General features: G+C 42.7%; 238 protein-coding genes and 4 tRNA genes (1 of these 242 only partly in view). 124 read left to right on the forward strand and 118 right to left on the reverse strand.

What is annotated here, in order from left to right:
• Positions 1-212: 212 nt before the first annotated feature.
• Positions 213-449 (reverse strand): hypothetical protein, encoded by a 237-nt coding sequence (locus Q3A68_RS00005; protein WP_302898929.1) that lies wholly within the window; start codon positions 447-449, stop codon positions 213-215.
• 278 nt (positions 450-727) lie between these two features.
• On the opposite strand from Q3A68_RS00005, the gene Q3A68_RS00010 reads away from it, so the two are divergent.
• On the forward strand, positions 728-997 hold the full coding sequence (locus Q3A68_RS00010) for a hypothetical protein (RefSeq protein WP_302898930.1): 270 nt from the start codon (positions 728-730) through the stop codon (positions 995-997).
• Between the two features lie 50 nt (positions 998-1,047).
• Positions 1,048-1,506, forward strand: a complete 459-nt coding sequence (locus Q3A68_RS00015) for a VOC family protein (protein ID WP_302898931.1) — start codon at positions 1,048-1,050, stop codon at positions 1,504-1,506.
• 2 nt (positions 1,507-1,508) lie between these two features.
• Here Q3A68_RS00015 and Q3A68_RS00020 read toward each other — a convergent pair whose 3' ends face one another.
• Entirely contained in the window at positions 1,509-2,378 is an 870-nt protein-coding gene (locus Q3A68_RS00020) for a class I SAM-dependent methyltransferase (RefSeq protein ID WP_302898932.1), read from the reverse strand.
• Between the two features lie 204 nt (positions 2,379-2,582).
• On the opposite strand from Q3A68_RS00020, the gene Q3A68_RS00025 reads away from it, so the two are divergent.
• Positions 2,583-3,155, forward strand: coding sequence for a YceI family protein (locus tag Q3A68_RS00025; RefSeq protein ID WP_302898933.1), 573 nt, complete (start codon positions 2,583-2,585; stop codon positions 3,153-3,155).
• Between the two features lie 59 nt (positions 3,156-3,214).
• Here Q3A68_RS00025 and Q3A68_RS00030 read toward each other — a convergent pair whose 3' ends face one another.
• Genes Q3A68_RS00030 through Q3A68_RS00040 form a run of 3 tightly spaced genes read right to left on the reverse strand, consistent with a single transcriptional unit; the run spans position 3,215 to position 4,596 of the window.
• On the reverse strand, positions 3,215-3,655 hold the full coding sequence (locus Q3A68_RS00030; RefSeq protein ID WP_302898934.1) for a DUF2147 domain-containing protein: 441 nt from the start codon (positions 3,653-3,655) through the stop codon (positions 3,215-3,217).
• 60 nt (positions 3,656-3,715) lie between these two features.
• Positions 3,716-4,171 (reverse strand): DUF1801 domain-containing protein, encoded by a 456-nt coding sequence (locus Q3A68_RS00035; protein ID WP_302898935.1) that lies wholly within the window; start codon positions 4,169-4,171, stop codon positions 3,716-3,718.
• 29 nt (positions 4,172-4,200) lie between these two features.
• Positions 4,201-4,596 carry a hypothetical protein gene (locus Q3A68_RS00040; RefSeq protein ID WP_302898936.1) on the reverse strand — a complete coding sequence of 132 codons (396 nt, stop codon included), beginning with the start codon at positions 4,594-4,596 and terminating at the stop codon, positions 4,201-4,203.
• A 102-nt stretch (positions 4,597-4,698) separates the two neighbouring features.
• Here Q3A68_RS00040 and Q3A68_RS00045 point away from each other — a divergent pair, with 102 nt between their 5' ends.
• From Q3A68_RS00045 to Q3A68_RS00055, 3 genes are all read left to right on the forward strand, one after another.
• Entirely contained in the window at positions 4,699-7,098 is a 2,400-nt protein-coding gene (locus Q3A68_RS00045) for a glycoside hydrolase family 3 N-terminal domain-containing protein (protein ID WP_302898937.1), read from the forward strand.
• Between the two features lie 155 nt (positions 7,099-7,253).
• Positions 7,254-8,471, forward strand: coding sequence for an ROK family transcriptional regulator (locus Q3A68_RS00050; RefSeq protein WP_302898938.1), 1,218 nt, complete (start codon positions 7,254-7,256; stop codon positions 8,469-8,471).
• Between the two features lie 89 nt (positions 8,472-8,560).
• Positions 8,561-9,217, forward strand: coding sequence for an NAD(P)-dependent oxidoreductase (locus Q3A68_RS00055; protein ID WP_302898939.1), 657 nt, complete (start codon positions 8,561-8,563; stop codon positions 9,215-9,217).
• Positions 9,218-9,264: 47 nt separating this feature from the next.
• Here the strand turns inward: Q3A68_RS00055 and Q3A68_RS00060 are convergent, their stop codons facing one another.
• On the reverse strand, positions 9,265-9,960 hold the full coding sequence (locus tag Q3A68_RS00060; RefSeq protein WP_302898940.1) for an HAD family hydrolase: 696 nt from the start codon (positions 9,958-9,960) through the stop codon (positions 9,265-9,267).
• Between the two features lies 1 nt (position 9,961).
• Between Q3A68_RS00060 and Q3A68_RS00065 the strand changes: the two genes are divergently transcribed.
• The gene (locus Q3A68_RS00065) at positions 9,962-10,474 is read left to right on the forward strand and encodes a DUF3347 domain-containing protein (RefSeq protein ID WP_302898941.1); all 513 of its coding nucleotides are present in this window, start codon (positions 9,962-9,964) and stop codon (positions 10,472-10,474) included.
• Between the two features lie 20 nt (positions 10,475-10,494).
• Here Q3A68_RS00065 and Q3A68_RS00070 read toward each other — a convergent pair whose 3' ends face one another.
• A complete protein-coding gene (locus Q3A68_RS00070) occupies positions 10,495-11,211 on the reverse strand; it encodes a LytR/AlgR family response regulator transcription factor (RefSeq protein WP_302898942.1) in 717 nt (238 codons plus the stop codon).
• Positions 11,212-11,681: 470 nt separating this feature from the next.
• Between Q3A68_RS00070 and Q3A68_RS00075 the strand changes: the two genes are divergently transcribed.
• Positions 11,682-12,176, forward strand: coding sequence for a hypothetical protein (locus Q3A68_RS00075; protein WP_302898943.1), 495 nt, complete (start codon positions 11,682-11,684; stop codon positions 12,174-12,176).
• A gap of 86 nt (positions 12,177-12,262) precedes the next feature.
• On the opposite strand, the gene Q3A68_RS00080 is transcribed toward Q3A68_RS00075, so the two are convergent.
• The 4 genes from Q3A68_RS00080 to Q3A68_RS00095 form a co-directional block, all read right to left on the reverse strand.
• Complete coding sequence (locus tag Q3A68_RS00080; protein ID WP_302898944.1) at positions 12,263-12,466, reverse strand: hypothetical protein; 204 nt, start codon at positions 12,464-12,466, stop codon at positions 12,263-12,265.
• A 61-nt stretch (positions 12,467-12,527) separates the two neighbouring features.
• Positions 12,528-12,881 carry a hypothetical protein gene (locus Q3A68_RS00085; RefSeq protein WP_302898945.1) on the reverse strand — a complete coding sequence of 118 codons (354 nt, stop codon included), beginning with the start codon at positions 12,879-12,881 and terminating at the stop codon, positions 12,528-12,530.
• A gap of 60 nt (positions 12,882-12,941) precedes the next feature.
• The gene (locus Q3A68_RS00090; RefSeq protein ID WP_302898946.1) at positions 12,942-13,877 is read right to left on the reverse strand and encodes a DUF5996 family protein; all 936 of its coding nucleotides are present in this window, start codon (positions 13,875-13,877) and stop codon (positions 12,942-12,944) included.
• A gap of 1 nt (position 13,878) precedes the next feature.
• Positions 13,879-14,982, reverse strand: a complete 1,104-nt coding sequence (locus Q3A68_RS00095) for a Gfo/Idh/MocA family oxidoreductase (RefSeq protein ID WP_302898947.1) — start codon at positions 14,980-14,982, stop codon at positions 13,879-13,881.
• Between the two features lie 299 nt (positions 14,983-15,281).
• On the opposite strand from Q3A68_RS00095, the gene Q3A68_RS00100 reads away from it, so the two are divergent.
• Positions 15,282-17,867 carry a non-ribosomal peptide synthetase gene (locus Q3A68_RS00100; RefSeq protein ID WP_302898948.1) on the forward strand — a complete coding sequence of 862 codons (2,586 nt, stop codon included), beginning with the start codon at positions 15,282-15,284 and terminating at the stop codon, positions 17,865-17,867.
• A gap of 17 nt (positions 17,868-17,884) precedes the next feature.
• Here Q3A68_RS00100 and Q3A68_RS00105 read toward each other — a convergent pair whose 3' ends face one another.
• Positions 17,885-18,742 (reverse strand): N-acetylmuramoyl-L-alanine amidase family protein, encoded by an 858-nt coding sequence (locus Q3A68_RS00105; protein WP_302898949.1) that lies wholly within the window; start codon positions 18,740-18,742, stop codon positions 17,885-17,887.
• Positions 18,743-18,951: 209 nt separating this feature from the next.
• Between Q3A68_RS00105 and Q3A68_RS00110 the strand changes: the two genes are divergently transcribed.
• The 3 genes from Q3A68_RS00110 to Q3A68_RS00120 all read left to right on the forward strand — a co-directional run bounded on the left by Q3A68_RS00110 (position 18,952) and on the right by Q3A68_RS00120 (position 21,140).
• The gene (locus Q3A68_RS00110) at positions 18,952-19,716 is read left to right on the forward strand and encodes a hypothetical protein (RefSeq protein ID WP_302898950.1); all 765 of its coding nucleotides are present in this window, start codon (positions 18,952-18,954) and stop codon (positions 19,714-19,716) included.
• A gap of 338 nt (positions 19,717-20,054) precedes the next feature.
• A complete protein-coding gene (locus Q3A68_RS00115; protein WP_302898951.1) occupies positions 20,055-20,774 on the forward strand; it encodes a hypothetical protein in 720 nt (239 codons plus the stop codon).
• Positions 20,775-20,987: 213 nt separating this feature from the next.
• The gene (locus Q3A68_RS00120; protein WP_302898952.1) at positions 20,988-21,140 is read left to right on the forward strand and encodes a hypothetical protein; all 153 of its coding nucleotides are present in this window, start codon (positions 20,988-20,990) and stop codon (positions 21,138-21,140) included.
• A gap of 114 nt (positions 21,141-21,254) precedes the next feature.
• Here the strand turns inward: Q3A68_RS00120 and Q3A68_RS00125 are convergent, their stop codons facing one another.
• Positions 21,255-22,817, reverse strand: coding sequence for a carboxylesterase/lipase family protein (locus tag Q3A68_RS00125; protein WP_302898953.1), 1,563 nt, complete (start codon positions 22,815-22,817; stop codon positions 21,255-21,257).
• Between the two features lie 236 nt (positions 22,818-23,053).
• Here Q3A68_RS00125 and Q3A68_RS00130 point away from each other — a divergent pair, with 236 nt between their 5' ends.
• Positions 23,054-23,539 (forward strand): hypothetical protein, encoded by a 486-nt coding sequence (locus Q3A68_RS00130; RefSeq protein ID WP_302898954.1) that lies wholly within the window; start codon positions 23,054-23,056, stop codon positions 23,537-23,539.
• 13 nt (positions 23,540-23,552) lie between these two features.
• Here Q3A68_RS00130 and Q3A68_RS00135 read toward each other — a convergent pair whose 3' ends face one another.
• Complete coding sequence (locus Q3A68_RS00135) at positions 23,553-24,989, reverse strand: sensor histidine kinase (RefSeq protein WP_302898955.1); 1,437 nt, start codon at positions 24,987-24,989, stop codon at positions 23,553-23,555.
• A gap of 295 nt (positions 24,990-25,284) precedes the next feature.
• On the opposite strand from Q3A68_RS00135, the gene Q3A68_RS00140 reads away from it, so the two are divergent.
• The 5 genes from Q3A68_RS00140 (at position 25,285) to Q3A68_RS00160 (ending at position 27,809) form a co-directional block, all read left to right on the forward strand.
• Positions 25,285-25,614, forward strand: coding sequence for an ArsR/SmtB family transcription factor (locus tag Q3A68_RS00140; protein ID WP_302898956.1), 330 nt, complete (start codon positions 25,285-25,287; stop codon positions 25,612-25,614).
• Between the two features lie 162 nt (positions 25,615-25,776).
• The gene (locus tag Q3A68_RS00145; RefSeq protein WP_302898957.1) at positions 25,777-26,307 is read left to right on the forward strand and encodes a DUF6428 family protein; all 531 of its coding nucleotides are present in this window, start codon (positions 25,777-25,779) and stop codon (positions 26,305-26,307) included.
• Between the two features lie 7 nt (positions 26,308-26,314).
• Positions 26,315-26,743, forward strand: a complete 429-nt coding sequence (gene arsN2 / locus Q3A68_RS00150; protein WP_302898958.1) for an arsenic resistance N-acetyltransferase ArsN2 — start codon at positions 26,315-26,317, stop codon at positions 26,741-26,743.
• Positions 26,743-27,162 carry an arsenate reductase ArsC gene (locus Q3A68_RS00155; protein WP_302898959.1) on the forward strand — a complete coding sequence of 140 codons (420 nt, stop codon included), beginning with the start codon at positions 26,743-26,745 and terminating at the stop codon, positions 27,160-27,162. Before arsN2 ends, Q3A68_RS00155 begins: the two co-directional genes overlap by 1 nt.
• The gene (locus Q3A68_RS00160; RefSeq protein ID WP_302898960.1) at positions 27,159-27,809 is read left to right on the forward strand and encodes an MIP family channel protein; all 651 of its coding nucleotides are present in this window, start codon (positions 27,159-27,161) and stop codon (positions 27,807-27,809) included. The genes Q3A68_RS00155 and Q3A68_RS00160 overlap by 4 nt, the downstream gene beginning before the upstream one ends.
• 34 nt (positions 27,810-27,843) lie before the next feature.
• Here the strand turns inward: Q3A68_RS00160 and Q3A68_RS00165 are convergent, their stop codons facing one another.
• Together Q3A68_RS00165 and Q3A68_RS00170 are read right to left on the reverse strand one after the other, a co-directional pair.
• Positions 27,844-28,299: a hypothetical protein gene (locus tag Q3A68_RS00165; RefSeq protein ID WP_302898961.1), complete on the reverse strand. Its 456-nt coding sequence runs from the start codon at positions 28,297-28,299 to the stop codon at positions 27,844-27,846.
• 86 nt (positions 28,300-28,385) lie between these two features.
• Positions 28,386-28,907 carry a hypothetical protein gene (locus tag Q3A68_RS00170; protein WP_302898962.1) on the reverse strand — a complete coding sequence of 174 codons (522 nt, stop codon included), beginning with the start codon at positions 28,905-28,907 and terminating at the stop codon, positions 28,386-28,388.
• 266 nt (positions 28,908-29,173) lie between these two features.
• Between Q3A68_RS00170 and Q3A68_RS00175 the strand changes: the two genes are divergently transcribed.
• The 6 genes from Q3A68_RS00175 to Q3A68_RS00200 all read left to right on the forward strand — a co-directional run bounded on the left by Q3A68_RS00175 (position 29,174) and on the right by Q3A68_RS00200 (position 36,159).
• Positions 29,174-30,172 carry a helix-turn-helix domain-containing protein gene (locus Q3A68_RS00175; RefSeq protein ID WP_302898963.1) on the forward strand — a complete coding sequence of 333 codons (999 nt, stop codon included), beginning with the start codon at positions 29,174-29,176 and terminating at the stop codon, positions 30,170-30,172.
• A 33-nt stretch (positions 30,173-30,205) separates the two neighbouring features.
• Positions 30,206-30,793: a TlpA family protein disulfide reductase gene (locus Q3A68_RS00180; RefSeq protein ID WP_302898964.1), complete on the forward strand. Its 588-nt coding sequence runs from the start codon at positions 30,206-30,208 to the stop codon at positions 30,791-30,793.
• 72 nt (positions 30,794-30,865) lie between these two features.
• Positions 30,866-32,266, forward strand: a complete 1,401-nt coding sequence (locus Q3A68_RS00185; protein ID WP_302898965.1) for an ATP-binding protein — start codon at positions 30,866-30,868, stop codon at positions 32,264-32,266.
• A 175-nt stretch (positions 32,267-32,441) separates the two neighbouring features.
• Entirely contained in the window at positions 32,442-34,103 is a 1,662-nt protein-coding gene (locus tag Q3A68_RS00190; protein ID WP_302898966.1) for an NAD(P)/FAD-dependent oxidoreductase, read from the forward strand.
• A 13-nt stretch (positions 34,104-34,116) separates the two neighbouring features.
• Positions 34,117-35,820: a S8 family serine peptidase gene (locus Q3A68_RS00195; protein ID WP_302898967.1), complete on the forward strand. Its 1,704-nt coding sequence runs from the start codon at positions 34,117-34,119 to the stop codon at positions 35,818-35,820.
• Between the two features lie 69 nt (positions 35,821-35,889).
• Complete coding sequence (locus Q3A68_RS00200) at positions 35,890-36,159, forward strand: UBP-type zinc finger domain-containing protein (protein ID WP_302898968.1); 270 nt, start codon at positions 35,890-35,892, stop codon at positions 36,157-36,159.
• A gap of 65 nt (positions 36,160-36,224) precedes the next feature.
• On the opposite strand, the gene Q3A68_RS00205 is transcribed toward Q3A68_RS00200, so the two are convergent.
• The 8 genes from Q3A68_RS00205 to Q3A68_RS00235 form a co-directional block, all read right to left on the reverse strand.
• A complete protein-coding gene (locus Q3A68_RS00205; RefSeq protein ID WP_302898969.1) occupies positions 36,225-36,785 on the reverse strand; it encodes a hypothetical protein in 561 nt (186 codons plus the stop codon).
• Between the two features lie 64 nt (positions 36,786-36,849).
• Positions 36,850-36,993 (reverse strand): hypothetical protein, encoded by a 144-nt coding sequence (locus tag Q3A68_RS00210; protein ID WP_302898970.1) that lies wholly within the window; start codon positions 36,991-36,993, stop codon positions 36,850-36,852.
• A gap of 384 nt (positions 36,994-37,377) precedes the next feature.
• Positions 37,378-37,971, reverse strand: a complete 594-nt coding sequence (locus Q3A68_RS00215) for a TetR/AcrR family transcriptional regulator (protein WP_302898971.1) — start codon at positions 37,969-37,971, stop codon at positions 37,378-37,380.
• Between the two features lie 42 nt (positions 37,972-38,013).
• On the reverse strand, positions 38,014-38,205 hold the full coding sequence (locus Q3A68_RS23110) for a DUF5808 domain-containing protein (protein WP_368045647.1): 192 nt from the start codon (positions 38,203-38,205) through the stop codon (positions 38,014-38,016).
• 158 nt (positions 38,206-38,363) lie between these two features.
• Positions 38,364-39,251, reverse strand: coding sequence for an alpha/beta hydrolase (locus Q3A68_RS00220; protein WP_302898972.1), 888 nt, complete (start codon positions 39,249-39,251; stop codon positions 38,364-38,366).
• Positions 39,252-39,330: 79 nt separating this feature from the next.
• A complete protein-coding gene (locus Q3A68_RS00225; protein ID WP_302898973.1) occupies positions 39,331-39,759 on the reverse strand; it encodes a PepSY-like domain-containing protein in 429 nt (142 codons plus the stop codon).
• Positions 39,760-40,293: 534 nt separating this feature from the next.
• Positions 40,294-41,166 carry a cysteine synthase CysM gene (gene cysM / locus Q3A68_RS00230; RefSeq protein WP_302898974.1) on the reverse strand — a complete coding sequence of 291 codons (873 nt, stop codon included), beginning with the start codon at positions 41,164-41,166 and terminating at the stop codon, positions 40,294-40,296.
• A gap of 171 nt (positions 41,167-41,337) precedes the next feature.
• On the reverse strand, positions 41,338-42,156 hold the full coding sequence (locus tag Q3A68_RS00235; RefSeq protein WP_302898976.1) for a serine O-acetyltransferase: 819 nt from the start codon (positions 42,154-42,156) through the stop codon (positions 41,338-41,340).
• A gap of 372 nt (positions 42,157-42,528) precedes the next feature.
• Between Q3A68_RS00235 and Q3A68_RS00240 the strand changes: the two genes are divergently transcribed.
• Both Q3A68_RS00240 and Q3A68_RS00245 read left to right on the forward strand, forming a co-directional pair.
• A complete protein-coding gene (locus Q3A68_RS00240) occupies positions 42,529-43,026 on the forward strand; it encodes a DinB family protein (protein ID WP_302898977.1) in 498 nt (165 codons plus the stop codon).
• A gap of 162 nt (positions 43,027-43,188) precedes the next feature.
• On the forward strand, positions 43,189-43,539 hold the full coding sequence (locus Q3A68_RS00245; RefSeq protein WP_302898978.1) for a hypothetical protein: 351 nt from the start codon (positions 43,189-43,191) through the stop codon (positions 43,537-43,539).
• Positions 43,540-43,648: 109 nt separating this feature from the next.
• On the opposite strand, the gene Q3A68_RS00250 is transcribed toward Q3A68_RS00245, so the two are convergent.
• Complete coding sequence (locus Q3A68_RS00250) at positions 43,649-43,864, reverse strand: GDCCVxC domain-containing (seleno)protein (RefSeq protein ID WP_302898979.1); 216 nt, start codon at positions 43,862-43,864, stop codon at positions 43,649-43,651.
• Positions 43,865-43,991: 127 nt separating this feature from the next.
• On the opposite strand from Q3A68_RS00250, the gene Q3A68_RS00255 reads away from it, so the two are divergent.
• The gene (locus Q3A68_RS00255) at positions 43,992-45,626 is read left to right on the forward strand and encodes a DUF3943 domain-containing protein (protein WP_302898980.1); all 1,635 of its coding nucleotides are present in this window, start codon (positions 43,992-43,994) and stop codon (positions 45,624-45,626) included.
• Positions 45,627-45,688: 62 nt separating this feature from the next.
• Here the strand turns inward: Q3A68_RS00255 and Q3A68_RS00260 are convergent, their stop codons facing one another.
• The gene (locus Q3A68_RS00260) at positions 45,689-45,904 is read right to left on the reverse strand and encodes a hypothetical protein (RefSeq protein ID WP_302898981.1); all 216 of its coding nucleotides are present in this window, start codon (positions 45,902-45,904) and stop codon (positions 45,689-45,691) included.
• Positions 45,905-46,132: 228 nt separating this feature from the next.
• Between Q3A68_RS00260 and Q3A68_RS00265 the strand changes: the two genes are divergently transcribed.
• Positions 46,133-46,495, forward strand: a complete 363-nt coding sequence (locus Q3A68_RS00265) for a hypothetical protein (RefSeq protein WP_302898982.1) — start codon at positions 46,133-46,135, stop codon at positions 46,493-46,495.
• Between the two features lie 136 nt (positions 46,496-46,631).
• On the forward strand, positions 46,632-47,036 hold the full coding sequence (locus Q3A68_RS00270; RefSeq protein WP_302898983.1) for a response regulator: 405 nt from the start codon (positions 46,632-46,634) through the stop codon (positions 47,034-47,036).
• On the opposite strand, the gene Q3A68_RS00275 is transcribed toward Q3A68_RS00270, so the two are convergent.
• The 9 genes from Q3A68_RS00275 to Q3A68_RS00315 form a co-directional block, all read right to left on the reverse strand.
• A complete protein-coding gene (locus Q3A68_RS00275; protein ID WP_302898984.1) occupies positions 47,015-47,842 on the reverse strand; it encodes a PAS domain S-box protein in 828 nt (275 codons plus the stop codon). The genes Q3A68_RS00270 and Q3A68_RS00275 overlap by 22 nt on opposite strands.
• Before the next feature lie 144 nt (positions 47,843-47,986).
• A complete protein-coding gene (locus Q3A68_RS00280) occupies positions 47,987-48,994 on the reverse strand; it encodes an EamA family transporter (protein WP_302898985.1) in 1,008 nt (335 codons plus the stop codon).
• A gap of 5 nt (positions 48,995-48,999) precedes the next feature.
• The gene (locus tag Q3A68_RS00285) at positions 49,000-49,479 is read right to left on the reverse strand and encodes an Lrp/AsnC family transcriptional regulator (RefSeq protein WP_302898986.1); all 480 of its coding nucleotides are present in this window, start codon (positions 49,477-49,479) and stop codon (positions 49,000-49,002) included.
• Between the two features lie 374 nt (positions 49,480-49,853).
• Positions 49,854-50,921, reverse strand: coding sequence for a ligand-binding sensor domain-containing protein (locus Q3A68_RS00290; RefSeq protein WP_302898987.1), 1,068 nt, complete (start codon positions 50,919-50,921; stop codon positions 49,854-49,856).
• 70 nt (positions 50,922-50,991) lie between these two features.
• Positions 50,992-51,357: a helix-turn-helix domain-containing protein gene (locus tag Q3A68_RS00295; protein ID WP_302898988.1), complete on the reverse strand. Its 366-nt coding sequence runs from the start codon at positions 51,355-51,357 to the stop codon at positions 50,992-50,994.
• Between the two features lie 126 nt (positions 51,358-51,483).
• On the reverse strand, positions 51,484-51,858 hold the full coding sequence (locus Q3A68_RS00300) for a hypothetical protein (RefSeq protein WP_302898989.1): 375 nt from the start codon (positions 51,856-51,858) through the stop codon (positions 51,484-51,486).
• Positions 51,859-51,978: 120 nt separating this feature from the next.
• Positions 51,979-52,773 carry a hypothetical protein gene (locus Q3A68_RS00305; RefSeq protein WP_302898990.1) on the reverse strand — a complete coding sequence of 265 codons (795 nt, stop codon included), beginning with the start codon at positions 52,771-52,773 and terminating at the stop codon, positions 51,979-51,981.
• A 107-nt stretch (positions 52,774-52,880) separates the two neighbouring features.
• Entirely contained in the window at positions 52,881-53,585 is a 705-nt protein-coding gene (locus Q3A68_RS00310; protein WP_302898991.1) for a 3-keto-disaccharide hydrolase, read from the reverse strand.
• A gap of 219 nt (positions 53,586-53,804) precedes the next feature.
• Positions 53,805-56,207: an ABC transporter permease gene (locus tag Q3A68_RS00315; RefSeq protein WP_302898992.1), complete on the reverse strand. Its 2,403-nt coding sequence runs from the start codon at positions 56,205-56,207 to the stop codon at positions 53,805-53,807.
• Positions 56,208-56,883: 676 nt separating this feature from the next.
• Between Q3A68_RS00315 and Q3A68_RS00320 the strand changes: the two genes are divergently transcribed.
• Positions 56,884-57,213, forward strand: coding sequence for a hypothetical protein (locus Q3A68_RS00320; RefSeq protein ID WP_302898993.1), 330 nt, complete (start codon positions 56,884-56,886; stop codon positions 57,211-57,213).
• A gap of 11 nt (positions 57,214-57,224) precedes the next feature.
• On the opposite strand, the gene Q3A68_RS00325 is transcribed toward Q3A68_RS00320, so the two are convergent.
• Positions 57,225-58,664 (reverse strand): ATP-binding protein, encoded by a 1,440-nt coding sequence (locus Q3A68_RS00325; RefSeq protein ID WP_302898994.1) that lies wholly within the window; start codon positions 58,662-58,664, stop codon positions 57,225-57,227.
• A 136-nt stretch (positions 58,665-58,800) separates the two neighbouring features.
• Between Q3A68_RS00325 and Q3A68_RS00330 the strand changes: the two genes are divergently transcribed.
• Positions 58,801-59,277, forward strand: coding sequence for a GNAT family N-acetyltransferase (locus Q3A68_RS00330; protein WP_302898995.1), 477 nt, complete (start codon positions 58,801-58,803; stop codon positions 59,275-59,277).
• 30 nt (positions 59,278-59,307) lie between these two features.
• On the opposite strand, the gene Q3A68_RS00335 is transcribed toward Q3A68_RS00330, so the two are convergent.
• A complete protein-coding gene (locus tag Q3A68_RS00335) occupies positions 59,308-60,030 on the reverse strand; it encodes a hypothetical protein (protein WP_302898996.1) in 723 nt (240 codons plus the stop codon).
• A gap of 278 nt (positions 60,031-60,308) precedes the next feature.
• Here Q3A68_RS00335 and Q3A68_RS00340 point away from each other — a divergent pair, with 278 nt between their 5' ends.
• On the forward strand, positions 60,309-60,881 hold the full coding sequence (locus Q3A68_RS00340) for a hypothetical protein (RefSeq protein ID WP_302898997.1): 573 nt from the start codon (positions 60,309-60,311) through the stop codon (positions 60,879-60,881).
• A 99-nt stretch (positions 60,882-60,980) separates the two neighbouring features.
• Here Q3A68_RS00340 and Q3A68_RS00345 read toward each other — a convergent pair whose 3' ends face one another.
• Both Q3A68_RS00345 and Q3A68_RS00350 read right to left on the reverse strand, forming a co-directional pair.
• Positions 60,981-62,009 (reverse strand): alpha/beta fold hydrolase, encoded by a 1,029-nt coding sequence (locus Q3A68_RS00345; protein WP_302898998.1) that lies wholly within the window; start codon positions 62,007-62,009, stop codon positions 60,981-60,983.
• Between the two features lie 7 nt (positions 62,010-62,016).
• Positions 62,017-62,238 (reverse strand): YodC family protein, encoded by a 222-nt coding sequence (locus tag Q3A68_RS00350; protein ID WP_302898999.1) that lies wholly within the window; start codon positions 62,236-62,238, stop codon positions 62,017-62,019.
• A gap of 58 nt (positions 62,239-62,296) precedes the next feature.
• On the opposite strand from Q3A68_RS00350, the gene Q3A68_RS00355 reads away from it, so the two are divergent.
• Positions 62,297-62,782, forward strand: coding sequence for a peptide deformylase (locus tag Q3A68_RS00355; protein WP_302899000.1), 486 nt, complete (start codon positions 62,297-62,299; stop codon positions 62,780-62,782).
• A gap of 44 nt (positions 62,783-62,826) precedes the next feature.
• On the opposite strand, the gene Q3A68_RS00360 is transcribed toward Q3A68_RS00355, so the two are convergent.
• Positions 62,827-63,183 carry a response regulator gene (locus Q3A68_RS00360; RefSeq protein ID WP_302899001.1) on the reverse strand — a complete coding sequence of 119 codons (357 nt, stop codon included), beginning with the start codon at positions 63,181-63,183 and terminating at the stop codon, positions 62,827-62,829.
• Between the two features lie 235 nt (positions 63,184-63,418).
• On the opposite strand from Q3A68_RS00360, the gene Q3A68_RS00365 reads away from it, so the two are divergent.
• Positions 63,419-63,739 (forward strand): GYD domain-containing protein, encoded by a 321-nt coding sequence (locus Q3A68_RS00365; protein WP_302899002.1) that lies wholly within the window; start codon positions 63,419-63,421, stop codon positions 63,737-63,739.
• Between the two features lie 170 nt (positions 63,740-63,909).
• The gene (locus Q3A68_RS00370) at positions 63,910-64,545 is read left to right on the forward strand and encodes an outer membrane beta-barrel protein (protein WP_302899003.1); all 636 of its coding nucleotides are present in this window, start codon (positions 63,910-63,912) and stop codon (positions 64,543-64,545) included.
• 10 nt (positions 64,546-64,555) lie between these two features.
• On the opposite strand, the gene Q3A68_RS00375 is transcribed toward Q3A68_RS00370, so the two are convergent.
• From Q3A68_RS00375 to Q3A68_RS00400, 6 genes are all read right to left on the reverse strand, one after another.
• Positions 64,556-65,218, reverse strand: a complete 663-nt coding sequence (locus Q3A68_RS00375; RefSeq protein WP_302899004.1) for a DUF998 domain-containing protein — start codon at positions 65,216-65,218, stop codon at positions 64,556-64,558.
• A gap of 212 nt (positions 65,219-65,430) precedes the next feature.
• A complete protein-coding gene (locus tag Q3A68_RS00380) occupies positions 65,431-65,664 on the reverse strand; it encodes a hypothetical protein (protein ID WP_302899005.1) in 234 nt (77 codons plus the stop codon).
• A gap of 43 nt (positions 65,665-65,707) precedes the next feature.
• Entirely contained in the window at positions 65,708-66,001 is a 294-nt protein-coding gene (locus Q3A68_RS00385) for a hypothetical protein (protein WP_302899006.1), read from the reverse strand.
• 303 nt (positions 66,002-66,304) lie between these two features.
• Positions 66,305-66,505 carry a hypothetical protein gene (locus Q3A68_RS00390; RefSeq protein WP_302899007.1) on the reverse strand — a complete coding sequence of 67 codons (201 nt, stop codon included), beginning with the start codon at positions 66,503-66,505 and terminating at the stop codon, positions 66,305-66,307.
• A 198-nt stretch (positions 66,506-66,703) separates the two neighbouring features.
• Positions 66,704-67,459, reverse strand: coding sequence for a hypothetical protein (locus tag Q3A68_RS00395; RefSeq protein WP_302899008.1), 756 nt, complete (start codon positions 67,457-67,459; stop codon positions 66,704-66,706).
• Positions 67,460-67,763: 304 nt separating this feature from the next.
• Entirely contained in the window at positions 67,764-68,678 is a 915-nt protein-coding gene (locus Q3A68_RS00400) for a hypothetical protein (RefSeq protein WP_302899009.1), read from the reverse strand.
• A 154-nt stretch (positions 68,679-68,832) separates the two neighbouring features.
• On the opposite strand from Q3A68_RS00400, the gene Q3A68_RS00405 reads away from it, so the two are divergent.
• Entirely contained in the window at positions 68,833-69,330 is a 498-nt protein-coding gene (locus Q3A68_RS00405) for a nuclear transport factor 2 family protein (protein WP_302899010.1), read from the forward strand.
• Between the two features lie 87 nt (positions 69,331-69,417).
• Here Q3A68_RS00405 and Q3A68_RS00410 read toward each other — a convergent pair whose 3' ends face one another.
• A complete protein-coding gene (locus Q3A68_RS00410) occupies positions 69,418-70,563 on the reverse strand; it encodes an MFS transporter (RefSeq protein ID WP_302899011.1) in 1,146 nt (381 codons plus the stop codon).
• Between the two features lie 106 nt (positions 70,564-70,669).
• Between Q3A68_RS00410 and Q3A68_RS00415 the strand changes: the two genes are divergently transcribed.
• The 3 genes from Q3A68_RS00415 to Q3A68_RS00425 all read left to right on the forward strand — a co-directional run bounded on the left by Q3A68_RS00415 (position 70,670) and on the right by Q3A68_RS00425 (position 72,554).
• The gene (locus Q3A68_RS00415) at positions 70,670-71,242 is read left to right on the forward strand and encodes a PH domain-containing protein (protein ID WP_302899012.1); all 573 of its coding nucleotides are present in this window, start codon (positions 70,670-70,672) and stop codon (positions 71,240-71,242) included.
• 75 nt (positions 71,243-71,317) lie between these two features.
• Positions 71,318-71,893 carry a PH domain-containing protein gene (locus tag Q3A68_RS00420; RefSeq protein WP_302899013.1) on the forward strand — a complete coding sequence of 192 codons (576 nt, stop codon included), beginning with the start codon at positions 71,318-71,320 and terminating at the stop codon, positions 71,891-71,893.
• Positions 71,865-72,554, forward strand: coding sequence for a CPBP family intramembrane glutamic endopeptidase (locus tag Q3A68_RS00425; RefSeq protein WP_302899014.1), 690 nt, complete (start codon positions 71,865-71,867; stop codon positions 72,552-72,554). Before Q3A68_RS00420 ends, Q3A68_RS00425 begins: the two co-directional genes overlap by 29 nt.
• Positions 72,555-73,122: 568 nt before the next feature.
• On the opposite strand, the gene Q3A68_RS00430 is transcribed toward Q3A68_RS00425, so the two are convergent.
• The gene (locus tag Q3A68_RS00430) at positions 73,123-73,686 is read right to left on the reverse strand and encodes a hypothetical protein (RefSeq protein ID WP_302899015.1); all 564 of its coding nucleotides are present in this window, start codon (positions 73,684-73,686) and stop codon (positions 73,123-73,125) included.
• A gap of 856 nt (positions 73,687-74,542) precedes the next feature.
• On the opposite strand from Q3A68_RS00430, the gene Q3A68_RS00435 reads away from it, so the two are divergent.
• The 3 genes from Q3A68_RS00435 (at position 74,543) to Q3A68_RS00445 (ending at position 76,492) form a co-directional block, all read left to right on the forward strand.
• On the forward strand, positions 74,543-75,058 hold the full coding sequence (locus tag Q3A68_RS00435) for a GNAT family N-acetyltransferase (protein WP_302899016.1): 516 nt from the start codon (positions 74,543-74,545) through the stop codon (positions 75,056-75,058).
• A gap of 333 nt (positions 75,059-75,391) precedes the next feature.
• On the forward strand, positions 75,392-75,556 hold the full coding sequence (locus tag Q3A68_RS00440; protein ID WP_302899017.1) for a hypothetical protein: 165 nt from the start codon (positions 75,392-75,394) through the stop codon (positions 75,554-75,556).
• A 237-nt stretch (positions 75,557-75,793) separates the two neighbouring features.
• On the forward strand, positions 75,794-76,492 hold the full coding sequence (locus Q3A68_RS00445) for an alpha/beta hydrolase (RefSeq protein WP_302899018.1): 699 nt from the start codon (positions 75,794-75,796) through the stop codon (positions 76,490-76,492).
• A gap of 91 nt (positions 76,493-76,583) precedes the next feature.
• Here Q3A68_RS00445 and Q3A68_RS00450 read toward each other — a convergent pair whose 3' ends face one another.
• Together Q3A68_RS00450 and Q3A68_RS00455 are read right to left on the reverse strand one after the other, a co-directional pair.
• The gene (locus Q3A68_RS00450) at positions 76,584-76,739 is read right to left on the reverse strand and encodes a hypothetical protein (protein WP_302899019.1); all 156 of its coding nucleotides are present in this window, start codon (positions 76,737-76,739) and stop codon (positions 76,584-76,586) included.
• Between the two features lie 260 nt (positions 76,740-76,999).
• On the reverse strand, positions 77,000-78,421 hold the full coding sequence (locus Q3A68_RS00455; RefSeq protein ID WP_302899020.1) for a glycosyl hydrolase family protein: 1,422 nt from the start codon (positions 78,419-78,421) through the stop codon (positions 77,000-77,002).
• Between the two features lie 306 nt (positions 78,422-78,727).
• On the opposite strand from Q3A68_RS00455, the gene Q3A68_RS00460 reads away from it, so the two are divergent.
• From Q3A68_RS00460 to Q3A68_RS00480, 5 genes are all read left to right on the forward strand, one after another.
• Positions 78,728-79,033, forward strand: coding sequence for an ArsR/SmtB family transcription factor (locus tag Q3A68_RS00460; RefSeq protein ID WP_302899021.1), 306 nt, complete (start codon positions 78,728-78,730; stop codon positions 79,031-79,033).
• 12 nt (positions 79,034-79,045) lie between these two features.
• Entirely contained in the window at positions 79,046-79,549 is a 504-nt protein-coding gene (locus tag Q3A68_RS00465; protein WP_302899022.1) for an SRPBCC family protein, read from the forward strand.
• A complete protein-coding gene (locus Q3A68_RS00470) occupies positions 79,546-80,127 on the forward strand; it encodes a dihydrofolate reductase family protein (protein ID WP_302899023.1) in 582 nt (193 codons plus the stop codon). Before Q3A68_RS00465 ends, Q3A68_RS00470 begins: the two co-directional genes overlap by 4 nt.
• Positions 80,128-80,224: 97 nt before the next feature.
• A complete protein-coding gene (locus Q3A68_RS00475; RefSeq protein WP_302899024.1) occupies positions 80,225-81,121 on the forward strand; it encodes a cation diffusion facilitator family transporter in 897 nt (298 codons plus the stop codon).
• Between the two features lie 155 nt (positions 81,122-81,276).
• A complete protein-coding gene (locus tag Q3A68_RS00480) occupies positions 81,277-81,438 on the forward strand; it encodes a preprotein translocase subunit YajC (RefSeq protein WP_302899025.1) in 162 nt (53 codons plus the stop codon).
• Between the two features lie 33 nt (positions 81,439-81,471).
• Here Q3A68_RS00480 and Q3A68_RS00485 read toward each other — a convergent pair whose 3' ends face one another.
• Both Q3A68_RS00485 and Q3A68_RS00490 read right to left on the reverse strand, forming a co-directional pair.
• Positions 81,472-82,332: an SDR family oxidoreductase gene (locus Q3A68_RS00485; RefSeq protein WP_302899026.1), complete on the reverse strand. Its 861-nt coding sequence runs from the start codon at positions 82,330-82,332 to the stop codon at positions 81,472-81,474.
• Positions 82,333-82,353: 21 nt separating this feature from the next.
• Entirely contained in the window at positions 82,354-82,698 is a 345-nt protein-coding gene (locus tag Q3A68_RS00490) for a four-helix bundle copper-binding protein (protein WP_302899027.1), read from the reverse strand.
• 369 nt (positions 82,699-83,067) lie between these two features.
• Here Q3A68_RS00490 and Q3A68_RS00495 point away from each other — a divergent pair, with 369 nt between their 5' ends.
• The 3 genes from Q3A68_RS00495 to Q3A68_RS00505 all read left to right on the forward strand — a co-directional run bounded on the left by Q3A68_RS00495 (position 83,068) and on the right by Q3A68_RS00505 (position 85,600).
• Positions 83,068-84,294, forward strand: coding sequence for a sensor histidine kinase (locus Q3A68_RS00495; RefSeq protein WP_302899028.1), 1,227 nt, complete (start codon positions 83,068-83,070; stop codon positions 84,292-84,294).
• A gap of 64 nt (positions 84,295-84,358) precedes the next feature.
• Positions 84,359-85,009 carry a response regulator gene (locus tag Q3A68_RS00500; protein WP_302899029.1) on the forward strand — a complete coding sequence of 217 codons (651 nt, stop codon included), beginning with the start codon at positions 84,359-84,361 and terminating at the stop codon, positions 85,007-85,009.
• Between the two features lie 222 nt (positions 85,010-85,231).
• The gene (locus Q3A68_RS00505) at positions 85,232-85,600 is read left to right on the forward strand and encodes a response regulator transcription factor (RefSeq protein WP_302899030.1); all 369 of its coding nucleotides are present in this window, start codon (positions 85,232-85,234) and stop codon (positions 85,598-85,600) included.
• Between the two features lie 45 nt (positions 85,601-85,645).
• Here the strand turns inward: Q3A68_RS00505 and Q3A68_RS00510 are convergent, their stop codons facing one another.
• On the reverse strand, positions 85,646-85,975 hold the full coding sequence (locus Q3A68_RS00510; RefSeq protein ID WP_302899031.1) for a hypothetical protein: 330 nt from the start codon (positions 85,973-85,975) through the stop codon (positions 85,646-85,648).
• A 339-nt stretch (positions 85,976-86,314) separates the two neighbouring features.
• Here Q3A68_RS00510 and Q3A68_RS00515 point away from each other — a divergent pair, with 339 nt between their 5' ends.
• The 3 genes from Q3A68_RS00515 to Q3A68_RS00525 all read left to right on the forward strand — a co-directional run bounded on the left by Q3A68_RS00515 (position 86,315) and on the right by Q3A68_RS00525 (position 90,445).
• Positions 86,315-88,834 (forward strand): cadherin-like beta sandwich domain-containing protein, encoded by a 2,520-nt coding sequence (locus Q3A68_RS00515; protein ID WP_302899033.1) that lies wholly within the window; start codon positions 86,315-86,317, stop codon positions 88,832-88,834.
• 37 nt (positions 88,835-88,871) lie between these two features.
• Positions 88,872-89,816, forward strand: a complete 945-nt coding sequence (locus Q3A68_RS00520; RefSeq protein ID WP_302899034.1) for a PorP/SprF family type IX secretion system membrane protein — start codon at positions 88,872-88,874, stop codon at positions 89,814-89,816.
• 146 nt (positions 89,817-89,962) lie between these two features.
• A complete protein-coding gene (locus Q3A68_RS00525; protein WP_302899035.1) occupies positions 89,963-90,445 on the forward strand; it encodes a nuclear transport factor 2 family protein in 483 nt (160 codons plus the stop codon).
• 985 nt (positions 90,446-91,430) lie between these two features.
• Here Q3A68_RS00525 and Q3A68_RS00530 read toward each other — a convergent pair.
• From Q3A68_RS00530 to Q3A68_RS00550, 5 genes are all read right to left on the reverse strand, one after another.
• Complete coding sequence (locus Q3A68_RS00530; RefSeq protein WP_302899036.1) at positions 91,431-92,120, reverse strand: hypothetical protein; 690 nt, start codon at positions 92,118-92,120, stop codon at positions 91,431-91,433.
• Positions 92,121-92,359: 239 nt separating this feature from the next.
• Positions 92,360-93,175: a hypothetical protein gene (locus tag Q3A68_RS00535; protein WP_302899038.1), complete on the reverse strand. Its 816-nt coding sequence runs from the start codon at positions 93,173-93,175 to the stop codon at positions 92,360-92,362.
• Positions 93,176-93,314: 139 nt separating this feature from the next.
• The gene (locus tag Q3A68_RS00540; RefSeq protein ID WP_302899040.1) at positions 93,315-94,151 is read right to left on the reverse strand and encodes a hypothetical protein; all 837 of its coding nucleotides are present in this window, start codon (positions 94,149-94,151) and stop codon (positions 93,315-93,317) included.
• Between the two features lie 155 nt (positions 94,152-94,306).
• Positions 94,307-96,064 (reverse strand): M56 family metallopeptidase, encoded by a 1,758-nt coding sequence (locus Q3A68_RS00545; protein WP_302899041.1) that lies wholly within the window; start codon positions 96,062-96,064, stop codon positions 94,307-94,309.
• Between the two features lie 194 nt (positions 96,065-96,258).
• Complete coding sequence (locus Q3A68_RS00550) at positions 96,259-96,660, reverse strand: BlaI/MecI/CopY family transcriptional regulator (RefSeq protein WP_302899042.1); 402 nt, start codon at positions 96,658-96,660, stop codon at positions 96,259-96,261.
• 209 nt (positions 96,661-96,869) lie between these two features.
• Between Q3A68_RS00550 and Q3A68_RS00555 the strand changes: the two genes are divergently transcribed.
• From Q3A68_RS00555 to Q3A68_RS00565, 3 genes are all read left to right on the forward strand, one after another.
• Complete coding sequence (locus Q3A68_RS00555) at positions 96,870-97,445, forward strand: TlpA family protein disulfide reductase (protein WP_302899043.1); 576 nt, start codon at positions 96,870-96,872, stop codon at positions 97,443-97,445.
• 386 nt (positions 97,446-97,831) lie between these two features.
• A complete protein-coding gene (locus tag Q3A68_RS00560) occupies positions 97,832-99,445 on the forward strand; it encodes a S41 family peptidase (protein WP_302899044.1) in 1,614 nt (537 codons plus the stop codon).
• Between the two features lie 187 nt (positions 99,446-99,632).
• Positions 99,633-100,454, forward strand: coding sequence for an alpha/beta fold hydrolase (locus tag Q3A68_RS00565; RefSeq protein WP_302899045.1), 822 nt, complete (start codon positions 99,633-99,635; stop codon positions 100,452-100,454).
• Positions 100,455-100,569: 115 nt separating this feature from the next.
• Here Q3A68_RS00565 and Q3A68_RS00570 read toward each other — a convergent pair whose 3' ends face one another.
• From Q3A68_RS00570 to Q3A68_RS00580, 3 genes are all read right to left on the reverse strand, one after another.
• A complete protein-coding gene (locus Q3A68_RS00570) occupies positions 100,570-102,342 on the reverse strand; it encodes an MFS transporter (protein ID WP_302899046.1) in 1,773 nt (590 codons plus the stop codon).
• A 134-nt stretch (positions 102,343-102,476) separates the two neighbouring features.
• A complete protein-coding gene (locus Q3A68_RS00575; protein ID WP_302899047.1) occupies positions 102,477-104,360 on the reverse strand; it encodes an alpha/beta hydrolase family protein in 1,884 nt (627 codons plus the stop codon).
• A gap of 310 nt (positions 104,361-104,670) precedes the next feature.
• The gene (locus Q3A68_RS00580; RefSeq protein WP_302899048.1) at positions 104,671-106,530 is read right to left on the reverse strand and encodes an ATP-binding protein; all 1,860 of its coding nucleotides are present in this window, start codon (positions 106,528-106,530) and stop codon (positions 104,671-104,673) included.
• Between the two features lie 398 nt (positions 106,531-106,928).
• On the opposite strand from Q3A68_RS00580, the gene Q3A68_RS00585 reads away from it, so the two are divergent.
• Positions 106,929-107,450, forward strand: coding sequence for a nuclear transport factor 2 family protein (locus tag Q3A68_RS00585; protein ID WP_302899049.1), 522 nt, complete (start codon positions 106,929-106,931; stop codon positions 107,448-107,450).
• Positions 107,451-107,785: 335 nt separating this feature from the next.
• Complete coding sequence (locus Q3A68_RS00590) at positions 107,786-109,129, forward strand: sensor histidine kinase (RefSeq protein WP_302899050.1); 1,344 nt, start codon at positions 107,786-107,788, stop codon at positions 109,127-109,129.
• A 174-nt stretch (positions 109,130-109,303) separates the two neighbouring features.
• Here the strand turns inward: Q3A68_RS00590 and Q3A68_RS00595 are convergent, their stop codons facing one another.
• Positions 109,304-109,645, reverse strand: coding sequence for a hypothetical protein (locus Q3A68_RS00595; protein ID WP_302899052.1), 342 nt, complete (start codon positions 109,643-109,645; stop codon positions 109,304-109,306).
• A gap of 113 nt (positions 109,646-109,758) precedes the next feature.
• On the opposite strand from Q3A68_RS00595, the gene Q3A68_RS00600 reads away from it, so the two are divergent.
• Positions 109,759-110,166 carry a hypothetical protein gene (locus Q3A68_RS00600; protein ID WP_302899053.1) on the forward strand — a complete coding sequence of 136 codons (408 nt, stop codon included), beginning with the start codon at positions 109,759-109,761 and terminating at the stop codon, positions 110,164-110,166.
• 399 nt (positions 110,167-110,565) lie between these two features.
• Here the strand turns inward: Q3A68_RS00600 and Q3A68_RS00605 are convergent, their stop codons facing one another.
• The 6 genes from Q3A68_RS00605 to Q3A68_RS00630 all read right to left on the reverse strand — a co-directional run bounded on the left by Q3A68_RS00605 (position 110,566) and on the right by Q3A68_RS00630 (position 115,370).
• A complete protein-coding gene (locus tag Q3A68_RS00605) occupies positions 110,566-111,303 on the reverse strand; it encodes a hypothetical protein (RefSeq protein WP_302899054.1) in 738 nt (245 codons plus the stop codon).
• Between the two features lie 215 nt (positions 111,304-111,518).
• A complete protein-coding gene (locus Q3A68_RS00610; protein WP_302899055.1) occupies positions 111,519-111,905 on the reverse strand; it encodes a hypothetical protein in 387 nt (128 codons plus the stop codon).
• 559 nt (positions 111,906-112,464) lie between these two features.
• Entirely contained in the window at positions 112,465-113,067 is a 603-nt protein-coding gene (locus tag Q3A68_RS00615; RefSeq protein ID WP_302899056.1) for a hypothetical protein, read from the reverse strand.
• Between the two features lie 189 nt (positions 113,068-113,256).
• Positions 113,257-113,490, reverse strand: coding sequence for a hypothetical protein (locus tag Q3A68_RS00620; RefSeq protein WP_302899057.1), 234 nt, complete (start codon positions 113,488-113,490; stop codon positions 113,257-113,259).
• A 129-nt stretch (positions 113,491-113,619) separates the two neighbouring features.
• The gene (locus Q3A68_RS00625) at positions 113,620-114,315 is read right to left on the reverse strand and encodes a S24 family peptidase (protein WP_302899058.1); all 696 of its coding nucleotides are present in this window, start codon (positions 114,313-114,315) and stop codon (positions 113,620-113,622) included.
• Between the two features lie 725 nt (positions 114,316-115,040).
• Positions 115,041-115,370: a hypothetical protein gene (locus Q3A68_RS00630; RefSeq protein WP_302899059.1), complete on the reverse strand. Its 330-nt coding sequence runs from the start codon at positions 115,368-115,370 to the stop codon at positions 115,041-115,043.
• Positions 115,371-115,620: 250 nt separating this feature from the next.
• Here Q3A68_RS00630 and Q3A68_RS00635 point away from each other — a divergent pair, with 250 nt between their 5' ends.
• The 6 genes from Q3A68_RS00635 (at position 115,621) to Q3A68_RS00660 (ending at position 119,722) form a co-directional block, all read left to right on the forward strand.
• Positions 115,621-115,926: a hypothetical protein gene (locus Q3A68_RS00635; protein ID WP_302899060.1), complete on the forward strand. Its 306-nt coding sequence runs from the start codon at positions 115,621-115,623 to the stop codon at positions 115,924-115,926.
• Positions 115,898-116,092, forward strand: a complete 195-nt coding sequence (locus Q3A68_RS00640) for a GIY-YIG nuclease family protein (RefSeq protein ID WP_302899061.1) — start codon at positions 115,898-115,900, stop codon at positions 116,090-116,092. Before Q3A68_RS00635 ends, Q3A68_RS00640 begins: the two co-directional genes overlap by 29 nt.
• A gap of 317 nt (positions 116,093-116,409) precedes the next feature.
• Entirely contained in the window at positions 116,410-117,480 is a 1,071-nt protein-coding gene (locus tag Q3A68_RS00645) for a T6SS phospholipase effector Tle1-like catalytic domain-containing protein (RefSeq protein WP_302899062.1), read from the forward strand.
• Positions 117,481-117,649: 169 nt separating this feature from the next.
• The gene (locus tag Q3A68_RS00650; RefSeq protein WP_302899063.1) at positions 117,650-118,123 is read left to right on the forward strand and encodes a membrane lipoprotein lipid attachment site-containing protein; all 474 of its coding nucleotides are present in this window, start codon (positions 117,650-117,652) and stop codon (positions 118,121-118,123) included.
• Between the two features lie 223 nt (positions 118,124-118,346).
• Complete coding sequence (locus Q3A68_RS00655) at positions 118,347-119,003, forward strand: porin family protein (protein WP_302899064.1); 657 nt, start codon at positions 118,347-118,349, stop codon at positions 119,001-119,003.
• Positions 119,004-119,065: 62 nt separating this feature from the next.
• On the forward strand, positions 119,066-119,722 hold the full coding sequence (locus Q3A68_RS00660) for a porin family protein (protein WP_302899065.1): 657 nt from the start codon (positions 119,066-119,068) through the stop codon (positions 119,720-119,722).
• Between the two features lie 74 nt (positions 119,723-119,796).
• Here the strand turns inward: Q3A68_RS00660 and Q3A68_RS00665 are convergent, their stop codons facing one another.
• Positions 119,797-121,047 (reverse strand): BamA/TamA family outer membrane protein, encoded by a 1,251-nt coding sequence (locus Q3A68_RS00665; protein WP_302899066.1) that lies wholly within the window; start codon positions 121,045-121,047, stop codon positions 119,797-119,799.
• Between the two features lie 274 nt (positions 121,048-121,321).
• Here Q3A68_RS00665 and Q3A68_RS00670 point away from each other — a divergent pair, with 274 nt between their 5' ends.
• The 3 genes from Q3A68_RS00670 (at position 121,322) to Q3A68_RS00680 (ending at position 123,267) form a co-directional block, all read left to right on the forward strand.
• On the forward strand, positions 121,322-121,894 hold the full coding sequence (locus Q3A68_RS00670) for a sugar O-acetyltransferase (RefSeq protein WP_302899067.1): 573 nt from the start codon (positions 121,322-121,324) through the stop codon (positions 121,892-121,894).
• 85 nt (positions 121,895-121,979) lie between these two features.
• Positions 121,980-122,378 (forward strand): hypothetical protein, encoded by a 399-nt coding sequence (locus Q3A68_RS00675; RefSeq protein WP_302899068.1) that lies wholly within the window; start codon positions 121,980-121,982, stop codon positions 122,376-122,378.
• 157 nt (positions 122,379-122,535) lie between these two features.
• On the forward strand, positions 122,536-123,267 hold the full coding sequence (locus tag Q3A68_RS00680) for a hypothetical protein (RefSeq protein WP_302899069.1): 732 nt from the start codon (positions 122,536-122,538) through the stop codon (positions 123,265-123,267).
• A 62-nt stretch (positions 123,268-123,329) separates the two neighbouring features.
• Here the strand turns inward: Q3A68_RS00680 and Q3A68_RS00685 are convergent, their stop codons facing one another.
• Positions 123,330-125,021: a S41 family peptidase gene (locus Q3A68_RS00685; RefSeq protein ID WP_302899070.1), complete on the reverse strand. Its 1,692-nt coding sequence runs from the start codon at positions 125,019-125,021 to the stop codon at positions 123,330-123,332.
• Positions 125,022-125,414: 393 nt separating this feature from the next.
• Here Q3A68_RS00685 and Q3A68_RS00690 point away from each other — a divergent pair, with 393 nt between their 5' ends.
• From Q3A68_RS00690 to Q3A68_RS00705, 4 genes are all read left to right on the forward strand, one after another.
• Positions 125,415-127,643: a PAS domain S-box protein gene (locus Q3A68_RS00690; protein WP_302899071.1), complete on the forward strand. Its 2,229-nt coding sequence runs from the start codon at positions 125,415-125,417 to the stop codon at positions 127,641-127,643.
• A gap of 103 nt (positions 127,644-127,746) precedes the next feature.
• Positions 127,747-129,327, forward strand: a complete 1,581-nt coding sequence (locus Q3A68_RS00695; RefSeq protein ID WP_302899072.1) for a Na+/H+ antiporter — start codon at positions 127,747-127,749, stop codon at positions 129,325-129,327.
• A 233-nt stretch (positions 129,328-129,560) separates the two neighbouring features.
• Entirely contained in the window at positions 129,561-129,902 is a 342-nt protein-coding gene (locus Q3A68_RS00700; protein WP_302899073.1) for an MmpS family transport accessory protein, read from the forward strand.
• Positions 129,903-130,038: 136 nt separating this feature from the next.
• A complete protein-coding gene (locus tag Q3A68_RS00705) occupies positions 130,039-130,437 on the forward strand; it encodes a DUF4180 domain-containing protein (RefSeq protein WP_302899074.1) in 399 nt (132 codons plus the stop codon).
• Positions 130,438-130,450: 13 nt separating this feature from the next.
• Here the strand turns inward: Q3A68_RS00705 and Q3A68_RS00710 are convergent, their stop codons facing one another.
• Entirely contained in the window at positions 130,451-131,698 is a 1,248-nt protein-coding gene (locus Q3A68_RS00710; protein ID WP_302899075.1) for a BamA/TamA family outer membrane protein, read from the reverse strand.
• 223 nt (positions 131,699-131,921) lie between these two features.
• Here Q3A68_RS00710 and Q3A68_RS00715 point away from each other — a divergent pair, with 223 nt between their 5' ends.
• The 7 genes from Q3A68_RS00715 (at position 131,922) to Q3A68_RS00745 (ending at position 137,006) form a co-directional block, all read left to right on the forward strand.
• Positions 131,922-132,545: a SatD family protein gene (locus tag Q3A68_RS00715; RefSeq protein ID WP_302899076.1), complete on the forward strand. Its 624-nt coding sequence runs from the start codon at positions 131,922-131,924 to the stop codon at positions 132,543-132,545.
• A 7-nt stretch (positions 132,546-132,552) separates the two neighbouring features.
• On the forward strand, positions 132,553-133,260 hold the full coding sequence (locus Q3A68_RS00720; protein WP_302899077.1) for a DUF3307 domain-containing protein: 708 nt from the start codon (positions 132,553-132,555) through the stop codon (positions 133,258-133,260).
• Between the two features lie 249 nt (positions 133,261-133,509).
• Complete coding sequence (locus Q3A68_RS00725) at positions 133,510-134,043, forward strand: carboxymuconolactone decarboxylase family protein (protein ID WP_302899078.1); 534 nt, start codon at positions 133,510-133,512, stop codon at positions 134,041-134,043.
• Positions 134,044-134,285: 242 nt separating this feature from the next.
• Positions 134,286-134,696, forward strand: a complete 411-nt coding sequence (locus Q3A68_RS00730; protein WP_302899079.1) for a nuclear transport factor 2 family protein — start codon at positions 134,286-134,288, stop codon at positions 134,694-134,696.
• Between the two features lie 98 nt (positions 134,697-134,794).
• Positions 134,795-135,676 carry a helix-turn-helix domain-containing protein gene (locus tag Q3A68_RS00735; RefSeq protein ID WP_302899080.1) on the forward strand — a complete coding sequence of 294 codons (882 nt, stop codon included), beginning with the start codon at positions 134,795-134,797 and terminating at the stop codon, positions 135,674-135,676.
• Between the two features lie 106 nt (positions 135,677-135,782).
• Positions 135,783-136,154, forward strand: coding sequence for a chorismate mutase (locus Q3A68_RS00740; RefSeq protein ID WP_302899081.1), 372 nt, complete (start codon positions 135,783-135,785; stop codon positions 136,152-136,154).
• 543 nt (positions 136,155-136,697) lie between these two features.
• The gene (locus Q3A68_RS00745) at positions 136,698-137,006 is read left to right on the forward strand and encodes a pyrimidine/purine nucleoside phosphorylase (protein WP_302899082.1); all 309 of its coding nucleotides are present in this window, start codon (positions 136,698-136,700) and stop codon (positions 137,004-137,006) included.
• A gap of 90 nt (positions 137,007-137,096) precedes the next feature.
• Here Q3A68_RS00745 and Q3A68_RS00750 read toward each other — a convergent pair whose 3' ends face one another.
• Complete coding sequence (locus tag Q3A68_RS00750; protein ID WP_302899083.1) at positions 137,097-141,158, reverse strand: hybrid sensor histidine kinase/response regulator; 4,062 nt, start codon at positions 141,156-141,158, stop codon at positions 137,097-137,099.
• A 571-nt stretch (positions 141,159-141,729) separates the two neighbouring features.
• On the opposite strand from Q3A68_RS00750, the gene Q3A68_RS00755 reads away from it, so the two are divergent.
• Both Q3A68_RS00755 and Q3A68_RS00760 read left to right on the forward strand, forming a co-directional pair.
• Entirely contained in the window at positions 141,730-142,281 is a 552-nt protein-coding gene (locus Q3A68_RS00755; protein WP_302899084.1) for a hypothetical protein, read from the forward strand.
• A 206-nt stretch (positions 142,282-142,487) separates the two neighbouring features.
• On the forward strand, positions 142,488-142,862 hold the full coding sequence (locus Q3A68_RS00760; protein ID WP_302899085.1) for a hypothetical protein: 375 nt from the start codon (positions 142,488-142,490) through the stop codon (positions 142,860-142,862).
• A gap of 73 nt (positions 142,863-142,935) precedes the next feature.
• Here Q3A68_RS00760 and Q3A68_RS00765 read toward each other — a convergent pair whose 3' ends face one another.
• Entirely contained in the window at positions 142,936-143,151 is a 216-nt protein-coding gene (locus tag Q3A68_RS00765; RefSeq protein WP_302899086.1) for a hypothetical protein, read from the reverse strand.
• Positions 143,152-143,243: 92 nt separating this feature from the next.
• On the opposite strand from Q3A68_RS00765, the gene Q3A68_RS00770 reads away from it, so the two are divergent.
• From Q3A68_RS00770 to Q3A68_RS00780, 3 genes are read left to right on the forward strand one after another with little or no spacing between them, the layout of a single operon-like run.
• Positions 143,244-143,447: a hypothetical protein gene (locus Q3A68_RS00770; protein WP_302899087.1), complete on the forward strand. Its 204-nt coding sequence runs from the start codon at positions 143,244-143,246 to the stop codon at positions 143,445-143,447.
• Positions 143,448-143,478: 31 nt separating this feature from the next.
• Positions 143,479-143,709, forward strand: a complete 231-nt coding sequence (locus Q3A68_RS00775) for a hypothetical protein (protein WP_302899088.1) — start codon at positions 143,479-143,481, stop codon at positions 143,707-143,709.
• 26 nt (positions 143,710-143,735) lie between these two features.
• Positions 143,736-143,891: a hypothetical protein gene (locus tag Q3A68_RS00780; RefSeq protein ID WP_302899089.1), complete on the forward strand. Its 156-nt coding sequence runs from the start codon at positions 143,736-143,738 to the stop codon at positions 143,889-143,891.
• 12 nt (positions 143,892-143,903) lie between these two features.
• On the opposite strand, the gene Q3A68_RS00785 is transcribed toward Q3A68_RS00780, so the two are convergent.
• The 4 genes from Q3A68_RS00785 to Q3A68_RS00800 all read right to left on the reverse strand — a co-directional run bounded on the left by Q3A68_RS00785 (position 143,904) and on the right by Q3A68_RS00800 (position 146,705).
• On the reverse strand, positions 143,904-144,485 hold the full coding sequence (locus Q3A68_RS00785; protein ID WP_302899090.1) for a TetR/AcrR family transcriptional regulator: 582 nt from the start codon (positions 144,483-144,485) through the stop codon (positions 143,904-143,906).
• Between the two features lie 203 nt (positions 144,486-144,688).
• On the reverse strand, positions 144,689-145,438 hold the full coding sequence (locus Q3A68_RS00790) for an SDR family NAD(P)-dependent oxidoreductase (protein WP_302899091.1): 750 nt from the start codon (positions 145,436-145,438) through the stop codon (positions 144,689-144,691).
• 209 nt (positions 145,439-145,647) lie between these two features.
• On the reverse strand, positions 145,648-146,109 hold the full coding sequence (locus Q3A68_RS00795; RefSeq protein WP_302899092.1) for an RES family NAD+ phosphorylase: 462 nt from the start codon (positions 146,107-146,109) through the stop codon (positions 145,648-145,650).
• A gap of 98 nt (positions 146,110-146,207) precedes the next feature.
• The gene (locus Q3A68_RS00800; protein WP_302899093.1) at positions 146,208-146,705 is read right to left on the reverse strand and encodes an Xre family toxin-antitoxin system antitoxin; all 498 of its coding nucleotides are present in this window, start codon (positions 146,703-146,705) and stop codon (positions 146,208-146,210) included.
• A gap of 154 nt (positions 146,706-146,859) precedes the next feature.
• Between Q3A68_RS00800 and Q3A68_RS00805 the strand changes: the two genes are divergently transcribed.
• Together Q3A68_RS00805 and Q3A68_RS00810 are read left to right on the forward strand one after the other, a co-directional pair.
• The gene (locus tag Q3A68_RS00805) at positions 146,860-147,093 is read left to right on the forward strand and encodes a terminase small subunit (RefSeq protein WP_302899094.1); all 234 of its coding nucleotides are present in this window, start codon (positions 146,860-146,862) and stop codon (positions 147,091-147,093) included.
• A gap of 229 nt (positions 147,094-147,322) precedes the next feature.
• Positions 147,323-147,634, forward strand: coding sequence for a hypothetical protein (locus Q3A68_RS00810; protein WP_302899095.1), 312 nt, complete (start codon positions 147,323-147,325; stop codon positions 147,632-147,634).
• 59 nt (positions 147,635-147,693) lie between these two features.
• Here Q3A68_RS00810 and Q3A68_RS00815 read toward each other — a convergent pair whose 3' ends face one another.
• The 3 genes from Q3A68_RS00815 to Q3A68_RS00825 form a co-directional block, all read right to left on the reverse strand.
• Positions 147,694-148,152, reverse strand: a complete 459-nt coding sequence (locus tag Q3A68_RS00815) for a lipocalin family protein (RefSeq protein ID WP_302899096.1) — start codon at positions 148,150-148,152, stop codon at positions 147,694-147,696.
• Between the two features lie 160 nt (positions 148,153-148,312).
• Positions 148,313-148,810 (reverse strand): hypothetical protein, encoded by a 498-nt coding sequence (locus tag Q3A68_RS00820; RefSeq protein ID WP_302899097.1) that lies wholly within the window; start codon positions 148,808-148,810, stop codon positions 148,313-148,315.
• An 88-nt stretch (positions 148,811-148,898) separates the two neighbouring features.
• Positions 148,899-149,240 carry a hypothetical protein gene (locus Q3A68_RS00825; protein WP_302899098.1) on the reverse strand — a complete coding sequence of 114 codons (342 nt, stop codon included), beginning with the start codon at positions 149,238-149,240 and terminating at the stop codon, positions 148,899-148,901.
• Positions 149,241-149,588: 348 nt separating this feature from the next.
• Here Q3A68_RS00825 and lepB point away from each other — a divergent pair, with 348 nt between their 5' ends.
• Positions 149,589-150,683 (forward strand): signal peptidase I, encoded by a 1,095-nt coding sequence (gene lepB / locus Q3A68_RS00830; protein ID WP_302899099.1) that lies wholly within the window; start codon positions 149,589-149,591, stop codon positions 150,681-150,683.
• A 35-nt stretch (positions 150,684-150,718) separates the two neighbouring features.
• Here lepB and Q3A68_RS00835 read toward each other — a convergent pair whose 3' ends face one another.
• A complete protein-coding gene (locus Q3A68_RS00835; RefSeq protein WP_302899100.1) occupies positions 150,719-151,600 on the reverse strand; it encodes a tetratricopeptide repeat protein in 882 nt (293 codons plus the stop codon).
• A complete protein-coding gene (locus Q3A68_RS00840; RefSeq protein WP_302899101.1) occupies positions 151,597-151,983 on the reverse strand; it encodes a hypothetical protein in 387 nt (128 codons plus the stop codon). The genes Q3A68_RS00835 and Q3A68_RS00840 overlap by 4 nt, the downstream gene beginning before the upstream one ends.
• 436 nt (positions 151,984-152,419) lie before the next feature.
• On the opposite strand from Q3A68_RS00840, the gene Q3A68_RS00845 reads away from it, so the two are divergent.
• Positions 152,420-152,671, forward strand: coding sequence for a hypothetical protein (locus tag Q3A68_RS00845; RefSeq protein ID WP_302899102.1), 252 nt, complete (start codon positions 152,420-152,422; stop codon positions 152,669-152,671).
• 15 nt (positions 152,672-152,686) lie between these two features.
• On the opposite strand, the gene Q3A68_RS00850 is transcribed toward Q3A68_RS00845, so the two are convergent.
• Complete coding sequence (locus tag Q3A68_RS00850; RefSeq protein WP_302899103.1) at positions 152,687-153,535, reverse strand: SGNH/GDSL hydrolase family protein; 849 nt, start codon at positions 153,533-153,535, stop codon at positions 152,687-152,689.
• 87 nt (positions 153,536-153,622) lie between these two features.
• Between Q3A68_RS00850 and Q3A68_RS00855 the strand changes: the two genes are divergently transcribed.
• The 5 genes from Q3A68_RS00855 to Q3A68_RS00875 all read left to right on the forward strand — a co-directional run bounded on the left by Q3A68_RS00855 (position 153,623) and on the right by Q3A68_RS00875 (position 156,393).
• Positions 153,623-153,910, forward strand: coding sequence for a hypothetical protein (locus Q3A68_RS00855; protein ID WP_302899104.1), 288 nt, complete (start codon positions 153,623-153,625; stop codon positions 153,908-153,910).
• Between the two features lie 36 nt (positions 153,911-153,946).
• On the forward strand, positions 153,947-154,918 hold the full coding sequence (locus tag Q3A68_RS00860; RefSeq protein ID WP_302899105.1) for a right-handed parallel beta-helix repeat-containing protein: 972 nt from the start codon (positions 153,947-153,949) through the stop codon (positions 154,916-154,918).
• Positions 154,919-155,099: 181 nt separating this feature from the next.
• Positions 155,100-155,531: a lysozyme gene (locus tag Q3A68_RS00865; protein ID WP_489671726.1), complete on the forward strand. Its 432-nt coding sequence runs from the start codon at positions 155,100-155,102 to the stop codon at positions 155,529-155,531.
• Positions 155,532-155,542: 11 nt separating this feature from the next.
• On the forward strand, positions 155,543-155,740 hold the full coding sequence (locus Q3A68_RS00870) for a hypothetical protein (RefSeq protein ID WP_302899106.1): 198 nt from the start codon (positions 155,543-155,545) through the stop codon (positions 155,738-155,740).
• A 200-nt stretch (positions 155,741-155,940) separates the two neighbouring features.
• Positions 155,941-156,393: a hypothetical protein gene (locus Q3A68_RS00875; RefSeq protein ID WP_302899107.1), complete on the forward strand. Its 453-nt coding sequence runs from the start codon at positions 155,941-155,943 to the stop codon at positions 156,391-156,393.
• A gap of 59 nt (positions 156,394-156,452) precedes the next feature.
• On the opposite strand, the gene Q3A68_RS00880 is transcribed toward Q3A68_RS00875, so the two are convergent.
• Together Q3A68_RS00880 and Q3A68_RS00885 are read right to left on the reverse strand one after the other, a co-directional pair.
• Positions 156,453-156,536: transfer RNA gene (locus tag Q3A68_RS00880), tRNA-Leu, on the reverse strand.
• A 75-nt stretch (positions 156,537-156,611) separates the two neighbouring features.
• Positions 156,612-156,695 (reverse strand) — tRNA-Leu (locus tag Q3A68_RS00885).
• A gap of 114 nt (positions 156,696-156,809) precedes the next feature.
• Between Q3A68_RS00885 and Q3A68_RS00890 the strand changes: the two genes are divergently transcribed.
• The 4 genes from Q3A68_RS00890 to Q3A68_RS00905 all read left to right on the forward strand — a co-directional run bounded on the left by Q3A68_RS00890 (position 156,810) and on the right by Q3A68_RS00905 (position 160,018).
• Positions 156,810-157,247, forward strand: coding sequence for a DUF2147 domain-containing protein (locus tag Q3A68_RS00890; protein WP_302899108.1), 438 nt, complete (start codon positions 156,810-156,812; stop codon positions 157,245-157,247).
• A complete protein-coding gene (locus Q3A68_RS00895; protein WP_302899109.1) occupies positions 157,244-158,251 on the forward strand; it encodes a WD40/YVTN/BNR-like repeat-containing protein in 1,008 nt (335 codons plus the stop codon). Before Q3A68_RS00890 ends, Q3A68_RS00895 begins: the two co-directional genes overlap by 4 nt.
• Positions 158,252-158,362: 111 nt before the next feature.
• A tRNA-Lys gene (locus tag Q3A68_RS00900) sits at positions 158,363-158,435 on the forward strand.
• Between the two features lie 506 nt (positions 158,436-158,941).
• Positions 158,942-160,018 carry a sensor histidine kinase gene (locus Q3A68_RS00905; RefSeq protein WP_302899110.1) on the forward strand — a complete coding sequence of 359 codons (1,077 nt, stop codon included), beginning with the start codon at positions 158,942-158,944 and terminating at the stop codon, positions 160,016-160,018.
• A 392-nt stretch (positions 160,019-160,410) separates the two neighbouring features.
• Here the strand turns inward: Q3A68_RS00905 and Q3A68_RS00910 are convergent, their stop codons facing one another.
• The 3 genes from Q3A68_RS00910 to Q3A68_RS00920 all read right to left on the reverse strand — a co-directional run bounded on the left by Q3A68_RS00910 (position 160,411) and on the right by Q3A68_RS00920 (position 167,142).
• Positions 160,411-162,381, reverse strand: coding sequence for an alpha-L-fucosidase (locus Q3A68_RS00910; RefSeq protein WP_302899111.1), 1,971 nt, complete (start codon positions 162,379-162,381; stop codon positions 160,411-160,413).
• Positions 162,382-162,599: 218 nt separating this feature from the next.
• Positions 162,600-165,056, reverse strand: coding sequence for a beta-galactosidase GalA (gene galA, locus Q3A68_RS00915; protein ID WP_302899112.1), 2,457 nt, complete (start codon positions 165,054-165,056; stop codon positions 162,600-162,602).
• Between the two features lie 37 nt (positions 165,057-165,093).
• The gene (locus Q3A68_RS00920) at positions 165,094-167,142 is read right to left on the reverse strand and encodes a beta-galactosidase (RefSeq protein WP_302899113.1); all 2,049 of its coding nucleotides are present in this window, start codon (positions 167,140-167,142) and stop codon (positions 165,094-165,096) included.
• A 482-nt stretch (positions 167,143-167,624) separates the two neighbouring features.
• On the opposite strand from Q3A68_RS00920, the gene Q3A68_RS00925 reads away from it, so the two are divergent.
• The 3 genes from Q3A68_RS00925 to Q3A68_RS00935 all read left to right on the forward strand — a co-directional run bounded on the left by Q3A68_RS00925 (position 167,625) and on the right by Q3A68_RS00935 (position 170,869).
• Entirely contained in the window at positions 167,625-168,608 is a 984-nt protein-coding gene (locus Q3A68_RS00925; RefSeq protein WP_302899114.1) for a helix-turn-helix domain-containing protein, read from the forward strand.
• Positions 168,609-168,779: 171 nt separating this feature from the next.
• Positions 168,780-169,706 carry an NADP-dependent oxidoreductase gene (locus tag Q3A68_RS00930; protein WP_302899115.1) on the forward strand — a complete coding sequence of 309 codons (927 nt, stop codon included), beginning with the start codon at positions 168,780-168,782 and terminating at the stop codon, positions 169,704-169,706.
• Between the two features lie 83 nt (positions 169,707-169,789).
• A complete protein-coding gene (locus Q3A68_RS00935; RefSeq protein WP_302899116.1) occupies positions 169,790-170,869 on the forward strand; it encodes an alkene reductase in 1,080 nt (359 codons plus the stop codon).
• A 204-nt stretch (positions 170,870-171,073) separates the two neighbouring features.
• Here the strand turns inward: Q3A68_RS00935 and map are convergent, their stop codons facing one another.
• Positions 171,074-171,838 carry a type I methionyl aminopeptidase gene (gene map / locus Q3A68_RS00940; protein WP_302899117.1) on the reverse strand — a complete coding sequence of 255 codons (765 nt, stop codon included), beginning with the start codon at positions 171,836-171,838 and terminating at the stop codon, positions 171,074-171,076.
• A 211-nt stretch (positions 171,839-172,049) separates the two neighbouring features.
• A complete protein-coding gene (locus Q3A68_RS00945; protein ID WP_302899118.1) occupies positions 172,050-172,457 on the reverse strand; it encodes a response regulator in 408 nt (135 codons plus the stop codon).
• A 252-nt stretch (positions 172,458-172,709) separates the two neighbouring features.
• On the opposite strand from Q3A68_RS00945, the gene Q3A68_RS00950 reads away from it, so the two are divergent.
• The 3 genes from Q3A68_RS00950 to Q3A68_RS00960 all read left to right on the forward strand — a co-directional run bounded on the left by Q3A68_RS00950 (position 172,710) and on the right by Q3A68_RS00960 (position 174,160).
• A complete protein-coding gene (locus Q3A68_RS00950) occupies positions 172,710-173,201 on the forward strand; it encodes an SRPBCC family protein (protein ID WP_302899119.1) in 492 nt (163 codons plus the stop codon).
• Between the two features lie 44 nt (positions 173,202-173,245).
• Positions 173,246-173,692 carry an SRPBCC family protein gene (locus Q3A68_RS00955; RefSeq protein ID WP_302899120.1) on the forward strand — a complete coding sequence of 149 codons (447 nt, stop codon included), beginning with the start codon at positions 173,246-173,248 and terminating at the stop codon, positions 173,690-173,692.
• 108 nt (positions 173,693-173,800) lie between these two features.
• Positions 173,801-174,160, forward strand: coding sequence for a nuclear transport factor 2 family protein (locus Q3A68_RS00960; protein ID WP_302899121.1), 360 nt, complete (start codon positions 173,801-173,803; stop codon positions 174,158-174,160).
• Positions 174,161-174,239: 79 nt separating this feature from the next.
• On the opposite strand, the gene Q3A68_RS00965 is transcribed toward Q3A68_RS00960, so the two are convergent.
• The 3 genes from Q3A68_RS00965 to Q3A68_RS00975 all read right to left on the reverse strand — a co-directional run bounded on the left by Q3A68_RS00965 (position 174,240) and on the right by Q3A68_RS00975 (position 179,221).
• Positions 174,240-177,005 carry a DUF5695 domain-containing protein gene (locus Q3A68_RS00965; RefSeq protein WP_302899122.1) on the reverse strand — a complete coding sequence of 922 codons (2,766 nt, stop codon included), beginning with the start codon at positions 177,003-177,005 and terminating at the stop codon, positions 174,240-174,242.
• A gap of 165 nt (positions 177,006-177,170) precedes the next feature.
• Complete coding sequence (locus Q3A68_RS00970) at positions 177,171-178,451, reverse strand: GDSL-type esterase/lipase family protein (protein ID WP_302899123.1); 1,281 nt, start codon at positions 178,449-178,451, stop codon at positions 177,171-177,173.
• Between the two features lie 374 nt (positions 178,452-178,825).
• On the reverse strand, positions 178,826-179,221 hold the full coding sequence (locus Q3A68_RS00975) for a hypothetical protein (protein ID WP_302899124.1): 396 nt from the start codon (positions 179,219-179,221) through the stop codon (positions 178,826-178,828).
• Between the two features lie 298 nt (positions 179,222-179,519).
• On the opposite strand from Q3A68_RS00975, the gene Q3A68_RS00980 reads away from it, so the two are divergent.
• On the forward strand, positions 179,520-180,119 hold the full coding sequence (locus Q3A68_RS00980; RefSeq protein ID WP_302899125.1) for a DUF4468 domain-containing protein: 600 nt from the start codon (positions 179,520-179,522) through the stop codon (positions 180,117-180,119).
• A gap of 375 nt (positions 180,120-180,494) precedes the next feature.
• Here Q3A68_RS00980 and Q3A68_RS00985 read toward each other — a convergent pair whose 3' ends face one another.
• Both Q3A68_RS00985 and Q3A68_RS00990 read right to left on the reverse strand, forming a co-directional pair.
• Complete coding sequence (locus tag Q3A68_RS00985) at positions 180,495-181,121, reverse strand: hypothetical protein (RefSeq protein ID WP_302899126.1); 627 nt, start codon at positions 181,119-181,121, stop codon at positions 180,495-180,497.
• A gap of 107 nt (positions 181,122-181,228) precedes the next feature.
• Positions 181,229-181,300 (reverse strand) — tRNA-Gln (locus tag Q3A68_RS00990).
• A gap of 311 nt (positions 181,301-181,611) precedes the next feature.
• On the opposite strand from Q3A68_RS00990, the gene Q3A68_RS00995 reads away from it, so the two are divergent.
• Together Q3A68_RS00995 and Q3A68_RS01000 are read left to right on the forward strand one after the other, a co-directional pair.
• Positions 181,612-182,448 (forward strand): hypothetical protein, encoded by an 837-nt coding sequence (locus Q3A68_RS00995; RefSeq protein ID WP_302899127.1) that lies wholly within the window; start codon positions 181,612-181,614, stop codon positions 182,446-182,448.
• Between the two features lie 117 nt (positions 182,449-182,565).
• Positions 182,566-183,249 carry an FEKKY domain-containing protein gene (locus Q3A68_RS01000; RefSeq protein ID WP_302899128.1) on the forward strand — a complete coding sequence of 228 codons (684 nt, stop codon included), beginning with the start codon at positions 182,566-182,568 and terminating at the stop codon, positions 183,247-183,249.
• A 58-nt stretch (positions 183,250-183,307) separates the two neighbouring features.
• Here the strand turns inward: Q3A68_RS01000 and Q3A68_RS01005 are convergent, their stop codons facing one another.
• Positions 183,308-183,862, reverse strand: a complete 555-nt coding sequence (locus Q3A68_RS01005) for a hypothetical protein (protein WP_302899129.1) — start codon at positions 183,860-183,862, stop codon at positions 183,308-183,310.
• A 210-nt stretch (positions 183,863-184,072) separates the two neighbouring features.
• Here Q3A68_RS01005 and Q3A68_RS01010 point away from each other — a divergent pair, with 210 nt between their 5' ends.
• The 3 genes from Q3A68_RS01010 (at position 184,073) to Q3A68_RS01020 (ending at position 185,982) form a co-directional block, all read left to right on the forward strand.
• On the forward strand, positions 184,073-184,606 hold the full coding sequence (locus Q3A68_RS01010; RefSeq protein WP_302899130.1) for a hypothetical protein: 534 nt from the start codon (positions 184,073-184,075) through the stop codon (positions 184,604-184,606).
• 83 nt (positions 184,607-184,689) lie between these two features.
• A complete protein-coding gene (locus Q3A68_RS01015) occupies positions 184,690-185,319 on the forward strand; it encodes a hypothetical protein (protein ID WP_302899131.1) in 630 nt (209 codons plus the stop codon).
• Positions 185,320-185,451: 132 nt separating this feature from the next.
• Positions 185,452-185,982: an OmpA family protein gene (locus Q3A68_RS01020; protein WP_302899132.1), complete on the forward strand. Its 531-nt coding sequence runs from the start codon at positions 185,452-185,454 to the stop codon at positions 185,980-185,982.
• A 43-nt stretch (positions 185,983-186,025) separates the two neighbouring features.
• On the opposite strand, the gene Q3A68_RS01025 is transcribed toward Q3A68_RS01020, so the two are convergent.
• Positions 186,026-186,421 carry an iron chaperone gene (locus Q3A68_RS01025; RefSeq protein WP_302899133.1) on the reverse strand — a complete coding sequence of 132 codons (396 nt, stop codon included), beginning with the start codon at positions 186,419-186,421 and terminating at the stop codon, positions 186,026-186,028.
• 111 nt (positions 186,422-186,532) lie between these two features.
• Between Q3A68_RS01025 and Q3A68_RS01030 the strand changes: the two genes are divergently transcribed.
• The gene (locus tag Q3A68_RS01030; RefSeq protein ID WP_302899134.1) at positions 186,533-187,615 is read left to right on the forward strand and encodes a substrate-binding domain-containing protein; all 1,083 of its coding nucleotides are present in this window, start codon (positions 186,533-186,535) and stop codon (positions 187,613-187,615) included.
• Positions 187,616-187,685: 70 nt separating this feature from the next.
• Here the strand turns inward: Q3A68_RS01030 and Q3A68_RS01035 are convergent, their stop codons facing one another.
• The 5 genes from Q3A68_RS01035 to Q3A68_RS01055 are packed head-to-tail and all read right to left on the reverse strand — an operon-like array spanning position 187,686 to position 191,765.
• On the reverse strand, positions 187,686-188,135 hold the full coding sequence (locus Q3A68_RS01035; protein ID WP_302899135.1) for a QcrA and Rieske domain-containing protein: 450 nt from the start codon (positions 188,133-188,135) through the stop codon (positions 187,686-187,688).
• A 3-nt stretch (positions 188,136-188,138) separates the two neighbouring features.
• Positions 188,139-189,080: a DUF5777 family beta-barrel protein gene (locus Q3A68_RS01040; RefSeq protein WP_302899136.1), complete on the reverse strand. Its 942-nt coding sequence runs from the start codon at positions 189,078-189,080 to the stop codon at positions 188,139-188,141.
• Positions 189,081-189,091: 11 nt separating this feature from the next.
• On the reverse strand, positions 189,092-189,652 hold the full coding sequence (locus tag Q3A68_RS01045; protein ID WP_302899137.1) for a YceI family protein: 561 nt from the start codon (positions 189,650-189,652) through the stop codon (positions 189,092-189,094).
• Between the two features lies 1 nt (position 189,653).
• Positions 189,654-191,123: a hypothetical protein gene (locus tag Q3A68_RS01050; RefSeq protein ID WP_302899138.1), complete on the reverse strand. Its 1,470-nt coding sequence runs from the start codon at positions 191,121-191,123 to the stop codon at positions 189,654-189,656.
• 6 nt (positions 191,124-191,129) lie between these two features.
• A complete protein-coding gene (locus tag Q3A68_RS01055) occupies positions 191,130-191,765 on the reverse strand; it encodes an RNA polymerase sigma factor (RefSeq protein ID WP_302899139.1) in 636 nt (211 codons plus the stop codon).
• 256 nt (positions 191,766-192,021) lie between these two features.
• On the opposite strand from Q3A68_RS01055, the gene Q3A68_RS01060 reads away from it, so the two are divergent.
• From Q3A68_RS01060 to Q3A68_RS01095, 8 genes are all read left to right on the forward strand, one after another.
• Positions 192,022-192,822: a glycosyltransferase family 2 protein gene (locus Q3A68_RS01060; RefSeq protein ID WP_302899140.1), complete on the forward strand. Its 801-nt coding sequence runs from the start codon at positions 192,022-192,024 to the stop codon at positions 192,820-192,822.
• 27 nt (positions 192,823-192,849) lie between these two features.
• Positions 192,850-194,259: an oligosaccharide flippase family protein gene (locus Q3A68_RS01065; protein WP_302899141.1), complete on the forward strand. Its 1,410-nt coding sequence runs from the start codon at positions 192,850-192,852 to the stop codon at positions 194,257-194,259.
• Positions 194,260-194,443: 184 nt separating this feature from the next.
• Complete coding sequence (locus Q3A68_RS01070) at positions 194,444-196,153, forward strand: hypothetical protein (RefSeq protein WP_302899142.1); 1,710 nt, start codon at positions 194,444-194,446, stop codon at positions 196,151-196,153.
• Positions 196,143-197,105 (forward strand): glycosyltransferase, encoded by a 963-nt coding sequence (locus tag Q3A68_RS01075; protein ID WP_302899143.1) that lies wholly within the window; start codon positions 196,143-196,145, stop codon positions 197,103-197,105. The genes Q3A68_RS01070 and Q3A68_RS01075 overlap by 11 nt, the downstream gene beginning before the upstream one ends.
• An 8-nt stretch (positions 197,106-197,113) precedes the next feature.
• Positions 197,114-198,250 (forward strand): glycosyltransferase family 4 protein, encoded by a 1,137-nt coding sequence (locus tag Q3A68_RS01080; RefSeq protein WP_302899144.1) that lies wholly within the window; start codon positions 197,114-197,116, stop codon positions 198,248-198,250.
• Positions 198,186-199,322, forward strand: a complete 1,137-nt coding sequence (locus Q3A68_RS01085) for a DUF1972 domain-containing protein (RefSeq protein ID WP_302899145.1) — start codon at positions 198,186-198,188, stop codon at positions 199,320-199,322. Before Q3A68_RS01080 ends, Q3A68_RS01085 begins: the two co-directional genes overlap by 65 nt.
• Positions 199,294-200,613 (forward strand): O-antigen ligase family protein, encoded by a 1,320-nt coding sequence (locus Q3A68_RS01090; RefSeq protein ID WP_302899146.1) that lies wholly within the window; start codon positions 199,294-199,296, stop codon positions 200,611-200,613. The genes Q3A68_RS01085 and Q3A68_RS01090 overlap by 29 nt, the downstream gene beginning before the upstream one ends.
• 29 nt (positions 200,614-200,642) lie before the next feature.
• Positions 200,643-201,563, forward strand: coding sequence for a nucleotidyltransferase domain-containing protein (locus Q3A68_RS01095; RefSeq protein WP_302899147.1), 921 nt, complete (start codon positions 200,643-200,645; stop codon positions 201,561-201,563).
• Here the strand turns inward: Q3A68_RS01095 and Q3A68_RS01100 are convergent.
• The 6 genes from Q3A68_RS01100 to Q3A68_RS01125 form a co-directional block, all read right to left on the reverse strand.
• Positions 201,560-202,384 carry a class I SAM-dependent methyltransferase gene (locus Q3A68_RS01100; RefSeq protein ID WP_302899148.1) on the reverse strand — a complete coding sequence of 275 codons (825 nt, stop codon included), beginning with the start codon at positions 202,382-202,384 and terminating at the stop codon, positions 201,560-201,562. The genes Q3A68_RS01095 and Q3A68_RS01100 overlap by 4 nt on opposite strands.
• Complete coding sequence (locus Q3A68_RS01105) at positions 202,384-203,853, reverse strand: B12-binding domain-containing radical SAM protein (protein ID WP_302899149.1); 1,470 nt, start codon at positions 203,851-203,853, stop codon at positions 202,384-202,386. The genes Q3A68_RS01100 and Q3A68_RS01105 overlap by 1 nt, the downstream gene beginning before the upstream one ends.
• A gap of 155 nt (positions 203,854-204,008) precedes the next feature.
• Positions 204,009-205,457 (reverse strand): ArnT family glycosyltransferase, encoded by a 1,449-nt coding sequence (locus Q3A68_RS01110; protein WP_302899150.1) that lies wholly within the window; start codon positions 205,455-205,457, stop codon positions 204,009-204,011.
• A gap of 33 nt (positions 205,458-205,490) precedes the next feature.
• The gene (locus Q3A68_RS01115) at positions 205,491-206,534 is read right to left on the reverse strand and encodes a radical SAM protein (protein WP_302899151.1); all 1,044 of its coding nucleotides are present in this window, start codon (positions 206,532-206,534) and stop codon (positions 205,491-205,493) included.
• A 2-nt stretch (positions 206,535-206,536) separates the two neighbouring features.
• Positions 206,537-207,262, reverse strand: a complete 726-nt coding sequence (locus Q3A68_RS01120) for a class I SAM-dependent methyltransferase (RefSeq protein ID WP_302899152.1) — start codon at positions 207,260-207,262, stop codon at positions 206,537-206,539.
• Between the two features lie 23 nt (positions 207,263-207,285).
• Complete coding sequence (locus Q3A68_RS01125; protein ID WP_302899153.1) at positions 207,286-208,788, reverse strand: B12-binding domain-containing radical SAM protein; 1,503 nt, start codon at positions 208,786-208,788, stop codon at positions 207,286-207,288.
• Between the two features lie 212 nt (positions 208,789-209,000).
• On the opposite strand from Q3A68_RS01125, the gene Q3A68_RS01130 reads away from it, so the two are divergent.
• From Q3A68_RS01130 to Q3A68_RS01150, 5 genes are read left to right on the forward strand one after another with little or no spacing between them, the layout of a single operon-like run.
• A complete protein-coding gene (locus tag Q3A68_RS01130) occupies positions 209,001-209,750 on the forward strand; it encodes a class I SAM-dependent methyltransferase (protein ID WP_302899154.1) in 750 nt (249 codons plus the stop codon).
• Positions 209,737-210,864, forward strand: coding sequence for an amidohydrolase family protein (locus Q3A68_RS01135; RefSeq protein WP_302899155.1), 1,128 nt, complete (start codon positions 209,737-209,739; stop codon positions 210,862-210,864). The genes Q3A68_RS01130 and Q3A68_RS01135 overlap by 14 nt, the downstream gene beginning before the upstream one ends.
• Before the next feature lie 11 nt (positions 210,865-210,875).
• On the forward strand, positions 210,876-211,886 hold the full coding sequence (locus Q3A68_RS01140; protein ID WP_302899156.1) for a polysaccharide deacetylase family protein: 1,011 nt from the start codon (positions 210,876-210,878) through the stop codon (positions 211,884-211,886).
• Positions 211,879-212,829: a GNAT family N-acetyltransferase gene (locus tag Q3A68_RS01145; protein WP_302899157.1), complete on the forward strand. Its 951-nt coding sequence runs from the start codon at positions 211,879-211,881 to the stop codon at positions 212,827-212,829. The genes Q3A68_RS01140 and Q3A68_RS01145 overlap by 8 nt, the downstream gene beginning before the upstream one ends.
• Before the next feature lie 25 nt (positions 212,830-212,854).
• Positions 212,855-213,949 carry a glycosyltransferase family 4 protein gene (locus tag Q3A68_RS01150; protein ID WP_302899158.1) on the forward strand — a complete coding sequence of 365 codons (1,095 nt, stop codon included), beginning with the start codon at positions 212,855-212,857 and terminating at the stop codon, positions 213,947-213,949.
• Here Q3A68_RS01150 and Q3A68_RS01155 read toward each other — a convergent pair.
• From Q3A68_RS01155 to Q3A68_RS01170, 4 genes are all read right to left on the reverse strand, one after another.
• Positions 213,925-215,001, reverse strand: a complete 1,077-nt coding sequence (locus Q3A68_RS01155; protein WP_302899159.1) for a glycosyltransferase — start codon at positions 214,999-215,001, stop codon at positions 213,925-213,927. The genes Q3A68_RS01150 and Q3A68_RS01155 overlap by 25 nt on opposite strands.
• Positions 214,994-216,655 (reverse strand): ABC transporter ATP-binding protein, encoded by a 1,662-nt coding sequence (locus tag Q3A68_RS01160; protein ID WP_302899160.1) that lies wholly within the window; start codon positions 216,653-216,655, stop codon positions 214,994-214,996. Before Q3A68_RS01160 ends, Q3A68_RS01155 begins: the two co-directional genes overlap by 8 nt.
• A 167-nt stretch (positions 216,656-216,822) precedes the next feature.
• Positions 216,823-217,590 carry an SDR family NAD(P)-dependent oxidoreductase gene (locus Q3A68_RS01165; RefSeq protein WP_302899161.1) on the reverse strand — a complete coding sequence of 256 codons (768 nt, stop codon included), beginning with the start codon at positions 217,588-217,590 and terminating at the stop codon, positions 216,823-216,825.
• A 176-nt stretch (positions 217,591-217,766) separates the two neighbouring features.
• Positions 217,767-219,482, reverse strand: a complete 1,716-nt coding sequence (locus Q3A68_RS01170; RefSeq protein ID WP_302899162.1) for an IlvD/Edd family dehydratase — start codon at positions 219,480-219,482, stop codon at positions 217,767-217,769.
• A 132-nt stretch (positions 219,483-219,614) separates the two neighbouring features.
• Here Q3A68_RS01170 and Q3A68_RS01175 point away from each other — a divergent pair, with 132 nt between their 5' ends.
• Positions 219,615-220,991: a S41 family peptidase gene (locus Q3A68_RS01175; RefSeq protein ID WP_302899163.1), complete on the forward strand. Its 1,377-nt coding sequence runs from the start codon at positions 219,615-219,617 to the stop codon at positions 220,989-220,991.
• Positions 220,992-221,093: 102 nt separating this feature from the next.
• Here Q3A68_RS01175 and Q3A68_RS01180 read toward each other — a convergent pair whose 3' ends face one another.
• From Q3A68_RS01180 to Q3A68_RS01205, 6 genes are all read right to left on the reverse strand, one after another.
• Positions 221,094-221,867 (reverse strand): L-fucose dehydrogenase, encoded by a 774-nt coding sequence (locus Q3A68_RS01180; RefSeq protein ID WP_302899164.1) that lies wholly within the window; start codon positions 221,865-221,867, stop codon positions 221,094-221,096.
• Positions 221,868-221,954: 87 nt separating this feature from the next.
• Positions 221,955-222,794: an amidohydrolase family protein gene (locus Q3A68_RS01185; RefSeq protein WP_302899165.1), complete on the reverse strand. Its 840-nt coding sequence runs from the start codon at positions 222,792-222,794 to the stop codon at positions 221,955-221,957.
• The gene (locus tag Q3A68_RS01190; protein WP_302899166.1) at positions 222,781-223,632 is read right to left on the reverse strand and encodes a fumarylacetoacetate hydrolase family protein; all 852 of its coding nucleotides are present in this window, start codon (positions 223,630-223,632) and stop codon (positions 222,781-222,783) included. The genes Q3A68_RS01185 and Q3A68_RS01190 overlap by 14 nt, the downstream gene beginning before the upstream one ends.
• 67 nt (positions 223,633-223,699) lie before the next feature.
• A complete protein-coding gene (locus tag Q3A68_RS01195; RefSeq protein ID WP_302899167.1) occupies positions 223,700-224,464 on the reverse strand; it encodes an SDR family NAD(P)-dependent oxidoreductase in 765 nt (254 codons plus the stop codon).
• A 103-nt stretch (positions 224,465-224,567) separates the two neighbouring features.
• Positions 224,568-226,223, reverse strand: a complete 1,656-nt coding sequence (locus Q3A68_RS01200) for a UxaA family hydrolase (protein WP_302899168.1) — start codon at positions 226,221-226,223, stop codon at positions 224,568-224,570.
• 82 nt (positions 226,224-226,305) lie between these two features.
• Positions 226,306-226,512, reverse strand: the 3' portion of a protein-coding gene (locus Q3A68_RS01205; RefSeq protein WP_302899169.1) for an L-rhamnose mutarotase. 123 nt of this gene lie beyond the right edge of the window; 207 of the gene's 330 nt are visible here — the last part of the coding sequence; its start codon lies off the right edge, out of view; the stop codon is at positions 226,306-226,308.

The raw sequence follows: 226,512 nt of genomic DNA on the forward strand, positions 1-226,512 counted from the left end.
AAGGATAATCTTGCTGCTATTTGAATATTGTACTTTTATTTATTATTAATCCTGTATCGTTTTTTTAGGACTAGTCACGATGACGCACATGGTGACGATGCATGAAATGATGATGACGAAAATGCGTTTGCGCGCGTGCAGCGGTAAACACCAACGTCATTAAAGTCATCATTGCTATTACTTTTAAACACTTCATTCTATTTACGATTTAATTAGTAATTACGGTAATCATGGTCGTGGTCATCACGGTCATGATTGTGATCATGATCATCCCAATGACGCCTGTGATGTTCTCTGTATTCTATTGAACAGCTTGACATAGCTACTGATGCAAATATCAGCAAGGCTATTAATCTTATTATTTGCTTTTTCATGGTAGTAATATTTTGTATTACAGATGTATAAATAAAACCATTCAGAATCGGAATAGTTTCTATTTTTCTTTTCATAGCAGCGTCGTACTGTCAATTAAACTTGAACCTGGCAGCAAGCGTTGGATATACCTGTAACAGGTTTTCGCTGGTCAGGGGATTCATGCATAGTACTGAAGCAATTCCCGCTCACTTTAACTTTTTTCGTATAGCAGCGAGTAACTGCAGGCAATAGCTCCCATCGTATCTTCCTCTATCACCAGTAAATCGCTAATCGGTTTCCTGTGATCGGCGAGTCATTGTCAAATCCAAAAGGTAACCTATTTACGCGCAATACCGTAATAATCTCATAATTCATGAGAGGCTATATTACCATACCTAAGTCTGTTCCATGCCGCAACTGCAAATATTGCGGGTCGCGCCCCATTGTCGCTCTTAGCGGCAAAGATGGGTATGTGGTAAAATGCCCTGTGAACAGCAACCATTATCAAACACCGGCTGGACTGATTGATATTGACGATTGGAATGCCTATAATATCCCAAATACAGAGCTTGAGCCAGAAAGAGACCAACTGGTTGCCTGCTACGACAGCAAACTCAACTATACTTTCTTTCTGCCTGTATAAATGTTACACAGATTTTAATTCAGTTATTAGCTTTTTTGTACATTGCTTGTATGAAAAAGACCAATCTGTTAAACCTCGTACTATTACTGGCAACGCTTACATTTTCGGGAGTTTGCTACGCCCAGGACAATAAACCAACCATGAATCATGTGGCCATTTGTACACACGATTTAAAACGGAGTGTAGCTTTTTATAATGATGTAATGGAACTGACCAAAATCCCCAATCCTTTTCATGACACAGTACACCAATGGTTTGCTATCGGCCCTGGCAATGCACTTCATGTGATTCAGGCTGATTGTCCAGCTGTAGCCCATGATATCAACAATCACCTGTGCTTTAGCGTCCCCTCAATTGAAGGCTTTATGAAACATCTCGATCAATTCAACATTAAATATGGTGATTGGGCTGGCACCTACAAGAAAACCCAACTGAGAACCGACGGCGTAACCCAGATCTATTTTCAGGACCCGGATGGTTATTGGATAGAGGTTAATAATGCTAAATAGCTCTACTTTTCACCATAAATAATGGTCGTACCAAAATCAAGCAGCGCCCTTCTGTTGGTGCTATTTGCATTAATAACAGCGTAAACGTCATTTTTAATAGCTTCAATTGTGGTTTCATCCATTTTTGCCAGCGCAGCAATTACAGACTCTGAAACATCCGTCCTGTTTTGCCAGTAAGTATCAGCGTCAATAAAATCGACCTTGCCGGTAAGCTCCTGTTCGCCAAGATGTTTAAAACCTGAATTTGCAAAAATATCAGTCATCAGTCCCGCTTTGGAACAACGGAACATGCCAGGCGCGCCTGTAGGAAGTTGTGGCAATTCGATATACTTATTGACAACGTCTATCATGGCGGTGTACCAAAAGTTTTTATCCGGAGCGCCCCAAACTGAAATAGCCATGCGGCCGCCAGGTTTCAGCACACGGTACATTTCATTAGCAGCCACCTGCATATCCGGAAAAAACATAAAACCCATCCGGCAACTGATTTTGGTAAACGTATTATCATCAAAAGGCAATTGGCTAACATCCGCTGCTTTCGTGCTATAGTTTTTTAGCCCTTTGGCAGCAGCATTTGCCACAGCTATCCGCAACATTTCTTCAGCCAGATCGGTGCCTGTTACATTTCCTTTCCTGGCAATCGCAGCAATAGTCAGCCCCGGTTCGCCGGTACCGGCAGCAATATCCAAAACCATATCGTCTTCTTTTATTTCGAGCCGTTCAATGATCGCCTCACCCACCGGACGCATAAATTGCATGATAAACTGATCCCATTTTTGCCACCCGGTTGAAACTTTGTTCCACACCTGTTTTTGCTCTTCGCGAATTTGTTCTTGCTGAAGTCCCATAATACTTATTGTAAACTTAGACATTTCAGCGCTTCGTTTTTAGCATTGAATGTTTTGTGAGCCACAAATGACATAGAAATGTTATGTTTAAATTGATAGTTGACAAAGCCTATAACTTAAATAGAATTATTTTTACATTTACCAGACTTTGTAATAATAAATGTTTAAACATATAATTATACATTTGTCTCATAATTTTAAAACAGTCCATTAAAAAGAGATTAAAAAATGAAAAAGATCATTCTACTAGCTGCAGTTGCCTTAATGAACACCGCAGTATTTGCGCAGACATGGAAAGTAAATAAAGCACACTCGCATTTTACATTTACCATCACCCACTTAGCCGTGTCCGATGTTGACGGCGTATTTAAAGATTTTGATGCTACCATTACTGCTTCAAAACCTGATTTCAGCGACGCTAAAGTTGAATTTGTTGCGCAAACAGCTTCTGTAAACACTGGTGTTGATCAACGCGACGGTCACTTAAAAAGCCCTGATTTTTTTGATGTAGCTAAATACCCAACTGTTAACTTCGTTAGCACCGCCATCAAAACAACTTCTCCTAGTCATTACAAACTAACTGGTAATTTAACTTTGAATGGCGTAACTAAACCAGTTACTCTTGACCTTGTATACCGCGGAACGATTACCAACCCAATGACTAAGGCACCTGATGCTGGTTTCTCAGTTTCTGGATCTATTAATCGCTCTGATTTTACTTTCGGCAGCAAATTTGGTTCTCCAATGCTGAGCGACGAAGTTACTTTCAAAGCCTCAGGTGAGTTTGACAAAGCAAACTAATAAGAAATTTAATAGCGATTAACCATTGTAAAAGCGTTCCGGTTCCCGGCGCGCTTTTTTTATACCCTTTTAAATACCATAGTGCGGCCAAGCAACTTTAGGTGCCAGTAGCCCTTCACCTTCATAGTGCCGTCTTTATCGATGTATCCGGCAGCGTCCCATTCCTTACCGTGCTGGGCATCGTATATTTTTCCGCCTTCCCAGGTATGGCTATCCCAATCATAATGAAGACCTCGTAATATCTCCAGCCCCAATATTCTCCGATTGCGCAGGGCCGGGTCTGGATTATGCTTATCGCGCCATTCTTCCATAGGCTTGCTTGGATCATCATTAAACCATATTATTTTGGCCTTGAACTGTTCTTTTTCCTTATAAACCTCAACCATCAGCTTCTTATCGGCCGACAACCATTTACCCAATATCCTATCGTTCTCGGGCACAGCAGCATGAGATTGAAAGTTTAATCCGACAAAAAACAGGAGAGACAGAAATTTAAACATAGCAGATAAACGGATAACCGGCGCAGCGGTTTTGCAAATATCCGATATAAAACGCGGATATCAACGTTTCATTACACGCTCACATATTTCTATCCATTGCTGTGGTGTCAGTTTCCCCGCTAGTTCACCAATTAATTGGTACGGTATATCGTCCATTTTTTTAAAGCGAATACAACCTGCACCCATATCCAACCTGGTTTTACAATGCTTTGGATATTCACTCACAAACCAGTCTTTCAGCTTCGAATCGCCATAAACGCATGTGGCATATAAAGCAATGTAATTCTTTTGCGATGCCAGGTTAATATACGGCAGCGGCACTTTCGGATTACAGTGATACCCCTTGGGATAAATGGAATGCGGCACCACATAGCCCAGCATACCATAGCCTATTGTTTCCTCAAAGCCAGCCGGAAGATTTTTCACTAATACGTCACGAATTTTACTGATCACCTCCTTCCTGTCAGGCGGAAGCGAATCAATGTATTCCTGCGGTGTTTTAGCCGTGGATTGCATGGGAGTTGACTACGAATAGATAAATATAATCATTCAGATAACACTTGAGGTAGCGCGTCAAACCATAGCCGATCTTTAGCCGCACCTATAATACTATGGTCAATTATTAAATAAAGTGTATTTAGCATTCCTCCATCATAATAACTTATCCTGAGCGGCTGCCAAAACACACCTGTATTTTTTACATAAGTAGATTTATATACTACATCGAAGCCAAGAAATAGCTGACTAAGGTTAGTAAAAGGAATATTCAGTTCAATATCTCCATTTATAATTAAATTACTATCAGTCAGCAGCATCTCACCTTCATGATGGTGCAGGGGTTTCACGAAAGAAAATAAGGCTCGTATCTCGCCTTTAAGTCCGCTTTCGGCAATCTCATCAGGATAACTCCACATTACCTGGCCGGTCATTAGTATATTCATATCATAAATATAAAATCCGAAATCGGACATCCGAAATTCGAAATCTATAATACGTATCTCTTACCGTCTTTATATATTTGACCATAAACCTGTTTCTCCTCCATGAAAAAACTGCCACTGCTACTACCAATACTACTATTATCATTAGATATGTCTGCTCAGCAAAAGAATATCTATCACAAGGGTTGGGTCGATTTTAACAAAAATGGCAAGATGGATGTATTTGAGGATCCATCGCAGCCCGTTGATAAACGCATCAATGATTTGCTAAACCAAATGACTGTTGAGGAAAAGACCTGCCAGTTAGCCACGCTTTATGGGTATAAACGGGTTTTGAAAGAGGAGATGCCTGCTGAATCATGGAAGCATGAGGTATGGAAAGATGGCATTGCCAATATTGATGAAGAACTGAACAATCTTACTTCGCATACTGACGATGCCCCAACCCAATATTCGTACCCATATAGTAAACATGCGGCCGCTATCAATACCATACAACGCTGGTTTGTGGAAGAAACCCGTATGGGCATCCCGGTTGATTTCACAAATGAAGGTATTCACGGCCTTAACCATGACCGTGCTACTCCTCTGCCTGCACCTATTGGCATAGGCAGCACCTGGGATAAGAGCCTGGTTCGGCAAGCTGGTCAAACTGTAGGGCGCGAGGCAAGGGCTTTAGGTTATACTAATGTATATGCTCCAATCCTCGACCCAGCCCGCGACCAGCGCTGGGGTCGTGTAGTAGAATGTTATGGCGAAGATCCTTTCCTGATAGCCGAATTAGGCAAACAAATGACCCTCGGCATACAAGAAGAGGGTGCCGCATCTACCTTAAAACATTTTGCCGTTTATAGTGTCCCTAAAGGCGGTCGTGATGGCGCAGCGCGTACCGATCCGCACGTAGCACCACGCGAAATGTACCAGATATATCTTTACCCTTTTCGTAGCGTGATACAGGAGGCCCACGCTATGGGTGTGATGAGTAGTTATAATGATTGGGACGGTCAGCCCATAACCGGGAGTTACTATTTCCTGACGGAATTGCTTCGTCAAAAATTTGGCTTTAATGGCTATGTGGTGTCCGATAGTGAAGCTGTTGAATACCTTTATTCTAAACACCACGTCGCGGGAGATATTAAAGAAGCAGTTCGACAGGCGATAGAAGCGGGCTTGAACGTTAGGACCAACTTCACTATGCCACAAACCTATATTTTGCCTTTACGCGAGTTGGTCAACGAGGGCAAAGTCTCCATGAAAACACTGGATTCACGCGTGGCTGATGTGCTGCGGGTAAAATTCAAGCTGGGTTTGTTTGATGATCCTTATGTGAAAGATCCAAAAGCAGCAGATAAAATTGTTCACACAGCAGAAGCTGAGGCAATGAGCCTGCAAATGAACCGCGAAAGTATGGTGTTATTGAAAAATACAAATAACCTGCTGCCATTGAATAAATCCGCCTTCAAAAAAATATTAGTAACAGGCCCATTGGCTGCTGAAACTAGCTATGCGATCAGCCGCTATGGCCCGTCGCACAATCCTGTAACCAATGTGGTTGATGGTATCAAAAATTATGTAGGTAAGGGTACTCAGGTAAATTATGTAAAGGGTTGCGATGTTGTTGATGCTACCTGGCCAGAGAGCGAGATCATCGAAACCGCGCTTACTTCACAGGAACAAGCAGGGATCGACTCGGCGGTAAACCAGGCCAAACAATCGGATGTGATAATCGCCGTTGTTGGCGAAGATGTGGACCGTGTGGGTGAAAGCCTTTCACGTACAGGATTAAACCTGCCCGGTCGGCAGCTAAAGCTGATAGAGGCTTTGCAGGCAACTGGTAAGCCGGTTGTGATGGTCATGATCAACGGGCAACCGCTCACCATCAACTGGGAAAACAAATATGTACCTGCTATTCTCGAGGCCTGGTTCCCCGGGCCGCAAAGCGGCAAGGTAATAGCCGAAACGATCTTCGGAGATAATAATCCGGGTGGAAAGTTATCCATCACCTTTCCTAAAACTACCGGACAAATTGAATTCAACTTCCCATTTAAACCTGCTTCACAAGCCGGGCAAGGCGGTTCCAATAGCTGGGGCAAAACCAGTGTGAATGGTGCACTATATCCTTTCGGGTACGGTTTAAGTTATACTACTTTCGACTTCAGCAACCTTCAGGTATCACCCGAAAAAGAACATCAGCAGGGAGATGTTAAAGTAATGGTTGATGTATCTAATACTGGTCAGCGCAAGGGCGACGAAGTAGTGCAACTATACCTGAAGCAGGAGATCAGCGATGTAACCACCTATGAGTATGACCTGCGCGGTTTCGAACGTGTAACTCTCCATCCTGGTGAAAAGAAGACAGTGGAATTTACGCTGCATCCCGATGACCTCGCCATTCTGGATAAAAACATGAACTGGACAGTTGAACCAGGTAAATTCCAAGTCATGATTGGCAATTCGTCTGAGGATATTAAATTGAAGAAAGAGTTTGAGGTAGAGAAGTAAGATGAAGTCGGAATAACAGCACAAAACCCACATCAAAAAAATTTAAGTGTGTATAGTACAACTAAACATTTGCAGATTATTTTCTAAATACATACTTTTATAAATATTTTAAGAAGTTTTAATGCTTTCTAAACCTGCATAACCTAGATTATTTGATGGAAATAAAACCAAAGACTGTAAAAAGCGCTCAGTTAAAAAATCTGATCGTAAAACAGCTATATTTCGATAACGCATTATCCTGCGCAGAATTGAGTGAACTTTTTGATAAAAGTATCCCTTCAATCACAAAAGCAGTTAACGAACTGATTACAGAAGGCTTTGTGGTGGAGCATGGCTATGCGCCTTCAAGCGGTGGCCGCCGTCCCCTTTTATATTCTATTAAGCCAGATGCTATGTACATCCTGGCTATCGCGATGGATCAGCTCTCGACACGTATACAGTTACTCGATCTTCTGAACAGGCCGGTTGCTGATTCATTGACCTTCGACCTGCGGCTGTTAAATAACGATGCAGCATTGGCAACCCTGGTAAAAAGCATCAATAGTTATATCCTGAAGTCGGGGATACCAAAGGAAAAAATTGCGGGTATCGGTATGGGTATGCCTGGTTTCATCAATGTGCGCCAGGGCATTAATTACACCTATCTTAATGCAGGTAGCAAGAGTCTCGTACAATATTTACATGATGAGATCGGCTTGCCTGTTTATATCGACAACGACTCGAGCCTTATTGCACTTGCCGAACAGCGTTTTGGTATAGCCAAAGCCCAGCAAAATGTGATGGTGATCAATCTGGGCTGGGGTATTGGTCTGGGTATGATCGTTAACGGCGAAATATTCAGAGGGCATAACGGCTTTGCAGGTGAACTGAGCCATATCCCGTTATCCGACGATGATGCACTTTGTGCCTGCGGTAAAAGAGGCTGCCTTGAAACAGTAGCGTCGATGCAGGTTGTAGCCGAAAAAGCAATAGAAGGCATAAACAGCGGCAGGGCTACCAGTCTTAAAGACACCGGGGCTGCAGCGTCAAAGGCCTTGCTTGATGACATTCTGGATGCAGCCGGTAAGGGCGATCAGTTTGCTATCGAACTCCTTTCGGATGCTGCTTACAAAATAGGCAAGGCACTAGCTATCCTTATTCATATCATGAACCCACAAACCATTGTATTAAGTGGTCGCGGCGCACGTGCAGGAAAGATTCTGATGGCTCCAATACAACAGGCTTTACACAAATACTGTATCCCCCGCCTGGCAGAAAGCACACAACTGCTGATATCAGATCTGGGTTTTGATGCCGAATTAATAGGCGCGGCAGTTTTGATGATGGAAAATTTTGAAAAGGAAATAAAAAGCGTGTCCAGGCTCGAGGTTTAGTACCCAAGCAAACATATAACATAAGCTTTATTTTGTCCTAATGGCATTTATGTTTAACTTGGTTGCGGTGAACCCTATTAATATCAACTATGCGCATCCTCATCTTAGGTGCAACCGGTAGAACAGGGCGGGTTTTATTGCGCGAAGCTTTAAAACGCGGCCATCAGGTAACTATATTGATAAGCCATAAAGGTGCGCTAAAGATAAAACCCGAATTAGTCGAAGTATATGAAGGGACACCGTTAAACAAATTTACCTTATCCGACGCCATGCGCGGTTGCGATGCCGTTTTAAGCAGCCTGAATATTTCCCGCGTTTCCGATTCACCGTGGTCAAAGCTGCGTACTTCAAAAGACTTCTTATCAGCATCTATGAAGCACATCATTCAAGCCGCAGGCGAGACTAATGTCAGGCGTGTTATTATCACTACAGCATGGGGTGTGTCCGAAACACGTAAAGATACACCATTCTGGTTCCGGTGGCTGATAGATAACAGCAATGTCCGTTATCAATACCACGATCACGAGAAGCAGGAAGCTTTAATAAAAGCATCCAATCTGGATTGGACCATCATACGGCCCGTGGGCCTTACCGATTCTGAAAAAAAACGCGAAGTGAAAGTATCCTTCGACAATCAACCCAAACCATCGACAACCATCAGCAGAAAAAATGTTGCGCTGTTTATGCTGGATGTGCTGGAGAAAAATCTGTATACTAATCAAATCCCGGTGATATCAGAGAAGTGAAAGCTCTTCCGTTTTTACTTCGCTATCAATCGCAAAGACCTGTGTGGCTACAGCAACTCCATCAAATCGCCCAAACTGCCAATCGTCGCGACAGCCCCCCCATCAATCCTTCCAAAACCGTAATCAGCGAAAATAAAGGGCACACCTGCTTTGGCTGCCGAATCGCGGTCGCCTTTGGTATCACCAACATAAACTGATGCTTTCAGCTGATGGTCGCTTACAATATCTTTAATATTCTCGGCCTTAGGCTGACCCTTTGTTCCATAGCACTGATGGCCCGAAAAATACTCCGCGACAGGGCAATGGCTAAGGAAAGTCTCGATATACCCGCTCTGGCAATTACTAACAATGTATAGCTTGTATTTACCAGCAAGATATTTAATGGTTTCTGCAAGCCCAGGATATAAATCGCCGCCTTTGGAATCGAGCATATCAATTTCGCTTTGCGCACATATAGCCTTAAAATGATCCCGTTTACTGGTTTCCAGATCAGGCAATAACACCTCAAATATCACATCATAGGCCATGCCTGTAATAGATTTAACACGTTCTACAGTAATTGCATCCTCCACGTAATCTACCTTTTTACGTGCTTCTTCCCAGGCCAGTGCCACATTGCCTGTTGAATCCCAAAGTGTACCGTCCAGATCGAATATAATGCTATCGAATGTGTTTTTTAATGAATTGCTATCTGCTTGCATGGCCGCAAAAATAGTATATTTAGAGCCTAATAAAATCTGCAAAATGAAAACTATAAAATACCTTACTGCCATTGTTCTGTTTATAGCAGTACATACCGTAAAAGCTGCTCCTGCCGACCTTCATTCGGCTATTAACAATGTCTATAAAAGCTACCTGGGCATAAAAAATGCCCTGGCAACCGATAACAGTAAAGCCGCAAATGATGAGGCTAGAAAATTCACCGCCGCATTAAAAGAAGTACCTGTAAGCTCGATGGACGCCAAACAAAAAGCTGCCTGGACAAAATATGCTGAAAAATTGCGTTATGACGGCGAGCACATTGGCGAATCAACAGCTATTGATCACCAACGCGAGCATTTTGGTAGTTTATCAACCAATATGTACGAGGTGGTAAAGGCTTTCGAAATCAATGATATGGTGCTTTACAAGCAATACTGCCCAATGGAAAAGAAATCGTGGCTGAGTGAATCATCTGCCATTAAAAACCCTTACCTGGGTAAAAAGATGCTGGATTGCGGCACCACTAAAGAAACGATGAAGGCATCAGCTAACTAATCGCCGAAAAGCCCTTTGTTTTATGCCAAAACTTTAGTGGTCTCGGACAATCTTTTCCATTGTGCGAGATATTGTCTTCCTATTGGTATTTCGATTTTACCTATTTCGATATCATAATTGGTAAAAGCGGTAATTCTGTTAACAGAGACAATAAAAGACCGGTGCACCCTGACAAATAAATTACGTGGTAACTTAGCAGCCAAAGCTGTTAAAGAATACTTAACCATCAAGGGTGCCGCAAGATGCCTGTAAATCTTTATATAATCTTTGGCGCTTTCTATGTAAATAATCTCGTCCAAAAAGATCTTAACTATTTTTCTGCTTGCTTTAAGATATAGGCATTCACGTTCAGCACGTACGGGTAGCTCTTTCTCATGGGGCGTGCCGGTTTCAATCACCTTATTTACAGCTTTAAAAAATCGTTCAGAGCTCATTGGCTTTAGTAAATAGTCTACGGCATTCAAATCAAAAGCCTCAGCAGCAAATTCTTTATAGGCAGTCATGAAAATTACCCGGGGAGGATGTTGTAAAGTTCTCAGAAAACTAGTCCCGGATAAATCGGGCATTTGTATATCCAGAAAGAGTAAATCTATTCTTTCTGTTTTCATAATCTCCATTGCCTGGAAAGCGGAGTTACATGCAGCCACAACTTCAAGTTGCTCCACCATGTCGGTCCACTTTTTAATTACCATTAAAACTATTGGATCATCATCTATGATTAAGCACCTCCACCGCATATTTAACAAATTTATCTGATTACGTATTGTATATTCAGATAAGGAATAGATAACTGCAATAGTGTTTAAACCATCATCATTTGTTAGGGAGGTTCCCTAAAGTTGTTAGTATTAATCTTTCGGGGTTGATGCAAATATCTGAATTACCAATGAATCAATAAAACATTTATTTCATTAAATACGCATCATTGTACCAGCCATTTATATGACGTATTAGTCAGTGAATAGTTACAAAAAGAAATATGTTTTAGATAAAAGACCTTAAAAACGGAACCAACAACATAGTACAGCATCTAAACAACATATGCTGGTTAATAATGTATTTTATCTGCAAAACCCTGTTGTCTAAATCCCGAACCTATGTCTACAAACGCACAACTGTCTGACCGATTGTAAACACTTTAGCTTTATATCGGATATATTAACTCTTCCTCGCACAACTTTATTCAACCAATTTAAATCAGGACATTATGAAAAGGTTAATTATTCCTTTTTTGCTAAGCGGGTTAATATTAGCAATTGGGGCAAACAGCGTATTCGCTCAGATCCAACTAAAAGAAGTTACTATTTCGAGCGAACCAATCAAAGCAACAGTATCACAAAAGGTATCGGAGGCATTCGCCAGTTTATTTAAGGGTGCGGAGGCGCCCAAATGGTACCAGTCCGATCAAAATTATGTGGTAGATTTTATTATGAATAACCAGATAAATAAGGCAGAGTTTACAAAAAAAGGTTACTTAGTATATCATATGGCTTTTGGAAACGAAAACCAAATGCCTGCCGATATAAGGACTATTGTAAAAAGTAAGTATTTCGATTTTACAATTAACTCTATCGTTAGGATAACCTATGATGAAAAAAGTGCCTGGATTGTTAATATTGAAGACGCCAAACAATTTTTGGTAGTACGGGTAGTAGATGGGGTCATGGATGTAGTTGATAAAATTGCAAAGACCGAAGTCTGAAACAGCAGTCAATTGCTTGCTGTTATAATAGCTGATCTTAAAAAAGGCTTCCGGAAAATCCGGAAGCCTTTTTATTTGACGCATTTTTATTTTGAACACGTTGCACCGCAGGTATTCATATCAGAGCAGGCATTTTTGCTGGTGCATTTACCTGTTTTGTTCTTTTTCAGGCAAGTACCCTGGCATCCCTGTTTAGCCTTTTTAGGCTGATTTTTTATTTCGATACCTTGTGCAAATACGGTTGCGCCGGCCAGTAATAAAGCCGCTACGCCTAAGCTTATTCTTTTCATTTTATTGAATTTTAAATGTTAAAAATTAATCCTGATTGTTTTTCAGAGTGAGCTGGAATGATCAGGATAAGCGCGGCGGTCGCCAGCAATCGGATAGATAGTTGGAAGTTATATGATCGTTTACTGCCGGCTTCTTACTCACAGAAAGTTCAAGGGCTGGATTGCTGAACTTAAACTGGATGACACGGGTAGCAACCGAAATGCCACATGGCACAAACGGGTTACAAAAATCGGTATTGCATGCAGAAGTATTATTGCAAGGCCTGACCGGTATATGGCGTTCCATTTTCTTGCAGCACATACCCGTACCACCCGCTTTTGCCGGGTTCGCTTTTACCACACTCATATGATAAAACGGTTGCATCATCAGCAGGCCAAAATAGAGTGTGAGTATAGACGCGATTAACTTCATCATTACAAAGATAGATACAGGCGGGTCATCAAAAAATAACCTTAACCATTAATACGTTGTATTTTACTTTTCGAACCTTGAAAAATCACATTCCAATGACCTCCTGTCCCAGTGACCCGTATTGGCTGCCGCCTCGTAAGTTGACTGCAGAAACTGCATTAATATTTCTTCAGGATTACCCGACCGCTGAACAACCTCATATAATAACATAAACTCGCCCATTTCAGCGCTAAAGAATGCTTCATTCGGCTGTACTGGTTGTTTGCTGAATTCTGAAGGGGTTGGATAACAGTAGGAGTAAAATACCGGATGCGGGAACTGCTCGCTGCCTGGCCAGAAACCGCATGAACTTACCTCATGCGAATAAGCTTCCTGCATCACCGCCAGCGGGATATTAGGAGCCCCGCCAGGATGTACAGGCGCAGGTCTTCCTGAAAAGCGTGTAACGGCCATATCAAACGCGCCCCAGAAAAAGTGTACAGGACTGCATTTGCCCGTAAACCTTGCCCTGAATTTGGTAAATACGTTATGAATTTTGACTAGTGCGTGGTAAAAATCGTGTATTCTTTCCGCATCGTAGGAACAATGAGTGTCATCCTCCTCAAAAGGAATAGCCGGATCTATTTCATTTGGTGTTGCATAGATATAGGCATCAATCTCCACACTTTGCAGCTTATCAAATAATTCCCTGTAAAAACTGGCTACTGACCGGGGATAAAGATCAACTTTTGCCATATTACCCTCACTGGTCGTAATATGCAGCACATGGTGAATAAAATCAAAATCTATCTGAAATACACCATTTTCGTAAGGAACGCTATGCGTTGATAAGCCATTGGCGCTAACGTAAAGTGTTACATGCCAGGAATGGTTGAGCCAGGGCATTTTTCTCAGCCTGATTTTCCCAACTATCTGCGTCCATAGATGAATGGTGGCCAGGGTATTCTTCCAGTTCTCAAAAGCAAGGCTGGGCCACGCCAATTTTGTTTCTTCAAACATTTTACACAATCCTTTCCTTCTTTCCCGAATCCAGGCTCCGGTAAATGGCATCTACCACCTTCATATCCTTGAGCCCTTCTTCACCCGGTACACGCGATTGTTTATTTTGTTGGACACAAGTGGCAAAATCATCCATCTGCGCAGCCTGCTGATTGATTTGTGGCATGTCCATCGGCCCTTTTGAGGTATAACCATCAATACCGCCATAACCAAATGCTGGCTCTAACCCGAATTTTCCGCGCTCAGCCTCTATGTGCAGATAGCTCCAGTCGTGGTTATAGCTCGATTTACCTTTAGCCACAAACCCACCCGGGAATTCCAGTTCCCAGAAAACAGTCTCATCTACTTCTTTAAAAAAGTCCGGCCGTGTTTTTTCCTGTGTAGCGGTAACAGCAATAGGTTCCTGTCCAAGGGTATATCTTGTCCCCTGTATCGAGTAAATGCCCATATCCATCAATCCACCACCACCTGCCATAGCTTTTTTCAAACGCCAAGCATTCGGATCGCCACGATAAGTAAAACCATTGCCGGTATCAATAGATTTTACCTTGCCATAAATCTGTTTCTGCCCAAGGCGCATAATCTCCAGTGTATGCGGTTCAAAATGTAAACGGTAACCTATGGAGAGCAAACGGTCAGCCTTTTTACAGGCGGCTATCATGTCTGCGCATTCTTTTGCGTTCAGCGCCATTGGTTTTTCACAAATCACATGTTTGCCTGACTGTGCCGCCCTGATGGTATATTCTTTATGCATAGAGACCGGCAGAACTACATATACAATGTCAATGTCCGGGTTATGTGCTATCTGATCAAAATTCTGATAATTATAAATGTTCTTCTCAGGTATATTGTATTGCTTTTTCCAGGCTTCAGCTTTTGCCGGATGCCCTGTAACAATTCCCGCCAGGTAACAATTGTTGGTATGCTGTAAGGCAGGCGCTAACTGGCCAGCGCTATAACCACCAAGTCCCACCAATGCAATTCCCAGTTTTTTAGCAGGTTTGGCAGCAAAAAGCTCAAAAGGATGGCTTAAGGCCAGTGCCCCGGCGCCTAACATACCGGTTTTCAAAAAATCGCGGCGCGAGAAGTTATTTTGTGTCTTCATAAGTCAGGTTTATCATTAGTAAAGATAATAGCTAAATCCATAAAACGTCAATCGAAAAACATTAAAACGCTCGATGGGTAATCCAAGCGTGTGCCCTTCATTGCCCGAAGATTACCCATTTCAGATTCTTAATTATAACAGACACAACCTTAATATGTTATCACATTCTTTCAAAAGGGGGTTGTGACCCTTTTGACTTTCTTTTCAAGGAACTTTAACAGGTTAATTTACGTATAGAAGCAATTACAACCCCTGTAGTTAATAATGCTATATATTTAAAGTCAGGGAAAGACCCCATAATGCAAAATAATACCATAACGTCGGTCAGCCTGGTTACCCGTAAACAAAAGCAGCAATTGCTGGAAGAGTTTAATGATATCAATACATTCTATACAGCCGACGAGACTATTATAACCCTGTTTGAAAGGCAGGCGGCACAAAATCCAGATATGAAAATTCTGGCCTTTGACGAGACTGCGCTAACCTATCAGGAACTCAACGAAAAAAGCAACCAACTCGCTAATTACCTCCGCACCAATTACGATATTAAAGCAGATGACCTGGTTGGCCTGTTGCTCGACCGGAGCGAGTGGATGGTCATAGCCATGCTAGGCGTACTCAAATCGGGCGCGGCTTATGTCCCCGTTGATCCTGCCTACCCGGAAGAACGCATTGCCTATATGCTGGAAGACAGCAAGTGCAAAGTAATGATCACCCCTGGGGAACTTGAGAAGTTTAAACGACAACAAAATAATTACAGCAAACAGAATCTCCCACATATCAGCGGGCTTTCCAATTTAGCCTATGTGATCTACACATCCGGCTCAACAGGCAAGCCCAAAGGGGTAATGGTGGAACACGGTAACCTCGCCTGTTTTAATCAAAATCTTACCGAACGTTATGGTTTTAAACCCGGTATGAAGCTGGCGGCACTTACCACCTATACATTTGATATTTCCGTATTGGAACTCTTATGTACGTTAAGTATCGGTGTGTATGTGCGGGTGATGGACGAGATCGATCCTTCACAGATTGTGGCCCAATTGCGCGACTATCAGATTAATATTTTTCAGCTTACACCTTCGCGCCTTAACCAGCTTACGGCAGCCACTTCAGACTACAGCCCATTATCCTGTTTGGATATCCTGATGATTGGTGGCGAGGCCCTACCCGAAAAAATGTATAAGGGCCTGCGCAAGGAATTACAGCACGTGTCGGTACTTAATGTGTATGGCCCTACCGAGGCGACCATTTGGAGTACATGGTTGCCGATACATGACAGCACTAAAGTTAATATCGGCAAACCACTTATTGGCGAATATGTATACATTTTAAATGAGCAGGGACAATTATTGCCTGTGGGCGCGGCCGGAGAGTTGCATATAGCAGGCACGGGCGTAACCAGGGGCTATCTGAACCGGCCCGAACTAACCCGGGAAAAGTTTGTGGCCGATCCATTCAAGCCAGGCGAACGCATGTATAAAACAGGTGACATTGGCTGCTGGATGGAGGATGGCAATATCGAATGTATGGGCCGGGTTGACGACCAGGTAAAAATACGTGGTTTCCGTATTGAGCTGGATGAGATATCGGCCGTGCTGCAAACGCACAACAAAGTAAAAGAAGCTGTTGTAATAGCCCGCGTGGTAAGCGGAGAGGAAAAAGAGCTGATAGCCTATACCACCGGAAATGCAAAAGCTGCCGAATTGCGGAATTTCCTTAAGGAACAACTCCCGGTATACATGGTACCAGCCTACTATGTAAACATCAAAGCGATCCCTTTAACTTCAAATGGCAAAATCGACCGTAAATCGTTGCCAACACCTAACGAAAGTCATCGCCCTAAACTTAAAAATTCTGCGGCTGCGGCTACCGGTACAGAAAAGAAACTGGCCGAAGCATGGCAGGAAGTTTTGACTATAAGCAGTATTGGCATTGACGATAACTTCTTCGACCTTGGTGCAAGCTCTATGGTAGCCATCCGCCTTGTTAATAAGATAAATACCACATCAGGGGCCAGCTTAACGGTAGCGGCTTTATACCAGCTACCTACCATTCGTCAACTTGCAGAAAAGATAGATTCTAATGCGACTGATGACATAAGCCCTGTTTTACTTTTGAAAAAAGGTGAAGGAATGCCCATATTTATCTTCCCGCCATGGAGTAGCTATCCAACAATTTTTATTGAGTTTGTTAATAGTTTTAAGGGTAAAAATCCACTGTACGGGATTATCTATACAGAAGATACCGAGCATTTCCCCTTTGATACTTTACAGGATTATGCGAAGTATATTATTCTCCATATCACAAAGCTCTACCCTGAAGGTCCGTACGGGCTGATTGGCTATAGCATGGGTGCACGGACCATTCTGGAGGTTGCGGTGCAATTGCAGCAGGCCAATCACGAAATAGGGTTACTGGCAGCTATAAGTTATTTCCCGGCGTTCCCTTCAAAAGGCGTGTTCCTAAGTCGCCGGATGCGCGATGAGATCAGGGTTTTCAAACACATCAACCTGCGCAATAAATTCAAATATCTGCATACCCGCATACCTCATCTTCTGAAATTGGCGGTTAAAGGGGAAAAAGAAGGGCAGGATGTAAAAGTAGATATCGAAACGCAGAAGAAGGTTTTGGCCTTACACGAGACCTACGAACCTGCATCGAAGTATAATGGCAACGTGATTTTGATCTACGAATCGAGCCCCGATGGCCACCCTTCAGAATATCAAAAGGTTCAGGTTTATCGTAATTCGATCTTCAAAAGATTATGGGCCAAACAGATCAACGGGCATGTCCTGGTTAATATAGTCGACACGAAGCACGTTGATTTCTTCAAGCTTCCTGTAGCGAAAAAAGTTGCAGGCATTATTGAATCGTTTTTGTAGAACCTCTACTACAGCAGTTATCTATTCTGCTCAAAACTCTCCCGGTACTTTTTGAGTGCACGGATAATGGATTGCACAATTTCAGACTGCCCCTCAGCGGAGTTAAGATAAGCCTCGTCTTTGGGATTATTGATAAAGCCCGTTTCTATCAGTACAGCCGGCATGGCGCTTTGCTGTAACACCAGTACCCCCTGCTCCTTCACCCCTAAACTGTGGCGGCCGTCTTCTTTTTTAAATTCATGGTTTACCAGGTCGGCAAAGTGAATACACTCTTTACGGTATTTCTGCTGAAAATTACTCAGGACAATAGTATTGATAGCGCTGTTCTCGCCATAACCATTGTACTTGGTCTTATAGTCTTTCTCAATAAATATGGATGCATTTTCCCGAAGCGCTTCAAATTGTTCACTCGCGCGGTGGTATCCGTAAACCAACAATAATACGCCCCGTTCGGTGCTCACTTTTTCAGGCGATGCATTACAATGGATCGAGATAAACAGATTGCCCTTATGCTCGCTGGCAATAGCATCCCGGCGGTGCAATTCAATAAACTCATCGGTAGTACGCGTCATTACTGTATTCAGCGACGGCATTTGCTCGTTCAGCGCTGCCCGAAGTTTCTTGGCAATGGTCAGTGTAACATTTTTTTCTTTAGACCAGGCCCCGTGTGCACCCGGATCTTTACCCCCATGCCCAGGGTCGATGATAATGGTTTTGAACTTGAAAGCTGGCGCAGCACTATTCGCAGCCGGGGCTTTTTTATGGCGATGTTTCTTTTTAACCTGCTGTGAAAAAGCTGGTTGACAAAGTGTTATAATGATGATAAAACTTAGAAACGAAAATATCTTGCAGATGGCACAGTAATGTATAGTCATACCAATTTGGGTGCAATTTTAATCAATAAGCGTCTTATAGCTATTATGTTTTCGTTAAAAAAATAAAATCGGGTTGACTTCCTCATCCAAAAAATTCCTTCCCGCAAAGCAACCGTAAACTGAAGTACGGCGTAACCTATGTAAAATACCTGTTACAAAGCAGACATAAAACTAAACAAACATTATAAAAACTAAAACTTTAAGCAAGTATGAGAACATTTAGAACAGGCATCTTTGCCGCGATGGTATTGACGTTAACTGGATTGGCGGCATGCAAAAAATCAGGAAATTCACCATCATCAAAAACATCACAATTATCATTTCAATTGCAGGCCGATAATGCTACCTCAAATCTGGCTGCATCCAATACAGGCGGAAACTTATCAACCAATTCAACTTTCCAAAGCATCCCCGGGCTCACTTTTACAAGCGCTATTGCTAACATCAGCAGGTTTAAACTAGAAGCCAAGAGAAATGGCGTTGAAATAGAAGTCACCTCAAAAAATCTTTCTAATGTTGATCTGTTTTCCATCGATCCGGCAGTTACCAGCGTTACCCTGGATACCGGCGTTTACCGGGAGATTGAAATCAAAGTGGAGTTAAAGCACACCACTGATACTTCCGCACTCCCACTAAAACTTAAAGGGACATTTACCAATAGTGGCGGCACAACGATACCGATAGAGTTTGACCTCAACTCAGATGCCGTAATTAAAGCCGAGGCTGAAAATATTGATGTAAACAGTACCATTAATTTTGTTGCTCTGGTACATCTTCACCTCAATAAATTAGAGGCTGGTATTGTAGCAACAGACCTGGCTAACGCTACTCAGACTAATGGCGTCATCATCATCAGTCCCACTTCCAACACCAGCATTTACAATAAAGTATTGGCTAACCTGGCAGGCTGTGGTGAGAGCGAGTTTAAAGAACACCACAAAGACGGAAGCGACGATGGTGAAGGTCATCATTAAATATCGCACAATTGAGGCAACCGGATACTGATATAAATCGTAATTATTATGGTTGAACGCTAATGGCACGACTGTCATTAATTATGCGGCAGGGGTGAGAGGTTTATTGTGGTTCATAGTGGCCCCTGCCGTTTTTTCCCTCCCCTATACCTCAGCTTAACAAGCAATTATATATCAATTAGTTACCTGCAAATTATTCAATCAAATTCAAAACTCAAATCTTAACAGTTTCTTTTAACGAGTTGTTAAAAAAATTTCAAAACATTTTTCATTATAATCTGTAGATTTATGTACAATGTAAAAAATCTGTTACAATAACCAATTGTAAAACCAAAACTATGAAAACAGTCAGAACCAGCATTATTGCGGCTTTAGTGCTCGCAATAATATCATTTGCTGCGTGTAAAAAGGGGAGCAACAAATCATCGGTAGTGCCGTCGTCGACGGCAAAATTATCGTTCCAAATGAAGGCGACCAACGCCACTCTTGCCAGCTTGCCGGCAGACTCAACTTCAATAATTGCAGGATTAACATGGACCGCGGGCACTGCAAATATCGGCAAATTTGCATTTGAAGCCGCAAGAAGCGGAGTATCCATCAACATTTTTTCGCATAACCTGACCAACGTTGATCTTTTTGCGCTAACACCGCTGCAAACCTATGTAACCCTTGATACGGGGGTTTACAAAGAAATTGAGATTACCGCTTTTCTGGAAAGTACAGATACTATTCCACCGTTAAAATTAAGCGGCACTTTTCTTAACGATAGTTCAAAAACCGTTCCTATCGAATTTGATCTGAGCGGCCACGCAACTGTAAAAGTCGAAGAAAAGAATGTCGATATTAACGGTACCACAGACTATACCGCACTTCTGGATATGCAACTGAACAGGCTAACCAAGGGTGTCACTGCAGATGATCTGAATAAAGCAACATTAACAAATGGATCGATCATTATCAGCAAGACATCCAACACCGCACTTTATTGGAAAATGAGATCAAACATTGCCCGTTGCGGATGGGGCGAATTCAGAGAATGGCGGCGTGATCATGATTGAGTCACCTCTAATCTAACTTTAACGGCAGGATCCCCACCTGCCGTTTTTTGTTTGTCAACACCCCAATAGAGGAGATTTTTTCCATATGTAAAATTTGTGTTACCCAAATTGGGGAAATTATTAAGCAGCTCATCTTTTGTGCTTTGCGAAAACATCCAAAACAGCAATGGCACTCTTATTGCCTTGATAATCACAAAACTAAATTATTGTCCCATGAGAAAAATAAAGCAATCTTTTGAGGAGTTGGTTGCAGGCGAGCCACGGAAAGAACACTACGTAGTTGTGTGGTCCGTTATTGGTGTTACAGCAATTTCCGTTGGTATATGTATAACGGTGGTTTCCATGGTCTTTCACCTTTGGAAATAACAAAAAACAATTTAATCTTTTAACCTGAGATCTTATAAACATCAAAACAAAAGGGCCCTTTCCGGGCCCTCTGTTAACCTTTATCTAAGCGTGAAAATCATCACTGCTCATTTACTATTTTTCTGTTTTTGACAATAAAAACGCAAGCCCGTCTTTATCTGGCAGCGTTTTAGTTGTTGATTTTGCATCAAAAGCCTTTATCTTATAACCGGTAGTATTATATTTTGGCCATTGAGGTAATCCCGATCCGTTAGGGTTTCCGGTTTTGATAAAGTTTACCCAATAGCCCGACATCAATTTGGCCAGTTCCCTATCAGCAGGCTCAAATGGCCGGTTATTCAAAAACTTCAGGTTATCCAGCATATAAGGTACTTCAGCGGTGTGGAACGCACCATACTTTTTCATATCGCCTTCGGCAGGTACTTTACGGTCGAAGTTGTACACATACACTGGCGAATTGATAGACTTGCTTTGCAGGGCAGCCCACTTAAATCCAGCCACGGCGAACACCTGGTCGCGTGAAAGTTTTGTTTGCGAGGCCTTAGCTTCTTCTTCAGTTTCAGCCGGGAAATACTTCAAAAAAGTTTCGGCATCTGCACCATATTGTGATCGAGCCTGCTTTTTAAAATCCTCCTTGCTCTTGGTCGGCCCGCCAAATTCATCGTCGTTCCACCCGGTAATCAATGCAACGTGGTTTTGTTTATTGGCCGCGAAAATATCAGCTACCGCTTCGGGTAATACATATCCATCTACTATCGGCGCAAATCGTCCCTGGAATTTCTTCAGCACTTCTTCTGCCGGCATGGCCCGCATTTCTGCCAAGGTTTTTGCACCTGCCTTCTCTGCCAGTTTTGAACCCTGTTCTTCAGCTGACTGTAATGTACTGGATACAAGTAATGGATTTTTCACAACCAGCGAGCCGCTCTCAGCAATAGCCCTGTTAAACAAGCCTTTTGTCAATGGCGATGCCACCAGGCTATTCACACTCATGGAGCCGGCCGATTGACCGCCAATAGTTACATTATTCGGGTCGCCGCCAAAGGCGGTAATATTTCGTTTTACCCATTTCAGGGCCGCTATTTGGTCGAGCAGGGCATAATTTCCGGATGCTTTGCCACCAGCTTCTTTGGTCAATTCAGGATGTGCCAAAAACCCAAACGCTCCTACCCTGTAATTAATCGAAACAAACACAATACCTTTCTTCGCCATCGCCTCGCCGTCATATATCGGGCAGGCACTGCCACCGCTGGTAAATCCTCCGCCATATATCCACACAAACACTGCACGTTTATCTGCTTTGGTTTTAGCGCCCGTCCACACATTCAGGTACAGGCAATCCTCGCTTATGGGCGCCTCAGGTATCAAAAATTCTGAGGTGTATACCATAAACGGCGTCGGTTTGGCTTGCATAGGGCTTGCGCTAAACGAGGTACATTTTCTTACGCCCTTCCAATGTATAGCAGGCTGGGGCGCTTTCCAGCGCAGGTCGCCAACCGGTGGCGCGGCGAACGGAATACCTTTATAAGCAGTTATTTCACCGCTTTTTGCACCCGAAACCAGCCCGGCCTCGGTAGGAACCACTGCCAAAAAATTGGCTTTATTCACGTTGAAAGAATAACAAATAACAGACGCCGCAAGCATGGCTGCGCCCAATGCAATTTTCAATTGTTTCTTCATAAGCAGGGAATGAATATTTGGTTTGTGTCGGTTTGACGCAATCTAATATTTGTTTGGCGGAAATCAAAATTTGGGAAGTTGATTGAGTTAGATTCAGTTGAATGGTTGATTAGGTTAAAAATGCAAACTATTCATAACTCAATCGAACATAATCAACTCAATTAACCATTCACCTATATTTTCTCCCATATATTTTTTAGTTTGGTGGCTGATTTCTTCAGAACCAATTTTAGATCATGGAAAATAACCGCAACAGCATTGTTTCTTCTATCTTGAATTTTTTATTACAGCTATTAGGTGTTGCTTTATTTTATTGGGTATTGATATATACTACCATCTATTATTGGTTAAGTGGGTTCTTATACAGGATAGCAAAAGTGCGCTATGAAGCCGGCCCTAACTTCACAAAAGAGCTTTATTTAATACTGCTGATATTCACGATATTTTGTTACCTGGCAAATCGCTTCCTGCTCGATGTTTATCACCGTAATACAGCCAAACAATTCATAATCTCGACTATTGCCGACTACCTGATCTGGCCGTTACAGCTTTTCATCATGATGTTTTGGGCCAATACGCACATGGTTAGCGTAGTAGATGATATCACCACACTGTTGAATGTATATGTGCTGACCGGGTTGCTGATAGTAAAAAATATAATTGCAGTAATGCTGATCAACAAAAACGATAATATCAGCGCTAAAACAAAAGCGGTTAAATAACCAAAGGAAGAAATCAGGAGAACGGGATAGTCACCCTGAATTTACTGCATACACCGGGTTCGGAGCGCACTTCTATTTTTCCGTCAAGCTGCGTAACTGCATCTTTAACCAGGTATAATCCTATACCCGAGCTTTTTTTGTTATCGCCAGACATGTAGAACTTATCAAATATCCGGTCCTGGTCTTTAGGCCGTATGCCCAAACCGTTATCTTCAACCTCTATCACCATCTCTTTGTCTGAACGGTACGATTTTACTTTCACCCATTGCTCCGGCTTTTTAACATCGCTGTATTTGATGGAGTTTGACACAAGATTGTTCAGTATCACCTGCAGTTTAAGAGCATCGGTTTGTATCTGCGTAAGTTCCAGCTCCTTGTAAAAATGCACCCTCTTCCCTCCGTTATGGTAGCTGTTTTGGGCTATCACATTGTCCACAATATTGTTCAGGCTGCATTCGGTTTTACTTACACCGGTATGCTTGCTCTTAATAAAGGCGAGCATTTCGTTTATAAAGCGGTCTTGCCTTTCAAGGCTATCCTTTATCATCAGCGTGTATTCTTTTATTTGTTCAAGGTCGGTTTCGTCATCCATCAGGTTGATCAATCCCATAATGGAAGCCAGCGGCGACCGCAAATCGTGTGTTACGTTGAATACGAACTTGTCCAGCCCTGCATTGATCAGTTGCAGCTTTTCGTTTTGTTCGATGATCTTCTTTTTGGAATTGGATAACGTCCGGATCATAATAGCAGCCGACGTTAATGAGCAGAAAACTATGATCAGCGTAATAAACACGTTGGCAGCAAATACATAAGTATTAATCTGTCGACTAATATTTCCCAACGTTTCAGAAAACGTCTCCTCTTTTATAGTAAGAGCAGCCGAATTGTTATTGATGGCTGCTATCATCGCCTTTTTTTCATCGCCTGACATGCCGCCCCGTATAATTTCTGCATGAGCTGCCGTACCAATCTGATCAAGATCATTGATCATCTCGTCACCTTCGGTCCATATCTGTATGGCCTTTTCGAACATCGATACATTCTTAAAAGTTTCAAATAGCCATATCATATTATTAATATCTGCCGGGTGATTTTTACCCGCTAAGAATCCCTGGCTTACTGCCTTATGATCAACAGGAGGAGACATTAACCCAATTCTGGCAGCATGGTCGCCTTTGGGTATGGAGATAGAATTTTTGAATGCGAAATAGTCGGATTTGTTATGAAATGTAATATAATTGATCAAATAGGCCGAAGCATCTTTCTGACCTTTGGAATATTCCGATTCACCGTTAACATACGCCCGGGCGCCTGAAAGTATTTTTACAGAATAGATATTGACCACAATAATTCCGGCAGAAGCCAGGCTCATCACCAATAACAAAATAAGTGATGTCCGCCTTCGGAAAGCAAGCAAGCCGTTAATTGTATCTATTATTTTGCCTTTCAAATCAGTATTTGGGTTTAATTAATAAGAAATATTACAATTACTGTTTATATAATTTTCCGAAGCAAGCACGGTCTGGCAAAAAAGTCAATCTATAAACAAATCCCTCTATATCAGTACAATTCAAAAAAAGTATTTTTTTTATAAAACCCTCCAAAACAAAAAAAGTGTTCCCGGAGATATAGATTTATACTCAGTGCTCCTGATTTTTGTTGCGCTTTAGGCAAATAAATATTACCGCCGGTTGCTTAAAAAAAAATTTGCACTTTCATTAATTAATCGTAATATTGCGATTGATATGGGACTTACCAAAACTGAAATCTTCACCGATGAGCAAAACCGCCTTGCTACCATGATCAAGGCATTGGCGCATCCTGCCCGGATAGCCATATTGCAGCACTTGATCAAAACAAATGCCTGTGTTTGCGGCAGCATTGTAGAAGAATTGGGATTAGCGCAGGCCACCATATCTCAACATTTAAAAGAATTAAAAAATGCAGGACTGATACAAGGTACTATTGAAGGAGTAAGTGTCTGCTACTGCATTGAACCCAATGCCTGGGAATTATTGCACAAAGAATTGAATGCATTTTTTGCATTATACACCTGTAACGGAAAGTGTTGTTAAAAAAATTTATCGTCATCAATCGTAATATTGCAATGAATTGGTTGTGGAAGTTATAAAAGTTTAATGGTTAATGCACTGAAATGGCACACTAAGTGAAGACTATTCTTCCCCTTACAGCTTCTACATCCATTACAACCTCTACAACAAAAAAGAAAAACTAACATGAACAAGCAAGAAACCATCACCTGGGGAACATTTAAGCAAATGTTATTGCAAAACCCGGAACTCGATCTGCAATTTCAGTATGCAGCCGATAAATGGGTGGCCCCCTCTTATCATATTACCGAGATCAAGCAGGCGCCAATAACATCTGTAGATTGCGGAGGAGTAAAAAATGAGTGGACAGAAATCATTGTTCAATTAATGGAGCCCGCCAGTCAGCAACAATTGCGTGCGATGAAAGTGCGTAAAGCATTGTCTATAATTGATATTGTAGAAAAAGTTTTGCCACTGGATGTAAATGCGGAGGTAAAGGTTGAATTTGGCAACAATGAATTTGATACGCGCCAGCTTTCGCCTACTGCGTTGGTAATTGATGGAGAAAATTTGATTATTGACCTTCAGCCCGTTTCAGTTCAATGTAAGGCGAATGACCGTGGTGGTAGTTGTGGAACTCCTGTAAAACAAAAGGTAGAATTAAAAAACCTTGCTGTTGACAATTCCTGCTGCACACCCGGCGGGGGATGTTGCTAATTCTTATATGATGCAGATTATTAAAGCAATAAATTACAGGGAAAATATCATTGCCCTGCTCTCGGCTGAAAAACTGCCAAGTGACGATCTCCCTTCATCATTGGATAATTTTCTGGTGATGACGGAGGGTGATGAATTGGTTGGAGTGGTTGGATTAGAAATGTATGGAGGCTACGGGCTTTTGCGTTCGCTGGCTGTTAACCCAGATTACAGGAGCAAAAACATTGCTGGTAAATTAGTGGAGGAAATAGAAAAATTTGCTGTCTCAAAAGACTTAAAATCGATCATCCTTTTGACCGAAACTGCCCCGGATTATTTCTCCCGTAAAGGATATAGCCGGATCGCGCGAGCAGAAGTGCCTGCCGAAGTGCAGCAATCATCAGAATTCCGCCATGTGTGCCCGCAGTCGGCAATTGCAATGAAAAAAGATTTATAATGAAGAACATATTAGTATTATGCACCGGCAACAGCTGCCGCAGCCAGATAGCCGAAGGTTATCTGCAATATTTTGCCGGCGATAAAGCCAAAGTTTACAGCGCAGGAATAGAAACTCATGGCGTAAACCCCAAAGCCATACAGGTAATGGCCGAGGATCATATCAATATATCTCACCATACCTCAAACAATGTGGATGAGTACATCAGCATCCCTTTTGATTATGTGATCACCGTTTGTGATAATGCAAAGGAGAATTGCCCTTATTTGCCCGGCAATTTCAAACGCTTTCATTTTAACTTTCCTGATCCTGCCAAAGCGCAGGGTACACCACAAGAGATCATGGACGAATTCAGGCGTGTGCGCGATATGGTAAAGGTGTATAGCAAAGATTTTGTATCTGAACACCTGCCCGTATGAAGAAATATGTAGCTGAATTTCTGGGCACCTATGCTTTGGTATTTGCCGGAACCGGGGCTATCGTTATCGACCAGGAAACACATGGCAGTATTACCCACATTGGTGTTGCGATAACTTTTGGCCTTATTGTAATGAGTATGATCTATGCACTGGGTGATATTTCAGGGGCTCATTTTAATCCTGCAGTAAGCATAGCCTTTGCCACAGCAAAAAAATTCCCCGCAAAGGAGCTTATTCCATATATCATCAGTCAGTTATCAGGCGCTGTGACCGCAAGTCTCACTCTAAAATATTTGTTCCCATCCAACCAGTTTTTGGGAGCAACCATTCCCGCCGGCAGCGATTCGCAATCCTTTATATTAGAGTTTATACTCACCTTTTTTCTGATGCTGGTTATCATCAATGTAGCCAAAGGCAGTAAGGAACAGGGGATGTTTGCAGGTTTAGCTATTGGCTCTGTCGTGGCATTGGAGGCGATGTTTGCAGGACCAATATGTGGCGCTTCCATGAACCCGGCCAGATCATTCGGCCCGGCCGTAGTATCCGGGCACACGGAGCATCTTTGGATATATTTGGTTGCCACTACACTTGGAGCAATCCTGGCCATTCCAATTTGGAGCTTCTTAAAAACCAAGTCATTACAATAGCCCCCTTGCACCTGGTCAGTATTGAAACGGCTGTTTACAATGTCACAGGAAAAGTGATATGTGAGGTCCCGATTATCACAAGGGCAGCCAAACCCACACATGCTATAACAAGCCCTATTGTTGCACCCGTATCCTTCTTTTTCACCGTCAGATCAACACCTGTATAATCGCATCGCACCACGTTCCCTGACTTGTCAAATGAAAACAGCAGATACCGGTCATATTTGCTAAAATCACTAACAGTCGCCGATTGCGCATTATGATGCAATTCAACATAATGCTTGTTAAATGAGTCGTGCCTGTCGTACTGATACAGCCATCGTTCGGAAGTATCACTTACCTGCTTTTCGGTAGGTATGCCGAACGATTTCTGAACATCGTTCCTGGTTTTATAACGACCCATTACTTCTTCATGTGTGTAAAGCACTTTGGTACAACCGAATAATGATACCATACTCAATAGCACTATTCCTTTGATCAGCTTTTTCATTGGGTGAGTTATTTAGTTAGTTTTGATAATGATAAATAAAGAGACCGGGTGAACAGCAACCCGGCCTCCCGCTAAACTACCTAAGGTTAAAACCTGTAGGCAATTCTTGCACTGATCTGACCTACTGTACCGTCATTTGTCCAACCTTCATAACGGGCACCAATTTCGAAGCCTTTGTTAAAGGTGTAGCCAATGCCTGGCGACCAGGCAAATGCATGCCCACCGCCACTTTCTGTGGACCAAACAATCCCTGCCTGTGCCTCGAAAAAGAAATTACTTGTATAACATTTAAGCCCGGCCTTCACAGGAACGAATCCAGATGTTGACGGTACGTCAAACCCTTTAAACTCGCTTTTTAAGAAAAAGGCATTATACCCGGCTGACAAGGTAAGGTATGTACTGGTCGTTGTCGGCACCTCTAATTTGACCGAACCGCCAAGCACAAGGTTATACCCATCGCTTGCCTGATCCACAGGTAACCCTGCTTCGGCACCGATACTGAATTTGACACCAGATTTTGCAGCTGTTGATGAATCTGATTTAGATTGCGCGAAACCGCTCACGGCAATTCCGGCCACCAATAATAGAGTTAATAATTGCGTTTTCATGATAATAAGTTTTAGCGTTAATAATTTGATTATTTGTTACCAGCTGATATTTATGAAGTAAAACTACAACAGGTATTAACAGCATAAAAACTACAAAATCAGCAACTTACAACAGTATATGCAATTAGCAATTATATAGGTGGGGTATTGTATTTCAGCGGTAATAATTTACTATATTTAATAATTATTATTACCGCATTTGCATTTTTTGCAAAAAATAAAAAGGCAATTAATAAATAACACCAAAATCCCCTAAAGTTTAGCTGATGAATACCAGTGACGTACAGGCTATGCTATTTAATCATGTCCGGGCACGTCTGCCCGAACATCTGTCGCTGGTTGATGAAGTTGCCGAACTGCTGAATATTAGCAATGATAGTGCCTACAGGCGAATCCGCGGAGAAAAAACCATCGCACTTGATGAATTGAGAGTCATATGCAATACATACCATATCTCGCTTGATCAGCTATTGTTTATCCAAAACAACACGGTGATTTTTTCGGGGAATAAGGTAGATAGCGCTTCCTTTGGCTTTAACGAGTACCTAAAGGATATCATCCATAATCTGGAACTTTTCAAATCCTTAAGCAATCCGCACATCTATTTTTATAACAAGGACATACCAATCTTTCATTTTATGCCTTTCCCGGAGCTGCGGGCCTTCAAATTCTTTTTCTGGAAACGGACTCTTTTGGGTTATTCCGAATTAGCAAAACAGCAGTTCAATGGCCTGGGAACAGATGAAGAAAGCGCTGAATTGGGAAAACGGATCATTCGTCTGTATAGCGATATTCCGTCAACCGAAATATGGAATGAGGAGAATGTGCACAGCACCATCAGGCAGATTGAGTTTTACAGGCAATCAAATATATTTTCCGACAGATATATTCTTACGAAAGTATATGAGCAGCTGGATGAACTGCTTAATCAGCTTGATATACAGGCTGAAGCCGGTAAAAAATCCTTGTTTGGCCATCAACCGGCGCACAATGCCCCCGGCTATGATATTTATGTAAACGAATGTTTGATAGGTGATAATACTATTTTTGTCGACAGCGACAAGCGGCAGATCACCTGCCTTAATCACAACGGGCTCAATTTCACCTCAACACAAGACAAGGATTTTTGCGATTATACCTCCCGGAATCTGCAAAACATTATCCGTAAATCGGCACACATCAGCCGTGTTGGCGAAAAGGAACGCAACATGTTCTTCAACACTCTTCATCAAAAAATACACAGTAAAATGTCGAACATAGTGTAGATGAACGTAAATTGCAGCGTTCAATCACCATCCATGCGGCTTAAAAAAATTTCTCTTTCCGATGCTGCCACTATCCTGCTGGTGCTTTTTACAATTGCCATGTTGTTTAGCATAAAGGCGCGCACTTGGGTAATAATGGGTTTGATGTCGCTCGGCTTTTACAATCCCAAAATACCGATAATAAAACCAGGTGAAAAGCTGATGCCTGCTCCTGCCATGGTGGTACAAACCGTTGACGGCAAAACGATAGACCTGCAGCAGCAAAAAGGCAAGGTCGTTTTTATCAACTTTTGGGCGACCTGGTGCCCACCCTGCCGGGCAGAAATGCCATCGGTAAACGAGTTTTATGAGAAAGTGAAAAATGATCCGAACATCGTTTTCCTGTCTGTAGATGTAGATAACAGGCTGAATAACTCATCAGCTTTTATGAAAAAACAAGATTACCATATACCGGTTTATGGAGGTAACCTGGACGGACTGCCGGCCACATTTTATTCGGGTACCATACCCACCACTTTGGTAATAGATAAGCATGGACTGGTAGTATTTAACCACGCCGGCAAAGCCAGCTATGATGGCGAGGCATTTGTCAAATTCGTATTGGGATTGACAGAACAATAAGAATCTTCATCCGAATTTCATTATTGATTGCTTATCTATCATCCTGTGCCTAAAAATGTCTAATTTTAACCCATGGTAGAATGTACACCTGCATTATTTAAAACATTTGAGGCACTGGTGGATGTGCCGGAAGCCCAGCTGCAATGGCTGATCGATCAGAGTGATTGTCGCGAATATCCGGATGGTGAATTATTAGCTGAACCGGGCCGACCTATCGTTGGCACGCACTTTATCATCAGCGGCAAACTGCGCTTATATGTCCCGATTGGCGGTGTAAAGCGTGAGCTGGGCGATTTTAAACCCGGTAGTATCACCGGTTACATGCCCTATTCTCGTGCAACGGTAAGCACAGGCTATGGGCGCACCATTGGTGTAACACAGATCATGACCTTTCCGATTGGAAAGATTGAAGAAATGATCAGGCATCATTTTGAACTCACCCAGGCGCTGGTTCATGTTATGACCAACCGCGTGCGCACCTTCACCGCATTACAGCAGCAAAACGAGAAAATGCTGGCACTGGGAAAATTATCGGCAGGTCTGACGCATGAGCTGAACAACCCGGCATCGGCTATTGTGCGCGATTCGGAGTCATTACTAAAACATTTACAGCTGGAGCCTGACACGTTCAAATCGATGATCGCCATCAGGATGGAGCCTGAAGAGGTTGATGCAGTTACCCATGAGTTTTTCCGCTTCTTAACAGAGCGCAAGGGGGTCGATCTTACCATCCGCCAACGTGCGGAAAAGGAAGATGAACTGACTGATCTGTTCGATGAAATGGGCATGCAGTATGACCCCGAATTGGTTGAGAATTTTGTTGAGTTTGGGATAGAACCTAAGGATGTACAATCATTCCGCAAGCATATTCCGGAGCAGTTTCTTGAACCGGTATTTAACTGGATGAACACGCTCCTGGTCACCGATAGGATGGTACAGGATATTGGGGAATCTGCCCGTCGCATTGCAACGCTGGTTAACTCGGTAAAAACCTATACCCATATGGACCAGGGTCAGGAAAAGCAATATGCCGACATACGTATCGGAATAAAAAACACATTCCAGATGCTGATCTATAAGATCAAAAAAGGAAATATTACCGTGGTGAAGCAATTTGATGAAACCCTGCCACCGGTAAAAGCTCAAATAGGCGAACTGAACCAGGTATGGACCAATTTGATAGACAACGCCCTGGATGCTATGGAGCCTAACGGCAAGGGGACACTAACCATTAAAACAGAAAGGGATAAAGAATTTGTACAGGTAACCATTGCAGATGATGGCGTTGGCATACCCGAGGAAATATCCTCGCGTATCTTCGATCCGTTTTTTACAACTAAAGAAATGGGAAAAGGCACCGGGATGGGTCTCGAAGTAGTACAGCGCATAGTACAACAACACAATGGTTCTATAAAAGTTATATCAGAACCGGGGCATACAGCGTTTGTAGTATGCTTCCCAATTGACGGATAATTGTTGTAAATGATGGAATGGGTGGGGAGGTTTTAAAGGTTGTAATTATTGCATTGGTTGAAGTGGCTGAAACATTTAACTAATCAATCAGTCTAACCATTACAGCTAATAGAACTTTTTCAACATCTACAACTAATACAACTTAATCCAACCTCATCAACCAAAAAAAACTACCATGATCAAACCCATTATATTTTCAATAGACGACGACCCCCAGGTATTGCGCGCCATAAACCGCGACCTGAAATCGCAATATAATTCCGAATACAAGATCATCAGTACTACCTCGGCAAATGAGGCATTAGAAGCTATTGCCGAAATGAAAAATGCAGGCGATCCGGTGGCGATGTTCCTTGTAGATCAGCGTATGCCCGAAATGGAGGGGGTAGACTTTCTGCAAAAGGCTATCAAAATTTATCCCGATGCCAAACGGGTATTACTTACTGCCTACTCTGATACCGTTGCTGCAATTAAAGCAATCAACGTGGTACAGCTTGACTATTATCTAACCAAGCCATGGAACCCGCCCGAAGAAAAGCTATACCCGGTGATAAACGACCTGCTCGACGATTGGCAAAGCCATTACACGCCCGATTTTAAAGGCATTAAGCTGGTTGGCTATCAATACAACCCAAAATCGCACGAGATAAAGGACTACCTGGCGGGCAACCTTATCCCTTACCGATGGTTTGATATAGAAAGCAACCCGGAGGCTAAAACATTGCTCGAGGCCAACAATCTGGACAGAACTGCCTTGCCGGTGATTGTTTTTGAAAACGGGGAATGTGCCTGCCAACCAACTATAAGGCAAATAGCTGAAAAAGCCGGACTACAACCGGAGATACAAAACGATATTTATGACGTGGTGATTATTGGTGCGGGCCCTGCCGGTTTGGCTGCCGCTGTGTACGGATCATCCGAAGGATTGAAAACCTTACTGGTAGAGCGCAGGGCGCCGGGCGGTCAGGCCGGTACAAGTTCACGTATCGAGAACTATCTGGGCTTCCCGGCGGGCTTAAGCGGTGCCGATCTGACACGGCGGGCCATTAGCCAGGCTACCCGTTTGGGAGCGCAGTTCCTGTCACCGCATTCTGTAAACGACATACGCGAGAAAGATGGTTATAAAAAGATCATACTGGATGACGGTCCGCATATTATGAGCCGGTCGGTAGTAATCACCACAGGAGTTGATTACCGCAAGCTTGAAGTAGAAGGTGTGGATAATTTCACCGGGGCAGGTGTTTATTACGGTGCCGCCACTACCGAAGCCAGTGCCTGCAAGGATAAGGATGTATTTATCATTGGCGGCGGTAACTCAGCCGGTCAGGCAGCTATGTACCTGTCCAAATTTGCACGCCAGGTGTATATTATCATCCGCCGCGACGATCTGACAGCAACGATGTCGGCTTATTTAATCGATCAGATCAAAAATTCGCCCAATATCGAGGTATTGCCAAATACAGAAGTATGCAAGGCCTGCGGCAACAGTTACCTTGAAAAACTGACGTTGCTTAACGTAAAAACACAGGAAAAGAAGGACTATGATGCCAATGCATTATACATTTTCATCGGCGCAAAACCATTTACAGATTGGATAAAGCTCGACATCATTAAAAACAACAAGGAATTTATCGAAACCGGCCGCGACCTGGCTGCCTACGATAATTTCAAAAAGATATGGAAGCTTAACCGCGACCCATACTTACTTGAAACCAGTTGCCCGGGCATATTTGCAGCAGGCGATGTTCGCGCCGGTGCCATGAATCGCGTTGCATCAGCTGTAGGCGAAGGATCAATGGCTATCAGTTTTGTGCATAAGTATTTGGCGGAGGTGTAATCGCCCGGATAAAATGATAAAAAGAGAGCTACTATACAAAATGCTTCTGCTGCTTAGTATGGTGGCTCTCTCTGCTTTAAACGGATTTGCCCAGCAACTTGCCGGTACAAGTTGGAAATCATCTGGCGTGGCATCGGCCCAATTACACTTTGCAAAAGATACTGTTTGGATAAATAGTCACAAAAACTCGCCGCTCAGCTTTTCATTTTCTCAAAAACGAGATACCTTATTTCTATATGGCAGTTCAAAGAAAGACAATCACTTGGAGTCTGATACGTCTTACTATAAAGTTCGCTATACTAACAACAGTCAGCATCTGACGCTGTCAGCAATTAAAGGGCACCATGCCGATAGAGAAAAAAATTTCACGGGCAGGTTCAATTATGTTCCCGAAGAAGATGGGGCACCGCGCGACTGGTCGTATATGGATGCCATGAGCGATTCCATTGCGGGGATCAGCCTGTATAAAGCTTATGAACTATTAAAGGTTAAAAAACTAAAACCTGCCCCTGTGATAGTTGCTGTGATTGACAATGGATTTGATATTGGGCATGAAGACCTGAAAGGCTCAATCTGGACCAACACCAGGGAAATCCCGGGCAACGGAATTGATGACGATCACAATGGCTATGTAGATGATGTGCATGGATGGAACTTCAGGGGCGATAAGAACGGGCACATTGTGGATGCTGAGCAATCGGGAGCTACCCAAACCTATGCTGCGTTTAAAAGCAAATATGAAAATGCTGACACCAGCCATTTGACTGATAGAGAAAAGAAATTGTTTTCCATCTACAAAAAAGCCAGGGCGAAATATTTTGAGACACTTAAGACCACCAAGGATTCTGTTGATCTGAAATATGCATACAATGTAGACTATATCTCGGCCAAATTGATCCAAAACGATAATGGCCAAATTCATAATCATTCGTATGGAAGCGCCGTTATTACTTCAACGGAAGCACTAAGCCATGGCACTCATGTCGCTGGCATCATTGCAGCAAAAAGGAATAATGGCAAAGGAGTCGATGGCATTGCCGACAATGTCCGGATCATGCCGATAATTGCTACCACAGGACCCGGCGATGAAAGAGACAAAGATATTGCCAACGGTATTTTCTACGCTGTGAATAACGGTGCGCGCATCATCAATATGAGTTTCTCAAAAAGATACTCGCCTTATAAAAAACTGGTTGACAGCGCGGTGCAATATGCTGAACTAAAACATGTCCTGATCATTCATGCTGCCGGCAACGATGGCAACAACAACGATACGGCCAATTACTACCCCATTGCTTATTATCAAAACGGGCATAAAGCTTCCAATTTTATTACTGTTGGTTGGAGCAGGCCCTTATTTAACTACAGGCTTGCACATCCATATTCCGGGTACGGCAAAAACAATGTAGATCTTTTTGCACCTGGCAGTGATATATTCTCAACTGTACCCGGCGATTTGTATGATTATAAATCGGGCTCGAGCATGTCGACCCCATGTGTTACGGGAGTTGCTGCGTTACTGCTGTCCTACTTTCCTGACCTGACTGCTGAACAGGTAAAAGATATTCTTCTACTGTCAAGCTTTAAGCCCAATATCATGGTGAACCGGCCCGGCGGATCAAAAATACAGGTGCCATTTAGTAGCCTGTCCGTTTCGGGTGGCATAGTTAACGCCCATAAGGCCGTTCAAATGGCAATAGAACTGTCGGGGAAATAAAATACGGGATGCACAATAACCATTACATTCTGTTATTTTTTTCCTAATTTTCTACCCAAATCAATCCTAATGGAAGACAAAATCTGCGAGCATCTTGCAGCTATCAAAAAGCTGAAACATGCAAAAGAATATGTATGCGAAGAGTGTATTAAACACGGTGGTAGCTGGGTGCACCTTCGCACCTGCCAAACCTGTGGTGTAACCTTGTGCTGCGATAGTTCACCCGAAAAACATGCCTCAAAACATGCCCATGAAGCCGGTCACCCGGTAGTTATCTCTGCTGAGCCCGGCGAAAGGTGGCTGTGGTGTTATGTGGATGAAGAATTTGCAGAGTATTGAGAGTGGAGAATCAAGAACCAGAAGCAAAATTATTTTCTTGGTTCCTGACTCTTGCCTCTTGGTTCTCAATCAATATGCACCGTCAACGGCTGAAAACGTGGCTGCAATCTTTTCACCGACTCAGCCATACGCTTGATGAACAAGTAATTGGTTGTACCGCCAATCACTGCTCCTACTACCGGAATCAGTCGTGCAGCAGTTTTTGAACCCAGGCGTAGTAATATGCGTTCAGACCCACGCTCCAGTATGTTTTTGGTGATCATAATTCCGGCCTCTACCTGCATGGCAGCCGCCATAATAGACACAAACTCGTCGAAAGTAATCTGGTAAGTCCCCCGGTTATAATACATAATGCCCAGCGTTACCCTGATCTGCTGCGTAAGCATATTGATCAGGTCGAAAGGAATGCCGATGGCCATTGTGAGCGCTCCGCCACCGCCGGAAATGACTCCGGTAGTGGCAGATAGACGCGCACATTGCTCTATAAATCGTTCCAATCCCAATTTATCAACCCCTTGTTTAATGCCAAGCTGGTCGATGTGGGTGAATATTTTTCTGAACGTATCCTGCTGCAGGTCGTCAAAGCTGAGCCGGATATTTGATATGGTCTGTTTTAAGGTGTCCATAATCGTAATGATGTTACCTGTATAACATCATTTTTCTGTTATTGTTGTTGGCGGGCAAATGTCATTAAACAAAGTGACAAATAACCAACACCAGGAACATCAAAGGGACATCTAATAAGACAAGCACACGAGCCATTTGCTGACTTTTAGCGTCACCATCTATAAACACATGGTGTAAATCATTTTTGAGGTTTTTCAAGGTTTTCATAAGACAATATTTTTAATTAACAAAATGGTTATCAACAGGTTAACTATATTTACCTGCTATTTATCAATATGACAATATTGGCTAAGGAAGGTTTAAAAAGATGAAAGAATTATTTTTGAAAGGCAGCTCAAACCCGAAGAAAAGGGGTTAAAGTAAAGTTCTGCATTGAAATTATACATCAAACTCTGTCAAAGGCATGCCTGACTGTCGCATTTTCGACCTAAATGAGCAGAAAAAGAACTTTTCTATCGTTTTAGTTAAACTTTTTCATTTAACGGTTGTTATACAACTATACCATCAGCAATGATAGTATGCCTTTTAAATAATTAATTAGGGGAAATAGCCGGGTTCAATGCCCGGCTATTGTTTTTTTCTGAAATCTGGTTATTTCTTAAGCTGTAGGTCTATCTGTTTTTCCAGCAGATCCAGACTTTGATTCAAATAACTGATATCACCTGAAATTTTGGATACGGTAATGCCACCCTCAATCATGGCAATCATCAGCGAAGCGAATGCTGCCACATCTACATGCTCTTTTATCTCGCCTGAACGTATGCCCTGGTGAATAATGGCCGATATGCTGCGGTGCCACGAGTTTACGGCTTCACCAACTTTCTTTTTCAGCTGCGGGTGGGTATCATCAGCCTCTACTCCGGTGTTTATAATAGGGCACCCTGCCGATAGCGTCGGATTAAAAAGCCCCTTACGATAAACATTAACGTAAGCGCGTAATTTGCCCAAAGCAGTAGGGTCTTCACTTTGAAGGGCCATTACCCGCTGCCGCATTCTACCCAAATTGTAATCAAAAGCAGCCAGCGCCACTTCGTCCTTATTTTCGAAATTGCCGTAAATAGCCCCTTTTGTGAGACCCGTGGTCTCTGTCAGATCCGACATCGATGTGCCGGCATAACCCTTACGATTAAATACGGGAGCAGTCTTCTCAACTATATATTCCCGTGTACGCTCTGCTTTTCCCATATACAAATATAATAAATTATACCGATGGGTATATCGTGGTAATTATTTTGACAATAAGATAGATAACACGACACTTCCTATTATTAACGCGACAAACGCATAGCTTTTCCATTTTGCGAAATTTAGCGTCCAACCAAATGCTTTTGTTCGTTTAGGAACAACTGTGCGGATATCATTTCGGTTAACATAAAAAACTCCAAATTTATAATTAAGTGGATCTTCCGTTGGTTCCATTCTAGGGTATTTAATCTATTATTTGCTTACAGCTTCCCAATCTCCCCTATCATCCAGGGTCTCCTTCAGCTTCAGCTACTTCATTAAGAGGCTAAGTTTATAATAACCAATTTACCAATTTTTAATGGCTATTAAAAGAATATAAGATGATAATTTAGCTAATTTACAGGCAGTTTCTCCAAAAGCTGCATGCCATCATAAGCGGTTTTCATGGCTACCGAATCATGGCTGTCCTGATCGTAAAATTTGTAGCTGAAATGTAAGCCATTACCGGGGTTTTGCTGTAATATATCTCCCAGCTCAAAAATACTGCGGACATGGTTGGTTTTGGCCGAGGTATCATTGTGGATGTGTTCAATCTCATTAAAAGGCGGCGTGGCATTGGCTATGCTGAAGTACAGCCATTTTCCATCAAATTTTTCTTTGCTCAATATTTCCCGGGCTTCATTCAGCATAAATTTATCATCCCACCACATGCTGGGGTCGCTGGCTATGTAGCCAGTAAACATTTCGGGATGATGGAGGAGGATATTGATCGTGGTCAATCCGCCTAACGAATGCCCCATCAAAATACGTTCGGACGAGACGGGATATTTTGCTTCGATATAAGGAAACAGTTCCTCCTGGATAAATGCAATAAACTTATCGCCGCCACCCGAAGGCTTAAAGCCTCTTGTTTTTTTGCCTTTGGAGTCGATTACGGAATGCGTTGGCGTCAGGTCTCGGCTGCGATTTGTATTGCGTATACCAACAATGATAGTATCCCTGAACACTTTACGCCCATCTGCATTTTCGCACTGCATCAGCTCGCGAAAGCCCGCATACTGTTCCTCGGCATCAAACAGGTATACCACAGGGTATTGATGTTTGTTTAATTCAGGGTCATCCTCCGTTTTGGGGAGATAGATCCAGATATCGCGCTTCTCATTCAGTATCTCCGAGAAAATGCAATCACCCTTGCAGATAAAAACCGGCTTGCGCTTAAGCGTACGCGCACTGACGAGGATCATGATGAGTATTACGGCCAGAAATATCGCAAGCGCCATACAGTTAATTGAAACCCTAAACTATGGATTTTTGAGAAGAATAGAAAATGAGCGTTGACTCACCCGGTCATCCCGAAGCTCAATCTACTTTCACAAAATTTCCGCTTTGATCAAAGATCAGATCTTCCCCTTTAATCTCAGCTTCAAAAAAATGTTTGCCGGCTGCATCTGTTACTTTTCCAGCTTCCTTTATCCGCGCACCATTATAATGACTCTTCACATACGGTGCGACGTTCGCCGGCAACTGACTTACATTGATAGCATTTACCTCCTCAACAAATGCGCCAGCTGGCGTAAATTGCACCGAAGTCTCCTCGCCCGACTTGCCGCCCCAGTTCGCCTCATAATTACCCTTTTCCTTTTCCCAAGTTACTTTTGAGGTTTTAGGGTATTTTTTTGCTAATGCTTGTTTAACTATCTCCGGAACATCCTTAGTCTTGATGTCCTGAGCTTGTGCTTTGATGGCAAAGAACACTACAACCGGCGCAACAAATAATACTTTTTTCATAATAAATCTGCGTTTGATTTTTCCCAATTATAAGGTTACAATCTGGATGAATACAGGATATTAGCTGGATAAAAACTGCAAATTAGGAAATAGTCAGTAAATTGTCTTTGCGCACGCGATAGATCTAGATACTATGATATTCTAAGCGCAAAATAAACGGCATAAAAAAAGAGAAAGTTTTGGGGCTTTCTCTCTTCTTCTCAATAATTAACTGAACTCATAATTAAATCATAAAGAACGAGGTTTTTGTTTTAGATTGATAATTAAGAATCAGGACAAATATAAAGTCTATCGGGTAATTAGACTAATATTTTTTTATTTTTTTCTGCCTATTTTTTTAACATTTATATTAAAATACTCCATTTTTTGGAAAAAATGTTAATAACTTTATTTAACTGTAGGAATTTGAGTAAAAATGTCGTTTCATCCAGCTTAAAATTACCACAATTGCCATTTTTTTAATATTTTATGATTATTGATAAAATATTTATTTTTAAACTAGCCTTTCATGGATAAATTTTCAATAAAACTCTTTTAACCGAATAAGTTACTGCTCAGGTAGCGGTCGCCGCGATCACATACTATAAATACAATAACGCCCTGTTTCAGCTCCTGTGCCAGCCTGATACTGGCTGCTGCTGCGCCACCGCTGCTCATCCCTGCGGATATGCCTTCAAGTTTGGCCAGTTTGCGCGTTACCTCAATTGCTTCGGCTTCGGCAACGTCCATCACGCGATCGACCCTTGCAGGTTCAAATATCTTGGGCAAATAAGCCTCGGGCCAGCGCCTGATACCTGGAATTGACGATCCTTCGGTTGGCTGACAACCTACAATCTGCACATTGCTGTTTTGTTCTTTTAAGTATCGTGAGCATCCCATTATAGTTCCGGTGGTACCCATCGCACTTACAAAGTGGGTTATTTTTCCTTCTGTATCCCGCCATATTTCGGGCCCCGTGGTTTTAACGTGTGCCTTATAATTATCCGGGTTGGCAAACTGGTTCAAAATAAAATATTCACCGGTAGCTGCTTTTTCTTCGGCATAATCGCGACAGGCTTCAATACCATCCAGCAGGGTGACTTTCGCCCCAAAAGCTTCCATTGCCAGCGTACGTTCTTTGGTAGAGCTTGATGGCAACGCCAGTTCCATTTCTAAACCATATAAACATGCTATCATTGCCAGGGCTATGCCGGTGTTTCCGCTTGTCGCTTCAATCAGCTTCATACCTGGTTTAATCTCGCCACGTTCAAGCGCACTGCGGATCATATTTAGTGCCGCGCGGTCCTTTACACTCCCGCCGGGATTATTACCCTCCAGCTTGGCATAAATGGTTACATTAGGATTTGGATTAAGTTTTTTTAGTTCTACAAGGGGCGTATTGCCAATCAGATCAATTATGGTAGACATTTTTTTGTTGTATTGGTTGTAGTTGTTGTAAAGGTTGTAGAAATTGTTTTGGTTGCAGAGTTTGTATAGGTTGGACGGTAATGAGTAGACTGATTGTATTAGTTAGTAAAGGTTTAAATCACTTCAACTATTACAACTTCTACAACCTTTACAACCTCTTTAATAAATCAACTACTCCTTAATTTTTTCTTTCAAAAGGCTTACCTCATGCGTATGGTATACTTTTGAAAATGCTGGTACCGACTTGGTGAGCCATACGTTACCACCGATAATACTGCCCTCGCCTATCACTGTGCGCCCGCCAAGTATAGTGGCTCCTGCGTAAATCACCACATCATCTTCTACTGTCGGGTGGCGTTTGGCGTTTGCAGGGGTTTTGCTTACGCTTAATGCACCTAAAGTTACACCCTGAAATAATTTCACATGACGGCCTATAATACAGGTTTCACCGATAACTACTCCCGTGCCGTGGTCGATATGAAAATACTCTCCTATCTGCGCAGCGGGGTGAATGTCAATACCTGTTTTGGAGTGAGCATATTCGGTTAATATACGCGGGATAAGCGGCACACCCAATTGGTACAATGAATGCGCCAAACGATAGAATGAAATTGCATAAAAGCCTGGATAAGCCCTTATTACTTCAAATTCGCTTTTTGCAGCAGGGTCACCATCAAAAGTAGCCTGGATATCCGTATTTAATATGCGGTACAATTCTGGAAGACCATTAAAAAAAGTAATGGATAGTTGTTCGTTTTTTTCGTCGAGCGTGCCACGGGTTGCATTCAGTATATCATAAAGCATATGCTCCAGCTTCTTGAATTCTGATTCAAGCTGATGAACATAGGTAAACAACCTGTTGGATTGTTCAGGATAAAGCAAACGGATAACCTGCAGGGCCCAGTCAGCTATCTCCTTATTGGACGGCACGGCTCCGGTAATTTGCTGTTTATCTAATATATGCTGATAAAATGATTTATCTATCGTCATTTTTTCTACTCTCTTAGCTTTAAAAATACAATCGCTCTGCGAAACAATTTTAATCAAAAACCGCCTCTGCCTGGTCGCCTAAATGTCAAAAACAGAGGTTGATTGCAAGGATTTTTGCGACCTGCTGCGGGGTAAATCAGACTATTTCAGGCTCATAAAACACTTGCTCCTATGAACGTATGGTTGAGCCATAAAGTTACACATTATATATAATACCCCGCATGTTCTACCTATTTAATAGTTAAAAATGGGTGTTTTTACGGTACCGGTATTCGGGTTTTACTTAATATAAAAACAAACAAAACACTGCTGACATAAGGCTGTCACTCGCGCGCAGTTACTTTGAATTGTAAATCAAAAAACAGAAACGCTATGACAACTATCGAATCACTATTAAAAGAAATGCACCAGGAAGCCGAAACTACCCGCAAAATGTTATCACGCATACCGGATGATAAATACGACTGGCAACCACACGAAAAAAGCATGACCATTCGTCGTTTGGCTACTCACCTGGCCGACATCCCGTCATGGCTAGAAATTACGATTGACGATGACGGGCTCAACTTTGCTACCACTACTCATAAAGAGCCCGTAATTAATAATACTGCCGAGCTTTTGCAATTTCTGGATGAAAGCGTGAGAAAAGGCGGCGAGGCACTAAGTAAAGCAAATGAGGAATTGCTGAAACAAGAGTGGACACTGGCTAATGGCGACCAGGTATTGAGCGTACGGCCTAAAAGCGAAGTAATACGTATGGCCTATTGCCAGATCGTGCATCATCGCGCGCAATTAGGTGTTTATTTGCGTTTGTTAAATGTCCCTATTCCAGGCAGCTACGGACCAAGTGCCGATGAAATGAATTTCTGAGTTTACCAAAAACTTTAATAGGCAGGAGAAATAAACCAACTCCTGCTTTTTTAGTTTTCCACATTTTCACCTGCTAAAAATACCGTTAAAAAACGGGGTGCTTTTCTTTTTTTTTCAGCGTAATTTAGCATTGTGCTGTAGGGGATATTACATTTACGAGGTATGGAAAATTGGGACTATTATATTTCCGGTATCTGGAAGCTGAAGACCGGCGATGAGGAATATATTACCGACGTATTTCTGCACAACGCAAGTAATGGGTTTGGCAAAGGCATAAAAACCAGCACAGATGACGTAGCAGAACTGCTTAAGAATGGCGCCAGGATAACTACTATTACCTGGAACTATCATTTGATACAGTGGCGCTTTGGTGCAAAGGTTGAATATGAGAAAATAGATGGTGCAACTATCCTGCGTACCTCGGCTGAGGCCAGCACGTTTGACGACCTGGAAAGCGCTATACAGATGCAGTATCTGATGGCCGAGGAGCCGAACATAAGCTTTAATGGCTAAAACTGCGATATAAATATCTGAATTTTATCTGTGAATATAAATTGGTTAATTAGTGGTGTGCCGTTCTTTAAAGAACGGCATTTTTTTATTTATTACCTTTTACAGCCATTTAATGACAACAAGACCCGGAAGCCTGCACCGGAGGACACTTAACGCTTCCAAAACTGCAAAAAACACAGCAGTCTCCTTTACGAGGCTTCAGAACTGTTTTACAATTTTCGCACTCATAAAAATACATGCAGGAATCTCCAGGCATTGTCTCTTCTTTTATATAGCCGCATACCGGGCAGGTAATAACCGATAATAAGTTGATCTTTGGCGTCATATCAAACTGCGCAATTGGATCGATGCTGATCAGGCAGCAAATATAATAGCCTATGTGATAACGTGATATCAGTTATTAAAACATATATAAGCGCTTATCAGTTGTAATAATAACCAACTATCTACCTATGATCAGTATTTATGTACCCCTTGCGGTGGTAATATATATTTTATTGCTCTACCGCATACCCAATCGTTTATCGCGGATAATGATATTTGTCTTTCTGTTCGTCACGTTTATTCTTAATAACGTATCTGCCCAAAAAACCACCACACATCTTGATACGATAGTACCAGGAAAGGGCACTCCCAAACAGCAGATCAAACAATTCAAACAAATAAAAAAGCAGCAATTAAGCGACTCAACCGGAAAAAATGAGCCGGCAAAGAGCCCATTGGTGGATACTACCGTAAAGAATAAATATGGCGACCTGTTAAATGACGACATCAAGTTCAACCAAAAGTACCCGGCCTGGAAACCTGCCGTTGAAGTAGTGGGCATCAATGTTTTTGTCTGGTCCCTGGACAGGCTTGCATTGAATGAAAGCTATTCGCATATAAGTCCCACTACCTGGAAATATAATATCCAGAAGGGATGGGAATGGGATGACGACCGGTTTGGTATCAACTTTGTTGGCCATCCTTATACCGGATCGTTGTATTTCAATGCTGCCCGGTCGCAGGGATACAACTATTTACAATCTTTCCCTTATGCTGTGGCGGGTAGCCTGATGTGGGAATATTTCGGAGAAAACACCCGTCCCTCATATAACGACATCATTAATACTCCGGTAAATGGCGCTTTTTTAGGAGAAATATTTTACAGGGTGAGTTCCAATATTCTCGACGACCGTATATCCGGCGGCAACAGAACCTTCAGGGAAATTGCAGCAGGCATTATCAACCCGGTAAGAGGGCTCAACCGACTGTTGGAAGGCAAAACTTTCAGGCATACCAAAACGCAGGTATATCAACAGGAGCCATTAAATGTAACGGTATCCGGCGGTATTCATAAAATAAACCAGGATAACAAAACCATATTCGGTGCCGGGCCAACTAATGCTATGATCAACGTACAGCTCGATTATGGTAACCCGTTTGAAATACGTAAACGCAAACCTTTTGATATTTTCAGGTTTAAAACGGAGTTTAGCTTTGGCACCGGACGCAAAATGCTTGATAATATTTTAGGATACGGATTGCTGTTTGGCAAAAGCACTAATTGGGGAAAGCTTTCTGTACTATATGGTGCATTCCAGTACTATGATTACTGGGATAACAAAACTTTTGAGCTCGGCGCATTGGGCTTTGGCGGTGGATTAATCACCAAGTATCCGATAACTAAAACGATTGATCTCTTCACCAATATTCATATAGCAGGAGTACCCTTAGCAGGTAACAGTACCCGCTATGGCCCCGATTCCACACAGGTGAGGGATTATACTTACAACAATGGTGTCGAAGCAAAATTCGAAGCCAGGCTCAATATCGGGACTATAGTAAGCACGTCGTTGTCATACTATTATTATATCCTGCATACATTTGACGGGCCTCCCGGAAACAATTATGTAGCCATACTAAGGCCGCGCGTTGACGTCCGCCTGTATAAAAATTTAAGCATCGGCTTCGAACATTTCCAATATTATGACGATCGTTATTTGAAAAATTATCCGGCAATATTTTCAGACAGGACCGAGCAAAAAATATTCCTGACGTACTTTTTTAAAGACTCCCAGCGCAAGGAGGAGTATAATGCCTATTAGCTATCAATAAGCTGATACACTATTGGAGCTAAAACGAACAACTTGAGACTCAAAACTTATAACTACCGCCGTTTCTTATCTGTAATAACAAGTATAATTCCACCGGCAATTAGTGCACCACCCAAATATGGTGGCCATGTAAGTTGTTGTTTCTTATCAACCGAAACCTGGAGCGGGCCAATATCTACTACTTTCTCTCTTTTCGTAAAGGAAACACCCGACCATATGAGCATTATAGCCCCGGCGATGATTAAAATAATTCCAAGATTTCTATTCATGACAAGTTTCTTTAAGTGTATCTAACAAGCAATTAACAGCCAACTATTTACTTCTTATTTTCCGATGGTAAAAAACAATTTCCTACTATCAAAAAGACTTAAATCTACGGTTGTTACGTCGTTTTACCGGGTTTAAACCTACATAAAAATACCGTTAAAACACGGGTTTCATGGTGTTATCATATGGCTTAAATTTGTATCAATACAACTGTATATCATATTGTGACTATGACTTCTTTTACAACACGTTCTAACAAAGATTTAAAAAAGGCATCTGAATATTTTCAGAAAATGCATAGTGAGCTTGGCATAGAAAAGTATAAACTTGCCAAATATCAGGAATTGTTTAATCTGGCCAGTTTTCAGGCAATGCATGATGCTGACCTGGCATATTATTGTATTTACCGTAAATGCTCGGAGCATTCCAGTTCAAAAGAAGATTTACTGAATTGCCTTGCACAGGAGGAGTTATTTCTACCCAGACATCCTGATGCGTTTAATCATGAGATTTTTCGCAGGCACGCATTGAATGCCATAAGCGAAATAAGGGAGCATCTGGAGAATGGGCAATTGGATTATTTATACTATTGATAGGTTTGACCGATCTCCTTTAATAATATCGGTTAAAATACTTTTAAATTAACTAAAACAAATCAGTAGTTAATTTATTTATTGATTGATAGTTAACTGTATAAAACATAAGGAAAACACACATCTACATCTACCTATGCGAAAACTTGTATTTATCGACGACGATCCGATCGACCATTTCCTCATGAAACACATCTTAAGGGGAAAGAATTATTTCGATATTACCACGTATACCATTTATGGTTCGCTGGTGCTTGATTATATTGAAGAATATAAATCGCAGCCCGAAAAACTTCCCGACATGATATTCGTCGACCTGAATATGCCTTTGTTTAGCGGTTGGGATTTTTTGAAAAGGATGGAAAAAATGTATAATGAAATTTCGAAAGAGATACCCGTTTTTGTAATATCTTCATCCTTGCGCCCTGACGACAGGGCCACATCATCAAAGTATTCTTTTGTGCAGGATTTTATAAGCAAGCCGGTAAATGGCGAAGAAATTGAGCGGATAATACACACTCAAAATGTTACAGGTTCGTGAGCTGGATCATCATGCTCTTTTAATTCATCAACACGTTTATTGGTTTTTATAAGCACATCGTCAAGTTCGCCTGTGCATTGCTCCATCATGGTGATATATTGCCTCCGCTCCAACTCGCTCTGACTATCTTTCGTTAGCTGAATAAGACTGATAACCGAGCATAACGATTTACGCACCTCGTGCGAATTTAGCCAGGCAATCTCATGAAGGGCGGCATTTTGCGCTTTAATCCGTTCTTCTTTAAGTATGGTATCCGTAATATCGGTCGCCATTACCATGCGGCACTCCTTGCCTTCAAAATAAAGGTCGTTGGTAAATATAGAGGCATATATAAGTTTACCGTGCTTGGTTCTATGTTTCCAAACTCCCTGATCACTCAGATCGGCTGAAAAATTATTTACAGAATGTATAAGTTTTTCTACCTCTTTTTCAGGACGGATATCCATTACTGACATCGATAGAAATTCGTATTCACTGTACCCATACATTTTGGTTGCCGCTTTATTCACTTTCACAAAGCGAAAATTATCGGTCCTGAATATCCACAGCGGGCTCGGATTGCGTTCAAACAAATTGCGGTATTGCTCCTCTGAAAACAGGATAGTTTTCTGCTGTTTCTTAATCTGGAAATACAAAACTATGGCTGTTACTGCCACAAAACCCAAATGGTTGAGGCTCCTTACAATTTCCCGGCCGGTAGCATTAAGATGTTTGTCTAAATTAGCCAGTAAAGGGTGACTGTATAATGCCCACAATATACCCACAATTAAAAAACCAACAGGGATTTTAAACAGTCTTAAATTCATGCTACGGGGGATGAGGCGGCCAAACTAAACGATAAATTTATCTTGTTTTACGCCCAAAACCCGCAAATAGTTATACTGAGGCCCGATTATTGTGTAACGCCTTTGTTACTTCGGGGATTTAGGTTAATAGTCGTCTTTTCTCCCTCACTTCACACATTCCTGCAACATCTCAGTTTGTTTAACGCCTACCGGCCCGTCTGTAGCTTCAGCAATAGCTTCGTTTTTTGTCTTGCGGTATTTTGAAAGATTGATGAGCAGCACGCTACCCAGTATGATGACCAAGCCGGTTATTTGCAACAATGATACATGCTCGTGCGCAAAAAACATTCCTAAAATCACCGCTATCACCGGGTTTACATAGGCATACGTACTTACCTGCGTAGCTGGCCTAACCTGCAGTAACCATACATAAGCGCTGAAGGCCGCTATCGACCCAAAAACTACCAGGTAGCCCAATGCGCCCCACGCCCTTAGCGGCACTTGGGATAGGTTTAGATGATCAAACTCATGGTTAAGTAAACTACCGGGCAGGAAGATCAGTCCGGCAATGATCATTTGCCAGGCTACGTTGACAGCTCCCGAACCTTCCGACGGGTGATGTTTAGAATATAACGATCCCGACGACCATGCTATTGAACCCAGGATCAGCAGCAACATACCGACAAGTTTGGACGCTACTGACCCACCATCAAATATGGCGCCCAATTGCTCACCAAATAACAGGATCACCCCGGCAAAACCAATAATAAGTCCGGCTATAGTTGATTTATTTTTAAAATTGACACGCCAATTCTGCGTATCCAGCAACACAAACCAGATTGGTGCAGCCGATACCAGTATAGCTACCATAGCGCTGGGTAGTTTCTGCTCAACCCATATCACCGCACCGTTACCACCGCACAGTAATAATATACCAGTTACCGCCGATGTAACAATACTTCTTCGGTTAAATAATTTTTCGCCCTTTATAGCACACCAGGTCAGCATCAGCAAACCTGCGGTAAAAAATCGCATAGCACCCATCAGCAGTGGTGGAATGCCGTGGATGGCCATTTGTATGAAAAAGTAAGTAGAGCCCCAAACAATGTAAACTGTAGCAAAGGCTATAATAACCAATACAGGTGAGGCAGATTTGTTGGTAGCAGGTGTCATATTTATCAGTTTTCAGGTATTACTAATTGTTGTTGTTCTTTCACAGTTTCCAATACGATGGTGGTACGCGTGCTGAGCAGGTTGGGTATCTGGCTAAAGTTGTTACGCATCAGGCTTACCAGGGTCGACGAATCGTATGTGCGTACCTTCACCAAGTAGCAGTCATCGCCGGCTATGTGGTGCACTTCCTGTACCTCGGGTATTTTGGCTAAGGCCTCGGCCGTATCCGTACACCCCGGGCCATCGTTTGCTTTCAGAAAAATAAAGGCCAGCATTTTTTGCTGCAACGCCACTGGATTGATACGGGTAGTATATTGTTGTATCACCCCTTTTTGCTCCAGTTTTTTTACGCGCTCCAATACACCAGATGGTGCCATGCCCAGCTCGCGGGCCATATCGGCATTGCTAATGCGGGCGTTGTCCTGCATCAGCCGCAGGATATTCAGGTCTATTTTATCCAGTACTAATTCCGTCTCCGTTATCATACAGTAAATTTACCTACAAACAGAATATAATTCAAAGCACAATAACAAAAAATGAATTTAATTCGACAAAACTATCGATTATGTGTTTAAACGTGTAAATAGGAGCATAAAAGGAGGTAGTACTGGTGTAGGGGTATCTGCTTTCTTGGCTAGAGTTAAATTAAAAAAATGTCGTTGATGCTGGTGCTATGGGCTATTCCTTTCTTGGTGGATTGGGCCTCTTTTTTTGCTCCAGCAGTTCGCCCAGGTAATTGAAACACCGATTCAATATTCTTGACGTGATATGTTGTTGGGAAGGTATCAAATTTGTGATACCACTGCTTCAAGCTCTAGCGGTGTCAGTTCAAAGCTGTGAGTAAAAATTTACGAAATTCTCAATGTAATAGTGCGAAGATGTTTCCATCATATATGCCAATACCGTCATTTTGTGTAACAATCATTAGGACATTTTTCCCGATAAATTGCATTTTCAACACATTCATAGGTGATCCAACCGCGTCATGTTGCCCACTGGCCCAATTCAATTTAAGCTGAACAACTTTCTGCCAGTCTCCGATTGTGGATAGATTTTTATTCGGATCGCCTTTATATATACTATTTTGAGAATAAAAATAGATACAACCGTCAACCGGATTAAATGTAGCTGGGCCAATATATTGAGGATCTGGATTACGATGTGACTTACCATCCGCCTCATGAAAATAAGATGATGACACAAAAATATTATCCCCTTTAAAGTCATTTACTTTTATTATACTTCCACTAAGTAGCATATGCATCAGTCCTGTCGAAATATAAACATTACTATTCCCCTCAAATATTGATTTCACGGGCTCAATTCCATCTTTGAAAAAACCATCTGTCAACTGGATGAATTCTTTTCTTTTTGTACTAAACACATACAAATCACCGCCCCACTCGCCGTATCCGTAACCCATCCATATATTATCATCCTTATCAATAAAATAAGTGTATGGTTTACCTATTTTGCCAGGCAAATATTTGACACTTTTATTTAAAGAAAATCTTGGCAGATATTTATGATCATGATATATATCAATTATACCACCGGCCGTTATGCTATAGCAATTATTATGGCTATCGAATACTACAGCAAAAATATCTGTATCGCATCTGGCTATTCTTTTTAATTTTAATGTTACCGTATCAACCGCCTTTATCTGATGGAATGAGTCAGCTACCACTATATTCCCATTATGGTCTTTTGCAATTGCGACTATATCTTGCAAATTATTCGTATTCTTCCCAAGCGATAAATTGGTGTTCAAATCAAATATCTTGATCTTACCGCCTGTTGTGAGCCCCCATAAATTTTTGCCTGTCACAACCGCGTCAACATACTGTTTGACTGATTCATTAGGTTGTCCTTTACAAGAAGACAAAAAAAACAGGGAGATGAAAAGGGTAAAAAACAAACGCATATTCAATAAGGTTTATCTATTTCTAATATACGGCTTTTTAATCTATCAATGACCGATTTATAGAGTTTTATCACCCCGCCGCTTTTCGTTCTTCCGAGTCCTTATTCCCCTGCACCTCTTTCAATTGCAGTTCGAATACACGCATACGGGCATGAAGTATGTCTACCTCGGTGCGCAGCATTTGTATTTCGGTGATAAGCTTGGCCGAATCCGGTTTATTGATCTTTTTTTCACCAGTACCAAGTATGAGCCATTCGGGAGAGTATTTTAGCTGAAAGCAAAGCTTTTTTATGAGGTAATAGCTTACCTCCTGTTTTCTGTTGATCACTTTGCTGATAAAGCCCTGATCGACGCCAATCTCATTGGCAAGCGCAAGCTGACCGCCGTGATCTTTTACAATTACCTTTAAGCGTTTTACTATTGCGTCGTCAGACATGGGTGCGGTTTTTCTGCAATAATAATCAAAGTGTGCAGAAAACAGGAAAGGTTGAAAAAGTAAAACTTAATCAACCTTCCAATCAATCAACCAACTAACTGATATTGTGATAATAGAATTATTAAATTAGGCATGTACCTGAACCACCGAGCCAGATACTGTGGCCCTGAACTTGTTTACGCTGATTAGCAGCGAGCCAAGTTTGGCGTAATATGCAGTAAGCGGCATTTCGCGGTTTTTATAACCGGCAACCAGCCTATCCAACTGTTTCATCAGGTTTTCCTTAGCCTGTTCTGTTTCCACATCCCCGTAATCCGGGATATTCAACGCCGACCTGATAGCGGCAATTTTTAACTCAGCCGACCGCAGCATAAACAACGGCGGCACATTTTTATTATGCCTTAATATCTCATTAACTTTCTTCTTGTTTTGGATATCATATATGATAATCAACAAAACGATGAAAGACCCAGCTCCTAAAAACAAGTAAAAATAGTTCATAACAGCGTAAATTAATTAAGTGAAATGATTGCCCAAACCCTGTGTTGAAGAAACACAATAGATAGTTTTACGCAATTAGAGCTGAACTAGTTACGCTGTTTTTTAAGAATTTATTAACAATTACGGAAAATTCGCCGGGAAAGATACATTCCACCCGTTGGTGGTTACGGTTTCGTCGCCCGAAGCGCTGATATCACCGGTTATTGGCAGGCCGTCAACATAGGCATTTATAGCGGTATGAAGGACATTGCCCAATACATCTACCTTTAAATGATCTCCTGCTTGCGCGGGTACCGCCAACAGATAAGGGTGACTGATATTAGACACACTATCAACCATTTTCGTAGTTCCGCTATGAGTGAGGTATACTTTGACACTGTATAGAGAATCATGCGATACAGCAACGCGCACCAACTGCCCGTTTATATCCGATGAGTTGAGGCGCTGCATGGCAGTACTGGTTACGGCAACCGTTGGTAACAATACCCCATTGTGGTAATAAACATAAGGCTCTGATGACGCTATGGTAAGTAAAGTAGCCGTAAGTTGTGTTATTTTAAAGTCCTGCGTCGTATTATCGGCATAAGTCACATGGATATTCAGTTTGCCATCAGAGGTGCCTGATAAAACATAAGTACCTTTTTGAATGGTACCAGGATCGGGCCTGATGGTTACAGTGTTTAGCCCGTCAAACGCAAAGGCAGCCGCGGGCAGATTCTGGCCCGGCAATAATGGATTACCCATACTGTCGACCACCGTAAGTGTTTTAACAGGGAACACCCAGCTACCCTTAAGTTGGGTATTTACTACCGCAATATCAGCTTGCGACAGCGTGATGGAAGATTTTGCTGAGTCCTTTTTACAACCGCTCAATATAGCTCCCGCTACCAGCAAAACAAATAATAGTTTTTTCAAAACGATTCGAATATTAATATTCGGTGTATAATTTGTAAAGGCAAACCAGGGTGTTGCCCGGCCTGCCTTTATACGTATAAACAGATCTATTGTTTCAGCGTATCTACCTACAGCTCACGCACTTTTACATTTCTGAATTCGATGTGGTGACCGTGATCCTGCAAAGCAATGTGCCCTTTGTGATACTCGGCAAAGCCTTTCCACCCTTTAAATTTACTGCCCGCAACCAGCTCTTTCCATTTATCATCCCACAAGTGGGTTTGTACGGTTTGCACACCATTCAGCCAAAAAGTAAGCTCGCCGTTTTTTAGTTTTATAACGGTATGGTTCCATTCGCCTGCAGGTTTTTCAACTTCCTTTGCAGGTGCTATCATGTCATACAAAGATGCCGCCAAATGGTTTGCTTTCTTATTGTCCTCAGCCTTTTTATCATCAAGCAATTGATACTCGGGGCCAGTCAGATACGTCGCATCAAAAGCCTTATCCTCGTGCACGATGAAGATAATACCGCTGTTACCCCCTTCCGAAATATTCCAGTCAATCGATAACTCGAAATTCTCATACTCCTTATCGGTTACTATATCACCCCTGCCCTCTTTTACCGCCGGGTCAAGTTGTAAGGTGCCGTCTTTAACGGTCCAGGCAGGTGTAGCTTCCGTTTTCAGATAGCTGTGCCAGCCTTTTGTTGTATTACCATCAAACAGTAATTGCCAGCCTTCTTTTTTCTCTTTAGCTGTAAGAGTATTGTTGGTTTGGGCCATCAGGCTGCTACCAGCCAGCAAAAGGGCGGGCAGAATAAGCATTGTTTTCATTTACTTAGCTTTTTTAAAGGTATTTGTTTAAAAAGGTAAATGTAAATAAATAAGGATTGTTTGAAAGCCTTGTGGGTAAAAAGTGCAAATGTGGAATGTTATTGTTACTTAAACAGTCTTCTTTAGGATGGTCGCAGAGAAGATCGACCGTCCGCCAGTTAGCGGACGGGTCAAAATGAGTTGAATATCAGATTAGTTTAGCTTGATTAAATTGCAATCCTACTCCGTCCTCAAACTCTTTACCGGATTCGCCAACGCCGCTTTTATCGCAGTATAACTTACCGTTAGCCATGCAATAAATATGGAAGATAAAATGGTTACAGCAAAAAACCACACCCCAATTGTAATATGGAAGGTATACCCCTGGAGCCAGTTATGCATAAAATACCAGGCAATAGGCGCAGCAATCAAAAACGCCAGGATCACCAGTATGGTAAACTCTTTGGATAACAGGATCAGGATATCTTTTACAGGTGCACCAAGCACTTTGCGTATGCCGATCTCCTTTTTGCGTTGTAATGCCATAAATGATATCAACCCATACAGGCCCAGGCAGGAAATAAAAATAGCGATCCCCGAAAATACTTTGTAAAGCATTGAAAGCTGATTTTCCTGCTGGTAGTATTCGGCAATGGCCTCGTCCATAAATTTATACTCGAATGTAAATTCCGGGAAATTTTTATTCCATAAAGCTTGCATGGCGGCTATCGCTTGATTTTTCTTCCGGAGGTCGATCTTCATATTTACAAATTGGTAACCACCTTTTGCAGTTGTTAGTACGATGGGATCAATAGGGTCACGGAGTGAGTTATTATGAAAATCCTTTACCACCCCTACAATCGGGAAAGTTTTTCCGTTTACATTGATCATTTTACCAATAGCCTCCTTCGGATTCCGTATCCCCAACTTTTTTATTACGGTTTCATTCACCACAAATTCGCGCATAGTGTCTGACGCGAAATAAACCCTGCCGGCTACAAGAGGCAGATTGTATACACGAAAATAATTGGTATCGGCTACTTTCATGCTAACAATCATATCCGCGTTTTTACTATGCGGATCGGCACGCAAGTCAGTAGCCCAGCCGCCATCGATAGTTGAAGGTGTATGCGCGCTGAAGCTCAGCAGTTCAATACCCGGAGTCTGCAGCAGTTCATTGCGCAAATAATCCCATTTCAGGCGCGAAACGCTATCGCCCGGAAACGCGGCATACACTATTGCATCCTTCCTGAATCCCATATTTGCCGTACGGAAATAATTCATCTGGGAGGCCACCACCAGCGTACCGATGATAAGTACCTGTGCTATAACAAACTGAAAAACAACAAGTCCCCTCCTGAATAAAACGCCCTTTCGGTGATCTGACCCTGAAGCGCTTTTTAAAACACTTACCGGTTTAAATCCTGAGAGTACGAGCGCCGGATAAAATCCTGAGAGCAATGACACCAACAACCAACTCCCCAAAAGAACTGCGATCATTAACAGACTATAAAGTATCGAGGCCGACAGATGAATATTAAGCAGATTATTACAGGCAGGGATAACCGAAACAACAATCAGCAATGAGATAACCATGGCCGTCAAACTGGTAATGCTTGTTTCACCTAAAAATTGCGCAATGAGTTGCCCGCGGCTACCTCCAAGTACTTTTCTTACCCCTACTTCACGGGCACGGTTAACCGCCTGTGCAATAGTAAGGTTGATGAAGTTCACACAGGCTACAATAAGCAGGAAGAACCCTATCAGGCTAAGAGCAAGAATCAGGTCCTTACTAAATGTGCGCCCGGTATAATTGCCCAGGCGTTCGTCGTAATGCACCTCGCTTAGCAATTGAGGCACAAGATTATATCCAGGGTTTATGGGTGTTATATGTTTTGCCGTGAAACCGGCCAGCAACTTACTTAGCTCGCTCTGGGTATGGCCTTCTCTTAGCTCTACAAAACAATAATTGCCGTCATTAATGTTACCCCAGTTTTTTACATCCATGTATTTTTTAAGCGTGACATAAGAGATGATGGCCTTTATCGGAAAATCAGTGTTAACGGGCATGTCATTCAACACGCCGGTAACCTTTACGTCGATGCCGTCCATTTTTAGTGTTTTGCCTATCACCCCTCTCCAGTCGCCAAAATATTTTGAGGCGGTGTTTTTGGTGAGCAAAACACTGTTGGGTTCACTTATAGCCGATGTGATATTACCATCGGCCAGGCCAAAGTTGAAAATGTTAAAGAATTGGGGTTCGGCAAAGAAAAGGCCGTTAACCTCTTTAAAGCGTTTAACCGCACCGTTCTTTCCCGCCGGAATGATCACCTGTACGTTATTATCATCCACAATAGCAGCTGAATTGGCCAACTGTGATAGTTCGGCCCGTAGTGCTGGTGTTACCGGTACTGGTACCCCGGTGCGATACTCACGGTTAGTGGCATTTTTCCCTACACGCACCACACGATATATTCTATCCTTTTTGGGGTGAAAATTGTCAAAGCTTTGTTCATATTGAATTACCAGGAATATTAAAAGGAAGGCGGCAAAACCCACTGCAAGGCCTGCGATATTGATAATGGCATTCCCTTTTTGTCTAAACAGGTTCCGGATGGCTGTTTTAAGGTAGTTTTTTAACATAGCTCAGAACTTAAGGTGTTTGGTGATGACCTTAAATACCAAAATAAATGCCATTATTTTAAATAATTGATAATAAGCGAATTAACAATAATAATCTTTGATATCAGTGTCCGCTTATGATGCAGCGGATGTACGGTTTTAACGATTTATAAGACAAAAACCGATACACACGAATATAACAAGCTAATTTTTCGGAGTAATACCAGACTAGTAAACAGGCTCAAATTGTTTGCTCTTAGCCCGCGATAAAAGCCTGACCAGGTAATCGCATTGCTTTTGAAATTGTGCACAGCAACACTTCACGCAAACTTGATCTCCATTATTAACTGAAACATGCGGGTGCTCTTTGTGAGTGGTGCAATAGATCGACCCTATAAACGATTTTACCTTTGTTGTTTCCATACTAATTCTCCCTTTTTTAGTGAAACCTCCCTTGGGTAACAAACAACTTTTGGAGAATGTTTTCGTTAGTGTTAATTTTTTTTAACACAGGCTATAATTAAGTTAAAATCATTTTAACTGTTTTCAGCGCTTTAACTAACTGATATTCAACGGATAATCACATACATCTCATCAACACGCATAAAAATGCTCGTATCTTTTCTAAAACACCCTTCGTATAAGCCTCTGAAAATCAGATAATATTTTTTAATATAAATCTAAACCCGAATTTGATATGCGTAAAAATGAAGTGACCCGGTTTTTACAACTGGTAACGTATTACGAGGTATTACCCCTGAATGCCGGAAAAACAGATTACAGCGAGATTGGGAAATATTGCCTCCGTACCGGCTTTGTTAACGCGACGCCCGATGGCAATTATATTATTGCAACCAAAGGCTGGGATTTGCTGAACGGCAAAATTCAATGGGACGACCAGCTCCCGTTATTAACTACCTATCCTCCGGTAAATGATAAAACCATAAAGACAACTTACGTGCTTGCAGGAGCAGCCGTTGGCGGAATACTGGTTTATGAACTGGTAATAAAAGTACTTCTCAGGTAAATACGTTTCGTTTAAACAGGTAATGTAAACCAAAATGTGCTCCCCTCCCCGGGCTTGCTTTCTACCCCTATTTGCCCGCCGTGCTTTTTTATAATTTCGGAACTGATGTATAACCCCAGGCCGAGCCCTGTGCTGTTAAAGTTATTTACTTCGGCGCGATAATAACGGTCGAACACATAAGGTAGCTTTTCAGGCGCCACGCCCGGACCATTGTCTTTTACCGAAACTTTTGCTTCATCATACACCCGCTCAACAGATAAAATTATATCCTTTGACTGCGGCGCATATTTAATGGCGTTGTTTACAAAATTTACCACCACCTGATCAATCCGGCCTTTATCAGCACAAACCCTTATCTCTTTATCACCCTGAATAACCAGTTTGTATTTATCTACTGCATGAATATGGTGGCAGCATTCAACCAGCAAGTCGGCTATTACAAAATTTGTTTTATGCAGGTGGAGATGCCCCTGCCCGATATTGCTGGCATTAAGAAGTTCGTCAACCAGTTCGGTCAGCTTCTCAACACTTCGTTTTGACCTGGTTATCAGCTTTGGCACCATATCGTGCGATGGTTCAGCTTTCATCCTGTCTAATAACTGAATAGATGCTTTTAAACTGGTAATAGGTGTTTTGAGTTCATGGCTGGCAATGCCTATAAAATCATCCTTTTTCTGCTCCAGTATCACTCTATCGGTTACGTTATAAAAATTTGCTACTACAGCGCATACCGACTCATCATCCAGCAAGTTAGTAATCGAGTTTTCTATCCATATCCATCGGCCATCTTTATGCTTCATACGATGAGTAAATGAAATATTTTTACCCGGATGTGCCAGCAGGTCTTCCATATAAGCCTTCATTTCGGGCAGTTCCTCCGGGTCGGCTAATATCCAGGGCTCCATTACCAAAAACTCGTCGGCAGTATAGCCAATTACCCGCTCGATCGACGGACTAACGTATACCCTTTTCCCCTCGCGGTTGGTCAGCACTATGCCCTCTGATCCCTTTTCAATCATTGCCCTGAACAGCGCCTGTATTTGATTCACTCGCCGGTAAGCGGACATAATAACCGAACTTATAAGGATAATAAAGGTAGACTCGGCAAAAAAAATGGAAATTTTATATAGTGCCAGGCTGGTAAACTTGAACTCGCTATTTGGCGCAAGGAAAAAATAATCAGCTGTCACCGCTGCCAAAATAATAGCCACTATAGCCGGACCAATGCCTGCCATAATAGTACACAGGCAAACAATGGCAAAGTATAGTAAAAAGGGACTGCTTGCATTGATAAAACCCAGAAACTGCAACTTAAAAAGGGTGGCAATTATTACCAGGATTAACGGCAAACTATACCTGGCGTAAAAGGGGCGGTTCTTACGCTGCTCAGACCATATCAGAAACCTGTGTATAGCGCTTTTTTCGGCAAAAAATGGTCTGTTCCTTCTCATTTTGCAGGAGTATTGGCAGATAAGGCTAATTACAAATATAAGTATTTAAGGCACTTAAATGTTTTAGTAAGAGCATGTAGATAGTATAGATTCAATTGTATAATTTCACACCTGTAACTAAAATCTCTTCCAATAAATGGCCGTTACTTATCGAATCGCGAATACAAATGAAGAATTTGAAATGGGCAGGAAACTTTTTGAAGAATATGCCCGTTCGTTGAATGTTGATCTCTCATTTCAGAATTTCTCAAAAGAACTGGAAGCCATCAGCCAACAATATTACAAGCCATCAGGTGGTCTGCTGCTTGCATTTGGCAGTGGTTTACCTATTGGCTGTGCCGGTGTAAGGCTATTGGATAAAGATACGGCCGAGCTAAAACGTATGTATGTAAAAGATGAATATCGTGGACTAAAAATTGGCGTAGCGCTTTTACAACGCTCTATTGATCTGGCTAAAACATTAGGATACAAAAAGCTCAGATTAGACACCCTGGCAAACATGGCAAAAGCCCAACAACTTTATCATTCATTTGGCTTTTACGAGATCAATGCCTATCGCCATAACCCTCTTCCAGGGACAATTTATATGGAAAAAGATTTATCTCGTGCGTAATGGTACATGATTGCACATAAAAAGATATCATTAAATAACCTCATCCCCAAAAACTTCCCAGGTAAGCGGTTCAGTTATTTCGCTCAGTTTTTTGAGTACATGCGGAGGTAAACTTTTTTTCTTTATTCTATGAGCCCTGCTATAGCCATTCGGGAAGCTTGATTTATAGATGTACTTTCTGCTTGAAAAATTAAAATCCGAAGAGCGCTCGTATCCGCCATTTGAACGGCTTCTGCGCGTAGCCCCTATCAAATAAAAATCATTCATCTGGTAGCCGACCATATATACCAGTTCATCTTCCCCATCATGAAGCAGGTCGAAATGAATACCCAGCACCCCTTTCGAAATCGTTATATCGCGGTACGGATCGGCATCATAAATCTCCCTGCTGCGCAATATAAAAGTATTGTGCTGTAGTTTCAGCTCGTAATGATTGCCCGCGTTAAACGCTATCATCAATATCCTTGGGTGAGTGTCCTCCCCGTGTTCTGCAATTCTTTGGCGGCATTCCAATATCATTACCAAATCTGCCGCTTTATCATTATTAAGGTCGCCTGTTACAGTGTCTTTTATTTTCCAGCCTTTAGGTACAAAGCCCGCAACACTTTTGGCATTTTTAGGAAGTGTCGGAAATACGTAGGATTTTATTTTGGTATGATGTTTCGTTTTCCGGTGGGCTTGTCCGGTGACAACCTGCATATTCATTATCTGAATAGCAACTAGCCAAATCAATAAAAAGGGGGCTCGTTTCATTGGAAAGGTTACTGGCTGATTAACATCGTCGCTTTGTCAACACCCTGATGCTTTAATGTTATACGATGTTCCCATCTGCAAGGTTTAGTTTTGAATAGCTACAACTCAGCCGCCTGTCATTCATGCTGTTAAGTGAGTATCCAATACAATTTTCAACCCGTTTTACCCCTCATGTTAACCTAAAAGTTAATAATTGTTAAATTTCAATATTATGACGTTTAAGGTATTGCGAAAACTATTTATTTAGCTAAATTTAATCTATTACAAAGAACGTGCTTATGGTGAGGCTTTCCATACGTGTTTTAGGGTTTTTCATACTGGTATCGGCGGTAATAACTGCCTGCCAGAAGGATGAAAACGTAAAGCAGGCAGCCACCCAGACAACCGACACCACCAAGGTAAGCACGATGCCCACCACGGGTAATTTTCTTGCCAGCAAAGGCACCCTGACCGTTAAATTCAAGGATTCTACTTACACTTTTGATGCTGAACAGGACTCTATTGCCTTCGTGAACATCAACATAGACGACGAACAATACTATGGTCTTACAGCCATAAATAAGGCCCATACCGTGAGCTTTGGTATCAGTTCGTCCGGTGCTCCTATTGACGATGTAGCCAGCGATATATCAGGAGCTCAGTTTTTGCTAAAAGGAACAGGCAAAAAAAACCTGGAGTACACGTTAATTCAAAGCGAGCAACCACAAAAACCGGGCACCATATCTATCGAGAAATACAACCAGGAGCTTACCCTTGCCAAAGGTACCTTTCATACCCTGCTTGCCACCGAGACCAAAGGTAACTCGCCTAAATACGTAGTAGAGGGCAGCTTTGAGCTAAAGATACAGTAAGACACGTTAACATTTTTGAGTGAGTGAATGAGTGAGGGGTGAATGGTGAATTTGTTTGCAATGACAATTTTACACCTTGGCTATTGACCATTGACCAAACTACTCCCCCTCCAGCGCCACCACAATAGCAGTACGCATCTGCGGGTCATTAAAATCTGGCGCAACATGCCCGCGGTCGCTGTCCATTACCAGCAATTTAGCAGGCAATAATTTAGAAAACTCTATGGCAGGCGTCGGGTTAACCAGGTGATCCTGCCTGGAGCTGATGATCAGCATTTTTGCCTTCACATGCTTGGCCGCTTCCTGCATAGAACCGCCGTAAGGTTTGGAAATATCATGCCCGATTACTGCTTTAGTTTGATACAGATAGTCGTTCCAATCGCGGGTTTTTGTAATTTGAACCTTCTTCATCCACACGGCGAAGCTATCTCGCGACATGGTTTTCACCTTATGTTCAGGCGTGGTTGAGGCAAACTCTGACAGCATTACTGCCGGCACTATGATGGGGTTCTGCTTATAGTTTCCATGTTGAAATGCCGGATCATTCTCGATCACCCTGGCGTAGATATTGTAACCCATCAGATCATAGCTGCTTGGCCGCGGACTGCCTACTATGGGTATGAGTACTTCCATAAAACTAGGGTGACTTACCGCCCACTGAAAAGTTTGTATGCCGCCCATGGATATCCCCATCACCGCATGCAGATGCACAATGTCCATCTTGCCGACCAGCAGCCGGTATTGGCTTTCCACCATATCCCTGATGCTGAAATGCGGGAAACGTGGCCCATGCTGCTTCAAGCTGTTTGAAGGTGATGACGACACCCCATCGCCCAGGGCATCTGCAATGATCAGGCAGTATTTCGTGGTATCAATGGCTTTCCAAGGTTCGGCATATTCTACATCCTTTGCCGTACCGCCATACCAGCTCGGGAACAGGATGCCATTGTTTTTGGCGCTGTTCAGTTTGCCATAAATGCGGTAACCAATGCGGCAGTCCTTTATCACCTGTCCAGATTCTACTTTAAAATCGCCCAATGTGGCAAATTGTTGTCTGTCAGGGGCTTTCTGAGCATGGCAAATGCCAACGCAAGTAAGAAGTAAGAAGGCAAGAATGCAGGTTTTCATAAGCGGATTAAGAAGCTATGTTATCCAGTTCATCAATATGTATCAGCAGATCCTGGTGAAAAGTATCGCGCTTAAAACCATCAGGGGTGTAATAAACCACGTTCACATATTCATCGCTTTCAATAAAGCCGCCTTTGCCGTCATCATCTACCACATAACCCTCCACTGCCATCTTTGGCCCATCGGCAATCATCACCACAATATCACCTAAAATGAATTTCTTTTCCATGATGGTAAAGATATTAAGCCTGCTACATATTTCATAAAAGCAGGTATTTTTGACCTTAATGAAAACCATTGACGATCTTCTCCACCTAGGCGACCCGCGCTTATACCAAATATGCGAACCTGTTTTGCCGGGCGACCTGCCGATGGTAAGCACCTGGGTGGCCGACTTGCATAATGTAATGCAGCAGATACGTGAGCGTTATCATTTTGGCCGTGCCATTGCCGCTCCGCAACTGGGTATTATGAAACGATTGATCTACATGAATATCGACCGGCCAGTGGTAATCATTAATCCTGTTTTGAGCAATCTGAGTGATGAAAAATTTGAATTATGGGACGATTGCATGAGCTTCCCTAATCTACTGGTAAAAGTATTGCGTCACCGCGAAATCACTATTGATTACCTGGACGAAAACGGGCAACCACAGCAATGGCACCTGAGAGGCGACCTGTCTGAATTGTTGCAGCATGAATACGACCATCTGGAGGGTATCTTATGCACTATGCGCGCAGTGAGTGAGAAGGCATTTAAGTGGAGGAAGTGAAACTGGCTAATCTACTCACCTGGTCTATGCACTTATGTAATTAATCAGCTCAATGCTATCCGGTGCACCAGGTACACAAAATCGTCGAGCTGCATAGGCTTGGCTACGTAGCCATCGGCGCATCCACATTTTGATATTTCGTCTACGGTTTTAGTTGGCGAATACAGAATAATGGGGATCTTCCCGGTTTGCACGTTTGCTTTCAGTTTGGCACACAGGTCATTGCCCTGGGTATTGCCCAGTTGATCGCCTACCACAACAATATGCGGCCTGATGCGGCTTATGTCTTCAATGGCAGTTTCCTTCTTGCATCTAAACACTTCGTATCCGCTATTTTCAAACGTAAAGGCCGACATCTCGCGGGCATCGCTATCTTCTTCAACTATGGCTAATTTTTTCACTTTTTTATGAATTGATGAATGCTAATTTATGCAATTAAATGGAATGTTGCATAGTCAACAGCAATGTTTCCCGCTTGTTTTCCATCTAAAAAAGGCAACTACTAACAATCTGTAAAACCTGCTGATATTCAAAAATTTATGTTAAGAAACCGGCCAAAATTTTATTTAATTTTATACTGCAATTATAAACCAACCACAACTGTATTCCTGCGCTAAACACTTAAACAAACACATTATGACGAAGTACCTGATTAGAGCCTCTTACACACCTGAGGGTGTAAAGGGAATGCTTCGCTCCGGCGGCACTGCACGGAAGCAAGCTGTTGAAAAAACGTTGAGTGAAATGGGCGGCAAGCTTGAGGCATTTTATTTTGCCTTTGGCGACGCTGATGCCTATGTGATCGTTTCACTGCCGGATCATATAACGGCCGCAGCCCTGGCGTTGAATATCAATACAACGGCACTGGTATCAATTAACACTACCGTTTTACTAGATCCCGAAGATATTGACGAAGCAGCGAAAAAAACGGTACACTACCGCGCTCCTGGCAGTTGACCAGCTTATCTGCGTCTCCCGCTAATTTAAGGTGGGAGATGCCTTTTGCGCAAGTCGTCCGCCAGGCAAACTTTAGCACAAATTCATTAATAGCTGATTTTTAGCTATTAATGCAACCTATTTAATGTGTTAACGTAAAAGGCAGTCAACCTTGAGCAATTAATAATTTTATGAGAAAGACCCTTCTCACGTTCCTTTTTATCATTCCGTCATTTTTTGTTTTTGGCCAGGCGGTTCATTTTGGATTCAAAGCCGGCGCCAGTTTATCTAATCAATCCATCAATAGCCTGGGGACAGCCATAAAAAGCAATTACCTGATTGGATTTCATGCAGGAGCCGTATTAGATATTGATTTTGATGACTTCTCAATTCAGCCGGGCGTATTTTACAGCACCAAGGGGTATAAATACAACCAGGCTCTTTCTAATGGTGGCAACGCTGTTCAAAAACCTATCACAGGAACAATACAACTAAATTATTTGGAAGCGCCCCTTAATGCATTGTATAAAGTTGAGGTGTCCCGAAAAGTTAAGGCATATTTTGGTGGTGGCGTCTATTTAGGTTATGGCCTTTCAGGCACCTATTCTGTGCAGAACACTAAGAGCGACGTATCGTTTACCAAAGCCATTGAAGGTTACCAATACAAAAATCCCGACTACGGCATAAACGGAATCATCGGCGCCCAGATTGCGAAGAATGTATTGATAGATGCCAATTACAGTCTGGGGTTAAACAATCTGTCCTACTACCAGGGATCAACCGTACACAACAGATCTATTGGGGTTTCTGTAGGGTATTTGTTTTGAGGGAGTCGAGTCAATTCGTAACGGCCTGAATTTCCCGTTTATCCACCGACGCCAGGCTTCGGCCGCCTAGCAGTTTGGCCGTAAAAAAGAACAACCATACCAGCCGGGTAATAATTATCAGGCGTTCAAATACGCCAGTGAGTCTGCCCTGATGAGCAATTGAGTAAGTAAATAAGGCACATAGCACAATCATCAGCGCTACGCTCAACATCGTGTAGATTACCCAACCCCGCCATTGCGGATCGGCTGCAAAGCGGCGTACAAGCAAAAGAAAACCAGCTACAAGAGAAGCAAAAGTAAAGTCTCCTGCATACAGCTGTATCTGTGGATCAAGGGACAAACCCAGCACAATGCAGCCCAGGCCTGTAACAATATGGCAAAACGGTATAAGCACAAGGCCAAACCCGCTCACCATTTCGTTACGCAGCCCAATAGCAAAAATGCATATAAATAAGCCCGCCAAAATATAATTTACGGATTGGATCCAGCCGTAAGGCTGTAGTTGCAGCCTGCCGATCGGCTCGTGTATCATGTAATAATTGGGCGATATTACCCCAAAGCAAAAATAAACGGTGGTAAATAATACCGCGCCTATTATACCCGAGCACAGTAAGGCAGTTTGCAAATTAGTCCGCGGGATAAGCAGATGGGAGCCGGCATCGGGTTCACTCATAGATACAATGTTATTTAAGGTAGGGTTTACGTTATTAATGGCAAACCGTTGCTAAAATAATCATTTTAACCTAAAAGAAATACTTAAACCAGCGCACTTACAACCGGGCCGCTTTAAATATGGGGTTTAGCACTTCTTAATTGAAAAATATTTGGGGGATTTTTACCCGTTCGGCCGCCCACAGCGTCCGTTTAAGAGGCCTTAGGGGCCTATCAGGCCACCTGGCGCTCCTGGCCGGAGGCGTCATTTTGCCAGGCATCTACGATATTGCTGGCAAGCCCGTCGTACTGTAATTTCTGATCCAGCTCTGACATGCATTTGCGTGTAAAGTAATCGCAGCAGCAGCGAAGCATGATCTTTCCGTTTTCAAATCTAACCAGCGGCCTGATGTTATGCAAAGGGCAGGTTCTGGTTTCAAGGTCGAGTTTTATGGTAGAGTAATTCATAGTAAAGTATATGGAAGCGGATGCGTTATAAAATTACTGTCATTTATTGTTCCTGCTCGCGCCTAATTGTCAACATCGTGTTGATATACTGGCGATTGTCGGTATTTTCATCACCTAGCAGCTCATTTATCAGCAGATCATCTTCCCAATTGTTCAGTATAGTTTCAAAAACCAGTCCTTTCAATTTGGTTTCCAGTTTTGAAACATATTGTCGTGTAAGTAAATTACAACAGCATCGTATGGTAAAACGGTCACTATCAATACTAAGCGATGGATGTGCCCTGTGTACCGGACAAACCTGGCTTCTTATTATTATTCCCTGCTTTTTATTTTCCATACCTGTTGCTAAAAACTATACTTTCTGATCTGGCGGATTTTAGGTCCACGCAGTAAAATTATACACAAAAAGGGGCACATATGATGGTGTAAACACGGTAATTGATTGCGGATTTTACGTAATTTTTACTCACCGTTTGATAAAAGCAACCCGGCATTACCCCCAAAATAACAATAGCCAGGCCTCGCGCCCAGCTACTGTTATCTAATTAATTTAACTACTTTAGTGATAATGCAAGTTCTATGCCAATTATTTTAGAAATAAAAATAATTAATTAAAAGTAAACCGATCTTGAAAAGTAAACTAATCTTGCAGCACCCAATAGGGGTATTCCTTATTAAGCATAAACAACCCTCTTGCTTCGTTAGCACATTCTTCGTGAAACTCGGCGCAGCAACTGTTTATCTGGAGCTCATTCCCTGATATTTCCACTACAGGGTGCACATCATGAACCGGGCATATCATGCCCTCAATGACTGATTTAACGACTTCGGCAGATTCCATAAAAGTAATAGCTAGTTAACTGTAGAACCAAAAAAATTAATCAATGTTTAAAATACTTTCAAATATTGGGCATTCCATTGGTATACAGAGGCTTTCGTTTGTTTCTTACCTTGCAGGTTTTTATAGCAAAAAGAGCGGTAGCAAAATCGTATCGATTTTACTACCGCTCGGGTAGTTCATCATTGGCAGATAGGAAAATTATTTTACGCTTGTTAAGTGGTCAATGCGCATAACGGTAGTAATATCGCTCGCCAGTCTGCGCAGCGGGTCATATTCGTTTTTAAACTGATCTCTTTTTGTCTTTCTTGCTTCGCGGTTCTTGTAATAATCGAGCAACGATTTATCGGGCAGCACCACCATGTAAGTATTGGCCGGATACCCGTCTGTACACCTGAACACGATCGAATTGTACTTAATACCGTGACTGGCGTCTAGTAGTCCCTGCTTCCTCATCCCGGCTTCAAAATCCTTTACCCGATCCGCCAAAACTGATATAAGCACTACCTTTCTGAAAGGGTAACTATCCCTGTTATAACCCGGCTCCTGGAAGGTGATTGAATCTACCCGCATCCATATCGACCGTGAGACCGGGCCATTGATGTTTTCCCTACTTTCTTTAGCAATGGCAGGATTGGCGGCGTTAAACTGATCCTGGTTTTTTACACGACGGGCAATAAACGCGCCCAGGTGGTCGGCTCCCTTAAACAGGGCGGAACTGTAGACCCTGCCCGACTCTGAAGTTTGTCCAATGCGGCCAAGTTCAATATCCGCGTCGGTCTTAAGCCACCAGGCTTTTACAGTAGGGTAATTTTTCTCAAAAACACTTTCATCGTGAACCCGGTATTCGAGCAGGGTCATCCAGGTCGTAGTGTCGTTTTGCGCCAGGGCATGCTTGCCGGCAAACAGAAATGTACACAATAACAGCGTACACAGGTACAACGGTTTCTTTTTCATAACTCATTAATTTAGGGTGAGAATTGGTCGATTAAATTTATGTTAATATATTGATAATGAGAAAATTGCAATTTTTTTAATTGCAAATTAGATTATCTTTAAAATGTATCATTCCCGTTACATTGCTTAACTGTACCGAAATAAAAGGAAGAAAAAAACAAAGGGGATAGCTATGAATTAAAAGTATTTCGTCGCAATAACCGAAAAGAGATATAGCAATTCCAAATAATACAGCAAGCCCAGGGAGCCTTGTGTCAAATGATTGGATAATACAGAATTACCCGCGTTTAACCGGGTTTAGTTGCTACTCCACATCGTATTGTTTTTGCACATATTGAAGCAGCGTGGTGGCGCGCTGCTTCAAGGTTTTATAATTTGTAACCAATTCATTACTTACTACTCTTATCAGCACCATATCGGCGCTCAATTGGGTAAGATCAGCTTGCGTAAGATTACGCATTTGCGCGTCGGGTAACGGCTTGTGGGCAAAAGCAGCATCGAGGTTAGCTGGGGTAAAATGCTGTCGCAGGAAGGGGTCGAACATGGTACGCTGGTATTGCAAGTAAATATCCTGTACCGTATGTGCCAGCTCGGTGCGCCCCTCATATTGCGCAATATAGTGTATGATGTCCGACTCGGCGAACTGTTTTAAGTGCAGTTCGTTTTTAATAGCAGCACTGGCGCCGCCTGTAGGGTGAAACGGATACAAGCTGTGTGATGCAATAATCAGTTTTTGTATTTTTCTCAGATCAGTTTTTGCCATTGGTTGCTGTAATAGTGCAAATAAGCTGTCGTTGGCTTCTACTATATGCTGTTGAAAGATAATGGCATCATTTAGTTCCGAAGTGTCTGATTTCAGATCCTGTACCAGTTGCGAGGTTAACTGCCGGGCGTGCTCCTTATTAGTGATATTTTCACGTATGCCCTCAGCAATAAAGCCCATTGTAACAGCTAAAAATATCATCAAACCCTCTAAAAGATACTCCTTCCAGGGTTTCTTTTCGTGATGCAGGTCGGGGTGGTGGTGTACTTCCATACTTTCAGTTTGCAGTTGTGGATTGGCAACAGGCTGCGTTTTTATGCCTGTTTCGGAATTGATTTCTTCGTTCAGGTTTAACGCCGCTTTCGGCTCTGGCCTTTCAGCTTTCTGCTCCGACTTCGGACTTCGGGCCCCCGACTTCTGCGCTCTGCCAGTGTTTTTCCTGTTGGTATCGCTCATAGATTCGGAAATAAAGATAGAAAATACCCGCTAATTGCTTTGAGCTAAATAGCACGTAAGCTATATATCTATTTAATAATGTTTTAAAGCCTTGTTTTTTAAATAATTACTATATTTAATTAAACTATCCCCTTTTAATTAAGCCCCTCATGTCATGAAAAAGCTCCTGATCGCTCTTTTGTTCGTCTCCAATGCAGCATTTGCTCAGAAAATGGCCCAAGGTGGTATCATTTATAAGAAGCATCCTGATATCGAGGTGATGCGAAAGCTTGCTGCCCTTTACGAAAAAGGTGATGCCGACGGCATGGCTAAGTTTTTTGACGAAAAGGTGCAATTTATCGGCATGGGTCGTTATGTGATTGGCGTTCCGCCTAAAAACCGCACACTCACCGAAGCCAAGGATGGCTGGAAAAACGTAATTGACCACTGGGACGATCTGAAAATGACCGAAACCCAGCCGCCTGTTGCTTTGCAGTACAGTAATGGTTCGCTGGTGGTGCAATCGTGGTGGATCATATCATTAGTGAATAAAAAAACGAGGAAAAAGGCCGTAGTGGATATGGTATTGTTTGATGAGTTTGATAAAGAAGGGAAGATTATCAGTCAGCGCCAGTATTACGATCCTAACCAGATGATTGATGCTGCGAAGTGAGACGGTCAATGGTCAGTGTTGAATGATCAGTCTTGAATAGCTAAAAAAAATCTAAAATCGCACATCGTAATTCTAAAATCAAACTGCTTATTCTTCAATCTTACTCGTCATCCACACAATTAACAGCCCCAGCGTTGCGATGAACGAGAATGCCCAGCGCAGGTTGGCGGCCTGGGCCACAAAACCTACCACAGGCGGTACCAGCAAAAAGCCTAAATACCCTACGGTAGATACCGCTGCTATAGCCGGACCACCGCTCATAGAATTTGATTTCGCTGCTACACTGAACACAAGGGGAACCATGCACGATACGCCCAAACCAATAAGGGCATAACCCGCAATAGTGGGTATAACGCAGGGGAACGCAATGGCAATAGCAAAACCGCTTACAATCAGCACGCCGCTATATCGCAATACCATTTTGATGCCCTTTCTGTTAACGATGTGATCGCCGGCAAAACGCCCCGTGGTAACCGCTATCATAAATACCACAAATGCGGCCGTTGCCACCACTTTCGTGGCATGTACCGCTTTAAATATGTAAATGCCGCTCCAGTCATACATCACATTCTCGCAGGCCATGGATGAGAAGCAGATCAGTGCGAATTTGAGCAGCTCTTTATCAGGCAGCGAGAAGATCGGCTTACGTTCCTGCGGTTCGGGTTTTTCGTGCAGGGTATTGGGCCATGCCAGGAAGGCGATCAGGCATAGCACAATGCTCACTACCAGCAAATGCCAGGTTGGCGGTACTTTAAAAGATGCCATAATTAGGCTGAACACCGAGCCTGCAAGCCCCGCAAAGCTCCAGATGCCGTGAAAGGTGGTGATGATGGATTTTTTATACAGCTTTTGTACACCTACCGACTGCGTATTGATGCTAAGATTGAGAATATTGCGCGATGAGCCGAAAAAGAACAAAATGGCGATAAACTGCCAATATTCGGTAGTAAAACCCAGCAGGCCCAGCATCAGGTTAAAGGCTACCGCCCCAACCAACATAATGCGGCTGCTGCTGAACAGGCTGAGCATGCGCCCGGTAATGGGCATGGTGATCATCAGTCCGGCAGGGAGTGCCAGCAACGCCCAACCCAGGAAAGCCTCGTTCAGGTGTAATGATTGCTGAATGTAAACGATACGGGATGTCCAGGTAGTGTACCCAAATCCCGATACAAAGAAAAACAGCGCATTGGCTATTCTTATTTGCCGGGGTGTTTTGGTTAGGGTAGCTTCCATTATGAAACTGCTAAAATAGAGTAATTTGGCTTAGCGTCAGGAAGTTTTCAAAAACTTCCTGACCAGGTTTCCCGAAAACCATTATATTGCATCAAACTTAAACTTTATGATCGATATCGATATTCAACAGGAGCTGCAATATGAATTGATAGATGATGAGAAACTCGTGTGGACAGGCAGGCCTGGTACAGGCATAATATTCAGGAAAATAGACATATTTCTAATCCCATTCAGCCTTATATGGTTTGGCATGATAATATTTGTAATATTTGGTGTAAGCACTTCACCTTCAGAAAATTCAAACACACCCTGGCCGGTTTTCCTGTTTTTGATCCCATTTTTATCTGCAGGATGTTACGTCACTTTCGGAAGGTTTTTTATAGACAAACGCCGCAGGGCAAATACCGTATATGGCATAACCAACGATAGGATCATCATTAGGTCGGGAGTGTTTTCCCAAAAGGTGAATTCGTTCAATATCAAAACACTTTCAAATTTGTCGATAGATGAAAAATCCGACGGAACGGGAAACATCGTATTCAGCCAGAATAATTTCATGTTTGGAATGATGAGTGGTATGATGGTGCAGGGGATGGGTACCAAATTCGTTCCAAGTTTCGAAAGTATTGCAGATGTAAGAAGCGTTTACAACATCATACTCAAGTTACAAAGATCTTAATACATGTGAGCAGTGAGCTCTTAAAATTACCCCGTCGTTTTAGACATAGGCAAAACTGGCAATGCATAAATAGAAATGATTGATCAATCTATTGAAAAAGATTTTGAAGATGAATTGATTGCTGGCGAAAAGCTGCTTTGGGCTGATAAACCGCGTGGCGGGGTACTGTTTAAAAAGGCAGATTGGTTTCAAATTCCGCTAACCTTGATCTTTACCGGCGTTTCAATCGCAATTTTTACAGCAGTTCATAGAACTGATAAAAATTCGGGTTTCCAGTGGTATATTCTATTCTTTGTAATAGCCGGATTTTACGAACTCGTTGGTCGCTTTTTTTATGATAGCTGGCGCAAGGCAAATATTTCGTATGCCATTACAGGTTTGCGGGTTATTATAAGGCATGGCCTTTTCTCAAAAACTTACAAGTCCATTTATATAAGCGATATAAATGAGCTGAATACAAAACCTAAGCCTGATGGTAGCGGAACAATCATTTTTGGACCCGATATAGTTGTATATTGGATCAGAAGGATGCCAAGAACAGATTTCCCGCCTAAATTTGAACTTATTACAAATATGCAGGAGGTTTATAACTTATTGCTAACACTGAAAGAAGAATCAACCAATGGACAACCCAGGCCTCACCTATCCTAACAAGCCTACCAATATTATTCTTTTTGCCGGCGTCGCACTCACTTTAGTGTTGCTCATTTTCTTCGACATTTCGCTAAGCCATCTTCAAATGGACTATTACGATAAGCTGTTCTACTCGCGCTTTGTTTACTGGGGCATAGCGGTTATACTGCTGTTTTATAGCTTGAAGGTTGAGCGGCAGCCCTTGCTTTGGAAAGAGGAGAACAATACCATAGGTTTTATTCTGCTTTCGGTGCTGGTGTTGTATGTGTTAACCATCACCGCATCCATTGTCTCTGCTATACCGGCACTTTTTGGTGAGCGCGAAAACAACACCATGATGAAAAAGGTGATTGAAATCATCAACGGTCACCAGGCGATGATATTTTTTATAGCCCTCACCGCCGGCGCAACCGAGGAGGTCATTTTCAGGGGATATGTGCTAACCCGCTTGTCGCAATTGTTAAAGAATAATGCCGCAGCTATTATTGTCTCATCGTTGTTGTTTGCAGCGCTGCATTATAAATATGGCAGCCTGCGCGAGCTGATATTTACTTTTCTTATTGGCGTTTTATTCAGCATTTATTACATCAGGTACCATAACATAAAGGCCATCATCGTGACGCATTTTCTGATTGATTATATCAACATGAATATTGCTACGCATTTGAAATTGAAATAGAATCTAGACCACGTTAAAATTGGAAAAGCAATGACTCAAATTTGGTTAATTATTAGAAAATTGAAGTGGTTAGAAAAGGTATTCTTAAGTATAGTATTTATTTCTATCGTTTTTAGATATTCTTTTGGAACTATAAATATAATTGTGATTGGTCTGCTCCTCTCAATCCTTTATTTCCCTTTTGGATTTCTTTATATAGGCAAACCTTCAAGCAACCACAGCTATATCACATCTATTATTTTAGGACTATTTTATGCCCTTGGAGTTACATCGTTAATTTATGGGGCGTTTGTTGTAGAAGGTTACGAAGTCCCATTAATTATGACAGGTTTCTTCTTTTTAATTATCCTTATTTACCTCACTTTCAAATTGAAATCAAACGCATATACAAATGATTACATTTACGCTCAATTTTTCAGGCTATCATACTTAATAGCCACTAACCTTTTTGTTCTTTTAACAAATTTGCTTCATACCAAATATCCTCCATTTATGATCCAATTTTAACTGTGCCCCATCCTGGTTTTAAGTCTCCACAAGTGAGCAGTTCAGTGGCGATGAGTCTACTCTACCCATGGTTCATTTTACCAACCATCAGTTCCTGCAGAAACACAATCACCAGCATAGCTACCAGCGACGCTGCCCACCCAAAAAGAACCAGCGTTCCTAAACGGGAAATATGCTCCTCCGTATTTTGTAATGAACGGCCTGCAACAACTACATAGCCTTTATTGGTTGTCATCATTACCGTAGCCTGCCTTATGCCTGCACGCGGTTGCCAGGTTACCGAGTTTACGCCGTTACTACGGACTTCATTCAGCGCGCCTGCGGGTGGTTTGGGTATTTGCCCGTCGAGTGTAATACTATTGCCAACCGCATTACCATTGACATCGTAAATAAGCACATATGGCGACAATGTAGATGCCAGATCCAACCGCTGTGTCCCGGTAAGCAATTTCGGATCGGTGCCCCGGTTAATAGCATTTACAGCATCCTGTGCCAGCTGATATTGCGGATCATTGGCCGACTGCCTGAAATTTTGCTGCGCAACAGCATACACCAGCAAACAAAGCAGACTAACTACTGTGGCATATCCCAGCCAGTTTTTCGATATAATCAGATACCTGTTCATGATAATTATGAATTAGTGAATGACCGAATTAGTAAATTAACTAATAAAAAGTACTTTGTTATTCAAAGTAAATAATAAAAAGTGACTATTCCAAGAGAACCGCTGAAAATCCTTCTCCCGAAGAATAGCTATAAAAACAAGAAAAGCCTTAAAAAAGGCTTTCTTCTAAAAAACTACTTGGAAATGATACCTGCTTTGTGCCCAATTTCACGCCACAGGATTTTGCTGTTATGTTTGGTAAGATAATTAAGCTGCTTCAGTTAGTTGCGAATTACTGTAGTTGTAATTCGGAATGGTTTTACCGCACTTACTGCAGGTGCATTTGGTGCCTTGATCATGCCAATCATGTGCACACGGTGTTTTAGCATTCAGCTTAGCAGTTACTAATCCTATTACTGCTACTAAGACGATAAAAGAAAGTATGTAAATCATGGTATTAGTTGTTTTTATGTTTTTCGCTGTAGTATAGGCAAAAGTCAGACCAACCGGTTTTGAACTTAAAATGTCGTTTTCGAGTGTATAGAATTGTGGAAAGTGAATATTTTATTCCCCATTTGATACACTTTCGCCCCAATTTGTGTATCCTCAAATCGGACTAAAACAGGCTTTACATAGGTATGGGGGAATAAAAACCGATTGGGAATAGTAACACTGTGGTTTAAATTCGGGGCAGCCGCTGCCGGCAGCTATAACAAGAACGCGCTGTAGCTTACAGCTCAGCGGGAACAGCGTTAAAAGTATGTTATTTTACAATAAAGCTTTTGGTGCGTACAATTTCAAAGTACCCATTTGTACTCGTTTACCTACAATGTGTCCTCATAATCACTTTTATTGCCGATTTGCTATTTTTACCATTATGATCATCCGCCTTGCAAAGTTGAGCGACATTCCCGGCATTATGCAGCTGATAGCCGAAGTGGTACCGGTGATGAATGCCGCCGGCAATTTTCAATGGGATAGCACCTACCCTAACGCCGCCGCGTTTGAAAATGACATCGAACTAAAACAACTTTGGGTTGCTGATGCAGATGACGACATCGCCGGAGTGGCGGCCATTACAACAGACCAGGAACCCGAGTATGCCCAGGTAGGCTGGGATTTGAACGAGACTGCTATCGTAACACACCGGCTGGCCGTAAGTCCCCGCTATCAGGGGCAGGGCATTGCGGCTAAACTGTTGCAACAAGCCGAAGATGAAGCCATAAGGCGCAACATAAAAACCCTCCGCATCGATATTAATGTTAATAATAAGGCTACCCAGCAGCTGTTTCCAAAACTGGGCTATAAATATGCCGGTGAGATCGGCCTGGGCTTCCGCCCTAACTTGCGGTTCTATTGTTATGAAAAAAGACTGGACCAAATGGCCGATTAATTATTGGTTACCCGCAACCCTATTTAATAGGTAATTTTTTTGTTACCATCTATCCAATTGAAGTACAGCCAGATACAATTTTCCGTTCATCGTGACCTGATTTTACGCGTTTTCAGGAAGAATTTACATCTGACTGATAATCAATCAGAAATATTCGCATTCAGCAAAATATCGCGAAAAGAAATGACCTTCACCAATGAGTTAATCAATGCATACTTTAATTCCTATTGATTAATTATAATTGCGCAATAATTAATTTTAGGTATATTTGTATCTCCCCTACGCATTCTTGCTTTTTTAAGTTTTAGTTATGTATATTTATTCCCCCTGACTATGGCGAATAACCTTTATCAATTCATTATCAACTACTTTAGCGTGGGCACCTGGCTGCAAACCCTTGTTTTCTATTTTGTGTTGTTTGCCCTGGTACATATTATCTTCGTTCAATTGAATCTGTCCCTTATAAAATGGGGAAACCGCAGATCGTCGCTTGATTGATCTTCGGCGAACAGTTTCTTAAACCAGGTTTTATAAAACCAAGCCAACGCGGCCCCTTAAAATAACTAGCATTTCTTTCTCCTTAAAGTGATCCAAAATTCATTGTTGTAACAGTTAATATCTCTCAACAAAAGTGGATAAAATGACCTGTTTTGGTAGTTTTTATTAACTTTAAATTAAGGCATTTACAACCTCATCTACTTACCTTTATACCTGTAAACCAAAAACAGATTAATTATGAAAAACGTAATTTTAGTGCATGGTTTTTGGGCAGATTCATCATGTTATTCTGCCGTTATCCCGGTTCTACAACGGGCAGGTTACAACGTACTGGCACCTCAAATGCCTTTAACATCTATTGCTGATGACGTTGCAGCTGTAAAAAGGACGCTCGACACTATTGAGGGCGATTGCTTACTGGTTGGCCATTCGTATGGCGGTGTGGTTATCACGCATGCGGGGGTGCATCCTAGTGTAAAAGGGCTGCTTTACCTTGCAGCATTTGCTCCCGACAAGGGAGAAACAATGAACGATTTGCTGGGCAAAAATCCGCCGACGGCTGCGGCTCCGTTCTTTGAAGTAAAAGAAGGTTATGTTTGGTTAAAACAAGAAGGGGTCCGTACAGCTTTTGCACAGGATCTGCCGACTGAAAAGGCGGACATTTTGTATGCTGTGCAGAAAATTCCCAACGGGGCTATTTTTGGAACACCGGCCAATGAAGTTGCCTGGAAAGACAAAAAATCATGGTTCATTATTTCAAACCAGGATAAAACCATTGATCCTAATCTGCAACGTTTTGAAGCCGAACGTATGCATGCAACTGTGCACGAGCTTGCTGCAAGTCATGTTTCCATGATATCGCAGTCTTCGGCAGTGACTAAATTTATTGAAGAAGCCGCCGAACAACTTCTGGAGCGTCACTTTGCTCACGTTTAAAATCACAATTATTTCCGCCTTATCAGGGCACTACTAACAACGAAAAAGCCCGGCAATATATATACTGCCGAGCTTTTGTGTTAAAAGGCGTTTACTTCTGTGGTTTTTTCAGAGTATCTTTCTTAATTGTGTCGCGTTTCATTTTATGTTTCTTGGTGGTGTCCTGCTGCATAGTTGGACTAGCTGACGCGACAAATGTTCCGAAAGTGAATGCTGATAACAACAGCGCTGCAAATAACTTTTTCATAGTTTTTAAATTGAATTTCTGGTTAATCAATAAGACAATTACATAAAAGCAACGCTCTTTTGATAACATTGTTTAAATTAATTTTATTTATTTTAATGAAACATTTGTTCCAACATCAATAATTCCAGTTAAAAACACCAACTTCCATAGCTGCGTTATCGGCAACACACCGGAAAAAATCAGCGGCACTTGTTGTTTATTTGACCCCGGCTAACTATGCAGGAAAATATTGTTAGCCTGAGTGTGCTGACTAAAAAGCATTACTTTATTACTACAACTACAGCGCTTGCAGCCGGAACCTTTATAACAAAATTACTCTTACCTATTTGGACATCTCCCTGACTCACCGGCGAAAAACTGCCATCGCTTTGAACTGCCGCACCTGCAAAAGTGATACCGGTTGTTGAATTAACTGCCGGGGCTTTGAGTTGCATTACATTAATGCTGTTAACTGTCCGGCCAGCATTCACAGTAAGCGAAATGTCCTTTTTTTGCTCTTTGTTAATAATAGTCATCGTATAGCCGTCAGTCGTGCTGCAAGCATAGGCATTGTAGTTTGAAATGCTGTTCTTAATATTAACAGGAATAATCACCCCTCCGGCAGCGCCGTATTTAAAGGCTAGCATCGCATAATATACAGCCTTCGCAGTGCATTGCCCGTCGGGGCCGACGGCTATTGGCGAATAAACCAATTCGCCACCATGAAAATTGACGCCCTGCCCACTATTGGCTGCAATTGACCACATCAGATCAAGCGCCCATAGCGTTCCGGCAAAAGCATCACTTACCCCCGGTTTACCACCACCCCAAATACTATTGGTCTCGGTAATGCGATACCCCAGCCCTGCCCGCTTTGAAGCATCATCCAAACCCTGGAGATAAGGAATCAGCGTAATATCCTGTGAAAGTATGGTTTGACAATCAATGGAAGACGATGTAGCCGGTCCGTCATTATAATAGTGCGCGTCGAGCAGGTTAATGTTTTTAGAGTTGTTTTGTGCAAATGTTTCTGCCCACCCCAGATGGTCACTTACATCGGGCCCGGCAAATTGAGCTTGAGGCATTTGTGCTTTTATAGCTGCGAAATTGGTGTTCCACTCAGCCTGATAATCCTGAATAGAATAACTTACGGGTCTGTACCCTAATCTGAAATAATCGGGTTCGTTGCCTATCTGCAATGCATCAAGGTTGCCCCCAAGTTGCTGGTACAGATATTTTGCTTCGTCTATGGAAGCGTTAATATTATTATGACCGAGATTAAGCCCGAAAATAACCTGCCAGTTAGTTTTGCGTGCAAACTCCGCCAACTTGTCAATATTCGCCGGAGTGAGTATATCAAAATGAGTATTGGGATTAAATCCGTTGCCTACCCAATCGGTTTCATCGCTGCTGTTACCACCCATACGTATAACTCCAGTTCCAAGATTTTTGATCAACTGTACCATTACCGTATTATTAGGGTCCAGGTATTCCGGATTGCGGGATAAAATCCAGTTCTCAAAACTCAGTCCTTCAAAATTTTTCGGGATTGCATTTGCCGGATGATTGATATCGAGCGTTAATGTCCCATCCATATTACTATTGGGCGGTGGTGTTGGATGATTAGGGCCAGACTGATCATTTTTCTTATTGCAGGCGCAGAGAATTAAAAGGCAAAGCATTACAAAGTAGTTTTTTTTCATGTGACAGGTTCAAGTAAAGACAAATCAATGACGCGGTTTAAATTAAGTTTTTAGTTCATTACGTGGACTGAGTCATATTTGAAACAGTTCATTGTTCTTTTATTTTTTAAGAAAGTGGGCTCAAACCAGTCATTGAACAGCCGGCAAATCTTTAGATTTCGTAATCGGCGGTTTGGCAGTCACCCGATTTATATACTTCCGGCATCTGGCTGCTGAGGTATAACTAATACCTAAAAAATATTTTCAAATAAATTTGCGCAGTTGATCGGCTGCATATATATTTGCAGTCAATCAACTGCAAATAAAATGAGACGAGATGTTTTCCAGGCGATTGCCGATCCTACACGCAGAGCAATTTTAGGCTTGCTGGCACTGGGGGCGATGACGCCCAATGCCGTGGCAGAGCACTTTGACAGTGCCAGGCAGACGATATCAAAGCACATCCAGATACTAACGGAATGCGAAGTGCTGATACAAAAAAAGAACGGCAGAGAAATATATTACCACTTTAACCCAGAGAAAATGAAAGAAATTGATATTTGGCTGGAACGCTTCCGCAAGCTGTGGGAGAACCGCTTTGATCAATTAGATAATCTATTAAAGGACCTATAAAACCAAACAACTATGACAAACAATTTTGTGTTCGAAAAAGACATTGCCGCAAAAAAAATTCGCGTAGAACGCGAGTTTAATGCCCCGGTTGAAAAAGTATGGAAAGCCTGGACAGATCCGGACATCCTTGAAAAATGGTGGGGCCCGAAACCCTGGATAGCCAAAACCAAATCGATGGATTTTACCGTAGGCGGTGTCTGGCTGTACTATATGGCAGGCCCGGAGGGCCAGAAGTTCTGGAGCCACGTAAAGTTTACCGCTATCGAAAATGGCAGCCGTTTCGCAGCCGATTCTGCATTCTCTGATGAGAACGGCACTGTTCCGCCGGGTGCAGCAACAGGGCACTGGGACAACAAATTTGTAGCCGTGGGCAATAAAACCAAAGTGATGGTAGATCTCAGCTTTGACGATGAAGCAGCTATCAAAATGATGGTGGAAATGGGCTTCGAAGGTGGCTTTACTATGGGTCTTAATCAACTGGAAGAATTACTGAATTCTTATAACGACATCCTATGAGAAAATTGAAATTACAAATGCAAATCACCATCGACGGCTTCGTAGCAGGCCCGAACGGTGAACAGGACTGGGTATTCTTATCCGGTAATAAGGGCCCGGAGGTTTTACAAGAGGTCATCGGGTTCGCCGCCGATGTTGCCACCAGTTGCGATACCCTTTTGATGGGCCGCAAACTGGCTGCTTCCGGATTCTGCTCCTATTGGGAAGATATGGCCGACAATCAGCCCGACAACCCCTGGCGCCCATTGGCACAGCTGATAACCGATCATCGCAAAATCGCCTTTAGCCATAGCGAAACAATCCAGGCCGGCCGCAACCTCGAAGTAGAAAACGGCGACCTGGCTACCGTTGTGCAATCCCTCAAAAACCAGCCCGGCAAGGATATCCTGGTTTACGGCGGGGCCGATTTTGTCAGCTCGCTCGTCAGCCTCAACCTCATCGATGAATATTACCTTGTCGTCAATCCTGTCGCCATCGGCGGCGGACTCTCCATTTTTAAGGAGAGAAAAGTGCTGCAACTGGAAAGCTCAATCGCATTAAAGCATGGAAAAGTGATTAATAAATACCTGCCAGTGTAAGGATCAGGTTTCTGCAGAGTCTCTGATCAGGAGACCCTGCAGAAAAAAAAAATCAATAAAGCAAAAATGATGTTGTTTAAAGACCGTCTAATTCCATATGGAGTCACGTTTCTTTATATACATATCATTGGTGGTGGACTCATTTATTGCCATCTTCAAGTTTATTGCGGCATATTTTACAAAGAGTTCTTCCATGTTATCCGAAGGGATTCATTCCCTGATCGATCTCAGCAGCCAGCTTTTACTTATCTGGGGGATAAAAACCAGCCGCAGATCGCCCAACTCTGAACGGCCATTTGGCTATGGCCGTGAATTTTATTTCTGGTCGTTTATCGTTTCTCTTGTCATTTTCAGCATGGGCGGCTGCATATCATTTTATGAAGGCTTTCTACGTCTTTCCAGACCGCAGATGGAAGGAAATGTCAGTTGGAACTATGCTGTGTTGGCTTTCGCCTTTGTTTTTAATATGATCTCAATGTTTGCAGCATTAAAGGCTTTCAATAAACATCGCCGCGAAGTGCCATTCTGGGAAGCAGTCGTTAAGACAAAAGATCCCTCAACTATTATTGTTTTACTGGGCGATTTTGGCGATATGCTGGGTCTTATTGTAGCGTTCCTGGGCATATTTTTAGGCCGTTTGTTTAACAAACCTTATTATGATGGAGGAGCATCGATGATGATTGGTCTTATACTTATAGTCACCTCAGCTATCCTGATACGTGAGAGCAAAAGTTTGCTAATGGGCGAAACAACGAGCAGAAAAACCGTACAAAGCATTATCAAACTGGCTGAAACTGATGCTGCTGTGGTTAAAGTAAAAAAACATTTTTCCACTTACCTGTCTCCTGACGAGGTTCTGTTGCAACTAAACACAATTTTCAAAGAAGATCTCGCTACGCACGAAATAACCGATGCAATTGAGCGGATAATTAAAAGTATAAAGAAGGAATTTCCCAGGGTAAAGCAAATATTCATTGAGCCGGTAGCAAAATGATTAACTCATAAAATGGAATATTAGTCGATTTTTGAAAACATTACCGCCCCTCAGCCCTTAATATTTATACCAATATCTGTTATTCTGGTAAGTGAGAATGAAACAGCGGAAAAAGATACACCGGCGAAAATGCCCGTAATTAAATGGATTAAGCAATGAATACAAACTTACAGGTAGGCCAAAAAGTACTGGCACCCGATGGTGAGGGCACGGTTGAGCAGATCAACGGTGAAATGGTCACGGTAAAACTTGATGACGGGCAAAAAATCAAAGTATATTACGCCGACCAGCTTGAAGATAATTCCAGTGCGGGATAAATAACATATAAGAGGGCTGCCGCAACGCCATCATTAACCATTCACTACTTCTCCGCCGTTTACATGGATCACCTGACCGGTAATAAATGAAGCATCGTCTGAAGCGAGGAACACATAAGCTGGCCCCAGTTCTGAGGGCTGACCGGCACGTTTCATCGCTGTTTCGCTGCCAAAACTTTTAATCTTTTCCTTGTCGAATGTCGACACGATCAGCGGCGTCCAAACCGGGCCCGGCGCTACTCCGTTTACCCTTATTTTCTTTTCGGCAAGATTGGTGGCAAGCGAGCGCGTAAATGTTGTGATAGCACCTTTTGTAGAAGAATAATCGATCAGGCCGGGCGACGAACGATAAGCTGTAACCGACGTGGTATTGATAATACAGTCACCTTCGTGCATATGTTCCAACGCCGCTTCAGCAAAATAGAAATAGGCAAATATGTTGGTCTGGAAAGTTATCCTGAGCTGCTCATCAGTAATATTTTTGACATCCTTCTGCGGAAACTGCATCCCGGCATTATTCACCAGGATATTGATCTTCCCAAATTCGTCTACTACTTTTTTTACAGCTTTCTTGCAGAAAGCACTATCCTTAACATCTCCTTTGATCAGCAGGCAGCTACGCCCCGCAATGGCTACAAGGTCCCTGGTCTTTTCGGCGTCCTCATCTTCATTCAGGTACACTATAGCAATATCGGCCCCTTCTTCGGCAAAATGCACGCAAACAGAACGGCCTATTCCGCTGTCGCCACCGGTAACCAGGGCAACTTTCCCTTTTAGTTTCCCTGACGGAAGGTAAGTCTCTTTAATATATTGCGGCGCCGGATGCATTTCAGCTTCAATGCCGGGCTGCGTATTCTGTTTTTGGGGTGTTTTTTCTTTTGTTAGTGTAGTCATAACAAATGTGATTGTTTATATTTAATCCTGGTGCAAAGGTTCGTGGTGAAGGTGGCAGGCTTCTGCGCATGCAAGGCAAGCTTCGGCACATTGTTTACAATGATCATGCTCGTGCTTGCCGCATTCGTCGGCACACATCCGGCATACTTGCTCGCAAAACAATAGATATTGCCTTGCAACAGGAGAGTCCCGCCTTAATAATTTTGCTCCCAGGATGCATACATCTGAGCAGTCCCTGTCGAGTGATAGGCAGTCAGTCATGTTTTTTATATCATCTTCTTTAAGGCATGACGCTGCACAATACTCACACATCATGGCACAGTTCAGAAGGGTTTGTTCGAGCTGGTGATTTGATTGATTTTCCATAGTATGAACAGTTGATATGGTTATAAAAAATTAATTCCCGGTATTTAAAGGAGCACCGGGAATTGTTCAGAAGGAAGTTCTGCCGAATTGACTTCCTTAATATGCGCTTCTAATTCAACAGGATTTTTCTTTAAGGGTTTGCGTGATAAATACGTGTTTCGCCCTGCGCTAAATACCTGATTTTTGTTAAGAAACCCCTCTATTTGCCTGTGATTGCGAATTTACCTGACTGGTTAAGGTATCCTTATTGCGACAGGTGATTAATTTATTTGACAATGAATCACTTATGTTGTAAATTTCCTAAACAATCTGATCGAGCCGTTACTTAATATAAGGACATTATAACGTTCCTGTCTGATCCTTAAGCTGATGCCTCAGAGTCAAAGTCATAATAACCCTAAAAATAACCTTAAAGCCAAGGTCAACGCTTTAAGAGAAGACACTAGCGTTTTGCTCCAGGACGAAACCGTCCAATTAACAACCGATAAATATCACGCTATTCTGAATTTAATAGAGGATGCTTTTGCCCTTTGCAAACTTATCCGTGATGAAAATGGTAATGCGATTGATTTCAGGTACCTGGAGTTTAACGCAGCATTTGAAAAACAACGGCGGCTTCCGAAGGGACATTTTTTGGGCCGGACGGCCCTTGAGGTTCACTCCAGCCTGGAACCCTGGTGGATACAAACCTATCAAAGGGCGGCCGATACCCGGGAATCTGTTTATGCTGAGCGTTTTTTTGCCGGGCGCTGGTTTGAAGTAAAGATTTTTCCTTTCGAGGATGATTATATCTGTGTGGTTTTCAGGGATATCACTCAACAAAAGACTGCCGAAACAGCGCTGCTGGAGAGTGAAAAAAAGCTCAAAGAATTTGACGTCACACTTGAACAACTGGTAAAAAAACGCACTAACGAACTCGTCGAACTCGTGGCGAACCAAAAAGAGATAGCAGAAGAACTGCAACAGCGAATATACAGGACAATACTCGATACCCAGGAAATGGAGCGTAAACGTATCGCAGAGACCCTGCATAATAGCATCGGTCAGATATTATATGCAGTTAAATTAAGTCTGAACACGGTTAATAAGTCCTTATTGACAGAAAATGATAGAGAAAGTTTGAAAAATGCAGACAAACTTCTGAGTGACGCAATAGCCGAGGGCAGGCGTTTATCACACGGCCTAATGCCGGTAATATTAGAAGATTTTGGACTAAAGTCTGCAGTTGAAGACATTTGCAAGCAATTTGACAAGGATATTAAATTCAAATGCCGGTTTACCGGCTTAAATAAACGCCTGCATAAACACCTGGAAATAGCAGTTTACCGGATTGTACAGGAGTTGATGATGAACGTCGTTAAGCATTCCGGTGCAAAAGAGGCTGCTGTAAATATTGAAGTTAAAAAGAAAGAGGTACTGATAACGGTACAGGATGATGGGAAAGGCCTTGATAAGCACTTTAATAAGTATGATGGCATAGGGCTCAAAAACATCCGTAGTAATGTGGATTTGCTTAACGGCAATATTGATATTACATCAAAACCTGGAAAGGGCACCTCTATCAATATAGATATCCCGGTTAACGAAGACCTCTAATTTTTTTAAAACCAAGATACCCCTGACAGTGAATAAACGTATTAATAATAAAACGGAGCTGGTTATGATCAGGATTATTCTTGCTGAAGACCATAATATTGTACGCGACGGTATCAGGAACCTGTTGGAAAAGGAACCGAATTTAGAGGTGGTGGCTGAAGCAACCAATGGCGCCGAAGTACTCCGGTTGATCCAGGGGGGCCTTGAAGCCGATATCATCCTTGCTGATATGAATATGCCGGTTATGGGCGGGATGGAGCTGGCCGAAAAGCTGAAAGAAACGCCATCAAAAGCCAAGCTGATCATGCTTACTATGATCGATCATGAAAAATATGTGGTGAAGGCTTTTAAGGCGGGAGTTGTCGGATATCTCCTAAAAAATGTGAGCGCTGACGAACTGATATTTGCTATTAACCATATTCAGATCGATGGTCAATATATCTGTTCGGAGCTTGCCCTGCGTTTTATGAACCGCCTGGCCGAAATGCCTGCGGCATCATCGACCGATGATATCCCGGAAGTAGAATTTACAAAAAGAGAGCTTGAAGTATTGGCGTTAACCGCCGAAGGCTATACCAATCAACAAATAGCTGATAAGCTTTTTACCAGCAAACGAACCGTGGAGGGGCACCGTCAGAGTATGATCAACAAAACAGGCACACGGAATACCATCACCCTGATCAAATATGCCCTGCGGCAAGGTATTATTAATTAATGGCTAATTGCGCCTTTCAATTCAGTAAAAATCTGTATTTTCCTAAAAATCACGTATTTACCGCAACCTGTTTTTAGGTATTTATACTTATAAAGTTAAAATCTGCCATCATATATTAGAATATATTTTCAACCCTAGTTTGGAATCAAATTGAGCCGATTTCCGTAAAATAAGTGTGTTAACATTCGTCCCCAAAGCACGGGGCCGGTAATTGAATCAATTATGAAAAAGGTTTTGCTATTAGACAATGACGAAGGCGTTCTCGACGTAATGCAGGAAGCGCTTAATTATGAAGGATTCAAGGTAAAAACTATCGGCGAGACAGATAATATCTTCGAAGTCATAGACAGTTTTGATCCCGACCTGATCATACTCGATTATATTTTGTCGGGGATAAACGGAGGCGAGATCTGCCACCAGATAAAGGCGAACCCAAAAACTACTGATCTGCCGGTGATCATAATATCAGCTTATCCGAGAGTGATACAGTCCTTAGGTTATTACGGCTGCGATGATTTTATTTCGAAGCCTTTTGACCTCGATGATATTTCCGAACGGATCAAAAGATTAATAGACAGAGAAATGGCGTAATTACCGAAGAAAGAAAGAAATTTGACTTTGTTCTCCGGATAAAAATCAGTGCAAATACCCCTTTATAAAAATCTCATAAAATACCAATACACATACTGCAGCCCCGGCAAGCCAGTAGGTTGCCTTTACCGATTCATCCTTCCGTTGCAGCTCTGCTTCCAGTAATGATAAAGGCTCAACCTGGCGGTTTTCATCCTTCAGGAGTTTTATACCTTTATTTGAAAGAACGCATAAGTTATCAGGGGTTACATTCACCAATTCATTCCATCGGCAATACCTGATCATTTTTTTGTAGGGAGAGTTTTCCCTGTTTATAGGAAACGCTTCATAATATTTTACCAGTTCCAGAAACCGGATCACTTCATCTTTACTCATAATTGCTTTGGCTTAGACTGATGTGAATTTACGCACACCTTACAACCTATAACTATTTAGATATCAACATTTCCACAATTGTTAATTAAAGTTATAACATGTAATTTCAGGGCCGGTTACTTCTGTTGCATGCTGACCGGGATTTGCAATGCACAAAACGAGATAGACTGGGATTATAAATCCCCAATAGTTATAAACGGGGGGTATAAATCGGGATAAACTAACAAGAAAATTCCTCCCATAATTGCGGCATGTTTTTTGCAGAATTGCTGCTTAAACTAAACTGCGTGCCTAAACACTTCGGGGTGAAAACATTTAAACCCTGAACACATCACAATTATGAATAAACCGACCTTGCAGGCATTTAACCCGCTTGCTTTTACAATCAAGATCCTATCTGTTTTGCTGCTACTGTGCTTTGCACAAAAACTGTTTGCACAGGCGCCGGATATTGTTTACGGCAACGGAAACAATATTAAAGTTACAGGGACCATTCCATTCGCCATAAGCCCCAAAAATACTGGTGGAGCTGTGCCTGCTACCATATACGGGCAGGTAACAACATTTGCCGGCAGCCCTACAGGCGTGCCCGGTTTTGTAAATGGCATTGGCACTGCCGCGCTGTTCAATAACTCGCAGGACATGGTTAAAGATGCTGCGGGCAACTTATATGTGGCCGATGCAAGTAATAATGCCATCCGTATGATAACCCCTGCAGGCCTGGTGACCACTGTTGCCGGCAATCCTCAGGGCATAGCTGGTTTTGCCGATGGCCAGGATACCACCGCGTTTTTCAATTACCCCGATGGGCTAACCATTGATTCAATAGGCAATTTGTTTGTAGCAGATTACTACAATGCGGCTATCCGGAAAATAACACCGTCGGGCATGGTAACTACCGTTTACCGGAACCTTACAGAAACATTTGACCCGCAAACTTTATTTTTTGACAAAGCCGGTAATTTGATCTTTGCGTTGCAATATGGATACCAGATCGTAAAGCTTTCTCCTTCAGGCGTATTGACAACTATTGCAGGTACCAATAGTGTTCCCGGTGCCACCGATGGCCCAGGCTCGGCGGCGCTTTTTAACAGCCCAACCGACTCAAGGATGGACGCCTCCGGTAACCTGATTATCGCCGATGCCCTAAATAACGAGATTCGGAAAATAGCACCCGACGGCACGGTAACCACTATTGCCGGGAAATATAATGATGCTGTATTATACGCGAACGGCCGCGATACAGCTGCACGCTTTAACTTTCCTACCGGTATTGAGATATCCCAGAGCGGGATCATTTATATCGTCGATCTTCTGAACAATGATATCCGGAAGATGATGCCTGATGGAACAGTGTCGCTGGTGGCAGGAAGCCCGACCCAGGCACCCGGTAATGCAGACGGTATTTTTACAGCTGCACAGTTTGACGAACCTTGCTACATGCGTATCGATAAAACAGGCGTGGGCTATATTGCCGAGTGGGGCCTGGGAGGCGCCAGCCGTATAAGAAAGATTATGCTAACAGGCTATACCATAAGCGGCTCGCTTCCCCCGGGACTAACCTTTGATCAAACTACAGGCATTATTAGCGGAACGGCTACCGCTCCCTTTACTGCACAAACCGATACCATTACAGCCTACAATGTTGCGGGGTATTCTACAGCTATTGTAACGCTTACCTATCAGCCGATTTCAACGGTTGCTACACTAGTTAACCTGGTGCCAAGCGCGGGCAGCCTTGATCCATCCTTTGTCAGCACGACTACCAGCTATGCAGACAGCGTATCAAACGCTACAAAATACATCACCCTTACTCCCACCGTTACCGACACCACCGCTACTATAGCCGTAAATGGCAAGCCGGTAGCAAGCGGGGCCCCTTCAGCTCAGATACCATTGGTTGTTGGATCAAACATTATCACCACCGTAGTTACCGCTCAGGATGGTATTACAACAGATACTTACACCGTAAACGTGATCAGGACACCCAGTTCAGATGCATGCCTGACCAATCTGGCAGTTAGCCGGGGCAAGCTGACTCCTGCGTTTAACAGCCGTGTCAGGACCTATACCGATAAGGTGGCCAACTCCGTCACAAGTTTATCCGCTACACCGACCGTATCCGACAGCGCGGCGACGATAACTGTAAATGGCAAGGCGGTTGTAAGCGGCACTCCTTCGGATCAGATACCATTGGCTGTAGGATCAAACATCATCACTACAGTAGTTACCGCTCAGGATGGTATTACAAAAGATACTTACACCGTAAATGTGACCAGGGCACCCAGTTCAGATGCATGCCTGATCGATCTTGCAGTTAGCCAGGGTAAGCTGACTCCTGCGTTTAACAGCCGTATCAGGACCTATACCGATACGGTAGCCCACTCCGTCAAAAGTATAACCGTTACAGCAACTGTATCCGACAGCACGGCCACAATAACTGTAGATGGCGTCGCAGTGGGAAGCGGCACTCCTTCAGGTGTCCTGTCGCTCGCTGTTGGCCGCAATGACATCCCCGTAGTTGTTAAAGCACAGGATGGCGTAACCATTGATACCTATGCGGTGGTGGTTTACCGGGGGAAAGCACAGGAAGATATCGGTTGCAACAACATACTTACACCTAATGGAGATGGGAAAAATGACTATTGGGTCATAAAAGACATAGAGTTGTATCCTCAAAATAATGTGATCGTTTTTGATAAGCGCGGTAAAGTTGTATACTCCAAAAGGCACTATGATAATGAATGGGACGGCACACTAAATGGGCATCCGCTAGCCGAAGGCACTTACTATTTCGTGGTCGATCTCGGCCCCAATCTCCGCAAGTTTAAAGGTTCTATCAATATTCTCAGGAATTGACAAAGTTGGGTCGGATAATTGAAATAGAAATAAAAGGATGAACACTATCATAAAATACAGCAAGTCAGTTAAACCAATGCGGCACCTGGGTATTGTTATAATGGCTACGGCATTTACGCTAATTGCTACTTATTGCAAGGCACAGCTTATTCCCTACCAGGCCATCTTTTACCAAAACAGGTACTTGAATAATCCATCTGTCGCTGGTCTCGATAAAGGCCTGAACATCAATTTGGGCTATCTGCAGCAATGGAGCTCTTTCCCGGGTGCACCCAAGACGCAATCGCTCACGGCGGAATACCTGGCTACAGAAAAGGTAGGTGTAGGATTAAATATTAGTGACAACCAATCGGGTATTTTCCGGCAAACCCGTATTATGGCAAGCTATGCTTATCATTTGCCGCTGGGCGACCTGAACCAGAAGCTAAACTTCGGGCTGTCACTGGGTATTAACGACCCGAGCTTAAACTATGATGCCATCGACGGCGATCTAACCGATATTAAAATAGAGCAATACAACCAGCGGGGCCTGTATGTTGATGGTGATCTTGGTTTGTCCTATACCAGCAATCATTTGTTCATAGAAGGTGTTTTGCCCAACCTGAATACCAATGTTTTTAACCGGCCCGGACAAAGGCCGGATGTTGACCGTACCATATTTTTTACTGCGGCCAGCTATAAGTTCGACCTGAATGGTGAAACCGGCGCTTTCTCTCTTGAACCACTTGTTGCCTTTAGGGAGACAAAGGGGTTCGCTGATATATTTGATGCCGGGTTAAATTTTAAAATGAACAATTATCACCTCGACCTGCAGACCATTTATCACAGCGACAACAATTTTGGCTTCGGAGTAGCCTTCGATCAGCATAATTATGCCCTCAACTTTTCATACAACTTATCCACCGGTCCGATTACCAACTACACCAATGGCGCGTTTGAGGTGGGGATTAGGCTGAAGTTGTTTAATAAACAATCGAACTGATCCAGAGTCCTCCATTTCCATTTTCAGATTTAAATCACCCTGCGGAAGACTTAAACCAGTATGGGGGAACTCTTTTTTAGCCGAACTCAGACTGCCATTTATTTTTGACTACATTGCATTGGAAACCAATACATAAATGGCTAATTATGAAAAAGTTAAAACTGATTTTGATCTTAATTGCTGTTTTTACGTTACAATTTTCATTTGGACAACAGAAAGTTCCGGACTCTGTTCTTAAAGAGCTGGAAGCTTCAGAATTAAAAATGTTTGATGCTGTACTAAAGTATGATCCTGAGTTCTGGAAAAATTCAGTATATAAGGACTACATAACCATCAATGCTGATGGAGTTATGCAAACCAAAGAAGTAATAATGGCAGATTCTGCCAGGAAAAATATGTTCGCGGGTGTGACCTTTAAATTATTTGACAGGAAAGTTCGCGTGTACGGAGATGTAGCCATAATTAATGGACGATCACAATACCTAATGGGTGACAAAGTACTTGCAGAAGTATACCATACTGAAATATGGATAAAAGAAAATGGAAAGTGGATGTTTGATGGTTGGCATGGTACCTATACTAAAGAATCACAGGCAGAATTAGAACTCGCAAAAAGGAAGAAAGAATGATTTCCGGTATTGGAAACTTCGGATTACTTGCCAGGTAGTCTTCAGAGGAGACTAGCTTTTTTAATTAAATCCGTTAGTCAAATTGATGACTGTGCAAAAAAATTCAAACGTCAAACTAACTATAAAGTTTATCTCACCAATCCCTCTCTTAGAAGTGCTTTATTTTCACCATTAACAGCCACTGATGACGCTTTTCCGCACATGGTAGAGACTGCTATTTTTGCTCAATGAATGCATCAGATGAATTTTACTCCTTGGTACGCAAGATGGAAGGATGGTGAAGTAGATTTGGTAGGACTTGACGACAAAAAGTTAAAGCCAAAATGGGCTGTTGAAATCAAATGGTCGAACAGGCCGTTTTAAAATCCTTATGATGAATTAAAAAGCCTGTTGGATTTTTGTGGCAAAAATAATTTAAAAACCGCTATCGTAACAACGATCGATAAAGGGGGGTTTAATCTTGCTAACAAGATTGAGCTTATGTTTGTCCAAGTTCGATATATACGTATATTGTGGGCTATAACAGTATCGAGAGTAGAAAGGGAGGGCTATTTTAATATGTCAGACCATAAAAACCTCAAAGAAGCATCTAACATCTTTCATTCAATAATGAAGGTAACAGCATCCCACAAAAAGGTTGTATGCCCTGTTTGTGGGTGGCTTAGTAAACCCGTTCCCAGCGAGCCGGGGAAGTATAAGTGTAATAGAGGTCACGAATTTTCAGAAACCCATTGATAAAAATTAAATTACTTAAACCATGTCAAACCAAATAGCACAATTAATTTTTGGAACTTTAACACTTGTTGTCACAGCGGTATTAGGATATACCTGGTGGCTGTTGATTAGAGCGTTAAAAAAATACCTGCGTCAGAATTAAAGCCTCATGGTCTAATAGGTATATAGTCTCCTCTTCAGACTACCTTCATAAGCTGTTCGCAGTCAGAGGCTACGAACAGCATGAGCTGGAGCTTTGAATCGAAAAGACTCACTCCTTCACTTTATCCCACATATCGCGGTTAAAGGCTAATACCTTGGTTACATTGCCGGCGCTATCTTTTGTAAATTTTAGCGGGAAAGGGATCTGCTTATTTAAAAAATCGACATCACTTATCGCTACGAAGTTTATTTCGCGGTTATCCCAAAGTTGTTTAAGTGTTAAGCCTGTGGCAGTAGCTGTAATTTGCAGGTAGGCATCGTCCTTTTCTTCAAACTTATATTTCCCGGCAAAGGCTTTTAACTGATCGGCGGTAAGGGTTACTTCCTTTACCGGGACATATTCTTTCACCCTGATCCACTGGTCTCTATCGGCTACCGACAACCCGGTGATGTCGCCCGCATTATTTTTGGAGAAGGTAACAGGAATAGTCTCGTCGCCGTCGTCGTCTTTCATTTCAAAACCCATGTCCGATTTACGGGTCAATATAATTTGCCGGTCGCCGTCTATTTGTTTTGCCTTCAGGGTGGCACCTTCAACGGTGATTTTAAAATAAAAGAATGTATTTACTTTATTTTGATAGATACCTTCAAAGGCCGTAAGGGGCGTTTCGACAGGATTAATTTTTAACACCGTTGCGGCAACAGCCGGGTGAATGTTAAGGCAACTGAAGGCCACTAATACAAATGCGGTCAGCAATGCAGCCAACCAGCCGGCGGAGTTTTTCTTAAGGTTGATCATTTCGATTTTGGTTTAGTTAAAGGCGTAGAAAACAAAGGTTTATTGGAGATATAACGCTGTTGTTGGCGATATATTTTCATTCATATAGCTAATTCCGAGAGGTGTGGCAAGGTCCCCCTCTTGAGAGGGGCAGGGGTGTGTTCTTCAGCATGGCGTATAAACCCACCCCTCCCACTTCACAACCTTCCGCGACCCCTCCCGAGAGGGGAGCTTTAGCCAGAACTACTATTGATTCATACTCACCTCGTTATACTCAACCCGTTAAAATTTCCATTCTCGCTGTGCCCATGCGCAAATCGCGGATATTTTCTTTTGTATTTACTGAATACGGTTTCGCTCATTTTTTGCCCGTTAACGATCAACTCATCTTCATTCATGCGTATGGTACGTACCGAGTCCATATTAGGAACAATACGGTCTTTCACCAGGTCGTTCATCATCAGGTCTACCTGGCGCTGGTCTTCTTTAGCCTGTTCCTGATCGTATTTTGCCTGCACCTGGTCACGTTTGGCTTGCTCCTGGTCGCGTTTCGCCTGTTCCTGATCACGGGCTGCTTGTTCCTGGTCACGTTTGGCCTGCTCCTGGTCTTTCCCTGCCTGCTGCTGGTCGCGTTTGGCTTCTTCCTGCTCACTGCGGGCTTGTTCCTGGTCACGTTTGGCCTGCTCCTGGTCGCGCTTTGCCTGTTCCTGATCTACGCGAGCCTGGGCCTGATCGCGTTTGGCCTGTTCACGGTCGCGTTTTATCTGTGCGCGTATCTCACTTATTACTTCGCTGTACTTGCCATAGTCGGCAGGCGCTATTTTTTCGCCGTTTACCACCAGCATTGTCGGCTTACCTCCTACCAGTTTCATTTCATATCTGTCGCCCTTCCAATTAGTCTCAACGTATTCATGCAAAACACCGCCATTATCATTAAAGGTATAGGTGCTATTGCCATATTCTGGGCTGCCGGTTTGTACATAGGCCGTTCTCTTTTTGGCCTTTTGCTGCGCCATGGCAGCCGTGCTTAGTATAAGCGCGCCTATCAGCAGGGCGCATTTCAATGTAATTTTCATCTTCTGCTTGTTTTTAATAGAATATAAACTGTGATACACATGGTTAAGAAAATAGTAATGCAAAACGGTCCCATCATTTCAGATTTTAATGTTCGAGTCAGCAATTATTTAATTATCCAATCTTTATAATAAACCGTTATTAATTATTCCTGATTATCCCATCCCGCGAGTAGGTAAACCCGCCCGAAGATTGCTTGCTGTACTTCTCTTTGTATTTTTTGTACAGCTCGTCCGACTGTTTCACACCGTTCACAGTCATGCCCTCATTATCAAGCCTGAACTCCTTCAGACTATTTTTGTCCGGAATGATCTTGTCGTTCACCAGGTCTTCGGTAAACTCTTTCATAAAGCGTTCATTGGCCGAGGCTTGTTCCGCATTAAGTTTTGCCTGTTCCCTATTAACCTCGTTCTGCTCCTGGTTACGCTTCGCCTGCTCTTCGTTGCGAGCTGCCTGTTCGGCATTATGCTTTGCCTGCTCTATGTTCACCCTAACCTGCTCCTGGTTATGCTTCCCCTGTTCGGCACTGCGCGCTTGCTGCTCAGCATTCTTTTTAGCCTGAACCTCATTATGCTCAGCCTGCTCTGCATTGCGTTTTGCCTGTTCTTCGTTCACCCTGTCCTGTTCCTGGTTTCTTTTTGCCTGCCGGGCATTGGCTTTAGCCTGCTCCCTGTTCAATTGCAGTTGAACACGGATAGCTGCTATTGCGCCGGTATATTTTGTCCAGTCGGCCTCCTGTACTTTCTCACCGTCAACATACAATTCAGTTAGTTTCTCATTCACCAATTCGGCCTTGTACATTTTGCCATCCCTGTGCATTTGTATATCCTCTACCTTTTTACCGTCCACGGTATGTATGCGGTCGTAATTGTTGTGTCGATCGTCATCATAAGCCGTTTTAGCCGGCTTTTTTGTTTGTGCCGATACGTTTGTTGCAGCCAATAGCATTCCCATTAGCCAAAAATATTTCGCTTTCATTTTTGTTGATTTTAAGTTTAAAAATTAGACAATAAGCTCCTATCCCACCCGAAGGCAGAATTTAAAAACATGAAATTTGAGATTTATAAGGAGGTCAGTTTCAGTGCTGCGGCTGCGCCTGCCGCTACATCAAACCAACCGGGTTTTTGCCGTTATTATTCCTGTACGTTTACCTGTTTCTTTTTTGCCTGTTCTTCGTTTTTCTTAGCCTGTTCAGTATTAATACGCTCCTGCTCCCGGTTTCGGACATTTTGTATCTCATTCTTCACCGCCTGCGCTACGTTCTTACGGGCCTGCTCGTCATTGTGCTTAGCCTGCTCGCTATTCACTTTGCTTTGCGCATCATTATTCACGCGCGTCTGCGCCTCGCTTTTCTTCGCCACTTGTTTATCACGTTCGGCCTGCTCCTGGTCGCGTTTGGCCTGTTCCTGATCCAGGCGTGCCTGTTGCTGCTCGCGAATAGCTTGTTCCTGGTCTCGCTTTGCCTGTTCCTGATCACGGGCAGCCTGTAGCTGATCTTTCGCCGCCTGATCCTGCTGTATTTTTCCTTCATGCCGATCGCGCTCTGCCTGCTCCTGGTCGCGTTTGGCCTGATCACGATCCCGCATGGTCTGCTCCTGCTCCCGTTGGCGTTGCTCCAGTTCGGCAGCTTCGGCTTTTTCCGCCTGTTCCTTTTGCTCCTTTAGTTTGTATTCAGCTGCAGCAGACCTATGGGCCGCAGATGCATATTCCACCGGTGCCTCCGGAACACCCGGTTTTGCTTTAGGCTTGAAAAGAGGTGCTTTTTTAGGTGGATGTGCCCGCATAGCCGGGGGGGAAGGTACACCGGTAAACAATATACTGTTGATATTATCCTTCGCGGCCTTATAATCCGCCGTCCTGATCTGCGCGATGGCAGCAGTAGCCACTACCAGCGACAGCACAACGATCCCCATCATAAAAAACACCTTTTCCGAAGGACCCAGCGTTTCGTTTTTATTACCCATGATGCGGCTCACACGGTGCAGCAAATGGTTCTTCTTGCCCTGGAAGGCCACAGCATAATTTTCGGCGCTGAGCGAATGCTCTTTAAAGCTGATCAATGCCTGCACAAACTCCCGCTTGTTTTTGGTTTGCTCCAGGGCGATATCGTCGCAGCAGTTTTCACGTTCATCCCTCAGTAATGACGATATCCACAACAAACCGGGATTAAAGAAGAACACCGTTTCGGCCAGTGTTTGCAGAAAGTTCACCACATAATCATGACGGCGTATATGTGCCAGTTCATGCAGCAATACCGCCTCCACCTGTTCGGCAGGCAATCCGGCAAGTAATCCGACAGGCATCAGGATCACAGGTTTAAGATGACCAATCACCATCGGTACTTTTACATAACCCGACTCCAGCAGGCGAACAGCCTTGCTGATCTGCAGCTTTTCGCAAAGCACCTCTACCCTTTGCTGCCAGTTGGCAGGCGGCGCATAGGTATACCTGTTTTTGGCGCGATGAATATAAACCAGGCTACCCATCATCCGCACCGAACGAAAAACAAACAACACCGACCACAGCAGTACCACCATTGGCGCATTGGCAGTAAAATAGCCGATACAGGTTTGCGCAAACCGCCGTATGCTTTCGGCATCCAGATGAAATATTTGCGAGGCTTCGCTGCCGATCGCTCCTGCCAGCGGCGCTATCACCTTTGCAGGAGTATGGTACCACTCCCACACAAAGGTGCAGCCACAGGCCGCTATAAATAATAAAAACTGAACCGCAACCAGGTTATACCGCAACCTTGCACCCGACTTTCTGGTCGACAATAATACGATTGCCGTTACCACAGCCAGCAATAAACCCTGCCATAATGAATGGATCAGCATCCAGCTGAAGGCCTGTATAATGCGCTGCGCGGCGGTATCAAGGTGGAGGTTCATATTTTGATTGTTGTTAATTACTTGCTTATCTTATATCTACTCACCCGGTCATTGCTTTGCTCCACCACCTTCTCTACCGCAGGCGGTAAGGAGGGATAGTTTTATTTTATTTTCTTCCCCCTCTTTATGGCTTGCCATAGAGAGGGTTGACCAGCGTAGCGTTGTCGGGGTGAGTCTACTCTGCGACTTCCCGGTCACTTCCCATCAAACTCTTTCAACAGCTCCTTTATCTTCTTCAACTCCTCTGCCGAGGTTTTGTCATTGCCCAGCAAAGCCATCATCAAACTGCTCGGCGACCCGTTATACATCGAGTCGACAAAGCGGCCCAACATGTTGCCCTTCACCTTATCCTCCTTCAACACCGCACTATAGACGTGCTTCATGGCGCTTTCGTCACGGTCAAGCATCCCTTTTTCTTTCATCACCTGCATCAGCTTCAGCGTGCTGGTATAAATCACCGCCTCCTTCTGCTCGTTCAGCTTATCGTGCACAAAACGCACAGTCTGCGGGCCATACTGCCACAAAACCTGCAACACGTCCATTTCGGTTTTGGTAGGTATTATTTCGGCGGGTGTATCCTTCTTAAACAAACTCATAAACCAAAGGTATGTATTAAAAACGTACGTTGCAATAGTTGAGGTCAAATATTTGAAAAAAAAACACTTATTGTCATGCTGAACTTGTTTCAGTACCCCATCAGAAAGATCTGAGCCATGCTCAATACCCCGAAACTGATTTAAGTCACCCTGCGGAAGACTTAAACCAGAGTAGTAGTAATATTTTTCTATATTGGTACAACCAGTTTATGAAAATCTATAAAACCATTGCTATCCGGATATTTGTTTGCTCCGTTTTTATTTGCCTATTGCATACCTCCTCATCTAAGGCACAATCCCATCTTGCAAACAACAATACCAGGTACAGATATCTGACGGATACCACGTCCGATTTTAATGGCCTTATTAATCAATTCAAAGGAAGAATAATTTATGTGGATATATGGGCCACATGGTGTAGCCCCTGCCGTAATGAGCTCAGGATGAAAAAAAACATACATGATTTTAAACAATTCGCCGATAAGAACAATATTATTTTACTGTACATCTGCTGTGATAAGAATGGGGACAACTGGAAACAGTTTATCGCTGCTAATCAGCTTTCGGGTTATCACATTTTGGTGAATTCTCACATCGATAGCGATTTTCATACTACTTTCTCCAGCGTACAAACCCGAAATGGTAAACCAAAGAGAAGCTTTTTCATCCCTCGTCATATGATTATCGATACAGCTGGGCGAGTAGCCGATAGTACGGCAGATAGCCAGGGGGCCGCCGCCGTATACGCTGCATTAAATAAATTATTAGGTAGATCCACTAAATAAGACCTCTCTGTCCGAAGTCACTGACTTCGGATGCTATATGAACGTAGTTTTTAGCTACACTAAATTCCCCGCGTTAAGGATTGAAACAGATACCGGCCTTGTGGCTAATGCCTGCGCAGTATGAGTGTAAAGACTGACCCCGATAAGAATCGGGGGAACGCTTAAATTACACCTAAATTTCGATTGAGATCACTACACCTGACTAACCAACTCAGTCTTCGGAAGACTTAAACCGGTGAGGCAGTCTGAGACTACAGCCGTACTCATTTGAAGTCACAGCCTTCGAACAACAAATAGATTCTTTTACTATTTTTGAGTAAGGTTCCTTTACTTATCATAAATTCGTTATGCGCTTTCATCACATTACCCCGTATTGTCTGGCGTTTATGCTACTGATGCTCACAACCAGGAGCTCTGCCCAGCAGGTTTTGAACCAGCCGCCGGCCGAAACCAGGCAGGTCGGCATTGTTGACACGGTTTACAGAAAAATTATTTCAGAATACGCCGACAGCATCAATGCAGATCGATTGATCCAAAAAAGCCTTAACACTACATTAGGTTCTTTGGACCCATATTCGGAGCTCATTTCCCGGTCAGACGCGGCTGAATTGAATGTTATGCTAAAAGCCCGTTTTGGCGGCGTCGGTATGGTTATACGGCCGGTAGATGATGCCATAGTGGTTGGCGAGGTATACCGGGGCGCTCCTGCTGATAAAGCCGGGATTAAACCGGGCGATATAATTATTAAAATCGGAGACACGGATTTAAAAGGAAAAACCATCAATGACGCATTTCCCATTTTGCGGGGTGAACCAGGTACTACCGTAAAAATCGTTGTGCAACGTTATGGCGCGAAAGACCCGATAACGAAATCGGTTGTGCGTGAAACAATTAAAACAAGCAGCGTTCCTTACTTTGGATTATTGAAAGGCAACATAGGGTATATCCGCCTGACAGGGGAATCAGAAACCAGCAGCGAAGATGTTAAAAAAGCACTGGTTGAATTAAAGCGGCAGCCATTGAAGGGATTGATCCTGGATCTGCGCGGCAATACCGGTGGACTGTTAACACAAGGCATCCACATAGTAAACTTGTTTATTGATAAGGGGAAACCCGTAATTACTGAACGAACAAGGCACCGGGATACCACTTACACTACCCTTGAGCCCGCCATTGATACTAAAACTCCGCTGGCTATACTTACTGATAATTTAACGATGTCGGCAGGTGAGATCATTTCAGGGGCAATACAGGATTATGATCGTGGAATTATTATTGGCCAGAAAACCTTTGGTAAAGGCTTAGTGCAGCATCTTTTTAATTTACCATCCGGTGAAATATTGCGGCTTACCACTGCATATTACTATACGCCCAGCGGCCGGTGCATCCAAAACAAAGCTTATTCGGTGAACCAGGAAGGAATATTGATTTCCGACTCTTTGAAAAAACAATTTAAAACAGCTAATGGCAGAAAAGTAATTGATCATGATGGCATCTCGCCGGATGTTTTCCTGGAGGCACAACCGCCGTCACAAATGGTTTACGACCTTTTTTACAATGATTATCAGGACAACCTGGTTTTCAAATATGTCATGTCATATTATCACAATCATAAATCGATCCCGGCAGACACGGCGTTTAGGCTTAGCGATCAAGAGTATGCAAATTTCGTCCATTCTCTGCAGGACAAAAAATATGACTATCAAACCGCAACGGAGCAAAAAATAAATGAGCTTAAAAAATCGGCTATAAAAGAGGGTTATTGGGAAAGTATTAAACCAGGCATCGACGAAACACTCACCAAACTGAGAAAAGAAAAAGAGAATGACCTTATGCGACATAAAGAGGAGATCATGAAATCTATCAGGGGTGAGATTGTGCTAAGATACTATTACCGGTGGGGGCAAATTGGAAACAGCCTGACCGACGACTCAGAAGTGGCAAAAGCATCGGCTGTTCTGTTTGACAATAAAACCTATTTAAGCACGCTGGGATATTGATAAATTATCAACGTAGGAATTTACAATCCACAACCCAAATAGCTCCTGATTTTTACCTAACCCTTACAATTAAAACATAATTAATTCATCAGTGTATTATCCCTATCCAGTACCTTTGTTACGGCATAGGATAAGGATAAGTGCATCCGAAAGTTTCATTAATTCCATACATCAAAATCAAAAATCTATGAGCAAAATTACAGTAAAAGACGGAACAGAAATTTATTACAAAGACTGGGGAACCGGGCAGCCAATCGTTTTTCATCATGGCTGGCCTTTATCCGGTGATGACTGGGATGCACAGATGATGTTTTTCCTTCAGCGGGGTTTTAGGGTGATTGCCCATGACCGCCGCGGGCACGGAAGATCGAGCCAGACCGACAACGGAAACGATATGGACACCTACGCAGCTGATGTGGCTGAGCTTACCAACGCACTTGATCTGAAAGATGCCATACATGTCGGCCACTCTACGGGTGGCGGCGAGGTGATCCGTTATGTTGCCAAACATGGAAAGGGCCGCGTAGCCAAAGCGGTACTGGTCAGCGCTGTTACGCCTATCATGGTAAAGAATGAGAATAACCCCGACGGTATTCCGCTGTCAGTATTTGATGAGATACGTGAAGGAACTGCATCGCACCGGGCGCAATATTTCCAGGATTTCACCATCCCTTTTTACGGGTTCAACCGCGAAGGGGCGAAAATATCACAGGGGATCAGGGACAATTGGTGGCGCCAGGGAATGATGGGCGGGGTAAAAGCTCATGTTGATTGCGTAAAGGCTTTTTCAGAGACGGATTTTACCGAAGACCTTAAAAGCGTGGACGTTCCGGTGCTTGTGATGCATGGCGAAGACGATCAGATCGTTCCGTTTGCCCTTACCGCACTAAAGGCGGTAAAGCTTTTGAAAAACGGAAAACTTATCTCCTACCCGGGCTTCCCTCACGGCATGCCTGCAACAGAAGCTGCAACCATCAATAAAGATCTGCTGGCGTTTATTCAATCATAGAATACTTGACAACCGTAAATAAAAGGGCACTTTCGGGTGCCTTTTTTTTGTAGCACTTTTTGAATATCATAGTTGGCCGGGATCTATAAACGACGTGCATAACAGGCGCATAGAATCAATCGTCATACTCGCCATCAATGGCATACTTCCCAAAAAGCAACAAGCCAATAGACACTATTGGGGTTATAAAAAACAGAACGATGATGGCAAAGATCAGGTCGTCCCTGCTACCCGAGGTGAATTTTGGTATCCCTAATTGAAACACGCCAAAATAGGCGGTCACCAGCGCCAATAGAATCCAAACGTAACCCATGGATCTTTTAACCTTATTCAGATTCTTTGACGGAACTTGTATAGCTATTTTCCCCTCTTTATTTTCTTTGACATATAAAAGCCCGATAACCAAACACACACTCATTAATACAATGGGATAGTTTAGCCCGGTCAGGTAATAATTAGCTATGTGGGCAACTTTTGCTTTTTCAATCAGGTAGGCGGCTACAACCACACTTGTTCCGCCAAATATGCCGTTCCCTATGTGATATGGCAACGACATAGATGTATAGCGGATTCTTAAAGGAAACATTTCAACAATAAATGCAGCGAGCGGCCCATATGCCATGGTGAAGATGAACATCATTAGGAAAATTAAAAAAATCAGTTTCCATTTGTCCGAACCATTCAGTTTTATCGAAGTGAGAATTTCAGAATGACTGACTTTTCCCGCACTGATCACTTCCCGCGCGGTTTCCTGGCACCTGGTTCCATCTGCGAAAAAATGGAGGGTCGTTGTTGTAATTAAAGAGTCGGTGCCCAACCCGGGCAACATCTCCCTTTTAACATTCATTTGCATTGCCTGCCTGTTTTCCACCTTATTGCGGAGATTGGTGGTCTGATACATGCTTTCGAAAATCGGGCGAAAAAACAACATTGCCGTTAGCAGGCCTGTCATTAATATAAACTTGCGGCCAATACGATCAGACAGCCATCCGAAGAAAACATAAAAAGGGACACCCATTGAGACCGCAATTATTACGATCATATTGGCCTGGTCATAGTCAACAAACATGACCTTAATGAGAAAGCTTTGGGAATAAAATGTTGAAGAGTAACCTACTACCCCCAGTCCCATTGTCAGCCCGAATAAAGCCAGTAAAACCACCTTCAAATTCGACTTGTTACCAAATGATTCCCTTAAGGGATTAACGGAAGTTTTCCCTTCTGATTTAGCTTTAGCAAACAGCGGCGATTCCGCCATGTTTCTCCTGATCCAGACGGAAATAATTACCATCAGAACAGATGCTAAAAAAGGAACTCGCCAGCCCCAATTCTCCCACACAGTTGCGCTAAAGAAACTTTTTGAAATCAGGATGACGCACATCGACAAAACCAATCCAAATGATGTTGTTGTCTGTATCCACGAGGTCCAAAAGCCACGTTTACCGACGGGCGCATGTTCTGCAACAAACGTTGCTGCCCCGCCATATTCGCCGCCAATGGCCAGACCCTGCGATAGCCTTAAGATCAGAATGATCACAGGCGCAAAAAATCCTATCCTGTCATATTCAGGCACTAACCCTATTGCAAAAGTAGAGCCCCCCATGAGCACCAGCGTAACCATGAAGGTATATTTCCGCCCTATCAGGTCCCCCAATCTGCCAAAAAACAAAGCGCCAAATGGCCGTACCACCAATCCTGCCGCAAAGGTGGCCAATGTGGCCAAAAACGCCGCCGCCGGGTTATCTTTTGGAAAAAACCGGGTGGCAATGATAGTTGCCAAACTGCCGAAGATATAAAAGTCATACCATTCGATAATGGTGCCAACAGAGGATGCGGTAACGATTGACGCTAACCCTTTTGCTGAGGTTTTTGGTTGAGTGTGTGCCATTAAAATGAATAAAATCGTGACAGGTCAATTTTCGAAACAGAATATTTGAAATTGGTTCAGACAACGATAGATAGCCGGCGTCAGTCTGGCACCAAACGATGACGCTAACAACAAGCAGGGGTATAGAAATTTGGTTATTTCTTATTTAGGTATTTTTCCAGAAAGGCCAGCGTCACCTTATCTGTTTTTATCTGATCCTCCTTCTTGGTAAAACCATGCCCTTCATCGGGGTAAGTAATATATTCTACCGGCACGCCGTTTTTCTTTACGCCTTCCACTATTTCCTTGCTTTCTACGGGTAGCACACGCACGTCATTTAGTCCCTGGAACACCAGCAAAGGCTTATTAATAGATTTGTAATGGTATAGTGGCGATATCTTTTTGAGATGAACGCTATCGGCTGTATACGGATCTCCCAATTCATCATACAAAGCCTTGCGAAATGCCTCCCAGTAGGGCGGTATGCTGCGCAGGGTACGCATCCAGTTGGCCACACCAAACAAATCCACACCCACCTTAAATTCATTCGGATGAAAGGCAAGCGCGCCGAGCACCATACAACCGCCATAGCTGCCACCCTCAATCCCGATCCTTGCGGTATCGATGTAGTCTTGCTGCTGGAGCCATTTTTTCCCCCATATGCAATCCTTCAGGTCGCCGTTTTGATGATCTTTGTTGTCGAGCTTATAAAATGTTTTACCATAGCCGCTGCTGCCACGGTTATTTACGGCAAGCACGGCATAGCCATGATTAACCAAAAACTGTATGTCGTTGTTGAAATCCGCAGTGGTTTGCCCGCCGGGACCGCCATGTATCCACAGCATGGCAGGTACAGGATGGTCCTTTGAAGCGTTAAGCGGTTTGTAATAAATAGCCGGTATCTCACGGCCGTCGAACGATTTAAAATGCACCACTTCTGCAGAGGCAAGTTCATTGATATCTATTTCGGGGTTCAGCGTGCGTGTAACGGCTTTAAGCGCCTTCTGCTCAAAATTATAAACGTACAGGTTATCTGGACTGCGGCTGCTGCCTACGCTTAACAGTATATTCTTTTCGCTTAATGAGAAATCGGCGCTTTTTATATCTCCGTCTGCGATTGCCGGCAGGTCGATCTGCTTTCCGGAGCTATGGTCAAATAGCAGCGTCTTGTACCTGCCGTCCTCATTAACCGAAATGGAATGGTATTTCTGATGCTCGCTCAGGCCCATACCGGCCACGTCCCAATTGGTTTTGTATATGGTCGACGCGCTGCCTGTTTTCAGATCATATTTCACCAGGTAGCTAAATTCACTCCCGTCGTTGGTGGTATAAAATAATGCGGTGTCATCTTTTTCAAAGGCCTGGGGAGCCCAATTGGCTTCGTGGTCGTTGCTGAGTTTCTTTATCGATTTGGTTTGCCTGTCGTATAGGAAAAGGTCGCTTTTATCTGTAGTTACGGGCTTTTGCAGTGCAATATACCGTTCAGTGTGCGAGATGGGCCCAACCGAATACCCGCTGTCGTTCTGGTAAAACATGGTGGGCGACCATGTGGCGGTATCCATTTTATAAACGTCGCTGAACTTAACATTTCGTTTATTGCTCGATATATAAATGGATTTTTTATCATCGCTCCATCCCGCAACATTATTTTTACTCCCTTTCCAGGGCGTCAGGTCCTTAGCCTGCGAACCACCTTGTTTTTGCAGATAGACATGGCCGTTTTCGTTACCACCCTGATCGGCACTATACAAAAAGTTGTTCGTGCCCGGCATATACCCCGCAGCAAAGTAAGAATCCTTAAGCGAATGCGTCAATGGCTTCATGGCCGTGTCGGCTATACTAATGGCATACACATTAAATATCCCGGAATTATTCGCTCCCGCCAAGACCTGCGTTTCATCAGCGTTAAAGCCTGCCCCATAAACATAATTGTTGTGATACAGCTGCTCAGCAGTGTATTTCTTTACGTTTTTTTGTTCATTCGCAGAATGGCATCCGTAGAATAACAGGCCCAGTGGCAGAAGTGATAAGTATTTCATAACGGCTTAATTTTAAGAAAGTTAAACCAAATAAAAACAAATTGCAACTAATCGGGCGCAATGTTTAGAATAAAGAGGCCATAGCACCAATGCAGGACTCCGGCAGGGTATGGGTACCTAAAGTTGTTTCGGGAATATTAGTTTACTTCTGCAATAAAGACCGGACAGAGCCTGCTATCATTTAGGATTGAAGAGTTTACTCTTAAACCAGTGTGGGATAGTCAGAGACTACCAACAGCATCGTTCACCATTGACTATTCACTCACTCACTCACTCACTCACTCACTCACTCACTAGTTCACTAATTAAATCACACCGGCAACGTAAACCAAAACGTGCTGCCTTTGCCGGGCATGGTTTCCACGCCTATTTTGCCGTTGTGCTTTTTGATGATCTCAGAGCAGATGTAAAGCCCGATGCCCAGCCCGGAGCTTTTGTTGCCGTCGGTTTCGACCTGGTAATAGCGGTTAAACAGAAACGGTATTTTCTCCGACGATATACCCGGACCATGGTCAATCACCGAAACTTTGACCTCAGCATTCGTTTTCTTCACGTTGATCCTGATCGTTTTGCTGTCTTCGGCATATTTAACAGCATTGCTGATCAGGTTGGTCAGCACCTGCTCTATCCTGCCCGCATCAGCATTGATTTTCAATTCACGATCGCCCGATACCAATATGGTAAACGCCCTGGGTACAGTGATGTCATTCCGGCAATCATCAATCAGTTTCATCAGGTCAAACTCCGATTTATTGAGATTAAACTGCCCATGGTGAAATTTGCTTACATTAAGCAGCCCCTCGATAAGTGAGGTTACTTTGTTGACACTTTTATTGGCACGGGTAATCATGTCGTACAATTTTTCGTCGCTAAGCTTGCTCCTTTGCATTTCGATAAGCTGTAGCGAGGCTTTAAGGGTAGTAACCGGGGTTTTCAGCTCGTGACTGGCTATACTTATAAAATCGTCTTTTTGCTGCTGCAAAAGTTTAAGCTCTTGTATATCAGTAGCTGTCCCGGCCCATAACCTTATGCTGCCGTCGTCATTCCTGACAGGCTGCATACGTATCAGGTGCCAGCGGTATTCGCCTGTGCGGCTTTTTTCCCTAACCTCAAACTCACCCCCAATACCTTCTTCTAAAATTAATTTAAGCTGATCCAGGTTGTATTGCAGGTCATCCGGATGGATCACGTTTTTCCATCCCCAGGCTTTAGATTCTTCAAAGTCGAGACCCGTGTATTCAAACCATCGCTTATTGTAAAAATTCACCCCGCCATCGGGCGTGCTTGTCCACGCAATTTGCGGAATGGTATCCATTATATTTCTCAATCGCTTTTCGCTTTCCTGCAGCTCAGTGGTACGCAGGTTCACCCTTTCTTCCAGTTCATTGTTCAGCGTTTGCAGGCTGTGCCGCGATTCGTTCAGGTTCTCGTTGCTTACAATATATTCTTCGTTCAGGCTCCTCAGGTCCTCTATCGCCGCAGAAAGCTCCTTGTTTGCCCGGGCGGTTTCCTTTTCTTTCGACTCCAGCAGCTTCTGCATCGTTTCTTTTTCATCAATCCCCCGGCTGATATTCAAAAAGAACAGCAACGAAATGGCAACCGCAGCAATTGATGTGATGATAATGACTACCGGGGTCAGACTGTTATACTTGTTCAGTTCGCGCAATTGTATACGCAGCAGTTCTGTTTCTTCCTTTTCCATTTTGCTTACCACCTTCCGCAAGCTGTCCATAATGGTCTTGCCGAGCATCAGGTCATCCACGTAAATGGTATCGCGGGTTTGCTCTTTCTGTATCATATTATCCATCAGGTTGGCCTCTTCATTAAGCAGCCTTCTTGCCAGCACCACATAATGCTGCTGGTACAAATTATTAGCTGTTAGCTGTTGAACCTGGGTTAACAGGAATGCTGAATTTTGATAAGCATCGCGATATGGTTGCAGAAAAACCTTGCGGTCGGTAAGCATGTAGCCACGCTGCCCGGTTTCTGCATCTTTTACGTGCGACATCACTCTCTCCAGCTTCAGGATAACCTCGTTGCTATGGTCAACCAGTTTACGGCTCTCTAATAAGTTGGTGATGATAGTGTAAGAAACTGCTGATATGACAACGAGTATGAAAATAGAAATTGCAAACCAGTATTGTAAACTTCTGTTTAAGCCGCTTTTCATTAACGTGATGTAGTAAAGTAGTCCTGCAAAAATAACCTCCTTAATTAATCCGACAAGAGAATTATTAATTAAAGATTAAATGCCTTAACAAGATAAGCAATTTTCAGGAGAAATCAAAGATTAATTGAATTGCACCGAGTTGGCTCGCCCCGACTACGCTACGCTGGTCGACCCTCTCTATGGCAAGCCATAAAGAGGGGGAAGTAAAGTAAAAAAGAAAACTTTCCGTCTTTACCGCTTACGGTAGAGGGGGTGATCGAGCGAAGCAATGATCGGGTGAGTTTACACGACATGCAGAATAAAATCCAATCACTATTCACTATCCTCCACTCCCAACTAAAAAATCCTTATATTTATACTGAACCAATTTAAACGGCATATCCCAAAACCCATAGGTTATGAAAAAGCTGTTGATCGTGATATTCATCGCCTGCAGTGTCAGTGCATATGCCCAAAAGAAGGTTAAAAACGGTGTTATTTACAGCGAACACCCTTACATTGAAGTGATGCGCCAATTTGCCCGGCTGTATGAACAACATGATACGGCAGCAATGGGAAGGCTCTTTGCCGATTCGGCTAAGATTTACGGCATGATGCGTTATGCCGTCGACACCTCAAAGGCGGCGCAATGGTCGGTGCCACCACCCCGTACCGTAGCCGAAGCCAAAGCCGGCTGGCAGCAGGTATTTGAAACCTGGGAACACTTCAGCATGAAACCCATAGGCACACCGGATGGGCTGAAATACAACAAAACACCCTTTACCGTACAATCGTGGTGGCTCATCACCCTCACCAACAGGAAAACCCAAAAAGTAGCCAAGATAGAAATGGTGCTGTTCGACATTTTTAACACGGACGGCAAAATTGCCATTCAAATCGGCTTTTACGACCCAATGTCGCTGCTGATCGCGATGAAATAGTCATTGGTCAATAGTCATTGGTGATTAGTTTGGTGACTGGTTTAAAACCCGCTCTTAAACCTGGTAGGGCGATGTAGGGTAGAATCAAATAGCCAGGTCAATATCCTGACTATCGACTAATGACTAATGACTAATGACTAATGACTAATGACTAATGACTAATGACTAATGACTAATGACTAATGACTATTGCCCTCCCAACCAACCAACCCTCCCATCCGTATAAATCCCCGGGTCAACGCCTGTTAGCGCACTGACTTATAAGACATTATTTTAACAGATAAGAAATTTTAAACAGAGCTGTTTCGTTTTTTTAGTAGATTTGAGGGTCTAAAGTGAATACCAAATTACCGTTTCGTAGTAAAATAAGTTCACGCTGGTTGAAACTCACCGGCGACCCTTCCGTCTTTCCGCTCGAATACAGAATATTTCACGCCCTTTGCATAGTGATGATCATTGCTATGATGATTACCATCCCTGTCAACCTGATCATTAGCGAATGGGTGGCCGCCGGCCTGTGCGTGGTAGCAGGTTGCGTATTCGCATTTTTCCTTTACCGGTCGCGGTTTGGTGGCAAAGTACGGGGCAGCATCTTCATGACTGCGCTCATTTGCAATGCATTGTTCTTCGTCAATTATTTTTACAATTCGGGTATCAGCGGACCAAATGATGTAGTTTTCGCCCTGTCACTGTATCTCATCGTATTTGTTACACCGAAAAAGCAGCATAAATACTGGTTGGGTGTGAACGTGATATTATTGCTGGCGATGCACTTAATAGAGTACTATTACCCCAAACTGGTACCTTATACTTACCTGAGCAGATCAGATCGTTTTATCGATGTTACGTCGGCCTACATGATTGGAGTTTTAATCATGTATTTCACCATCAAAAATGTGCGTAACAATTATGATTTTGAGCGGTTGCAGGTTGAAGAAAAACGTAAAGACATTGAGCAGCAGCACCAATTCATATTGGCGCAAAACGAGCAGCTGGAACATATCAACTCAGAAAAGAACAAGCTGATGTCGATCATTGCACACGATTTGCGCGGACCGCTGAGCAATATCCAGAACTACCTTGAACTGGTGGGCGAATATGGCCTGGATAAAGAAGAGCGCGAGGTGGTAGAGAGCGACCTGCTGCGCGTAACGCAAAGCACACTGAACATGCTTTCGAAGCTGCTGATATGGTCAAAATCGCAGATGGATGGCGTGGTGGTGAAGCTGAGCGACATGCGCCTGAACGAGACGCTGAAAAATACGCTCGAAATGGAACGTATTATGGCCTCAAAAAAAGATATAGAACTAACTTACGAAGTTGACCCAGCTATAAATGTTGTAGCCGACAGCGATATGCTGCAGCTGGTGGTGCGCAATATTGTGAGCAATGCTATAAAATTTACGCCTGCAGGCGGCAAGGTTGACGTCAGTACCAGGCTCATCAACAACGAGTGCCGCATCAGCATTGCCGATAATGGGCGTGGTATAGCCTACGAACAGCAGGGCGATATGTTTACGCTAAAGGCGCGGTCGACCTTTGGCACAGCCAACGAAAAAGGCGTAGGTCTTGGACTTATTCTGTGCAAGGAGTTCACCGAGCAGCAAGGCGGTCGCATCAGCTTCGAAAGCATTCCCGGTCACGGATCAACCTTCCATATATTTATGCCGCTGGGGTGATTGCCCCGGCACCTGCCCTTTGATTTCATATTTACGAATTACGATTTTAGATTTAAAGCGTCGCGCAGGGCGGTCAGGGTTATTTTGTATTTTGATCAGTTATTCTATTGACTATTGACTATTGACTATTGACTATTGACTATTGACTATTGACCATTGACTGTTGACCATTCACTATTTCAGCTCCACGCTGATGATATGCAATTCCTGGCCACCCACATTTTTAAGTGCATGCGGGCCCAATGGTTCCGACCACAATGCGGTGTGCGTCGAAACTGATTTTCCTAAACTTCTCGAATCCAGCAGTACATTACCACCGGCATCATAACGGATAAAATCTGACCAGCTAACCACAATATGCGATGCGGCAAACCGGTGAGTATGCACGGCAGTCATCTGCCCTGCCGGGATGTTGGCGTCGATAACACGCACGCGTTCGTTTTCAAACAGCAGTTTATGATGTTCTGGTGCTGCAATCAGTGCATCCAGTTCGGGCGGCCATTGTTCAGGTTGCATACTCGACCATAAATATAATATAATCAGCAGTTTATTTCACAACTTTTGAGCTGAACTTATACCCCATGCAGCGAATATAATATTCGTTATATTTATATATAAACTTAATCACCATGTCAGCATTTCATTTTGTGTTATCAGCTATCTGCATCGGTGTTGCCAATACCGGTATCGAATGGTTTTTTATCAGCTACCTGTTTCATAAATACCAGGCCACAACGCCGCAAACCTGGCGACCGGAGAGTTATGTAAGCTATACCTACAGTACGGCATTATCGGTGGTGTTTGGCCTACTGTTTACCTTTTTTTATTTAAAGATCGGCTCGCATTACGTCATTGGCCATAACGCGCTTTCTGATGCCAAACTGGGTATTATTTGCTTCGCTTGCTTCGGCTTTATTATTGAGATCGGCAATGCCATTTATGTCAACCTTGACAAGACGTTTGTAGTGGGAAAGTTATTGGCAAGCTGCGTTAGCTATATGGCGGCGGCAGTTATTGCAGGCTTATTCTATTGGTAGTCACAAAAAAACAAACCTGATGCCCGAAGTCAGACGCTTCGAACAGCATGGATTCGCCTTTGTATTTTGCAGGCTATTCCAATGACTAATGACCATAGAGGAAAAAACAACCCCGCACGTGCTCCATACGGGGTTTTGTATTTTCAAATTATCAGCACTTGCTGGTAATCCAAATAATACTAATGCAATAACAACGCATTGACACTGATGGTTTTAAGAATATTAAAATTGTTTTGACTCACCCATTCATTGCTTCGCTCGACCACCCTCTCTACCGCAGGCGGTAAGGAGGAAATTATATAAATTTTATTTCTTCTCCTCTTTATGGCTTGCCATAGAGAGGGTCGACCAGCGTAGCGTAGTCGGGGTGAGTAGACTCTGCGCTATACAATACAATGCCTATTTCATCAGCTTCGGTATCAAAACATATAGAGCAGCAGCGGCAAATATCAGTTCATAAATAAGAATAATGCGCAAGCCTTTTGATTTGATGGCCTTATATGCAGAATATCGTTTCCTCATTTCGGTTGACAGCAAACCTATAAACAACAACCCGTTTACAGAAAGTAATACCTTATTGTTAAATATTATGAGCGACATTAACAACGAAAATTCAATAAACGCCAGTACAAAAAAGTATTTGTGATAAAATGTAATTATGCCTCCGCTCAGTGATGGAAACCGTAACCTTAAAAGGCTCACCAGTTCATCATACCGGCTTATTTGCCTGGGTATTGTGATCCGTTCTCCCTTTGAATACAGATGTATAGTACCCTTTGCAGTGCGGACTGCCTTGGTGACTTCGGTAAGATAAAATAATTTCCGCGCCCGCCATGGAACTGACAGCTCAATCATCTCATCGTTCATCCTGATAGCTAAATCCTTATTGTTACCCCCAACTATTAATTGTTGAATAATAGTGCAGACGGTAAACAATAAAAAGAGAGAAGCAAGATTTACCCAAATCGCCACACTTTCTGGTGCTGTCTTACCTCCTATTTTGACAGTCCCCGGTGCAAATAAGCTGAATATCGCCATCACTGTGAAAATAGCGGCTGTCCAGGTTAGGTATTCTTTTCGGATACCCCAAAGCCCTTTGTTATCCAATTTAAATTCTAATACAGGTTGAGTTTCCATACTAAAGTGTGACAAGTAAGGTATATGCAAGATGTCAAAAAAATTCAACAGGTGCAAGATACAATTCCACGCCTTGTGTTGCCACATCGCAAAACCTTATCACACCCATAACCGTTTAAGTGCGCATTATAACAGCAAATTTTAGTTATAATTAGTTTAACTGGTAGCCTGTCTCGCAAGATGGGCTTTTTCTTTTTTATCCGGTCGCCCGCACCCTACGGAATGGCGATATACTTTACACCCGATACAATGCTGGTATCATTTGATACGGTAAACATGGGTACACCATCGTATATAAATGAAACAACAGGTTTCACCGCAGGGCGCAGACCTTCCAATTCCAGAAAATAGTTGAGTTTGAGGGTATCTCCCCGGTTAACATTTACGCTATAAGTTTTATTGTCGGTTTGCGCATATACATCAATTAATTTAACCGACGACTGGTTAATGACCGAAAAGTTGTAGATAGTCAGCGTTGTGGTGATATTGCTTATCACAATTTGCAATGGTTTAGCAGGTGTCTTCGGCGATGGGTTGGAATTTCTATTACAGGCAATTAAAAAGCAAGAGCTGATCAAAATAAAAAGCGATATCCTTTTCATTGTTGTAACGTTTTCAATTAGTTACGTAAGGAATTGGGGTTTGGTTTGCTGGGGGGGCAAGTTGTCAATATTGCTGTTTGAAGTCCCCCCTACTGGTTTAAGTCTTCCGCAGGGCGACTTAAATCGAACCTGGAAAATGAAGGACTCTGTCCGGGTATGTGTACATAAAGTTGTTTTGGTAATATAAGTTTACCTCTGCAATAAATACCGGGCAGAGTCCTACCACCATAATTGATTTTTTTGCAAGTAGTTTGTTGTCAATGGTGCTCAAAAGGGCTGTGCCGTTAAGAGCGCTGCGCTGAACTCTTAAACCAGTGTTGGGTAACCAGCCAACTATTTAGGAGATGATTTAAAAAATATTGATAGAATCAGCAGAAGCGCTCCCAATAAAATCGTCTCTATAAAATGTAAAAAAGCAAACTTCCCAATTTCACTTATCACCGGACTCAATGAATTTCCCCGATACGTAAATAAAGATACTCCAAAGATAGCCATTGCGAAACCCAAGGCTATTAAAGAAAATCCCGCAATATTTAACCATTTTTTCACCTTTTCGTATTTATTTCACCTCGATCTTTGGTATCTCGTGCTGGGCCAATGAGTGTATGAAAAGTGGCTTATCGGTGCGGAGCCTGGTTAAAAATTCGTTGATATCGTTACGGTATGCCCTTTTGCTCCATCCAAATAAGAGCACCCCCTTATGTCCCTGGCTATCTGTATAATCTTTATACCTGTAGCCGTTCCATTCAACGATGTTCGCATTCGCTCGGCCCTTTGAGTCGCTCAGAATAAAGTCAAGCAGGTATTCGCTCTTGTCTTTGTTTTTCAATGTCCGGTGATGAGCTATAATATCAGTTATTTCCTGATTTTGTTGTTCGGCTACCTTGCTGGCCACGACGTTTTTCAGCGAATCAGATGTGATTAGGAAATCTATCAGCAGCATATTAGAGTAGCTTTCCTGCGTTTCGTGAGCTGGAAGATATTCCTGTTTATAGTAATTCTCTGTTGGGTGCGAACTCCAAGATAATTTGTAAGTAACATTATCCAGCACTATCTTATCACTGGTATTTAAATAGTTTACTACGTCCTTTTTCCCATGGCCAGTAAAACCGGAAAGGAAAATCACGAACGCCGGCAATGCAACTATTAATAGTTTTTTCATCTGTAACAGGTTTAAGTTTTCAGATGCTAAAATAACAGATACCCTGATATAAATTACGAGTAGTTATCAACTTCGCTTTGTCAGGGATTGCAAATCCGGACAACCAACGGTTGACGCTATCAACGGAGCCATTCCACTGCGCTGAACTCATAAACCAGTTTTAGAATAAGTGCCCATTGGTCAGATTCACTAAGCCGGATAAGTATGAAACCGTAAAACTATTTTGTCAATCAAGGCCTTCTGATATAATTCAAACCCGTCCGAATCTGGTGTATAACCAGCGGGCTCCAACTCATAGGCATCGTCCTTTTCAATGATATTCCATTTTAGATCGCCAATTTCTTGCATTGCAATTTGCTCTGCCTGTTTTATGGAGTCAGCTTCAATCCAACAGCTAACATAAGCAACTCCAATATGAACCATATCTCACAAGTCAGGCCGGGGATGAACATGAAATACTAAAAAGTACATTTTCATAATTATATATCGGATTGCTTATTAATGCTTTGATGAAAAGCTTTTTGCTTTCACCTTTCTTCCTTCACTTCAAAATCAATGATTATGCTTCTTATGAATATCCTTCACTAAACACAGCTTTTTAATATCCTGTTTTTTGATAATGAAGGGTGCATACTTCAGGCGGTCGCCGATGATTTCGGTAGTATTGTCGCTGTGAGCAATCACCTCGTCGTCGTTATCGGCGGCCAGCAGGCGTTTATACATGCGGTAGTCGCCCCACTCGATATAATACACTTCGCCGGGGAGAATTTTAGTATCGTGGATCACCTTCAGCGCTACCCAGCAGCCGTTCTCCAGGTAAGGGTACATGCTATGCCCCCACACGGGCAGGGCAAAGTCGCAGTCCTCAATACCCGGAAAGTTCATATGCCCGATGGGCGTGCTGTCGTTTATGTCTTTATACGCCTCCACTCCTGATGCTGTTGCCACCACTTCGTACATCGGGATACCCTCAAAAGTAGAGGGCTGGACAGAAGCAGTTGCAACTTGTTTTGTATTTGTCAGGAATTTTTTGTATCTTTCTTTAAAAATCTGAAGTTTATCCGGATCGATGTTCTGCCGGCTTTTGATAATTTCGGTGATCGACGCGGGCGAATTGAAGCCCAGCACTTCGGCCAGTTGTGCATTTCCGTTAAAAGCCTTCCCCCTGAGCTGATTATAGAGGATTATAAACTCCAGTGTCTCAGGCCGTATGCGTTTTACTTTGTTTGATTTTGATTGCTCTTCCATAAATGCTGAAAAGTTTTATCTTTATTTTATTTGTAAATATACGGAATGTTCTTGATAAATGTATCGTAATTCTACCCGAAAGTACAACAAAATTCCAAAACTTTAGCTTCAGCTTTACAGAAATTACAGAGAAAAGCAATGAGTGAGTTAGTGAATGAGCGAATGAACTGGAATATTATTTCCTGGTCTTTTACGGTTCAAAAATCGATTTAGGTGATCTTGACGGCAAATCATTAACCGAAATAGCCAGGAACTTTTACTATTGGCTACCTAAACACCTTGCAGCACAGCGGTATAGCAAAGAAAAAAGTTGCGCCGAAAAAGAAAGTTCAACGCCAATGCGGGACGTGGCGGCAGCATTGCAGTTTACCGATGTGGTGATGAGGGAGTAGGTTGGTGAGTGGTCAATGGTCAATAGTCAATGGCAATTAAAGGGCTTATATCTTACTCACCACTACGCCTTCAGGCACCATACCACTGCAATCAGCATGACCAGCACAACGATTGCCCAAAAAATATAGCGGACAGTCGCGCTCTCGGGTCGGTAATCGGGGTTGCGCCTATAGCGTTGGGTTTTGATGTCCCAGATATATTCAGAAACATCAGGATTTATGTCCGGCAGACGGTTAGGCTTGGTAGGGTCAGTCATTATTAATAAGGTTTTCTCTAAAATAATGAAAATTTTAGTCGGCTCAATACATTAATACGCAAATGAAACGGCAATGTTACTTACCGTGGCCGCTGTGGTGTACCACCAGTACGCTATCAAAGTCGTGTTTGCAGCTGCGGCAAAAGTAGGTGGTATGTTTTTTCATGATACCCAGGGCAATAAAATAAATCGCCATTATGATACTGATACAAAATACCGTTTCGCTTAAAATGATAAATAACATCAATCCTGCGTTCCACTCGCCCGGTTTAAGCAGCGGGGTACGGATAACCAGGTAGCTGAGGAGGATAAATATGAAGCATACAGCCATCAGCAAAAAATACCGACGCCTGCTGTGGACGGCAATGTTTTCGCACTTGCATTTCGGGCACTGTAACTTTTCCATTACAAATCGATGTACTTAAAGTTAGCAAATTTTTCAATTGATGTCAAGATGCGAAGTTGACTCGCCCCGGGCAACGCTTCGCTGGCCGACCCTTTCTATGGCGAGCCATAAAGAGGGGTTAAAAATTAAAAACTTTCTTCTCCCGCTTTACCGCCTGCGGTAGAGAGGGATGTCGAGCGCAGCAATGACAGGGTGAGTCCTCTGCGCCATTACAAACCAAATTCACTCATACACTCACTCATTAAACAAAATGTCAACCCTAACAACCAAATCCGAAATCGTAAATCGTAAATCTGAAATCGTAAATCCCACATCCGAAACTTCCATCGGCTGGGCCATCCTTAAGCAAAACCCTGTACGCAAGGTGCCCAAACGCGACGTGTTCAACACCGTACTGGCCAACGTGGCCAAAGCCTTTGCCGATATGAACGTAAAAAGCATCACCTCGCAAGGGCGCGACTACATGGTGAACGAGCTCACCGACAACATCATCTCCCGCTACCCTGCCATCCGTAAGCGAAATACCCGTGGCCATTGCACATGCCGTGCGGGGTAAATACGGGGAGCTTTTCGGTTTGAGTGTAGTAGCCTTTGAGCGGTTTATTGAACAATATCTGCCATCAGAAGACCGTCCCCGGGGCGGTAAAGGAAAATTGGTATTTCATGAAATGTTTACTGAAGTTATCCAGGCAATAGCTTTTGAAAAGCAGGTTAAAGGCTGAAGCAGGGCAAAGACAGATGCGATAATAAGGGGGGAATGGGATTTGCTGGCAGAATTATCTAAACGAAAATCCTAAGCATGTTGCAGAGGCCTTTGCCCGCCGTGCTTCGAGTGCCTCGGCCTGACACCCTCCTGTAATGATAAGTGCCATTCATTAAATCCCTGCGCCTGGTAACCATTAAGGCTGGAATGATGCATGGGGAGAGAACTGTTCCCAACACCGCAAAAATACCGTAAAAACACGGTAGGAAACATCAAATATTTCGGGATAAATTTATCTGACAGTCAACCGATTACATTAAATATTAACCTAATACAATGAAACGACTCATAGTATGCTGCGACGGCACCTGGGACAGGCCGGGCACAAAGGATGAAGATGGGTATGTGGTACGATCCAATGTGGAGAAAATACACAAAATAATTGCCACTACCGACATTTATGGCACCCGGCAGGTAAAGCATTATGTGGATGGCGTGGGCGCCAACGGCAAAAAGTTTAAAAGGATAATCAGCGGCGCAATCGGAAAAGGGCTGGACGCCAATATTGAAAAGGGCTACAGGTTTTTGGTAGAAAACTTTGAACCGGGCGATGAGATATACCTTTTGGGTTTCAGTCGCGGGGCCTATACCGCCCGTAGTTTGGCCGGGTTGATACGCAATTGCGGTGTATTGACGAAAGATAATCTGCACATGGTACACAAAGCTTTCAGGATGTACCGCGACCGCTCCGATGCATCCCACCCGGATAGCGAAAACGCTAAAGAGTTTGTCAGAAATTATAGTCACCGGACGCATGTGAAATTCATTGGTGTGTGGGATACCGTCGGTTCACTTGGCTTACCGCTCAGTTTTCTGGAGCTTTATAACCGGCGTAAATACAGTTTTCATGATGTGCAACTGAGCAGCACCATAGAATATGCTTATCATGCCATGGCAATAGATGAACGCCGGAACTCTTTTAAACCTACATTATGGCAACGAAGTAAAAACGCAGTTTTGAAAGGCACAAAGCAGCATGTGGAGCAGGTGTGGTTTATGGGTGTGCATTGCAATGTGGGCGGCGGCTATCACGACGAACGCCTGAGCGATATCACCCTGGAATGGATGATAGAGAAAGCGCGCTTTGCAGGTCTTGCTGTTGATGTCAGTATGGCCAAACCCAGCGATAACTTCCCCGTGTTTTTATGCCCTTCGATAGGAGGCAGGTTATACAATTCGCAAACCTTTGGCTACCGGCTTCTGGGCAATTTTATACGTCCGGTGGGACAGTATGACGGCTTCAACGAATCGGTAGATAAATCAGTGGCCCGGCGCATAGAAGCGGACCATCACTACGACCCGCCAAATATTCCCGGCGGATTGGTAAACGACTGGCCACCGAAATAAATTTGTGACGGTAATTGCATAATCCCAACGCTTAATTGTTGGCAGGAATTTACGACATTACAAATCTGGCCTAACAAGATTTATAAACTGGGTACCAGCCGGTTGGTCAACCCACGGTTTTCAGTTTCCTCACAAATTCCTATATTTCGGCGCATAAACTTTATCGCAAATGAAAAAACTGATTTTACCGCTTGTCATCGTTGCAGTATTATTTGGCTGCTCAAAGAAAAATACGCCATCACCCGGTTCAACGTCCGGTACCAACATAACCGGCAAATGGGTAACCACGGCCGATACACTTTATATTTATCAGAATGGTGTTTTGACAAAAACCTTAACGTTCACCGGGAACACTGCTCAATTATTTGACTATCAATTTAACCAGAACGGAACCGTTTTATACCCTGCCCAGGCCGACCCCTCCAATCCGCCTATGGCATACTATGTGGTAAAGGGTTCGGATATTACCTTCGACCACCCTGTGCAGGTTATTAATGGCCTTACCGCGGGAGCTTATACGCAGACTGCAACTATAAAAAACTATACCGGAAATAAAATGGAGCTGGTATATGATGAGACTTCTACGGGTAACGGTATAACCGAGCGCGACCTGGATGTGGTGTATTTAAGAAGGCAGAATTAAACTGTTTTGACCGGCGGAAAACTCTAATCATTTTCTAATACTGAACATATATCCGGTTAACTAATTTTGCGCTATAAAGCACTGGTTTCCCAGCTGGTGTTTTTGTGATAAGGTTTAGGTTAAAAGCCCCCGACCAGCGATTGGAACGGGGCTGTTTTTTAACAGATCTTCCGGTCAATGCCAGCAATCAAAAAAGTAGTATCTTCGGCAATACTTAAATCTTATGCTGAAGAAAATACTATTCACTATTTGCGTTGCAACGATCTCTGCAGGCGCATTTGCACAAAATGTCAGTTTTGGCCTTAAAGGCGGAATAAATTTCTCTGATCAAAGCAATTCAGGTTCTAATGCATTCAACAGCAGCAGCAAAACCGGATTTCAGGTTGGTGCAGTGGCTGATATAGCTATACATCAGTTCAGCATTCAGCCGGGGCTTTATTTTATTACCAAAGGTTATGGTTTCAACCCCATAGTTCCGCTTTATTACAATGGCTCGCAAAATGGCACATCAACAACGAAAGCAACCGTCAACCTGAATTATCTCGAGCTGCCGGTAAACCTGCTCTATCGTATTAAATTTGCGCCTGGCATGAATCTGTATTTTGGTGCGGGGGCGTATTTAGGCTATGGGCTTTCAGGTAAAATAAAAGCTAGTTACGGCGGTTCATCGTCCGAAACAAACATTTCGTTCGGCAGCGGTGGATCAGATCGCTACAAAAATCCCGACTATGGCGTTAATTTTATAGTCGGTCAACGCATAAAACATATTTTTCTCGACGTAAATTATAGTCTCGGCCTGGCAAATTTAGCCGAAGATGACCAATATTATAAATTTCACAACAGGTCGTTAGGCCTGTCGGTGGGGTATTGGTTTAATTAAAACGCCCCGGCAGCCCAAGAGAAGAGAATTATTGAATTCAAATAAATTACTTAAACCTCACAATGAAGAAATTTCTACTCACTGTTTGCATCGCAGCGGTTTCTGTATGCGCATTTGCACAATCAATCAGTTATAGTATTAAAGGCGGTATAAGCCTCTCCACATTCAGTAACAGTGGTTATCCGGGGGTTAACGAAAGCGACAGAATAGATTTCCGTATCGGTGCTGTGGCCGAATATAGCCTGCATCAGTTTAGCATTCAACCTGGCTTGTATTACATTACAAAAGGGAGCAATGTTAGCGCGGTAGTACCATATTACAACAATAGCAATAGCAATAGCAGTCAGCCAAGCTTAGTATACGAAAAAGGCACCACCCGGCTGCACTACCTTGAACTTCCTGTTAATGTGCTTTATCACCTTAATCTTTCAAACCTGAATTTATTTTTTGGCGCAGGTCCTTATTTGGGCTATGGACTAAATGGCAAGGAAACTGCCACCGCCACCGGGGCTGTACAACAAAAATATTCGGCCGATGTTAAATTCGGCAGCGGCTACAAGAACCCCGATTATGGCATTAATTTTATCGTAGGCGAGCGCATCAAACATATTTCCATCGACCTTAACTATAGCCTGGGCCTGAGAAATTTGACGGGATCGCCCGATAATAAATTGAGAAACCGCTCGGCAGGAGTATCAGCAGGATATTGGTTTAAGTAGAAGAGCGAGTAGTAAATAATGAATAGGAGAATAAATAAAACTGCTAATGACTATTGATGATTGACCATTGACCACTAAAATATCTCCCCCACATTGATAAACAACCCATGCGAGTCCTGCCGGCCGAAGCCGTAGTCGATACTGATATTGGTTCGGGAGACTTTGTTCAGTTTAATACGTAATCCCGGCCCAACAGCAGGTTGAATGGCCTGCAGCCGTGTACCCGGAGCCGCAGAGAACGATTCGGCATTAAAAAATACCACTCCACCCAGCAAACCATCACGCGTAATGCGGTAGCGGTACTCCGTTTCACCGTACACCATTTGCGCACCGCGAAAGCGCCCTTGTATGTACCCACGGCCTGCATTGGTAGAGGCATCCCACAAAGTGGAGGGCAGGTCGAGGTATGGCGGCCTCCCCGCCAGTGTTAGCCAGTCGTATGACCAGAATGCCAGCACATTATGCGATGATTGCGGGAAACGCAGGTATTTGCGCACATCCAGTATCAGCGAGCTCCAGGTAAAGGTGCTGCCCATCGTCTTCAGGTTCTGCCTGAATTCGTAAGTAGCATAAAAGCCTGAGGTGGGATTGATGGGCGAATCGCGGTCATCAAACTGCCCGTTCAGGGTAAAACCCGAAGAGGTAGAATGCGTTTTGGTCGACCGTTTTTTATAGATCAGGTATTGGGCAACAGTGCCGTTCTCGGTTGGCCCGATAGTGATGTCAGCATGGTAATCAATCATGTAACCGCCGCCCATGTAAAAGTTACCGGCAATATGCCGCAGGGCAATTTCCGAAAAGCGGATATAATTATAATTCATCGGCGCCTGGTTCTCGATATCCGAGTTGCTGCCCAACCCGAAGGTAGATTGCGGGTAGTGATACAGTCGCATTTCGCCTACAAAGTTATAGTTGTTGCTCTTGCTCCAGACGCTCGACTGAATCGGCAGCGTAACCTGTTTATTTTGGGTATAAGCAATGCTGCTGACAAAGGTTGACACGTTGGATTGCGGCGAAGTGCGGAAAGCCACATTGCCCGAAATCAGTATTGCCAGCCGCGACTGCAGCGAATAACCAAAAGCAGGCACGATGGAGGCAACCGGCCTGAGCCCTACCGAGTCGCTCTTGCGGCTGAGCCTTTGGGTATGAAAGCTGGTTTGAATCAGATCGCGCAGATCTCTGAGTTTGCCGGTATCTGGGTGGACTTTGGTAAAGGTATCGGGCCGGGTTAACAACGGTATGCATTTACCATTCTGGGCAAAAGCAGAAAATGACGACGCCGCGGCCAGCAGCAAAAGCAATGCCTTTGCATACCGGGTCTGCATATTTTGTGGCTTACGGACGATCCTTTCAGGAGTTTAAACGCTACGACCACAAATAGAATAAATAGTTTAATTGAAATTATTCCGCAAACGTTAAATAATCTTAAAAGACAAGATTGTTACAATGGCTTCAGTTGAAAGTTAAGTGGCTAATTGGTTTGCCAAAGGAGCAATATTATCTGAAAATCTGAACAATTGACTTGAAATTCATTAACTTGTGGATCGGGCCTGTTTTAATTTTGTGCCTGAAATATAAGCTCATAAAATAAGTACCGGCATGCTAATCAAGAACATATTCGAAAGAGACAGATCGGGAGAAGTTATACCACTGGATGATCCGGAGTATCCGGAACTTTTTAAGGTGATCTTAAAGGCGATCAGAACCACAGCCAAACTGAATACGGTTGTTACTGATGATTTGAATCAGATCAGGGATATTTTCAGCGAGCTGACAGGTAAAAAGGTTGACGATACATTTTTTGTTATCCCTCCGTTTTATACTGATTTTGGGGAGAATATTCATATCGGCAAAAATGTATTTGTGAATCACGCCTGTACGTTTATGGACAGAGGCGGCATCACACTGGAAGATAATGTCCTCATCGGGCCTAAAGTAAACCTGATTACTTCCAATCACCCGCTCAACCCCTCAGAACGGCGGGCTACTATTTCGCACCCCATCGTTATAAAGAAAAATGCCTGGATAGGCGCTGCAGCAACCATACTCTCGGGTGTTACCATAGGCGAAAATTCAGTAGTTGCTGCCGGTGCGGTAGTCTCAAAAGATGTACCGGCAAATACCATTGTTGGCGGCATTCCGGCAAAGGTTATCAAGGCTATCGGCAGCTAATTGCAGAAAACATTCCATTATAAAATACTGGAAATAAGTTGATTATATCGTTTCAAATCGTTAGCTTTAATAAAAACCTAAAGAGATGAAACTTTCAACCTTCGCAATCATCATTACGATTCTGGCATTTGGATTTGGCCTTGCTTTCGTAATTATCCCGGTCAAATTAATGGCATTTTATGGCATCACGCTTGATGGTAACGCTATATGGCTAGCGCGTTATTTCGGGTGTTCCAATTTGTTTATAGGTATGATATTCTGGTCGTACAGCAGTGTTTCGCCTGCTGCCAAATCGTGGCCCAAGTTGCTGGTATATTCAATATTTTACGATATCATGCAATTAATCGTCACAGTGGCATCACTACTAAGCGGCGTGGGCAACAGCAACGGATGGTCAACAGTTGCTTTATTTGCACTGTTAGCCACAGGCTCTATGTATTACCTGGGCGTATGCAACAGAGCACGGGCTCTACAGGCAATCTGAAATAAAACTTCTTTAAATACGCATAACCATCTCACCCTGCTGAATGGTAAGGAATATTTATTGCGAAATCAGAACCAGTAAAAAAGCATTTTACTGGTTCTGCGAAACAATTTCATTATCTTCATTGCATATTATAACTATTTAAACCTTAACAAAAATGAAAAAGACCTTAATCCTTATTTCACTAATTTTTTTCCTGCTATCTTCTTTAAGCTTTGCACAAGACAAAAAAGTTGCCGTAGTTACATTTTACGTCAATAAAAAAATCAATGTAGGTGAGTTTGGCGTAACTGCAGCCATCGCCGTTGATAAGCTTTCTGATGACCCTAATTTTAAGATGGAGCCCCTGCTAACAAAGTACCATACGCAATTTTTCGAATCCTATTCAAAGAGCTTTCCATTTCAGCTCCTGCCCGAAGATCAGGTTGTGAACAACGAAGCCTATAAAGCCTTTGTACCTGTGGGTGTTGCCAGCAGCGGAGCGTTGGATATCAACAAATTCGCCGTAGTGAGCCCGGGGTATAAAGTGCTGCTTGAGAAACTGGCCTTTCATCAAAATGAGAAGAATATGCTGAAAATATTTAGCCAGGCCGATGGCGTAATGGATGTATCTATCGCTTTCAAACTGGTAAAAATAGGCTTTGGCGGCATGGGTGTGGTTAAAGTTGAGGCCCAGTCCAACATTGCATTGTTTAACAAAAGCGGCGACCTTGTATTTTCTATTGATGAGTCCGGAAGGTCAAAAGGTGTGAGTCCTATGGTTGCCGGTGCGCCGGTTATGACATCAGAAAAAATACTACCAATGTGCGAAAGCGCGATGGACGACTTAATGGCTGAATTGCAAAAAGATATGCCTAAAATGGTTAAAAAGGCCGATAAGAAATTGTAGCTCTTTATAGACTATATCAGGACGGGGGCGAAAGGCGATTTCCCTTAGCCCCCGTCCTATCTCTACTTATTCAGTATTTCCAGCGCTTTCTCCTTGGCAGCATCCCTGCCGTTTTGAATGTCTTTAATTGTAGGTTTAACGGCAATGTCAGGCATTATACCTACCCCCACGAACTCTTTACCATCCGGGTAGGCATCGTGCTTGCCGCATACCCTTGCGCTCCCTCCGCCAGGCAGGCTAAATGGCACCGGCTGCCCTGTGCTGCCCCCTGTTGCCATACCGATCAGCTTGCCACGCTTCATATAATCAAATGCAACGGTAAAGTCTTCGGCTGCTGAGAATGTACGGGGGCCTACTAATACAACAACCGGTTTGCTATAAAATTCCTTGCCATTCGGGCTTTGTCTGCCAATTCCCCGGTAATCCCATGAAGGCTCCGCGTCAGGAGTAGACCTATGCTCAAGTATCCTTGCCTGTGCCGTAAAAAATGGCTTGTCAGTTAAGTATTTAATAATATGGAACGCTATTCCGTCATCGCCCCCACCATTGTATCTTATGTCGATGATGAGTCCTTTGGTTTTGGATATTTCAGCATTGTAAAGCGAATCGAATTGTTTGGTGATCTTATTATCTTCAAAGTTGTTGATAGTCAAATATCCAACACCACCAATGGATTGATAATCAATGGATTTTAAACCCTTCACGTCATGATATCCCGTGCGGGAAATGGTGCGGTTTGTCAGCTTCCCTTTTTTATCTTTAAATTCAATGGGCTTATTTTTTGAACCGCCTAAAAGCTGATAAGAAAACTCCCTGATCTCCATATCCTGTGGTGTAGAGCTACTGGCATAAGGTTTCACATTCTTCTCGGCATAATCAATTACCGGCTGGCCGTCTATCTTAGTCACCTCAAGACCCGGTACTATACCCGATTTGAGCAGGCTATCACTAAAAACCTTCACCACAAAAACACGCCCTTCTATCAGCTCGGTACGGAATGGCGGCCGGCTGTAAAACTCACCAGCCAGCGAATCGGGGACATATACATTGGTATGCCCGTCCTTTAACTGTGCATAAAAATTAATCAGCACCTTATAATACTCGGCAGTTGATTTAGTGGCCTGAACTTTTGGAATATAATCCAGGTAGGTTTGGTTCCAGTCGATATCCAGAAGCGCGAAATTGGCAAAGTTAAATTTAGCCTGCGACCACAATAGCGACAACCCTGCTACCTTTTCAGCGTCAGAAAGATTGGGCTTGTATGGAGTTTTAAACGCTGTATTTTTCCAAAGCACACCTTCTTCTTTCAGTTTCTTTATTATGGCCTGGTACCGGGGTTCTTTCCTAATACCATCTAATGTTGGTTCGTTTTCTAAATCGTCGACCGTACCACTTGAAGTCCCATTTGCAAGCATCATATCGAGTGCGTTTAGCGCCTGATCTTTTTTGCCGAGCAAGGTATACCCGCTTGCAATGTCGCGGCTAACGTCCGACCGGCGATAGTATAAGTATGCATTACCAGCCGCCAATTGTTTGATCGGCAAACTATCCATAAATGTGATGGTCCGCTCTAATATCTTTACAGCTTTTTCCACCTCTGCGGGTGTGCTTTTTGAGTCGATAAGCGGATTGGCAATATATCTTTGAGATTGTATCCAATCGGCAGCTTCGTTGCCTGTATAGGTTTTCTGGGCAAATACAGTATTGAAACAAGTGAAAAGGAAAATGGTAGAAAGTACGAGTTTGTTTTTCATAGAAGGTTTGGTAAGAAAAGGGTTAAGTAATTATTGCTTATATCCCAAACATAATGAAAAAAAGCAAACCGAGAAAGTTGAAAATTTAGCTAAAAAAACAAATGCTCCACCGTCTCGCACGCAGGAGCATTTAACCTAAACCTTATCACATTTTTTGTGTGATGGGCAAGGTAGAAAAAAAATTCAGAATTTCTACAGAATTTAGAAATTTATATACTGACTGAAAAAACTGCGCTGTCTTCTTCCGGCAATTGCCTGTCTTTTATTAATATTCGTTTCCTACTTCAACTTATTCCTATTATTTTCGTAAAAAGCAATTATGCCAAATTGCAGGAGCATTATCACAATTTAATTGTAAGTGGGAGTAGCTAGGCAGACATTTGAAAGGGGATAATGGATCCATGGAATACATTAGATGCATTGATTGGAACAAGTGCATTTATAGAAGACATTTTTCAGGAACTACCAATAGGCATCGCGGTCAGTAAAATAGACGACGACCGTTACGTTTATACCAACGCCCGTTTCAGCGAGGTACTTGGCTGGCCGGAATGTGAACTCACCGATAAGCAGACACTTCTTCTCAAAGTTTTCCCCGACGACGAATACCGCCAAGCCATTGTGGCCAAAATGCAGGGAGATATAAAAACCGGCAACCAATCGCGCATGGTATGGGAGGCCGTCGAAATTGTGACCAGCACAGGCGAAAAGCGATTTATAAATATCAAAAGCATCCCGGTAAAGAGTAAAGATTATACGATCTCGACCGTTAGGGATGTGACTGAGGAAGTGCTGAAAACAAGGGCGCTTGAAGCCGCACGGAACGATCTGAAGCGGATAATGGATTCGTCGATCGATATGATCTTTGCCATTGATACAAATGACATCATTTTAAGCGTTAACGCAGCTTCAGAAAGTATCCTGGGCTACAAACCTGAAGAAATGGTTGGCAGACCTATTTTCGATTTCATTTATCCTCCGGATAAGCAAAGAAGTGTTGATATTGCCAGGACGGTAAAAGCTGGTCTTAGACTAACGAACGTTGAAAATCATTATGTTCATAAAAACGGGTCGCTGGTGCCATTGCATTGGTCAGCCGTTGCCGATCCGTCGCAAAGGGTGCGGTATGGCATTGCCAGGGATGCCACTGAAATAAAGAAAAGCAAGGCCGCACTGATAGAGTCAGAGAAGTTATACCGCTATCTTTTTGATAATAACCCGGTGCCTATCAGTATCTGGGACTTCGAGACGAAGCAATTTATTGACTGTAACGAGGAGGCAGCCCACAAATATGGTTACACCAAGGAAGAGTTTCTGCAATTAACTATCCGTGATATACGCCCGCCTGAGGACTGGCCGCTTATCGACCAATTCACACAATCTGAACAGGCATACGGGCAAAACCATCAACGGACATGGCGCCATATCAAGAAGAATGGTGAGCTGATGTATATGAATGTTCAGGGCGAACTTATCAACTACAATGGTCGCCGGGCATCTATTGTAATAGCCCAGGACGTAACCGAAACAAAATACTATCTGGAACTTGATACGCTCGAGAAACAGGTACTAGAGTGCAGCACTCGCAATGAAAAACCATTGAGCGAAGTGATAGGCTTTTATTTAGCCGGCATGGAAGCGCTTCATAAAGGCCTACAGTGCTCGGTATTGGAAAAGCGTGGCGACAAACTATTCGGGCTTGCGGCTCCTTCCCTGCCCGGCGAGTTTTGGGAGTTTCCGGATGGATTGACAGTTGCTGATCAGAACGGGATATGCGGAACGGCAGCCTGGCTAAAAGAAAGAGTAATTGTCCCCTGCATGGCAGCAGATTCCCGCCTGGAGGGCTTTCGCGAAATACTTGCAAGGCACCCCATGAAGAGCTGCTGGTCGTACCCGATAATTGATGGCAACAACGAAGTGATAGCCACCTTTGCGCTGTATAATTGTGAAGAGCGGCCGCCATCAAAACAGGAAGAGAACACCATTGAACGCGGTGTCCATCTTTTACATATCATTATGGAAAACCACCGCCGCCACCGTGATATAGCGGTGAGCAACGAGCGGTTTGAGTACGTAATGGAAGCTACTTTTGATGTAATATGGGATTGGAACCTGGAAGCAAATAGCGTTTACTACTCCAACAATATGCAGAAACTGTTTGGCCACCGCGCCGGGACCAGCTACGACAATCTGCCATTTTTCTTTGAAAATGTTCACCCCGAAGACCGTGAACGTGCGGTGCTATACCCCGACCAGGTCAAATACAGTGACATGATACATTGGACACAGGAATACCGTTTCCGCAAAGCAAACGGCGAATATGCCAACATATTGGGCCGCGGCATTGTCATTCGTGATGAGAACGGCATTGGCAAACGTATGATAGGCGCCATGCAGGATATTTCTACATTACGAAAACAACATGAACGCCTCACCGAGATCGCGCTTATCAACTCGCACGAGATACGAAAACCTATTGCCAGCATCCTGGGCTTAATGCAGTTGTTTAAAGACATTAAAGATCAAACCCCTGATGAGCAATTGCTGCAACACCTCGAATCGGCAACTCAGGAACTGGATGAAGTGATCAAACGCATCATCAATAAGACGGAAGATTTGTAGAAATCATCTTCGCGCGTAAGGTGTCTAAATCCAGCAGGGAAATGAAGGACTCTGTCCGGATTCGTAGCACACATTTATTATCTTTACCTTCATTGAATATCCTATGATTGCACACTTCCCATTTTTCCTGATGATGGTTGTCGCCATTATACTGATCATCATGCTGGCAAACAAAATAAAAGTTGCTTACCCGGTGCTGCTTGTGGTTGCCGGACTGCTTATCAGCTTTATACCAGGGATACCAGTGCTGCATGTAAACCCGGAGCTGATATTCATCATCATACTTCCGCCGCTTTTGTACGAAGGAGCCTGGGCCATATCATGGAAAGAACTCTGGCGCTGGCGGCGCATCATCTCCAGTTTCGCTTTTGTGGTGGTTTTCCTAACGGCTATGTCAGTCGCTTTTGTGGTCAATAGAATCATCCCCGGCTTTTCGTTGGCATTGGGGCTTCTGCTGGGTGGTATCGTGTCGCCGCCGGATGCAGTTAGTGCGAGCGCCATTTTAAAATTTGTGAAAGTCCCCAAACGGATGTCGTCGATTCTGGAAGGCGAAAGTTTGCTGAACGATGCTTCTTCCCTTATCATCTTCCGTTTTTCGCTGATTGCCATTGGTACCGGCCAGTTTATCTGGTATCATGCGGCATTGAGCTTTGTATGGATGCTGTTTGGCGGAATCGGCATTGGATTATTGGTGGGATGGGTATTTATGAAAGCGCAAAAATACCTGCCAACCGACGTGAATATGGACATCATTTTATCGCTGGTTACCCCCTATGTAATGTATATGACTGCCGAAGAAGTGGACAGTTCGGGTGTGCTGGCCGTTGTGAGCGGCGGATTATACCTGTCAAGCAAAAGGCACTATTTTTTAGGCAGTTCTTCGCGCTTGCGTGGAATCAACTTTTGGGAAAGCCTGATTTTCCTGCTCAACGGATTGGTGTTTTTTCTGATCGGGTTAGACCTCCCAGAAATCACCGCCGGCTTAAAGCAGGAAGGCATAAGTTTTCAGGGTGCTATTGGCTATGGTTTATTAATAACGGGTGTATTGATCGTGCTGCGGATTTTATCGGCATACGGCGCAGTGCTTGTCACCCTCATTGCCCGCTACTTTATCAAGGTAGCCGATCCCAGGCACCCGGGCTATAAAGTTCCCTTTATTTTGGGGTGGACGGGCATGCGTGGTGTAGTTTCGCTTGCTGCAGCTTTGTCCATACCCGTTCAGCTGGACAATGGCACTCCATTTCCGCACCGCAACCTGATTTTGTTTATCACCTTCATCGTGATATTAACCACCCTGCTGTTGCAGGGGTTAACACTCCCTTACATCATCAGGAAATTAACGCTGCCTGTCTATGATGATTATTTACCCGACGATAAAGCCGAAGAGGTAGTGAAAAGAGGCCTCGCCAAAAATGCCATTCAGCACCTTACCACCAACTACAGCGAGCACATTGCCAATCACCCCCTGCTGCAGCAGATGATGGAAAAATGGAGCTCAAAAATAAATGAGGAACTCGACCCGCAAATTCCCGCCGAAAGCAAAAAGATATACCTCGACGTGATAGACCAGCAACGGAAATGGCTGATAAGTCACAACAATGTTGACGGCCATATCGATGAAGACATCATCCGCAAACACCTGCGCCAGCTGGATCTGGAAGAGGAGAAGTTTAAGATAATTTGAGGTTTGGTTGTAGGGGTTGAAGAAGTTGTAGAAGTTAAAGTAATAAGAATCACTCCAACCCTTACAACCTCTGCAACAATGACAACTCCATCAACTATCCCCCTTTGTAACTTTCTTGTCACAATGATATTAAACCATTAGATAAGTTATTTGTCATACTCAGTGTAAACAATGAAGCTTTAATTAAGAAGTTTAAAGAAACAAGAAAATACACAGAAACTAAAACTCCCGTTATGAAAAAAGTTATTATTTATTCCCTGTTAATTGTATTATCTGCATTTGCATTTTCTTCTTGTAAAAAGAGTAATTCACATGTGGTAAGGTACACTACTCAGGGTACAGCCAGTTCAACCATTACTTATACAGACCAAAATGGGAATATACAAACCGTAACCAACGCTCCGGCAAACTGGTCACTGAGTTTTGCAACTACCGATAACGGCATGACTGTTAAATTGACCGCGGTAAGTGTTGACGGCAGCAACGTAGGTGGAAAAATCTACATTGATAGCAATCAAACCGCACAAAGCAACGGAAACTCAAGCAGCATATCTATTACAGCAATGGTTCCTTAATTTTAATATTTAATGTCAAACATACAGGCGGGTCATTCAATCAGATGACCCGCCTTTTTATTTAAATGGTCTTGTTGTCGCCGCAAGGTCCTCTGCGAGAGACTCTGCGGAACACAAAATATTTGATCCCCTGCGTGTGTTTTGGGAAAGACATAAATCTATATTTGCAACCTTAGCAAATATGCAGATCATATCACATCAAAAAAACGGCGTACAGATTGCCGAAGTGTTGTCGGATTCCGTTCTTATCAAATCGCCTGAAGATGGGGCTCAACTCCTCAATGACCTATATTATCAAGGTTTCGACGGTATAATAATAAAAGCCGATCAACTTTCACCAGATTTTTTTGAGTTAAAGACTGGTTTGGCAGGTGAAGTATTGCAAAAATTTTCAAACCGCAGAGTGAGATTAGCTATCATTGGTGATTTCAACGATATTGAAAGTAAAAGTCTCAGAGATTTTGTTTTTGAAAGCAATAAAGGCAATCTTATCAAATTTACTCCGTCAGTAGATGAAGCATTGAGTGGGTTTTAATTCCGACTCCCCCCTAAAACACCTCTCCCACCGTCAAAAACAATCCTTTTGAACCCTGGTTGCCAAAGCCATAATCAATATCCAGGTTGGTTTTGGATACCTTGCTCAGCTTAATGCGCAAACCCGGGCCATAGCCCGGTTGGATAGATTGTAAGTGGGTGCCCGGAGCAGCCGAGAAACTCTCCCCGTTCAGGAACACCACCCCGCCAATCAAGCCGTTGGGGGTGATCTTAAAGCGGTACTCCGTTTCTAAATACACCATTTTTGAACCGCGGAAACGGCTTTGGATATATCCCCGCCCGGTGGTTGAATAGGTATCCCACGAGGTACTTGGCAGATCAAGATATGGCGGTCGCCCGGCCAGCGTAAGCCAGTTGTACGACCAGAAGGCGATCACATTATCCGAATTCGCAGGCAGGCGGAAATACTTGCGTATATCTATCACCACCGATTTCCAGTCGGTATTGCTGCCCAATATTTTCTTGTAGTCGTAATACTGTATCGCAGCGTAAAACCCTTTGGAGGCGTTCACCGAGTTATCCCGGCTATCAAACAAACCATTTATACTCAACCCCGATGAGGTGGTGCGGGTACTTGCCCCGTAAGCTTCATAATCAGACGGCGCCCCGTCCAGCGGACCCTTATGCGATATGCCCCAGTGCTGCATCAGCTTGTAGCCCCCACCGAGGTAAAAGTTGCCGGTGATCTGCCGCAGCACCACTTCCGAAAAGCGGAACAAATTATACCGCATCGGGTCTTCGTTCCTGATGTTTGAGTTGGTACCCAAACCATAGGTACTTTGTGGGTAGATATAAAAACGGGCATCGCCCACAAATACAAACTTATTATTGCGCGACCAGATATTGGATACAATGGGCAAAGTAAACTGCCGGCGTTGCGTAAACCCCATACTGGTGGTGATAGCTGACACCTTTGAATCAGGCGACGAGCGGAAAACGATGTTTCCCGTAAGCGTACCGGCAAACTTGGTTTGCAGCGAGTAACCCACAGCAGGCACAAACGATACAATAGGCTTGCGGCCAATGGTATCTAACTTGGCGGGCTTATAGTTTTTTACAAAGATGGACTGCAAAACGTCCGAAATATCCGTTTGCTGGGTAACATCCTGCGGCATTATAATGGCCGTGTCTTTACGCGGATATTTGGTAATAGGAATAAGCTGCCTGTCCTGGGCGTACAGGGTAGCACAAAAAGCAAAACCCAGAAACAGTAAAAAAATAACAGCGAAAAACCGCTTCATTGATAAAGTTGTAAAGTGACTACCCGGTCTATAAGTGATACAGGGTCGCAATATTAAAGTTTTTAATCAGTGAAAAAAAACCTCGCATTGCTTTTAATCTAAGCATAATAAAACTATCTGATTAAATTTACGTATTATCTATTATTAGATAGATAAATACAAATTATCAATTATTTTATAGATATTTATTTATTATCTAATTTTAAATAGATAATTTTACGATATGAAGTATAGCGTGGTGACCGGAGATATTGCTAATTCTACATCAATAGCCGCAGATAAACGTGCTGAACTGATTGATCGGACCAGCGCGTTGATCAAATCGTGGGTGCTTAAACCTGAAGATGCGGAAATATTCAGGGGCGATAGTTTCCAGCTTCTGTTTGATGATGTGGCCGAGGCGCTGAAAAGAAGCATACAGATCAGGTGCTGGCTTAAAAGTTATCATGACGGAACCGAAAAAGATTCCCTTGATGCCCGTTTATCTATCGGCGTCGGCGATGTGGCCTATTTCGGAAAATCAGTTTTGGATTCGGATGGAGAAGCCTTCCATTTATCGGGCCGGGCCTTTGATGAAATGAAAGCCACGCAAAACTATTTCCAGGTATCAACCAACGATCCCGAACTGAACGAACAGTTAAATATCATCCTCAACCTGGCTAATATCATCATCACCCAATGGACAAAAAACCAGGCCGAAGTGATATTTCTTTTACTCGAAGGGAAAACACAACAGGAAATGGCCGACGAATTAAAAATAGCCCAATCGGCAGTAAACAACCGGATAAAGCTCTCCCGCTGGAAAGAAATTGATAAAACAATGCGCTATATTGCATCGTTAATGTAATAATTTGATGGAGCTGAACCTGTTATTACGTCTGATAGTTGCCCACCTGCTCACAGATTTTGTGCTGCAGCCAACAGCATGGGTAAACCACAAGAAGCAAAAGAAACACCGCTCAGGTAAGCTCTACCTTCATGTACTAGTGGCTGGTGCTCTGATCTATCTTTTTTCAGGATTATGGCACAACTGGTGGCTCCCGCTGGCAATAATGGTATCCCATTTCGTTATCGACCTCTGGAAACTGAACCGCCCCGAAACCCTGACTTATTTCCTGCTCGATCAGCTTTTTCATATCCTGGTTGTCATAGCCCTCTGGATGATCGTCAGCTTCAACCTGCATACCGTTTGGAACTATCTGACGGCACTGGCGCAGAACACCGGGTTTTTGCTCATTGTTACCGGATACGTACTGGTTACCTGGCCGCTGGGCTACATTATAGGCATGGCAACCGAAAAATGGCGCGAAGCTGCCGAAGTAAATAAAGAAGGGCTGGCCAAAGCAGGCGTATGGATAGGTTTTTTTGAGCGACTGCTGATACTCACGTTCATCATAAGCAACCAGTTTGCCGCCGTAGGTTTCCTCATCGCAGCAAAATCCATCCTCCGCTTCAGCGATAAAGAAAACACCCAGAAGAAAACAGAATATGTTTTAATAGGAACCCTGATGAGCTTCGCCTTCGCCGCGATTATCGGGATTGTGATTTCAAAATCATTGTAAGATTTTGCAAACAGTTTGACAAACCAAAGGCTATCCTCTTAATTCTTCCTTTCTCCCCTCTTTACCGTTCGCGGAAGAGAGGGGCGACCAGCGTAGCGTCGTCGGGGTGAGTCAACTCTGCAAGCGATCTGCCTAGCCCCCACCGGGAAAATCGTCCATGTCCTTGCTCCCATCCTCCATTCCTTTGCGAAGCCAAACTGCGCAACTTTGACTTATCAATTCAAACAGAAAAATTTAAAGTTAAAGACAATGAAAACTTTCGCAGTACCAACAAGGGAACAAGTATCAGAAAACAACCAGGCAATATTCGACACACTTAAACAAAAAATAGGTATGGTGCCCAATCTATATGCAGTAATGGCATATGCCGATAATGCACTGGGCAACTATATCACTTTTCAGAGCGGCAAAACTTCATTACGCGGCAAAGAAAAAGAAGCGGTTAATTTGATCGTGAGCCAGGTAAATAATTGTATCTATTGTTTGAGCGCACACACCGCTATTGGCAAAATGAATGGCCTTACCGACGATCAAATTATCGAGATCCGCAACGGCAGCGCTTCATTTGATGCCAAACTGGATGCTCTGGTAAAACTGGCAAAAAACATTACCGAGAACCGCGGAAAAGCCGATAGTGCCCTGGTCGACAACTTTTTTGCAGCAGGTTATACTGAGGGCAGTCTTATTGATGTGATTATGCTGATTGGCGACAAAACCATTATGAATTATTTGCACAACCTGACCGAAGTGCCGGTTGATTTTCCTTTAACACCAGCGTTATAAAAAACTCACCCCGACTACGCCGCGCTGGTCGACCCTCTCTATGGCAAGCCATAAAGAGGGGAAAAAGAAAACTTCATCTTTACCGCTTGCTGTGGAGAGGGTGGTCGAGCGGAGCAACTACCGGGTGAGTCAAACAGGCGATTTGCTAATACAACATTTAATTTGACCCGCAGCAAACCCAATAAAGCATAGTACATATCTATCTTTGCCGGCTTGCTGATTAAAACCAGAAAACATTAACCATGGAAAAGAGATTCCCAATTCCTCCATTCAATATGGAAACCGCCCTGCAAAAAGTGCAGGCTGCCGAAGATGCCTGGAACACCCGCGACCCCGAACGCGTAGCATTAGCCTACACCATTGATACCGAATGGCGCAACCGCACCGAGTTTATCAATGGCCGCGAAGAAGTGGTGGCCTTCCTGAAACGCAAATGGGCAAAAGAGCTGGATTATAAATTGAAAAAAGAGTTGTGGGGCTTTCGTGAGAACCGGATGGCGGTACGTTTTGAATACGAATGGCACGACGACTCGAGCAATTGGTACCGCAGCTATGGCAACGAACTTTGGGAGTTTGACGAAGATGGTTACATGCGTAAGCGTTATGCCAGCATCAATGATTTACCAATAAAAGAGTCGGACAGGAAATTATAAATATACATTCTGGACCGTGTGATACCTTCCTCTAAATTTAGAGGAAGGAGGAGGATGGAGTAAACCCGAAACAGTCAGACCGAAAACTGAAATAAGCAATGCAAACGCAAAAACCACTAACGCTGGTCGACCCCCAAAACGGCAACCTGGCTTTTAAGATTTTCTCTTATAACGACGATAGTCATTTTGATCATGTCCAGCGCAATAATTATTATACGGTCATCATCAACCTGTCGGGCGGCGGTAAGTTAAAGTCCGATTTCTCCACGTATGATTTTTCCGGGCAGGTGCTGATGTGCTTTTCACCTTATCAGCCTTTTATGATAAATGCTGATGATGATCTGAGTGGTGTGATCCTCAACTTTCATCCCGATTTCTTTTGCATTCACCTGCACCAGAAAGAGGTGGCTTGCAATGGCGTTTTGTTCAACAACATTTATCAGCCGCCGTTCATTACACTCGCGGAGAAGGATATCGCCTCATTTCTGAACATCATTGAGCAGATGCAGATCGAAATGCAAAACGCAGCGTTGGCTCAGTACGAATTGCTGATATCTTATCTGAAAATATTCCTGATCAATGGTTCACGCCTTCGGGTCGAACAAAGCCCAATGGCTTCTGCAGAAATTTCCGGTTTAAAAGAACCGTTCGTATTGCAAAGCCTCAAAAATGCATTAGAAGAAAACTTTAAAACCAAGCACTCCCCTGCTGAGTATGCCGACCTGCTGAACATCTCGCCAAAGGCCCTGGCTAAGATCACCAAAAATCATTTCAATAAAACGCTCACCAATATGATAGCTGAGCGCATTGTGATAGAAGCCAAACGGGAGCTCTACCTCACCTCGAAACCCGTAAAATCCATCGCCTACGAACTAGGCTTCAACGATGAGTTTTACTTCAGCCGTTTCTTTAAGAATAACGCTGATGTATCGCCACAGTTGTATAGGGAAACGGTAGGATTTGCAAAGGCGGAAGCATAATATCCTCAAACATTCTTATTTGGAAAAACCAATGCGGTTTGAATTTTGCCTTCCCGCTAAGTACGATTTACCATGGTTTTTACGTTAAATTCCTAACCTTTAATCTATGAAAAAATATAAATATCTTTTGATTTTGGCAATGTTGCCATTGCTTAACACAGCCGCCAAAGCACAATCTGCACAGACAAAGCAGGCACCTGACAATACCCTGGAAATTAACCGCAGCAAAATAGATTCATTAGACAGGTTATTGATGAAAGTGATCGGCGAACGCGAAAAGGCGGTCAGAGAAATCGGGATTTATAAAGCCAAGAACCATATTCCCCCGCTCCAGGCAGCCCGTTTTCAGCAGGTTCTTGAAAAAGGGATCGCTGCGGGAAAAGAAGAGGGATTATCTGCCGAATTTGTTACCGAAATATTAAATAGTATTCACAAAGAAAGTTTACGGATAGAGGAAGAAATTAAGCAAAACCATTAGGCGTGTTAGACCACCAATCCGTTAATGGCTAAATTGTATTACTATATTCTACTTTATTAACCCCAACACCAACGATATATATTTTTATCGTTATCTTTTTTATTTCGTCTGAATCTTTATAATAAACATATGAGTAAATGGATATAGTGTTCAGTCCTGTTTTGAAAAGCGCAAAATCCATTGAATCATTTCTAAAATCACCGCAACTCCAGAACCCAGCCCACTTGTAACTAACGTAAGTTAAATTTCTTTTTTCTAATTCGGGTTTAACGACTCGACGTATTGCAGTTTTTACCAGTAGGTGAAATAAGGCAACATTTGCCAATATTATAAACGGTAACAAAACTGAAGCCGCAATTATTAGTGTACGCATTGAAGAATATTAGTTATTTCATATTCAAAAATATCGTTTTTAGGTGAATTGTGCCAGTTAGATTACTCTATACTTAGCAGAATAGAAGGCGCACAGTATACAAGTAAGATAACGACTAACGAAAACTTAAAAAAGATGTTAGTTTTGAGCCCTTAAAAAATATTGTTAAAATGAGCAATTCAGCTAATTCGACCGGCGGCCCGGTTTTACACAACACCTATTTTGAAGGCAGGGTTCAAAGCCTGGTACTCGAAACCGAAAAAGGGCGCGCCACCTTAGGGGTCATGAAAAAAGGCACTTATCAGTTTGATACCAACACCAAAGAAACCATCGTATTTATAGAAGGGCTGGTAAGCACCAAATTGCCTGGCGGCGAATGGCAAAAACATAAGAAACAGGATATACTTAACATTCCGGCAGGAATTGTATTCGACATCAATTGTGAAACAGATGTGGCATACATTTGCTACTACGGATAGGCAAACTATAATTCTTCTAGCTTTTGCTGGTGTTCGGAAAATCAAAAAAGGGTGTCATGCTGAACGCGGACTAATTATAGCGCAAATACTTCAAATCGCTTTTTCCTTACTTACTATCCTTTGCCCCCATTTTTCCAGGACGCCCATAATATCCTGCAATTTCATGGGTTTAGCCAGGTAATCGTCCATACCGGCGCTGAGGCATATTTGCCTGTCGTCGGACATGGCGTTGGCTGTAGTAGCAATAATTATAGGTTGTGGGTCTGCGTGTTCGCGTATAAACCGGGTGGCTTCCAGGCCATCCATTTCGGGCATTTGCACATCCATCAGCACCAGGTCGTACCTTTTGTTCATTACCGCATCAGCAGCCTCACGCCCGTTATTGGCTATATCAGCCGGGTAACCCAATTTAGATAAGATATGTGTCGCCAGTTTCTGGTTGATCAGGTTATCCTCAGCTATCAAAATACTCATCGGGTATTTCAGGGCAAAGTCTGTTGAGAACGGCGATTTTGCAACCTCAATCTCTTTAGCAAGCCTGTTGTGTGTCTTTAACAGTTCAATTATATGATTTTGTAAAACCAGTTGCTTGGTCGGTTTAATCAATATGGCCTTGAACAGATTGTCCGAATACTTACTTTGCTCATTGCCCGAACTCAACAGGATCATAGGAAGGTTAGGATGGCTCTGTTTAATGGTTTGGGCCAGCTCAACACCATCCATGCCCGGCATATTCATATCCGTGATCACCAGGTCTACCGGCTGTTTTAAAGAGAGGATCATCAATGCCTGCTCCCCCGACTCTGCCATCACAGGTACCAGGTCCCATTGTTTAAGCTGTGTTTCGAGAATATTACGATTGGTAGGGTTATCATCAACTACTAACACGTGTTTGTTGGTGATATCTTCCATATTAAGTTTTACATAATTGCGCCGTGGCTGAACCCCTACTTTGGTTTTAATGGTGAATGAGAAAGTCGTTCCGACACCTACCTTACTTTCCACATCTATCTCGCCACCCATCAATTTCACCAGCTTTTCGCTTATTGCTAATCCAAGACCGGTTCCGCCGTATTTACGGGTGGTACTCGAGTCGACCTGTGAAAAGGCTTTGAACAACTTGTTCAGCTTATCCTCAGGTATCCCTATCCCGGTATCCAGTATCTTGAACAATAATACCACGTCATCATTTTCGCGGTTTTCAGCCGTCACGCTGATAAATACTTCCCCGGTCTTCGTAAATTTCATGGCATTGCTCACCAGGTTGATCAGTATTTGCCTTAACCGCAGTTGATCGCCTATGATCTGCGGCGGCACGCTGCTGTCTATCTGGTAAACAAGGTCTATCTTCGCTGCCTTTCCGGCAAACAGATCCAGCACGCTTTCCACGCAAGCCCTCAGATCAAAATCATGAACATCCAGCTCCATACTGCCCGATTCGATCTTGGAAAAATCCAATATATCGTTAATAACCACCAGTAATGCTTCGCCGCAGGTTTTAATGGTCTCCGTATATTCCTTCTGCTCCAGTGTTTGCTGCGTATTTGCCAAAAGCGATGTCATCCCGATCACACCATTCATCGGGGTGCGTATCTCGTGGCTCATGGTGGCCAGGAAAATACTCTTTGCCTTGTTGGCATTTTCAGCCTCAATGCGCGATTTCTGCTCATTGATAGTCATTTTCTCCAAACTATCCGTGCGCTCCTTCACCAGTCTTTCGAGCATATGCTTTTGCTTGTTGACACGGGCGATACGGTATCTGAAAATGCCATAAACACCGCCTATCACAACCAGCGCCGCTGCCAGCCTGAACCACCAGGTTAAATAAAATGGCGGCACAATAGTGATTTGAACACTGGCAACTACAGGCGACCAGTTACCCTGCGAATTTTTATACTTCACTTTGAAAGTATACTTACCCGGCGACAGGTTGGTATAAGTTGCAGAATTGCGGGCGCCTACATCATTCCAGGTTTTATCAAAATTCTCCAGCATATAAGCATAATGCTTTTTATCCGCAGCAGTAAAATCAAGAGCAGCAAATTGAAGTGTAACAACCGACTGACTGTAAGACAAACTAATAGCCCTGGTATCTGAAATATCCACTTTAAGAGGCGACCCGTCCCAACGGTTTTTTGCAATCTGAACAGGTTTATTAAATATTTGTAATGATGTTAAAACCAGAGTCGAAAACTCCTGACTATTTAAAACCTGATTAGGGGTGAATGAGTTAAACCCGTTTACACCGCCAAAATACAATCTGCCGTCGCGGGTTTTTAATGCCGAGTGCGCTTTAAACTCATCACCCTGCAAGCCATCTTCTGTTGTATAATTTTTAAAGGTTTTAGTAGCCGGGTTAAAAACAGACAGTCCGGCGCTGCTGCTTACCCATATTTTGCCAAAGTCATCCTCTTTCAGAGCGTAAACCAGGTTGCTTGGCAACCCGTCTTTCTTGGTATAAGCGGTAAAATGCTTTGTTTCAGGGTCGAACATGTCCAGGCCACCATAAGTACAGAGCCATATCTTACCGTTCCTATCCTCGATCATGTCCGGCACCGTGTTATTACTGATGCTATTACTCTTTTCATCATGACGAAAGCGGGTAAATGTATTTGTCTTCCGGTCGAACAGGTTAAGGCCGGCGTCAAAAGTACCTACCCAGAAATTCCCCTTACGGTCTTCAAGCATACAGCTCAGCTTATCGCTGCTTATGCTTTTAGGGTTATTGTCATCGTGCCTGTAGTGTTTAAAGGTATTTGTCTTTTTATCGTAACTGTTTAGCCCACTATAAAATGTGGCTATCCACATGGTATTGTCCCGGGTAGGCATTATGCCATACACCTCATTCCCGCTCAAACTGTTCGGGTCGGCCGGGTTGTTTTTAAAATAGCTGACCGTGCGGCCATCTTTGTTCATCACACTCATCCCATCTCCCCAGGTACCTACCCATAAATTGCCTTCATTGTCGCCATTCACCGTCAGCACATAATTGCCTGCAATACCGGCTTTCCCTGGCTGCTGCTGTTTAAAAACGGTAAACGTTCCGGTCACAGGGTCAAACTTATTCAATCCACCGCCATCGGTACCCACCCATATATTTTTCTTCGCATCTTCATAAAGCGACAGTACATAGTTATTGGAAAGGCAATTAGGAAATGAATTATGCTTGTAATGCGTAAAGCTTTCCGTTGATTTTTTAAGCAGGCTTATCCCTCCGCTGAAGGCGCCCAACCACATATCGCCACGCTTGTCTTTATAAACAGCATGAATGGTATTGCCATTGATACTGTTGTTATCAAGTTCGTCATATTTATAGGTTGCAAACTTGCCGGTTTGGTTGTTAAATATACAAAAGCCGCCATTGTCGGCACATATCCATAAGTTATTGTGCGCATCAAAACCCAGGGCATAAATATTATTACCGGGCACCGAGTTGCCTGAATTCGGGTCATGCCTGAAATTTTTGAAAGTCGCCTTCTCCGGATCAAATTCCACCATTCCATCATCCTGCGTTCCCATCCATAAATGGTGGTTTCTATCCTCTGTAATACAGCTAACGTGAGCGCCGGTTATTTTACCGTTCCCATCCCGGTTAATGATTTTTGTAAAAGTACCTGCCTGCGGATCAAAAAGATTTAATCCTCCTGTGGATGTACCCACCCACAAATTATGGCCAGAATCCTCCAGTACACAATTAATATCATTATCGCTTATACTGCCTGCATTTCTTACAGAATGGGTATAATGCCTGAATTTATTTGCTCCGGCTGTCAGGCAATCCAGCCCCCCGTTCTGAGTAGCCAGCCATAAATTGCCTTTTGAATCAAATGTTAGTTTATTTACCAGGTTGCTCGAAATGCTTCCCGGATTTTTATAATCATGTTTGTATTGCGTAAAGCTTTCCTTCTTCCGGTCAAATTTGCTTAGCCCATCCAAGGTAGCTATCCACAAATCACCATTCTTATCTTCTGTAATATCCGTAACATAGTTGCCTACTATCGTGTTATTATCCTGGGCGTCGTTACGGTAAATGGTAAAGTTGTAGCCATCATAGCGGTTCAACCCGTCCATGGTTCCTACCCACATAAACCCGCGACTATCCTGAAAAATACAAAGGACATTGATCTGGGACAATCCTTCGTGGGTTCCCATGTGCTCAAAATTAAAACTCTGATTCTGGGACAATCCTGTAAGTGAACACAACAACAGGAGGATAAACAGAAAATACTTGCTACGCTTCATCACCATCCGTACTGGTTTCAATTGTAATTGTTAATCGCCCGGTGTTTAACCTATACGAAAACTTATTACTTCTTATTTATTTCTCGGTTTGTACGAGGAGTCAGACAGATAAGTTCAGTAATGTGGATAAAACGTATGATTTTTTTGCCCATTAATTAACTGAATCTTAACGAGATGTATTGGTTGATTGATTTTGAATACAGCGCGCAGAGTTGGCTCACCTCTGTCCCCTCTCAGCTTTAGGCGGAAAGAATGGGTCTTAAAACAAAAAATCCTCTTTCCGCGAAGCGAAGAGAGGGTGGCCCAGCGAAGCGTCGACCGGGTGAGTCGACTCTGCAAATGACAAATAATCAAAATACCGATTGCTTCTCCAACCACAAATAAGCTTCGTAGGCATGTTAAAGATTGTTAAACTACCCTTCACCGTGAAATAAAAGCTTCAGCAAAGTGTTTTGGGTGTATTTCTTTAAAACCTTACAATATGAAAACACTTAAAAAACTGTTCGTGGCAGCCCTTGCCATCTGCCTTTTTGCTGTTACTGCAAATGCACAAACCACGCCATCCTCTGCCGCTAATCCCTGGCATTTTGGAGTGGGTTTTGAGAGCGGCATTACGCTTTCGGGCATAGCATCCAAAACAGAGATCGGGGGCACGGCCCGATTACAGTACGACTTGTCAAAAACCTTTGCGTTAACGCTTACGTCCGGCTATTATGAGTTTTTGGCCACCAATGTCCGAAGTGCTATGGGTTTGGTACCTGTCAAGCTGGGATTGAAAGCTTTTGTCGGTTCCGGATTTTATTTTAGCGGAGAAGCCGGTGTGGGTATTGAAACGCAACATTACAATGTCCTTAAAAACGTAGACTATGGTGCACCTAAAACCACCAAATTACTGTGGTCGGGCGGTTTCGGGTACGCCGTTAAATCGTGGGACTTTTCGCTCCGCTATGAAGGCTTTACCGGGAACAACACCTCCACCTACCCCAAAACCAATTTTTCTTTAGTAGGACTGCGTGTTGGTTATTCATTCTGATCCTAGTTCCAAAAACAAAGAGTCTCTGTCTTAAGCAGGAGACTCTTTACATTATGGATCTTGCACTCAAAACATCGAATACTTCTCCATCACAGCTATCGTATGCCCTATCACCAGCCCGCAAAAAGTGGATATTTAAATCAAACAAAATCCATAATAATTGCTTATATTTACTTAAACAACAACTCTAAATAATTAATTATCAGATGGAAACGAATGAAAATCCTCCGTCAGATGATGATGACGGAAAGGCAGCGGGAATCGTGAGTTATTTCTTCATTATTGGATGGCTAATTGCATATTTTGCACTGCACCATAGTAAAAAGGGCCTGGGAAGTTACCAGCTTCGACAAACTTTGCTATTTCATATCATTTCGACCTTAGTAGTAGCCGCATTAGATGTCATTTTTTTCTACTTGCTTTTCAGTCCCGATTATTGGGCTGCATCTGCTTTAAATTGGCTTGCCAGAACTTCTATCATCGCACTTTGGATTTTTGGTTTTCTTGGGGCAATAAACGGCGAAAAGAAGCCTATGCCACTCATCGGCAAAAAAGCACAAAGTATGTTTTCGGGGATTTGAAAAAACAAGCTTAGGAGAATCAACCTGACGCGCTCATCGCCCGCCCGTTCGAACGTCTTGCTTGAATGATCCTTCAGCTTGTCTTTTTGCCGGTAACCAGCAAAATAATACCACCTATTACCAATATGCCCCCTGCATAAGGTGGCCAGTTAACGGTATGCTGCCGGTCGGCTGAAACCTGTATCGGCCCGGCATCAATTACTTTCTCCTTTTTGGTATAAGTAAACCCTGTCCATATCAGCATCGCTATGCCGGCAACTAGTAAGACAATTCCGATCGTTCTGTTCATTTTGGTCGATTTGTAAATAGAAAAGGAAGAAGCGTGAGAAATGTTTGATCGTTTTTTGTCAAACAAATTGGATGACAATAAGTTAAATTGATATGATACAGGAAGACCAGGTATGGGCGAACCATACACAGAAATTTAAAGTGCTGGGCTTTGAACCCTCTGGACATACTTTGATCTTTGGCATTACGCATATAGATTTCCTTAATGTTGATGAAAATGGCATCCGGGAAATTCCTGTAGAAGTGCTGGAATCATTTCTTGCAAAAGAAATGAGCGACTTTAAATTGGTATCATGACAATAAATTTCTTTTAATACGTATTAATTACATGGGATTACCATTCAGAATAACCTTCGATAATAAGGACCACGTTTACCACGTGCTAAACACCGGCCGCATAGATCACAATACTACTCAACTGGAGCTGATGCTTGACGGCAATAAGATGGTGATAGAAAAAAATGATAAAAATTGCTGGGTGCAAAAAGAGGGTGAACCCTGCGCGCCTGCCATGGTGGAGTCGCTTGGCCGCTCTGTATCGTTACGGATGCGGATGTAATAGATTGGACATGACATCCGTTAGCAATGCCGCGCTTTGGTCCTTCAGGCCATGCGCTGATTTTCGGTATCACGCACATCAATTACCTCAATGTCGACGAAAATGACACCCGGGATATCGCTGTTGATATATTGGAAGCATTCTTCGCACAAGAAATAAGCGACTTTAAATTAGTGTCCTGAGAATACAAGCGTTCACCCCAGCGCACTCATCGTCACATCAACAATATCCCGGAATATCTTTTTATCTGCACCCGATTTGGCTGTAACACGGATACCTTTGATATTATTCAGGATAAATTGAGCCAAAGCATGGCTGCTTTGTTGGTTGGATATTTCGCCGCTGGCCTGCCCCTTTTTGATAGCCTCATTAAAATAAGTTTCCAGCTGACGGTCGTTATCGCAAAGCATTTTGCTTATTCCGGCATCATGCGGGGCCATCTCAACACCGGCGTTCACCAGGAAACATCCTTTATGCTGTTTATCGCTCACCAGTTCAGCAATGGTATACTCAAACATTCGCCTGATAGCTTCTTTAGCTGTCGGGGCATTATCCACGATAGACTTCATTTCTGCAGTCGCCATTTTCTTGTAGTTCTCCAGCGAACGGATAAACAGCGTATGCTTATCCCCAAAGGTATCATACATACTCGATCGGCTAATGCCCAATCCATCCACCAGGTCCTGCATTGAGGTACCATTATACCCCTTGTGCCAAAATATGTTCATGGCCTTTTGCAGCACCTCATCCTCATCAAAATCTTTAGTCCTTGCCATAACAGAAAAGCTTTGCCCGATTTATGAGCAAAGCTATTGATTTTTTATTGCTAGTTAATCAGTTAACCGGTGATTAGTTACCAGCTAATCAGTGTTGTTCAATCTATCTCACTAAACCCTACCAACTTCATATTCGACCAATCACAATCTCATACTACTGATTAACTGGTCACCGGCTAACTGGTCACCAATATCCAACTGAATTATCTCGATCCGCCGCCGGCTAAAATAGTTTCGCCTGTCAGCCATTTTGAGTCATCAGATGCCAGGAACACTGCGATAGGTGCAATATCATCAGGCTGACCGATACGGCCGAGTGGTGTAGTAGATTCAGCCCATGACTGAAAATCGCTGCCTATAAAGCCTGCTGAATGTGTGCCTTCAGTTTCAATCATACCTGGGTTGATCGAATTCACACGGATCTTTTTAGGACCCAATTCTTTTGATAATACCTGGGTGATTGAATCCACTGCGCCTTTAGTAGCTGTATAAATCGCACTTCCCGGAGGAGTAATGCGGCTCACTACCGAACCAATGTTGATCACGCTACCACCTTTATCGCCAAAATGGCCTACTGCATTTTGAGTTGCCAGTAACAAGCCAAGCACATTGGTATTAAACTGGCGGTGAAACTCGTCTTCAGTAATTTCTTCTACAGGACTAAATTTGTATACACCTGCATTATTCACCAGGATGTCTACTTCGCCATATATATTCTTCGCTTCGTCAAACACGCGTTTTATATCAGCTGCTTTTGATACGTCTCCTTGTACCGCAACTGCTTTCCCGCCATCAGCTACGATTTCAGCAACTATTTTTTCGGCGCCCTCTTTAGATGAGGCATAGTTTACCACAACTGCTGCACCTTCTGCCGCCAGGCTCTTTGCGATACCAGCACCAATACCTTTTGACGCGCCTGTTACTACTGCTACTTTGTTTTCTAACTTTTTCATCTTCTTATTTCGATTTAATTTCCTTATCGGAATGATTGTTCCACAAAGATATATCAAATAAGGAATGAGCGTTCCAAAAAAGATCAAAGATTATTTCAGGATGACAAATGTCTTTTTTCATGACAATAAGCTTAAATAAAGGGCAGTGCGATACCTTTCTCTAAATTTAGAGGAAGGAGGAGCATGGAGTAAAAATTCAAAATTGGATATTACCCCTTCAGCCTTGAATCAAACGTAAATGGTTTAATTGCTGCTATTTTGATCTGCCTGAAGTCTGGATGAACAGGATTGAGTAGGTAGTTATATTCAAGGTCGATGATAGCGGAAGGCACTTTCAAAATGGCAGTATCACGTTCAGTCAGCCACTTATCCCCTATCGCCTGGGTATAAGGATAATTGATCACCTTTGTCCATTCGGGGTTATGTTTGACCAGTTCGATCAGTTTTATTTCTTTTATCTTCATCGTATCAGGCACGCGGTACATTGTTACGGAGAAATTGCCCGCATACAGGGATGTCCCCGATGTATGGGCCAGTTTTTCAAGACACGAAAGGGCAAGCGTACCACCCGTATAGATCACATATTGCCCGTGCGAATTCCAGCGCCCGTCTACACCTGATCCTTTCAGATCGTTAGCATATTTGGTTTGGCCTATACGGTAAATGTGCATTTGTTTCAATGAGTGAATAACTGAATGAGTGAATTAGTGAGTTGTACAAACTAAAAGAAAATCACTCTTGCACTAATTCTCTGATTTACTAATTAATTTTAAGCCGTCGCTCCGTAATCAATGCGGATAAGTTCGTTCATGACAATACCAATGCCGGTAATGGTATCCAGAATATCGTAAGGAGTAGCGTCGATACCTGTATTGTAATGTTTCAACCAGTTTTTAAACTCACTAAGTGACCCAAAGGTATCCAGACCTTTATCAAAAAGCTCAAAAAGCTGAATAATATGCTCGCTGAGACCCAGGTTAAGCTCACGGGTGTTTTGGATATGCTTACGCAAAGTTGGCTCAGTAATATCAAGCCATTTGGATACATCTGTTTGCGTCGCCCCAGTTATCTCAATCAGATCATTAATTGCGCCTGGCTGCAGGCCTTTTCTAATGGCATCCAGTTTGGCAATAGGCGACCTGAAGTAGTTGGTATAAGGCACAAGCAAATCCGATACCTGGCTCACGGGCATATCTTCTGTATCGTAAACTTTGTATCGTTTGCCGCCTTCATAAATATGCTTTGCTTTTCTTTTATCTTCCCCCATATCACAAAGGTAATATTTTTCTTTTTAAAACAAAACTTTTTTCCAATTTATTTAAAAAATCAGCTATCCAACAAAAGCGCAATAAATTTACACTTCACTAAAAATATTAGTTTTTTTGATCATTCATTTATGCCATTTGGCAATTATTTCATAAATGAAAAAGACTAAAACAAAATTTGCTTCGGCTGAAGAGCTGGACACACTTATTGCGCAATATTTTGATTGGATTGAAGGCAAATACCATACTGTACAAAAACAAACCAAAGGTATTCTGACTGATGAAACGGTCTGGGAGCGCGAACCTGAACCTGCAACCATTGCCGGCCTGGCACTTTATCTCGGGTACATTAGTCGAAAAGAATTGTGCATGGTAGTTGGCAGTAAATAGGATAGAAGCATGTTGACCCGCAATCATTTGATTTATATCCATATTTTTATAACTCACCCTAACCTTAAAATACGACGATGAAAGCAAAGTAACACACCCCATTACCCAAACCCAAACCATTCGCATTGATGATGCGGTAGACGAACGCTCTGTTTACCTGCGCTGGATCGGCCTGAGCGGAAGCCGGGAATATTATCGTTTTGTTTACAATCAGGAAATTTTTCTCGATGTGCAGAACGCCACCATCATCAAAAACTTCGTATCTGACTGGGAAAACCAGGACAGCATTGAAGAAGTGATATTCAAAGATGCGGGGCAAAAGATGAAGGTGATGGCCGAAGATCTGTCCGTTAACGACATCAAGGGGTTACAGTCCATTAAATACTCGCCCAAAGTGCAGATGCTGGTGAGCAAAAACCCGGTAAAATGGCAAAACATCGTCATCAACACCGCCACCTACAGCGAATACGAAACCATGAACGGCCACGCACCTTTCAGCATCACGTTTAATATGCCGTCGATTAATATTCAAACGCAATGATTTTAGTCCATGGTGCATAGTTGATCAAAAATATTGACTACTGACTAATGGAATCATTCCTATTTAGTCAGCTTCAACTCTTGTAAACTATTTATCGCCATTCCAGGATATGTATAATTGAAGTTGCTGCGTATGACCAGTGTATCATTGCTCAGTATTTCATATGAACAAGCCTTTGCATGCAAGGCCCAATTACTAGAAAAGGTAATATTGTTATCAGCAACACTATAAGTAAAATTCGTGGGAGATATATTATAAGCGCTTCCTTCAGTGTAAATCCTTTGCACGCCTGTACCATCTCTATTAAATTGACAAAAATAGTAAGTAGACGTATCGCCGAAACGCGACTCTATATAATAATGATAGCCAGTGTCCGTTGATGACACTCTTACGTTGTATTGCCGGAGGTACCATTTACCGATTAAAGCAGATGATATGTGCGATTTAGCATCCTTTTTACATCCCGCCAGGCTACCCAGTAAAACTATCAAAAGGAGTATACCGAAAACTTTATTCATTACGATTTAGATTAATTGGTATAGCTTAGTTAATAATAAAAATAACAAGCAAAACTATGAACAGCCAGGCGAATTTCAGCATCACCTTTAATTTAATATGCAGCCAATCAATATCCAGACCCAATGATTATGGTGAATAGTGAACTGTGAAGGATCGTATTCACTGCCACTTTGTATAATAGGTACGCTCAATATATCGGGTTGCCAATTCGCCATTTCCAATTGTAGTATCAGTTCTGAAAACTATTGTTGAAGATGTTAGTTTAATGAATTTTTTATAGAATGGAATAATGTGAATAACCGATGGAGTTCCATTCTCATTAAATCCCTGTATATCAAAAAATTTTATGCTTGAGCCAGAAAAGCTATAACTGTAATTCATTTCAACTTTTGATGCTTCGCTAAAATTGCCCGTGCCATCGCTTTTAAAAACGTAATTGTTATTAGTAACATAAGTTTGAAGCGATACGGAGTCGGCTATGACATTTAACTGTGCATTAATTTGCGTATCTACAATTGCGCTTCTATACCAATTGCCTATAATAAGCTTATTATAATCAGGTTTATTTGAGGTTGGAGTTGACTTAGATTCCTTTTTACAGCTGTAACCAAAAAGGATAAAAAAAACAATGACTGGTAAAAAGTAAATTCTCTTCATTCGGGATAAGATTTAGAAGCCCAATAATACAAAAAATCCCTTCGATAAAATAATTAAAAATGAACCAACTCCAACTATGCATTAACGATCAACTGGTCGACCTGAACGACGATAGCCCATAGCTCTCACCTTTCAGATCAACAACCTGGCCGAAGTTCAAAATCAGCAGGGCAACACCAGCAACCAGTTCAAACTGCCGCTTACAGCAAGCCTCAAACAGGTCATTAATGAATTGCAGGCTAATCAAAAAAAAACTGACCGAGTCGGGAACGAGCTTAACTTCAGGCTGATTCGGGAAAAAACTTAATAATATTTCCCCTGTCACAATTGCATCCGTGTGTTTCTTCCATTGCCCTTGATAAGAGAATTTGTTTATGTATGCCGTTATGTAATTACTATCGATCTTCAAAGCCTGATCTAATAGTGACATTAATCTTTTATATGTACCCTCACTATCTATCGTGGAGCTTTTATACTCGATGTTATCATGTGATAGCTCGACTGGTTTACTCTCTCCTTTTTGCGATTTTTTTTGTAAAGGAAACGGAAAATCTCGCCAGACACGGTAAACTGAATCATTTAACTTCTTTGCCTCCGGATTTACATGACCCTGCGAATACAAGGGCTTACACGATAAAAAAATGAGTGAAAGAATTTGAATTACCAAAACAAGTCATTTCATCGGCTTAGGTTCTTTTTGCTAAAAATAATAAATAATTGTTTTTCTGTTGTAACAATCGCTCCTTAAACCTATCTAACATGATAAATCATATTTATCATGAAGTGGAAACTGCCGTTCCGGAAAAAAACTGATACGCAAAAACCTAAAAAAAGCAAACTGCGCGAGTGGATGGATGCGCTGCTATTTGCCTTTGTTGCTGCTACCATTATCCGCGGACTGCTTTTTTCGGCTTACGCTATTCCTTCAGGCTCTATGGAAGGAACGGAACTGGTTGGTGATTACCTTTTTGTGAGCAAGATCAGTTACGGGCCGCGTATCGCCAATACACCACTTTCTATACCTTTTACTGAGCCCAAAGTTTATGGCGTAAAAACCTATCTCGACTGGATCAAACTGCCCTACTGGCGCCTGCCCGGACTTTCTGAAGTAAAAAAAGGAGATATTGTGGTTTTTAATAAACCAGAGGAAGCTGATCCCCAATACAATTTGCCAGTCGATGAGCGTACTGCCCTCATCAAACGTTGCCAGGCAACACCAGGCGACGTGCTGACCATTGTTGACGGACAAGTCTATATCAACGGCAAAGCTGCTCCAAACGCCCCGGAGTCTCAAACAGATTATCGCATCATTACCGATGGTTCAAATATCAACCCGCAGTTTTATAGCGATCTTGGAATAAAACCGTCTGAAACCGACGGAACAGCAGTTACGGTTCCCTATAAAAACCTTGCTGCTTTAAAGAGCCAATCATACATTAAAAGCGCTACCCCGGTTGTTTTGCCCGCGGGTCAATGGGACTCTTTGGTTTTTCCGCACAATGCGCATTTCAAATGGAACCAGGACAACTTCGGCCCATTAGTTATGCCTAAACGCGGCTATACTATTCCATTAAACGATTCCACAATGGCACTTTACCGCCGCGCTATTGAGTTATACGAGCACAACAAGGTAGAAACACAGGGTAAGGACATCCTCATCAACGGACAAAAAGCAACCAGTTATACCTTTAAAATGAATTATTACTGGATGATGGGCGATAACCGCCACAACTCACTCGACGCCCGCTTTTGGGGTTACGTACCTGAGGACCACATAGTAGGGAAAGCGATCATCACCTTTTTCAGTACCGATTCAACCCAAAGTTTCTTCAGTAAGATCCGTTGGAACAGGATATTTAAGCCGATCGATTGAACAGATAATTATTGAATAAATGAAAAGAGCAAATTCTACTGCATGGGATAAATATCTATTTGGATGCGTAACCCATCATCAAAAAAAGATCGTTCGGTTGTTCTGACGGATAAAATAGTAACTGTAAACTTAAGACCTCCAACGATTTTGCTTTTTGTAGCATTGCTGAAAAGTTCACTTGCCGCATCGAAATCGATTTCATCCTTCACCCGGTCAGAGTTTGGATTATTGATGGAAGGAACGGCGCTGACAAAAATTTGAAGTTTTGCAGCCGCTGTTTCCGTTGCAGGCACCGAGCCATAAAAATAAATATATCCAACGGGAATGTCACCCTCACGCAATATAGTTGCAGTTTCGCCGGTGCAACAAAAATCACCAATGGTTTGATTTTCATTTCTAACCCCCATCCCAGGTAAGATAATACGGTCATTAATGATTTTGAATATATGCTGTTGCAGGTGTCGTAGCAGAGTTGGAAACGGATTGTCTTGTTTACCAGGCACAACAGTTGCCCTGCTTAGGGCCTGTCCGCTGACGCTATTTAGAATTACTCCCTTTAACGCATCTTGAGCTTCCTTTTGTGTATCGTACGCATCTTCTTTGAATTTTTGTGGCAACCTTGGCGTAGTAAAGGCAAGTGCATTATCCATTGCATTCAGCGCATTTGTCCAATCACTTTTCCTTTTATAACATAGGCCTAAATAATACCATGTAGTTGGGTTTGGTATTAAGCTATTACAGTTGTTAAAGGCAGCTATCGCATTATTATAATTTGCATGACTATAATTAAAAACGCCGCTTTCGTAATAATTGTTAGCTGAATTTATCGTTTCAGCATCTTGCGAGTAGGCATAAAAATTACTCAACACCATTGCGATGAACAGGAATATACCCTTTTTAAATTGCCGGTTTTTCATCGCTTCTTTTGATTTAAAGTGTCTGAAAATTGTCTTAAGAAATCGCCCGAGTCAGGAGTTACAACTTTGTCTTTTGAGGATCCACTACTATTGCTTGTCGGCAAGCTTCTTTGGGATTGATAAGTAACAGTTTTGTTAACATTGATCGCAACGATGCTAAAAAGAACGCCGAGCAGCACAAATAATAACCCTGGTGATACGCTTGCTAAGTCTGCCTTCAATCCAACAAACTCATAAGCGAATTTAAATTCACCCTTCACTCCGGAGTTTATAAGATTGTATCCAAGTTTTACAATTTTATAACTGATGATAAAACATACAATTTTCATCAGGATTACGAGACTGTAAGAAACCAAATATAAAAACTCAGGAGTGAGTTGCATGACGAACCGTTTTTGATATTTGATGAATTTTTGAAACGCTGAAATAGATTTACAACCCGAAATGGGGCCAAAGCGGCTATTCAAATTTTATCCTCAATCGGGTAATGATTCTGACTGAGCCACTACCCAAACGTTATTTTGTACAAAAAATCTAATAAATACTAATGCCTGAAAGCGTTATTTATCAAACTTTGACTAAAGTTACACACCATTAACTGAAAATCAACCCGTTAAAACGCCCTATTTAAAAAGGTATTTTAACGGTTGGCATGAAAGATGATCTTTAAAATGTGCAGCGAAAACTTATAAAAACAGCAACAAAAAATAAATTCAGCGACGACGAAAACATCTCTTCCGCTATTCATAACATAAGCATAACACCAGCTTAAAACATTGTTTTTTACGGGATCGTATAATACATAAACAAGCTAAACAGATGACTGCAATCCCTCTCCCCCAAAACATTTATGAACAATTCACCGCCTGTCCACCGGATACACTTGAAGACGAAATTTCCCGTACCGCCATCCGCTTGAGGCTACAGGGAACCCCTAAAACAGATGAGGAACGCCGGCTATACCAACTAGAGCTGGACAGGCTAAGCGCACTAAAATACCTCAGTCAGCTACGTAAAGGCAAGCTAAGCCAGGAAGAGTTTGAGTTGAAAGTAAAACTTCTGTCAATCTAAATTGAGACTTAAATTTTATTTGCCTCCTCGCGCGGCAAGGCCCAGCTTACCAAAGGCATCAACAAGCATACGTGCTATAACTGAATCTCCTTTATCAGACGGATGCAGACCGTCGTAGGTCATATTTATCGCTGCCGGTGGATAAGGGTATTCATCGGTTTTTGCATTGAAGGGAATCGTCGTCGACTGCGGATATGGAAAATCTGTGTATTTGCCAGATTGCGGGTCTTTCAAACGTTTAAAACTGACCATGTTCTTAATATCGAAGCGCGGATCATGATATAGATCTATCACCGCCAGATGTTCATATTTTCCAATGCTAATAACTGCATTCGCTACATCTTCCAGCGATTGCCCGTTTTTCGTCTTATAAGAACCATAAGCATTATTGTTGGGATCAAGAACATAAACAAAATCACTGCGCTGCATGGGCGTTATCAATATTATTTTAGCCTGATCGTTCAATCGGCGCACTTTATCTATAATTTTCCGGAACGAGCCATAGACAGTTCCCGTTCCGGTCGCATTTTTATAGTCATCAATACTCCCTGCTGGAATGCCGCCCCACCAATCATTCGTGCCTAAAAAGATACTGTAAACATCAGCCTTTATAAGGCCGAGTTGATCAATTTTGGCCGCAATATCGGTTGATTTCCAACCGTTGTGGCCCTGGTTAATATATTGTACATCAGGCAACGTATCTGCAACCCGGCTTAAATACCCTCTGGTTACCCTGTTAGCAGTTTCATCCGGATGATCGTTCAAATAGGTAATGGAATCGCCAATAGCTACCCAGACTATCTTCCGCCCCGTAAAAGAAAAGGATAATAGAATGATAACCAGCAAGATCAGGTATTTTTTCATAGTTAAGAATTATCAAAGCTTCACACTTATTTCATTTGACCAAATTAAGATGTCTTTATGTCTTTAACAAACCCATAACTCCCCTTTATGCACCCCAAACTTACCCTCTGGCAACGTATAATCAGTGATACGCCTGCTTTCATCAAAAAGATACAAATATTTGGCGTCGGTCTTGCCGGACTCGGCGGCACACTGGCTACCATTCATGGTATACCTATCGGTCTCAACACTTCATTAATTTCCTCAGCTTCTGCTGTAGCGGATATCGCGCAATTCGCAGTAAAAATGGATGAAACCAATAGCAACGAACTCTGTTCTAAATCCGACAACGATAAACCATCGCCATCAGAAACGATCCAACCATCATCTAATTAACAATTTTTAATTAATTTAACCCGTTATTCAATCAGAATGAAAAAGCTAATAACTATCATATTGTTGGTACTCTCAGCCGGGGTGTTCGCCCAGGGCCGCCATTATAAAGTAAATAATCCGGTTGTTATTTCCGGGCAAAATAATATCACCATAAAAGGTTATTTAATCGTCGGTGGAGCTTCTAATTGCATTTACCTGCGCGATTGCTCCAACGTGCATATTACCAAATGCAAATTACTGGACTCAAAAAAAGTAGGCATCCTGCTTGAAAACTGCAAAAATGTACTAATAGACAGTTGCTATATCACCAATGTACAAACTGGCGTCAACGCCAAAAACTCCGTAACTGTTAAAGTAAATTACAACTATTTCCGTAACATGAATGGCCCCTTTCCCGCCGGATGCGCTGTTCAATTCAACAATGTAAGTGCCCCTGCAAGTCAGATCAATTATAATAAAGTCGAAAATATAGCAGGCCAGGCACAACACCCGCAGGATTTGCTGAGCGTATATAAATCAAATGGCATGCCGGGCGATTCGATACAGGTAATCGGCAACTGGATCCGTGGCGGACAAGTAATCAACGATTCAGGCGGTGCAGCAGGCATTGTTTTAGGAGATGTTGGCGGCAGTTATCAGGTAGCGCGTTACAACGTGGTGATCAATGGGGGCTTCGTAGGCATGCAGGTACAGGGTGGCAGTCATATCAAAATGGATCATAACACTATTTACAGTTCGCCAACAGCCTATTCAAACGATGGCTTGTCGTATGGCAATTATTCCGGTCAGCCAAGTACCGATGTGGAGATATCTTACAATAAAATAAAATTCTTCAACAGAAACGGCAAAGAAGCCGATTGCTGGTGGGACCCCAAAACGGTATCCAAACCTATTGGCTGGGAAACCAACATCCAGCGGGCAGATATAGATGATAAGATACTGCCCCACAAGTTGCACGATGAGGACGATGACGACCGCGATCATGGCCGCGATGGTGACCGGCATTAAACTATTCTTCTGATTTTTTCCTTCAAAATCTTTCATTTTATATGATGACAGCGGGTTATGTCTTGCCTGCCCGCTCCTCAGAGCGCAGCTAAGACCATTCCTCTATCTCAACACTAACCGGTTACCAAAGCCGGGATAACTCCTATTATCTACGAAATTAAGCCAACAAGGCGAAAAGCTTATCAAGAGCTTTGAAGGCCTGCGCCTTACCGCCTACCGCGATGTAGCCGGCGTATGGACCATCGGCTATGATTCAACACGTTACCACGACGGAAGAGCCGTAAAACCAGGCGACATACTAACCAGCGAAGTGCAAGCCTCTGTAATTTTCGTCAATATACTTGGTCAGTATGAAAATGTTGTCAACAGCTATGTAAAAGTCCCCCTGACGCAGGACCATTTTGATGCATTGGTCTCTTTTACCTATAACGAAGGTACTTACGCATTCAAGGAATCAACTCTGTTGAGAAAACTAAACACAAAAGATTACCAGGGCGCTGCTGATCAGCTTTTGGTAGCGAATAAGATCAGCGACCCACATACATGCCAGAAAATAGCATGTGATACGGTAAAGGAGCGCCGCAGTGCCGAACGTCATTTATTTCCCTCATAACAACCATCACCATGACAACCATTGAACACCGCGAGCTAAAAGGCATCACCGTCAAAAATCTGCTGGTAACAATATTCAGTACTGCAAGTATAGTAGCCACGGTTATGATCTCATACCTGCAATTAAACAGTGATATCCATGATATCAAACTGAGCCGGGAAACACAAAACCGGGTGTATGACATCAGGCTGAAAGTGCTGGAGACATAGGTCTCGGTTTTACAACGCCAGGTTGACGAACTAAGCAGGAGCAAATAGAGTTGATTGGGTTGATTGGGTTGATTGAGTTAAGTGGTTGATTGAGTTCAAATTAACAAAGCCTTTAACTTATTCCAACCCAATTAACTTAATCTAACCTTATCAACCACTCACTAATTTCATTAATTCAATAAATCACTAATTAAATTGCTATGAGCTTATCATCCTTTCTAACAAAGATCCCGAACCAGATCAAAGCACTATTTGACGGCATCCCTGCCGAATTAAAAACCGCTGTCCATATTGGCGTCGAAGTAACCGAAAGCATCAAAACTTTTGTTGATTTGCCGGCTGCAGACATTTTAACCGCTATCATTCCCGGTGATATTGACGATGAAGTAAAAAACTGGCTGCGGACCAAATTGCCAATCATCCTAACCGAATTGAAACTGGCAGACAGTTGTTGGCAATTGACTGACCCTTCTGAAATCACTGCGTGTGCTGTAAAAGTTCTGCAAGGACTTGATGGTAGTGTTAAGAGCGCATTCCTTCACAATTTGTCCATATTAATGGTGCAAGTGGCCGCTGACGGTAAACTGACGTGGAGCGATGGAGTATATATCCTTGAGTGGTACTATACTCACGAGTTTAAAGCTGCAGCTTGAGAAGTCGAAAGTCCTAAGTCCAACGTCGGCCTGAATTAGGTTATGGACTTAGAAAAATGTGCCCGGAACGAGATTCGAACTCGTACATCCTTACGAATGCCACCCCCTCAAGATGGTGCGTCTACCAATTTCGCCACCCGGGCATTTTATAGTACAAAGTCTTAAGTTTGAAGTTCTGAGTAGAAACTTTAGACTTAAGACTTTCAACTTACTGGATGTGCCCGAAGAGAGACTCGAACTCTCAAGAGACAATTCTCAACGGCTTCTGAGACCGCAACGTTTACCAATTTCGCCATCCGGGCATTAGGGTTGCAAATATAATTGTTTATGCCATATCGCTCAAAATAATTATTAAAATCGTTCGCCTTTGCAAAAACAGCTATAAAACTTATCTTCGGATAATCGATTTAACTGTTATGAGCAAGAAAAAAAGCGTCCTGGTAATTTTAATGGCGATTTTTAGTCTGAACGCCTTTGCTCAAAAGGCAGACGCCATTTTGGGTTCTTGGGCAAATGAAAATGGGCAGGATCATATCCTGATATATAAACGCGGGGATAAATTTTTTGGCAAACTCGACTGGATAAAAGTCCCGAATGATGAGAATGGCAAACCTAAAACAGACAAAAACAATCCAGACCCGGCACTGCGCACACGCCCCGACCTCGGGCTGGAATTATTGAAAGATTTCAACTTTGATGGCGATAATGTATATTCTGGTGGCACTGTTTACGACCCTAAAAACGGCAAAACCTATAGCTGCAAAATGACATTGGACGGCAATATCCTGAAGATACGTGGCTATATTGGCATATCATTATTCGGCCGCTCTGTAACCTGGACACGTGTAAAATGAAACATCTGCTACCATTTTTATTGCTATCAGTCTTCACATTAAGCCTGAAGGCGCAACACATTGAAGTATTACAACAAGGCAACCCAACCAGCATTCGCGGACTGTCGGTTGTAGACGATCATGTCGCATGGATAAGTGGCAGCAAAGGTACAATAGCCGTTACAACTAATGGCGGTAAAACCTGGGACTGGCAACAGGTAAAAGGCTTTGAAAAATCCGACTTCAGGGATATTGAGGCTTTTTCTTCTAAAGAAGCAATCATAATGAGTTCAGGCACACCTGCCCTAATATTAAAAACCACGGATGGTGGACAAAGCTGGAAGGTGAAATATAAAAACACCGACACAGCCTTCTTTTTTGATGCAATGGAATTCTCTGACAGGCTGAATGGCTACGTATTAGGAGACCCCATAGACGGCAAATTTGTGCTGATGGAAACCAGGGATGGTGGCGAAAGATGGGACGCATTCAGAAAGCGCCCTAACGCGATAAGAGACGAGGCTGCTTTTGCCGCCAGTGGAACGTGTTTGAGAGTAGATAAAAACAAAATCAACATAGTAACCGGTGGCAGCAGAAGCCAGTTGCTTGAATATTCAGCCAGCAACAATATATGGGATTATTCGCCATTACCTGTTCTATCAGGAAAATCAAGCCAGGGGGCCTTTTCATTGGCATCATCAACCAATGGGGCAGCAAAAATTTTTGTCGGGGGCGATTACGCTGATGATAAAAAGACCGACTCAGTTGCATCCTACCTTACCAACCGTTCTAATTTAATAAAGGTTGCGACTCAGGGCCCTGCTGGTTTTCAGTCATGTGTAGAATATATTTCTGGCGAAACTTTTCTATCAACCGGCACTCCCGGAAGCAATCTGACAACCGATGGCGGTAAAACCTGGCGAAAAATAGATGATATCAGCTATAATGTGTGCCGTAAAGCCAGGCATGGGAAACTTGTTCTTTTAGCTGGAAATGGTGGGAGAATCGGCATTTTTAAACTATAGTTTATTGGTTATTAAGCCCTTATTTTATTGTTAAAAATTTATTTAAAATAGGTTTGCAAGCAATATTAATAAACTCTATATTTGCACCACTTTAACGGAAACGTATAAGTTGATTCTGTAGCTCAGCCGGTAGAGCATAACACTTTTAATGTTGGGGTCCTGGGTTCGAGTCCCAGCAGGATCACTGAAGAGTCTCTCAAAGAAATTTGAGGGACTTTTTCTTTTACAGGCACATATTCAATCCGCATCCCCATCACTAGATATTTGCCAATTGGGGAGGGGGTAATATTTTGTGCGTTGCAGTGATTCTGCAACACACATTTGTAATATTCGTACCAATCTTTGTAATTCAATGCTTCGTAATTGACTTCACCTAAAATAAGTCGCCGCCGAATGTTGCAATCCCTGCGCAATAAATATTGCTTTTAAATAAATCCAATTAATCATTTCCACATACCATTACTTTTTGTAACTTTATAAAATAGGGTCGATGCAATACCAAAATCTCCTAAAAAAATTTCGTCCCCAATAGATTTGGCCTGTCTATTGTTTCACCTAACCAAATTTTATCTGCCTGGCAACGTACTAAAGGTTACGACCTATTAGAGAATATGCCCAAATTATATCTATTTCAGGACTTATCGGCAAGCGAGATGATTGGTCAAAGATTGAATAATATCTATTTCAACTATGGTTAAAAAAAACAACCAGATAAAAACATTAGAAAAGCTAAATGACGATCTGGAAAATTATTTCAGCAATACCATTATTCCGCAATTGTTCGTCGACTCCGATATGATTCTACGGAAATTTACGCCACCTGCAATGAAACAGTTCAGTTTGAAACCAGAGTACGTGGGCAAACCTATTGGCGAGGTGCAAGAAAATTTCCGGTTCCCTACAATTATTGAAAATATTCAGCAGGTAATTGAAACTCGTACAATCCTTGAAAAAGAGATTCAAACAACCGACTACCGTTGGTTTCAAATGAATATCCTACCCTATGTGATTAAGAATACAAAAAAAACTAACGGCGTTATCATAACTTTTGTAGACATAACATTACGTATCAAGGATCTTAAAGACCTGGAAAAACTTATCTCAGAACATGAAACACTGCTAGACGCAATTTCTCACGATATTAAGGGCCCTTTAACTAGTTTAATGCTTACCATTAATCAAATGAAAAAGGTATCGCTCGAAAATCAGCAGGGCGGCCAGTCTCTTTTTAAGATTTTAGAAAGCGCTATAAGCAAAATGCAGGTAATAATCAGCGACCTGGTGGACAGCAGGAAACAAGAACATAAATACAAATCAGAGGAAGAGCTTTTGAATTTTGAACACATTATTGAAGATGTACGGCTCACGCTCACGGGCGATCTTAGCGGAACAAGGGTCGCGCTAAAAAATAATATTAATGTTTCAGAGATATTATTCTCCCGACGGAAACTACGGAGTATTATTTATAACCTGGTCAGTAATGCCATTAAATTCAGATCAAATACACGCGATCCTGAAGTGATAATCAGCACCAAACGGGAAGGTGACTTAATAATCATTTCTGTTAAGGATAATGGGATCGGCATTCCTACCGGCAAACAAGACGCTATTTTTTCAAAATATTTTAGAGTTGAAAATGATATTGAAGGATCAGGCATAGGACTGTATCTGGTCAAAGAAATCGTGAACAATGCAGGCGGATCAGTTTCGGTTTCAAGCGAGGAGGACGCAGGATCTGAGTTTACTGTGAAATTAAAATGTGTGTAAGAGGAATCAAACCCACGATTAAGCCTCTTTGAGGCCCCCTAAAAATTTCAGCCCGTCTCTTAGTAGGTTCGCGTTCCATTTAGCTTCGGGATATAGGAAAATATTAAATATACATCCCCAGATCCTGAAAGTGAGCTTAAGCCGATTAAAGCAATTTCGCTATTTTTTGTCAATCTTGAATACAATGGTTCGAAAAAAAGCCCCCTGGGTTCATCTCTTGAGATAACTGAGAAGAAAAATCGGTTGTCCCATTTTTTTTCACGGCATCTGTCTTTTGACTATTCGTTTGCGAAAATAATCGGGTCGAACAAAAAAGCAGGGTTATAACAATTATCGCTATTTAAATATATTCACAAACGGTTTTCAGAGTTTGAAGAACAAGCCGGCTCACACTATTGCGTAATTATATCTATTTCCGCATAGCCTGCTTCATTAGTATTTTCGGCGTTTTTTACCGCTCTAAATCGGATGTACCGGACTTTTTGAGGAGTAAATTTCACTACCTGCCACAAAGGGTTATTTTTTATATTGGGGAATTCGCCAGTACTGACCAGTTTCCAATCTATGCAATTATCTGAAACATAAAACTCATATGCGGCAATAATTCCGGGGTTCCATATACTCTGGTCGGGCAGATACCTGAAGCCGGTAAGATTTTCATCTTTCCCCAAGTCAATAACCATATCCTGGGGCATTTTCTTTTCTTTGCTTTGGTGCCATGCTGTAGATGGATCACCATCTAAAATAGCACTTACCTTTTCATCATCTATTCCAACAATTTTCCAACCTTTCCTTGAAATGTCAAATTTCTCATGTGTTTCCGGGCCTGTCCGATGTGTTGAAGGATCATAAACCATAGCGCGTATCTCCGGTTTGCCCTCCGCCTGGAAGGGGCTTTTATATTTTTTTGAACCCGGGGTTGGTGTACTTCCATCGGTAGTATAATAAATTACCGACTCTTTATCTGCCGGCGTTATGGTTATCTCACCGACCTGGTTCCGGATAACGGAGGGCGCTGCTAATATTGGCGGAGCGTAATAAACTCCTGCATTAGAAATGACCAAACTGGCTTTGGCGTCTGCTATATGGAGCCGCACCCTAGTGGCATTTACAGTCGGGAAGCTTATTATGCGCTTATAACCAATTGTTGTTCCTTTTGCCAGTTCCTGCCAACGGCCGTTAACGAATGCTTCAACGGAAAATGCTTTTACACGCTGTCCTAATTGAATGTATTCCTGTGCTAAGAAGCGGTTAAACCTGGTTGGTTTACCCAAATCAATTGTAAGCGAAGCTGCTTTAACATTGTCATCCGTAGCCCAATAAGTGTTCTTATTATCATCGGTTACGTTGCCGGCGCCAAAATCTTTACTTCCGGCGCGTACGTTAGAGGCAGTTGCTGGCTTGTTCTTCGCCAGGTTTACCGAAAAGGCAGCTTTTACCGCCCTGGCAAAATCCAATGCATTTTTTTCATCCGTTGGATGGATGAGGCCGTTGGGCATGATCGGGAAATTAAGCAGCAGATTACCGTTATGGCCAATTGAATTGTAATAAATATCCATCAGCTGTGGCACAGATTTCACTTTCTTATTCTCACTGGGGTGATAGAACCATTCAGGCCGGATAGAAGTATTTACTTCTGCTGGCACCCAGGCATTGCCGTTCTCTACTCCGTAATGCAACATGTCATATGGTACGTCTCCAGTGGCATTCAGCAGGCTCCAATTTGTTTCTCCTACCGATCCACCTTCAGTTCCGACCCACCGCAGGTCGGCACGGTCGCCTCCATCATTCCAGATGACGATACCAGGCTGTAGTTTGCGGACCAATTTATACGTATTGGCCCAGTCGTAATACGTTTTACGGTCGATCATACGGGTTTCATTTGCACCGCCATAATAGCCCGAGCCGCCGTTGGCGCCATCAAACCAAATCTCGAAAATAGGGCCGTAATTGGTAAGCAGTTCCGTCAGCTGGTTGCGGAAATAGGTAATGTATTCCGGCTTGCCATAGTCTGCCCGGTTTCTGTCCCAGGGTGACAGGTAGATACCGAGCTTTAAACCATACTCCTTACAGGCATCTGCCATCTCCTTCACAAGGTCTCCTTTGCCATTTTTCCAGGGAGCATTTTTGACTGAGTATTCCGTATATTTAGAAGGCCAAAGGCAGAAACCACAATGATGTTTAGCAGTAAGAATGATTCCTTTCATTCCGGCATTTTTGCAGATACGGGCCCATTGACGGCAATCTAATGCTGTTGGGTTAAAGAGATTAATATCTTCGTTACCATATCCCCAGGATTGGTCAGTATAGGTATTGAGCGAAAAATGCACAAACGCATAGTATTGCATTTCTTGCCACCTCATTTGATTTACCGAAGGGATAGGTCCGCATGGCGCAGGCGCATTTTTTTGCGCGAAGCTGCTAAAACAACATAGGAAGAAAACTGCTGTAAATAAACAGGTCTTAACAATTTTAGGCGTTTTCAATTTTTTACTTTTTAAATTTTGAAATTGGCAGTTGCTTTTTGACAAATAGAATATTTTAATTTCAATTCATAGGTAACCACTTTAATAATTCAACTTTATTGAACTTTAATAATAAGTTCATCGCCCTTAAGCGTTTTGGAAAAAGCTTTTAAACGAATTTCTCCTGCTTGTTTGTCTGATTGTACCAGCACCATGCAGTAACCGTTAAAAGCCATGCGCTGACTCGCTTTGTCCGGTTCATGGCTGCTTGGATTGCCGTTACCCGTGCCGATGATTTTTCCTGGCCCCTCAATAGAAAAGGTGACAAGGTTATCAGCCACCGGGACAACCCTGCCTTTTGAATCCTTTATGGCAACCCTAATGACCGCCACATCGCAACCATCGGCCTTAAGCACTTTGCAATCGCCGTTCAATCCCACCTGTGCGGGAGCAGTTGTTGTTTCAACAATGTCCCTGGTCACCAAATTTCCGCCTTTATAACCCCGGGCTTCGAGTCTACCCGGCTTATATACAAGTTTCCATATCAGTTTAGTATACGGAATTGCTTTTTGCGTACTTATCCTTTTGCCGTTGAGCAGTAGCTCTACCTCATCGCAATTGGTGTAACAATGCACCTGTGTGCTGTCCCCTACTCTGCCGGGCCAGGTCCAATGAGGAAAAATATGGACTATCGGTTCGTTTGTCCAGGCAGCTTTGTATGCATAGTACCCGTCTTTGGGGAAGCCGCATATATCCATAAATCCGAAATGAGAGGTAACGCAGGGCCACTGGTATGGCGTAGGCTCGCCACGGTAGTCAAAGCCCGTCCAAACAAACAAACCTCCAAGATAGGGGTATTTGACAATATCAGCCCAGTCTTCGCCGGGTAGCGGCCCCCAATTGGGTTGCCATAGTCCGAGGTTTGAAACATAACCTTTTCCCCAATCGTTCTGATATTCCCCACGCGTTGAAATGAAACTTGTGGCTTCTGTACAAAACTCGATTCGCCCAGGATATTTTTCATGGTCTTTCACATAGGCTAATCCTTTGTCGCCATAGTTATACCCCACAACATCCAGCACATCGCTATATCCGCCTTCATTCCGTCCATGGTTCATCGCAGCAGTCACCGGGCGGGTAGGATCAATTTTATGCGTGAGGTCGACCAGCGATTTAAGTATCCTTGCCCCTGTTACCGTGCCTTGTATCCATTCTTCATTTTCCATACTCCACATAAATATGGACGGGTGGTTGCGATCCCTATATAACATGGTTGTTAAATCCTTTTTCCCTTCTTCAGAACTTGACAACATGCGGTTTTCGTCCAGTACAAGAAAGCCCATCCTGTCGCACATATCAAGCAGTTCCGCAGTAGGTGGATGATGAGAACAACGATAAGCATTGCAACCCACTTCTTTGAGCAGCTTTAATTTGTATTCGTTTATCTTATCAGGAAGGGCGACACCAATCCCGGCAAAATCCTGATGGTTACAGGTACCTTTTACAGGATAAAGCTTTCCGTTCAGAAATACGCCGTTTCGGTTAATTTCTATTGTCCTTACCCCAAAAGTGGTTTCGTAATTGTCGATGACAATTCTGTCTTCAGAAACCTCGGTAAGTACTTTATAAAGATTTGGGGTTTCTGGGGTCCAAAGCCAAGGTTTTTTAATTGCTCCTTTTTGTGAAAATTCAATTGTACTAAACGGCTCAATTACCTGAGATGAGGTTTTTGTGTCGAGTACGACGCCTTTATTATCGACGATTTTAGAAATGAGTGTAATATTTTTAGCTACTCCATACTCGTTTTTAACATTGGTTTTTATGTTTATAACAGCTTCATCAGACGAAACTAAGGATGTGGTAACATAAGTGCCAAACCGGTCAACATGAACTGGGCTTGTTTTATTTAGCCAAACGTGCCGGTAAATCCCGCACCCCTCGTACCACCAACCTTCGTATTCGGTCGCATCAACCTTTACAAGAACAACATTTTTGCCTTCGTTACCGTAACGCAAAACATCCGTCAAATCGTAGTTTGAAGGTGTATAGCCGCTTTGGTGGTTGCCTAAAAGCTGACCATTGACCCAAACGGTACTATTTCTGAAAATTCCATCAAACTCTATAGATATTCTTTTCCCTTTATCGGTTTCCGGTATTTCAAATTCTTTTCTATAAAAGCCTACCCCACCGGGCAAATATCCGCTGACAGCAGGCGCACTGCCAATTGATTTATCATTAACAAAAGTGCCCTCCACACACCAATCGTGTGGAAGATTTACCTCCTTCCAGTCTTCGGGTTTGAATACGGCTGCTTTATCGACATCAGTGTAAGCAATAACGGCTTCCTTATTTGTTTCAACTTTAACATTGATATCAGTTAAACCACCATAACCGGCAGCTTTTACCGCGCGTTTTATGGCTATATCGCCTTTGTGAAATTGCCAGTTAAGATCAAAACAATCTTTCGTCCTTTTCGAAACACCTGCTTGCTGCGCATTTTGCGACATTCCTTTTATCGCGCAAAACAATAAAAAAAAGCAGATGCCGCAATATCTTATTAGTCTTTTAAACATTAATCTATTTAATTTCTTCACTCAATATAGTAGGATCTTATTCGTTAATTTCGACCAGTTCAGGCTCTTCAGAGGGTAATGTAAAACTATCAACAAAGGTTTTACCTGTCAATATTCCTTTAAAGGTGCCTTTTACCTCAATTTCGGCTGGAGTCCGGCCGGTGTTAAGATACAGAATATGATTTTTATCAATTTGCCTGGCCATTACGCCGTCGGGTACCTGTGGCCCTTTTTTAATGCCCAGTTCATCTATCAATTTATCAAGCAATGGGCTCAATATTTCGCCACTGGCAGGCAATCCAACGTAAATTGCTCGGCCTTTGCCGTATTTGTTGGATGTAATAATCGGATAATCTTTATCCAAACTGGTTATGCTTCCGAGGATTTCAGCGCCTTTTGATTCAATAACGTCATACCGGGTTGATTCAGTTCCAATAGCCTTCCCCTGATAATTTAATTGGATTTTTTTGCCTGTAAGCGATGCGCGGGATAACTCGTTCATTTGTTCTGTTTCTTCATAACCTGCAACACGTATTCCAAAAACATCGCTTAGCCGCCCCGGATGGGTAGATGCAAATACTTTCCCGGTTTCGTCAACCACTGCGGAATTACTCGTCATAACAACAGTCCCTCCATTTTTTACAAACTCCCGAATTTTATTGGCAGTTGTTTCGTCCATTACAGTTACACCGGGCACAAAAAGTAATTTATAGTTTAATGAACTCTTGCTGATCTCAACAACGCGGGAGTCCATATTGCGGGAATAAAACAAATTCCAGCAGGCCTGTAATTGTTGGTCCTGGGCCTCGGGGAAAGCACTACTGGCTATCTGACTTGGAAAGGAAAATGCCAGGCCCACTTCCGGTCTAGACTTGTATGGAAAGAATTTTTCGATCTTTTTAAACTCGCTGGCTATTTTTTTATATTCATCATATTTACGGTTGGGAATTCCGTCCCAATCAAGCATCCCTTCCAGGTATTGTTCCTCGCCAGACCACATACTTTGCCACGTCCATCCGCAAACCATTTGATTACCGTACATCAATGTGGCATAGGCCGATTTTCTGATCGAATTAGGTACTGCCGTCATTGTAGTAAACTCACTGCACCAGAAAGGATTTGTGCTTTCAAATTGGATGCGTGCAATTCCAAACAAGGCGTTGATCACACCCCAATTAGTTATTAATGAATTCCCTGGATAAAAGCCCGCACCTTCACGTGTCAATTTACCTGAATAAGCTATCTGTGAATAATCGAAATATTTCATAGCGCTATAATACCAGGCATTGGTATTGGTTAAAGCATTTGGCGCATTTGAATTAACCACATCGAGCACTTTAAAAAGCACCTGGTTGACCTCATCAGAAATAAAGCGCCTGAAGTCTAATATTTTCTCTGGTGCGCCGTTTTTTTCGCCTGTTACGGGTAGGCCAACTTCATCAAAATCGTTTATCCTTCTGGACCAACGTTGTGTGGCCCAGGCTTTGTTAAAATTATCAATGTTCGAGTACTTTTTCGTTAACCAAACAACAAATCTTTTTCTCACCGTTTCTGAATAGGAAATAGGGCCATCGCCTGATTCATTATCAATACCAAAAGCTAAGAGGGCCGGGTGTTTGGCATAATGCTTTGTAAGTGTATCAGCAAAACGTACGGCATATTTTTGGTACATCGGATCGCCAACATCAACCATGTAGCGATGGTTCGGATATTGCGCATTGCCAGCCGGACTGGTAACATCAATTGAGGGATATTTATGGTGCAACCAGATAGGCGCCGGACGGATAGCAATATCCAGGATCACCTTGATCCCGGCCTTGTTCATCAAATCCATCACCTTGTCGAACCAATCAAAATCGAACTTGCCTTCAGAAGGTTCATAACTATCCCAGGCCAAATGCCCCATACGGACCGACGTAAATCCGGCAGCTTTCATCAACGCTATGTCATTCTTGATTTTTTCAATGTCCTTGTTATCATGCGGATGGTAATTTGTGCCGACATATAATGTTTGAGCCTTAACTGACAACGCGGCCAGCAGGAGCATAGAAAATATCAAAAAGTATTTATTCGCTATTTTTGTCATTGGGAGGTAATTACAGGGTATATAGTTGATGCTTTTTGTTATTTTGTTGACGGTTTCGAACGACAAAGGCGGCTAGTGAACTGTTTAAATAAGTCAAAAAATAAATTATCCACCGGGTTTAAATTGTTCTAATTGGTCGAAACGATTCAAAACAGCATGATTAATCACATCCGCATTGAACCATTACTAAAGGATGAAAATATAATTACTCAAAAAAAGGAGATAGCAGAATTGATCAAAAATACAGAACAAATGTTCAAACGACTATAACACGCTTTGAATTACCATGTTAGATATTGCTAGTTAGTTAGTATGATCATTTTTTAGAATCTCTATTGGCATTTTTAATCACATCGGTCAGTCCATAATCATTTAATATGGTCTGGACTTTGGTTTTCCGGGCAAAATGAGTATCGCCTGAAAGAAGACTCACGAAATGAATTAGAAAATCGACATACACGGGTAAATAACTAATTTACGCCATGATTTTTGAATTTACTGCATCTCCTGGGTTTGACTTTATTACATTGTTTTCAAAACAGATTAATGTTCCTGTGAGGGATAACGTATTGGAGATCCCGAAAGAATTGGGAAAAGGATATGTACGTAAAGTTGGGTTTGGAGATGATTTCAAATTAACCATCCACCATTATGTTTTGAATGAAGATCTGATCATCAAACGTAATCCGGCTGCAAGCGCGAACGATGTCCGCACCATTTTCTTTTATAATAATGCAAGAGATCTGGAAGTGAGGTATAACAGCGGAGAAAATAAACCATTTTCACCGAAAAATAATTCTTCCATACTCTTGTCTACAAATGACCTGCGCACGGAGATCCGTTTTCCTGCTGACAGCGATATTCATTACGTAGTCGTTGGGATCACTGCAAAAAGATTACGCTCCGTTCTGTCTATTGAAAAACCAAACTGTACATTGAAAACCATCATAGCGGAAAATGCATCTTTTCTGTTTTTTGAAAGTTTAGACCCTGAAATGCAATTGCTACTTAAAAATATTGTATCAGTCGACATGAATAACTCCCTGAATAATTTCTATGTGCAAATTAAGGTCCAGGAATTAATTTACCTGCTTTTTAGTAAGCTGTCGCTCAGGGAGAACACGACCTTTAAAAATATCAATAGCAGCGATGCAGAAAAACTCCTGGTTATTCGCAACAAAATATTGAGTGATCTGAGTACCCCGCCGGTTTTAAGGGAATTAGCCAAAATTGCTTCGATGAGCGAAACGAAACTTAAACAGCTATTTAAGCAAACATTTGGTGATACGATCTATAATTATTACCAAAAGGCCAGAATGGAAGAAGCTGCCTTTCTCTTAAAACAGGCTAAACATTCCGTTTCAGAAGTAGGCTACGAATTAGGGTTTTCAAACCTTAGTCATTTCAGCAGATTATTTGAGAAGCAGTATGGCATTACGCCAAAAAAATTCTCCTACACCGCATAAATTTTCTTTTCTCCTTTGCTTTACACAATTGCCTGCCGGATAAGACTATTCTTTCGCCTTTTCCGGCTATTTTACCCATTTGCCAGCTTTTAATTTTGCTCCTGTAAATAGTGACGGCAAAAGGGAAAGTTTTTCTATGCCTTTTGGAAGTCCACTTTAAAGCTAATAATAATGAAAGCAATACAATATAAGGCGTTTGGCAATTCAGATGTGGTTGAGGTGGCAGAGATATCTCAGCCGGAAATCAGGAACGAAGATGAAGTGTTAATCCAGGTTAAAGCAGCCAGCGTAAATCCTTTGGATATCAAATTACGCAACGGAATTATGCAAACGATGCGTCCTGTCAATTTGCCGTTTGTGCCAGGTGCAGATGTAGCAGGAGTAGTGATCGCCACCGGGGATAGGGTAATCCAATTCAAAGCAGGTGATCAGGTGATCGCTGTGACCAGGGAAGGTGGGTATGCCGAGTACGCGCTGGCAAATGTAAATCATGTTGCCCTTAAACCTGCTAATACCTCCTTTGAAGAAGCAACCTCCCTGGTGGTTAATATAGGCACTGCCCAATCGGTATTGTTTAATGAAGGAAAATTAGCGAAAGGTCAGAAAGTATTGATCCAGGGAGCTGCAGGCGCAACAGGCGCTGCTATGGTGCAAATGGCAAAAAATGCCAGGGCTTATGTTATTGCTACTGCATCCGGAAAAGGCGTCGCGTTAGTAAAAAGCCTTGGTGCGGATGAGGTAATAGATTACAGATCGGAAGACCTTACGGTCTTGGCTAAGGATATTGACCTGGTGGCGGATTGCGCCGGCGGGGAATTCCAGCATAAGCTGTTTGAAGTATTAAAGCCTGGAGGAAAATTATTGAGCATCGTGATCCCGCCTTCCGCCGAGTTAGCCGAAAAATACCAGGTTGAAGCACGGTTTATCAGTTCCAATATCTCAGCGAATAGTTTGAGCGACGGTTTGCTTTTGGTCAATGAAGGAAAGCTTCGTCCCATCGTTGCAAAGACATTCAGGTTAGAAGAAGCTGCGCAGGCGCAGGATTACCTGTCGGCTGGCGGAGTCAACGGCAAAGTCGTATTGCTTGTCGCACAATAGCAAAGGCGACCAGGGACGGTCTAATGAAAGCAGCTATCGATTAACTATACGATTTACAACAACAAAATAATAATAAAGAGAACATGAAACTATTAGAAAAGATAACATTAGGAACAGAAATATTGCAGAACGCCATCGCGATGGCGCCCATGACCCGCAGCCGTGCCAATAGCGAAGGTGTCGTGTCCGACCTGACCGCGTTATACTATGCACAACGTGCCGGTGCGGGGCTTCTCATTACAGAAGCCATCAACATCTCGGAACAGGCATTGGGCAGCCCCCTGACGCCCGGCCTGTATAGCCAGGACCAAATTGATGCGTGGAAGAAAGTAACGAAATCCGTTCATGACAAAGGAGGCGTGATCTATGCACAACTTTGGCATACAGGCCGTGTTGGGCATTCGGCGGATAAAAAGGGAAACCTTCCTGTAGCACCATCTGCAATCGGGATAAAAGGGCAGCAGCACTTCACGTCCCAGGGAATGAAAGATTACGAAACACCTCAGGAATTGACTACTACAGAGATCAGGCAGATCGTAAAGGATTACGGTAAGGCTGCCAGGAATGCCATCGAAGCCGGTTTTGATGGTATTGAATTACATGCAGCATTCGGATATTTGCCTAACCAATTTTTATCGGAAAGTGCAAACCTCCGGACTGATGAGTATGGGGGCAGCATCGAAAACAGGAACCGCTTTGTGCTGGAAGTTATGCAGGAACTGGTTGATGTAACGGGACGCGATAAAGTCGGCATTAAGCTATCACCAACAGTCTACTATAACAATATAGAAAACAGTGATCCCGTTGCTCAATTCAACCCTTTGATTGAAGCATTGAATGAACTTCCCCTGGCCTATATTCACCTGATGAATGGCTTATTCCCTTTGGACAATTACCCTCATTATCCTAAGAATGCTTTAGAAACATTCGGTAGCATAAGTAAACACATGGTCATCGCCAATGGCGGGTTCAATAAAGATAGCGGTGAAGGAGAACTGGGAAAAGGGATCGCTAAAATAATCTCCTACGGCTCACTATTTCTGGCCAATCCCGATCTGCCTGAACGCTTTAAGTTAAATGCTGAGTTAAATGTGCCGGACGGAGCTACAATGTATGGTGGAGGCGAAAAGGGATATACAGATTATCCGTTCTTGAAAGATTAATCCGACAGTCAATGAAATCTTTTTGAGTAGAGACCACTGGAAAGTCTCTCAAAGAAATTTGAGAGATTTTTTTTATAACCTGGTTGACCAGTATGTTCTTCCTGAACTGAAGCCTACTATAAGGGTCACTGAAATAACCTTTCGAGATTATCTGGAGGGCTTTTCAATTTTTATCATCAGCGAGAGATTTTAATTTGATCTGATTTAATCCCAAATGCCGTTCTGCGTTGTAAATATCACCGGCTCGCCACCGGTTACCATTATAGTATGCTCGTGCTGCGCCACAAAACCACCTTTATTGCCAATCAACGTCCAGCCATCTGCTTGTGTATCGGCTATTGTTGATCGTGTTGAAATAAATGTCTCTATCGCTACTACCGAATTCTTTTTGAAACGTGCAGTATTTAGCCTATCGCAGTAGTTGGCAATCTCGTGAGGCTCCTCGTGCAAGCTGCGACCAACACCATGTCCGGTCAGGTTTTTTATTACCGTGTACCCGGCTTTTTTGGCTTCAGTCTCGATCAACCTGCCTATCTCCGATATTCTAACACCACCTTTAATATTGCTGATCGCTTTTCTCAATATCGCTTTCGATGTTTCTACCAGTCTGCCGTGGCCGTGAATATCTTCGCCCAATACAAACGAGCCGCCATTGTCAGCCCAATAGCCATTTAATTCTGCCGAAACATCAATATTTATCAGATCACCTTCTTTTAGGATTTTATCCTCAGATGGTATACCGTGCGCTGCTTCTTCGTTAACGCTTATACAAGTATACCCTGGAAAACCATAGGTTAACTTAGGTGCAGAATGTGCGCCTAACTGTGTCAGCAATTCGCCGCCGTAATCATCAAGTTCCTTTGTTGAAATGCCCGGTTTAGCAAATTCACGCATTTTCTTTAGCGTAATGGCAACGGCATCACTTGCCTGCTGTATTCCGACTCTTTCGCTTTCGGTAGATATAGACATTTTTGAATTTTTATCTGTGCAAAATTAACAATTAGTACATCAAAAATCTTTGACCCAATCCCCGGGTAAAAACGCAATCATGGCCAAAAAAATCGGAAAGTAGAAATTACAGATTTATCAACAATGAAACGACCTGTGCTTAATAAACCTTTGTATAAAGCGGGAGGATAATACCTTTTTAAGAGAGGTAGTTGCAATAACTGATTATTGCCTACACAGCTTCTTTAGCGTCAAAAAGTTCGCGAATTTTTGTCACGTTTAAAGGTTTGCAAATAAAACCTTTTACCTCCGAGTATGATTTAGCGCGGCTAATATCTTCACTAAAAACAGAGGACGATAAAATAAAAATAGCGGATGCACCTTCGGGGTCAATCTTAAGCCGGCTGTAATCATCCAAAAACTCCCAGCCGTTCATCACAGGCATATTAATATCCAGTAAAATGAAATCCGGCAGCTTTGAAGCATCTTGCTTTATTTTCGTTAGAAGTGAGATTGCCTGCTTACCATGCAGACATGACGTGACTACTGCACCGGGCAAAGCTTTCTGGATGAGCCTGGTTGCAATGTAATTGTTGATCTCTTCGTCTTCAACAAGCAATATGCGGATAGGATCGGTCATATTATAACTTTCATACGAAAACTTATTTGCAAAAGTTATGTACCATTACCGTTACATTATCAGGTAAAAAGCCGAGACTAGACAATGAAAACATCGTTGCTATTTTACAGATGATTTAATCTAAATGGCACTATTTCGCCACGTCCAAATCACCCCGTCACAAAGTCTATTTTACACGTTTTCGTTTTGAAACAATCAGACTAATTTTGACATATCATAAAAGGCATCAGGTTTTAAAAAACAATTATAGCTATGGAAAATCAAGATTTCACAACTGCCATACTGGTAGATCAAACACCACAGGAAGCATTTAATGCCATTAATAATGTACGCGGATGGTGGTCTGAAAATGTAGAAGGTTTCACCGATCAGTTAAACGGTGTATACTATTATCACTATAAAGACATTCACCACTGCACTATAAAGATTGCCGAACTTGTTCCCGGCAAACGGGTAGCATGGGAAGTGCTGGACAACTATTTCAATTTCATAGCGGATAAAACCGAATGGGTAGGCACCAAAATTATTTTTGACATCACGGAGAAAGATCCCAAAACCGAGATACGTTTCACGCACAAGGGCCTGGTACCGGGTCATGAGTGTTACGGCGTTTGCTTCGAAGCCTGGACAAATTATATCCAGCATAGCTTACGTAACCTTATCGCTACAGGCAAAGGCGAACCGACCCCAAAGGAAGGTGTTGGTTACAATACACAACTGGCAGAGAAATGGAATTTGGAATAATTATAAAGCACAAGTAACATAACATCTATAAGACAAATTGAATTATGGAAAATCAGGATTTCACAGTTACCTTTTTGGTAGATCAAAGCCCGCTGCAGGCATATAACGCTATTAATAATGTACGGAAATGGTGGACGGGAGAAATTGAAGGCAACACAGACAAGCTGGGTGATGAGTTTACTTACAGCTATCCGCCTTATCATTATAGCAAACACAAACTGGTGGAGATGGTGCCCGGCAAGAAAATCGTTTGGCTTATTACAGACAGTAGTTTAAATTTCATTGAGGACAAAACCGAATGGAACGGAACAAAAATCAGTTTCGATATAGCCGAAAAAGATGGCAAAACTGAGGTCCGTTTTACACACCATGGATTGGTGCCTAAAAATGAATGCTACGATGCCTGTTCCAATGCCTGGACGGGTTATATAACCGATAGTCTGCATAACCTGATAGCTAAAGAGCAGAGTCAGCCTGAAATAATCAAATAAATTATCACTTTGTGCAAACTATTTTGACAACAAAAGCTTAAAGTTAATGACAGACGGTCTTGCCGCCTACAGTATAGTTTTATGTAAACGAATTAAATACAAATAACTATGACAACACAAGAGGTAGCTAAAAAACTCGTGCAATATTGCAGAGAAGGCAAAAACATCGATGCCATTAATGAGCTTTATGCGGACAACATTGTGAGCCGTGAACAACCGGGTATCCCGCACGAACTATCACAAGGTAAAAATGAGGTGCTTGGGAAAAACAATGAATGGTACCAATCGGTAGCGGAAATACATAGCGCCAATATCTCCGATCCGGTGGTGACAGGAAATTTGATTGCAGTTGCTATGGAAATGGATGTGACCTATAAAAATAGGGGTCGCAACCAAATGAACGAGATCGCTCTTTATGAAGTAGAGAACGGCAGGATAGTTAAAGAACAATTCTTTTATAAAAACTAAGGGCTCCACCAGCACACAGACCTGGCAAAAGAGGAAGAAAGAGTTTTCTTCCTCTTTTTGCTTTGGATATTAGGTATGCCTATTTATTTTGTATCTCTATTTTACGATTCTCTTTAGACAGCGTAATAACATAAGCATCGCGCTCCAAGCTAACGTTACCCGTCAATTTGTATTTGTTCCCCCGTTTATTAGCTGAAGGTTGTTGAACGTGTAAATAAGCTTTGGGAGTATAGGCATCTGACGGGTCAAGCAAAACAGAAATTTGTCCCGACTTTTCGTTGTACGACACCCTATTAAATGTTCCTGCATCCAGCGTTAACCAAACTCCTGCAGGTGCAATATAAACCCGCGATTTTGGGCCGGTAGTTATCTCGACATTTATCCATTCGCCACTTTTCTTAACGTTACCACCAAAGGCAAGCCATCCCAGCTCTTTATCATAGGTAATATAGGTAGCAGAGTTTACAGCATAACCAAAAAAGTTAGGGCCATAATCGCCGGACAGGCCGTCGATTTTTAAGGTTGACGGGAAGGAATGGAAAGCTGCAGGGCCAAAACCATCTTCGGTAATATTTGAAATTGATCCCATTAAGCCTCCGTACCCTACACGTAACAAGTACAGATCATTGGGTTTGGTCCTGAATTCACTTAAAACCGGGATAGCATTTAGTCCCGAACCGTAATGGTGCAACTGGCGCTCGATACGTGATAGTTTACCTCCGTATAAAAAATCCCAATATCTGCGGGCCGATCCGTTATAACCCCAATGAGGAACGGTGGGCATATAACCCAAGATGGCATTGATGGTTACCTCAGCTTTATCTCTGTAGCCAAAATAATCAGACCATAAGTAAACCTCTTCCTGACCAGTTGAGTCCCATGGCATCTCGCTGCCGAATGGATACATGAGCGTATGCCAATGGTCGGCGCGGTCTTTCATCACTTTTTCCAGCTGATCGGCTTTGTCTTTCCAGCCTTCCGCTTTCAGGTCCATCAGGATCAGGTAAAAAACGGTTCCTTCCATTTGTCCGAACTGTGCGTAATATGGCGCCTGGTTAACCATAGCCATCGCTGTGTTATAGGCATTGTCCAGGTACCACTGCCAGTTTTGTTCGGTAACTAAGCCCTGATGGTTACGTGCCAATCGGAATAGCACCCAATGTGCTGCTGCCACATGCGGGTAGTTATAGGAGCGTCCTACATCATCAGCATCCTTATGGCTCCATGCTGCCCAGGTTTTATAGTTGATGCTATCGCTATAAGTACCCGCCGGCATTTGGTCTGGCTGATAATAGAATACACTTTTCTTTACCCCATACTTTTGGTCACCGCTGCTGTGCTGGATATTACCCCACAAAGTATGGTTTACAAAACGCTGCATTTTGTCGATCTCTGCTTTATCAGGCTGAACCAATTCTTTCATTATAGCGCCAAGCCAGCTTCCGGCGCCACCCTCGTCACTTAAACCGGCTATCCATGCCCGGCTATCCTGAGTTACCTGTTGTTTTTTCTCATAGTCGTAAGTAATCACCGACTGATCGCGCCTAAAGGGATCGGATTTATTCTCGTACCATTGTTTGTGCGTAAGAAAGTTTCCGTAGTCCTTTAAGACCTCTGCCTCGGGTTTAATCACTTTGTAATTGATGGTTTGGGAAAGGCCGTCGGCATAAGTAATTGTTAAACGTGCCCTGCCCCATTTCTTTCCTTTTACCTGATATATCTTCCATGGGGTATTACTCTGCGGGACTACCGCTATAGTCAATGCATCAACAGGTTCAACTCGTATAGATTTGACTTTCGCTGCATAATTTAAAAACAGCTTGCCGTTTACATCTTGTGGTAATACGTAGCCAGGTACACCTACGGCTACAGGGCGTTTGTTCTCGACCAGCTTTTGTTCAATCCCTTTTATAGAATCGGCCAGCAGGAATTTCAGGCCGTATTCATTTGTTTCGCCCGATTGAATAGTGAGCGAAGTCGGCACATTCCAAGGCTCTGCTTTTTTCCATTCGTTCTCCGCGTAAGCCTTGCTGTAAACCATCCACTCATTAAAACCTTCGAAGGTAATTCCGCGGGGCGTTGGGTCATCGAGCAATGGACTATAGGCTTCGAAAGGTGTGTTTTTATTATAAGGAACAACTAAAAGTACCGGTCCGTGACCGCTCAGCCGCGTTACCTGCAAATAGCCTGCATCTTTGCCTATGTATGGATCGTAAAAAACATTGGAGGCATGTGCTTCTTCCAAAGTTTTCTCGTGCATCAGGTTATTGAATATCATAGGGATACCCAGTGAGCCTATTTCTACAGCCTTAGTACTTATATTTTTTATTTTGAAAAGCAGCACCAGCTGACCATCGGCTACCTCCCAATATCGCTGAATATTTAATGGAATATCCGCAGGTAAGGTGCCAGATAGATCCGCCGCTGCCAATACGCCATCTTGTTTAATATCCAGGGCCTTCACCTTGCCTCTCTTTTCGGCGGTTGAATATTTTTTCCAGGCTGTATCTCCGGCAGCTCTGACCCGAAGGTTTAAATCGCCCAGGTGATACATGCCATCTCTGCTGCGCAGTTTAAGGCGATCGCCGGGGGTAAAATCAAAGCCCTTTTCGCCATTAGGCTGCAAGGCGGCTATAGTTTGCGATGATTTTACCAGTTGCAGGTGAAATGTGGGGGTATTAAAGGTTAATAGCCCGTTCTCAATACCCAATGTTGATGGTTTAGCTTCAACCTTTTTCCATTCCTCCTGTCCTGATACCGCCTGGCCAAAGACAAGCAAGATCAATAGCAGCAACAAGGTGTAAGAAACATTCAATCTTCTCAGGAGGGCAAAAGCATTAACCATTTTATTATTACTTGGGTAAGCTGTAAAAATAAAGGTATCCGGTATACTTTATTAATTATAATTTGCTTGATTGTGGCAGTTTCTTAGCCAGATTATTTGACCCCGGTAAGCTCCGTTCTAGCGGGCGTCCCCGCTTGTGGCAGCATAGGCCCAGGGATACTCTTCCTAATTAAACAGGCTCGTTGGGATGGAATTTCCAATTGCTGCATATCCAACTGAATTCGGATGTACATAATCGCCCGTCATGTTTGCTTTGATCCGCAACGGGTTTGTCGCCGGGTCCTTTACCACAGACTCAAAGTCAAGCACTGCATCAAAAGTTCCGGATGTGCGGATCCATGTATTTACTGCCTGCCGGGTTGCCTCGTTGGCTACTGTGTACTTTGTGGAATTTCCAATGGGAAGTAGTGTCGCGCCGTAAACCTTGATGCCGGCAGCATGTGCCTGCGCCACCAATGTTGTATATGCATCTGTGATTGTAGCTGCAGTGGCCTGGTGATAGGAAATGTCATTGATGCCTTCGAGCAGAATAACATATCCAACGTTAGGCCGGGCGAGCACATCATCGGCAAAACGGTGAACGCCTGATGGACCGGCAAGGTCCGAAGCTACTAACCGGTTTGAGCCAATGCCCATGTTGATCACCGAGAACGGAACGCCCGACGACAGTACGGGCAGGCGATTGGAGAGGACATCGGGCCAGTTTCCGTTGGCGTTATTTGTTGCTGCTGCCCCGTCGGTGATGGAGTCACCGAAAGTGATGGCAACCTTGCTCGTTGCCGGAGCAGAAACCTGGAGCCCCGAAACTATCACAACCTGGGTGGTGGTGTTGGTGAAGCCCGCCAGTGGAAGAGTTGCAGTAGCGACATAGTTACCGCTTTTTGAAATGTAGCTTGTGTGCAAGCCGGTTGGGTGAAAGGTGGTCGGTTTGAAGCTTCCCGGAATATAGACGCTGATTGCAACGGTAACATGCTGTGCAATAGTAAGTGTGACTGAATCGCTCCATATTTCGGCTCCCGGCGCAAGAGTGACACCGGGCTTTCCATTGAACGTCAGTGTTCGGTCACTTGTGGCAACGATTGAATTACTCGTCGAACGTAGTGCAATATGCACAGCCCCGACTGTCAGCGTATTTGTCGCGAACTTATTTGTGAGCTTTACCCTGGCCTTTGTGCCGCCAAGCTTCGAAAAGACGTTAAGCCGAAATGTCTGGTTGTTGAAGGATGGCGCAGCCTGCACAGCGCCGTTTACCGTTGTCGACAAAAATGATGCCGCCCAGCTGTCTACCCATTTTTCTGGTGGTGCCGCAACTGCTGCTGTAAAAGCACCCTGGGGAATTGGATTAGCGTCTCCATTTATGGACTCAGTTTTTTTACAAGCCCCAAAAATAGTTACTGATATGACAACAACCATTAAGGTTTTGATTTTTGCCTGAAAAGTTTGCATCTTGATTATTTTAGTGATGGTTTGATCGTCTTTCGATATGTTTTCATGCTGGTTCAACAATATCCGATTGCGCCAACAATTAATTCTTAATTCATTATTCCATCCGGAATAATTTAAAGGTTATCTTTTACAATACTTCGGTAAAATAAATTTCGTTATGGCACATAACATGCTGATATATAACACAATATACTGTTATTATATCTTTTTCCAAAACTATTTTCTATTGATTATCAAAACCATCGCCCTTGTTGGAGTTGACACTAGCAAGCCTGTAAATTTGTTAATTGCATAAACAACTTAGTGGTTTTGGTGGTGACAAAAGCGCGAAGAATTGTCGCGGATGGCAAATCCGCTTATTTTTTAGTCCGGGATTATAAATTTGGACTAACTAGGCCAGCTGTAGCCTGTCTTATTTTCTTTGCGCGCAACAATTGCGTTATTAGGAAAGCTATAATAGCTACCGCAAATACCCACTCACTGTATTTAATTGTCCAGTAAATAAATGGAGCACTTATAATCGCCCATTCACTTAATAGCTTTGCTTCGAGCTTCCGTTGATTGCTGACGATAAAAATCAAGTCATATAGTATCAGAGCCAGTATAAAAAATCCCCAAGACATAAAACCGTAAGCACAGACTAAAAGGAAAGCACCGAACGTAGCTTGCTCAGGTGTTGCTGAATGAAGCAATGCATTGATAAACACATAAAATAAGGTAACTAGGAAAACCCCTACAATATTGACCCAGTTTGTTTTTATAATATGCATGGCTTTATTACTGCACAGTTGATCTTATTTTAATTCATGTTATCCTTCCTGTGGCAGTTTGAGACTTCGGGCAACGCTAATATAATCACATCTTCATATTGACAAATCAAATTTTCTTCCCAATTAATTTTTTCGCAATTCGGGAATGATTTACCCCACATTGTGGCAATAATAATTCTAACTAAAAGCCCTGAAAAATACATAAATGGCCTATTTCGGCCCAATTAAGGCCTTTTTAATTCTAAGTTATTATTTGGTTTGGTATTTGTCCTTTGTCAATCAACCCAATTAGTTCAAAATGAAAAGATTATTCCTGATCGTCCTTATAGCAGCAGCTTCAGTAGCTGCAAAAGCGCAAAACAAAGGCGGTATACAGCTCGATTCTATCCCAGTTGTGGATGGTAAGTATCAATTCCAGGAAGTGGTTACCGTTGATAATAACGCTACCAAGGACCAGCTTTACAAAAAAGCCAAAACATATTTTATGGATGTTTTTACCGGTGCTCAAAATTCATTCCAGTATGATGATGCACAAGAAGGTAAAATTGTTGGTAAAGGCCAGCTAACCGTAAACGACTATAAAAGTGTGTTTCCAAGTGTAGCCGTCCTGAAATGGGACATCAACTATAACACCGAGATCATTTGCAAAGACGGTAAATATCGCGTACGCTTTTATGATATCGTGGTTACCAAAGAATCGCACGTATCTGAAAATAATTCAAGAACAGTGAACTTTACCATCCCTGACCTGTATGCAGGTATGGCAAAACAAAGAGGTTCGTACAAAGCATTATATCCGAGAGTATTCAATAAAATGGTGGCCAACTTTAAAGAAAGAATGGGTACCCTGAAAGAATACATGGATAAAAATAATAAAGCCGATTATGCGGTATTTTAACCGATCCCTATTTAACACTTAAACTATAAACACAGATCAAAAAAGAAATCCCCGCCGGTATCCGGTGGGGATTTTCATTGTCAGACTTTTGGTCTCTTGAAATTAACCATTAGGAAAAACCTATTTTATAATTTACGCACAACGGGCCATTTATTCTAATGCCCATCTGGCGTTAAATTCCTTACATAATTGATTCATTATTACCCTAACTTTTACAGACCATCCATATTTGCAACAAACTCCTATCATTCCAAAAGAAGATCAATTTTTATTTGTTGCAGGTCCAGCCTTAGTGTTATTAACCCTATATAGCTATGCATAAAAAAAGGCCGCGCTTTGTAAAAACCCGGCCTTCATTTCAGCAGAAAATTCAATTTAGTTCTTAGCAACAGCCTGGTCCGTCACTTTTACTTTTATCCCTTCAAAGCTTGCCGAATTGATACCTACCAACCCATAAACGGTTGTGTTATTTTTAACAACAGTGCCATTGATGTCATATTTCATCAATTCCTCTTTGTATTTGCCGTTTGCTGAACCGGCAACGGCCATATTGCCTATGGAAAGACCGGGGCCTACTGCATACCCCAAAGGTACCGAGCTCGTTTGCCCGTTAGTAGACGTCGTAGTCAATTTGGCTGGCGTCAGTAAAAGATAAAGCAAATAAATGGCCGGATGTTGTTTGGTCTCATCAAAAACCTTTGCATTATCAGCTAAAACGACTTCATTGCCATTTCCGTACACCAATTTGATGTCTTTTCCGAAAGTGAGGTCGCGGCCGCTGTTATTGCTAATTTTCACAGCAACTAATTTAATAGTGCTTTTGGCTTCTCTTTTTGCATAACGGCCATTTAATAAATTATACTTATAATCTACATTAACGGACTTATCGCTGCTACCAGAGAGATAGGTTAAAGTGTTGGGATTAATTGTTTGGTAACTGGAGGCACAACTACCGAGAGTAAAAATACTTAGTGCTAAGAGCAGGTTTTTTGTTGTTTTCATTTTGGATACTGTTTAGGTTAAACCATTACAAGATACAATACCAAAAGATTTCGGCCAACAAAAAAAAGGAGCAGGGCTGTAAGAATCTGAGCGTGAGATAAAAAAAGTTTTCCTGCATGGATTCGAACCACGATCTTCTGAGTCAGAGTCAGAGGTGCTAACCGTTACACCACAGGAAAATATAAGAAGATATATAAAGCAACCCCTTAGTGTTTTGAAAGGGTATCAATCCATTAGTTATCAAAGCTAAGTTTTCTATGGGGTTTTTATCCCCTTTTTGAAAATCATTGCAATGTTGCCGAATTGATAAGGCAATGATACAAAATCAAGAGGAAATTACAAAACAAAGGGGGCAATGCCCGGTTGCCGATAGTAATTGTTGATAAAAAATTAATGAAATAATAATTAAAAAAAAAGCATTTCCTCTTGCCATTTAATTAGCTTTGTTTATCTTTATAATTCCCCGGTAATTTCTTGTAATCAAAGTACTATGAAAAACATTTTGATATTCAACGATTTTTCTCCGGAGGCTGAGCACGCTGCTGAACTCGCCTTACTCCTAGCCGGAAAGACCAACACGAACCTTTACGTTTGGAACACGTTTGACAAGCTTGAAAACCCTGTGGCAAAGGAGCTCGCTGTAGCCCACGCCAACGAGGAAGAAACGGAAGTTACCACGGACAAAACCAGCTGGATAATGAAGCTGGAATCAAAACTCAACTGGGAAACCGGTCTACTCCCGGTTGTAAAATTTATTGAGGGGACTGATTATGCCATTAACCACGTATTATCTATCGTGAACCGGTACGATATCGGGATGCTGGTAAGAGGAATAGCCGGGGATGAGAGCGACCTGCTGCACATTGAGGCCGAGGCCCTGAGCTGCTCTACCAAATCAGGGTGCCCTGTTTTACTGATTCCGGAAAAGTTTACCTACAAGGCATTTGAAAAGATAGTTTACGCAACAGATCTGCGTTTCTGCAGGCGCGAAATTGTATCTTTCCTGAGCCAGTTGGCCAAACCTTTAAATGCCAGCATATTGATAGCCAATATATCAGCAAAAGGACTGCCTTTTATGGAAGATGGCTATGCCCGCACCGTTTTCGCTGATACTTTACTAACGCGGTCAAACCAGGAGCACGTTTATTTTAGCAATATCCGGGAAAGAGACATTCCCCGCGCGATTGATGTACTGGTAAACGGCATGAATAACGATCTGCTGGTACTGGTGAACAATAAGTTCCATTTTAACGAACTGGTGGGCCAAAACGCACCTTACACCATACCATCCAATGTCCTTATTCCGTTGCTTATATTTCCGTCGTAAATAGGTTTACGATTATTTATTCAGGGAATTTAGTTCGTCTGCAAACAATGACAGATGAACCAGCGTTTCAATTATGAAAAGTAAACGGCACTACCTTGAATAGTAATTTTAGCTCCTATGACAGTCAAATCCTATCCGTTTAAAACGGGGTTGATCGCGTTGATCTTGTTCCTTTGTCACTTTGCTCCTGTTAAAGTTAACGGACAAACAAAACCAACGCCTAAAACAGTTCCCCCCCCCAAAACAACAACACCTCCATCAACTGTAACAGCTCCAACAACAACCGCCCTATCTACTTATAGTATAAGGGGCGCCATGAGCAACGGACCAATGTTAAAGTTTACCCATCTGGCTGTATTAGATGCACATAGCAAGGTTATATCGCGGTGGGAAACAGACAGTCTGGGGCTTTTCAAGATCAAAGGACTTGCTAAAGGCAGGTACAGGCTTGTAAATAGTGCTATTGGTATCGATACGCCATTTAGCGTCCCCAAACAGTCGGAGAATGTACTAATTGTGAATATATCAGTTTGCAATTTTGGTGCAACAAAGGCCCGGAAAGACATAAAAGCCGGCAAACCAATGCTATTGCTTTCGGGTGGAATTGCTCCGGTGTCCTCGCCTAAAGAGGATCATTTTGAAAAGAAATATACCGTAAAATATCACGATTTTGGCGACACGCCGCCGGATATTAAATGCAGCATGGCTTACAACAAAGCTGTTTTTGCATTTCTGGATAAGAAATTCGGTAAATCATGGCGGAAAGATGCGAGAGACGATGTTATTGGGTTGAAGCGCTAGTACCGCTAACAAAAGGAGCCCGAAAATGCGGGCTCCTTTGCTGTTATTTAATGTAGTTCTACATTTTCTTTAAAGGGCGTAAAGGTCGGCGCTTTGAGCTGATGTAAACCATTTTGCCATTTTTGACATTATTGTCGTCCTGGTAAAAGGCTGAATCCACCTTGCCTGTTTTATAAGTATCAGTTTCTACATACCAAACACCCACCCAATCGGAATTTTTATCGGTGCTATGTAAATTAGTCACAGCCACTATATTCAACTTCACACTGCTCAGGCTGTCCCTGAAATTTTGCCATTCTTTAATAATACCATCACGCGGAACCGTTAAGTGTTTCCCATTTGCAAAATCCATGGTTACCGTATCACCAAGATAAGCCGATCCGTTTTTTAATGTATTATCTTCCCAGTCTTTGTACGATTGCAGTACCAACTGCTCATTTTTTGCATTATCAGAAATTGCAAATGAAGACGAATAGGATGCCTTGTAAGGCATCGGCAGCGAATCCTTCCTGGCAGCGCTATCGGTTTTAGCAGCGGTACCGTCAGTTGACGTTCCGCCTTTGCAGGATGCAAACAATGCAATCGTTGCAAATAAATACAATACTTTTTTCATTGTAATGGGTTTAAAGAGTTTATGTTATAATTGGCTAAATAAATCTACCATAACATTTTGATATTCAAAATATTAATTGGATATTAATTCATCAGGAATATCCAATTTTAACACATTTAATTGGCAGTTTAGATACCATTCCACCAGCAATACTTTTTTAATTGAAACCTAATTTTATTCAAGGTATTGATCAACCTAAAATCAAAAATCATGAAACAAATACTCGTTGTGTTAGCCTTATGCGCCGTTATGTTCGGCTGCAAAAGCAAATCGGCCACAGATAATACAAGTTCCGATTCCACTGCTAAGCTCAATTACCCTTTTACACCGAAATATTCCATCAAGTGGCAAGCTGGCGATGAGAAGAATGCACTGCTGGTACTCAATTGCCTGAAGAAATATGTAGATGGTGATATAAAAGGATGTGCCGAAGCCTTTGCCGATACCGCCGAATTTATTGCCGACCAGTTTTATTTTAAAGGGAGTAAGGACAGCCTGATTAAAATGATAACAGAGATGCGTTCAGCATCAACCTCAGTCTCCAAAGACTTTGATTCGTGGATGACTACTTATTATCCGGACAAAAAAGATACCTGGGTTACGCTGTGGTATACTGAAAAGATGACCGGCAAGAATGGCAAAAAGGACTCCATATATTACGTAGATGATGTATTGATAAAGGATGGTAAGATCAGGATATACGATGAGAAGATGCGCAGGTTTGCCCCGCCGGTAAAAAAGTAGCCTAGTTATTATGTTGCAGATGTTGGTTAAAGGATTATCTTAGCTGAAAACTAAATTTACCCTTTAACCAAAATCACATTAAAATGAATATTTTTTTGCGTGCCAAACACTGGCAAATATTCCTCATCACCTTTGGCTTGCCGGTTCTGTTTCAAATAATAATGATGTCAGCTATCTTTTCTCATATCATCGGGAACCGGAATCCTGATCCGACAATAATATTCGGTTATTTCAAGTTTTTCCCGATCATAATGCTATTTTTCATGGGTGGAATGTTTGGCTGGTTTTGGTCGGTGGCTGTAGGGCTTCAAAAGTGGGTGCCGGCAACCATTAAGATGAAAATAATCAGGTTCAAAATATTCTTTTTTATTCCCTTAGTCTATATCACTTGCATCATGGTTTCTATGGGATTTTTCTTCAATTCTGATATTTTGCAAAGCAACACCCTGCCGCCTGTCTGGTTTTTTGGTCTATTCGCAATCATTTTCCCCTTACATCTTTTCTCGATGTTCTGCATTTTCTATTGCCTGTACTTTGTGGCCAAAACAATTAAGACTGTTGAACTGCAAAGGGAAACCTCATTTAGTGAGTTCATCGGTGAGTTTTTCCTGGTATGGTTTCATTTTATCGGCATCTGGGTCCTTCAACCAAAAATTAATAAGATCGTTCAGGGATATGACGATAACTTGCAAACTGCGCCAGATACGAATTAAGCTGCTCTATTCTAAGTATAAAAGAGCAAACCTTATTTGATGAAATTTGTTGGAAAATGTTTAGTGATACTTAACTTCGGCAATAAGCTTTAACATAAGCCGTTTAATCAATTTTAACCAACATCTTCAGACATGAAATTTTTAAAATCTAATTTCTATCTTGTCCTCATCATGGTTGCCGCCATTTCCATGTCGGCATGTAAAGCAAAAAAGAAAATAGTGGCCCCGACGGCCGAAAACCCGCCGCCTACCGAGGCTCCGGCTCCGGTACAACAAGCTGCTCCACCTGCTCCAGCTCCGGCTCCGCCTCCACCAGCACCGGCTCCGCCAGATTATAACTTTACCAATATCCAGTTTGAGTTTGACTCAGGAATCTTAAAAACAGAATCGTACCCCACATTGGATAAAGCTGCCGCTGAAATGAAAAAAGACCCGTCAGCCACTTTTATCCTGAAAGGTTATGCATCTGCTGAAGGTACCGACGAACATAATATGCAGCTGTCAACCGACCGTGCCAACTCGGTAAAAACGTACCTTGTAAACACTGGTGTAAACGGAGCTAATCTAACCACTAAAGGTTTTGGTGAAGCCAACCCGATTGCTGATAATACGACCGAGGAAGGAAGGGTGAAAAACCGCCGCGTGGAGATTAAAAAGCAGTAAAAAAACAACGACAAATAGTTATGGGTAAGGTAACGCTGTTATCTTACCCATTTTTCTTTTTACCCATAGCAATTACCTCATTCTCCTGCATACGCAGCAAAACGATCCTGGTGATCATATCCACCGGAAGGGGTTCATCCAGCTTAAAATGTAAGGTCATGCCTGAAATTTTGTAGCCTTTCAATTCTTCCTTAATCTGTTTAACAAGTTTACTGCTCATTGTGTATAGGCTGCAAGACTCTTTTGTTGTGCCGATACCCACCAGCATGTAGATCAGCTTAAAACAATGCACCTGATAGCTAAACACTTCCTGGGCACCGGGCGCTATAGATTTGATGATGTTGCGCAGCTCAGTTAAGCAAAGCCTGAATTCAGGCTGCTGCGTTAAAAGATAATCGTTGAACTCGTATGGCTTTGTTGTCTTTTCAGCCTTGCTCATATTAAGTTGGTTTAAACTAAAATAATCAAAATTTACTGACCTATTGGTATTATTTTACAGGGAGTTGTATAGTTTATCTCAATAAACATTTATTTTTAGGGCCTGCAGCCTATGAAAAAAGCCAGTGTAAGAATAAAAGATATTGCCCTAAAGGCGGGTGTATCTACCGGTACGGTGGACCGTGTGCTGCATAATCGCGGTCGCGTGGCTCCTGATGTGGAGAAGCGCGTATTGGACATATTAGCTGAAGTAAACTATCAGCCAAATCTTATTGCCCGGGCGTTGGGATCAAAAAAAGTATACCGTATTGCAGCACTTGTCCCCGACCCTGCATGTGATTTCTATTGGCGCCAACCACAACAAGGAATCGAAAAGGCTGAAGCCGGCCTAAAACAATATGGGGTACATGTAAACCAATACATCTTTAATCCATATGATGTATCGTCGTTTATTGAACAAGCCAAAAAAATAACTGAAGCCGGCCCTGACGGTATATTCCTTTCGCCTATTTTTTATCATGACACCCTGCCATTCTTTATAGAGTGGAAGAATAAGGATATTCCATTCGTACTGTTCAATACCCATATTGCTGAATCGGGGGCATTAAGTTATGTGGGACAGGATTCATACCAGAGCGGTTTATTGGCTGGTAAACTTATTCATTACGGGCAACCGCAGCCATGCTCCATATTGATACTTCATATTGATGAGGAAATAAAGAATGCCGCCCACCTGGCAAAAAAAGAGGAAGGCATACGCGACTATTATAAAGAAAACGATCCTGAGCAAGCTTATAAGATAATCACAGCAGAGTTAAGTCACCCTGATCAGCCAGGATTTGCTGAACATCTGTACCGGATTATTGACAGTGAGCCGTATCTGCGGGGTATTTATGTCACTACATCTAAATCTTATGAAATAGCGGCTTGTCTTGCTCAGAGAAAAATAAATCGTATCAAACTGGTTGGTTATGATCTGCTTCCAGAAAACATAAATCATCTGAACAGCGGCGGCATCAGTTTCCTGATTAACCAAAACCCCAAAGGGCAGGGTTATTGGGGTATCCAACAATTAGTGAACCACCTTGTGTTTAAAAAAGAAGTCTCTGCGCTGAAATATCTTCCGCTCGATATAGTGACTAAAGAAAATGCATCCTACTATATCAGCGATGAACTAATTCATAACGATCATTAACAGAGCGCATAAAAAAAACCGGATGCTCAAGAGCACCCGGCCATTCCACAAATCAATCCAAACAAAAATATTATGCTGAAACGGTTAATGTACTTCCGCTGATCGTTACGGTATATTTTTGCAAAGGCAAAGCTGCGGGGCCTTGCACTACTGCACCTGTTTTACTAAACTCGCTGCCATGGGCCGGACAAATAAATATACCCTGACCAGCATTATATCCTATGCTATTACCCTGATGGGTGCAGGCTACCTGTACAGCCGTGAATGCTGCAGCGGTATTCCCGTCTGCGATTCGCACTAAAATAACCCCATCCTGCGTAGTTGAGTCTCCTATATTCGGCAGCTGGCTACTCAAATCAACGTTGAATAAGTTTCCAGTACCCTTAGCAGGTGGTGGAGTGTTTCCACCCGTTGAAGGACCGGGATTACTTGATTTACCCCCACAAGATACTAATGAACAGCCGGTACATACAGCTACCAGCCCAATTCCAAGTTTTGATAAAAATTCCTGACGCTCCATAAATTATTTATTATCCTTCCATTTTTCATGGTGATTAAAATCGAACATTCTTGATATAGTAAAGCCAATGCGGAATTGCCCTCTTCCATAATCTGACTGCGTATTACTTAGAGAATTGATCTCTGAAACTGCCCTTGAATTAGTGATGTTTAAAGTAAACACATGCCCTCCGGTTTCTACCTCAATACCAAAGCCTAATGGGTCGGGGAATCCATTGTTAGTTCTAAAGCTGGAGAATGGATGTTCATAATCAACCAACAGGCTCATATGTTTGGTTACTTTGTAGCGTAATGCTCCGGATAAAGCAAAAAACCCTTTATCATTTCCTAATATATCCGGTATAGCGGTATTACTATATACATATACCGGCGATACCTGCAACGATAATGCAGATGTAAATTTACGTGAAATTATGGCTTGCCCTAAGTAAGAATTCCGTGCGCCATAGCTGGTAAAGCTCCCATAAGGCCTTACACCATACTCACCCAAAAAGGTGATGGCAATTGGCGAGCTATCATCCATTTTTTGATGCAATACGGCATACTTCATTCCGAATTCTATCAGCCCCCCTATGGTATTCCGCCCAAAATCAATATTCAAATTGTCCGACAGGCCATATTCAAAACCTATATAAACGTCGCTCACAGCGTCAAGACCGATTAAAGTTCTTCCTCCGCCGGCCGGGGTACCAATATCGCCAAAACGGTGTATAACCAGGAAGTTTAAGTTGTTCCTTTTCACCGTAGTGGTTGTGGGCGATAAGATGAGACGGGTTGCCTTAAATGCGCCGATAACGTTCTGATGCTTATCATCCTGGCTCATGGAATTCAGTAATGAATCAGTTGAGGAGGGATTCCCACCCGATTTTTTGGTGGTATCGGTTTGCTGCGCTTTCAGTCCGGCGGCGAGGGTTATAAATGTCAATGCAATCATTATTTTTTTCATGACAAGAGTGGTTATTTTGAGGGATTATTGTTCTTTAATGTTGTATAGGTTGCGGACACTCTGATCCGTATACTCTCCGCTATGTGATGAAACACAATCTGTGGAATATCAATATGGTGATCGGCACACTTAACCATAAATTCTGAAGTCATAGTAACTACGCCGCCACTTACCTTAAGGTTGCCTGTAATGGTGCGCGGTTGTGTAACTCCGTGAACCTGAAAATCGCCTGTAACGGTTACCGGATAAGTGCCATCTTTAGATACATCGATACGTTCCTGTATCTTGCCTTTAAAGGTGGCTTTCGGAAACTTATCACTTTCGATATAGTTCTCGTTAAAGTGCTCTTCCATTAATGCTTTCGGAAAATGGAAGCTGCGAATTGGGATGCTGAATTCGAGCTCACCTGTGCCGGGGTTATAAACCGATACTCCCGTGGTTGTATTAGCCTCGATATCTTCTATCGGTGCGCTTGAGAATAGGTTAACTTTAACATTTTTACAGACATAGATATCCTGTCCCGCCTGGTGTACCGTCACCCAGGCGAGTAAAATAATTAAGATATGTTTCATTTTATTTTGGTTTTGAAGGCGTATTGATGTTCCAGTTTATACCCACTGCCACTCCCGTTGATTGAAGTCTCACCTGACTTGCTCCTACATCTGATAATGGCACTTTGGTGTACGGTTGTACCGTTATACCAAATTTCGAGTTGATTTGATGGGTATACGTTGCATCAATATTTAGTACACTTAAGATATTTTTGTTTTTGTTAATCACGGTATAATGCAAAGGCCCGGCATTGTTGCTACTGCCATAGCCATAGTTGTCCGTAGTACTACTACCATAATTAAACTGGTAATCTTCGCGTAGCATAAAGTATGACGACAGACCAGTACCGATGGTAATAGAATTGGCCCTTTGATGGTATACCTGGTAATTAACATTGAGCGGTATATCCAGCATACGGCAATTGGCGTTTACACTGCTTGGATTTGTCGTGAACTTATACGAGGTGTGATAGTTATTAAAGTTTGTCAAGTAGGGTTTAATGTCATACTGAGCACCGGTACTGATGGTCCACTTTTTGAAAGTGGCGGAGAACATGGCACCGAAGTTACCGCCAACTTTTGTTTGCTGGAACGATGAGTTTACACCATTCAAATCAGAGGAAGCCAGGACGCTAAAAGCGAATACCGGTCTGCTGCCTAAGGTTTGGCGTTTAATAGTTTTAGTGGTTGTATTGGCAGCTATCGCTTTCTGACCTGCATCAGCTTTAGCATCGGCGTTACCTAATGCTGTTTTGTCGTCTGCTTTGGCAGCATTGTTCCCATTGTTCGCTAAAGCGTCAACCTTTTGATTTGATTGATCATCAGCCGTACCTAATGCTGTTTTATCACCCTTGTCTGCTGGTTTGCCCTTATTTGCTAAAACATCAGCCTTTTGACCAGTTTTACCATCGGCCGCACTTGATGGTGTTTTATTATCGGGAATGTCTGATGATATCTTTTTATCGGCTTTGTTATTTGCAATATTCTCAGCTAAAACAGGTTGTTGGTTATTGGTATTCAGGCTTTGATTACCAGTACTACGGCGACCCTTCCCCGAAGATAAGGGAAAGAACGTTTTGCCACTTTCCGCGCGACTCTTCTTAGCAGACGTGGTGGTGGCATATTGGGCAGATTGTGTTTGCTGTTTGCCGCTATCTGCCGCTTGCCGGGTAAGTTCGCCGCTAGTACCGGTATTACCTTTTGCCTTATCAATAGCTTCGCGTTTAACTGGGTGCTTAACGGCTATCTGATCTTTCTTTTCCGGCTTTGTCTCATTGGTCTTGAAAAACAGGTACCCTAAAAATATCAATAACATTGCTGCAATGCTGCCTGCAATAGGCAGCCAAAAAACAATAGCAGAGCGTTTGTTGCTTTTATCAAGCATTTGCTCCATAGCATCCCAATCGGCATCGCGGAATGCTGCTTCGTTGACCGGATCTTCCAGCCCCTTTTTAAATAAACCGTCTAATTTGTCTTCCTTTTCGGTGTTCATCCCGTTTTAAATATTTTTCCTGATAAACAGATTATGTAAGTCGACCTTATTAATGGCTACACTTGGTGAATAATCCATTCCTTTATTATAATTGGTATTGTTGGCTTTGCTATCAGCCTCCAATATCATTTGTTTTAATTTTTGCCTGGCTTTATGCAGATTTGACTTGGATGTGCCGGATGATATTTCCAGCATTTTGCCAATCTCTTCGTGCGTATAGCCTTCTATAGCATAAAGGTTAAATACCGTGCGATACGCATTCGGCAATCGTTGTACCATTGCTAAAAGGTCTTCATAGTTCAGCTTACGATCGGGCAGTTCACCATCCGTCATATTTTCGGCCTTATCCAGATCATCGGCATAAGCCATTTTCAGATTGGCACGATAATAATCGATGGAAACATTTGTCATGATTTTACCCAGCCATGCCTTGAACGGGCGCGTAGTATCGTAAGTATCAATACGGGTGAAGACTTTGAAGAACCCCTGATTCATTACCTCGGCAGCTTCATCGCGGTTGTTGGCGTAGCGCAGGCATATCCCCATAGAAAAGCCGTAAAATGCCTTATACAGCATTTTCTGACTTCCCCTATCCTTCCTAATACAGCCCCCGATTAGTTGATGTAACTCTTCTTCGCCCATCCGGTAACCCTTTAGTTTTATTAATTTTTAACCTTATCTGACTCTAAACACGTTGTTCAGTCAAGAAAGGTTGCCTCCGTTTATTATTAAATTGTATTTAAAATTACAAATAATTGAAAATCAATATATTGTTTTAAATATTAAAAGATACTTTTTTAATATTTACTGGCAGCAGCGCTGCAGCCGCATAAATTTAAGCAATCAGGCAACCATTCATTCCATTTAGCCGTGATATTATTACCAAGCGTATCAATCTATGGTTCCTGTTTCTGTTGTTATTATTACTAAAAACGAGGCTGAGATGATTGCCTCCTGCATCAGTGCGGCCCAATTAATTACCGATGATATCATTATTGCCGATAACGGCAGTACAGACGATACCGCTGCCATAGCATTAAAATATGGCTGCCGGGTTTACCATGACCATTGGGATAATTATGGCATTAACAAAAACAAAGGCATTGCCCGGGCAAAATATAACTGGATATTAAGCATTGATGCCGATGAGATAGTGGACAAAGAACTAGCAACCGCAATACATCAGTTATCCTTAAATGATCCTTGCACTGTTTACGATATAAAATTCAGGTCATACTATGGCAAAAAACTGATACGCTTTGGCAGCTGGGGCCGCGACCACCATATCCGCTTGTTTAACCGAACCAAAGTAAAATGGTCGGCATCTCCGGTACATGAAACGCTGCTACTGCCAAAAAACGTCATCATAAAAAGACTGGAGGGCCATTTGCACCATTACTCTGCAAAAGATTCAGCGGAGTTTATGAGCAAGGCTGATCAATATGCCAGGTTAAGTGCCGCCAAATATTTGATGAGCAATAAAAAACCGACCTTCATTAAGCTGCATATTGCACCGTTGTTCCATTTCGTTAAAAACTATATTGTATTTTTAGGCATACTGGACGGTAAAGACGGATGGAACATTGCCTGGATGATATCGAAACATACCCGTCGTAAATATCAGTTGCTGAAAGACCAGCCAGGGCATATGTATGATGAAGAAACAAAAAGGAAAGATGATCTGGTGGTGGAGTATTAAGCCCTAAGTCGAAAGTCTTACGTCATAATGAGAAGAGCTCTTATAAAAAATCTTTCGGCCAATACCTTACAGCTTATCATTAACCAGTTAGCGGGGCTCATTATCTTTTACATTATTTCCAAAGGACTGGACAAAGACAGTTTTGGTGAGATCAACCTGGCATTGGCACTGATGCTGGCTGGATTCAACATCCTCTCATTTGGTATTGATCAGATCGCAGTTCGAAAACTGGCATCCGGTGAAAATCCCCAAAATATCCTTCCGGTTTATTTATGCCATGTATTGATTACAGGCTTTGCTTTTTACCTGTTGCTATTTTTGGGGCGGTTCATGTTCACTTCATTAAGCGCTTATGATGTGATCTTATTCATCGGTGCAGGCAAACTGATGATCTATTTTTCGACGCCATTTAAACAATCGGCTATTGGTTTGGAGCGGTTTAAACTATTGGCAGGCATTTCGATAGTTTCGAATTTGGTACGGGCGATTGGTTTAATAACGCTGGCTTGTCTGCATCAGATTACATTAATCAATGTGATCATCATATTTATTGGAGGGGACATACTGGAACTGACCGTCGGGACTTGTCTTTTCGCATTAAACACAACTTTCCCTATCAGTATCCAATGGAATAAAAACCGATATACAGCTTTAATAAAAGAATCGTTGCCGCAATTCGGGGTAACCATCATCACCTCTGCATTAGCGCGGTTCGACTGGATATTTATTGGTTTGGCATTATCGGCAGCGAAATTGGCTGAATATAGTTTTGCCTACAAAGTTTTTGAATTATCTACCATGCCGCTGCTGGCAATAGCTCCGCTACTGATTCCCTGGTTTACGCGTTTATTTAAGGACGGTAATCAGCCTGACACAGAGCGCCTGAAGTTTCTTGTGAGGATAGAAATGGTGATTGCTGCCTTTACTATTGTATTGATCAATGTTTGCTGGGCGCCGGTGATAGATCATATTACCGATGGAAAATATGGCGGTGTGAACGTGCTCACCATATTTATGCTGACGTTATGTATCCCCTTACAATACCTCACCAACTTTTTATGGACCATCAACTTTGCAAAGGGACGGTTAAAGATGATCTTTCATGCGTTTGTAATTACATTGATCGTCAATGTGATTGGCGATCTAATATTAATCCCCATCTTCAAAAATGAAGGCGCTGCCTTTGCTTACCTGGCCGGGTATATTGCGCAAACTGCGTTTTATATTTATAAGAATGATTTGAAAGAGCTAAGCAGGGCCCTTTACACTTGTATTATTTGTACCGCTTGTGCGTGTGTTAGCTTTTGGGGTGCGAAGTACTTGTTCACTACTAACTGGATTGCGGTAGCTGGAAGTGTTTTAATTTATGCTGTATTGCTATTAGCGACCAGACAAGTGAGGTTAACAGACAAGGATAAGATACTTGGAATGACGTAGTTTACGTGTTTCATATGCTAGCCTCACCCCACCGGCGCTACGCTAACTCGCTGTTCAAAGTCCCTGACTTCGGACAGCAATTCAAAGCAACAATTCACAACGGAATAAATATTCTGTTTTCCTTCCCTCATCAGGCAACCGTTACACTTAACAGGGCGTAATTCTTTTAAAAAGGAACCACCCGATGACCGCCAGTACCGTTGTTTCATTTTTCAGGAAGTTGCGTAAGCTGGCCGATTGGAGGCTGTTGCTTTTCCTGGTACTGTTCCTGAATGTAAAGATGGCAATCAAGGTGCCGGCCATCGCACTCATCTACCTGCTGCAGTTCAATTTTAAATTCGGTTTTAGCTTTAAAAATCCCCGCCTGCCGCTTTTTTACCTGATGGCAATCGGTATAGCACTGTTTAATTGGCTCATCCGTCGCCATTATTTTAACATCAATTATAATGTCGTTTTGTTAACAGGTATAGGTTTTTGGGTACTGTGTATACTGGCTATGCACCAAATAAAGCTGTTTGTCGATAACAACGATACAGAAACCATTCACCGTACCATAGTCGCCTTTTTTATTATCAATGCGGCGCTGTCGTTTCTAAATATCGCTGCCATCATATGGGAAACCGGCTACCTCAACCCCTACACCTACCAGGGACAATTTCAGAAATATTTTATCAGCACTGGCGACTACATCCGTGGGTTAACCTTTGATACTTCGACAACGAATGCAGTATTAAATGCCTTTGGATGCATCTATTTTTTGACTAAAAAGAATGTGAGCATGCTTCTGCTGTGCATGGCTGTGATGCTGCTTACGGCAAGCAATTTCACCAATATGATATTACTGCTTTGCTTTGCAATACTATTCATTTTCAAAAGCACACGCGATCAGAAGAGCCTGATTGCGATCTGCGTTATGTTCCTGGTGGTTTTTATGGTGAAGCTATCGCCACAAAACTACATCTATGCCCATGAGGTGGTAAAAAACACGCTGCATCTCAATGCAATACGCAAATCTGCGCCACCTAAACCAAATATCCCCATTACGCTAATGCCGGATAGTACATTGAACGCAAATCAACGCAAACAAAAAACTGCCCAGAAATATATCGACAGTAATTATGCAGTACATCATCAGGCGGCCGTACCCCAAAAGCCGAGTATCCAAAAACCAGTGATTGTTGGCAAGGCGGCTCAGACTGTTAAATACAGCCAACCTGCTCCGATAAAGACACAGGGTGGCCGTATCATACTACCCAAACCCGACATTAATACCCGGCCATATCAGCACGTTGACGATACCAATGATTATCAGCGCCGCTTACTCTCGTTCATTGATACTCATAAAAGCAACCTGCCTATATCTTCCCAGGTAAATTACCGATCCAATCTGCCGGGGAAAGCTACATGCACAATGCAAACCCTTCATTTTTTGCTGATTCATCCGCTTAAATTAATTGTGGGCGATGGCATGGGTAACTTTTCATCAAAACTGGCATTCCGGGTAAGCGGTTTGGGTTTTGCTGGTGGATACCCTCAGAAATACGTTTATCTCGATCCTGATTTTTTATCAAACCACCTCGATGTCTATCTCAATTATTTCAGCAAAAACACCAGTCAGCATTCGCTCAGCAATAGCCCTGATTCGGTTTACGATCAACTGCTTGGCGAATACGGCTTGTTGGGTGTCGTTGCCTTTTTCATTTGGTATATCTGGTATTTTCTGAAGCATTATAAAATTCTGACCTATGGACTTCCCATCCTGCTGATGGTGATGTCCCTGTTTTTTATAGCCTACTGGTTTGAGCAATTATCCATCCTCATCTTTTTTGAGCTGCTGCTATTGCTCGATATCAAAGAGAATACACCTAAAACACTACTAAGAAATGCGTACTGATCGTCGGAAAATAACTGTGCTGATGCCTGCCTATAACGCGGGTAAGTATATCCGTGAGGCGATTGAATCGGTATTGCAGCAAACCCACAGCGATTTTGAGTTACTTATTGTTAATGACGGATCGACGGATGATACCGTAAGTGTGATTCTCTCTTTTAGCGATCCCCGGATTGTGTTGGTGAATAAAGAGCATGAGGGCATAGCGCAAGCGCTTAATACTGGGTTACGGCTGGCTTATACCCATTATGTTACCCGCTTTGATGCCGACGATGTTTGCATGCCCGACCGGCTGGAGAAACAATTCAACTTTTTGGAGGACCACCCTGATTATGTACTGGTAGGCAGCGATGCAGAGTACATTTTGGAACATGGCGAATACCTGTTCAGTTTTAAATGCATTGCCCATTCTAATGAGGAAATTCAGAATAACATGTATGTGTATTGCCCATTCATCCACTCTTCGGTAATGTATAAAAAGCACGAGGTGATTAAGGCCGGCGGTTACAATGCTAATGCGCACAATTTTGAGGATTACCTGCTTTGGACCTCACTTGCCAAAATGGGTAAAATGCAAAACCTACGAGAGCCCTTAATCAAAGTACGTTTCAACCCGGCATCGGTAACTATTGACGAAAAATGGCGGGGCGAGCGTTTCCGGAAATTAAAACGGGCGGCTACAACACGCGGCTCAATTACCAAAGAAGAAGGAGACGAACTACTGGCAATCATCAAAAAACAGGATATCAGTAAAATAAAAGAAAGTGCTTATCATGCATTGTGCTGCAAAAAATTCCTGGCTGATAATTATCATCCGCTCGAAGCCCGCCGGCATGTGCGCAAAGCCATCAGTATTCAACCACTAAGGTTTGACAACTATCTGCTGTACGCAGTGAGTTATATGCCTGAATCATTTATCGCATGGCTGCATAAGCAAAGTCCCAACAGATTATAACCAACGATATGAAAGTAGCATTTATAACACGATCGACCCTGTTTGATGTACCCGGCGGTGACACGGTGCAGGTGGTACAAACTGCTCGTCACCTCGAGCAGTTAGGCATTATGACAGAGATTAAGTTATCAAAGGATGAAATTAACTATGAGGATTATGACCTGCTGCATTTCTTCAACCTGACACGACCGGCTGATATACTTTATCACAGTAAAAAATCAGGGAAGCCATTCGTGGTATCTACCATCCTGTGCAATTACACTGAATACGATAAACATCACCGCAAAGGCGTTGGTGTCATATTCGGCTTTCTGCCGGCAAACAGTATCGAATACCTGAAAACCATTGCTCGTTGGGTATTGGGCAAGGACCACCTGGCCAGCAAGGAATATCTGTGGAAAGGGCAGCACCGAAGCATAACCGAAGTTTTGCAGCGTGCCTCGATGGTATTGCCCAACTCCGAATCGGAGTATTGTCGTATCATCAAATCGTATCCATGTAAGATCAACCATTCCATTATTCCCAATGGTGTTGATCAGCATTTATTTAAGCGTAATCCGGCGGCCGAAAAAGACCCTAACCTGGTATTGTGCGTGGCACGGATTGAGGGTATCAAGAATCAATTGAACCTGATCAAAGCGCTCAACAATACCCGTTTTAAATTGGTTTTGGTCGGCTCGCACGCACCGAATCAAAAGCCTTATTATGACGAATGCCGGAACATAGCTGCATCCAACGTCACTTTCATCAACCATATTCCGCAAAAGGAATTACTGACTTATTACGAGCAAGCCAAAGTGCACATCCTTCCAAGCTGGTTTGAGACTACCGGGCTAAGCTCTGTTGAAGGTGCGGTAATGGGCTGTAACATTGTAATAACCGATCGTGGAGATGCGAAGGAATATTTTGGGAACCATGCTTTTTACTGCAACCCGGGAAAGCCAGAAAGCATTTTTGAAGCAGTGAAGAAAGCCAGCGAGAGTCCGTATGACGAAAATTTATACACCCTGATATTAAGAAAATATACTTGGCAGCAAGCCGCAACCGAAACTTTAAAAGCATATAAACAAATAACAAACTATGAAGAACTTGAAGATTGCTATACTGGGAACGCGGGGAATCCCCAACTATTACGGGGGGTTTGAGCATATATCGGAGTATGTGTCGGCGGGGTTGGTAAAAAAAGGCCATTCGGTAACAGTTTACAACTCGCACAATCATCCCTATAAAGCCAATACCTGGAATGGGGTGAACATTCAGCATTGTTATGACCCTGAATACCTGATAGGCACCGCAGGTCAGTTTGTTTATGATCTGAACTGCCTGATGGATGCGCGCCGCAAAAAATTCGACGTAGTATTACTAATGGGCTATACCAGCAGTTCGGTGTGGGGCACGCTTTATCCAAAAAAAAGCGCCATCATTACCAATATGGACGGGCTGGAATGGAAGCGGTCGAAATACTCCAAACCAGTGCAGCAGTTTTTGAAATACGCCGAAAAACTGGCCGTAAAACATAGTCATTTTTATATTTCCGACTCAAGGGTGATCAAAGATTACCTGGAGAAGAAATATAACATCGTCAGCGAATATATCCCGTATGGAGCCGATCTGATCAGTGAGATAGAGCGTGAGCAGTTAGATACCGTATCAGCAAAAAAAGAAGATTACTTTTTATTAATGGCCCGTATGGAGCCTGAAAACAATATCGAAACCATACTGGAAGGCTTTAATACCAGCAACTCGCACCGTACTTTCAAGGTGCTTGGGGATACCAGCAACCGTTTCGGGCAATATATCCGTGAGCGATTTAAAAACGATGAACGGATCCAGTTCAAAGGGGCTATTTTTGATACTGCCAAAGTGCGGATGATGCAAAATAGCTCGTATCTGTACTTTCACGGGCACAGCGTTGGCGGCACCAACCCGTCGTTGCTTGAAGCTATGGCCAGCGAAGCATTGATCGCAGCGCATGATAATCCATTCAACAAATCGGTATTGCATTCGGATGCCTTTTATTTTTCCGATGCTGATGGTGTGAGGCACCTGGTTGAAAATGTTCAGCGTAACGGTACCGAAAAGGCGATGGTAAAAAACAACGTGCATAAAATTGCCTTTCAGTTCAATTGGCAAAAGATCATAAATGAATATGAGGCATTCATTGTGGAATGTCATGAACGACTAAACCATGAAAGAGTTATTTCTTATCAAAGATAATCTGGCCAATAAGGTCAGCTATTACCATGTAATGCTGCTTTTGTTAAGCCTGCCTTTCGACCGGTTTTATAGCCATTTGATCCTGGCGAGCCTGGCCATTCATACCATTATCCAGTTCAAAAAGGAATCAGTAAAACCACTTTTCACCTTACGGACAGCGGTGTTGCAATCAGTATTCTGGCTAACGCTCATAGGTACTATTTATACCATCAACTTTCCGCAATCGCTATTAGAATGGGAGCTTGATCTGCCTATTCTGCTGACACCTTTAATATTTTGCTTTAATCCGCTCGATCTGAAAAAATACCGGCAAAATCTACTATTGCTTTTCTCTTTAGGATGCACTGCAACAATAGGCTACCTGTATTTTGACGCATTGACTACTATCAGGCATTATCAATTGCCTTTGTCGTCGATTTTATCACCGGCATTTACCAATCATAATTTTTCTGAGCCGATAGATATGCATGCCACGTTTTTATCGCTGCAAATTGCAGTCGCACTTATCTATATACTATCACGATTAGTGGACGAACGGCTCAGCACTTCAACTACCCTGCTCTACCTTTTCTGTTCTTTAGTCCTCACCGCGGGAATTATTCAGCTCAGTTCTAAGTCCATTTTTGCAGCATTATTCCTGGTGATCAATTTTGCTATTCCATGGCTTTTATTACAAGGAAAAAGACGGGGATGGTATTTGCTGGTATCGGGCGGGTTGTCGTGTATCATATTGATCGGGATACTTAACTCAAATGCCTTACGTACCCGTTACCTGAATGAGTTAAAAGAAGATCTTTCACCAAAATTTGCCGGGCAAACTGTTGAGCCCCGCCTGGAGCGATGGAAAATTGCTACAAACCTGATCCGTAAATCCCCGGTAATCGGTTATGGCACCGGTTCTGAAATTCAGTTATTGCAGGAGCAATATTTCGCAAAGAAGTTTTACAGCTCGTACCTGAACAGACTGAATTCACACAATCAATATTTAAGTTTCCTGATCAAAACGGGGATATGGGGACTAGGCATTTATAGCATTACTCTTGTTTACGGCTTTAGGTGTGCCATTAAAAAAAGGGACATTGTCTTCTTCTCTTTTATGATCCTGATCGCTATAGTCTCGCTATCCGAAAATGTGTTAGATGCAGATAAGGGTGTGATGTTTTACAGCATCTTACTGAGCTATTTTGTTTTTGTTTCGGAACAACCGGAGAACATCAATATACATATAAGAGGACATAAATTTTTAAGAAAAGCGGCAACCAATCAGACGATTGAGTCGTCATTACTATAAATACAAATTGACCCATTAGATAGATTACCTTGCACGACCTCAGGAAACAAATATTATCCACCATCGCATATTTCGATCTGTTTCACTATCCGCTTACAGCGGAGGAGATATATCTATCTCTGCCTGTGAAGTGCGATACGGCCGATTTTGAATACGGGCTGAAATACCTGGTCATCGACAGGATGATATACCATTTCGATAAATTCTATGCGCTCAAAAACGAATACTTTTTAGTAGAACGCCGGTTGGAGGGGAACGCCAGGGCGGCAAAGCTAACTGACACGGCAAAAAAGGTAAGCAACTTGCTGGTCCGCTTTCCTTTTGTGCGGGGAATAGCTATTTCGGGGTCGCTTTCAAAGAATTTTGCCGATGAGGATTCTGATATCGATCTGTTTATCATCACCGCAAAAAACAGGCTTTGGATTGCACGCACGCTGATGCACTGCTTCAAAAAGCTGACTTTCCTGGTTAAGCGTGAGCACTATTTCTGCATGAACTATTACATTGACGAAGAAGAACTGCAGATACGCGAAAAAAACATATATACTGCAATTGAAATTGCTACCCTGATACCCTTACATGGGGACAGCACATTTGAACACTTTTATGCAGCCAACAACTGGACACGGAATTATTTACCGAACAAATATATGCGATTAAGTACGGCAAAAACGCTAAAACCCTCATGGTTGAAGAAGGCTTTTGAATGGCTGTTTAGTAACCGCCTGGGAAATGCATCGGATAGTTTGCTGATGAGAATAACTGCTGAAAGGTGGGACAAAAAACGTCAGCAAAAGAAATTAAACATAAAAGGGCTGATCATGGGCATGGATACCGGTAAACATTATGCAAAACCCGATCCGAAAAACTTCCAGGAAAAACTGATCCTTAAATACCAGCTAAAACTTTCACAGATACTGGAGCAATGGGAAGGCAGTGCGGTGAATTAATATTTCTTCCTCAGGGAAATAATATAATAGTCCCCGATATACTTCCATGTCCATTGGGATTTTAGGCGGTCTTCGCACTTTTTAAGAAAAGAATAAGCTGATGGATGTTTTTTTGCAAAGCCTTCCACGTATGATGGTGGGACTATAGTACATAATCCTTCAATATTTAGTACCTCAAATTCAGGCTTCAATTTTTTGGTAATGTATGACGGATTATAGTACCAGCATTTAAAATAATGCCCCTCTACGTGAGCTGTCCGGCCATTTGAACTAAAGAATCGCCTGAATGCCGTTCTAAATTTTCCTTTGAATAACAAAAGCGTTTCCCATAAACAGAATTTTGGCATTATCACCAATGTCACCATACCTTTAGGTTTGAGAAGAGCAGGTAACGATGCTAACACCTTGTCCATCTCATTGGTACAATTTAACCCGGCGAAATTGGAAAAGATCAAATCATAAGGGCCTTTATTTTTAAGCTGGTGCAAAGCTGTGTAGGAACATAGCTCGTTGGTTATCCGGTCATTCAGCCCTTTTTCCCTAACCTTCTGCCGCAATTGTTCCTGCATGCCCGATGATATGTCTGTTGCATGAATACAATGTCCCTTACCAGCAAAGAAAATAGCGTCGTCGCCTGTACCGCTATTCAATTCCAGGATATTGCTGTTTTCCGGTAAATATTGCAGCACATGGTTCCTTACCCGATCGCGCTTGTATTGAATGATGGTATCGTTGCCGTATAAACCATCAAATACAACTGACTGCTCCGAAAAAGCTTCCGCAGCGTTAGTTTCGTTGATAGGCGATATAACCTGCTCCATTACAATACCCTCTCCAGTCTTTTCAGTTTCAACTTCTCGATCATCGCAGCGGGGGTATAATAGAATACCGACAATGCTTTTCTGACGATTTTCGCATTAGCTTTCAGTGGCTTTTTGATCAGCTCAGCCAAACTGTTTTGCGCCAAATGCTGATGATAGTTCTGATGCACATACCGGTGCAACTGCTTGTAATAAGTTGGCGGAAAAGTGTTATGAAACATCAGCGCCATTTCGTCGGAATCGGTCCAATTGGTTTTGGTTTTCAGGTCGGCTTTTACACGATCATAAAAAACTGTTCCAGGCAGAGGGTAGGATACTGAAATTCCAATCTCAAAGGGCAGCAATTCATTGATCATCCGTATCGTATTTTCAATATCTTCCTTTTGTTCGCCCGGGTAACCAAACTGGATAAAGAACGACGGCTTGATGCCGTATTTTTTCATCAATAAGGTCGATTGGTGTATCTGCGCAATGGTGGTGCCTTTGTCCATCGCATCCAATATTTTCTGTGAGCCACTCTCTGCCCCTATCCATACATTTTCGCACCCGGCGGCTGCAAGGGCCTTTACCAAATCTTCGTCAACCAATAAATCGGCACGTGATTGTATTTTGAAGCGTATTGTGAAATCTTCCTGTTGTATCAGTCTGCTAAACTCCTCTACCCAACCCGGCTTTAGACCGAATATGTCATCACAAAACCAGAGGTGATCCATGCCAAATTTCTCCTTCAGCATCCTGATCTCACAAACTACATTTTCAGGACTTCTCGAATTATAACGGTTACCATAGATCGGTTTAGCGCACCAGTTACATTTAAACGGACAGCCGCGCGTGGTACCAATATTGAGCGAAAAATAACCGACGTTTTTTAGCCAACGCTCTTTATAGGGCTTTATGTCGACCAAATCCCATGCAGGCAATGGCAAGCTATCCAGATCTTTCATCACCTGCCGGCCTACTGTTTTTACCGCTTTACCATCTTTCAAATAGGCCAGGCCTTGTATTGCCGAATAATCTGTTTCTCCGTCTTTAACCGCATTGACCAATTCCATCAATGTCATTTCTCCCTCGCCGATAATCACAAAATCAGCGCCTTCCAACAGGTATTTTTCAAAACGGTCAGTTGAGTCTGAGCTGCAAACGATCACTTTACAGCCGCGTGCTTTTGCCTGTTTACTCATACTGAAAGCCGCTTGGCGCATATTGGTGAGGCACATTTTGGTGAGATAGTTAAACCCATCATCGTAGATCACAAAAAAATCAGGAATGTGCTTTTCTAATTCCGGTTCAACCTCTTGCGGACTCGTGGCAAACATGGTATCGAACAAGGCAACATCATATCCATTTTGCCTCATCTTAGCAGCGGCCAGCAAAGTCCCTAATGGTGGATAGGGTAAGCCTAACCCCCATTGTTTGGGATCGAACCGGAGAAAATAAGAATGGGTAAACAGGATGGTACTTTGCTGCATCTTATATCAACTACGTTTGTAAAAGTTATTGGGTTGCCATGATGTTTAAAATATCAAAACGCATAGTCGGCTCACCCGGTCTTTGCTTCGCTTGACCACCCTCTTCACCGCAAGCGGTAAAAAGGGGCCAGGGTGAGTCAACTCACCGCCCTGTTTCATTTCTTTATCCGGTAGACATTATAATTATACATACATCTGTCCAGGTAATACTCTTTCGCGACCAATTCATCAACAAACTGCCGCATATCCTGGCTCACAAAATTGTGGTATTCAGCAAACAGAGGGACCAGTATCATTGCAGGTTTGTTCTTTTGCATATCACTATAAAACCGATCCTTGGCAAGTTGCGTCTGCGTTACGTTGAAATAAATGGTTGGTGATATTCTTTCAGAATATGCCTGCACCTGCGCGCCAAAACCAGCCACATAGACCATGTCTTGCGGAGATGTATTGTCCCTTATCCACCATCCCAGTTTTTTACGTGATCCTTCATCAGGCTTATCATAAGGTTCGTGACAAGCGGTGTCCGGTTGACTTTTATCCCCTGAAAAGATTTTCTGTATGTTGAGCAAAGGCTCCAGCAGTTTGGGAAAGAATACCAGCCAGATAATAATTATCAACGGTTTGGCCGGAAGGCTAAATTGGTTTATCAAATAGGTTACACAGAGGGCACTCATAACAGACATTGCCGGCAATAATTCGCGCATGTGCAATGTTCCATAGATACCAACTATATTGATTCCGACGAATTCAAGAATAAGCCATAAACTGAACAGGTCAATCTTCTTTTTTATAAAGAAATACCCAAGCACGAAGGGGTAAAACAGGATGAGTTCTGAATAAAAAAACTTATCCGAAAAATTCACCATTTTCCAAATCAGGCTGCGGTCGGTAGCGCTGCCTGATCCAAAATTGTCCACCAGGCCGTTGGTGATGATGCTATGGATATCGATCCCGGCCAAAAAACTGATGGCTAAAAACAGAGCAATACTGGCGGCTATTCCGGCAAAAAAAACAGGGATACTCATTCTGTTTCTTCGCAGTAACGCGCAGGATATTGCGATGATACCCCAGACAGCAGATAACCGGAATGCCAATCCTAATCCTGCCATTAAACCACTGATAAAAAAATCCTTTTTATTTTGCGCGGTAACGAATTTAAAAGCGGCTATGATGATGAACACCATATCGTAGGTTTCGGTGAATGAAACATACCTGCCACCGGTGCCGTGCCAAAGCAACGATAAACCGTAAAACGAAATAGCTAAAATGCCGGCCTGCTCACCCGCGATATGTTTGGCTAACTTGAATATATAATATATGCCAACGGATTGTACCAGTGTGCCCAGCACTCTTCCAAACCAATAGTTAACGCCGAAAAGTTTATCTGATAAACCGAAAACAGCAAATATCACGGGTGATTTATTGTCTACCCCACCGTTATAGGGAACCAGGCCATTCCTAAACCAGTTGCGCCCGATATATTGCCACATGGCTTCATCAAATGACAAGGCAAAGCCGTCCGTCAGCAGTGTGACCAGCAACTGCAGAATGGTAAGTAATACAATAAGGTGCAGAAACCCGGGTTTCCAGTTTTTGAGCATTTCTTCAATGTGAAGCCATGAATGCAAAACCTCTTACGGATTGATCCGTGGCGACAGGTTTAAGGAACAAACACATTTTACACAGATACTGTTGGTAGCCATGTCCAATGTTTTTCTCCAGTTAATGGCATCATCACTGTTTAATATGGTTGCAAGGGACGCATCCCTGATATTACCTATTGTGTCGTGAAAAAAGCAGGGCCTTACACTTCCATCTGCCTCGATCACAGTGGATACCCACGGCGCATTACATTTTTTATACGGGAAGGGGATCATTCCGTAAAATGCAGCATAGTAATGGTAAATATCCATCAGTTTTTGCTCCGATTCGGCGATAAAGCCACCGTCGATATCATCTGCATAGTCGGTGATTATATTTTGGATAACGGCCTTCAGTTCGGGCAGTTCACTTTTTGATAGTAATATCTCATCCTGTCGCGGCTTTTCCCATGCAATTTGCCGGTTAAAGGCATGGCTGCTTACATCCGCAGGCAAAAAACTGATTTGATCCAGCTTCATCTGTTTAGCCTGTTCGATGATGGCTGTCCAATTCCAGAAATTAAGCCGGTGAATTACGGTACGGGCTGTGATGCGGTAATTCGGATCCAATGACCGGATATATTGTACCCCCTCCTTCAATTTATGAAATGCCCCTGGTATATTGCGGATAGCATCGTGCAACTGCTGATCGCCATCCAAAGAAACGATGATATCATTTACCCATTCTACTAACTGCGGGGCATGATTTTTAAGTGTTAACCCTGTCGTAAGCAGCGATACTTTGATATGTGCGTTTTTCAGAATCCGGCACAGGGCAAAGAAATTAGGATTGAGCAAAGCTTCACCGCCTGACATGACCACCTGTTTTGTCCCGAATTGCTTTAGGGACGATAATAATCCGGAGATATCTTCTTCGGTAAGCTGTTTCAAATTCTTGTTATCTTTCCATATATCGCACATCACGCAACGGCAATTGCAAGCGCTATGCGGCATCAGCATCACAATAGGCAATGCCGATATGCGGTGCGTTTGCAGCGTACGGTAACGTTTATAAGTATGGGTAAGCGCCTGTAGCATTGTTATTTCCTTATACAGACCCAATAAAATGGGTCCTTTTTAAAGATCAGGTTAAAGATGGTTGTCGGATCGAACAATATCTCGTATTTAAATCCCCAGAACTCGCTGATAGAATGATGGAAATAATGTTCGGCCATTTCGGGAATGCCCAAAGAAGCATAATATCTCAGACTCCGTTCGTTGGCTTTTTCCGTTTCGTCAGGCGTGTAAAACGGTGTATCAATCACATGCACTTCACCACCTTTTTTCAGCATAGCCAATGCCTGTTTCATCACATTAATAACCGACGGGAAGTATTGCAGCGACGCCGCAAAAACAATCACATCAAATTGTTCGCTCTCAAAAGTGCCGTCCGTAAAGCTGTCATAAATGAACGCCAGGTTATCCTTTTTGAAAACCCGGTTTGCCTGGTCTATCTCCACCTGATTAATATCCAACCCTGTAACATGCGAATTGGGTATATTGGCCAATTTAGCCGACAGCCATCCATTGCCACAACCTACTTCGAGTATTTTCAGAGATTTGTGTTTCTTTATCAGATATTCAGTTAACCTTTCACTTGATCTTTTCCTGATCTTCCATTCATCGAAATAGATATGATCAATATCAGGCAAAAGCTGTAATTGTTCGTCGGTATAAATCCTCATCTCCTGCTGGCGCACAGCAATATAAAGCTCTTCAAAATCAATCCTGGGCTCTTGAGAACGATTTTTTGCGGTATGCTTCACAGTCAGGTTCAATTTTATATTCGTTAAAATCCTTGTATTTCAGGTTGGCGATAACGCCATACCTTATGCAGCAGCTTTATTTCGTATGGATAGTTATATATGCTGGTTCGGTAACGCAACCCGGCTACCGCCTTTATCAGTCTGCGTTTAAGGCTATTCAGCCTGATATCAGTGACAGTCGGGTAGGCTCCATTCAAAACGGTTTCAAAATTTCTTATTTTATCAATCATATCCGGGGTGAGCCATGGTGTAAGCGGGTTTTTGCGCATATCAAAATTCTCCCAGGCAGGGCTTATCCAGTCTTCCAGTACCTGCGGATATTTGAAACCACTGGCCAATACCTGTTTATATAATTCCGAACCCTCGGTCGGCACAGGGCTATAAGTGTATATCACAATTTCAGCGTTGGGATTTACAGCTTTTACCTTTTTTATAAAGTCGATCTCAAAATCTATTTGCGCCTGGACCTGCTCCGTTGTTGGTGCAGGTGTACCCAGAACAAATGAGTATTCAGGGATAATGTCAAACTTCTTTAATCGTTCAGCAAAAGTGAGTATCTGCTCACCGGTCTGGGTACCGCCTTTGTCTAATTGCTCCAGGATATGGTCGTTACCACTTTCGGCGCCAAAGAAGATGCATTTACATCCAGATTCGCGTATCGCAGCCAAAGATGAATCTTTAAACTTATCCATCGTGTCAATACGCGCCATGCCCCACCAGCTCATTTTTTCCGGTTTGATCAGGTTGGCAAACTCAACGGTACGTTTTTCAGAAACAAAAAAATTATTGTCATGAAACTCAACGGCTGTTGCTCCCCATTTGTCCTTAATGTATTTTATATCATTATAAACCGCTTGTGCCGATTTTGCTTTCCACCGGGCCTCAAAAATTGGCACAACAGCGCAAAACGAACAAGTAAAAGGACATCCGATGCTGGAATGATAGGCCATTGTTTTTTCGCCCAGGTAAGTTTTGCCCAGCAGTCTGCTGATAGGGTAAAATTCATTCAGCTTATCGTATGGCAAAGGCGGTAAAGTATCCTGCTCCATCAGATCTTCTTTTGGCGTTTTGATGATCTTTCCGTCAGTGGCCTGGTAGATCAAATTTTTGATAAACTCGAAAGGCTTGTCGTTCTCCAATGCATCTATCAATGCCGGGAAAGCATGATCACCAGGTCCATTAATGACAAAATCGACATAGTGTGAGTATAAAACTGTTTCCGATTGGGTCGACGGAAAGTATCCTCCCCAAATCATTTTGGTATGAGGGTAACGCTCCTTAATAGACTTTGCAATCGGAATAGCCTGCCTTAACTGCGGACCGGGCATCACTGTAAAACCCAGGTATCTGAAATTACCGGTATCCAGGTAGCTTTCGATTTTCCTCAGCGGGTCGGCTTCGCAATTACCATCAACTATTACCCAATCGTGCTTACCTTCAATGGAGGCTGCAATACTTAATATGGAGTTCGGGATGCGATGTTTCGCATCGGCGCTTTTGGGATTAAATAACAGTATTTTGCTCATTATAACAGGTTCCGAAACATTATAAAACAGATGGATAAACAGCAGCAGATCAGCGACCTGCTGCCAATCTATTAACCCCTATCAACTTAGTATCCATCTGAATTACGAAATCGAAACTAATGCAGTTGCCTGAACAGCGAAATAAAAATTTAGTTGGGCAACCAATAGTTATTAAGTAGCGTAAATGCTATCAAAACCCTTATATAAACGAAGTGATATCGACCCTCAGAAATATCAGGAAACGACTGTTCAAGCCTGGTGTTATTGAAAAAAACTCATCAGACGCATATGACCTATGGTCGGAAAATTATGATGCACAACCAGGCAACCTGATGCTCGATCTTGATGAGGTGCTATTCTCTCAATTGCTCGATAAAAAGATCATCCACAATAAATCTGTTGCTGACATAGGCTGCGGAACAGGGAGGCACTGGCCAAAGGTTTTAAAATTAGCGCCTGCACAACTCACCGGTTTTGATGTATCTGAGGGGATGTTAAACAAACTGCAGGAAAAGTTTTCGAGTGCAAATACTTATAAAATAAATGACAACTTATTATCAAACCTGCGGGATGCTGCATTTGATACTATTATATCAACTCTTACGGTTGCTCATATAGAAAATATTGAACAGGCTTTACTGGCATGGTGCCGTATCCTTAAACCATCAGCGGATATTATTATCACGGACTTTCATCCAACATTGCTTGCTTTTGGCGGTAAGCGAACATTTAAACACCACAATGAACGATTAGCCATAACGAACTACGTTCATGCTGTTGGCACCATAAAAGATTTGCTTTACCAAGATGGTTTCCGGCTGATCTGGGAGGAAGAGATCAGCATAGACGAAACGGTAAAACATTATTATGCTGATCAGAATGCTTTGAGCGTGTATGAACAGTTTAAGGGTTTCCCGGTGATATATGGTATTCATTTAAGGCGCGGCAATGATCCTGAGTAATGTTAGGGTGGCCTCAACGGGTCAGAAGGTTAGTATCAGGGTAAAGGGCAGTAAAATCGCACAAGTTTTGCCCGGCCATTTTCATGACAAAACGGATGAATTGAACCTGGCTTTGGACGACACCATTGTTTTCCCCGGATTGATCAACTCTCACGATCACCTTGAGTTCAATTTATTCCCTCCGCTTGCGGGAAGGACATTCAAAAACTATACAGAATGGGGTGTATATATACACCTGAAGCATAAAGACGTGATCGACCGGGTACTGCAGATACCTGAGAAATTGCGTATTCAATGGGGCATTTATAAAAATCTGCTCTGTGGAGTGACAACCGTGGTGAATCATGGAAAAAAGATCAATGTATCAAATGATCTGATCACCGTTTACCAGGAATGCCAATCTATCCATTCTGTGCATTTTGAAAAAAGATGGCGGTTTGCATTGAATAACCCGCTTAAAAAGAGCTTACTGGCTGTGGTTCATAGTGGCGAAGGCACGGATGCAGCAGCCTCCAGCGAGATCGATCTGCTAATTAAAAACAACTTATTTAAACGGTCCATAGTTGCAGTACACGGTGTCGCCATGAATGAAAAGCAGGCAAAGCAATTTAAAGCATTGGCCTGGTGCCCGGAATCGAACTATTTTTTGCTCGGCAAAACGGCACCTGTAGACTGCCTGAAGGACCATCTGCCTATACTTTTCGGAACAGATTCAACACTTACCGGTGATTGGAATATCTGGAACCATATCCGCAAGGCTAAGCAAACGGAACTACTATCCGGACAAGAGCTTTATGAAAGCCTGACGATCAACCCTGCCTCCACTTGGAGACTAAGAGCAGGAGACATTGAAGAAGATAGGGATGCCGACCTGGTATTGTCAAAAGCGGAATCATTTTTTACAACCGATCCGCAGAATATACTATTGGTGATACATAAAGGTAATATCAGTTTGTTTGACGAAGCTTTACTTCCACAACTCACAGCCATAAATACCACCGAGTATAGTTTGATCAGTGTGGGCAACAGCAACAAATATGTGAAAGGCGATTTACCCGCGCAAATGACCAGGATCAAACAATATTACCCTGAAGCGGTTTTCCCCATTAATTAATTACCCTGGTTATGATGCCGGCCCAAAGAATAGGAACAAAACTATATAGGGAAGCCAAATATTTTGGCAGAGACATCAGCCATTTGCTGGGCTTTGATGAAGGCTTTTTCCGCAATGCCAGGGGAAGCCGTATTGTGATCTATCATGGTGTGTGCCTCACCGACCACACCCGCTTTAATCCCATTTTTATAAAACTGAAAACGCTTGAAAAGCACTTTCAATTTTATAAAAAATACTTCAATGTGGTTTCTCTAAACGATTATTACGAGCAGAAATTCAGTGAGGATAAGTTCAACATTTGCATCACCTTTGATGATGGTTATGCAAATAATCATAAGTATGTATTATATTTATTAGCGAAATATCAATTACCCGCTACATTTTTTATCACCGCGATAAGAAATGAGGGATTTGATATTTTGTGGAACGACTTTTTGGGCATGGTTCAGGTGTATGGGCCTAAACAGTTGTATTACAATGATCAATGGTTTGAAAAAAATCGTTTTAATCAGTATTTTTCCGAACAAAACGGTGAAAAATTCGTAGAAATGCTTCGTTCGGGTGGCTTTGATGTTAAGCAAGAGATGATGAATCTATTATACCCGCTGGCACCTTACCGGGACAGCAAACCTGACAATGAAGACTACTGGCTGCAAATGACCCCACAGCAGATCAGGGAGTTATCGTTATCACCGTTTACAACAATAGGTTCTCATGGTTATTATCACAACGACCTGGCACGAATAAATATTAATGATGCTTCGCAAGAAATGGTCCGCTCCAAGCAATACCTCGAAAATATAATAGATCAGCCCGTAAACAGCCTGGCGTTCCCATATGGTTCGTATAATAGGGGTGTGATCCGTGCGTCTAAAAATGCAGGATACAGCCAATTGCTTTGTACGGACTTCAACTCGAGCGAAGATCTTACAGATACTACCATGAGGGAACGGTTTACGGTAAACCCGTTCATCAATACCCTTAATCAGATGCGTGCAACAGTAACCCGGAGATATGAGTGAGATAATCCAGATGAAGGGGTACCATATTGAAAGGTTGAGCAAGGCAAATATAAATGCCCTGGAAAAGTTATATCACGAGGTATACGGCCGCTTTAATCCTCCCGGTTACTATAGAAAAAAATACGACACTTCTTATACAGGTGTCGAGCATGTGGGCTACATTGCTTTTAATGAGCGGCATAACCCGATAGCCTACTATGGCGTTATCCCTTGTTTTATCCGGTATGGCGATCAACTGTACCTGGCTGCCCAATCGGCTGATACCATGACACATCCCAAGTATCAATTTAAAGGGCTGTTCGTGCAACTGGCCAATCTCACTTTCGACTTGTGTATAGAAGAAGGGATAAGTCTGGTATTTGGGTTCCCGAATCAAAACTCGCTGCATGGCTTCCTGGTAAGGTTGAAATGGCAAATGACCGAAACACTGGCTTATTATAATATACCTACCGGTATAGTTTCGTTGGAAGGCATTACAAGAAGAATCCCGTTTCTGAAGAAAGTGTATGAGCATTATCAGGAATATGTTCTGAGAGACTACATATTGCCCAGAAAGGGTATTGAAAACGCGGTATTTAAAGAGGGTTTTGCCGGGGTGAACAGGAACGCGCTTTACCTGAATTATAAAATGTACAGTGACACGCGTGTAATAAGAATAGGTGATGCCATTTTATGGATAAAAATAAAAAACGGGCTGATTGTAGGTGATGTAAGTTGCCCGTCGGGTGAGTTTGACAGCATGCTGATCGACCTGAAAAAACTGGCCATGAAGCTTGGGTTGAAGAATATACAATTTCACACCAGTCACCAGACAAGACTATCATGGCTGCTTTCGTCCAGGTATCCGGCTGAGCCTTCATTTTATGTACTTTTTAAAGATCTGGGTTCACGTATCCCGTTGGATAAGATTAAATTCACCTACGCAGACGTAGACACCTTCTGATGCTTGTTGCCTTTAAATTCACATTATGAAATATGTTTTTGCCGGATATGTTTATACGGGCGATTATAACTTACCCCAGGCCTGGCTCGAACGAATAAAGGCATATACCGGCATACTGGAAGCATTGGCCAAACAAAACATCGTAATAAGCATCCAGCAAATAGATTACGAAGGTCAATATGATAAGAACGGCGTTAAATATTATTTTAAAAGGTTCGGATCTCCTGCCTATTTCCCTTCTCCGTTACATGGTTTTATTAAAAGTTTGAAACCTGATGTAGTGATCGTACAAAGCTTTAACCATCCGTTTCAGGTAATACAGTTGCGCTTTTTACTTGGAAAAGGCACAAAGGTTATCGTTCACAATCATGCTGAACTGCCATTTACCGGGATTAAAAAGTATCTGCAAAGATTGGCCGACAAATATGTAAATGCTTATTTATTTGCCTCGCATAATATGGGTCTCGGATGGGTGCAGAAAGGGAATATTGGTTCAGCCAATAAAATACACGAGGTGATGGAGGTATCATCAGCATTTGCGCCAATGGATAAGGAGGTTGGCAGGCAAAAAACTGGCGTGACTGAAGGGTTAATCTTTCTTTGGGTTGGACGGCTTAATGCCAATAAAGACCCGCTGACAGTATCAAAAGCATTTCTTGAATTTGCTGCGGCGAAACCATCGGCAAGACTATACATGATCTATCACACTGAGGAATTGCTAAACGATGTAAAAGAGATGATAAATAAATCTCCGCAAAAAAACGCAATAACCTTGATAGGCAGAGTTCCACATGATGAACTGCAATATTGGTTCAATAGCGCTGATATTATTTTATCCGGCTCGCATTATGAAGGCAGCGGAACAGCGGTTTGTGAGGCAATGTCGTGTGGATGTATGCCTATAGTTACGGATATTGACTCATTCAGAATGATAACCAATAATGGCAAATGCGGTCTGTTATATGAGGCGGGAAATGCAGCAAAATTATTGGAAGCGCTAAATCAAACCAGCAAAATAAGCATCGCTCAAAAGCAAAAAGCTTCACTGGAATATTTCAGATCAAATCTCTCGTTTGAGGCCATTGCTTCACGAATTCAGGAGATAGCGGGATCGCTGTAATCAAATAGCTTCATGATTTTACTGCAAGTATCTTCAATTACATAGGGGGCGATGTTCCCATGATTGCAAAACGGGCCTTCCAGTATTTTTTTTATCATATTCACCATATCATCGGGCGTTTTGGCAAAATGCCAATTCTTTATGGGCAGGTCCATCGGTTTTACAAAACTTACCACCTGTGCACCCGCATACAAGGCTTCCAGGCAAACCACGCCCAGGCCCTCATACGATGAAGGATGCACAAACATTTTTGCCCGCTGCATCAAAGCCAAAACAGCAGTATGGGGCAACTCGCCTGTCAGTTCTATATTTTTTTCCAAACGATAGTCTTTTATCAGCATATCCAATAAATGCCGCTCCGGTCCGTCACCACAAATAACTGCGCGGATATCGGGAAAGTAAATGTGAAGTGTGCCGATCATATTAATCAGCAGAGAATAAAGCTTTAATGGTATGAACGATCCAACACCCAATATGTCTATATCCCGTTTCTTAGCAGGTTCGCCGAACAGTGCCGGATCGATCCCCACCGGGATAACATGAGCCGGCATTATAGCGTAATTATTTTTAACCTCGTTCGCTATAAAATCCGACAAAGCAATAAGGTTTTCAGCCCTGGGTTTTACCCACCTGAAATATTTATTACCTGGTTTGGCATCCTGTCCTAATATCCAGCAGAAATGTTTCAGATTTTTTTTTTCCGCAAACTTATCTGCAATCAAGGCACAATCGCCCATCCAAAAACTTAGCAGACCAACAATTTGAAATTGCTTATTTAATCTTCGTAATGTTAGCCATACCCGCAGCCAGTTGTTTAAGCGTATCAGCCCTCCCCTGTTTGCCCCGCCAAAAGAAATAACTGATACATTGTTCCATTGATAGGATACAGAATGAAAAGGGTACTCGAATGTTAATACTATAATATTTAAGGCTGGATATAACGCCTTCAGGTTCCTTACAAAAACTTGCTGCGGAGGAATACAGGTGCTATCGGCTTCGTTTTTGGGGAAACCGGGGCTCAGTATGACCAGTGTTTTTTTCAGTTCAATCATCCAGCGAAACTATTTTATTGCAGAAAGACAATCCTGTTTTGTTATGAGTTATGAACAAGATCATTTTGCCATTTTGTGTAAGTTGTTTTAATTTTCCGAGTATCTCATTTTCACTCTGCTGGTCCATTTCGCCAAAAGGTTCATCCATTATCAGCAGGTCAAAGTCATGATACAAGGCCCTCGCCAGCATAATCCGCTGACGTTGTCCGCCGCTCAGATTTTTACCGTTTTCGGTAATTATTCTTTCAATGCCCTCCGGATACTGGCTGATCAGGTTATCCAATCCACTTGTTATGATTACTTCATCCAATCGGTTATCATCATAGTCGTTTTCCTGGAGAGTAATGTTACTTTTTATAGAATCATGCAGCAAAAAAGGTTGTTGTTTGATGTAGGATATCCGGTTGTGCCAGCCAAATCTGTCTTTTGCATTGGTGGTCTGATTATTAACGTAAACTACTCCGTCTTCCTGTTCAATAAAGCCAAGTAGAATATGAATCAGCGTTGTTTTACCGCGACCCGAACCGGCTGACAAACCAATAAAATCGCCGGCGATTATTTCAAGGCTCATCCCGTTTAAAATGAAGCGATCATGATATCTGTAGTGTATTTTTTCAAGACGAATTGACCGGAGATGTTCTGTGTGCTGGAGGGTTACATTGTTTGTTACCTGGTGGTCTTTCAACAGGTCATCCAAAACAAACTCATAGGTTTTCATCTGTCCGGCACTATTGATAATCTTTACAATACCGGGTATAATTTTATAAGCGGCGGCCAAAAATATGCTGATGGTAAGCAGATCGATAGCCGGAGTATCAGCCGACCAATTATTGATCAGTATAAGGATAAAAAAACCGAGAATAGCGAAGACTTCAATCAATCGCGAAGGCAGATATTGTAATGATTGCTGTGTGCAGATATAGTGGTTTAACTGTTGCTGCTGATGATAATAGCGCCCTACGAAGAAATCGCCTTTATCATAGATGTTACTTTCGATATAGCCTGATAAAGCCTCTTTCAAATTTTTTAGTGTATCGGCGTTCGTCTGTTTGATATGCTGACGGACACTATTATATCGTTTTTTTAAAATCCAGCCTAATGAAACGACTGCAGGCATCAGCAGAATAAATAATAACAGGAATAGTGTGGCGTGGTACAATAAGATAGCCGCTAGCGCAAAGATCACCAATACGCTTTGAGAAATAATCTGCTGAAAATTGGTCAGGATATAATGGCTGAATTCGATGGGTTGATTGCTGATCTTTCGGATGTAAACTGCCGAGTCAATATTAACAAAGCTTAGATAGTCCTTTTTTAAAAATTGCCTAATACCTTTTTCAGACAATCGCGTTGCAGTATTATAAATAAAACTATAACGGGCTGACGCGATCCAATAAGCAACCATGTTTTTTATACCAAACAGTATAAAAAACAAAGTAATGAATAACACTGATTGCTGATCTCTTAGCGAAGGCGGCAGCCAGGAAGTATAATGGGGCACCGAACTTTTAACATAAAAATTGATAACCAGGACGGTTAAACCAAGAAATGCAATATCAAGCGCGCTGATTAGTATATCAAAAAAGATGAGCAGGAACAGTTTTGCCCGCTCTTTCTGATCCAGAACATTTAATATGCCTGATAAAAATCGCACCAATAATAATTAAAATAGAGTGACAGCTTGCAAACAGCTTTAATTGGGTTACGGACAGATTCCAGGTATGGTTGCCTAAGACACGAGTTCAAGATTTGTGGGAATCCAACAGGATCATATTCAAGGTTATCAAATCAAGTCAATCTATAAAACCCTATAATCGTGTTTTAATAGGGCGATGGGCTTGTAGCTGTCCAGCCGCCGTCTACTACCAAGCTCTGTCCAGTGATGTGGCGCGACTCGGGCAGCACGAAAAAGAGCACTGCATTGGCTATATCTTCTACTATAGCCGCACGTCCCATAGGAGTAATACGCTTCCAGGTTTGCTCGTAGGAATTATCCTGTAAAGTGCGCTCGGTTAAAGTGGCGCCGGGTGCGACGGTATTGATCGAAATATTTAATGGTGATAGCTCCAGCACCAAACTTTTAGCCAGCATTTCGAGTCCGGCTTTAGTCATGCCGTAAGCCGCCAGGTTTTTATGCGCCTGGTGACCGGTAACCGACGACATCAGCAAGATACTACCGCCGCTACCCTGTTTCTTCATTTGTATAGCCGATTTCTGCGCCAGAAAGAAACTACCGAACAGGTTCAGGTTGATCACACTTTGTAAAGCCTCGGGCTGATATTCCAGGAATTCGCCATATGAAGTAATTCCCGCGTTGGCAATAGTGACAGTAAGAAACCCATACTTGCGAACAGCCTCATCCACCATCTGCCGGATAAAATTAATATCGGCAGCATCACCCGGAAAAGGATGGCATTTACCCCCCATTGCCGAAATAACCGCTGCTGCCCGATTGGCTAAAGCCGCATCTATATCGTTTAGTATTACTGCCGCACCGCTCATGGCCATTTGCCGGGCAATTTCGAAGCCAATGCCCTGTCCTGCTCCGGTTATAATGGCTACCTGGTTGGTGAATCTGTCGTCTGTCATAGATTTGGTATTTTAAACAACTTGTCATTTCGACGAACTGAAAAGAAGGTGCGTTGGGGTGAGGAGAAATCTTCTGCAACTGCATAGTTCGCATCGTAAATTGTAGAAGATTTCTCTCCGCCGCTGCCCTCCGTCCCGGCCGCTCATCGAAATGACATTTTTATTTACAACTCTCTTCAATGCGAATCCTTATGTATTTCACTGCCACTGCTACCTTTTAAAAAATCCATATCGGCACCTAAGTGCGATTGCTCCACATGGCTTTGATAAAGATATACATAGCCACGGGTGGCTAAATCGGTATTCAGTATTAGATGTTGCTTTCGTTTGGAAATCTCTTCCGTAGAAAGCTGCACATTCAGCGATCGGTTCTTAAAATCAAGTTCGATGATATCCCCGCTTTGAATGATAGCAAAGGTTCCGCCTAAAGCTGCCTCTGGCGATACATGTAGCGCCACCGTTCCGAAACCCGTTCCGCTCATGCGGCCATCAGAGATGCGCACCATATCGGTTACGCCTTTATCTAATAGCTTTTTAGGGATTGACATATTGCCAACCTCAGGCATACCTGGATAACCTTTTGGCCCCACATTTTTGAGCACCATTACGCTATTTTCATCAATATCGAGATCAGGATCGTCCACCCGCGATTTATAATCGTCAATATTTTCAAAAACCACTGCTTTTCCGGTATGCTGGAGTAATGCCGGAGTTGCGGCCGATGGCTTCATTACGGCGCCATGTTCGCATATATTTCCCTTTAAAACAGTAATGCCAGCCAATGGATTGAAAGGTGCACCCATAGTGGCGATCACGTCCCGATTATAGCAAGTACTGTTTTGATAATGATTGGAGATCGGCTTTCCCGTAACCGTCAAAGCATCACGATTAAGCTTAGCATCCAATTCCTTCATCACAGCCGGGATGCCACCTGCATAATACAGGTCTTCCATAAAATACTTACCTGATGGCTGTAAATTGGCCAGCAAAGGAATACCCTTTGCACTGGTGTCAAAATCATCAATAGTAAGATCAACACCGATGCGCCCCGCTATAGCCAGCAAATGAATAATAAAATTGGTTGAACCGCCTATTGCAGCATTAGTGATAACGGCATTTTCAAAAGCCTCCCGTGTCAAAACATCGGATAATTTCAGGTCTTCGCGCACCATATCGACAATTCTAATTCCGGACATATGCGCCAAAACTTTCCTGCGCGAATCAGCCGCGGGAATAGCGGCATTCTCGGGTAAAGTCAGTCCTAACGCCTCGGCCATTACAGCCATGGTAGATGCTGTACCCATCACCGCACAATGCCCCCTGCTACGCGACATGCAGGCCTCGGCGATATTCATTTCTTCTTCCGTCATGCGGCCCGAGCGCTGGGCTTCGGAGAAACGCCAAACATCGGATGTGGCAATATCGTGCCCCTGGTATTTGCCGGTCAGCATTGCACCGCCGGATACAACTATTGTGGGTATATTTACACTGCAGGCTCCCATAATAAGCGCCGGAGTGGTTTTATCGCAGCCGCAAAGTAATACCACGCCATCTAATGGGTTAGCGCGGATAGATTCTTCTACATCCATGCTCACCAGGTTGCGGTAAAGCATCGCTGTTGGTTTTATCAGTGTTTCCCCCAGAGACATTACGGGGAATTCCACCGGGAAACCACCGGCCTCATAGATGCCATGTTTCACTGATTCGGCCAGTTCGCGAAAATGGGCATTACAGGGTGTAAGCTCCGACCATGTATTGCATATACCGATAACAGGCTTACCTTTAAACTCATGCGCAGGTATGCCCTGGTTTTTCATCCACGAACGGTAGATAAACCCATCCTTTCCGGTACGTCCAAACCATTCGCTGCTGCGCAGCTTTTTATCCTTCATTATTCAGATCGTATAATACGGTAAAGTTAAAACATTGTAGTTCGGTTTATCTTACTCTACCCATTTTTTTAAGTCTGCTGCAACTTTTCTGTTTAAATTCACATCTTGTAAATGGAAACATAATCGTCCTTTATGAAAAGAACCTTTAGCGTCTTAGCCTTATTCATTTTTGCCACGTCAAACACTTTTAGCCAATCGCTTTCTGAAAGAAAATTTTCGCAACAACAATTAAAAGAGGATCTCGCTTATTTAAGACAACAACTCTTTAATGTCCATATTAATCCCTATACCGAGCTGAATAAAGAACAGTACGAACAGTTATTTGCCTCAATCAATACAAAATTAAAAGACTCGCTTTCCGCAACTGATTTTCTGAAACTGGTAAAGCCCACCATCGCCTATTTATCCGATGAGCACGCCGGTATATCGTTGCAAACGAAAATGTTAACTAAAAGCTACCAGAATGAACCTGTGTTTTGCCCGCTTTCTTTAACTAAAGACGGAAACAATTATAAGATAACTAAGGTGCTGTCAGGTCAGGCGGATTTATTGGGGAAAAGAGTGGCAAAAATTGATGGAGTAGCAATCGAAGGAGTTCTAAACAAATGCGCACTGTACGCCGCAGGATACCCCGATCAGCGTAAAGAAAAGGCTTTGACGCAATTTGGAAGTTTATACACGCTGTCCCTGACCGGTGTTCAACATCGGTTTATTATCAAAACATCTGAAGGCAAGAACATTACTATCCAGGGTGTTACTCTGCAAACCTGGCTGGACGAACTGAGCAAACAAACCGGCTGGAATGACGCTTGTAATGAAGCAATATCTTATCAAAAAATTGATGACGCGGGTTACATTTATGCCTGCTCGTTCGGCGTCAGCGATACAAAGATGGACTCGCTGAAAAACAAGCTCAATACAATCTTTGAGCAGGTTCAAAAGGACAATGTTAAATATTTATTTATCGATGTAAGCAAAAATGGCGGGGGTAATTCAATGGTAGGAAATGTGCTGATCGATTATTTTTATGATAAATCATACGGAACATACCGTTGCGACTGGAAGAAGAGTGAAGAGTATTTAAAGCTGCTTAAATCATGGGGAGGTAATCCCGGGGATCAATATAATAATGCAGCCGATGGTGACGTATTACATTTTTTGCCGGATACGGTTGATGCTGCCCCAAATCCCTATCGTTTTAAGGGAAAAGTATTTGTAGTTGTGGGTAATGGCACGTTTTCGAGCGCGATTATGTTTGCCACGATGATAAAGGATAATCATATTGCCACCCTGGCAGGACAAATTCCTGCTAACGGCCATCCGAACCACTTTGGTGAAATGTACAATACCAAGCTACCGAATACGAGAATTGACCTGCGTTTTGGTGTAAAGGAATGGATACGGCCGAGCGGCGAAAAAGTCGACAATAACCTACATCCTGACATTTTGGTTGATCCTTCTGAAAGCAGGGAGGAGTTGGTAAAAGAGGTGATTGAGAGGGCGAAGTAAAAGAATATCAAAGCGCGGGCGTCATGCTGAGCTCGTCGAAGTATGGTGGGCAAGCCTTTACTCGCTATCCTTCGGCAGGCTCCGCACGACATCCAATATTACTTAGCTTATTGCCCTGTCCAAATGCGTATAGCCTCCATCAACATGAATCAACTGACCAGTAGTATGGCTTGATTTTTCGGACAACAGGAAAGCTACCATATTGGCTATCTCTTCGCAGGTGGTCATTCGCTGCTCCAAAGGAATTTTGGAAACAATGGATTTAAGCTTTTCATCCGGATCAGGCAAAGTCTTTATCCAATTTGCATACAATGGCGTCCAGCATTCGGCTACAATAACCGCATTTACACGGATACCATAAGGCAACAGCTCTACGGCCCATTCGCGTGTCAAAGCGTTACGGCCACCATTTGATGCAGCATAAGCCGATGTATTCCCCTGACCGGTTTCTGCTGTTTTTGAACCGATATTAACTATTGCGCCTTTGCTTTTTTTCAGTTCGGGAAGTGCGTGATGTGCCAGCAGATAATAATGCACCAGGTTTTTATGCAGCGATGCCATAAACTGCTCATAGTTGCCTTTTTCTAACCCCACCCCATCGTTTACCCCAGCATTATTTACGAGGCCATCTATATGTCCATATTTTTCGATGATGGATTTAACGGCATTTTCGCATTGGGTAGGATCGGTCAGCTCGGCCACAATCTGAGAAGCCTTTCCGTTAAGCTCATCAACTACTTTCATGTTATCCTGTTCGCTGCGACCAATAATAACTGGGAAGGCCCCTTCTGCTGCCAGCACTTTTACAATACCCTCGCCAATACCTTTGGCACCGCCGCTTACAATTATGATTTTATCCTTGAGTTGAAGATCCATTCTATTTTAGGTTTCGTACCTACGGCACGCAATTGGTTTTGTTATTTATCTACCAAGCTTTAGCCCCTGCAGGGCCGTCTCCTGGAATTATTCTGTTAGGTTATAAAATTCGATGGCGTTACCGCCGTAAAACTGCGCCTGCTCCCTTTCGGAGAAGCGCGAAGTATAAATTTGCAATATCTCCAACGCCCGGTTGTAGCCGCCTGCCAGTTTGCAAACCGGCCAGTCTGAGCCATATATCACCCTGTTAATGCTAAAGGCATTGAAAACTGTATCCAGGTATGGCATAAAATCTTCCGTTTTCCATGAATACCAATCAGCCTCCGTAAGCATCCCTGATACTTTGCAATACACGTTCAAGTGTTTTGATAACGCTTCAATATCACGTTTCCAGCTATCAATTTCTTTTGTTTTAATATGTGGTTTGGCCAAGTGGTCCACCACAAACTTCTGGTCGGGAAACTCAGCGGCCAATTGTGCAGCATACTTCAGATGCTTTGGATAAATCAGGATATCGTAGGTGAAATTGTATTTGTTCAACAACGAAATACCATTTGTAAAACTATCCCTGAGCATCAGCTGATCATCCGGATCAGATTGCAGTACATGCCGAAAACCTTTCATTTTTGGGTATCGTTCATGATAATACTTCAGCTTATCTTCTACTTTTATCGACTGCAAATTCACCCACCCCACTACGCCTTTTATAAAACTATACTGATCGGCTAATTCGAGCATGAAATGGTTGTCCTCGTCCATATGGCAGGTTTGCACCACAACCGTTCCGTCGATATTGTTACGCTCTAATAAAGGCAACAGATCGTTAGGCAAAAAATCCCGCGCTATGACAGACATGTCACTGTTGATCCAGTTGTCTCTTACCGGGTCGAATTTCCAGAAATGCTGATGTGCATCAATCCTTTGCATATGCTACCAGTTTTTGCGTTGCCGAGCCCAAACCGTCAATTCCTAATTCCACAACGTCGCCTGGTTTTAGGTATATGTTTGGTTTCATTCCCAAACCTACACCGGCTGGTGTACCTGTCGATATAATATCACCAGGCAAAAGAGTCATGAACTGGCTGGTATAGCTGATCAGGTGCGGAATGTTAAATATAAAGTTTGCTGTCGTACCGTCCTGCATGATTTGGCCATTCAGTTTGAGCCAAAGACGAAGCTTATGCGGATCACTTATCTCATCAGGTGTTGCCATAAATGGACCAATCGGCGCGAAAGTATCGCAGCCTTTTCCTTTGTCCCATGTGCCGCTGCGCTCCAATTGAAATTCGCGCTCCGAAACATCATTATGCAATACATAACCGGCTACGTAATCCATTGCATCACCTTCATCTACATAACTTGCTTTTTTGCCGATCACAACTGCCAGCTCTACTTCCCAGTCTGTTTTTATAGAATTCTTAGGGATCACGATATTATCATTCGGGCCAACAATCGCAGTAGTGGACTTGATAAATATCACCGGCTCAGATGGTGGCGTAGCGTTAGTTTCCCTGGCGTGATCAACATAATTTAAACCAATACATACGATCTTAGACGGACGACCCAGGGGGCATCCCAGACGTACATCATCACCCACTTCAGGCAAATCGTTGCTTTTTATAAAAGCAGCAAGCTTGTTCAGGCCATCGGTCTCAAAAAATTTCTCATCATAGTCCCCGCCAAATGCCGAGGTATCATATCGTCTATCGTTAATCAGGACGCCTGTTTTCTCTTTACCGGCTTCGCCGAATCGGATTAATTTCATAAATAAAAATAGTTATTTTATTATCATTCTGGATAGAGGCGATATGCATCGCGTCTCTATATTCATTTTAGGTATTGATCTTTATAAAGCCACCGTCGATGGGGTAATCGCAGCCGGTGATAAAACCCGCTTCATCGGAGCACAAGTACAATGCTAGTGCTGCTATTTCCTCAGGTTTACCCATACGGCCTATAGGCTGGCTTTTTGATAGTTTCTCGAATATTTCCTGCTGGTTGTCAGGATAATTTTTGGCAATAAATCCATCAACAAACGGGGTATGCACGCGCGCAGGCGAAATGCTATTGCAACGGATATTATCGTGCAGGTAATCGCGGGCTACAGACAGGGTCATCGCAAAAATTGCACCCTTGCTGGTTGAGTATGCAAATCTATCTACCAAACCAACGCTTGCTGCAATGGATGCGGTATTCAAAATCACACCGCCCCCTTTAGCTTTCATCAAGGGAATTGCCGCAAACAGACAGTTGTACGCGCCCTTCACGTTCACATTCATCACCCGGTCGAAATCTGCCTCACTGGTAGTGGCCGCTGCACCAACATGTGCAATACCGGCATTATTTACCAGGATTTCTACCTGACCAATTGCTTTAAAAGTATCTACAACCTGCGGCTGCTGACTCACATTACAAATATGATAGGAGGCCAGGCCGCCGTTGTTTTGTATCTCGCTCACAGTAGCAGATGCTGACGGCTCATCAAGATCGATAATATGTACCGCGGCACCCTGCTTTGCAAAAAGCTCGGCGATAGCCCTGCCTATCCCACTTCCGCCACCTGTTATAACTGCTGATTTATTTTGTAATGAAAACATATTTGTTATATCGAATTTCGAATGGTCGATTTCGAATTTTGCTCTAACGGTTAATTATTTTTTTTGTATTTCAATTTCGAAATTGCAAATCCGGAATTCGAAATCATAAAGAGACGCCTCTTTTCCATGGAATAAAATCATCCTGTTCTAATTGAACTGATTTAGGCTGTTCTTCGCCGTTTGCAACTTTTATTACATACTCCAAAATGCGCTCGCCTGCCTGTTTGATTGTTTCCGAACCTTCTATAATGGTGCCACAGTTAATGTCGATGATGTCCGGCATCCGGTTATAAGTAGCTGTGTTGGTTGATAACTTTATCACGGGCGCAACCGGATTCCCGGTTGGCGTGCCTAATCCTGTTGTGAACAATACAATGTTAGCGCCTGAGCCAACCTCGGCGGTAGTACTTTCTACATCGCTACCGGGGGTGCACAAAAGATTGAGGCCACTTTTGGTTACTTTTTCCGGATAATCCAGCACGGCTATGACCGGTGACGTCCCGCCTTTTTTAGCCGCTCCTGCCGATTTAATCGCATCTGTAATCAAACCATCTCTAATATTTCCGGGCGATGGATTGGCATAAAAGCCTGAACCGTCCTGCTCAGCCCTGTTATTATAGGAGATCATCAGGTCCATAAAACGTTTGGCTGTGCTTTCATCCACACAACGATCACTCAACTCCTGCTCCACTCCACAAAGCTCAGGAAACTCAGATAAAATCACCGAACCACCCAAAGAAACCAAAGTATCCGATACATAGCCCAAAGCCGGGTTTGCTGATATACCCGAAAAACCGTCAGAGCCACCACATTCCAGACCAATACATAATTTTGATAAAGGAGCCGGTGTGCGCTCGGTCTCGTTGGCTTCAATCAGGGCAGCAAAGGTTTGTTTGAGTGCGTGTTGCAATAAATTGCGTTCGGTACCCATTTTTTGCTGTTCCAATATCACCAGGGGCTTTTTAAAGTTGGGGTCGCGCTTAGCTATCTCGGTCTGTAAGATAGACGCCTGTGCATGCTGACAACCCAGGCTCAATACCGTCGCACCTGCAACATTTGGGTGGGTAATATATCCGGCCAAAAGTCCGCATAAAGCCTCAGAATCCTGTTGTATGCCACCACAACCCATATCATGTGTCAGGAATTTAATGCCGTCGATATTTTTGAACAAACGTTTATTGCCTGCTAATTCATTACCAGCCTGCATATCAGCAGCCAATATTTCCTGAGTCGATTTTCCGGCCTGGTAAAGGTCCATTAATTGGTCTACTTCGTTCTCGTAATTCTTAGCTTTTTTGTAGCCTAGTTTATCCACCAGGGCTTCGCGCATTACCTGTATATTGCGGTTCTCACAAAACACCAGCGGAATAACGATCCAGTAATTTGCTGTACCTACTGAACCATCGGCACGATGGTAACCATTAAAAGTACGCCCTTCGAATTTAGCAGTATCCGGCTTGTGCCATTCCAATTTTCGTTTTCCTAAATGAAACTCGCTTGAAGCATGATGAATGTTTTCGGTAGATAGCAATCCCCCCTGCGGGATAGGTTTTGTTGCCTTGCCTACCAACACACCATACATAAAAATGGAATCGTCGGGTTGCAAAGCATTCAGGGTAAATTTGTGTTTGGCAGCAACCTTGTCTGCCAGGCTAAAACTCAGACCTTCAAACTCTATCGGAGTTCCCGGGTCCAGGTCACGCAATGCAACCAGTACATTATCCTTTGGGTGTATGCGTAAGTAACTATGTTGTGCCATTATATTTTTCTTTGTACCGTTGATTCGACTGATTAAATAATTCCGCTGATTTAATAATCAACTTAATCAACCATTCAACTAATCATAATTTAAAAATCCTGTCCATTAATACCCACTTCTCTCCCTGTTTAGCATTTTTCAGAGGCTGCTGAAATTTCCACATCAGGGTTTCCCATTCGTGAACCTTAGGGTTGCCATTATCCATTGCGGCCTTACACTCAAAGCTGAAGTCATCCTCTGTTTCCATTATCATAAACAAATGATTGTCGAAACGGTATATTTCCATATC

The sequence above is a fragment of the Mucilaginibacter tolerans genome, from assembly GCF_030519375.1.
Classification (GTDB): Bacteria; Bacteroidota; Bacteroidia; order Sphingobacteriales; family Sphingobacteriaceae; genus Mucilaginibacter.

What these genes read in the sequence shown, in the direction of transcription:
- Q3A68_RS01110 (WP_302899150.1), bottom strand. Translation starts at nt 205,457, where the DNA reads ATGCTCAAAAACTGGAAACCCGGGTTTCTGCACCTTATTGTATTACTT.
- Q3A68_RS00835 (WP_302899100.1), bottom strand. Translation starts at nt 151,600, where the DNA reads ATGAAAAACCGGCAATTTAAAAAGGGTATATTCCTGTTCATCGCAATG.
- Q3A68_RS00770 (WP_302899087.1), top strand. Translation starts at nt 143,244, where the DNA reads ATGATACAGGAAGACCAGGTATGGGCGAACCATACACAGAAATTTAAA.
- Q3A68_RS00495 (WP_302899028.1), top strand. Translation starts at nt 83,068, where the DNA reads ATGCCTCAGAGTCAAAGTCATAATAACCCTAAAAATAACCTTAAAGCC.
- Q3A68_RS00370 (WP_302899003.1), top strand. Translation starts at nt 63,910, where the DNA reads ATGAGAAAGACCCTTCTCACGTTCCTTTTTATCATTCCGTCATTTTTT.
- Q3A68_RS00995 (WP_302899127.1), top strand. Translation starts at nt 181,612, where the DNA reads ATGAAAAACATTTTGATATTCAACGATTTTTCTCCGGAGGCTGAGCAC.
- Q3A68_RS00420 (WP_302899013.1), top strand. Translation starts at nt 71,318, where the DNA reads ATGATTGATCAATCTATTGAAAAAGATTTTGAAGATGAATTGATTGCT.
- Q3A68_RS00295 (WP_302898988.1), bottom strand. Translation starts at nt 51,357, where the DNA reads ATGTCTGACGACGCAATAGTAAAACGCTTAAAGGTAATTGTAAAAGAT.
- Q3A68_RS00470 (WP_302899023.1), top strand. Translation starts at nt 79,546, where the DNA reads ATGAGAAAATTGAAATTACAAATGCAAATCACCATCGACGGCTTCGTA.
- Q3A68_RS01140 (WP_302899156.1), top strand. Translation starts at nt 210,876, where the DNA reads ATGATGCCGGCCCAAAGAATAGGAACAAAACTATATAGGGAAGCCAAA.
- Q3A68_RS01195 (WP_302899167.1), bottom strand. Translation starts at nt 224,464, where the DNA reads ATGTTTTCATTACAAAATAAATCAGCAGTTATAACAGGTGGCGGAAGT.
- Q3A68_RS01175 (WP_302899163.1), top strand. Translation starts at nt 219,615, where the DNA reads ATGAAAAGAACCTTTAGCGTCTTAGCCTTATTCATTTTTGCCACGTCA.
- Q3A68_RS00340 (WP_302898997.1), top strand. Translation starts at nt 60,309, where the DNA reads ATGGTGAGGCTTTCCATACGTGTTTTAGGGTTTTTCATACTGGTATCG.
- Q3A68_RS00875 (WP_302899107.1), top strand. Translation starts at nt 155,941, where the DNA reads ATGAGCTTATCATCCTTTCTAACAAAGATCCCGAACCAGATCAAAGCA.
- Q3A68_RS00475 (WP_302899024.1), top strand. Translation starts at nt 80,225, where the DNA reads ATGGAGTCACGTTTCTTTATATACATATCATTGGTGGTGGACTCATTT.
- Q3A68_RS00390 (WP_302899007.1), bottom strand. Translation starts at nt 66,505, where the DNA reads ATGGAATCTGCCGAAGTCGTTAAATCAGTCATTGAGGGCATGATATGC.
- Q3A68_RS00460 (WP_302899021.1), top strand. Translation starts at nt 78,728, where the DNA reads ATGAGACGAGATGTTTTCCAGGCGATTGCCGATCCTACACGCAGAGCA.
- Q3A68_RS00350 (WP_302898999.1), bottom strand. Translation starts at nt 62,238, where the DNA reads ATGGAAAAGAAATTCATTTTAGGTGATATTGTGGTGATGATTGCCGAT.
- Q3A68_RS00140 (WP_302898956.1), top strand. Translation starts at nt 25,285, where the DNA reads ATGGGACTTACCAAAACTGAAATCTTCACCGATGAGCAAAACCGCCTT.
- Q3A68_RS00970 (WP_302899123.1), bottom strand. Translation starts at nt 178,451, where the DNA reads ATGCAAACTTTTCAGGCAAAAATCAAAACCTTAATGGTTGTTGTCATA.
- Q3A68_RS00010 (WP_302898930.1), top strand. Translation starts at nt 728, where the DNA reads ATGAGAGGCTATATTACCATACCTAAGTCTGTTCCATGCCGCAACTGC.
- Q3A68_RS00265 (WP_302898982.1), top strand. Translation starts at nt 46,133, where the DNA reads ATGACTTCTTTTACAACACGTTCTAACAAAGATTTAAAAAAGGCATCT.
- Q3A68_RS01055 (WP_302899139.1), bottom strand. Translation starts at nt 191,765, where the DNA reads ATGGGCGAAGAAGAGTTACATCAACTAATCGGGGGCTGTATTAGGAAG.
- Q3A68_RS00020 (WP_302898932.1), bottom strand. Translation starts at nt 2,378, where the DNA reads ATGTCTAAGTTTACAATAAGTATTATGGGACTTCAGCAAGAACAAATT.
- Q3A68_RS00690 (WP_302899071.1), top strand. Translation starts at nt 125,415, where the DNA reads ATGGATCCATGGAATACATTAGATGCATTGATTGGAACAAGTGCATTT.
- Q3A68_RS00070 (WP_302898942.1), bottom strand. Translation starts at nt 11,211, where the DNA reads ATGCGGTGGAGGTGCTTAATCATAGATGATGATCCAATAGTTTTAATG.
- Q3A68_RS00605 (WP_302899054.1), bottom strand. Translation starts at nt 111,303, where the DNA reads ATGGAAACTCAACCTGTATTAGAATTTAAATTGGATAACAAAGGGCTT.
- Q3A68_RS00435 (WP_302899016.1), top strand. Translation starts at nt 74,543, where the DNA reads ATGATCATCCGCCTTGCAAAGTTGAGCGACATTCCCGGCATTATGCAG.
- Q3A68_RS01090 (WP_302899146.1), top strand. Translation starts at nt 199,294, where the DNA reads ATGAAAGAGTTATTTCTTATCAAAGATAATCTGGCCAATAAGGTCAGC.
- Q3A68_RS00365 (WP_302899002.1), top strand. Translation starts at nt 63,419, where the DNA reads ATGACGAAGTACCTGATTAGAGCCTCTTACACACCTGAGGGTGTAAAG.
- Q3A68_RS01035 (WP_302899135.1), bottom strand. Translation starts at nt 188,135, where the DNA reads ATGGAGCGTCAGGAATTTTTATCAAAACTTGGAATTGGGCTGGTAGCT.
- Q3A68_RS00075 (WP_302898943.1), top strand. Translation starts at nt 11,682, where the DNA reads ATGAAAAGGTTAATTATTCCTTTTTTGCTAAGCGGGTTAATATTAGCA.
- Q3A68_RS00685 (WP_302899070.1), bottom strand. Translation starts at nt 125,021, where the DNA reads ATGAAAAACAAACTCGTACTTTCTACCATTTTCCTTTTCACTTGTTTC.
- Q3A68_RS00820 (WP_302899097.1), bottom strand. Translation starts at nt 148,810, where the DNA reads ATGAAGAGAATTTACTTTTTACCAGTCATTGTTTTTTTTATCCTTTTT.
- Q3A68_RS00620 (WP_302899057.1), bottom strand. Translation starts at nt 113,490, where the DNA reads ATGGTTCATATTGGAGTTGCTTATGTTAGCTGTTGGATTGAAGCTGAC.
- Q3A68_RS00675 (WP_302899068.1), top strand. Translation starts at nt 121,980, where the DNA reads ATGAAACTTTCAACCTTCGCAATCATCATTACGATTCTGGCATTTGGA.
- Q3A68_RS01105 (WP_302899149.1), bottom strand. Translation starts at nt 203,853, where the DNA reads ATGCAGCAAAGTACCATCCTGTTTACCCATTCTTATTTTCTCCGGTTC.
- Q3A68_RS00225 (WP_302898973.1), bottom strand. Translation starts at nt 39,759, where the DNA reads ATGAAAAAAGTATTATTTGTTGCGCCGGTTGTAGTGTTCTTTGCCATC.
- Q3A68_RS00050 (WP_302898938.1), top strand. Translation starts at nt 7,254, where the DNA reads ATGGAAATAAAACCAAAGACTGTAAAAAGCGCTCAGTTAAAAAATCTG.
- Q3A68_RS00240 (WP_302898977.1), top strand. Translation starts at nt 42,529, where the DNA reads ATGACAACTATCGAATCACTATTAAAAGAAATGCACCAGGAAGCCGAA.
- Q3A68_RS00220 (WP_302898972.1), bottom strand. Translation starts at nt 39,251, where the DNA reads ATGGCGCTTGCGATATTTCTGGCCGTAATACTCATCATGATCCTCGTC.
- map (WP_302899117.1), bottom strand. Translation starts at nt 171,838, where the DNA reads ATGTCTATATCTACCGAAAGCGAAAGAGTCGGAATACAGCAGGCAAGT.
- Q3A68_RS00635 (WP_302899060.1), top strand. Translation starts at nt 115,621, where the DNA reads ATGTCAACCCTAACAACCAAATCCGAAATCGTAAATCGTAAATCTGAA.
- Q3A68_RS00825 (WP_302899098.1), bottom strand. Translation starts at nt 149,240, where the DNA reads ATGTCACTATTAGATCAGGCTTTGAAGATCGATAGTAATTACATAACG.
- arsN2 (WP_302898958.1), top strand. Translation starts at nt 26,315, where the DNA reads ATGATGCAGATTATTAAAGCAATAAATTACAGGGAAAATATCATTGCC.
- Q3A68_RS00735 (WP_302899080.1), top strand. Translation starts at nt 134,795, where the DNA reads ATGCAAACGCAAAAACCACTAACGCTGGTCGACCCCCAAAACGGCAAC.
- Q3A68_RS00100 (WP_302898948.1), top strand. Translation starts at nt 15,282, where the DNA reads ATGCAAAATAATACCATAACGTCGGTCAGCCTGGTTACCCGTAAACAA.
- Q3A68_RS00860 (WP_302899105.1), top strand. Translation starts at nt 153,947, where the DNA reads ATGAAAAAGCTAATAACTATCATATTGTTGGTACTCTCAGCCGGGGTG.
- Q3A68_RS00850 (WP_302899103.1), bottom strand. Translation starts at nt 153,535, where the DNA reads ATGAAAAAATACCTGATCTTGCTGGTTATCATTCTATTATCCTTTTCT.
- Q3A68_RS00525 (WP_302899035.1), top strand. Translation starts at nt 89,963, where the DNA reads ATGAAAAAGTTAAAACTGATTTTGATCTTAATTGCTGTTTTTACGTTA.
- Q3A68_RS01155 (WP_302899159.1), bottom strand. Translation starts at nt 215,001, where the DNA reads ATGATTGAACTGAAAAAAACACTGGTCATACTGAGCCCCGGTTTCCCC.
- Q3A68_RS00795 (WP_302899092.1), bottom strand. Translation starts at nt 146,109, where the DNA reads ATGCACATTTACCGTATAGGCCAAACCAAATATGCTAACGATCTGAAA.
- Q3A68_RS00930 (WP_302899115.1), top strand. Translation starts at nt 168,780, where the DNA reads ATGAAAGCAATACAATATAAGGCGTTTGGCAATTCAGATGTGGTTGAG.
- Q3A68_RS00485 (WP_302899026.1), bottom strand. Translation starts at nt 82,332, where the DNA reads ATGACTACACTAACAAAAGAAAAAACACCCCAAAAACAGAATACGCAG.
- Q3A68_RS00695 (WP_302899072.1), top strand. Translation starts at nt 127,747, where the DNA reads ATGATTGCACACTTCCCATTTTTCCTGATGATGGTTGTCGCCATTATA.
- Q3A68_RS01135 (WP_302899155.1), top strand. Translation starts at nt 209,737, where the DNA reads ATGATCCTGAGTAATGTTAGGGTGGCCTCAACGGGTCAGAAGGTTAGT.
- Q3A68_RS00005 (WP_302898929.1), bottom strand. Translation starts at nt 449, where the DNA reads ATGAAAAGAAAAATAGAAACTATTCCGATTCTGAATGGTTTTATTTAT.
- Q3A68_RS00955 (WP_302899120.1), top strand. Translation starts at nt 173,246, where the DNA reads ATGGAAAATCAGGATTTCACAGTTACCTTTTTGGTAGATCAAAGCCCG.
- Q3A68_RS00315 (WP_302898992.1), bottom strand. Translation starts at nt 56,207, where the DNA reads ATGTTAAAAAACTACCTTAAAACAGCCATCCGGAACCTGTTTAGACAA.
- Q3A68_RS00950 (WP_302899119.1), top strand. Translation starts at nt 172,710, where the DNA reads ATGGAAAATCAAGATTTCACAACTGCCATACTGGTAGATCAAACACCA.
- Q3A68_RS00410 (WP_302899011.1), bottom strand. Translation starts at nt 70,563, where the DNA reads ATGGAAGCTACCCTAACCAAAACACCCCGGCAAATAAGAATAGCCAAT.
- Q3A68_RS01000 (WP_302899128.1), top strand. Translation starts at nt 182,566, where the DNA reads ATGACAGTCAAATCCTATCCGTTTAAAACGGGGTTGATCGCGTTGATC.
- Q3A68_RS00905 (WP_302899110.1), top strand. Translation starts at nt 158,942, where the DNA reads ATGGTTAAAAAAAACAACCAGATAAAAACATTAGAAAAGCTAAATGAC.
- Q3A68_RS00670 (WP_302899067.1), top strand. Translation starts at nt 121,322, where the DNA reads ATGCTAATCAAGAACATATTCGAAAGAGACAGATCGGGAGAAGTTATA.
- Q3A68_RS00965 (WP_302899122.1), bottom strand. Translation starts at nt 177,005, where the DNA reads ATGGTTAATGCTTTTGCCCTCCTGAGAAGATTGAATGTTTCTTACACC.
- Q3A68_RS00550 (WP_302899042.1), bottom strand. Translation starts at nt 96,660, where the DNA reads ATGAGTTTGTTTAAGAAGGATACACCCGCCGAAATAATACCTACCAAA.
- Q3A68_RS00280 (WP_302898985.1), bottom strand. Translation starts at nt 48,994, where the DNA reads ATGACACCTGCTACCAACAAATCTGCCTCACCTGTATTGGTTATTATA.
- Q3A68_RS00430 (WP_302899015.1), bottom strand. Translation starts at nt 73,686, where the DNA reads ATGAACAGGTATCTGATTATATCGAAAAACTGGCTGGGATATGCCACA.
- Q3A68_RS00030 (WP_302898934.1), bottom strand. Translation starts at nt 3,655, where the DNA reads ATGTTTAAATTTCTGTCTCTCCTGTTTTTTGTCGGATTAAACTTTCAA.
- Q3A68_RS00190 (WP_302898966.1), top strand. Translation starts at nt 32,442, where the DNA reads ATGATCAAACCCATTATATTTTCAATAGACGACGACCCCCAGGTATTG.
- Q3A68_RS00170 (WP_302898962.1), bottom strand. Translation starts at nt 28,907, where the DNA reads ATGAAAACGCAATTATTAACTCTATTATTGGTGGCCGGAATTGCCGTG.
- Q3A68_RS01025 (WP_302899133.1), bottom strand. Translation starts at nt 186,421, where the DNA reads ATGAGCAAGGCTGAAAAGACAACAAAGCCATACGAGTTCAACGATTAT.
- Q3A68_RS00040 (WP_302898936.1), bottom strand. Translation starts at nt 4,596, where the DNA reads ATGAATATACTAATGACCGGCCAGGTAATGTGGAGTTATCCTGATGAG.
- Q3A68_RS00465 (WP_302899022.1), top strand. Translation starts at nt 79,046, where the DNA reads ATGACAAACAATTTTGTGTTCGAAAAAGACATTGCCGCAAAAAAAATT.
- Q3A68_RS01005 (WP_302899129.1), bottom strand. Translation starts at nt 183,862, where the DNA reads ATGAAAAAAGTATTGTATTTATTTGCAACGATTGCATTGTTTGCATCC.
- Q3A68_RS00335 (WP_302898996.1), bottom strand. Translation starts at nt 60,030, where the DNA reads ATGAAACGAGCCCCCTTTTTATTGATTTGGCTAGTTGCTATTCAGATA.
- Q3A68_RS00025 (WP_302898933.1), top strand. Translation starts at nt 2,583, where the DNA reads ATGAAAAAGATCATTCTACTAGCTGCAGTTGCCTTAATGAACACCGCA.
- Q3A68_RS01040 (WP_302899136.1), bottom strand. Translation starts at nt 189,080, where the DNA reads ATGAAAAAAATAATGATTGCATTGACATTTATAACCCTCGCCGCCGGA.
- Q3A68_RS00585 (WP_302899049.1), top strand. Translation starts at nt 106,929, where the DNA reads ATGAAAAAGCTGTTGATCGTGATATTCATCGCCTGCAGTGTCAGTGCA.
- Q3A68_RS00045 (WP_302898937.1), top strand. Translation starts at nt 4,699, where the DNA reads ATGAAAAAACTGCCACTGCTACTACCAATACTACTATTATCATTAGAT.
- Q3A68_RS01030 (WP_302899134.1), top strand. Translation starts at nt 186,533, where the DNA reads ATGAAAAAAGCCAGTGTAAGAATAAAAGATATTGCCCTAAAGGCGGGT.
- Q3A68_RS00165 (WP_302898961.1), bottom strand. Translation starts at nt 28,299, where the DNA reads ATGAAAAAGCTGATCAAAGGAATAGTGCTATTGAGTATGGTATCATTA.
- Q3A68_RS00615 (WP_302899056.1), bottom strand. Translation starts at nt 113,067, where the DNA reads ATGAAAAAACTATTAATAGTTGCATTGCCGGCGTTCGTGATTTTCCTT.
- Q3A68_RS00145 (WP_302898957.1), top strand. Translation starts at nt 25,777, where the DNA reads ATGAACAAGCAAGAAACCATCACCTGGGGAACATTTAAGCAAATGTTA.
- Q3A68_RS00775 (WP_302899088.1), top strand. Translation starts at nt 143,479, where the DNA reads ATGGGATTACCATTCAGAATAACCTTCGATAATAAGGACCACGTTTAC.
- Q3A68_RS00895 (WP_302899109.1), top strand. Translation starts at nt 157,244, where the DNA reads ATGAAACATCTGCTACCATTTTTATTGCTATCAGTCTTCACATTAAGC.
- Q3A68_RS00110 (WP_302898950.1), top strand. Translation starts at nt 18,952, where the DNA reads ATGAGAACATTTAGAACAGGCATCTTTGCCGCGATGGTATTGACGTTA.
- Q3A68_RS00445 (WP_302899018.1), top strand. Translation starts at nt 75,794, where the DNA reads ATGAAAAACGTAATTTTAGTGCATGGTTTTTGGGCAGATTCATCATGT.
- Q3A68_RS00185 (WP_302898965.1), top strand. Translation starts at nt 30,866, where the DNA reads ATGGTAGAATGTACACCTGCATTATTTAAAACATTTGAGGCACTGGTG.
- Q3A68_RS00015 (WP_302898931.1), top strand. Translation starts at nt 1,048, where the DNA reads ATGAAAAAGACCAATCTGTTAAACCTCGTACTATTACTGGCAACGCTT.
- cysM (WP_302898974.1), bottom strand. Translation starts at nt 41,166, where the DNA reads ATGTCTACCATAATTGATCTGATTGGCAATACGCCCCTTGTAGAACTA.
- Q3A68_RS00085 (WP_302898945.1), bottom strand. Translation starts at nt 12,881, where the DNA reads ATGATGAAGTTAATCGCGTCTATACTCACACTCTATTTTGGCCTGCTG.
- Q3A68_RS00785 (WP_302899090.1), bottom strand. Translation starts at nt 144,485, where the DNA reads ATGGCAAGGACTAAAGATTTTGATGAGGATGAGGTGCTGCAAAAGGCC.
- Q3A68_RS01045 (WP_302899137.1), bottom strand. Translation starts at nt 189,652, where the DNA reads ATGAAACATATCTTAATTATTTTACTCGCCTGGGTGACGGTACACCAG.
- Q3A68_RS00855 (WP_302899104.1), top strand. Translation starts at nt 153,623, where the DNA reads ATGCACCCCAAACTTACCCTCTGGCAACGTATAATCAGTGATACGCCT.
- Q3A68_RS00840 (WP_302899101.1), bottom strand. Translation starts at nt 151,983, where the DNA reads ATGCAACTCACTCCTGAGTTTTTATATTTGGTTTCTTACAGTCTCGTA.
- Q3A68_RS01185 (WP_302899165.1), bottom strand. Translation starts at nt 222,794, where the DNA reads ATGCAAAGGATTGATGCACATCAGCATTTCTGGAAATTCGACCCGGTA.
- Q3A68_RS01165 (WP_302899161.1), bottom strand. Translation starts at nt 217,590, where the DNA reads ATGACAGACGACAGATTCACCAACCAGGTAGCCATTATAACCGGAGCA.
- Q3A68_RS00960 (WP_302899121.1), top strand. Translation starts at nt 173,801, where the DNA reads ATGACAACACAAGAGGTAGCTAAAAAACTCGTGCAATATTGCAGAGAA.
- Q3A68_RS00755 (WP_302899084.1), top strand. Translation starts at nt 141,730, where the DNA reads ATGAAAACACTTAAAAAACTGTTCGTGGCAGCCCTTGCCATCTGCCTT.
- lepB (WP_302899099.1), top strand. Translation starts at nt 149,589, where the DNA reads ATGAAGTGGAAACTGCCGTTCCGGAAAAAAACTGATACGCAAAAACCT.
- Q3A68_RS00205 (WP_302898969.1), bottom strand. Translation starts at nt 36,785, where the DNA reads ATGGACACCTTAAAACAGACCATATCAAATATCCGGCTCAGCTTTGAC.
- Q3A68_RS00405 (WP_302899010.1), top strand. Translation starts at nt 68,833, where the DNA reads ATGAAAAAGCTCCTGATCGCTCTTTTGTTCGTCTCCAATGCAGCATTT.
- Q3A68_RS00730 (WP_302899079.1), top strand. Translation starts at nt 134,286, where the DNA reads ATGGAAAAGAGATTCCCAATTCCTCCATTCAATATGGAAACCGCCCTG.
- Q3A68_RS00450 (WP_302899019.1), bottom strand. Translation starts at nt 76,739, where the DNA reads ATGAAAAAGTTATTTGCAGCGCTGTTGTTATCAGCATTCACTTTCGGA.
- Q3A68_RS01080 (WP_302899144.1), top strand. Translation starts at nt 197,114, where the DNA reads ATGAAAGTAGCATTTATAACACGATCGACCCTGTTTGATGTACCCGGC.
- Q3A68_RS01060 (WP_302899140.1), top strand. Translation starts at nt 192,022, where the DNA reads ATGGTTCCTGTTTCTGTTGTTATTATTACTAAAAACGAGGCTGAGATG.
- Q3A68_RS00630 (WP_302899059.1), bottom strand. Translation starts at nt 115,370, where the DNA reads ATGGAAAAGTTACAGTGCCCGAAATGCAAGTGCGAAAACATTGCCGTC.
- Q3A68_RS00805 (WP_302899094.1), top strand. Translation starts at nt 146,860, where the DNA reads ATGAAAAAGACTAAAACAAAATTTGCTTCGGCTGAAGAGCTGGACACA.
- Q3A68_RS00520 (WP_302899034.1), top strand. Translation starts at nt 88,872, where the DNA reads ATGAACACTATCATAAAATACAGCAAGTCAGTTAAACCAATGCGGCAC.
- Q3A68_RS00395 (WP_302899008.1), bottom strand. Translation starts at nt 67,459, where the DNA reads ATGAAAAAGAAACCGTTGTACCTGTGTACGCTGTTATTGTGTACATTT.
- Q3A68_RS00715 (WP_302899076.1), top strand. Translation starts at nt 131,922, where the DNA reads ATGAAGTATAGCGTGGTGACCGGAGATATTGCTAATTCTACATCAATA.
- Q3A68_RS01075 (WP_302899143.1), top strand. Translation starts at nt 196,143, where the DNA reads ATGCGTACTGATCGTCGGAAAATAACTGTGCTGATGCCTGCCTATAAC.
- Q3A68_RS01115 (WP_302899151.1), bottom strand. Translation starts at nt 206,534, where the DNA reads ATGCTACAGGCGCTTACCCATACTTATAAACGTTACCGTACGCTGCAA.
- Q3A68_RS00425 (WP_302899014.1), top strand. Translation starts at nt 71,865, where the DNA reads ATGGACAACCCAGGCCTCACCTATCCTAACAAGCCTACCAATATTATT.
- Q3A68_RS01170 (WP_302899162.1), bottom strand. Translation starts at nt 219,482, where the DNA reads ATGAAGGATAAAAAGCTGCGCAGCAGCGAATGGTTTGGACGTACCGGA.
- Q3A68_RS00480 (WP_302899025.1), top strand. Translation starts at nt 81,277, where the DNA reads ATGAATACAAACTTACAGGTAGGCCAAAAAGTACTGGCACCCGATGGT.
- Q3A68_RS00975 (WP_302899124.1), bottom strand. Translation starts at nt 179,221, where the DNA reads ATGCATATTATAAAAACAAACTGGGTCAATATTGTAGGGGTTTTCCTA.
- Q3A68_RS00555 (WP_302899043.1), top strand. Translation starts at nt 96,870, where the DNA reads ATGAAAATCTATAAAACCATTGCTATCCGGATATTTGTTTGCTCCGTT.
- Q3A68_RS00300 (WP_302898989.1), bottom strand. Translation starts at nt 51,858, where the DNA reads ATGAACTATTTTTACTTGTTTTTAGGAGCTGGGTCTTTCATCGTTTTG.
- Q3A68_RS00925 (WP_302899114.1), top strand. Translation starts at nt 167,625, where the DNA reads ATGATTTTTGAATTTACTGCATCTCCTGGGTTTGACTTTATTACATTG.
- Q3A68_RS00175 (WP_302898963.1), top strand. Translation starts at nt 29,174, where the DNA reads ATGAATACCAGTGACGTACAGGCTATGCTATTTAATCATGTCCGGGCA.
- galA (WP_302899112.1), bottom strand. Translation starts at nt 165,056, where the DNA reads ATGTTTAAAAGACTAATAAGATATTGCGGCATCTGCTTTTTTTTATTG.
- Q3A68_RS00155 (WP_302898959.1), top strand. Translation starts at nt 26,743, where the DNA reads ATGAAGAACATATTAGTATTATGCACCGGCAACAGCTGCCGCAGCCAG.
- Q3A68_RS00645 (WP_302899062.1), top strand. Translation starts at nt 116,410, where the DNA reads ATGAAACGACTCATAGTATGCTGCGACGGCACCTGGGACAGGCCGGGC.
- Q3A68_RS00255 (WP_302898980.1), top strand. Translation starts at nt 43,992, where the DNA reads ATGATCAGTATTTATGTACCCCTTGCGGTGGTAATATATATTTTATTG.
- Q3A68_RS00235 (WP_302898976.1), bottom strand. Translation starts at nt 42,156, where the DNA reads ATGACGATAGATAAATCATTTTATCAGCATATATTAGATAAACAGCAA.
- Q3A68_RS00055 (WP_302898939.1), top strand. Translation starts at nt 8,561, where the DNA reads ATGCGCATCCTCATCTTAGGTGCAACCGGTAGAACAGGGCGGGTTTTA.
- Q3A68_RS00610 (WP_302899055.1), bottom strand. Translation starts at nt 111,905, where the DNA reads ATGAAAAGGATATCGCTTTTTATTTTGATCAGCTCTTGCTTTTTAATT.
- Q3A68_RS01200 (WP_302899168.1), bottom strand. Translation starts at nt 226,223, where the DNA reads ATGGCACAACATAGTTACTTACGCATACACCCAAAGGATAATGTACTG.
- Q3A68_RS00200 (WP_302898968.1), top strand. Translation starts at nt 35,890, where the DNA reads ATGGAAGACAAAATCTGCGAGCATCTTGCAGCTATCAAAAAGCTGAAA.
- Q3A68_RS00250 (WP_302898979.1), bottom strand. Translation starts at nt 43,864, where the DNA reads ATGACGCCAAAGATCAACTTATTATCGGTTATTACCTGCCCGGTATGC.
- Q3A68_RS00815 (WP_302899096.1), bottom strand. Translation starts at nt 148,152, where the DNA reads ATGAATAAAGTTTTCGGTATACTCCTTTTGATAGTTTTACTGGGTAGC.
- Q3A68_RS00455 (WP_302899020.1), bottom strand. Translation starts at nt 78,421, where the DNA reads ATGAAAAAAAACTACTTTGTAATGCTTTGCCTTTTAATTCTCTGCGCC.
- Q3A68_RS01100 (WP_302899148.1), bottom strand. Translation starts at nt 202,384, where the DNA reads ATGGAGCAGGTTATATCGCCTATCAACGAAACTAACGCTGCGGAAGCT.
- Q3A68_RS01065 (WP_302899141.1), top strand. Translation starts at nt 192,850, where the DNA reads ATGAGAAGAGCTCTTATAAAAAATCTTTCGGCCAATACCTTACAGCTT.
- Q3A68_RS00065 (WP_302898941.1), top strand. Translation starts at nt 9,962, where the DNA reads ATGAAAACTATAAAATACCTTACTGCCATTGTTCTGTTTATAGCAGTA.
- Q3A68_RS00490 (WP_302899027.1), bottom strand. Translation starts at nt 82,698, where the DNA reads ATGGAAAATCAATCAAATCACCAGCTCGAACAAACCCTTCTGAACTGT.
- Q3A68_RS00595 (WP_302899052.1), bottom strand. Translation starts at nt 109,645, where the DNA reads ATGCAACCTGAACAATGGCCGCCCGAACTGGATGCACTGATTGCAGCA.
- Q3A68_RS00385 (WP_302899006.1), bottom strand. Translation starts at nt 66,001, where the DNA reads ATGGAAAATAAAAAGCAGGGAATAATAATAAGAAGCCAGGTTTGTCCG.
- Q3A68_RS00105 (WP_302898949.1), bottom strand. Translation starts at nt 18,742, where the DNA reads ATGACTATACATTACTGTGCCATCTGCAAGATATTTTCGTTTCTAAGT.
- Q3A68_RS00680 (WP_302899069.1), top strand. Translation starts at nt 122,536, where the DNA reads ATGAAAAAGACCTTAATCCTTATTTCACTAATTTTTTTCCTGCTATCT.
- Q3A68_RS00090 (WP_302898946.1), bottom strand. Translation starts at nt 13,877, where the DNA reads ATGTTTGAAGAAACAAAATTGGCGTGGCCCAGCCTTGCTTTTGAGAAC.
- Q3A68_RS01020 (WP_302899132.1), top strand. Translation starts at nt 185,452, where the DNA reads ATGAAATTTTTAAAATCTAATTTCTATCTTGTCCTCATCATGGTTGCC.
- Q3A68_RS00625 (WP_302899058.1), bottom strand. Translation starts at nt 114,315, where the DNA reads ATGGAAGAGCAATCAAAATCAAACAAAGTAAAACGCATACGGCCTGAG.
- Q3A68_RS00845 (WP_302899102.1), top strand. Translation starts at nt 152,420, where the DNA reads ATGACTGCAATCCCTCTCCCCCAAAACATTTATGAACAATTCACCGCC.
- Q3A68_RS00330 (WP_302898995.1), top strand. Translation starts at nt 58,801, where the DNA reads ATGGCCGTTACTTATCGAATCGCGAATACAAATGAAGAATTTGAAATG.
- Q3A68_RS00260 (WP_302898981.1), bottom strand. Translation starts at nt 45,904, where the DNA reads ATGAATAGAAATCTTGGAATTATTTTAATCATCGCCGGGGCTATAATG.
- Q3A68_RS00400 (WP_302899009.1), bottom strand. Translation starts at nt 68,678, where the DNA reads ATGAGCGATACCAACAGGAAAAACACTGGCAGAGCGCAGAAGTCGGGG.
- Q3A68_RS00355 (WP_302899000.1), top strand. Translation starts at nt 62,297, where the DNA reads ATGAAAACCATTGACGATCTTCTCCACCTAGGCGACCCGCGCTTATAC.
- Q3A68_RS00375 (WP_302899004.1), bottom strand. Translation starts at nt 65,218, where the DNA reads ATGAGTGAACCCGATGCCGGCTCCCATCTGCTTATCCCGCGGACTAAT.
- Q3A68_RS00160 (WP_302898960.1), top strand. Translation starts at nt 27,159, where the DNA reads ATGAAGAAATATGTAGCTGAATTTCTGGGCACCTATGCTTTGGTATTT.
- Q3A68_RS00120 (WP_302898952.1), top strand. Translation starts at nt 20,988, where the DNA reads ATGAGAAAAATAAAGCAATCTTTTGAGGAGTTGGTTGCAGGCGAGCCA.
- Q3A68_RS00290 (WP_302898987.1), bottom strand. Translation starts at nt 50,921, where the DNA reads ATGCGTTTGTTTTTTACCCTTTTCATCTCCCTGTTTTTTTTGTCTTCT.
- Q3A68_RS00275 (WP_302898984.1), bottom strand. Translation starts at nt 47,842, where the DNA reads ATGAATTTAAGACTGTTTAAAATCCCTGTTGGTTTTTTAATTGTGGGT.
- Q3A68_RS00130 (WP_302898954.1), top strand. Translation starts at nt 23,054, where the DNA reads ATGGAAAATAACCGCAACAGCATTGTTTCTTCTATCTTGAATTTTTTA.
- Q3A68_RS00890 (WP_302899108.1), top strand. Translation starts at nt 156,810, where the DNA reads ATGAGCAAGAAAAAAAGCGTCCTGGTAATTTTAATGGCGATTTTTAGT.
- Q3A68_RS00285 (WP_302898986.1), bottom strand. Translation starts at nt 49,479, where the DNA reads ATGATAACGGAGACGGAATTAGTACTGGATAAAATAGACCTGAATATC.
- Q3A68_RS00870 (WP_302899106.1), top strand. Translation starts at nt 155,543, where the DNA reads ATGACAACCATTGAACACCGCGAGCTAAAAGGCATCACCGTCAAAAAT.
- Q3A68_RS00195 (WP_302898967.1), top strand. Translation starts at nt 34,117, where the DNA reads ATGATAAAAAGAGAGCTACTATACAAAATGCTTCTGCTGCTTAGTATG.
- Q3A68_RS00505 (WP_302899030.1), top strand. Translation starts at nt 85,232, where the DNA reads ATGAAAAAGGTTTTGCTATTAGACAATGACGAAGGCGTTCTCGACGTA.
- Q3A68_RS00980 (WP_302899125.1), top strand. Translation starts at nt 179,520, where the DNA reads ATGAAAAGATTATTCCTGATCGTCCTTATAGCAGCAGCTTCAGTAGCT.
- Q3A68_RS00570 (WP_302899046.1), bottom strand. Translation starts at nt 102,342, where the DNA reads ATGGCACACACTCAACCAAAAACCTCAGCAAAAGGGTTAGCGTCAATC.
- Q3A68_RS00985 (WP_302899126.1), bottom strand. Translation starts at nt 181,121, where the DNA reads ATGAAAACAACAAAAAACCTGCTCTTAGCACTAAGTATTTTTACTCTC.
- Q3A68_RS00545 (WP_302899041.1), bottom strand. Translation starts at nt 96,064, where the DNA reads ATGAACCTCCACCTTGATACCGCCGCGCAGCGCATTATACAGGCCTTC.
- Q3A68_RS00720 (WP_302899077.1), top strand. Translation starts at nt 132,553, where the DNA reads ATGGAGCTGAACCTGTTATTACGTCTGATAGTTGCCCACCTGCTCACA.
- Q3A68_RS00580 (WP_302899048.1), bottom strand. Translation starts at nt 106,530, where the DNA reads ATGAAAAGCGGCTTAAACAGAAGTTTACAATACTGGTTTGCAATTTCT.
- Q3A68_RS00035 (WP_302898935.1), bottom strand. Translation starts at nt 4,171, where the DNA reads ATGCAATCCACGGCTAAAACACCGCAGGAATACATTGATTCGCTTCCG.
- Q3A68_RS00125 (WP_302898953.1), bottom strand. Translation starts at nt 22,817, where the DNA reads ATGAAGAAACAATTGAAAATTGCATTGGGCGCAGCCATGCTTGCGGCG.
- Q3A68_RS01190 (WP_302899166.1), bottom strand. Translation starts at nt 223,632, where the DNA reads ATGAAATTAATCCGATTCGGCGAAGCCGGTAAAGAGAAAACAGGCGTC.
- Q3A68_RS00700 (WP_302899073.1), top strand. Translation starts at nt 129,561, where the DNA reads ATGAAAAAAGTTATTATTTATTCCCTGTTAATTGTATTATCTGCATTT.
- Q3A68_RS01015 (WP_302899131.1), top strand. Translation starts at nt 184,690, where the DNA reads ATGAATATTTTTTTGCGTGCCAAACACTGGCAAATATTCCTCATCACC.
- Q3A68_RS00510 (WP_302899031.1), bottom strand. Translation starts at nt 85,975, where the DNA reads ATGAGTAAAGATGAAGTGATCCGGTTTCTGGAACTGGTAAAATATTAT.
- Q3A68_RS00215 (WP_302898971.1), bottom strand. Translation starts at nt 37,971, where the DNA reads ATGGGAAAAGCAGAGCGTACACGGGAATATATAGTTGAGAAGACTGCT.
- Q3A68_RS00440 (WP_302899017.1), top strand. Translation starts at nt 75,392, where the DNA reads ATGGCGAATAACCTTTATCAATTCATTATCAACTACTTTAGCGTGGGC.
- Q3A68_RS00080 (WP_302898944.1), bottom strand. Translation starts at nt 12,466, where the DNA reads ATGAAAAGAATAAGCTTAGGCGTAGCGGCTTTATTACTGGCCGGCGCA.
- Q3A68_RS00180 (WP_302898964.1), top strand. Translation starts at nt 30,206, where the DNA reads ATGCGGCTTAAAAAAATTTCTCTTTCCGATGCTGCCACTATCCTGCTG.
- Q3A68_RS00745 (WP_302899082.1), top strand. Translation starts at nt 136,698, where the DNA reads ATGAGCAATTCAGCTAATTCGACCGGCGGCCCGGTTTTACACAACACC.
- Q3A68_RS01050 (WP_302899138.1), bottom strand. Translation starts at nt 191,123, where the DNA reads ATGAACACCGAAAAGGAAGACAAATTAGACGGTTTATTTAAAAAGGGG.
- Q3A68_RS00665 (WP_302899066.1), bottom strand. Translation starts at nt 121,047, where the DNA reads ATGCAGACCCGGTATGCAAAGGCATTGCTTTTGCTGCTGGCCGCGGCG.
- Q3A68_RS00345 (WP_302898998.1), bottom strand. Translation starts at nt 62,009, where the DNA reads ATGAAAACCTGCATTCTTGCCTTCTTACTTCTTACTTGCGTTGGCATT.
- Q3A68_RS00325 (WP_302898994.1), bottom strand. Translation starts at nt 58,664, where the DNA reads ATGAGAAGGAACAGACCATTTTTTGCCGAAAAAAGCGCTATACACAGG.
- Q3A68_RS00750 (WP_302899083.1), bottom strand. Translation starts at nt 141,158, where the DNA reads ATGGGAACCCACGAAGGATTGTCCCAGATCAATGTCCTTTGTATTTTT.
- Q3A68_RS00245 (WP_302898978.1), top strand. Translation starts at nt 43,189, where the DNA reads ATGGAAAATTGGGACTATTATATTTCCGGTATCTGGAAGCTGAAGACC.
- Q3A68_RS01180 (WP_302899164.1), bottom strand. Translation starts at nt 221,867, where the DNA reads ATGGATCTTCAACTCAAGGATAAAATCATAATTGTAAGCGGCGGTGCC.
- Q3A68_RS00650 (WP_302899063.1), top strand. Translation starts at nt 117,650, where the DNA reads ATGAAAAAACTGATTTTACCGCTTGTCATCGTTGCAGTATTATTTGGC.
- Q3A68_RS00530 (WP_302899036.1), bottom strand. Translation starts at nt 92,120, where the DNA reads ATGATCAACCTTAAGAAAAACTCCGCCGGCTGGTTGGCTGCATTGCTG.
- Q3A68_RS00800 (WP_302899093.1), bottom strand. Translation starts at nt 146,705, where the DNA reads ATGGGGGAAGATAAAAGAAAAGCAAAGCATATTTATGAAGGCGGCAAA.
- Q3A68_RS01145 (WP_302899157.1), top strand. Translation starts at nt 211,879, where the DNA reads ATGAGTGAGATAATCCAGATGAAGGGGTACCATATTGAAAGGTTGAGC.
- Q3A68_RS00945 (WP_302899118.1), bottom strand. Translation starts at nt 172,457, where the DNA reads ATGACCGATCCTATCCGCATATTGCTTGTTGAAGACGAAGAGATCAAC.
- Q3A68_RS00535 (WP_302899038.1), bottom strand. Translation starts at nt 93,175, where the DNA reads ATGAAAATTACATTGAAATGCGCCCTGCTGATAGGCGCGCTTATACTA.
- Q3A68_RS00270 (WP_302898983.1), top strand. Translation starts at nt 46,632, where the DNA reads ATGCGAAAACTTGTATTTATCGACGACGATCCGATCGACCATTTCCTC.
- Q3A68_RS00560 (WP_302899044.1), top strand. Translation starts at nt 97,832, where the DNA reads ATGCTACTGATGCTCACAACCAGGAGCTCTGCCCAGCAGGTTTTGAAC.
- Q3A68_RS00095 (WP_302898947.1), bottom strand. Translation starts at nt 14,982, where the DNA reads ATGAAGACACAAAATAACTTCTCGCGCCGCGATTTTTTGAAAACCGGT.
- Q3A68_RS00655 (WP_302899064.1), top strand. Translation starts at nt 118,347, where the DNA reads ATGCTGAAGAAAATACTATTCACTATTTGCGTTGCAACGATCTCTGCA.
- Q3A68_RS00660 (WP_302899065.1), top strand. Translation starts at nt 119,066, where the DNA reads ATGAAGAAATTTCTACTCACTGTTTGCATCGCAGCGGTTTCTGTATGC.
- Q3A68_RS01125 (WP_302899153.1), bottom strand. Translation starts at nt 208,788, where the DNA reads ATGAGCAAAATACTGTTATTTAATCCCAAAAGCGCCGATGCGAAACAT.
- Q3A68_RS00725 (WP_302899078.1), top strand. Translation starts at nt 133,510, where the DNA reads ATGAAAACTTTCGCAGTACCAACAAGGGAACAAGTATCAGAAAACAAC.
- Q3A68_RS00115 (WP_302898951.1), top strand. Translation starts at nt 20,055, where the DNA reads ATGAAAACAGTCAGAACCAGCATTATTGCGGCTTTAGTGCTCGCAATA.
- Q3A68_RS00780 (WP_302899089.1), top strand. Translation starts at nt 143,736, where the DNA reads ATGCCGCGCTTTGGTCCTTCAGGCCATGCGCTGATTTTCGGTATCACG.
- Q3A68_RS00320 (WP_302898993.1), top strand. Translation starts at nt 56,884, where the DNA reads ATGCGTAAAAATGAAGTGACCCGGTTTTTACAACTGGTAACGTATTAC.
- Q3A68_RS00515 (WP_302899033.1), top strand. Translation starts at nt 86,315, where the DNA reads ATGAATAAACCGACCTTGCAGGCATTTAACCCGCTTGCTTTTACAATC.
- Q3A68_RS00910 (WP_302899111.1), bottom strand. Translation starts at nt 162,381, where the DNA reads ATGAGGTGGCAAGAAATGCAATACTATGCGTTTGTGCATTTTTCGCTC.
- Q3A68_RS00575 (WP_302899047.1), bottom strand. Translation starts at nt 104,360, where the DNA reads ATGAAATACTTATCACTTCTGCCACTGGGCCTGTTATTCTACGGATGC.
- Q3A68_RS01150 (WP_302899158.1), top strand. Translation starts at nt 212,855, where the DNA reads ATGAAATATGTTTTTGCCGGATATGTTTATACGGGCGATTATAACTTA.
- Q3A68_RS00710 (WP_302899075.1), bottom strand. Translation starts at nt 131,698, where the DNA reads ATGAAGCGGTTTTTCGCTGTTATTTTTTTACTGTTTCTGGGTTTTGCT.
- Q3A68_RS00790 (WP_302899091.1), bottom strand. Translation starts at nt 145,438, where the DNA reads ATGAAAAAGTTAGAAAACAAAGTAGCAGTAGTAACAGGCGCGTCAAAA.
- Q3A68_RS00500 (WP_302899029.1), top strand. Translation starts at nt 84,359, where the DNA reads ATGATCAGGATTATTCTTGCTGAAGACCATAATATTGTACGCGACGGT.
- Q3A68_RS00600 (WP_302899053.1), top strand. Translation starts at nt 109,759, where the DNA reads ATGTCAGCATTTCATTTTGTGTTATCAGCTATCTGCATCGGTGTTGCC.
- Q3A68_RS00380 (WP_302899005.1), bottom strand. Translation starts at nt 65,664, where the DNA reads ATGAATTACTCTACCATAAAACTCGACCTTGAAACCAGAACCTGCCCT.
- Q3A68_RS01085 (WP_302899145.1), top strand. Translation starts at nt 198,186, where the DNA reads ATGAAGAACTTGAAGATTGCTATACTGGGAACGCGGGGAATCCCCAAC.
- Q3A68_RS00565 (WP_302899045.1), top strand. Translation starts at nt 99,633, where the DNA reads ATGAGCAAAATTACAGTAAAAGACGGAACAGAAATTTATTACAAAGAC.
- Q3A68_RS00540 (WP_302899040.1), bottom strand. Translation starts at nt 94,151, where the DNA reads ATGAAAGCGAAATATTTTTGGCTAATGGGAATGCTATTGGCTGCAACA.
- Q3A68_RS00760 (WP_302899085.1), top strand. Translation starts at nt 142,488, where the DNA reads ATGGAAACGAATGAAAATCCTCCGTCAGATGATGATGACGGAAAGGCA.
- Q3A68_RS23110 (WP_368045647.1), bottom strand. Translation starts at nt 38,205, where the DNA reads ATGGAACCAACGGAAGATCCACTTAATTATAAATTTGGAGTTTTTTAT.
- Q3A68_RS00920 (WP_302899113.1), bottom strand. Translation starts at nt 167,142, where the DNA reads ATGACAAAAATAGCGAATAAATACTTTTTGATATTTTCTATGCTCCTG.
- Q3A68_RS00935 (WP_302899116.1), top strand. Translation starts at nt 169,790, where the DNA reads ATGAAACTATTAGAAAAGATAACATTAGGAACAGAAATATTGCAGAAC.
- Q3A68_RS01010 (WP_302899130.1), top strand. Translation starts at nt 184,073, where the DNA reads ATGAAACAAATACTCGTTGTGTTAGCCTTATGCGCCGTTATGTTCGGC.
- Q3A68_RS00210 (WP_302898970.1), bottom strand. Translation starts at nt 36,993, where the DNA reads ATGAAAACCTTGAAAAACCTCAAAAATGATTTACACCATGTGTTTATA.
- Q3A68_RS00765 (WP_302899086.1), bottom strand. Translation starts at nt 143,151, where the DNA reads ATGAACAGAACGATCGGAATTGTCTTACTAGTTGCCGGCATAGCGATG.
- Q3A68_RS00740 (WP_302899081.1), top strand. Translation starts at nt 135,783, where the DNA reads ATGAAAAAATATAAATATCTTTTGATTTTGGCAATGTTGCCATTGCTT.
- Q3A68_RS00415 (WP_302899012.1), top strand. Translation starts at nt 70,670, where the DNA reads ATGATCGATATCGATATTCAACAGGAGCTGCAATATGAATTGATAGAT.
- Q3A68_RS00310 (WP_302898991.1), bottom strand. Translation starts at nt 53,585, where the DNA reads ATGAAAACAATGCTTATTCTGCCCGCCCTTTTGCTGGCTGGTAGCAGC.
- Q3A68_RS01070 (WP_302899142.1), top strand. Translation starts at nt 194,444, where the DNA reads ATGACCGCCAGTACCGTTGTTTCATTTTTCAGGAAGTTGCGTAAGCTG.